Origin of the sequence: Nonomuraea sediminis (assembly GCF_018531495.1) — a bacterium.
Classification (GTDB): Bacteria; Actinomycetota; Actinomycetes; order Streptosporangiales; family Streptosporangiaceae; genus Nonomuraea; species Nonomuraea sediminis.
The window spans coordinates 111,089-335,445 of the sequence record NZ_JAHDTI010000005.1; the positions used below are offsets into that span (position 1 = coordinate 111,089).

At 71.0% G+C, this 224,357-nt stretch carries 213 protein-coding genes, 1 tRNA gene and 1 pseudogene (2 of these 215 running past the window's edge); 103 read left to right on the forward strand and 112 right to left on the reverse strand.

All coding sequences use genetic code 11. From position 1 onward, the window contains the following. Together KIK09_RS25070 and KIK09_RS25075 are read left to right on the forward strand one after the other, a co-directional pair. Positions 1–2,838: the 3' portion of a serine/threonine-protein kinase gene (locus tag KIK09_RS25070; protein ID WP_214321785.1), read on the forward strand. The gene continues 600 nt to the left of window position 1, outside the view; 2,838 of the gene's 3,438 nt are visible here — the last part of the coding sequence; the start codon falls outside the window, past its left edge; it ends in the stop codon at positions 2,836–2,838. A 3-nt stretch (positions 2,839–2,841) separates the two neighbouring features. Continuing rightward, positions 2,842–3,795 carry a hypothetical protein gene (locus KIK09_RS25075; RefSeq protein WP_214321786.1) on the forward strand — a complete coding sequence of 318 codons (954 nt, stop codon included), beginning with the start codon at positions 2,842–2,844 and terminating at the stop codon, positions 3,793–3,795. A 67-nt stretch (positions 3,796–3,862) separates the two neighbouring features. Here KIK09_RS25075 and KIK09_RS25080 read toward each other — a convergent pair whose 3' ends face one another. Further along, positions 3,863–5,269 (reverse strand): DHA2 family efflux MFS transporter permease subunit, encoded by a 1,407-nt coding sequence (locus KIK09_RS25080; protein ID WP_214321787.1) that lies wholly within the window; start codon positions 5,267–5,269, stop codon positions 3,863–3,865. A 111-nt stretch (positions 5,270–5,380) separates the two neighbouring features. Here KIK09_RS25080 and KIK09_RS25085 point away from each other — a divergent pair, with 111 nt between their 5' ends. Next, positions 5,381–6,325, forward strand: coding sequence for a DUF6891 domain-containing protein (locus KIK09_RS25085; protein ID WP_214321788.1), 945 nt, complete (start codon positions 5,381–5,383; stop codon positions 6,323–6,325). Positions 6,326–6,328: 3 nt separating this feature from the next. Here KIK09_RS25085 and KIK09_RS25090 read toward each other — a convergent pair whose 3' ends face one another. The 4 genes from KIK09_RS25090 to KIK09_RS25105 form a co-directional block, all read right to left on the reverse strand. Further along, positions 6,329–8,563, reverse strand: a complete 2,235-nt coding sequence (locus tag KIK09_RS25090; protein ID WP_214321789.1) for a xanthine dehydrogenase family protein molybdopterin-binding subunit — start codon at positions 8,561–8,563, stop codon at positions 6,329–6,331. Further along, on the reverse strand, positions 8,560–9,555 hold the full coding sequence (locus KIK09_RS25095) for an FAD binding domain-containing protein (protein ID WP_214321790.1): 996 nt from the start codon (positions 9,553–9,555) through the stop codon (positions 8,560–8,562). Before KIK09_RS25095 ends, KIK09_RS25090 begins: the two co-directional genes overlap by 4 nt. Further along, positions 9,542–10,030, reverse strand: coding sequence for a (2Fe-2S)-binding protein (locus KIK09_RS25100; protein WP_250573760.1), 489 nt, complete (start codon positions 10,028–10,030; stop codon positions 9,542–9,544). The genes KIK09_RS25095 and KIK09_RS25100 overlap by 14 nt, the downstream gene beginning before the upstream one ends. Before the next feature lie 87 nt (positions 10,031–10,117). Then, a complete protein-coding gene (locus tag KIK09_RS25105) occupies positions 10,118–11,629 on the reverse strand; it encodes an alpha/beta fold hydrolase (protein WP_214321792.1) in 1,512 nt (503 codons plus the stop codon). A gap of 218 nt (positions 11,630–11,847) precedes the next feature. On the opposite strand from KIK09_RS25105, the gene KIK09_RS25110 reads away from it, so the two are divergent. After that, positions 11,848–12,747 carry a hypothetical protein gene (locus tag KIK09_RS25110; RefSeq protein ID WP_214321793.1) on the forward strand — a complete coding sequence of 300 codons (900 nt, stop codon included), beginning with the start codon at positions 11,848–11,850 and terminating at the stop codon, positions 12,745–12,747. Here KIK09_RS25110 and KIK09_RS25115 read toward each other — a convergent pair. Next, positions 12,733–14,343 carry an SMI1/KNR4 family protein gene (locus KIK09_RS25115; protein ID WP_214321794.1) on the reverse strand — a complete coding sequence of 537 codons (1,611 nt, stop codon included), beginning with the start codon at positions 14,341–14,343 and terminating at the stop codon, positions 12,733–12,735. The genes KIK09_RS25110 and KIK09_RS25115 overlap by 15 nt on opposite strands. Before the next feature lie 63 nt (positions 14,344–14,406). Here KIK09_RS25115 and KIK09_RS25120 point away from each other — a divergent pair, with 63 nt between their 5' ends. Together KIK09_RS25120 and KIK09_RS25125 are read left to right on the forward strand one after the other, a co-directional pair. Beyond that, complete coding sequence (locus KIK09_RS25120) at positions 14,407–15,240, forward strand: alpha/beta fold hydrolase (RefSeq protein WP_214321795.1); 834 nt, start codon at positions 14,407–14,409, stop codon at positions 15,238–15,240. A gap of 92 nt (positions 15,241–15,332) precedes the next feature. Continuing rightward, positions 15,333–15,629, forward strand: coding sequence for a hypothetical protein (locus tag KIK09_RS25125; protein WP_214321796.1), 297 nt, complete (start codon positions 15,333–15,335; stop codon positions 15,627–15,629). A gap of 9 nt (positions 15,630–15,638) precedes the next feature. On the opposite strand, the gene KIK09_RS25130 is transcribed toward KIK09_RS25125, so the two are convergent. Next, positions 15,639–16,706 (reverse strand): carboxylate-amine ligase, encoded by a 1,068-nt coding sequence (locus KIK09_RS25130; protein ID WP_214321797.1) that lies wholly within the window; start codon positions 16,704–16,706, stop codon positions 15,639–15,641. Positions 16,707–17,638: 932 nt separating this feature from the next. On the opposite strand from KIK09_RS25130, the gene KIK09_RS25135 reads away from it, so the two are divergent. Further along, entirely contained in the window at positions 17,639–17,995 is a 357-nt protein-coding gene (locus KIK09_RS25135) for a cupredoxin domain-containing protein (protein ID WP_214321798.1), read from the forward strand. A gap of 13 nt (positions 17,996–18,008) precedes the next feature. Here the strand turns inward: KIK09_RS25135 and KIK09_RS25140 are convergent, their stop codons facing one another. Further along, positions 18,009–19,061 (reverse strand): serine hydrolase, encoded by a 1,053-nt coding sequence (locus KIK09_RS25140; protein WP_214321799.1) that lies wholly within the window; start codon positions 19,059–19,061, stop codon positions 18,009–18,011. A 48-nt stretch (positions 19,062–19,109) separates the two neighbouring features. Further along, on the reverse strand, positions 19,110–21,854 hold the full coding sequence (locus tag KIK09_RS25145) for an AfsR/SARP family transcriptional regulator (RefSeq protein ID WP_214321800.1): 2,745 nt from the start codon (positions 21,852–21,854) through the stop codon (positions 19,110–19,112). A 147-nt stretch (positions 21,855–22,001) separates the two neighbouring features. Here KIK09_RS25145 and KIK09_RS25150 point away from each other — a divergent pair, with 147 nt between their 5' ends. Together KIK09_RS25150 and KIK09_RS25155 are read left to right on the forward strand one after the other, a co-directional pair. Further along, positions 22,002–23,345, forward strand: a complete 1,344-nt coding sequence (locus KIK09_RS25150; RefSeq protein ID WP_214321801.1) for a hypothetical protein — start codon at positions 22,002–22,004, stop codon at positions 23,343–23,345. Further along, complete coding sequence (locus KIK09_RS25155; RefSeq protein WP_214321802.1) at positions 23,330–24,460, forward strand: hypothetical protein; 1,131 nt, start codon at positions 23,330–23,332, stop codon at positions 24,458–24,460. Before KIK09_RS25150 ends, KIK09_RS25155 begins: the two co-directional genes overlap by 16 nt. Before the next feature lie 14 nt (positions 24,461–24,474). Here KIK09_RS25155 and KIK09_RS25160 read toward each other — a convergent pair whose 3' ends face one another. After that, the gene (locus KIK09_RS25160) at positions 24,475–25,413 is read right to left on the reverse strand and encodes an AraC family transcriptional regulator (RefSeq protein ID WP_214321803.1); all 939 of its coding nucleotides are present in this window, start codon (positions 25,411–25,413) and stop codon (positions 24,475–24,477) included. 82 nt (positions 25,414–25,495) lie between these two features. On the opposite strand from KIK09_RS25160, the gene KIK09_RS25165 reads away from it, so the two are divergent. Further along, positions 25,496–26,323: an NAD(P)H-binding protein gene (locus KIK09_RS25165; RefSeq protein WP_214321804.1), complete on the forward strand. Its 828-nt coding sequence runs from the start codon at positions 25,496–25,498 to the stop codon at positions 26,321–26,323. Between the two features lie 123 nt (positions 26,324–26,446). Here the strand turns inward: KIK09_RS25165 and KIK09_RS25170 are convergent, their stop codons facing one another. Both KIK09_RS25170 and KIK09_RS25175 read right to left on the reverse strand, forming a co-directional pair. Beyond that, positions 26,447–27,769 carry a serine hydrolase domain-containing protein gene (locus KIK09_RS25170; RefSeq protein WP_214321805.1) on the reverse strand — a complete coding sequence of 441 codons (1,323 nt, stop codon included), beginning with the start codon at positions 27,767–27,769 and terminating at the stop codon, positions 26,447–26,449. An 81-nt stretch (positions 27,770–27,850) separates the two neighbouring features. Further along, positions 27,851–28,444, reverse strand: a complete 594-nt coding sequence (locus KIK09_RS25175; RefSeq protein WP_214321806.1) for a TetR/AcrR family transcriptional regulator — start codon at positions 28,442–28,444, stop codon at positions 27,851–27,853. 89 nt (positions 28,445–28,533) lie between these two features. Between KIK09_RS25175 and KIK09_RS25180 the strand changes: the two genes are divergently transcribed. Beyond that, positions 28,534–28,968, forward strand: coding sequence for a hypothetical protein (locus KIK09_RS25180; protein WP_214321807.1), 435 nt, complete (start codon positions 28,534–28,536; stop codon positions 28,966–28,968). 52 nt (positions 28,969–29,020) lie between these two features. Then, positions 29,021–29,491: a hypothetical protein gene (locus tag KIK09_RS25185; protein WP_214321808.1), complete on the forward strand. Its 471-nt coding sequence runs from the start codon at positions 29,021–29,023 to the stop codon at positions 29,489–29,491. Between the two features lie 54 nt (positions 29,492–29,545). Here KIK09_RS25185 and KIK09_RS25190 read toward each other — a convergent pair whose 3' ends face one another. Then, positions 29,546–30,682: an FAD-dependent monooxygenase gene (locus tag KIK09_RS25190; RefSeq protein ID WP_214321809.1), complete on the reverse strand. Its 1,137-nt coding sequence runs from the start codon at positions 30,680–30,682 to the stop codon at positions 29,546–29,548. Between the two features lie 62 nt (positions 30,683–30,744). Between KIK09_RS25190 and KIK09_RS25195 the strand changes: the two genes are divergently transcribed. Continuing rightward, entirely contained in the window at positions 30,745–31,194 is a 450-nt protein-coding gene (locus KIK09_RS25195) for a MarR family transcriptional regulator (RefSeq protein ID WP_214321810.1), read from the forward strand. Positions 31,195–31,205: 11 nt separating this feature from the next. On the opposite strand, the gene KIK09_RS25200 is transcribed toward KIK09_RS25195, so the two are convergent. Both KIK09_RS25200 and KIK09_RS25205 read right to left on the reverse strand, forming a co-directional pair. Next, entirely contained in the window at positions 31,206–32,090 is an 885-nt protein-coding gene (locus tag KIK09_RS25200) for an LLM class flavin-dependent oxidoreductase (RefSeq protein WP_214321811.1), read from the reverse strand. 58 nt (positions 32,091–32,148) lie between these two features. Next, entirely contained in the window at positions 32,149–32,337 is a 189-nt protein-coding gene (locus tag KIK09_RS25205; RefSeq protein ID WP_214321812.1) for a hypothetical protein, read from the reverse strand. A 278-nt stretch (positions 32,338–32,615) separates the two neighbouring features. Between KIK09_RS25205 and KIK09_RS25210 the strand changes: the two genes are divergently transcribed. Further along, complete coding sequence (locus tag KIK09_RS25210; protein WP_214321813.1) at positions 32,616–34,151, forward strand: alpha/beta fold hydrolase; 1,536 nt, start codon at positions 32,616–32,618, stop codon at positions 34,149–34,151. Here KIK09_RS25210 and KIK09_RS25215 read toward each other — a convergent pair. Beyond that, the gene (locus tag KIK09_RS25215; RefSeq protein WP_214321814.1) at positions 34,093–34,749 is read right to left on the reverse strand and encodes a hypothetical protein; all 657 of its coding nucleotides are present in this window, start codon (positions 34,747–34,749) and stop codon (positions 34,093–34,095) included. The genes KIK09_RS25210 and KIK09_RS25215 overlap by 59 nt on opposite strands. Positions 34,750–34,838: 89 nt before the next feature. Between KIK09_RS25215 and KIK09_RS25220 the strand changes: the two genes are divergently transcribed. Further along, a complete protein-coding gene (locus KIK09_RS25220; protein WP_214321815.1) occupies positions 34,839–35,474 on the forward strand; it encodes a TetR/AcrR family transcriptional regulator in 636 nt (211 codons plus the stop codon). Here KIK09_RS25220 and KIK09_RS25225 read toward each other — a convergent pair. Genes KIK09_RS25225 through KIK09_RS25235 form a run of 3 tightly spaced genes read right to left on the reverse strand, consistent with a single transcriptional unit; the run spans position 35,455 to position 38,950 of the window. Next, complete coding sequence (locus KIK09_RS25225) at positions 35,455–36,390, reverse strand: LLM class F420-dependent oxidoreductase (RefSeq protein WP_214321816.1); 936 nt, start codon at positions 36,388–36,390, stop codon at positions 35,455–35,457. The two genes, KIK09_RS25220 and KIK09_RS25225, sit on opposite strands and share 20 nt — an antisense overlap. Then, positions 36,387–37,526, reverse strand: a complete 1,140-nt coding sequence (locus KIK09_RS25230) for an acetyl-CoA C-acyltransferase (RefSeq protein WP_214321817.1) — start codon at positions 37,524–37,526, stop codon at positions 36,387–36,389. Before KIK09_RS25230 ends, KIK09_RS25225 begins: the two co-directional genes overlap by 4 nt. Beyond that, entirely contained in the window at positions 37,523–38,950 is a 1,428-nt protein-coding gene (locus KIK09_RS25235) for a carotenoid oxygenase family protein (RefSeq protein ID WP_214321818.1), read from the reverse strand. Before KIK09_RS25235 ends, KIK09_RS25230 begins: the two co-directional genes overlap by 4 nt. A gap of 94 nt (positions 38,951–39,044) precedes the next feature. Between KIK09_RS25235 and KIK09_RS25240 the strand changes: the two genes are divergently transcribed. The 3 genes from KIK09_RS25240 to KIK09_RS25250 all read left to right on the forward strand — a co-directional run bounded on the left by KIK09_RS25240 (position 39,045) and on the right by KIK09_RS25250 (position 42,406). Continuing rightward, entirely contained in the window at positions 39,045–40,562 is a 1,518-nt protein-coding gene (locus KIK09_RS25240) for a class I adenylate-forming enzyme family protein (protein ID WP_250573761.1), read from the forward strand. Further along, entirely contained in the window at positions 40,559–41,740 is a 1,182-nt protein-coding gene (locus KIK09_RS25245; protein WP_214321820.1) for an acetyl-CoA acetyltransferase, read from the forward strand. Before KIK09_RS25240 ends, KIK09_RS25245 begins: the two co-directional genes overlap by 4 nt. A 111-nt stretch (positions 41,741–41,851) precedes the next feature. Continuing rightward, positions 41,852–42,406 (forward strand): histidine phosphatase family protein, encoded by a 555-nt coding sequence (locus tag KIK09_RS25250; protein ID WP_214321821.1) that lies wholly within the window; start codon positions 41,852–41,854, stop codon positions 42,404–42,406. Positions 42,407–42,410: 4 nt separating this feature from the next. Here the strand turns inward: KIK09_RS25250 and KIK09_RS25255 are convergent, their stop codons facing one another. The 3 genes from KIK09_RS25255 to KIK09_RS25265 all read right to left on the reverse strand — a co-directional run bounded on the left by KIK09_RS25255 (position 42,411) and on the right by KIK09_RS25265 (position 45,036). After that, positions 42,411–43,166: a DUF899 domain-containing protein gene (locus KIK09_RS25255; RefSeq protein ID WP_214321822.1), complete on the reverse strand. Its 756-nt coding sequence runs from the start codon at positions 43,164–43,166 to the stop codon at positions 42,411–42,413. A 338-nt stretch (positions 43,167–43,504) separates the two neighbouring features. Continuing rightward, positions 43,505–43,912 carry a hypothetical protein gene (locus tag KIK09_RS25260; RefSeq protein WP_214321823.1) on the reverse strand — a complete coding sequence of 136 codons (408 nt, stop codon included), beginning with the start codon at positions 43,910–43,912 and terminating at the stop codon, positions 43,505–43,507. Positions 43,913–44,127: 215 nt separating this feature from the next. Next, positions 44,128–45,036, reverse strand: coding sequence for a winged helix-turn-helix transcriptional regulator (locus KIK09_RS25265; protein ID WP_214321824.1), 909 nt, complete (start codon positions 45,034–45,036; stop codon positions 44,128–44,130). 287 nt (positions 45,037–45,323) lie between these two features. Between KIK09_RS25265 and KIK09_RS25270 the strand changes: the two genes are divergently transcribed. Beyond that, positions 45,324–46,028 (forward strand): class I SAM-dependent methyltransferase, encoded by a 705-nt coding sequence (locus KIK09_RS25270; protein WP_214321825.1) that lies wholly within the window; start codon positions 45,324–45,326, stop codon positions 46,026–46,028. On the opposite strand, the gene KIK09_RS25275 is transcribed toward KIK09_RS25270, so the two are convergent. Beyond that, on the reverse strand, positions 46,012–46,743 hold the full coding sequence (locus KIK09_RS25275) for a TetR/AcrR family transcriptional regulator (RefSeq protein ID WP_214321826.1): 732 nt from the start codon (positions 46,741–46,743) through the stop codon (positions 46,012–46,014). The two genes, KIK09_RS25270 and KIK09_RS25275, sit on opposite strands and share 17 nt — an antisense overlap. A gap of 70 nt (positions 46,744–46,813) precedes the next feature. On the opposite strand from KIK09_RS25275, the gene KIK09_RS25280 reads away from it, so the two are divergent. Together KIK09_RS25280 and KIK09_RS60130 are read left to right on the forward strand one after the other, a co-directional pair. Then, positions 46,814–47,017, forward strand: coding sequence for a hypothetical protein (locus KIK09_RS25280; RefSeq protein WP_214321827.1), 204 nt, complete (start codon positions 46,814–46,816; stop codon positions 47,015–47,017). Then, positions 47,014–47,958, forward strand: a complete 945-nt coding sequence (locus tag KIK09_RS60130) for a quinone oxidoreductase family protein (RefSeq protein ID WP_214321828.1) — start codon at positions 47,014–47,016, stop codon at positions 47,956–47,958. The genes KIK09_RS25280 and KIK09_RS60130 overlap by 4 nt, the downstream gene beginning before the upstream one ends. On the opposite strand, the gene KIK09_RS25290 is transcribed toward KIK09_RS60130, so the two are convergent. Continuing rightward, positions 47,955–48,317: a cupin domain-containing protein gene (locus KIK09_RS25290; RefSeq protein ID WP_214321829.1), complete on the reverse strand. Its 363-nt coding sequence runs from the start codon at positions 48,315–48,317 to the stop codon at positions 47,955–47,957. The two genes, KIK09_RS60130 and KIK09_RS25290, sit on opposite strands and share 4 nt — an antisense overlap. Further along, a complete protein-coding gene (locus KIK09_RS25295; RefSeq protein ID WP_250573762.1) occupies positions 48,317–48,736 on the reverse strand; it encodes a hypothetical protein in 420 nt (139 codons plus the stop codon). Before KIK09_RS25295 ends, KIK09_RS25290 begins: the two co-directional genes overlap by 1 nt. A gap of 85 nt (positions 48,737–48,821) precedes the next feature. Between KIK09_RS25295 and KIK09_RS25300 the strand changes: the two genes are divergently transcribed. The 6 genes from KIK09_RS25300 to KIK09_RS25325 all read left to right on the forward strand — a co-directional run bounded on the left by KIK09_RS25300 (position 48,822) and on the right by KIK09_RS25325 (position 54,727). Beyond that, entirely contained in the window at positions 48,822–49,610 is a 789-nt protein-coding gene (locus KIK09_RS25300; RefSeq protein ID WP_214321831.1) for a helix-turn-helix domain-containing protein, read from the forward strand. 67 nt (positions 49,611–49,677) lie between these two features. Next, positions 49,678–51,300 carry an MFS transporter gene (locus tag KIK09_RS25305; RefSeq protein ID WP_214321832.1) on the forward strand — a complete coding sequence of 541 codons (1,623 nt, stop codon included), beginning with the start codon at positions 49,678–49,680 and terminating at the stop codon, positions 51,298–51,300. 174 nt (positions 51,301–51,474) lie between these two features. After that, positions 51,475–51,822, forward strand: coding sequence for a hypothetical protein (locus KIK09_RS25310; RefSeq protein WP_214322151.1), 348 nt, complete (start codon positions 51,475–51,477; stop codon positions 51,820–51,822). Next, entirely contained in the window at positions 51,819–53,234 is a 1,416-nt protein-coding gene (locus KIK09_RS25315) for a multicopper oxidase domain-containing protein (RefSeq protein ID WP_308164276.1), read from the forward strand. Before KIK09_RS25310 ends, KIK09_RS25315 begins: the two co-directional genes overlap by 4 nt. Positions 53,235–53,436: 202 nt before the next feature. Then, the gene (locus KIK09_RS25320; protein ID WP_214321833.1) at positions 53,437–54,150 is read left to right on the forward strand and encodes a hypothetical protein; all 714 of its coding nucleotides are present in this window, start codon (positions 53,437–53,439) and stop codon (positions 54,148–54,150) included. Between the two features lie 82 nt (positions 54,151–54,232). After that, a complete protein-coding gene (locus KIK09_RS25325) occupies positions 54,233–54,727 on the forward strand; it encodes an anthrone oxygenase family protein (RefSeq protein WP_214321834.1) in 495 nt (164 codons plus the stop codon). Here the strand turns inward: KIK09_RS25325 and KIK09_RS25330 are convergent. From KIK09_RS25330 to KIK09_RS25340, 3 genes are all read right to left on the reverse strand, one after another. After that, positions 54,724–57,453, reverse strand: a complete 2,730-nt coding sequence (locus KIK09_RS25330) for an AfsR/SARP family transcriptional regulator (protein WP_214321835.1) — start codon at positions 57,451–57,453, stop codon at positions 54,724–54,726. The two genes, KIK09_RS25325 and KIK09_RS25330, sit on opposite strands and share 4 nt — an antisense overlap. Positions 57,454–57,645: 192 nt before the next feature. Next, positions 57,646–58,848: an MFS transporter gene (locus KIK09_RS25335; protein ID WP_214321836.1), complete on the reverse strand. Its 1,203-nt coding sequence runs from the start codon at positions 58,846–58,848 to the stop codon at positions 57,646–57,648. A gap of 409 nt (positions 58,849–59,257) precedes the next feature. Then, positions 59,258–59,713: a MerR family transcriptional regulator gene (locus KIK09_RS25340; protein WP_214321837.1), complete on the reverse strand. Its 456-nt coding sequence runs from the start codon at positions 59,711–59,713 to the stop codon at positions 59,258–59,260. 51 nt (positions 59,714–59,764) lie between these two features. On the opposite strand from KIK09_RS25340, the gene KIK09_RS25345 reads away from it, so the two are divergent. From KIK09_RS25345 to KIK09_RS25355, 3 genes are all read left to right on the forward strand, one after another. Further along, positions 59,765–60,394 carry a class I SAM-dependent methyltransferase gene (locus KIK09_RS25345; RefSeq protein WP_214321838.1) on the forward strand — a complete coding sequence of 210 codons (630 nt, stop codon included), beginning with the start codon at positions 59,765–59,767 and terminating at the stop codon, positions 60,392–60,394. 153 nt (positions 60,395–60,547) lie between these two features. Beyond that, positions 60,548–61,597 (forward strand): zinc-dependent alcohol dehydrogenase family protein, encoded by a 1,050-nt coding sequence (locus tag KIK09_RS25350; protein ID WP_214321839.1) that lies wholly within the window; start codon positions 60,548–60,550, stop codon positions 61,595–61,597. Beyond that, entirely contained in the window at positions 61,594–61,968 is a 375-nt protein-coding gene (locus KIK09_RS25355; protein WP_214321840.1) for a DUF2255 family protein, read from the forward strand. Before KIK09_RS25350 ends, KIK09_RS25355 begins: the two co-directional genes overlap by 4 nt. A 14-nt stretch (positions 61,969–61,982) precedes the next feature. On the opposite strand, the gene ligD is transcribed toward KIK09_RS25355, so the two are convergent. The 5 genes from ligD to KIK09_RS25380 all read right to left on the reverse strand — a co-directional run bounded on the left by ligD (position 61,983) and on the right by KIK09_RS25380 (position 66,722). Further along, positions 61,983–62,966 (reverse strand): non-homologous end-joining DNA ligase, encoded by a 984-nt coding sequence (gene ligD / locus KIK09_RS25360; protein ID WP_214321841.1) that lies wholly within the window; start codon positions 62,964–62,966, stop codon positions 61,983–61,985. A gap of 70 nt (positions 62,967–63,036) precedes the next feature. Continuing rightward, the gene (locus KIK09_RS25365) at positions 63,037–63,591 is read right to left on the reverse strand and encodes a cysteine hydrolase family protein (RefSeq protein ID WP_214321842.1); all 555 of its coding nucleotides are present in this window, start codon (positions 63,589–63,591) and stop codon (positions 63,037–63,039) included. A gap of 46 nt (positions 63,592–63,637) precedes the next feature. Next, positions 63,638–64,744, reverse strand: coding sequence for a DNA glycosylase AlkZ-like family protein (locus KIK09_RS25370; RefSeq protein WP_214321843.1), 1,107 nt, complete (start codon positions 64,742–64,744; stop codon positions 63,638–63,640). Positions 64,745–64,863: 119 nt separating this feature from the next. Then, positions 64,864–65,592: a polysaccharide deacetylase family protein gene (locus KIK09_RS25375; RefSeq protein WP_214321844.1), complete on the reverse strand. Its 729-nt coding sequence runs from the start codon at positions 65,590–65,592 to the stop codon at positions 64,864–64,866. Then, positions 65,589–66,722 carry a YncE family protein gene (locus KIK09_RS25380; protein WP_214321845.1) on the reverse strand — a complete coding sequence of 378 codons (1,134 nt, stop codon included), beginning with the start codon at positions 66,720–66,722 and terminating at the stop codon, positions 65,589–65,591. The genes KIK09_RS25375 and KIK09_RS25380 overlap by 4 nt, the downstream gene beginning before the upstream one ends. 145 nt (positions 66,723–66,867) lie before the next feature. Between KIK09_RS25380 and KIK09_RS25385 the strand changes: the two genes are divergently transcribed. Genes KIK09_RS25385 through KIK09_RS25395 form a run of 3 tightly spaced genes read left to right on the forward strand, consistent with a single transcriptional unit; the run spans position 66,868 to position 69,913 of the window. Then, on the forward strand, positions 66,868–68,247 hold the full coding sequence (locus tag KIK09_RS25385; RefSeq protein ID WP_214321846.1) for a hypothetical protein: 1,380 nt from the start codon (positions 66,868–66,870) through the stop codon (positions 68,245–68,247). Positions 68,248–68,259: 12 nt separating this feature from the next. Further along, entirely contained in the window at positions 68,260–69,030 is a 771-nt protein-coding gene (locus KIK09_RS25390) for a class I SAM-dependent methyltransferase (protein ID WP_214321847.1), read from the forward strand. A 4-nt stretch (positions 69,031–69,034) separates the two neighbouring features. Next, a complete protein-coding gene (locus tag KIK09_RS25395) occupies positions 69,035–69,913 on the forward strand; it encodes a metallophosphoesterase family protein (protein WP_214321848.1) in 879 nt (292 codons plus the stop codon). A 6-nt stretch (positions 69,914–69,919) separates the two neighbouring features. Here the strand turns inward: KIK09_RS25395 and araA are convergent, their stop codons facing one another. From araA to KIK09_RS25435, 8 genes are all read right to left on the reverse strand, one after another. Next, positions 69,920–71,374 carry an L-arabinose isomerase gene (gene araA / locus KIK09_RS25400; protein ID WP_214321849.1) on the reverse strand — a complete coding sequence of 485 codons (1,455 nt, stop codon included), beginning with the start codon at positions 71,372–71,374 and terminating at the stop codon, positions 69,920–69,922. Positions 71,375–71,376: 2 nt separating this feature from the next. After that, positions 71,377–72,018: an L-ribulose-5-phosphate 4-epimerase gene (locus KIK09_RS25405; protein WP_214321850.1), complete on the reverse strand. Its 642-nt coding sequence runs from the start codon at positions 72,016–72,018 to the stop codon at positions 71,377–71,379. Then, entirely contained in the window at positions 72,015–73,643 is a 1,629-nt protein-coding gene (araB, locus tag KIK09_RS25410) for a ribulokinase (protein ID WP_214322153.1), read from the reverse strand. The genes KIK09_RS25405 and araB overlap by 4 nt, the downstream gene beginning before the upstream one ends. A gap of 14 nt (positions 73,644–73,657) precedes the next feature. Continuing rightward, positions 73,658–74,680 (reverse strand): LacI family DNA-binding transcriptional regulator, encoded by a 1,023-nt coding sequence (locus KIK09_RS25415; protein ID WP_214321851.1) that lies wholly within the window; start codon positions 74,678–74,680, stop codon positions 73,658–73,660. Then, on the reverse strand, positions 74,677–75,894 hold the full coding sequence (gene mmsB / locus KIK09_RS25420) for a multiple monosaccharide ABC transporter permease (RefSeq protein WP_214321852.1): 1,218 nt from the start codon (positions 75,892–75,894) through the stop codon (positions 74,677–74,679). Before mmsB ends, KIK09_RS25415 begins: the two co-directional genes overlap by 4 nt. Beyond that, entirely contained in the window at positions 75,891–77,384 is a 1,494-nt protein-coding gene (mmsA, locus tag KIK09_RS25425; protein WP_214322155.1) for a multiple monosaccharide ABC transporter ATP-binding protein, read from the reverse strand. Before mmsA ends, mmsB begins: the two co-directional genes overlap by 4 nt. 8 nt (positions 77,385–77,392) lie before the next feature. Further along, the gene (chvE, locus tag KIK09_RS25430; RefSeq protein ID WP_250573763.1) at positions 77,393–78,496 is read right to left on the reverse strand and encodes a multiple monosaccharide ABC transporter substrate-binding protein; all 1,104 of its coding nucleotides are present in this window, start codon (positions 78,494–78,496) and stop codon (positions 77,393–77,395) included. Positions 78,497–78,618: 122 nt separating this feature from the next. After that, the gene (locus KIK09_RS25435) at positions 78,619–79,620 is read right to left on the reverse strand and encodes a LacI family DNA-binding transcriptional regulator (protein ID WP_214321853.1); all 1,002 of its coding nucleotides are present in this window, start codon (positions 79,618–79,620) and stop codon (positions 78,619–78,621) included. Between the two features lie 114 nt (positions 79,621–79,734). Between KIK09_RS25435 and KIK09_RS25440 the strand changes: the two genes are divergently transcribed. Genes KIK09_RS25440 through KIK09_RS25455 form a run of 4 tightly spaced genes read left to right on the forward strand, consistent with a single transcriptional unit; the run spans position 79,735 to position 84,425 of the window. Beyond that, the gene (locus KIK09_RS25440) at positions 79,735–80,988 is read left to right on the forward strand and encodes an ABC transporter substrate-binding protein (RefSeq protein ID WP_214321854.1); all 1,254 of its coding nucleotides are present in this window, start codon (positions 79,735–79,737) and stop codon (positions 80,986–80,988) included. Further along, a complete protein-coding gene (locus KIK09_RS25445; RefSeq protein ID WP_214321855.1) occupies positions 80,985–81,884 on the forward strand; it encodes a carbohydrate ABC transporter permease in 900 nt (299 codons plus the stop codon). The genes KIK09_RS25440 and KIK09_RS25445 overlap by 4 nt, the downstream gene beginning before the upstream one ends. Beyond that, positions 81,881–82,645 (forward strand): carbohydrate ABC transporter permease, encoded by a 765-nt coding sequence (locus tag KIK09_RS25450; RefSeq protein ID WP_214321856.1) that lies wholly within the window; start codon positions 81,881–81,883, stop codon positions 82,643–82,645. Before KIK09_RS25445 ends, KIK09_RS25450 begins: the two co-directional genes overlap by 4 nt. Next, positions 82,638–84,425 carry a glycoside hydrolase family 127 protein gene (locus KIK09_RS25455; RefSeq protein ID WP_214321857.1) on the forward strand — a complete coding sequence of 596 codons (1,788 nt, stop codon included), beginning with the start codon at positions 82,638–82,640 and terminating at the stop codon, positions 84,423–84,425. Before KIK09_RS25450 ends, KIK09_RS25455 begins: the two co-directional genes overlap by 8 nt. Positions 84,426–84,432: 7 nt before the next feature. Here the strand turns inward: KIK09_RS25455 and KIK09_RS25460 are convergent, their stop codons facing one another. The 5 genes from KIK09_RS25460 to KIK09_RS25480 all read right to left on the reverse strand — a co-directional run bounded on the left by KIK09_RS25460 (position 84,433) and on the right by KIK09_RS25480 (position 88,137). Next, positions 84,433–84,774, reverse strand: coding sequence for an ester cyclase (locus tag KIK09_RS25460; RefSeq protein ID WP_214321858.1), 342 nt, complete (start codon positions 84,772–84,774; stop codon positions 84,433–84,435). Then, entirely contained in the window at positions 84,771–85,205 is a 435-nt protein-coding gene (locus KIK09_RS25465; protein ID WP_214321859.1) for a MarR family winged helix-turn-helix transcriptional regulator, read from the reverse strand. The genes KIK09_RS25460 and KIK09_RS25465 overlap by 4 nt, the downstream gene beginning before the upstream one ends. A 31-nt stretch (positions 85,206–85,236) precedes the next feature. After that, a complete protein-coding gene (locus tag KIK09_RS25470; RefSeq protein ID WP_214321860.1) occupies positions 85,237–86,469 on the reverse strand; it encodes a retropepsin-like aspartic protease in 1,233 nt (410 codons plus the stop codon). A gap of 149 nt (positions 86,470–86,618) precedes the next feature. Beyond that, positions 86,619–87,638: a LacI family DNA-binding transcriptional regulator gene (locus KIK09_RS25475; RefSeq protein ID WP_214321861.1), complete on the reverse strand. Its 1,020-nt coding sequence runs from the start codon at positions 87,636–87,638 to the stop codon at positions 86,619–86,621. Between the two features lie 82 nt (positions 87,639–87,720). Continuing rightward, complete coding sequence (locus KIK09_RS25480) at positions 87,721–88,137, reverse strand: SRPBCC family protein (RefSeq protein WP_214321862.1); 417 nt, start codon at positions 88,135–88,137, stop codon at positions 87,721–87,723. A gap of 95 nt (positions 88,138–88,232) precedes the next feature. Between KIK09_RS25480 and KIK09_RS25485 the strand changes: the two genes are divergently transcribed. Both KIK09_RS25485 and KIK09_RS25490 read left to right on the forward strand, forming a co-directional pair. After that, positions 88,233–88,574: a DUF5713 family protein gene (locus KIK09_RS25485; protein ID WP_214321863.1), complete on the forward strand. Its 342-nt coding sequence runs from the start codon at positions 88,233–88,235 to the stop codon at positions 88,572–88,574. A 59-nt stretch (positions 88,575–88,633) separates the two neighbouring features. Then, a complete protein-coding gene (locus KIK09_RS25490; protein WP_214321864.1) occupies positions 88,634–89,431 on the forward strand; it encodes an isocitrate lyase/PEP mutase family protein in 798 nt (265 codons plus the stop codon). A 123-nt stretch (positions 89,432–89,554) separates the two neighbouring features. Here KIK09_RS25490 and KIK09_RS25495 read toward each other — a convergent pair whose 3' ends face one another. From KIK09_RS25495 to KIK09_RS25545, 11 genes are all read right to left on the reverse strand, one after another. Continuing rightward, positions 89,555–90,196, reverse strand: a complete 642-nt coding sequence (locus tag KIK09_RS25495) for a TMEM175 family protein (RefSeq protein WP_214321865.1) — start codon at positions 90,194–90,196, stop codon at positions 89,555–89,557. 84 nt (positions 90,197–90,280) lie between these two features. Beyond that, entirely contained in the window at positions 90,281–91,012 is a 732-nt protein-coding gene (locus KIK09_RS25500) for a Gmad2 immunoglobulin-like domain-containing protein (RefSeq protein WP_214321866.1), read from the reverse strand. Positions 91,013–91,084: 72 nt separating this feature from the next. Then, positions 91,085–91,291, reverse strand: coding sequence for a hypothetical protein (locus KIK09_RS25505; RefSeq protein WP_214321867.1), 207 nt, complete (start codon positions 91,289–91,291; stop codon positions 91,085–91,087). Next, positions 91,288–92,334, reverse strand: coding sequence for an ABC transporter ATP-binding protein (locus tag KIK09_RS25510; protein WP_250573764.1), 1,047 nt, complete (start codon positions 92,332–92,334; stop codon positions 91,288–91,290). Before KIK09_RS25510 ends, KIK09_RS25505 begins: the two co-directional genes overlap by 4 nt. Next, the gene (locus KIK09_RS25515; RefSeq protein WP_214321868.1) at positions 92,316–93,110 is read right to left on the reverse strand and encodes an ABC transporter permease; all 795 of its coding nucleotides are present in this window, start codon (positions 93,108–93,110) and stop codon (positions 92,316–92,318) included. Before KIK09_RS25515 ends, KIK09_RS25510 begins: the two co-directional genes overlap by 19 nt. Continuing rightward, positions 93,110–93,835 carry a molybdate ABC transporter substrate-binding protein gene (gene modA / locus KIK09_RS25520; protein ID WP_214322157.1) on the reverse strand — a complete coding sequence of 242 codons (726 nt, stop codon included), beginning with the start codon at positions 93,833–93,835 and terminating at the stop codon, positions 93,110–93,112. The genes KIK09_RS25515 and modA overlap by 1 nt, the downstream gene beginning before the upstream one ends. A gap of 23 nt (positions 93,836–93,858) precedes the next feature. Then, a complete protein-coding gene (locus KIK09_RS25525; RefSeq protein WP_214321869.1) occupies positions 93,859–94,266 on the reverse strand; it encodes a TOBE domain-containing protein in 408 nt (135 codons plus the stop codon). A 95-nt stretch (positions 94,267–94,361) separates the two neighbouring features. Further along, positions 94,362–95,891, reverse strand: coding sequence for an FAD-dependent monooxygenase (locus tag KIK09_RS25530; RefSeq protein ID WP_214321870.1), 1,530 nt, complete (start codon positions 95,889–95,891; stop codon positions 94,362–94,364). 157 nt (positions 95,892–96,048) lie between these two features. Beyond that, entirely contained in the window at positions 96,049–96,669 is a 621-nt protein-coding gene (locus KIK09_RS25535; RefSeq protein ID WP_214321871.1) for an acyl-CoA-like ligand-binding transcription factor, read from the reverse strand. A gap of 57 nt (positions 96,670–96,726) precedes the next feature. After that, positions 96,727–97,080, reverse strand: a complete 354-nt coding sequence (locus tag KIK09_RS25540; protein WP_214321872.1) for a hypothetical protein — start codon at positions 97,078–97,080, stop codon at positions 96,727–96,729. 129 nt (positions 97,081–97,209) lie between these two features. Then, positions 97,210–98,994, reverse strand: a complete 1,785-nt coding sequence (locus KIK09_RS25545; protein WP_214321873.1) for an APC family permease — start codon at positions 98,992–98,994, stop codon at positions 97,210–97,212. A 214-nt stretch (positions 98,995–99,208) separates the two neighbouring features. Here KIK09_RS25545 and KIK09_RS25550 point away from each other — a divergent pair, with 214 nt between their 5' ends. Then, a complete protein-coding gene (locus tag KIK09_RS25550) occupies positions 99,209–99,469 on the forward strand; it encodes an SAV_915 family protein (RefSeq protein WP_214321874.1) in 261 nt (86 codons plus the stop codon). A gap of 70 nt (positions 99,470–99,539) precedes the next feature. On the opposite strand, the gene argG is transcribed toward KIK09_RS25550, so the two are convergent. Beyond that, positions 99,540–100,985: an argininosuccinate synthase gene (gene argG, locus KIK09_RS25555; RefSeq protein ID WP_214321875.1), complete on the reverse strand. Its 1,446-nt coding sequence runs from the start codon at positions 100,983–100,985 to the stop codon at positions 99,540–99,542. 174 nt (positions 100,986–101,159) lie between these two features. Between argG and KIK09_RS25560 the strand changes: the two genes are divergently transcribed. From KIK09_RS25560 to KIK09_RS25585, 6 genes are all read left to right on the forward strand, one after another. Then, complete coding sequence (locus tag KIK09_RS25560; protein WP_214321876.1) at positions 101,160–101,477, forward strand: hypothetical protein; 318 nt, start codon at positions 101,160–101,162, stop codon at positions 101,475–101,477. A 529-nt stretch (positions 101,478–102,006) separates the two neighbouring features. Beyond that, positions 102,007–102,333 carry a PadR family transcriptional regulator gene (locus KIK09_RS25565; protein WP_214321877.1) on the forward strand — a complete coding sequence of 109 codons (327 nt, stop codon included), beginning with the start codon at positions 102,007–102,009 and terminating at the stop codon, positions 102,331–102,333. Beyond that, on the forward strand, positions 102,330–102,686 hold the full coding sequence (locus KIK09_RS25570) for a DUF1048 domain-containing protein (protein WP_214321878.1): 357 nt from the start codon (positions 102,330–102,332) through the stop codon (positions 102,684–102,686). Before KIK09_RS25565 ends, KIK09_RS25570 begins: the two co-directional genes overlap by 4 nt. Position 102,687: 1 nt before the next feature. Beyond that, positions 102,688–103,014, forward strand: a complete 327-nt coding sequence (locus tag KIK09_RS25575; RefSeq protein WP_214321879.1) for a DUF1048 domain-containing protein — start codon at positions 102,688–102,690, stop codon at positions 103,012–103,014. Between the two features lie 505 nt (positions 103,015–103,519). Further along, positions 103,520–104,314 carry an alpha/beta fold hydrolase gene (locus KIK09_RS25580; RefSeq protein ID WP_250573765.1) on the forward strand — a complete coding sequence of 265 codons (795 nt, stop codon included), beginning with the start codon at positions 103,520–103,522 and terminating at the stop codon, positions 104,312–104,314. Continuing rightward, a complete protein-coding gene (locus KIK09_RS25585) occupies positions 104,311–104,925 on the forward strand; it encodes a DUF1707 SHOCT-like domain-containing protein (RefSeq protein WP_308164279.1) in 615 nt (204 codons plus the stop codon). The genes KIK09_RS25580 and KIK09_RS25585 overlap by 4 nt, the downstream gene beginning before the upstream one ends. Positions 104,926–105,017: 92 nt before the next feature. Here KIK09_RS25585 and KIK09_RS25590 read toward each other — a convergent pair whose 3' ends face one another. From KIK09_RS25590 to KIK09_RS25620, 7 genes are all read right to left on the reverse strand, one after another. Continuing rightward, positions 105,018–105,686, reverse strand: coding sequence for a response regulator (locus tag KIK09_RS25590; protein ID WP_214321880.1), 669 nt, complete (start codon positions 105,684–105,686; stop codon positions 105,018–105,020). Continuing rightward, the gene (locus tag KIK09_RS25595) at positions 105,683–108,223 is read right to left on the reverse strand and encodes a DUF4118 domain-containing protein (protein ID WP_214321881.1); all 2,541 of its coding nucleotides are present in this window, start codon (positions 108,221–108,223) and stop codon (positions 105,683–105,685) included. Before KIK09_RS25595 ends, KIK09_RS25590 begins: the two co-directional genes overlap by 4 nt. Further along, the gene (locus KIK09_RS25600; protein WP_214321882.1) at positions 108,220–109,098 is read right to left on the reverse strand and encodes a potassium-transporting ATPase subunit C; all 879 of its coding nucleotides are present in this window, start codon (positions 109,096–109,098) and stop codon (positions 108,220–108,222) included. Before KIK09_RS25600 ends, KIK09_RS25595 begins: the two co-directional genes overlap by 4 nt. After that, positions 109,099–111,195, reverse strand: coding sequence for a potassium-transporting ATPase subunit KdpB (gene kdpB / locus KIK09_RS25605; RefSeq protein WP_214321883.1), 2,097 nt, complete (start codon positions 111,193–111,195; stop codon positions 109,099–109,101). Position 111,196: 1 nt separating this feature from the next. Then, positions 111,197–112,858, reverse strand: a complete 1,662-nt coding sequence (gene kdpA, locus KIK09_RS25610; protein ID WP_214321884.1) for a potassium-transporting ATPase subunit KdpA — start codon at positions 112,856–112,858, stop codon at positions 111,197–111,199. Beyond that, positions 112,858–112,947 (reverse strand): K(+)-transporting ATPase subunit F, encoded by a 90-nt coding sequence (kdpF, locus tag KIK09_RS25615; RefSeq protein WP_214321885.1) that lies wholly within the window; start codon positions 112,945–112,947, stop codon positions 112,858–112,860. The genes kdpA and kdpF overlap by 1 nt, the downstream gene beginning before the upstream one ends. A 250-nt stretch (positions 112,948–113,197) precedes the next feature. Further along, positions 113,198–113,596, reverse strand: a complete 399-nt coding sequence (locus KIK09_RS25620; protein ID WP_214321886.1) for a YbaB/EbfC family nucleoid-associated protein — start codon at positions 113,594–113,596, stop codon at positions 113,198–113,200. A 126-nt stretch (positions 113,597–113,722) separates the two neighbouring features. On the opposite strand from KIK09_RS25620, the gene KIK09_RS25625 reads away from it, so the two are divergent. After that, positions 113,723–114,034 (forward strand): hypothetical protein, encoded by a 312-nt coding sequence (locus tag KIK09_RS25625; RefSeq protein ID WP_214321887.1) that lies wholly within the window; start codon positions 113,723–113,725, stop codon positions 114,032–114,034. Beyond that, a complete protein-coding gene (locus KIK09_RS25630; protein ID WP_214321888.1) occupies positions 114,013–114,819 on the forward strand; it encodes a WXG100 family type VII secretion target in 807 nt (268 codons plus the stop codon). Before KIK09_RS25625 ends, KIK09_RS25630 begins: the two co-directional genes overlap by 22 nt. Positions 114,820–114,829: 10 nt before the next feature. Here KIK09_RS25630 and KIK09_RS25635 read toward each other — a convergent pair whose 3' ends face one another. Both KIK09_RS25635 and KIK09_RS25640 read right to left on the reverse strand, forming a co-directional pair. Then, positions 114,830–116,170 carry a GlnX family signal transduction membrane protein gene (locus KIK09_RS25635; RefSeq protein ID WP_214321889.1) on the reverse strand — a complete coding sequence of 447 codons (1,341 nt, stop codon included), beginning with the start codon at positions 116,168–116,170 and terminating at the stop codon, positions 114,830–114,832. After that, positions 116,167–118,173 (reverse strand): tetratricopeptide repeat protein, encoded by a 2,007-nt coding sequence (locus KIK09_RS25640; protein WP_372455680.1) that lies wholly within the window; start codon positions 118,171–118,173, stop codon positions 116,167–116,169. Before KIK09_RS25640 ends, KIK09_RS25635 begins: the two co-directional genes overlap by 4 nt. 308 nt (positions 118,174–118,481) lie before the next feature. On the opposite strand from KIK09_RS25640, the gene KIK09_RS25645 reads away from it, so the two are divergent. Together KIK09_RS25645 and KIK09_RS25650 are read left to right on the forward strand one after the other, a co-directional pair. Beyond that, positions 118,482–119,150, forward strand: coding sequence for a hypothetical protein (locus KIK09_RS25645; RefSeq protein ID WP_214321890.1), 669 nt, complete (start codon positions 118,482–118,484; stop codon positions 119,148–119,150). Between the two features lie 139 nt (positions 119,151–119,289). Further along, the gene (locus KIK09_RS25650; protein WP_214321891.1) at positions 119,290–120,636 is read left to right on the forward strand and encodes a flavin monoamine oxidase family protein; all 1,347 of its coding nucleotides are present in this window, start codon (positions 119,290–119,292) and stop codon (positions 120,634–120,636) included. Here KIK09_RS25650 and KIK09_RS25655 read toward each other — a convergent pair. After that, a complete protein-coding gene (locus tag KIK09_RS25655; protein WP_214321892.1) occupies positions 120,629–122,737 on the reverse strand; it encodes a S9 family peptidase in 2,109 nt (702 codons plus the stop codon). The two genes, KIK09_RS25650 and KIK09_RS25655, sit on opposite strands and share 8 nt — an antisense overlap. Before the next feature lie 145 nt (positions 122,738–122,882). Here KIK09_RS25655 and KIK09_RS25660 point away from each other — a divergent pair, with 145 nt between their 5' ends. The 4 genes from KIK09_RS25660 (at position 122,883) to KIK09_RS25675 (ending at position 125,950) form a co-directional block, all read left to right on the forward strand. Continuing rightward, positions 122,883–123,266: a VOC family protein gene (locus KIK09_RS25660; protein ID WP_214321893.1), complete on the forward strand. Its 384-nt coding sequence runs from the start codon at positions 122,883–122,885 to the stop codon at positions 123,264–123,266. Between the two features lie 7 nt (positions 123,267–123,273). Further along, complete coding sequence (locus KIK09_RS25665) at positions 123,274–123,612, forward strand: YciI family protein (protein ID WP_308164283.1); 339 nt, start codon at positions 123,274–123,276, stop codon at positions 123,610–123,612. After that, a complete protein-coding gene (locus tag KIK09_RS59375; RefSeq protein WP_308164284.1) occupies positions 123,609–124,811 on the forward strand; it encodes an RNA polymerase sigma factor in 1,203 nt (400 codons plus the stop codon). The genes KIK09_RS25665 and KIK09_RS59375 overlap by 4 nt, the downstream gene beginning before the upstream one ends. 71 nt (positions 124,812–124,882) lie before the next feature. Further along, a complete protein-coding gene (locus KIK09_RS25675) occupies positions 124,883–125,950 on the forward strand; it encodes a hypothetical protein (RefSeq protein WP_214321895.1) in 1,068 nt (355 codons plus the stop codon). A gap of 126 nt (positions 125,951–126,076) precedes the next feature. Here KIK09_RS25675 and KIK09_RS25680 read toward each other — a convergent pair whose 3' ends face one another. Next, a complete protein-coding gene (locus KIK09_RS25680) occupies positions 126,077–126,925 on the reverse strand; it encodes an NAD(P)H-binding protein (protein WP_275956274.1) in 849 nt (282 codons plus the stop codon). Between the two features lie 110 nt (positions 126,926–127,035). Here KIK09_RS25680 and KIK09_RS25685 point away from each other — a divergent pair, with 110 nt between their 5' ends. After that, positions 127,036–127,365 (forward strand): winged helix-turn-helix transcriptional regulator, encoded by a 330-nt coding sequence (locus KIK09_RS25685; protein WP_308164285.1) that lies wholly within the window; start codon positions 127,036–127,038, stop codon positions 127,363–127,365. 38 nt (positions 127,366–127,403) lie between these two features. On the opposite strand, the gene KIK09_RS25690 is transcribed toward KIK09_RS25685, so the two are convergent. Together KIK09_RS25690 and KIK09_RS25695 are read right to left on the reverse strand one after the other, a co-directional pair. Next, entirely contained in the window at positions 127,404–127,868 is a 465-nt protein-coding gene (locus KIK09_RS25690) for a hypothetical protein (protein WP_214321897.1), read from the reverse strand. A gap of 105 nt (positions 127,869–127,973) precedes the next feature. Continuing rightward, a pseudogene (locus KIK09_RS25695) lies at positions 127,974–128,171 on the reverse strand (YnfA family protein); the annotation flags it as partial. A 95-nt stretch (positions 128,172–128,266) separates the two neighbouring features. On the opposite strand from KIK09_RS25695, the gene KIK09_RS25700 reads away from it, so the two are divergent. The 3 genes from KIK09_RS25700 to KIK09_RS25710 all read left to right on the forward strand — a co-directional run bounded on the left by KIK09_RS25700 (position 128,267) and on the right by KIK09_RS25710 (position 130,688). After that, entirely contained in the window at positions 128,267–128,578 is a 312-nt protein-coding gene (locus tag KIK09_RS25700; protein WP_214321899.1) for an Rv3488 family transcriptional regulator, read from the forward strand. Positions 128,579–128,616: 38 nt separating this feature from the next. Continuing rightward, positions 128,617–128,988 (forward strand): VOC family protein, encoded by a 372-nt coding sequence (locus tag KIK09_RS25705; RefSeq protein WP_214321900.1) that lies wholly within the window; start codon positions 128,617–128,619, stop codon positions 128,986–128,988. A gap of 326 nt (positions 128,989–129,314) precedes the next feature. Then, on the forward strand, positions 129,315–130,688 hold the full coding sequence (locus KIK09_RS25710; protein ID WP_214321901.1) for a M20/M25/M40 family metallo-hydrolase: 1,374 nt from the start codon (positions 129,315–129,317) through the stop codon (positions 130,686–130,688). Between the two features lies 1 nt (position 130,689). Here KIK09_RS25710 and KIK09_RS25715 read toward each other — a convergent pair whose 3' ends face one another. After that, on the reverse strand, positions 130,690–132,225 hold the full coding sequence (locus tag KIK09_RS25715; RefSeq protein WP_214321902.1) for a M28 family metallopeptidase: 1,536 nt from the start codon (positions 132,223–132,225) through the stop codon (positions 130,690–130,692). A 190-nt stretch (positions 132,226–132,415) separates the two neighbouring features. Between KIK09_RS25715 and efeU the strand changes: the two genes are divergently transcribed. From efeU to KIK09_RS25735, 4 genes are read left to right on the forward strand one after another with little or no spacing between them, the layout of a single operon-like run. Then, on the forward strand, positions 132,416–133,240 hold the full coding sequence (gene efeU, locus KIK09_RS25720; protein WP_214321903.1) for an iron uptake transporter permease EfeU: 825 nt from the start codon (positions 132,416–132,418) through the stop codon (positions 133,238–133,240). Between the two features lie 46 nt (positions 133,241–133,286). Continuing rightward, a complete protein-coding gene (locus KIK09_RS25725; RefSeq protein WP_214321904.1) occupies positions 133,287–133,961 on the forward strand; it encodes a cupredoxin domain-containing protein in 675 nt (224 codons plus the stop codon). 44 nt (positions 133,962–134,005) lie between these two features. Next, positions 134,006–135,115 carry a serine hydrolase domain-containing protein gene (locus KIK09_RS25730; RefSeq protein WP_214321905.1) on the forward strand — a complete coding sequence of 370 codons (1,110 nt, stop codon included), beginning with the start codon at positions 134,006–134,008 and terminating at the stop codon, positions 135,113–135,115. A gap of 10 nt (positions 135,116–135,125) precedes the next feature. Beyond that, the gene (locus KIK09_RS25735; RefSeq protein WP_214321906.1) at positions 135,126–135,614 is read left to right on the forward strand and encodes a P-loop nucleotide/nucleoside kinase family protein; all 489 of its coding nucleotides are present in this window, start codon (positions 135,126–135,128) and stop codon (positions 135,612–135,614) included. On the opposite strand, the gene KIK09_RS25740 is transcribed toward KIK09_RS25735, so the two are convergent. The 3 genes from KIK09_RS25740 to KIK09_RS25750 all read right to left on the reverse strand — a co-directional run bounded on the left by KIK09_RS25740 (position 135,600) and on the right by KIK09_RS25750 (position 137,611). Then, positions 135,600–136,211, reverse strand: coding sequence for a hypothetical protein (locus KIK09_RS25740; protein ID WP_214321907.1), 612 nt, complete (start codon positions 136,209–136,211; stop codon positions 135,600–135,602). The genes KIK09_RS25735 and KIK09_RS25740 overlap by 15 nt on opposite strands. A gap of 10 nt (positions 136,212–136,221) precedes the next feature. Next, positions 136,222–136,578: a cupin domain-containing protein gene (locus KIK09_RS25745; protein ID WP_214321908.1), complete on the reverse strand. Its 357-nt coding sequence runs from the start codon at positions 136,576–136,578 to the stop codon at positions 136,222–136,224. A 64-nt stretch (positions 136,579–136,642) separates the two neighbouring features. Further along, positions 136,643–137,611, reverse strand: coding sequence for a helix-turn-helix domain-containing protein (locus tag KIK09_RS25750; RefSeq protein ID WP_214321909.1), 969 nt, complete (start codon positions 137,609–137,611; stop codon positions 136,643–136,645). Positions 137,612–137,682: 71 nt separating this feature from the next. Here KIK09_RS25750 and KIK09_RS25755 point away from each other — a divergent pair, with 71 nt between their 5' ends. Beyond that, positions 137,683–137,997, forward strand: a complete 315-nt coding sequence (locus KIK09_RS25755) for a cupin domain-containing protein (RefSeq protein ID WP_214321910.1) — start codon at positions 137,683–137,685, stop codon at positions 137,995–137,997. Here KIK09_RS25755 and KIK09_RS25760 read toward each other — a convergent pair. Both KIK09_RS25760 and KIK09_RS25765 read right to left on the reverse strand, forming a co-directional pair. After that, positions 137,994–138,632: a response regulator transcription factor gene (locus KIK09_RS25760; RefSeq protein ID WP_214321911.1), complete on the reverse strand. Its 639-nt coding sequence runs from the start codon at positions 138,630–138,632 to the stop codon at positions 137,994–137,996. The genes KIK09_RS25755 and KIK09_RS25760 overlap by 4 nt on opposite strands. Continuing rightward, positions 138,629–139,660, reverse strand: a complete 1,032-nt coding sequence (locus KIK09_RS25765; RefSeq protein WP_214321912.1) for a sensor histidine kinase — start codon at positions 139,658–139,660, stop codon at positions 138,629–138,631. Before KIK09_RS25765 ends, KIK09_RS25760 begins: the two co-directional genes overlap by 4 nt. Positions 139,661–139,789: 129 nt before the next feature. Between KIK09_RS25765 and KIK09_RS25770 the strand changes: the two genes are divergently transcribed. Beyond that, entirely contained in the window at positions 139,790–141,853 is a 2,064-nt protein-coding gene (locus KIK09_RS25770; protein ID WP_214321913.1) for an MMPL family transporter, read from the forward strand. Here the strand turns inward: KIK09_RS25770 and KIK09_RS25775 are convergent. Then, positions 141,813–142,370, reverse strand: a complete 558-nt coding sequence (locus KIK09_RS25775) for a dihydrofolate reductase family protein (protein WP_214321914.1) — start codon at positions 142,368–142,370, stop codon at positions 141,813–141,815. The genes KIK09_RS25770 and KIK09_RS25775 overlap by 41 nt on opposite strands. A gap of 14 nt (positions 142,371–142,384) precedes the next feature. Further along, positions 142,385–143,194, reverse strand: coding sequence for an alpha/beta fold hydrolase (locus tag KIK09_RS25780; RefSeq protein WP_214321915.1), 810 nt, complete (start codon positions 143,192–143,194; stop codon positions 142,385–142,387). Between the two features lie 180 nt (positions 143,195–143,374). Between KIK09_RS25780 and KIK09_RS25785 the strand changes: the two genes are divergently transcribed. Further along, on the forward strand, positions 143,375–143,941 hold the full coding sequence (locus KIK09_RS25785) for a dihydrofolate reductase family protein (protein ID WP_214321916.1): 567 nt from the start codon (positions 143,375–143,377) through the stop codon (positions 143,939–143,941). Here KIK09_RS25785 and KIK09_RS25790 read toward each other — a convergent pair. Next, the gene (locus tag KIK09_RS25790; RefSeq protein ID WP_308164287.1) at positions 143,926–147,117 is read right to left on the reverse strand and encodes an AfsR/SARP family transcriptional regulator; all 3,192 of its coding nucleotides are present in this window, start codon (positions 147,115–147,117) and stop codon (positions 143,926–143,928) included. The two genes, KIK09_RS25785 and KIK09_RS25790, sit on opposite strands and share 16 nt — an antisense overlap. A 90-nt stretch (positions 147,118–147,207) precedes the next feature. Here KIK09_RS25790 and KIK09_RS25795 point away from each other — a divergent pair, with 90 nt between their 5' ends. The 5 genes from KIK09_RS25795 to KIK09_RS25815 all read left to right on the forward strand — a co-directional run bounded on the left by KIK09_RS25795 (position 147,208) and on the right by KIK09_RS25815 (position 154,864). Continuing rightward, complete coding sequence (locus KIK09_RS25795) at positions 147,208–148,260, forward strand: NAD(P)H-dependent amine dehydrogenase family protein (RefSeq protein ID WP_214321917.1); 1,053 nt, start codon at positions 147,208–147,210, stop codon at positions 148,258–148,260. Beyond that, positions 148,257–148,757, forward strand: a complete 501-nt coding sequence (locus KIK09_RS25800; protein ID WP_214321918.1) for a carboxymuconolactone decarboxylase family protein — start codon at positions 148,257–148,259, stop codon at positions 148,755–148,757. Before KIK09_RS25795 ends, KIK09_RS25800 begins: the two co-directional genes overlap by 4 nt. Positions 148,758–148,880: 123 nt before the next feature. Further along, positions 148,881–150,479 carry a GMC oxidoreductase gene (locus KIK09_RS25805; RefSeq protein ID WP_214321919.1) on the forward strand — a complete coding sequence of 533 codons (1,599 nt, stop codon included), beginning with the start codon at positions 148,881–148,883 and terminating at the stop codon, positions 150,477–150,479. A 91-nt stretch (positions 150,480–150,570) separates the two neighbouring features. Continuing rightward, positions 150,571–153,729, forward strand: coding sequence for a glucodextranase DOMON-like domain-containing protein (locus tag KIK09_RS25810; protein WP_214321920.1), 3,159 nt, complete (start codon positions 150,571–150,573; stop codon positions 153,727–153,729). 46 nt (positions 153,730–153,775) lie between these two features. Beyond that, positions 153,776–154,864, forward strand: coding sequence for an acetamidase/formamidase family protein (locus tag KIK09_RS25815; RefSeq protein WP_214321921.1), 1,089 nt, complete (start codon positions 153,776–153,778; stop codon positions 154,862–154,864). On the opposite strand, the gene KIK09_RS25820 is transcribed toward KIK09_RS25815, so the two are convergent. Beyond that, positions 154,854–155,237 carry a hypothetical protein gene (locus KIK09_RS25820; RefSeq protein WP_214321922.1) on the reverse strand — a complete coding sequence of 128 codons (384 nt, stop codon included), beginning with the start codon at positions 155,235–155,237 and terminating at the stop codon, positions 154,854–154,856. The two genes, KIK09_RS25815 and KIK09_RS25820, sit on opposite strands and share 11 nt — an antisense overlap. Positions 155,238–155,281: 44 nt before the next feature. Here KIK09_RS25820 and KIK09_RS25825 point away from each other — a divergent pair, with 44 nt between their 5' ends. Beyond that, positions 155,282–155,743 carry a MarR family winged helix-turn-helix transcriptional regulator gene (locus tag KIK09_RS25825; protein ID WP_214321923.1) on the forward strand — a complete coding sequence of 154 codons (462 nt, stop codon included), beginning with the start codon at positions 155,282–155,284 and terminating at the stop codon, positions 155,741–155,743. Positions 155,744–155,763: 20 nt separating this feature from the next. On the opposite strand, the gene KIK09_RS25830 is transcribed toward KIK09_RS25825, so the two are convergent. The 5 genes from KIK09_RS25830 to KIK09_RS25845 form a co-directional block, all read right to left on the reverse strand. Next, entirely contained in the window at positions 155,764–156,585 is an 822-nt protein-coding gene (locus KIK09_RS25830) for a phosphotransferase (RefSeq protein ID WP_214321924.1), read from the reverse strand. Beyond that, on the reverse strand, positions 156,578–156,700 hold the full coding sequence (locus tag KIK09_RS59380) for a hypothetical protein (protein ID WP_275956275.1): 123 nt from the start codon (positions 156,698–156,700) through the stop codon (positions 156,578–156,580). The genes KIK09_RS25830 and KIK09_RS59380 overlap by 8 nt, the downstream gene beginning before the upstream one ends. A 46-nt stretch (positions 156,701–156,746) precedes the next feature. Then, entirely contained in the window at positions 156,747–159,218 is a 2,472-nt protein-coding gene (locus KIK09_RS25835) for a PEP/pyruvate-binding domain-containing protein (protein WP_214321925.1), read from the reverse strand. A gap of 1 nt (position 159,219) precedes the next feature. Then, positions 159,220–159,912 carry a TetR/AcrR family transcriptional regulator gene (locus KIK09_RS25840; protein ID WP_214321926.1) on the reverse strand — a complete coding sequence of 231 codons (693 nt, stop codon included), beginning with the start codon at positions 159,910–159,912 and terminating at the stop codon, positions 159,220–159,222. An 85-nt stretch (positions 159,913–159,997) separates the two neighbouring features. Further along, the gene (locus KIK09_RS25845) at positions 159,998–164,725 is read right to left on the reverse strand and encodes a tetratricopeptide repeat protein (protein WP_214321927.1); all 4,728 of its coding nucleotides are present in this window, start codon (positions 164,723–164,725) and stop codon (positions 159,998–160,000) included. 122 nt (positions 164,726–164,847) lie between these two features. Here KIK09_RS25845 and KIK09_RS25850 point away from each other — a divergent pair, with 122 nt between their 5' ends. Then, complete coding sequence (locus tag KIK09_RS25850; protein WP_214321928.1) at positions 164,848–165,393, forward strand: hypothetical protein; 546 nt, start codon at positions 164,848–164,850, stop codon at positions 165,391–165,393. Here KIK09_RS25850 and KIK09_RS25855 read toward each other — a convergent pair. Beyond that, positions 165,365–166,171: a 1-aminocyclopropane-1-carboxylate deaminase/D-cysteine desulfhydrase gene (locus tag KIK09_RS25855; protein WP_214321929.1), complete on the reverse strand. Its 807-nt coding sequence runs from the start codon at positions 166,169–166,171 to the stop codon at positions 165,365–165,367. The genes KIK09_RS25850 and KIK09_RS25855 overlap by 29 nt on opposite strands. 43 nt (positions 166,172–166,214) lie before the next feature. Between KIK09_RS25855 and galK the strand changes: the two genes are divergently transcribed. Further along, positions 166,215–167,333: a galactokinase gene (galK, locus tag KIK09_RS25860; RefSeq protein ID WP_214321930.1), complete on the forward strand. Its 1,119-nt coding sequence runs from the start codon at positions 166,215–166,217 to the stop codon at positions 167,331–167,333. A 12-nt stretch (positions 167,334–167,345) separates the two neighbouring features. Here galK and KIK09_RS25865 read toward each other — a convergent pair whose 3' ends face one another. From KIK09_RS25865 to KIK09_RS25890, 5 genes are all read right to left on the reverse strand, one after another. Continuing rightward, positions 167,346–168,119: an enoyl-CoA hydratase-related protein gene (locus KIK09_RS25865; protein WP_214321931.1), complete on the reverse strand. Its 774-nt coding sequence runs from the start codon at positions 168,117–168,119 to the stop codon at positions 167,346–167,348. Between the two features lie 40 nt (positions 168,120–168,159). Then, positions 168,160–169,284 carry a nitric oxide synthase oxygenase gene (locus KIK09_RS25870; RefSeq protein ID WP_214321932.1) on the reverse strand — a complete coding sequence of 375 codons (1,125 nt, stop codon included), beginning with the start codon at positions 169,282–169,284 and terminating at the stop codon, positions 168,160–168,162. 172 nt (positions 169,285–169,456) lie between these two features. Continuing rightward, positions 169,457–170,080, reverse strand: coding sequence for a response regulator (locus tag KIK09_RS25875; RefSeq protein WP_214321933.1), 624 nt, complete (start codon positions 170,078–170,080; stop codon positions 169,457–169,459). Then, positions 170,068–171,225, reverse strand: coding sequence for a sensor histidine kinase (locus KIK09_RS25880; protein WP_214321934.1), 1,158 nt, complete (start codon positions 171,223–171,225; stop codon positions 170,068–170,070). The genes KIK09_RS25875 and KIK09_RS25880 overlap by 13 nt, the downstream gene beginning before the upstream one ends. A 1,764-nt stretch (positions 171,226–172,989) precedes the next feature. Further along, positions 172,990–173,064 (reverse strand) — tRNA-Asn (locus tag KIK09_RS25890). 128 nt (positions 173,065–173,192) lie between these two features. Here KIK09_RS25890 and KIK09_RS25895 point away from each other — a divergent pair. Then, positions 173,193–173,495 carry a YtxH domain-containing protein gene (locus tag KIK09_RS25895; protein ID WP_214321936.1) on the forward strand — a complete coding sequence of 101 codons (303 nt, stop codon included), beginning with the start codon at positions 173,193–173,195 and terminating at the stop codon, positions 173,493–173,495. On the opposite strand, the gene KIK09_RS25900 is transcribed toward KIK09_RS25895, so the two are convergent. From KIK09_RS25900 to KIK09_RS25910, 3 genes are read right to left on the reverse strand one after another with little or no spacing between them, the layout of a single operon-like run. Next, a complete protein-coding gene (locus KIK09_RS25900) occupies positions 173,492–173,965 on the reverse strand; it encodes a hypothetical protein (RefSeq protein ID WP_214321937.1) in 474 nt (157 codons plus the stop codon). The two genes, KIK09_RS25895 and KIK09_RS25900, sit on opposite strands and share 4 nt — an antisense overlap. Further along, complete coding sequence (locus KIK09_RS25905; protein WP_214321938.1) at positions 173,962–175,239, reverse strand: amylo-alpha-1,6-glucosidase; 1,278 nt, start codon at positions 175,237–175,239, stop codon at positions 173,962–173,964. The genes KIK09_RS25900 and KIK09_RS25905 overlap by 4 nt, the downstream gene beginning before the upstream one ends. A gap of 32 nt (positions 175,240–175,271) precedes the next feature. After that, complete coding sequence (locus tag KIK09_RS25910; protein WP_214321939.1) at positions 175,272–175,427, reverse strand: hypothetical protein; 156 nt, start codon at positions 175,425–175,427, stop codon at positions 175,272–175,274. A gap of 179 nt (positions 175,428–175,606) precedes the next feature. Here KIK09_RS25910 and KIK09_RS25915 point away from each other — a divergent pair, with 179 nt between their 5' ends. Genes KIK09_RS25915 through KIK09_RS25945 form a run of 7 tightly spaced genes read left to right on the forward strand, consistent with a single transcriptional unit; the run spans position 175,607 to position 183,879 of the window. Then, the gene (locus KIK09_RS25915) at positions 175,607–176,776 is read left to right on the forward strand and encodes a hypothetical protein (RefSeq protein ID WP_214321940.1); all 1,170 of its coding nucleotides are present in this window, start codon (positions 175,607–175,609) and stop codon (positions 176,774–176,776) included. After that, the gene (locus tag KIK09_RS25920) at positions 176,773–178,959 is read left to right on the forward strand and encodes a serine/threonine-protein kinase (RefSeq protein WP_250573767.1); all 2,187 of its coding nucleotides are present in this window, start codon (positions 176,773–176,775) and stop codon (positions 178,957–178,959) included. The genes KIK09_RS25915 and KIK09_RS25920 overlap by 4 nt, the downstream gene beginning before the upstream one ends. A gap of 8 nt (positions 178,960–178,967) precedes the next feature. Then, positions 178,968–179,804: a PP2C family protein-serine/threonine phosphatase gene (locus KIK09_RS25925; protein ID WP_308164290.1), complete on the forward strand. Its 837-nt coding sequence runs from the start codon at positions 178,968–178,970 to the stop codon at positions 179,802–179,804. Next, positions 179,797–181,086, forward strand: a complete 1,290-nt coding sequence (locus KIK09_RS25930; RefSeq protein ID WP_214321942.1) for a vWA domain-containing protein — start codon at positions 179,797–179,799, stop codon at positions 181,084–181,086. Before KIK09_RS25925 ends, KIK09_RS25930 begins: the two co-directional genes overlap by 8 nt. Further along, positions 181,086–181,718, forward strand: coding sequence for an FHA domain-containing protein (locus KIK09_RS25935; RefSeq protein ID WP_214321943.1), 633 nt, complete (start codon positions 181,086–181,088; stop codon positions 181,716–181,718). The genes KIK09_RS25930 and KIK09_RS25935 overlap by 1 nt, the downstream gene beginning before the upstream one ends. Continuing rightward, positions 181,715–183,076 carry a GlnX family signal transduction membrane protein gene (locus tag KIK09_RS25940; RefSeq protein WP_214321944.1) on the forward strand — a complete coding sequence of 454 codons (1,362 nt, stop codon included), beginning with the start codon at positions 181,715–181,717 and terminating at the stop codon, positions 183,074–183,076. The genes KIK09_RS25935 and KIK09_RS25940 overlap by 4 nt, the downstream gene beginning before the upstream one ends. Beyond that, positions 183,073–183,879 carry a glutamate ABC transporter substrate-binding protein gene (locus KIK09_RS25945; RefSeq protein ID WP_214321945.1) on the forward strand — a complete coding sequence of 269 codons (807 nt, stop codon included), beginning with the start codon at positions 183,073–183,075 and terminating at the stop codon, positions 183,877–183,879. The genes KIK09_RS25940 and KIK09_RS25945 overlap by 4 nt, the downstream gene beginning before the upstream one ends. A gap of 184 nt (positions 183,880–184,063) precedes the next feature. Here the strand turns inward: KIK09_RS25945 and KIK09_RS25950 are convergent, their stop codons facing one another. Beyond that, positions 184,064–184,534: a MarR family winged helix-turn-helix transcriptional regulator gene (locus KIK09_RS25950; RefSeq protein ID WP_214321946.1), complete on the reverse strand. Its 471-nt coding sequence runs from the start codon at positions 184,532–184,534 to the stop codon at positions 184,064–184,066. An 81-nt stretch (positions 184,535–184,615) separates the two neighbouring features. Here KIK09_RS25950 and KIK09_RS25955 point away from each other — a divergent pair, with 81 nt between their 5' ends. After that, a complete protein-coding gene (locus KIK09_RS25955) occupies positions 184,616–185,467 on the forward strand; it encodes a haloalkane dehalogenase (RefSeq protein ID WP_214321947.1) in 852 nt (283 codons plus the stop codon). A 569-nt stretch (positions 185,468–186,036) separates the two neighbouring features. On the opposite strand, the gene rpoD is transcribed toward KIK09_RS25955, so the two are convergent. After that, positions 186,037–187,140 (reverse strand): RNA polymerase sigma factor RpoD, encoded by a 1,104-nt coding sequence (rpoD, locus tag KIK09_RS25960; protein WP_372455682.1) that lies wholly within the window; start codon positions 187,138–187,140, stop codon positions 186,037–186,039. A 792-nt stretch (positions 187,141–187,932) separates the two neighbouring features. After that, on the reverse strand, positions 187,933–189,774 hold the full coding sequence (dnaG, locus tag KIK09_RS25965; RefSeq protein WP_214321948.1) for a DNA primase: 1,842 nt from the start codon (positions 189,772–189,774) through the stop codon (positions 187,933–187,935). Between the two features lie 262 nt (positions 189,775–190,036). Here dnaG and KIK09_RS25970 point away from each other — a divergent pair, with 262 nt between their 5' ends. Both KIK09_RS25970 and KIK09_RS25975 read left to right on the forward strand, forming a co-directional pair. Then, positions 190,037–191,779 (forward strand): CBM35 domain-containing protein, encoded by a 1,743-nt coding sequence (locus KIK09_RS25970; protein WP_214321949.1) that lies wholly within the window; start codon positions 190,037–190,039, stop codon positions 191,777–191,779. A 341-nt stretch (positions 191,780–192,120) separates the two neighbouring features. Next, entirely contained in the window at positions 192,121–192,981 is an 861-nt protein-coding gene (locus KIK09_RS25975; protein WP_214322167.1) for a M23 family metallopeptidase, read from the forward strand. Here KIK09_RS25975 and KIK09_RS25980 read toward each other — a convergent pair. Further along, positions 192,947–194,107 (reverse strand): NAD(P)/FAD-dependent oxidoreductase, encoded by a 1,161-nt coding sequence (locus tag KIK09_RS25980; protein WP_250573769.1) that lies wholly within the window; start codon positions 194,105–194,107, stop codon positions 192,947–192,949. The two genes, KIK09_RS25975 and KIK09_RS25980, sit on opposite strands and share 35 nt — an antisense overlap. Positions 194,108–194,131: 24 nt before the next feature. Beyond that, positions 194,132–195,352, reverse strand: a complete 1,221-nt coding sequence (locus tag KIK09_RS25985; RefSeq protein ID WP_214321950.1) for a deoxyguanosinetriphosphate triphosphohydrolase — start codon at positions 195,350–195,352, stop codon at positions 194,132–194,134. A gap of 78 nt (positions 195,353–195,430) precedes the next feature. Here KIK09_RS25985 and KIK09_RS25990 point away from each other — a divergent pair, with 78 nt between their 5' ends. Further along, a complete protein-coding gene (locus KIK09_RS25990; protein WP_214321951.1) occupies positions 195,431–196,900 on the forward strand; it encodes a M48 family metallopeptidase in 1,470 nt (489 codons plus the stop codon). Here the strand turns inward: KIK09_RS25990 and ppdK are convergent. Next, a complete protein-coding gene (ppdK, locus tag KIK09_RS25995; protein ID WP_214321952.1) occupies positions 196,897–199,530 on the reverse strand; it encodes a pyruvate, phosphate dikinase in 2,634 nt (877 codons plus the stop codon). The genes KIK09_RS25990 and ppdK overlap by 4 nt on opposite strands. A gap of 229 nt (positions 199,531–199,759) precedes the next feature. Between ppdK and KIK09_RS26000 the strand changes: the two genes are divergently transcribed. The 3 genes from KIK09_RS26000 (at position 199,760) to KIK09_RS26010 (ending at position 202,677) form a co-directional block, all read left to right on the forward strand. Continuing rightward, complete coding sequence (locus tag KIK09_RS26000; protein ID WP_214321953.1) at positions 199,760–201,133, forward strand: cytochrome b; 1,374 nt, start codon at positions 199,760–199,762, stop codon at positions 201,131–201,133. Between the two features lie 515 nt (positions 201,134–201,648). Further along, complete coding sequence (locus tag KIK09_RS26005; protein WP_214321954.1) at positions 201,649–202,137, forward strand: hypothetical protein; 489 nt, start codon at positions 201,649–201,651, stop codon at positions 202,135–202,137. Positions 202,138–202,182: 45 nt separating this feature from the next. After that, entirely contained in the window at positions 202,183–202,677 is a 495-nt protein-coding gene (locus KIK09_RS26010) for a septum formation family protein (RefSeq protein WP_214321955.1), read from the forward strand. A 352-nt stretch (positions 202,678–203,029) separates the two neighbouring features. Here KIK09_RS26010 and KIK09_RS26015 read toward each other — a convergent pair whose 3' ends face one another. The 3 genes from KIK09_RS26015 to KIK09_RS26025 all read right to left on the reverse strand — a co-directional run bounded on the left by KIK09_RS26015 (position 203,030) and on the right by KIK09_RS26025 (position 205,258). Continuing rightward, positions 203,030–204,415, reverse strand: coding sequence for a glycine--tRNA ligase (locus KIK09_RS26015; RefSeq protein ID WP_214321956.1), 1,386 nt, complete (start codon positions 204,413–204,415; stop codon positions 203,030–203,032). A gap of 89 nt (positions 204,416–204,504) precedes the next feature. Further along, positions 204,505–204,795 carry an antibiotic biosynthesis monooxygenase family protein gene (locus tag KIK09_RS26020; protein WP_214321957.1) on the reverse strand — a complete coding sequence of 97 codons (291 nt, stop codon included), beginning with the start codon at positions 204,793–204,795 and terminating at the stop codon, positions 204,505–204,507. Between the two features lie 10 nt (positions 204,796–204,805). Then, positions 204,806–205,258, reverse strand: a complete 453-nt coding sequence (locus KIK09_RS26025; protein ID WP_214321958.1) for a hypothetical protein — start codon at positions 205,256–205,258, stop codon at positions 204,806–204,808. Between the two features lie 62 nt (positions 205,259–205,320). Between KIK09_RS26025 and KIK09_RS26030 the strand changes: the two genes are divergently transcribed. From KIK09_RS26030 to KIK09_RS26055, 6 genes are read left to right on the forward strand one after another with little or no spacing between them, the layout of a single operon-like run. Further along, the gene (locus tag KIK09_RS26030; RefSeq protein ID WP_214321959.1) at positions 205,321–205,509 is read left to right on the forward strand and encodes a hypothetical protein; all 189 of its coding nucleotides are present in this window, start codon (positions 205,321–205,323) and stop codon (positions 205,507–205,509) included. Positions 205,510–205,519: 10 nt separating this feature from the next. Then, entirely contained in the window at positions 205,520–205,819 is a 300-nt protein-coding gene (locus KIK09_RS26035; protein ID WP_214321960.1) for a DUF6703 family protein, read from the forward strand. Between the two features lie 50 nt (positions 205,820–205,869). Beyond that, positions 205,870–206,769, forward strand: coding sequence for a metal ABC transporter substrate-binding protein (locus KIK09_RS26040; RefSeq protein ID WP_250573770.1), 900 nt, complete (start codon positions 205,870–205,872; stop codon positions 206,767–206,769). After that, positions 206,766–207,545 carry a metal ABC transporter ATP-binding protein gene (locus KIK09_RS26045; protein WP_214321961.1) on the forward strand — a complete coding sequence of 260 codons (780 nt, stop codon included), beginning with the start codon at positions 206,766–206,768 and terminating at the stop codon, positions 207,543–207,545. Before KIK09_RS26040 ends, KIK09_RS26045 begins: the two co-directional genes overlap by 4 nt. Continuing rightward, positions 207,542–208,414, forward strand: coding sequence for a metal ABC transporter permease (locus KIK09_RS26050; RefSeq protein WP_214321962.1), 873 nt, complete (start codon positions 207,542–207,544; stop codon positions 208,412–208,414). Before KIK09_RS26045 ends, KIK09_RS26050 begins: the two co-directional genes overlap by 4 nt. Before the next feature lie 49 nt (positions 208,415–208,463). After that, a complete protein-coding gene (locus KIK09_RS26055) occupies positions 208,464–208,853 on the forward strand; it encodes a Fur family transcriptional regulator (RefSeq protein WP_214321963.1) in 390 nt (129 codons plus the stop codon). Positions 208,854–208,877: 24 nt separating this feature from the next. On the opposite strand, the gene tnpB is transcribed toward KIK09_RS26055, so the two are convergent. Further along, on the reverse strand, positions 208,878–210,224 hold the full coding sequence (tnpB, locus tag KIK09_RS26060; RefSeq protein WP_214321964.1) for an IS607 family element RNA-guided endonuclease TnpB: 1,347 nt from the start codon (positions 210,222–210,224) through the stop codon (positions 208,878–208,880). Positions 210,225–210,564: 340 nt separating this feature from the next. Between tnpB and KIK09_RS26065 the strand changes: the two genes are divergently transcribed. Then, positions 210,565–211,113 (forward strand): CGNR zinc finger domain-containing protein, encoded by a 549-nt coding sequence (locus KIK09_RS26065; RefSeq protein ID WP_214321965.1) that lies wholly within the window; start codon positions 210,565–210,567, stop codon positions 211,111–211,113. A 136-nt stretch (positions 211,114–211,249) separates the two neighbouring features. Here the strand turns inward: KIK09_RS26065 and KIK09_RS26070 are convergent, their stop codons facing one another. From KIK09_RS26070 to recO, 5 genes are all read right to left on the reverse strand, one after another. Further along, a complete protein-coding gene (locus tag KIK09_RS26070; protein ID WP_214321966.1) occupies positions 211,250–211,549 on the reverse strand; it encodes a hypothetical protein in 300 nt (99 codons plus the stop codon). 247 nt (positions 211,550–211,796) lie between these two features. After that, complete coding sequence (locus KIK09_RS26075) at positions 211,797–212,330, reverse strand: TetR/AcrR family transcriptional regulator (protein WP_214321967.1); 534 nt, start codon at positions 212,328–212,330, stop codon at positions 211,797–211,799. Between the two features lie 43 nt (positions 212,331–212,373). Next, a complete protein-coding gene (locus KIK09_RS26080; RefSeq protein ID WP_308164292.1) occupies positions 212,374–213,570 on the reverse strand; it encodes a cytochrome P450 in 1,197 nt (398 codons plus the stop codon). 18 nt (positions 213,571–213,588) lie between these two features. After that, a complete protein-coding gene (locus KIK09_RS26085; RefSeq protein WP_214321968.1) occupies positions 213,589–214,377 on the reverse strand; it encodes an isoprenyl transferase in 789 nt (262 codons plus the stop codon). Beyond that, complete coding sequence (recO, locus tag KIK09_RS26090; RefSeq protein WP_214321969.1) at positions 214,374–215,108, reverse strand: DNA repair protein RecO; 735 nt, start codon at positions 215,106–215,108, stop codon at positions 214,374–214,376. The genes KIK09_RS26085 and recO overlap by 4 nt, the downstream gene beginning before the upstream one ends. Positions 215,109–215,226: 118 nt before the next feature. Here recO and KIK09_RS26095 point away from each other — a divergent pair, with 118 nt between their 5' ends. The 4 genes from KIK09_RS26095 (at position 215,227) to KIK09_RS26110 (ending at position 219,056) form a co-directional block, all read left to right on the forward strand. Continuing rightward, complete coding sequence (locus tag KIK09_RS26095; protein WP_214321970.1) at positions 215,227–216,723, forward strand: CDP-alcohol phosphatidyltransferase family protein; 1,497 nt, start codon at positions 215,227–215,229, stop codon at positions 216,721–216,723. Beyond that, complete coding sequence (locus KIK09_RS26100; protein WP_214321971.1) at positions 216,720–217,439, forward strand: DUF5941 domain-containing protein; 720 nt, start codon at positions 216,720–216,722, stop codon at positions 217,437–217,439. Before KIK09_RS26095 ends, KIK09_RS26100 begins: the two co-directional genes overlap by 4 nt. 196 nt (positions 217,440–217,635) lie before the next feature. Beyond that, entirely contained in the window at positions 217,636–218,352 is a 717-nt protein-coding gene (locus KIK09_RS26105; RefSeq protein ID WP_214321972.1) for a hypothetical protein, read from the forward strand. Beyond that, a complete protein-coding gene (locus tag KIK09_RS26110) occupies positions 218,352–219,056 on the forward strand; it encodes a hypothetical protein (RefSeq protein WP_214321973.1) in 705 nt (234 codons plus the stop codon). The genes KIK09_RS26105 and KIK09_RS26110 overlap by 1 nt, the downstream gene beginning before the upstream one ends. On the opposite strand, the gene KIK09_RS26115 is transcribed toward KIK09_RS26110, so the two are convergent. After that, a complete protein-coding gene (locus KIK09_RS26115) occupies positions 219,053–220,219 on the reverse strand; it encodes a hypothetical protein (protein ID WP_214321974.1) in 1,167 nt (388 codons plus the stop codon). The genes KIK09_RS26110 and KIK09_RS26115 overlap by 4 nt on opposite strands. A 47-nt stretch (positions 220,220–220,266) precedes the next feature. Between KIK09_RS26115 and KIK09_RS26120 the strand changes: the two genes are divergently transcribed. The 4 genes from KIK09_RS26120 to rocD all read left to right on the forward strand — a co-directional run bounded on the left by KIK09_RS26120 (position 220,267) and on the right by rocD (position 223,844). Beyond that, positions 220,267–221,211 carry an isopenicillin N synthase family dioxygenase gene (locus KIK09_RS26120; protein WP_214321975.1) on the forward strand — a complete coding sequence of 315 codons (945 nt, stop codon included), beginning with the start codon at positions 220,267–220,269 and terminating at the stop codon, positions 221,209–221,211. 45 nt (positions 221,212–221,256) lie between these two features. Next, complete coding sequence (locus tag KIK09_RS26125) at positions 221,257–221,727, forward strand: Lrp/AsnC family transcriptional regulator (RefSeq protein WP_214321976.1); 471 nt, start codon at positions 221,257–221,259, stop codon at positions 221,725–221,727. 110 nt (positions 221,728–221,837) lie between these two features. Then, positions 221,838–222,635: a dimethylargininase gene (gene ddaH / locus KIK09_RS26130; protein WP_214321977.1), complete on the forward strand. Its 798-nt coding sequence runs from the start codon at positions 221,838–221,840 to the stop codon at positions 222,633–222,635. Next, positions 222,636–223,844 (forward strand): ornithine--oxo-acid transaminase, encoded by a 1,209-nt coding sequence (gene rocD / locus KIK09_RS26135; RefSeq protein ID WP_214321978.1) that lies wholly within the window; start codon positions 222,636–222,638, stop codon positions 223,842–223,844. It abuts the gene before it with no gap. A gap of 69 nt (positions 223,845–223,913) precedes the next feature. On the opposite strand, the gene KIK09_RS26140 is transcribed toward rocD, so the two are convergent. Then, positions 223,914–224,357, reverse strand: partial view of a CU044_5270 family protein gene (locus tag KIK09_RS26140; protein ID WP_214321979.1) — the final stretch only. 801 nt of this gene lie beyond the right edge of the window; only the last 444 of its 1,245 coding nucleotides appear in the window; its start codon lies off the right edge, out of view; the stop codon is at positions 223,914–223,916.

The following is a 224,357-nucleotide window of genomic DNA, read 5'->3' on the forward strand; positions in this document are numbered from 1 at the left end:
TTCGCCGCGACCGGGCGCGACCCGTTCGACGGCGAGAACATGGCGGCGCTGTTCCATCAGATCCTCGCCGCGGAACCCGACCTGTCGCCGCTGCAGGAGCCGCTGCGCTCGCTCGTGGCCGCCGCCATGGCCAAGGACCCGCAGTCCCGGCCGACGGCCCGCATGCTGTTGCTCGGCCTGGTCGGCGACCTCGGCGAGCTGCAGGCCCTGCTGGCCGAGGGCAGCCGCGCGGCCGAGCCGGTGCGCTCCCCCGCCGAGCTGGCCCCGCCTCCGCTCGAGTCGGTGGCCGAGGGGATCTACCAGCGGCTGCGAGCCGAGGACCGGGTGCTGGTGCCGCAGATCATGCTCCGCATGGTCGTGCCGGGTGATGGCGCCGAGGACATGCTCAGGAAGGTGCGGACGGCGGAGCTGGAGGACGGCGTCGTCATCGCCGCCGACGCCGAGCGGGTGCTGGCCGGATTCGCCCGCGCCGAGCTGGTCGTGCGCGACGGCGACACGCTCTCGCTGGCCAACGCCGCGCTGCTGCGGGCCTGGCCGCGGATGCGGGAGTGGATCGAAGCAGATCGTGACGGCCTGCTGGTCCACCGCCGGTTGGGCGAGGCGTCGCAGCACTGGCACGAGCACGGCCGCCGCCCGGCCGACCTCTACCACGGCAGCCATCTGGAGGAGGCGCTGAGCTGGGCCGCGACCGGCCGCCACCATGCCACGCTGAACCTCGTCGAGAACGCCTTCCTCGACGCCGGGCTGGCCATGAGCCGGGTCCGGGCGCGCCGCCGCAGGCAGATCATCGTGACGCTGGCCGTACTGCTCGCCGTGGCACTGGCGGCGGCGGGAGTGGCCGTGGACCAGCGAGGGGCAGCCGTGCGGGAACGTGACACGGCCATCGCCCGCAGGACGGCCGTGCTGGCGGGCGAGCTGCGGACCTCGCAGCCGCAGCCGGCGATGCTGCTGAGCGTGGCCGCCTGGCGCATCGCGCCGGTGGACGAGGGCAGGGCCGCGCTGTACAGCTCGCTGGCCCAGAAGGAGGTGAGCGTGGTCTCGCCCCCGCTGGCCAGCGCCGACGCGGTGTTCGACCTCAGCGCCGACGGGCGGGCCGAGGCGGTGGCCGACAGGGGGCAGGTCGTGCTGCGCGACCTGGCGAGCGGGGCGGTCCTGCATTCGGTCGGCGGCGTCGGCCTGGGCGTGCGGGCGATCGCGTTGAGCCACGACCTGACGCGGGTGGCGGTGAGCGGGTCGGGTGGCGTGCGCGTGTTCGACCTGGCCACCGGGAAGCCGGGTGCGACCATCCGGCAGGAGGCGAGCGAGGTGGTCTTCAGCGCCGACGACCGCCTCCTGGGACTGCTGGCCGGTGACACCCTCGGGGTGTGGCCCGCCTCCGGTGGCGAACCGCTGGTCCGGGTGCGCGACGACCTGGCCGACAACGTGGTGATCTCCCCCGACGGGCGCCTGGCCGCGCTGGTGTTCAGCGACCGCCGCTTCCAGCTGTGGGACCTGCGGTCGCGCCGCCCGCTGCCCGCGCCGCACGGCGGGCGGGCGGACGGTGTTGCCTTCGGGCGGGCGGGCACCGTCTCGTTGAGCGTGGACGGCGGCGTGCGCGTCTGGGACCTGGCCGCCGGAGGGTTCAAGCCGGGGACGGAGGCCGAGGGAATGTCCTCCCGCTGGATGACCTACAGCGACGACGGCACGATGCTGGTGGCCTCCGACCGGGCCAACCTGGGCGTGTGGGACGTCTCAGGCACCGCGCCCGTCCTGCGCTACGCGCTGGCCGACACCATGCACAGCCCGCTTGCGCGGCTCAGCCGCGACCACACCCGGATCACCTACCTGACAGGGCGCGGCTCGGTGGCCACCCTCGACCTGGGGCACGATCTGCGCCCGCTGAAGGTGTCGCGTTCCGCCGACGCGGCGGCGTTCGGGCCGGGCGCGCGGATGGCCGCCGTCGCATCCGGCAACAGGCTGCTGCTGTGGGACACCGCCGAGCGCAGGCAACTCGGCACGCTGCGCGGCCAGGCTGCCTCCTCAGTGCTGGCCTTCAGCCCCGACGGCCGGTGGCTCGCGGCCGGCGCCGCGGACTCGCGCGAGGTGACCCTGTGGGACGTGGCCCGCCGCTCCCCCTCAGGGAGGGTACGGCTGGCCCACGGCGACTCGGTGGACGGCCTGGTCTTCAGCCCGGACGGGCGGACGCTCGCCGCGGCGCCCGACGACGGCCCGGCCGAGCTGTGGGACGTGGCGACGCTGACCCGGACCCGCACCCTGCCCAGGGACGGCGACCGCGCCATGGCCTTCCGTCCCGACGGCGGCGCCCTGGCCGTCGGCGGTCTCGACAGCGCCGTGGTGGACCTGCGCGGCGGTGGCGTCGTGGACAAGCCGTTCGGCGGCGGCATCGACGGGGTCCACTCCATCGCGTACGCGGGCTCGCGCGTCGCCACCGGCTTCCACCAGTTGGGCGTCGATCTGTGGGACGCCACGGACGGCCGGTCGCTGGGCCGCCTGTGGCCGGACCACGCCGAGTTCGACACCGTCGTCGCGCTGGCCTTCTCCCCCGGGGGAACACTGCTGGCGACCGGCGGCACCAGCGGCGCGGTGCGCCTGTGGGACACCGGGCGCCTGGTGCCGGTGGGCGACTCCTACCGGGCGCACGTCCGCCAGGTGCTCGCCCTGGCCTACACCGCCGACGGCCGATGGCTGCGCAGCGCGGGCCAGGACGGCACCGTCCAGACCTATCCCGTCGACCCCGGCCTGGCCGCGGACGCGGTCTGCGCACGCGCCCACGCCACGCTGGATCGCTCCATGTGGCAGCGATACATCCCGGAAATCCCCTTCAGGAAGGTGTGCTGAGTCATGAGGCTGCTCCGTAGAGACGACCACTTCCCCCAGATCGAGTCCGTCGAGGTGACCCCTCCCACCGTGCTCCTCGGCGAGCCTTTCGCGATCACGGTCGCCACCAGCGAGAACGGTCCGAGGGACACGGTCACGGGCACCCTGTCCGGGCCTGGCGGCGAGCAGGTGCGGCTGCGGTTCGCCCGGACCGGCGAGAGCGACTTCGAGCAGGCGTGGGAAGCGGAGTCCACGATCAGTGACGGGCGGGGGAAGTGGCAGGTCGACGTCGCGATCGGTGAGGACTCCGCCGAGACGTCCTTCGAGGTCGCCGACCGTACCGGCACCGTCGAGACCCGCATCCGCGGCTTCGCCGTCGAGCCGGAAACGGTCGATCCCGGAGACCTGCTGACGTTCACCGGACGCCTGGAACGGGCGGCCGGGGGCGACGACTGGTCGAGCCTGCCGGATGGGCAGCCCATCCTGGTGTCCTTCAGGGCCGACGACGAGTACGCCTGGCACGTGATCACCGAGACGAAGACCGGGGAGGGCGGCCGGTTCACCGCCACCGCCACGGCGGTCGAGTCGGGACTCTGGCGTGCAGAGTTCCAGGGCGGCGGCGATCTGCGCGCCACCAGGAGCGCCGAGACTCGATCGACGGTCAGGCGATCAGTGGGAGACGTCAGTGTGAGCCACGGCCGGACACCGAAGAAAGTACACAGGGGGAAGATCGTCACCCATAGCGGCACCGTCCGATACTGGACGGGCAACGGCTGGAGCGTCGTCAGCAACCGCTCGGTGCTGCTCCGGGTGGACGGAACCGACCACCCAGATCTCAACGACGACACCGACAGCCACGGCAGATACAAGATCACCGAGCATGCCCAGGTGTCGGGAGGGCGCGTGGTGGTCTTCCGCAAGCAGGGCCAGTACAGCGCGGGACAGTCGACCCCTGAGCGCCCGGTGACGGTGACCTGACGGCGAAAGCCCCACCATCGGTCTGTGTCCAGACCGATGGTGGGGCGAACGGCCACCTACCTCGGGGTCAGTGGTTGGTTCTGGGCAGCGCCTGGACCAGGGCGGCGACGATCACGTCCAGGGCGATGAGGAGGATCAGCCCCATGGCGAAGGCGTGCGGGTAGGTGCCCAGGGCTCCGTAGAAGACCAGGCCGACCACGGCCACGCCGATCGCGCCGCCCGCCTGCTGCGAGGTGCTCAGCACACCGGCCGCGGAGGCGGCGTGCCGGGGGTCGACACCGCTGAGGACCAGGGCGGGCAGCGGTGCCATGACCAGGCCCATGCCCGCGCCGGCGACCACGAGGCCGGGGATGATCCAGGCGACCGCACCGTGGTCGCCGAGGCCCGTGGCGGACAGGGCGAGCATGCCGTACCCGAGGGCCATGACCAGCGCGCCGAGCGTGACGACCTGGCGTCCGAGCTTCGCGGCGAGCTTGGCCGCCTGCGTCGAGGAGGCGAAGTAGCCGATGCCGAGCGGCAGGAAGATGAGCCCGGAGCCCATGGCGTCAAGCCCGCGGCCCTGCTGCAGGTAGAGGGCCAGGATCAGGAAGAACGAGCCCATCGTCATCGCGTGCAGCAGGCTGACCACCATGCCCACGGAGAACGAGCGGTTACGGAACAGCTCGGGGCTGACCAGCGGTGCGGCGGCCCGCCGCTGGTGCAGCACGAACGAGGTCAGCAGGACGACCGCCGCCGCCAGGCACACCCAGGTCCACAGCGGCCAGCCCTGCTCGCGGCCCTGCACCAGCGGGAAGACGATGGCGACCAGGCCGAGCGAGACCAGTACGGTGCCCGCCAGGTCCAGCCGCGGGCCGCCGCCGGGGAGGCGGGACTCGGGCACCATGCGCGGGACCAGGGCGAGGGCGATCGCGCCGACCGGCACGTTGATCAGGAAGATGGTCCGCCAGCCGAGCCCGAACACGTCCGCGTTGATCAGCAGGCCGCCGATGAGCTGCCCGAACACGCCTCCGAAGCCCATCGTGACGCCGTAGGCGTTGAAGGCCTTCGCCCTGCTCTCACCGGTGTAGACGGTGTTGATGATCGCCAGGACCTGCGGCATGAGCAGCGCCGCGCCCAGGCCCTGCAGGACCCTGGCGGCGATGAGTATCCCCGCGGTGGGCGCCTCCCCGCACAGGGCCGACGCCACGGTGAAGGCCGCCAGGCCGATGGCGAACATCTTGCGCCGGCCGTACAGGTCTCCCAGTCTGCCCGCGATGATCAGCCCGGCGGCGAGCGCGAGGCCGAAGCCGGCGACGACGAACTGGATCTGCGAGGGGGTGGCGTGCAGGTCGCGCTGGATGGCGGGGATTCCCACGTTGACGATGAAGAAGTCGAGGGTGGTGATGAAGAGCCCGGACAGCAGGACCAGCAGGGTCCCCTTGCCGGGATCTGCCGTCCGGGTGCCCGCGGACTCGGGTGCCTTGATGGCGGTCATCGTGCTCTCCTGGTGTGGTGGCCGTTGCAAGGTCGACAATGCCGCCAGCCCCTGTATGAGCGCGATTACGCGACAGGTAATGAAGAAGCCTCAGCCCCCTAGACTCCTGGCGTGATCGATGAGAATGGCCTGCGTGAGCGCGTACGGCTGCTGCTCGCGCTGGGCGAGGACGATTTCGACGGCATCGTCGAGCAGGGCACGGAGTACCTGGAGGGCGCTCCCGGCGCCGGATCGCTCGCGCGGGACGTCGCCGTCCAGGAGTTCGCCGGCTATCTGGACGGGCAGCGGGCCTGGCCGGAGGTCCTCGACTCCGACCGGCTGCTGCGCGCGTTCAGGGATCTCGATCTCGCCGGGATCGTGGCCAGGGTCGACTTCGCGTGCTGCCAGAGCTGCGGGATCAGCGAGATCGGCGGGGAGGTGCCCGAGAGCGAACGCGACGCCTACCGCGGCTACGTCTTCTGCCACCGGCAGGACATGGCCGCCGCCGTGCAGGGCGGCGGCCTCTTCCTGGCCTACGGGATCTTCACCGACGCCGACCGGGCGGCGGACCAGGCCGAGATCGGCGCCGAGGTGGCCGCGGCGATCCGGGGCCGTGGCCTGGAGGTGGACTGGAACGGCGATCCCGGCACCCGGATCGGGGTACCCCTCACCTGGCGCCGGCGGCGTTTCGGCCGGCTGGCCGGCCGGCCTGGCGGCCCCGCCCCGGCGGCCCCTGGCCCTGAGCGGCTGGCCGTCACCTACTGCGACTACCGGCGGGGCCGCGGGGTGGACGAGCCGGTGGCGATGTCACTGGCGGAGGCCAGGACGGTTCTGCTCGACCTGACGCCCGTGGCGGACAACTTCGCCGTCTTCGAGGGCCCGTCGGGCGGGGTCGTCCAGATGTGCTGGGAGCAGGGACGGCGGCTGTGGCTGGAAACCCTCGACCAGGCCAACCGCTGCTCCTACGGGCGTCATGTGACCCCGGACGAGGCCCACGACCTGGTCACCGTGCTCGCGCGCGAGGACCGGGTCGCCGTCGACCGGCTGGGTGAGCTGGAGACTCGCCGCTGGGACTGACCGTCAGAGGATGTCCTCGATGGTGATGGGGAGCTTGTGGTGGCGGCGGCCGGTGGCGTGGAAGATCGCGTTGGCGATGGCCGCGCCCGCGCCCACCATGCCGATCTCCCCCACGCCCTTGACCCCCAGCGGGTTGACCACGGTGTCCTCGACCTCGATGGTCTCGATCTGGACGTCCGGGGCGTCGGCGTTCACCGGCACCAGGTAGTCCCCGAGGCTGGCGTTGGCCCAGCGGCCCTCGACCGGGTCCATGTGGGTGGCCTCGAGCAGGGCGTGGCTGAGCCCCCAGAGCATGCCGCCCATGAGCTGGCTGTGCGCGGCCTGCCTGTTCAGCACCCGCCCGGGCGCGAAGACGCCGGTCATCCTGCGCACCCGCACCGTGCCGAGGTCCTGGTCGACGGCGACCTCGGCGAACTGGGCGCCGAAGGTGGCGCTCGCGAACTTCTCGTCCGGCGGCGGCGGGTCCCAGCTGCCAACCGCCTCGACGTCGGTGAGATGGTTGCGCCGCATGAGCTCGACATAGCTCTCACCGCGGTCGGGATGGCCGCGAACCGTCATCCGGCCGTCCGCCACGTCGACCTGGCCGGGGTCGGCGCCGTGCAGCGGCGACTTGACGTCGGCGCTCGCCCGCGCGACGAGCTGCTCGCGCAGCACGGTCGCGGCGGCGTGCACGCCGGCGCTGAACACGCCGCTGCCGGCCGAGCCGACCGCGGCGACGGTGTTGGGCAGCGCGGTGTCGCCGCACTCGAACCTGACGGCGTCGACGCCCACGCCGAGCGCGTCGGCGGCCACCTGACTCATCGCGGTCCGCACGCCGGTGCCGAACTCGGAGAACGAGGCCTGCACCACGGCCCTGCCGTCGTCGTACAGCCGGGCGCGGGCCCGCTGCGGCGTGAAGACCGGGTAGACGGGATAGAACGAGGTGGCCATGCCGGTGCCGATGAGCAGGTTCCCCTCGCTGTGCGAGCGCGGCCGCGGGTCGCGCTCGCTCCAGCCGAACAGCTCGGCGCCGCGGGCGTAGCACTCCTTGAGCCCCTTGCTCGACCACGGGTTCCTGGTCTCGGGGTCGAGGTCGGCGTGGTTGACCAGCCGCAGCTGGATCGGGTCCATGCCGAGCTGGTAGGCCAGCTCGTCCATGGCGGTCTCCAGGGCGAACATCCCCTCCGCCTCGCCGGGTCCGCGGATGAACGACGGCGTGATGGTGTTGGCCTTGATCAGCCGGTAGACGCCCTCGTAGTTGGGGCACGCGTACACCGACTGCGAGCAGCTGAGCGCGGGCCCGGCCCAGTCGTCGAACTGGGAGGTCGGCGAGAGCTTGTAGTGGCGGATCGCGGTCAGCCGCCCGTCAGACCTGGCGCCCAGGACGAGGTGCTGCTCCTGCTCCTCGCGGTGCCCGACGGAGTCGAACATCTGCTCCCTGCTCAGCGCGAGCCGTACCGGACGGCCCACGTGCCTGGCCGCCAGCGCGGCGAGCGCCGGATGGTCCCAGATCATGGCCTTGGAGCCGAAGCTGCCGCCCACGTACTCCGCGACGACCCGCACCCGCGAGAGCGGGATGCCCAGCTGCGCGGCGACCGTGAGCTGCGTGGCGTTGGGCCCCTGGGTGGAGTCCCAGAGGGTGAGCAGGTCGCCGTCCCACACGGCCGTGGTCGCCGACGTCTCGATCGGGTTGTGGTGGTTGGCCGCGCAGTGGTAGGTGGCCGTCACCTGCACCTCGGCCTCGTTCAGCCCCGCCTGGACGTTTCCGCGGGTGACGTGGCCCGGCACCATGCCGGCGAACAGCCGCTCCGCCTCGTACATCTGGCCGCGGCCCTGCTCGATGGTGGTGATCGCGGGCGTGCGCGCGTAGGTGATCCGCACCAGCTTCGCCGCGTACTCGGCGCGCTCGAGCGTGTCGGCGACCACGATGGCCACGTGCTGGCCGGCGTAGTGGACGACGTCGTCCCGCATCGGGAAGAACGACTGCCCCGGGCACGGCCCGCCGCCGAGCGACGGGAACAGCTTCGGCTGGTCCTCGGCCACCGGCCCCAGGTTCTGATGGGTCAGTACGGCGAGCACGCCCTCGGCCCGCTCGGCCTCACCGGCGTCGATGCCGGTGATCCTGCCGCTGGGCACCTCGGCGCCGATCAGCACGGCGTAGGCGAGGCCGGGCAGCAGGATCTCCGCCGAGTAGCGGGCCGAGCCGGTGACCTTGTGCCGCCCGTCGACGCGCTCGACGGGCTGTCCGATAGTGGTCATCGTCCTTCTCCCAGCGTCATCGCCGTCTCCAGCGCCCGGATCATGGTCCGCTGGGCCAGCTCGATCTTGTAGCCGTTCATCGACCGGGCGACCGCGGGCGCCAGCTCCTCGCGCGCTGCCTGCTCGAAGGTCTCCCTGGTGGCGGGCGCGCCGGTCATGACCTGCTCGGCCCGCCTGGCCCGCCATGGCTTGGTCGCCACGCCGCCCAGGGCCAGCCGTACCTCGTTGATCGTGCCGTTCTCGACGCTGATCGCGGCGGCGGCGGAGGCGAGCGCGAACTCGTACGACTCGCGGTCGCGGACCTTCACATAGGTCGACCTGCGGGCGATCGGCACGGCGGGCACCTCGATCGCGGTGATCAGCTCGCCGCGGAAGAGCGGGTGTTCCACCTGCGGCGCGTCGCCGGGGACCAGGAAGAAGTCGTCGATCAGGATCTGGCGCGTCCTGCCCGGGCCCTCCACGTGCACGACCGCGTCCAGCGCGACGAGCGCGACGGCGACGTCGGAGGGGTGCGTGGCGATGCAGTGCTCGCTCGTCCCGAGGACGGCGTGGCCGCGGTTGATCCCCTCGATCGCCGCGCAGCCGGTGCCCGGCGCGTGCTTGTTGCAGTTCGAGCGCATGTCGCGGAAGTAGGAGCAGCGCACGCGCTGCATGAGGTTGCCGCCCATGCTGGCCATGTTGCGCAACTGCGCGGAGGCTCCCAGCAGCAGCGCCTGCGAGATCATCGGATATCTGTCGCGTACGGCGGGCGCCAGCGCGACGTCGCTCATCCGGGCGAGCGCGCCGATGCGCAGCCCGCCGCCGGGCAGGTCCTCGATCTCGGCGAGCGGCAGGTCGTTGATGTCCACCAGCAGGTCGACCGATTCGGTGCCGATGCGCAGCATGTCGACCTCGGTGGTGCCGCCGGCCAGGAAGGCGCACTCGCGGCCGTCGGCGACGGTGGCGATGGCGCCCGCCACGTCCTCGGCCCGCAGGTAGCTAAACGGTCGCATCGCGCACCTCCCTGATGGCCTGGCGGATGTTCGGGTAGGCGGCGCACCGGCACAGGTTGCCGCTCATCCACTCGCGGATCTCCGCGTCGTCGTCGGCGTGCCCCTCCTCCAGCAGCGCAACGGCCGACATGATCTGGCCGGGCGTGCAGTATCCGCACTGGAAGGCGTCGTTGCGCACGAACGCCTCCTGCATCGGGTGGAGCGCCCCGTCGGCCAGGCCTTCGATGGTGGTCACCTCGCGGCCTTCGCAGGCGATCGCCAGCGTCAGGCACGACACGACCCGCCGCCCGTCCACGTGCACCGTGCAGGCTCCGCACGCGCCCTGGTCGCAGCCCTTCTTGGTGCCCATCAGGTCCATCCGCTCCCGCAGGGCGTCGAGCAGGCTGACCCGTGGCTCGATCCGCAGCACGTGCGTCACGCCGTTGACGGACAGCTTGACCTCTACGGCTTCCGGACCTCGTTCATGTACGCCCATGACCGGCTCCCTCCCCCAGGGATAGACCACCGACATAGGTTCCCCATCGCCGGTAGACCCACCGGCAAGACCCGACAAAGCCCGGGTTCAGAGGCGGCGGAATTCTGCTCGCCAGCGCAGATCGTCCGGGTCGTGCGGGCCGGTCAGCTCTTCGACTCGGAACGGTCGCAGGCCGCCGGTGGCGAACGCCTCGATCTCCTCGCGCGGCAGCGGCCACGGCGGGCCGTCGGCCAGCTCGCCGGCGTCGTCCCTGCGGGCGGCGACGACGATGAGCGTGCCACCGGGCGCCACCAGCCGGCCCACGTTGACGATCGCCGTGTGCCGGGGCGGGTCGGGCAGCGCCTGCACCGTGATGACCTCGACCACCAGGTCGAAGGCGGACAGCCACGCCGCGGGCGGGTCGAGCAGGTCACCCATCACGTACTCCACCGCGCTGCCCGGATGCCGCTCGCGGGCCAGCTGGATGGCCGTGTCGGCGATGTCGAACGCGACCGTGTCGTAGCCGAGGCCGGCCACGAACTCCGCATCGGCGCCCAGCCCGCAGCCGACCACGATCGCGCGCTCACCCGGCCGCGGCGCCAGGCCGCACGCCCACTCCACCAGCAGCGGGTTCGCGGTGTCCCGATCCCACGGCATCGGCACCTCGCCGGACGCGCCCGCGGCGTACAGGCGGTCGAACCAGCCGGTGGGGTCGCCGTCGGCGATCGACCGCGCGGCCAGCCGGCTGCCCTGGGCACCCCAGCCGCCCGAGGTGTGCGCCAGGATCGCCGGAACGACCACGGGCCACACCTCCCGGGGCGGCAGCTGGTGCCCGACTCCCTCCAGCGGCAGCAGCTTCGCCTGCGGGATCTCCCGCGCCAAGGCCAGGGCGTGACCGTAGGGGAACAGCGGGTCGGCGGTCCCGTGGACGACCAGGGTCGGCGCGGTGATCTCACCGAGCCGGGGCCGGACCGGGGCACCGCCCTCGATCAGCCAGTGGTTGGCCAGGCTCGCCGCGAGGTCGGCCGTACGGTCGACGATCTGCCGGGCGAGGGCCCGCACCCGGGTCGCGTCGAAATACCCCGGCCCCGCGAGGCGACGCTCGCGATCCACCATGAACTCGACCACGGCCTCACGGTCCGACGCCGGTGGCGCCTCGGTGGCGAGATAGTCCCGCAACTCCTCCGACATCGGCGGCAGGTCCGGATGGCGTGGACCCCCGGGACCGCCCGGGCTCGTCGCGATCAGGACCAGCGAGGCGACCCGGTCGGGACGCTCCACCGCCACCCGCTGGGCCAGCGCCCCGCCCATCGAGACGCCGACCAGATGCGCCCGCTCGATCCCCAGCGCGTCAAGCAACCCGACGACGTCACCGGCCAGATCATCGACGGTGTAGTCGGGTGCCCCTGCCGGCGCGACAGGCGATCGCCCGGTGTCGCGCCCGTCATACCGGATCACGAACCGGCCGCCGTCCGCCAGCCGCGCGCAGAACTCCGGCTCCCACCAGTCCATCGACGCCGCCGCACCCGAGATCAGCACCACTGCCGGATCGCCCGGGTCGCCCACGGTGTCAACCCACAGCCCGACCCCACCTATGCCGATCAGCCTGCCGTCGCCCATGCCTCCACCTTGATCCGAAGCCCCACCGACCACAAGGTGGCGGCCAGGGCTTCGGGAAGCGCGGATGGCCGGGTAGAGGCCCGCGATCCCCTTCGCTGAAGGGCTCACTGCGCGTGATCATGTCGCGTCTTTCCGGGCGTTTTCGGGAGATCATCAGGCTGGCGGCGCTACGATCCGGCATTTCCGATAGAACCTGACTCGAAGGAAAGTCGATAGTTATGTGGATCGCGTTAGGCGTCATCGCCGCCCTGGTCGTCGGCGTATTCCTGTGGTGGAGGTTCCGAGATCCGCTCAGAGGAGAGGACTTCTACAAGTTCCACGTCGAGCGCCGATGGGCCTGGGAGCTCATCCTCAACGAGGAACAGGAACAGGCCTTCATGGCCGGGCTCGAGGCCTACGACGACGAGAGCACGGTGTTCCTGCACCGGGAGGCCGGCGCGCTGCGCGTCTACGACCCGTCGATGATGGTCTCGCTGTTCCTGCTCGCCGAGCAGTTCGCGGGGCTGGGACCGCAGGCGCTCGGCGACCCGGCGGGAGCCGTACGTCATCTGATCGAGAACGCCGCGCGGGCGGAGACCGGCGGCGTGCTGCACCTCGACGACGACTGGATGGCGGAGCCGGTCGACGGCATGGACAAGTACGACTTCACCGGCGCGATGATGAGCGCCACGCACGCCCAGGGCGTTGACGGCGGCGTGGGCGGCTACGGCGACGAGAACGGCGGGTACGGCATGCTGACCGTGCTCGTGGAGATGCCGCGGCACGTGGCGCGCATGTACGACGACGCACACAGCCACGCCGATCCGAGCGAGATCCGCAACCGGCTCGACGTCTACAAGGCCGTGATCGAGGAGCCGGAGCCCGAGTTCGTGGCGGGGCTGGAGAGCGCCGACGCCGAGCGCAGCCGCTTCACCAACACGCTGATGTACGACTACGGCCGGGTCCTGGCCGGATACCGGTCGACGCGCCCGCACATGCCGCACGCGCAGCCGTCCGACGTCATGTCCGTGGTCATGGCCCGCATGCTGTCGGACAACCTGCCCGGCATCACCTGGACCCGGCAGCCGTCGCCCGAGCAGCACCAGCGCGCCATGGAGCTGATCTCAACGAGAGGCTGACCCGCGGGCGAACCGGCCCGTGAAGACCCGCACGTCCGCCGCACGGCCGGCCAGGCGGGTCGCCCAGGTCACCGCCGTCCGCAGCGACGGCTCCGGAGCGTGGTGGGCCTTGTCGACCGACCACCACCAGGTCTTCTCCCTGTACGGCTCGGCCGCCAGCCCGGCGGCCGCGAGCCGTGCGGGGAGACCGGCCCTCTCCTGGAGCTCCTCCCACTGCGCGCGGCGAAGGCGCAGGTAGAGCAGGTCCTTGAACGCGGCGAGGACGCCGAGGTCGGAGACTGCGGCGCGGGACAGGTCGAGCCCGTACAGGCGCGGGCACGACAGAAGCGGCGCCAGGTCCACGGGACTGTCCGTACGCGGCGTCAGCAGGCGCAATGTGGCGTGGCCCGCCAGCGGCGCCAGGTCGATCGCGTCCATGGACAGGGCGAGCAGCTCGACCGGCGTGTCGAGGAGCGGCGTCAGGTCCGCCCCGGGCAGGTTCTCCACCGTGACCTGCCACAGGGTCGGCGCGCCTCGCAGCGGTCCGAAGTCGGCCCAGGGGGCGTTGCGTACCGTCAGATGTTCGATGTCGGGACGCATGCCCCGCATGGAGGCCGCGTCAGGGCCGGTGATCGTCAGTGAGCGGTTCTCCTCCGTCGGCTCTTCCCAGTCGACCCACAGCTCGCCGTCCTCTTCCTGGTACGCGCCCGACCGCAGCGCCGCGATGTGCTGCCGCAGCAGGCCGGTCACCGAGTCGGCGACGTAGGCCGGGCCGTCGTCGTAGTGCAGGCCCATGCGGATGACCTGGCCGGGCCGCCCGCCGGGGCCCGGCGCGAGGTCGACGGCCAGGAAGTCGCCGCCGGTGCTGGTGGCGAACGGGATCCAGCCAGGGTGGTCCGACGCCCGGCGCACCGCGAGCGGCGGGCCGTCGCTGGTGATGAGCGGTCTTCGCAGGTGATCGCGCCACGTGCGCCCCCGGGCCCACCAGCGGTTCTCCGGCCGGCTCTGGCTCCGCAGCAGTTCGAGGCCGAACCAGGGGTGCCGGTCGAGCAGTCCCTCACCGCCGTCGCCGTCGATGTGCTCGTACAGGGCCCGCAGGTCGTCGGGCAGCCCCGTCCCGAGCTGGGCACGGCGCGCCTCGGGGAGCGCTGGCGGGGGCGCGTACGTGTCCCGACCCAGGATCCGGTCGCGCTCGCGCAGGTACGCGCCGAGCAGGGCGACCGCCTCGCGCGGGTCCCCCGCCTGCGTGGCGTCCACCGGTCCCCGCTGGAACGCCGCGGGCTCGGGCGGCAGCGCGTGCCGGTCGAGCACGTACAGGAAGCCGCCCGCGTCGTCACGCTCAAGCGACTCGCTGACCACCGCCTCGAACCGTCCCCTGGCCTCGACGACCAGCTCGACGGTCACCTGCTCGCCGGCCGGCCCGATCAGCGCGTGCACGGCGCGCAGCTCCTCATGCGGGTCGAGGTCGCCGCCACCCGGATGAGGCTCGAACCTCAGCCCGCTGTACCCCGACCCGTCCTGGCCGACCGCGAACCCCCGCAGCTCCGCCCTGCGCCACTTCGGTGGCGCCACCGCCGCGATCTTCTCGGCCAGGCCCCTGAGCACGTCGTCGATCACGCGGCCCTTTGTAGCATGTCCAGATCATCAAGCACGGCCGCGTGATCGAGAGGGGCGGCGTCCATGGACGGATGGCAGCTGACCGAGACGTTCTCCAGTTCATCCGGCGAGGTTCGCTGGGACCGCTGGGGAAACCCCGCAGGGCAGCCGGTGGTCCTTCTGCACGGCACCCCCTTCTCCTCGTATGTCTGGCGCGGCATCGCCCGCTCTCTCGCCCGGGACCACCAGGTGTTCGTCTGGGACATGCCCGGCTACGGGGCGTCCGAGATGTCCGCGGACCAGGATGTGTCCCTGGCCGCCCAGGGACGGGTCTTCACCGAGCTCCTGGCCCACTGGGGGCTGCGGGAACCTTTCGTGGTCGCCCACGACTTCGGCGGCGCCGTCTCCTTGCGGGCGCATCTGCTGCACGGCGCCCGGTACCGGGCGCTCGCCCTGGTCGATCCGGTCGCGCTCGCGCCGTGGGGATCCCCCTTCTTCCGGCTGGTGGGCGAGCACTCGCAGGTCTTCGAACAGCTGCCGCCCGCGCTGCACCATGCCCTGGTCCGCGAGTACGTCAGCTCCGCCAGCAGCCCCGGCCTGCATCCCGCGGTCCTGGCCCGGCTCGTCCAGCCCTGGCTCGGGGATCCCGGTCAGGCGGCCTTCTACCGGCAGATCGCGCAGGCCGACCAGCGCTACACCGACGAAGTCCAGGGACGGTACGCCGAGATCGGCATCCCGACGCTGATCTGCTGGGGCCAGGACGACACCTGGATCCCCGTGGCGAAAGGGCAGGAGCTCACCGACCTGATCCCCGGCGCGACATGGGAACCGATCGCCGGCGCGGGCCATCTCGTCCAGGAGGACGCCCCCGCCGAACTCACAGCCGCCCTCATCGCCTTCCTCCAGAGTCGAGACTGACGGCAGGGCTCCCGGTCGAGATGTCCCAGGGGCCGGATCTATGGTGGATGGGAGAGCGCCGCGAGCCGAATGGCGTTCCGGGGGAGGCTGCGATGAGGGAGCACTACGTCTGGGTGACGACACGCCGCATCAAGCCGGGCACGTTGGAAGACTTCGAGAGGGCCTGGCGCCCTACCCCGTATCCGGAGGGTCTGCGCCAGGCCTACGCGTACTGGTCCGAGGACGGGCAGGAGATCACCGGGGTGTCGTTCTGGGACACGAAGGAGTCGTGCGACGCCTGGCGGAGCTCCGAGAGCGAGACCCGTCGGCGTGAGGCCATGACTCCTTACGTGATCGAGGAGCGGGAAGGCTTCTACCGCGGCGGCGAACTCGCCGTACCCGTTCGGTAGTCGCCGGCGTCAACCCGGGGCGTGGTCGGTCTCGATGCCCCGGGTGGCCGGGGTGAGAGTGGCCTCGGCGAGGAGGTTGGCGAACTCGGCGAACGAGCCCGCGCTCTCCCACAGCGCACGCTGCCGTTCCGCGCCCGTGCCGCGCCGGGCGAGCTCGGTAAGCAGGCTCGCCAGCGGCTCCGCCGACAGCAGGCGTTGCGGGAGGGCGGGCAGGGCCTGCCTGCCGTGGCGGGCGGCCGCGGCCAGGGCCGTGAGGATCCGGTACTCCGGCACGCGCGGTGCGGGCCTGCCGTACGCGATGTCCTCGAGCGCGGCGGCGGTCATGGCGCGCACCAGCGCGACTATCAGGACGGTGTCCTCGACGCTCAGGCAGGTGTCCATGAGGCGGACCTCGATCGTCGGGTAGCGGGGCGACAGGCGGGCGTGGAAGTAGACGGCGCGCTCGTCGAGCGCTTTGCCCTGGAGTATCAGCGAGCGTACGGTCGCGTCGTAGTCACCGGTGCTGTGCCAGTGCTGCGGCGGCATCGCCGAGGGCCAGCGCGCCCAGCGGCGGTAGCGCCAGCTCGCCCACGTGGTCACGCGGTTGCCGGCGATGGGGGAATTGGCGCTCAGGGCGAGCAGCGCCGCCAGCCACGGGCGGAGCCGGACGAGCACCTGGAGTCCCGCCTCGCGCGACGGCACGCCGACATGGACGTGGCAGGCGCAGGTGCCGGCCTCGGCGACGATCCCCGCGTGCCGGAGGGCGAGCCTGCGGTAACGCACGTCGTCGGTCAGGTAGTCGAGCCCGAGCAGGGCGCCCGGGGCGACGCCCGAGGCCACGAGCAGGCAGCCGTACCTGGCCGCCGCGGCGGCGGTGATGGACCGCAGCTCGGTGATCTGCTCGCGGACCTCCTCGAGGTCGGCGCAGATGCCCGTCACGGTCTCGATCTGGTACAGCATGAGCTCGGACTTGACGCCTTCTTCCCCGACCGCGGCGAGCACCTGGGGAGCAGCCGGTGCGAGGTCCCCCGTCGCGGCATCCAGAAGCAGGAATTCCTCTTCGACACCGAGCGTGAGCGGTAAGGCGTGCTGCGACATCGCGGTCTCCTCCTGTGGCGTTCCTGTCCCTTCCATTAGGGGTGCATGACAGCCCTCCTGACTCGTGCCGCCACGACAATGTCGCCAACATGGCAAATATGGACAGGGGCCCCGGGTAATGAGGGCTTCGGCACTGACCTCAGAGTCCGAAACACATTCGGGAGATAAACCCGGCAAGAGAAACGGCGGATTGGCATTCCGCCGCGCTTGGCGGACCGGTCCGGCGGGAGCCTCACAGCGGTCGCGCTGACCTCGTGCGGCCGGAAGCGGCCAGTGCCGTCGAGCCCTATCGTCACGGTCACCGGCTCGGGGTCGGTCGCGCAGGTCGCCGCGATCGCGGCCGACAACCCCCGGGCCCGCCTTCCCGCCGAGCGCGTCCGCCTGCGCCAAGGGCTCGCCGCCGATGCTGCTCGGCTTCCTCAACTGCACCACCAGCAACGCGGGCCAGTCCAGCCTCTTCCTGCTCGGCTACGCGCGGCTGCCGCCCGACCTGCTCGCCAAGGTCCGCCGGCCTCTTCCATGATCCGCCCGTACGGCAGGCCATTCACCGAAATCAGATTCCCAGCAGACTCGGCAAAATGGCGCCCGTAACGGGGGAATTAGCGAATGGAACCCGCACGTACCCCTGCTGCGGCGGGAGATCGAACGCCGCAGTCGAAAGGGCCGGACCGGCCACCTCGCCGTTGGTCAAGCCCTGAGAACAATGCTTCAGCACACCGTGGACATTTTCAAGCGACCCGTCGATTCCGTAGCGATTAAACAAGCGACCCGTAAAGCTTACGCGCGCGCTGCTGGAGAATTCGTGGACATGAGATTACTCGGAGGTGCGAGAGAATAGGGAAAACGATGCCATAGCTGACATCGAACGCCACGATGAAGGGATGGCGATCATGTTTGCTGCGATTCGCTCAACAGGCGTATCCAGTCTGGCGATGGTGCTCGCATCGACCACCCTGACACTCACGATGGGCACGGGCACGAGCACGGCCGCCGTGGCGGCACCGCAAAGCGCGACGATGGCCAGCGCCGGAGTGACGCTGCACGACGGCCACATCTCGATGCGGCACGTCTTCCACCACGGCTCCGTCACCTTCACGATCAGGAACGCGGGAACCGTTCCCCACGGCTTCGCCATCGCGGGGCGCGGAGTCAGCGCGAGGTCTGCCTTCCTCAACCCCGGCGGCTCGACCACGCTCACGGTCAAGCTGCACAGGGGCCGCTACTCGGTGTGGTGCCCGGTCGACGGTCACCGCTTCATGGGCATGTGGACGTGGATCGGCGTGCGGTAGGGCGTCGTGCAGGCTAGATGACCTGCCCGATCGTCCGGTCCACGATGAAACCGATGGACTCCAGCGAGTCCTTGTCCTGGAAGTTGTTCTGCCACACCACGATGAACCTGCGGCCTGAGTCGCCGTGCTCGACGATCGCGCCGTCCGAGGTCACCATCTGACCGGTCTTCAACGGGCCGAGGCCGATCTTCGAGTGGGTCACCGTGAAGGATCTGGGCGTCAGGGCTCGCCGGGTGAAGTCCATGTACGACGGATCATCGCCGACCGACGCGCTGGTGCCCAGCAATGCCAGCATGTCGTTCGAACCGGCCTGGTCGACCAGGGTGCCGCTGAAGAGGTGCGCGTACAGGTTCGCCATGTCGAAGCAGGTCATCGCCTGGGCGACCATCCCGTCGTTGGCGCTGGGGATGCGCACCGCGGTCAGCGATTTGTTGAACGTGCCGGCGAGCCAGATCCCCGACTGCGCGGGAGGGAAGAAGAAACCGCCCGCCTTCAGCGCCCCGTTGATCCAGCTGTAGCCGAGCAGCCGGATGCACGCCGCCGCGGCGTCGTTGTCGCTGTTGATCATCATGCGGCGCAGGTTGGCCTGGAAGGCGCCGTTGAACTCGCAGGCCAGCCCGCCGTCGACCAGCGGGATGGTGGCGAAGATGCCCTCGTAGTTCGGCTGTCTCGGCACGCCGCTCAGGCCCGGCTCCGCGGCGATCGCGGGCACGGCGTCGCTGATCGGCTGGTCGAACTCGCTGTGCAGCAGGGCGAACAGTTCGCCCGGCGTGGACGATCCGGCCGCGAGGTTGTTGACGCTGCGCCGGAGTTCGAACGCCGCGTACATGGCGGCGACCTTCAGCAGGCTGGCCGAGTAGAAGGTGTCGCCGAACCGATGTCCCGCGTGCTTGAAGTCCAGGGGTGAGGTCGTCTCGTCGATCGAGGCGATGGAGATCGCCACGCGCAGTGGGTGCTCGATGAGCGGGGACCGCAGCGCTTCCTCGATGGCGACTTCGAGAGCCGATCCCAGCGTGGGGTCGTCGCCCAGGAGCGTGGGATAAGGGTCGGGGAACGGCCCAGCCATGGGTGCCTCCGAGGTCTATGATCACCCAACGTAACATGAGGCGAACCGTTAGTCAGCGACCAGCGACGCCCGGATGCGGTCCAGGCGGGGTGAGGTGATGTCGAGGCTGTCGTAGATGGCCAGCGACCGGCGCAGGCACTCCTGACCCTCGTCGGGTTCGCCGAGCTCCACCAGGGTCTCGCCGCGCGCCAGCAGGGCGCGGGCCTCGTTGACCTGGTCCTCGATCTCGACCGACAACGCCAGTGCCTCGTCCGCCTGGGCGAGGGCCTGCTCCAGCTGCCCCGTCCGCAGATGCGCGTCGGCCAGCAGTACCAGGTTCTCGACGCTCATCTGCACGAGCCCCTGGGCGCGGTAGGCCTCCAGTGCCTCCGTGTAGCACGGGATGGCCTCGGCGTGCCGGCCGAGCGCCGTCAGCACGTCGCCCATGATCGAGACCTCGAAGTCCACGGTCTTGACGGGCCTGACGAGGCCGATGACGGCCGTGATGTGGACGAGGGCTTCCTCCGCCTGGTCGGTGCGGAGCTGGATCTGGGCGAGGTTCGTCAGTGCCCGCGCCTCGGCGGCCGGATCGCCTGACTCGCGCCCGGCCCGCACCGCCGCCAGCGCGACCTCGACGGCGGCCGGATAGTCGAGGCGGGTGGCGATGACCAGGGCGAGCAGTGTGGTGATCTCGCACAGCAGGATCCTGTCGCGGGCGTGGCCTGCGGCCGCGCGCAGCAACGGCTCGGCCTGGGCGTGCTCGCCGACCGTGAACAACACGCTGCCCAGGACGCAGACCGCGCCCGCGGCGGTCTCGAGGTCGCCGCGCGCCTCCGCGTCCTGTTTGACGGCCTCGGCGGCCTTGCGGAACTCCCGTTGGTGCACCATCCGGTCGACGCGCTCCTCGAGCAGCCGCAGCAGGCGTACTGCCACGGCGTCGCCGCGCTGCGCCACCACGGGCCAGATCCCCGGCAGCTCGGCGGCCAGCCAGCGGTCGGCCTCAGGGCTCCCCGCGAAGCGCAGGCCGCCGCCCTCGCGCGGACCCGCCCAGTACAGGGCCAGCCGCCACACCTCGCAGGCGCTCTGCAGGGTGGCGAGCAGGTGGACCACCAGCCGGTCCAGCGCCTGCTCGCGTTCCCCGTCGGCCTGCTGGCGCGCGTACACCTTGAGCAGGTCGTGGAAGCGGTAGCGGCCGGCCGAGGGGGACTCGAGCAGGCTGAGGTCGACCAGGTTCTCCAGCAGTTCTTCCGCCTCGTCCTCGTCGACGCCGAGGAGCGCGGCGGCCGACGACAGTGACAGGTCCTCGCTGTCGGGCACGGCGGCCAGCCGGAACGCGCGGGCGCAGCCGGGGTCGAGCTGGCGGTAGGACAGCTCGAAGCTGCTCTCCACGGCCAGGTCGCGCACGCGCAGCGCCCTGAGCCGGTCGCGCTCGCCGGCCAGCCTGTCCACCATCGACGTGATCGTCCACGTGCCGCGCGAGGCCAGCCGGGCTCCCGCGACGCGTACGGCCAGCGGCAGGTGACCGCACAGCTCGGCCAGCCGCCGCGCCTGCTCGGGCTCGGCCGCCACCCGCTCGGGACCGATGATCTTCGCGAGCAGCGTGACCGCCTCGTCCCCCTCGAGGACGGTCAGGTCGAGCACCCGCGCGCCGTCCAGCCCGAGCAGCCTGACCCGGCTGGTCACCAGCACGCCGCAGCCGTGGTCGCCGGGCACCAGCGGCGACACCTGCGCGGCGTCGGCCGCGTTGTCGAGCACGACGAGCATCCGCCTGCCGGACACGATCGACCGGAACAGCGCCGACCGTTCCTGCGGCTCGTCGGGGATCTCCTGATCGCCGACACCCAGCGCACGCAGGAACCCGGCCAGCGCCGCCACGGGATCCGCCGGGGCGGGCCCGGCCCCCTGCAGGTCCACATACAGCTGCCCGCCGGGGAAATCCCCCCGTACGGCGTGCGCGACATGCAGGGCGAGCGTCGTCTTCCCGACCCCGCCGATGCCCGAGACCACCGACACGACCGGGGCACGCTCCCGCTCTGTCCGCAGCTCCCCCACCAGCTCGTCCACCTGGGCGGCGCGGCCGGTGAAGTCGCCGATGTCCGGCGGGAGCTGCGCGGGGACGGGGGCCTGTGGACCGGCCGACAGGCCGCTGTGCAACCTCGCCAGCTCGGGCCCGGGATCGATGCCCAGCTCCTCGGCCAGGAGCTGCTGGAACTCCGCGTAGACGGCCTGCGCCTCCGCGTGCCGCCCGGCGGCGGCGTAGGCCCGCATGAGCAGGCCGCAGGGCCGCTCCCGCAGCGGGTGGCGGGCCACGACGTCCAGCAGCTCGGGTACGAGGCCGCCTGCCGCGCCCGCGGCCAGCTCCTGCTCGCAGGCCGCCTCGATCGCGGTCAGGCGGAGGTCGTCGAGCTGGGTGCGGGTGGCCTGGCCGTACCGGCCGGTCAGCTCGGGGACGGGGTCGCCGCGCCACAGCGCGAGCGCGCGGCGGTGCCGCCCCTGGGCGGTCAGTGTGTGGAACTCGGCGAGGTCGGTGCCGACGCCGCGCAGCGCGTAGCCGCCGCCGAGCCGGACGAGGTGCTCGTGGCCGAGGACCCCGCGCAGGCGCGAGACGTAGCTGCGGACCATCGGGGTGACCGTCGGCGCGGGATCGTCCTCCCACAGCGCGTCGATCAGCCGGTCAAGGCTGACGGGCCGCCCCTCGTCCAGGGCGAGGCAGGCCAGCAGGGCCCGCTGCCTGGGTGAACCCAGGTCCAGCGCCGTGCCGTCCCGCCAGGCCCGCACCGGCCCGAGAACCCCTACCCGCACCCCCGACGTCATCGGGACAGGTTAACGGCAATGAGTAGGGGGTTACTCATGCGGCCGGCCCGGGCTGGGCGCAGGCTCGGGAGCGTCGGGGCGGACGGCTTGAGGGGCTTGGAACGTGCCAGGGCCGTCCGTCCCGTGACTCTTCAGAGGAGGTAGAGCATGTCCCTCGACGAACGCATCGCACTCACCCTCTACGACCGCATGTTCAAGGTGATCAGCGGAGAACCCGACTCCGGCATGGCCTCGGCCTTCGAGAGCGCCAACACCACGTTCGTGATGGCCCAGCGCGGCCTGGTGCTCAACGCCGCCGACTACCGCAACCCGTGGTCGCCCGGCAACACCGACGGCAGCATCCAGGCGGCCTTCAACATCGCCTCACTGGTCGACGAGATCCCCGCGGTGAGCCACATGTACGCGCCGACCGGGCGGTCGGTGTCGGACGTGTACTCGAAGATGGTCAACACCGTGCACGTCACGGAGCCGCCGCCCTCCCCCGAGATCCAGCACCAGCGGGACGAGCTGAACAAGGTGCTCGTCGAGCAGGTCAAGGACGACGAGGGCCGGACCGTGGAGCGCCCGACGGCGCTGGCGGACAACGAGCAGCGGGCCTTCAACAACTACCAGGACGCCTACATGGCCTACGTGGGGCAGTGGGCCGCCGCGCAGGCCGACGAGAACCTGAAGCGGGTCTGGCCGATCGTCGGCGCCCAGGCGCTCCAGCGGCCCAGGCGGGCCTTCGCCGACTGGGGCGCCGCCGGCCGGGACCAGATCAGGTCCACCAAGGCGCAGCTGGCCACGCTCAACGAGGGGCAGGTGGCCAGGGCCTTCGCCGACGCCCAGTTCCGCCTGCAGGCCTTCGAGCTGGTCAACGTGCTCCAGGAGACCTTCTTCAGGACCACGATCGCGCCATCGGACTGGGCGGGCGCCGACGCGAGCACCTGGCCGACGTTCTCCTTCTCGGAGTCGACGCTGAACAACTCCTTCTCCTCCGAGGCCACCTCGTGGGGCGCGTCCGCCCAGGTGAACGTCGGACTGTGGAGCTTCGGCGGCGGCGTGTCGTCCTCCGACAGCCGCGTGAGCATGAGCGCCGACACCACCGACATCGGCCTGTCCTTCAAGTGGCGCATCTGCCCCATCTACCGCAAGTGGATGGACGCCAGCCTGTTCAAGCTGCCGAACTGGGACCTGGGATCGCTGTCGGGGGCCGGGGGCATCTCAGGCGGCGCCGACCCGCTGATGCCGCTCATCCCGCAGGCGCTGGTGATCGTCCGAGACGTGCACGTGACGGCGAACTGGTCACACCAGGACTCCGAGCGCATCGACTCGGCGATCAGCGGCTCGGCCAGCGTCGGCTACGGGCCGTTCGCCGTCGCGGGCAACTACAGCCACAGCTCGACCAGCGACAAGTTCAACGCGCACCGCACCGGCCAGGGCTTCGAGATCCCCGACATCCAGCTGCTCGGCTTCGTCTGCACGAAGGTGCCGCCGTGCCCTCCCAAGTAGCGGCCGGCGCCCAGCTGTACGGTCACCTCGCCCAGCTGCTGGCTCCCGCCGACAGCCTCGCGGGCTCCTCCTCGATGGTGATCCTCGAACCCGCCGGGAAGGACGTGGGGGCCATGGCCTCCCTGGCGGGTCCCGCGGCCGCCGAGGCGCTGGCGGACCTCGCCAACGCGATTCCCGCCGTCGCCTCCTCGTTCCTGGACACCGGGAGCTTCTACGACGACATCTGGAACTTCGTGCTCACCAGCGCGCTGCCGACAGGGCCGGTCGACGACCCGGTCCGCGTCACCGTGGCCCGGGTCATCGCCGACAACCGCGCCAGTTTCGAGCTCATGACCCTGGCCCGGCTCGACCTGCCCGGTGACCTGTACCACCCGGTGCGGGCCGCCCCCGCGGACTGGCTCGGCCACGACGGATGGAGCTCGGCGTCGTTCCGCGTCGGCGGCGAGGACGCCGATCCCCCGCCGCCGCCCTCGCCGGGCCTGTTCATCCCGGAGGACATCCCCGACCTGGTCTGGCGGGAGATCGAGCCGCTCGGCCCGGTGCCCATCGATCCGCTGATCAAGCCGCCGGGGATCTTCGTCCCGATCCGCGAGCAGCCGCCGCTGGAGGATCCGCGCGTGATCAAGCTGCTTGACAGGATACGGGCCAGGGAACCGCTCCTGCCGTCCGGCGGGCTGGTCTGGCGGGACGTCTTCACGGTGTCGCGCGCCGCCGAGGCGAGCGGGAAGGCGAGCCAGACCACGTCCAGGTTCCGGCTGTCGTTCGACTACCGGGTGGTGGGCCTGCGCAGGCCTTGGCTGGAGCCTCAGCTGTGCCACCTGAGCGGGTGGATCATCCCCGGGCTGCCCGCGCACGGCCTGTCCACCGGGCTGCTCACGGACAACAAGGGGCTGCTGCCCGCCCTCACCACCCGGATGCTCGCGGTCCGCAACCTGGTGGTCGAGGCCGATTGGAGCGACGCCGACCGCCAGAAGGCCGCGAGCGGCGCCACGGTCTCCTTCGGCCCGTTCAAGGTGTCGGGCGAGGCCGCCTTCGACGGCACCCGCCTGACGCGCCCCGACCCGCAGGTCGTCGCCTGGCTGGCCACCGTCGTCCCGGCCTGCCCGGGCCCGTGAGCCTGCCGTACGGCTCAGGAAGCGGTCGTGGCCCGCCAGGACGAGGGGGTGAGGCCGCGGGCGCGTTTGAACGCGACGCTGAAGGCGAAGGCGTCCTCGTAGCCGACCCTGCGGGCCACGGTGGCGATCGTCGCGTCGGTGTCGCGCAGCAGATCGGCCGCCAGGGTCATGCGCCAGCCGGTGAGGTAGGTGAGCGGGGGCTCGCCGACCAGGGCGGAGAAGCGCGCGGCGAAGGCGGCGCGGGACATGCCGACCTCGATGGCCAGCGTGGCGACCGTCCAGCGGCGGGACGGATCCTCGTGCAGCAGGCGCAGGGCGTCGCCGACGGCGGGCTCGGTCAGCGCCCGCCACCAGGCGGGCAGCGCCGAGTCCTGACCGGCGCACCACGCCCGCAGCGCCAGGACGAGCACGAGGTCGAGCAGGCGGTCGAGGACGGCGTCCTGGCCGGGCTCGTCGCGGGCGGCCTCGGCGGCGAGCTGGTCGAGCGCCGCCCGGGTCCGCGGCCCGGCGGGCACGACCGCCAGCGGCGGCAGCAGGGACAGCAGGCGCTCGCCCACGTCGCCGCGGACCTCGTAGGCGCCCCTGAGCGTGATCGTGGCCCCGGGCAGCCCGTCGCCGTAGGTGCGCGGAGCCAGACTCCGCTGGATCCCGGCGGGCTCCTCGACGAAGTACTTCCTGCCTCCGCGGACCACGGCCTGCGCCGGTGTGGACGGGTCGTCGGCGATCGTGTAACGGCTGGTCCCGCTGATGAGGGCGATGTCGCCGGCGGCCAGGAGCGCGGGCGCGGCGTCGGTGTCGTCGAGCCGGATCGACGCCTGGCCGCCGAGCGTGGCCACGACCGTGAGCGGAGGGGCGTCGTCGAACGTCAGCGACCAGGGCGGACGCTGGATCAGCTGCCTGACCACCGCGTTCCTGGCCCGGGCCCGGTGCAGCAGATCGCTCAGAACGTCCATGCCACCCACGCTAGACGATCACAAAGGTATCGACGACGTTCTCCCATGGATCGTCTTGCCGCCGTGCGGTGTGCTGGACGGCATGAAAGACATCCTTCTCATCGGGGGCACAGGCAAGACCGGTCGCCGCATCGTCCGACACCTCGAGTCCGCCGGCCAGCAGGTAAGGACGGCGTCGCGCAGCAGCGGGTTCGATCTGGACGACCCGGGCACCTGGGCTCCCGCGCTCGACGGCGTGATCGCCGCCTACGTCGTCGAGCCCGACCTACGGCCGGGCGTGAACCGCCAGGAACGCATCCCCCGGCTCGTGACCGAGGCGGTCGAGGCGGGCGTGCGGCGGCTGGTGCTGCTGTCGGCCCACGACGTCGGCAAGTTCGATGACGACCATCCGCTCAAGTCCGCCGAGCACGCGGTGCGCGGCTCCGGCGTCGGCTGGACCATCCTGCGGCCGACGTGGTTCTCGCAGAACTTCAGCGAGGCGTTCTGGCTGCCGGGGATCAAGCACGGGACCCTGTCACTGCCCACCGGCGACGGGCGCACGCCGTTCGTCGACGCCGAGGACATCGCCGAGGTCGCCGCGTCGGCGCTGACCGAGGACCGTCACGACGGCCAGGAGTACCAGCTGGCCGGCCCGCGGGCGATCAGCTTCGGTGAGGCCGTCGACCTCATCGGCAGGGCCACCGGGCGGACGATCCGCCACCTCGACGTGGACCCCGACGGTTACGTCGAACACCAGGTCGCCAACGGTGTCCCGCGCGACGTCGCGCGGCTGCTCACCGGCCTGCTCGTGTCCGTCCGCGAGGGCCGGGCCGCCGCGCTGTCCGACGGCGTGGAGCGGGCCCTGGGCCGGCCGGCCAGGCCGTTCGAGGAGTACGTCACCGAGGCCGCCGCGGCGGGCGCCTTCGGCTGATAGGTCGCGCCGCCCCGCTCTTCTGCGGGACGGCGGCCCATCGGAGGAGAGTCGCCAGCCGCACGCTGGTCGGTGCTCTCACAGGGGTTAGATGCTCGATCACGCCGCGAGGTTCGGCCCGTGTCAGCGGATGCGCCTGGCCGCTCTGCCGCCCAGGTGGAGGAAGGCGATGTCGCCCGCGGCGTCCCGCAGGAAGCGGCCGACGGGACGGCCGGGATCCGTCGCGATCACCACGTCGTCGGAGCCTTCCACCAGGGCCAGCGGCATGTCGGGCATGCCCTCCACCCCGGCGTCAACGAGTTCGGGGCGCAGCACGAATCGGGCCGTCAGCTCCTTGTCGACCTCGAAGGTCCACTGGCCCGCGTCGTAGCTGCCCGCGTACTCCGGCGCGGGGTCGCGCAGTGCCGGCCGTACGGGCTGTGGCTTGGCGTCGAGCAGGTGCTCCAGGCACCAGTCGGTGACCAGCTTGCCCAGCTGCTTGCCGGGCGCGGAGTTGGTGAGCGTGGTGACGGCGAAGCCGCGCTCGGGCGCCAGCACGAACGTGGACAGCTGCAGGTTGCCGATGTTGCCGCCGTGGGTGACCAGCCGCACGCCCGCCTGCTCCTCCAGCAGCCAGGGCAGCCCGATCCCGGTCCACGGCACCCCGACCTCGACGTGCTCGGCCTGCATCAGCTCCCTGGTGGCGGCGCCGATCGGCTCCTCGCCGCCCGCGCCCAGGTGGAAGGCGGCATAGCGGAGCTGGTCGCGCACCGACGACACCAGCCCGCCCTCGGGCATGCCCTCGCGGAACAGTCCCCACGTGTGCGCGACCCGCGGCCCTTCCTCGCGTACGGCATGCCCGACGGCATGCGGTCGCGTGGCCACCTCCCACGGGAAGAAGAAGCTGTCGGTCATTCCCAGGGGGTCGAGCACGATGTGCCTGACAGCGCTCTCGTACGGCTCGCCGTACACGACCTCGACGATCCGGCCGAGCAGCCGGAACCCGGCGTTGTTGTAGGAGGCGAGCGTGCCGGGCGGGAAGAGCTGGGGCAGCCGGTCGTAGGTGTCGATCGAGCCGGCCAGCGCCGAGGTGTCCCAGCTGTCGCCGTCGTCGATGTCGCCGAGGAAGCCGCCGGTGTGGGTGAGCAGGTGCCGGATGGTCAGCTCCTCGGCGGCCCGCTCGTCGGCGAGCCTGAAGCCGGGGAGGTAGTGCCGGACGCGACCGTCCAGGTCGAGCCGGCTGCGCTCGACGAGATGCATGATCGCCGTGGCGGTGACCGTCTTGGTGGTCGAGCCGATCTGGAACAGCGTGTCGCCCGTCACGGGGGTGGGTGCGTCGACGCTGGTGACACCGGTGGTCAGGACGTGCTCCACGCCATCGAACAGCACGCCGACGGCGGCGCCGGGGACGCGGAGGGATTCGGCCTCGCCGTCGAGCAGGCTCTGCAGGTGGTTGAGGTCAGCCATTCGTTCATCCTGCTGGCCGGGAGGGTGACGGGCTTCGTCGACCCGCACCATTTCCGCGGCGCCGTTCGTGCTCACGTGCTTTCAGTGTGACTCCCCCGGGCCGGCCCCGACGAGCGACCGGGCCAGCCCCTCGGCCAGCGTGCCGGCGAGCTCGGGCAGGCGGTCGCGGTCTTCGAGCAGCAGGAACAGCCAGGCGAAGATCGGGCCGAGCAGGAGGGCGTGCACCGTCGCCGGGTCGGGGCGGCGTGACAGCTCGCCCCGGGCCACCGCCCTGTCGAGCACCTCGGTGACGCAGGTGCGCTCGGCCGCCACGAACGTCCCCGCGAACGCTGCGGCCATGGCCGGGTCCGCGTGCACGTCGGCCAGCAGGCCGGGCACCACCCCTGGCGGGGGCGTGGTCAGGTTCGTGACGATGTCGCGGGTGAGCGCGGCCAGGTCGGCGGCCAGCGAGCCCGCGTCGGGCGGGGTCTCCAGTTCCAGGCCGTGCATGACGGCAGCGAAGATCATTTCCTGCTTGGTGGCGTGGCGGCGGTAGATCGCCGCCTTGCCGACGCCTGCCCTGGCCGCCACGGCGTCCACCGTGAGCTGGGCGTATCCCTGCTCGGCCAGGAGCTCGCGGGCGGCGGCCGCGATGGCGCCGTCCACCCGGGTGTCTCGAGGTCGGCCTGCCTTCATGCCGGGCAGTCTATTGCGGAACCACCAGACTCGTAATGTGACGTAACCGACATTGCACCTGGAGTTCGGTGGGCGCATGATTCGGAACCATGAGTTCCGAAACTACTGGTTCCGTTAAAAGAGTGGTGCGGGCCGGGGGGATCCTCGTGTTCCTGGCCTGCCTGCACCTGGTCTCGACCGCGCTGCTGAGCATGGAGCACATCCCTGGCTGGTTCCGGGGCGAGCTGTGGTTCTTCCCTCCAGGGCCGGACGACTTCGCGCACCTGGCGCCGGGCGTCGGCGCGTTCTGGCTGGTCTGGGGGAGCTTCGGCGTGCCGCTCGGGCTGGTCGGGGCGCTGGTCGTCGGCCTCGGACGGCGCGGCCAGGTGCCGGGCGCCTACCTCGGGATCGTCGTGACCCTGTGGGCTCTGTCCAGCGCCGCCGTACTGGAGCCCTCACCCTTCGTCCTCGCGGTGATCCCCGGCGTCATGCTGCTGGCGGCCGCTCGCAAGCGCGGGGTCGTCGCCGAAGTGGTATCCGGGTAATCGGGGGGATTGGTTCTTGGTGGGGGCCACTCGCGGGCCTAGCGTCGCCGGCATGATCAGTGTCGCTCCCGACTACGTCCACATCCGCAAGCGCCTGTCCTCCGGCGAGCGGCTCAGCCTGCCCGGGGTCGGCTTCAAGTGGTACGACCTGCACGCCGAGGACCGCGAGATCCCCGAGGCGGTCCGCAAGGAGGCCCGCGACTTCGTCGCCGACCACCTGCCCGAGATCACCCCGGCGGGCGAGCTGGGCTTCGTCATCCTGCACCGCGTCGGCGACGCCTACCTGCTGCTCGTGTGCACCTGGCGCAACGAGAACGAGCTGTGGGAGACCGTCTACGGCAAGGCCGAAGGCGCCTTCGGCCTGCTGCGGTTCGACGAGACGCACAAGGGCACCTACTGCGTGTGGGAGCTGGGCGCCGTCCTCCACGAGCAGCAGGCCTGGATCCGCTACCTGTTCTCCGCCCGCGACGACGCCGCCCGCCAGGCCTACCTCGCCGACCTGGCCCCCACCGCCCTCATCTGACCTCGCCCGAAGGAAGTCGCGTAGCGGTCCGTACGGTGCCGCGCGGATGCACGGTCAGGCGCGTTGCAGGGTGGCGGGTTCGGTGAGGCGGTTGCTGAAGCGGGCGAGCATGGAGGTCTGGGCGGTTTCGGGGAGGAGGCGGCCGATCATCGGGGGGATGCGCCAGTTGGCGGGGTTGCGCTTGGCCAACCGGGTGACCAGGGAGATGCGCGGGTAGCGGGTCTTCTCGTAGGCGCGCAGCCGTACCGCGGGGTCGTCGCCGCCCTTGGCGAGCTCGCGCCCGAGCACCCACGCGTCCTCGAGCGTCTGGTTGGCGCCCTGCCCCAGGGTGGGCGGCATGGTGTGGGCGGCGTCGCCGATCAGGGTGATGCGTCCCTCCCCCACCACCTCGCGGACCTTGTTCCAGTGGTGCCCGAAGAAGCCGAGATCCTCCTCCGACGCGGCGGCGAGCACCTCGGGGACGGGCGAGGCCCAGTGCCCGAACCTGCGCCTGAGCTCGGCCAGCGGCGCCGCGGGCCGCGGATCGGCGGGCGACCAGCGCACGTCGAACCACCACTGCAACAGGCCGTCGCCGCCCGGCATGAGCCCGCACGCGCCCTCCCGTCCGGTGATCATGAGATGGTGGTGCGTACGTGCGAGATCGATGTCGATCGGGCTGAGGCCCTGCCAGGTGCCGAAGGTGGCCGGCTGGACGGAGCCGTCACCCCACAGGTGGCGCCGTACGACCGAGTGGTGGCCGTCGGCCCCGATGAGCAGGTCCCCGGTGGCCGTCGAGCCGTCGGCGAAGGTGGCCGTGACCTTGCCCTGGTCCTCGGTCACGCTCTGGCAGGCCATGCCGTACCTGACGAGGTCCTCGGGCAGGCCGTCGGACAGGCGTCGATGCAGGTCCTGGCGGGCGATCGCCTTGGTCTCGAAGCCGAAGCGGCCGGCCGCGTGGGCGAGGTCCATGCTGGTGCGCAACCGGCCGTCCGAGGTCAGCGCGTCGATCCGGTCGATGCGGCAGCCGACGCCGTCCAGGCTGACGCCGAGATCGTGCAGTACGGCGGTGCCGTTGCTCCAGATGAGCACCGCCTTGCCGCCCGTCCGCCTGGTCGGGGCCTGCTCGAAGACCCGCACCCGGTGACCGTCGGCCAGCAGCGACCGCGCGACCGCGAGGCCGCCCACCCCGGCGCCGATGACAAGAACGTCCATATCTCCTCCACATCGGAGTATCTTCGATTCGAAGATACATCGCGGTGGAGTAGGTTAGGAAAGTGGCCCACAAGCGTCCGGAAGACGCCGTCTTCCGCGAGTTCCTGATCGCGGTGCTGCTGCACAACGAGGCGGTCGCCGACCGGCTCGGCCTGCAACCGGTCGACGTCGCCGCCACGATCCTGCTGGAGATGCGCGGCCCGCTCGCCGTGGGAGCGATCTCCGAGGAGCTCGGGCTGCCGTCCGCCTCGACGACCCGGCTGATCGACCGGCTGGAGAAGGCGGGCTACGCGCGCAGGGTGCGCGGCGAGCGCGATCGCCGCACGGTCACCGTGGAACTGGTCGAGGGCGGCCTTGACGACTACGACGCCGCCTGCGAGTCGTCCAGGCGGCACCTGGAGACGGTCGGCATGCACTACGGACCGGAGCAGGTGCCGCTGCTGCTGGACATGTTCGCCCGCGTCGGCCAGGCCTACCGTGCGGCCACCAGAGAACTGCGCGACAGGACCTAGGCCCGATCGGGTCAGCCCAGCAGGGCGCGGGTGGCGGGGACGACCTCGCGAGCCCAGCGCAGCAGCTGGGTGGCGTCGGGGTTCTCCGGCCAGTAGACGAAGGTGTCGAAGCCCGTCTCGGTGGCCAGGGAGGCGAGGATCTTCGCCCACTCCCGCGCGCTGGTCCTGATCGGGTTCTCGCCCTCGAGCCGCACCGGCGCCGGGGCCTCGGTGATGTCGCCCACCAGCTGCGCCATCCGGGTGATCGAGGCGGGGTCCCGGCCGGCGTCGCCGGCGGCCTTGTCGATGATGTCCTGCGAGGCCCGCCACTTCTCGTAGGGCAGGTAGTGCGGGATCGGCGCCGCCCAGCCGTCCGCCAGCCGCCCGGTCACGGCGTGAGCGCGCGGGCCGACGCTGCCCACCCAGATGCCCACCCGGTGCAGCGGCGCGGGTCCCCCGTGCACGCCCTTGACCGTGTAGTGCTCACCCTCCACGCGTACCCGCTCGCCCGGCCGCCACATGGCGCGGATGATCTCGATCCCCTCGACCATCGCCTGCAGCGCCTCGCCCGAGGTACGCGTGGGGCCGCCCATGGAGGCGATCGCCGGCCAGAAGCCGCCCGACCCGAGCCCCAGCTCGAACCGGCCGCCACTCAGCAGGTCGAGCCCGGCCGCCGCCTTGCCGAGCATCGCCGGGCCCCGTAGCGGCAGGTTGGCCACATCGGGGAACACCCGCAGCCGCTCGGTCTCGGTCAACACGGTGGCCATCAACGCGAACGCGTCCACGTGCTCGGCGGCATAGGGATGATCCTGCACGCCGAGCAGGTCGAGCCCTTCCCGATCGGCCATCCTCGCCAGCTCGCGGATGGAGCTCACCTGCGCCGCCGTGGGCGCGAGCTGGATTCCGAACCTGGGCATCAACGTACCTCTCTCGCTGTACTCAATGAGATCTACGTTTCTACCCCGACCGCCCCGGTCAGGCACCCATCGGGGTCACCACCAGGCGGCAGGCGAACCGGACGATCGCGCCGTCCTGGCAGGAGGACCGGCCACCGGCGGCGATCCGTGGATCCGCGACCTCGTGGCCAACGGCATCGCGATCGGCCTGATCGCCCCCCACCCCAGCGCCGAACTGGTCACCGTGGCGACCGAGGGCGTCTTCCACGCCCTGGACACCTGGGCCCTCGACCACCCCGGACGAACCCGGCCTCGGCGACACCCTCACCCTGTTCCTGGCCCGCCTCTGGCGCTAGGCATCTTGCGGGACGAACAGCTGTGTGCACCTAATGGGTAGTAGTTCCGGTCCTGCCTGTGTGCCCTTTCCGGACCGCTGACCGCCGATGCCGACACGGAAGCGACGGCTCGCAGGCAGGCAGACCTGCGGGCGGGGGCGCCATGGGGACGGTGAGCGGGGGCGGCCGTCGGATCCGCGCGGTGGCCGGCTTGGCGGTTGCCGTGCTGCTGGCGGCGGGGACCGCCGGGTGGAAGGACGAGGGGCCCAAACCGGCAGGCCCGCCCTCCTATGCCCCGGCGCCGTGTCCGAAACCGAACCTGGCCGGCGTCCCCGCGCTGGGCCCGCACTTCAGCTGCGGGTACCTGACCGTGCCGGAGAACCGTGCCAAGCCCGGCGGGCGCACCATCAGGATCGCCGTGGCCCGGCTCGAGTCCACCGCGGCGCGGCCCAAGCCCGACCCGGTGGTGTGGCTGACCGGTGGGCCGGGCGGGTCCGGGCTGCTGGATGCCTTCACCGTGACCAGGCTCAAGCCGGCGATCAATGCCGACCGGGACGTCGTCTTCGTCGATCAGCGCGGTACCGGACGCTCCGATCCGCTGCTGAACTGCCCGGAGATCGACGCGTTCACCCGCGAGTCCGTCACGCTGCTGTCCACCGACCCGGAAACCACCCGCAAGGGCGTCGAAGCGACCCGGGCGTGCCGCACCCGGCTCGCCCGGATGGGCTACGACCTGGCGGCGTACAACACCACCGAGAACGCCGCAGACATCGCCGACCTGCGCACGGCGCTGGGCATCAAGGAATGGAACGTCTACGGGGTGTCCTACGGCACCGATCTGGCCCTCCAGCTGCTGCGCGACCACCCGCAGGGCATCCGCGCCATGGTCCTGGACTCCGTCGTCACGCCCCACCTCAACCTCCTGGACGGCTTGTGGCTCAATGCCGCCGACCAGTACAAGGCCATGTTCGCCGCCTGTACGGCCCAGCCGGCCTGCCGGGCGGCCTACCCCGGCCTGCGGGCGGAGTTCACCGCGACCGTGCGGCGCCTGGACCGCGAACCGCTGTCCGTGACCGTGCCCGGCGAGGCGGGAGCCCTGGTGTTCGACGGCTACCAGCTGGCCAACATGGTGGTGGTGGCGGCCCTGCCGCCCTGGGCGCTGACCACCGTGCCGGCCGCGGTGCACGCCCTGGCCTCCGGCAACGGCCTGCCCGCGGCCAAGACGGTCCTGGCGGGCCAGTCCCCGCCCGGCTTCGTCGGCTGGGGCCTGTTCTACGGGGTGGTCTGCCGTGAGCAGGCGGCCTTCACCGACCGCCGGAAGGTGCGGGCCGCGGCCAAGGCCGCCCTGCCCGGCTTCCCCCGCCGGGTGCTGTCTCTGCTGCCGCAGCAGGAGTTCGTCGGCCGGATCTTCGCCGACTGCGCGGCCTGGGACGTCGGACGTGCCGATCCCCGGGTCACGGCACAGACCCGCAGCGACGTGCCCACCCTGTTGATGTCGGGAACCTTCGACGGGCCCGCGGGGACGCGGTGGGCCGCGGCCGCCGCCACCGGCCTTTCCCACTCGCGCGCCCTGCTGTTTCCCGGGCTCGGCCACTCCGTGCTCCTGCAATCAGGATGCGCCCGCACGATACTGGCCGGCTTCTTCGATCAGCCCGCCGGCGGCTACGACGCCTCCTGCGTCGACACGCTCACCGTTCCCCCGTTCGCCACCGGCCGTCTTTCACGACCCAGGCCAGGAGCCCGATGACGAACCCGTAGACGGCCACCAGGCCGTGCCCGTTGCTCTGGGCGAACCATATCGCCAGCCCCAGCACGGGCACGGCGGCCGCGAGCAGCCGCCGTTTCGGGATCCGGGTCCGCAGCAGCAGCGCCGCCGCCAAGGTCGCCCCCAGGAAGTAGGTGGCCCCGGAACTGCCCGCGAAGTTGCGCGGATCCGTGCTCGGCCCGCCCATCCCGAGCAGCGCGTCGATCCGCTCCGGCAGGAAGATCCCGCCCGCGAAGAGCACCACCGTCAGCGGCCCGCCCCAGAACCACTGCGCCAGCCCGGCCACGAGGGCCAGCGTCGCGATGTTCCACACGGTTCCGGCCACTCCCCCGTTCTGTATGAAGACCGAGGTCACCACCCGCCACCACCCGGTCTTGCGCGGGTCGTCGTCGAGGGCGTCCATCGCCCCTGCCCAGACCAGCTGGATCACGACCCCGGTCACTGCCAGCGCGGCCAGCCCCACCGCGACCCACGGAACGGACCTGCCGCCCAAGGATCCCCGCCCGACCAGCGCCAGCCCGCTGTTGATCATCATGACCATCAGCGCGGCCGTGGTCGCGAAGAACAGCACCCCACTCACGGCAGCCCCTTTCGAACACTGTTTGAAACCGCCGCGGGCGACGCTAGCACAAGATTCAAACAGTGTTCAAAATGCGCTACGGTACGGCTATGAAGCTCACCCAGGAGCGCATCGTCGACGCCGGGATGGCCACCTTCGCCGAGGTCGGCTACCACGGCCTGTCCATGCGCCAGGTGGCCCAGCGCCTCCACGCCAGGGCGGGCAGCCTCTACTACCACGTCAAGAACAAGGACGACCTGCTCGCGCTGATGGCCGACCGCGTCTGCCACCACGCCTACGACGCGGGTACGGTCGCCATGGAAGCCCTCCCGCCCGAGGCCACCTGGCGGGACCGGGTCGAGGCCCAGGCCGTCACCCTCCGCCGGAGCCTGGTGGAGCATCCCGGCGGCGCCATCCTGCTGGCCGACAGCCCCAAGATGCTCAGCACCGGAGGCCTGTCCCTGATGGAACGCCTCCTGCGCACCCTGCTGGACGCCGGCGTCCCCGCCGAGCACAGCGGCATCGCCGCCGACACCCTCCTGAGCTATATCACCGGGTTCGTCCTGCAGGAGCAGAGCGAGTCCGAGCTGCCCGCCATCACCGCTGAGCGCTACGCCGACCTGCGCAGCCGCTTCCCCCTGACCATCGAGCAAACCCCGCGCCACAGCCAGGACGAGAAGTTCCGCCGGAGTGTCCAGCTGCTCTGCACGGCCGTCGAATCCCTCATCACGGCGCGAGTGTCTTGAGGGTGGCCGTGCCGCCGGGGTCGCGGTCGGTGCTGACCGGCACCAGGGCGACCTCGTCCACGCCTGCCTCGGCATAGGCGGACAGCCGCTCCCTCACCTCCGCGGCGTCGCCGAGGAGGGCGACCGAGGCGACCAGTTCGTCGGGCACGGCCTCAAGCAGCTCCCTGGGATGGGGCAGGGTGCGGGCGAAGGCCACGACGTCGGCGAAGCCGGCCTCGGCGAACATCTCGCCGTACCCGGGCGCCGCCAGGTAGCCCACCACCGCACGGCGGATCCGGTCGATCGCCTCCCTGTCGGGGTCCACGGCGGCGATGACCCAGGCGGCCACGGTCACGGCCCGGTTCACCGTACGCGCGAGCCGGGCGGCGGAGGCGGGCGTGACGAGGTTGAGCACCATCCGGTCTGCCAGCGCGGCGGTGCGGACGGCCGACGGGCCGAAGGCCGCGACCGTGAGGCGCGAGCGCGGGGCGGGCAGGCGCAGGCGGTAGCCGTTGCTCGCCACGCAGGAACCGGCGTAGGCGGAGCGCTCGCCGTCGAGCAGCGGCCGGAGGGCCTGGACGGCCTCGCGCAGCGCGGTCGCCGGCCGGGCGCGCGAGCGGCCGTGCCATCCCTCGACGACGAGCGGGCTCGAGGTCCCGATGGCCACGTCCACCTGCCGCCCTGTCAGGTCCGCGACGGAGGCGGCGCCCATGGCGATCATCATCGGATCGCGGACGGCCACCGCCAGCGGCCCGACGGTCAGCCGGATCCGCCGCGTGGCCAGCCCGATCGCGGTGGCCAGGGCGAAGGCGTCGTAGGTGGCCATCTCTCCCACCCACAGCTCGGGGAACCCGAGCTCGTCGGCCGCGCGGGCGGTCACCAGCGCCTCCGATGCGGGCCTGTCCTGCCACAGCCCCAGCGAGACGGAAAGCCTCATACCCGCTCCAGCAGAACGGCCGACCCGGATCCCGCGGCGCCCGAGACCGCCGCCACGCCGTACCGGGCGCCGCGGCGGTGGAGCTCGTCGACGCAGGCCGCGATGAGGATGGCCCCGGTGGCGCCGAAGGCGTGCCCCATCGCGATGGTCCCGCCGTTGACGTTGAACCGGTCGTCGCCGACCCCGAGGTCGCGCTGGAACTTCAGGCACAGCGCCGCGAAGGCCTCGGCGAACTCGAACACCTCCACCTCGTCGGCCGACAGCCCCGCGCCGACGAGGACCTGGGTCACCGCCCGCTGCCCGGCGGTGAGCATGGTGACCGGGTCGGAGACGGCCGTGGCGCCGCCGACCACCCGGGCCAGGGGCGCGAGGTCCAGATCGGTGCCCACGAGCACCAGCCCGGCGGCGTCGCACAGGCTGGGCGAGGTGCCCCTGGTGTGCAGGTGGCGGATCTCGCTCAGCTCGGGCAGGTGCTTGAGGACGACCGCGTCCTGCGCGGGGGTCCCGGCGAAGGCGGGCTCCATCCCCGCGAAGGCCTCGATCGTGAGGCCCGGCCGTACGTGCTCGTCGCGCTCGAGCCCGTTCAGCAGGACCAGTGACCGGTCGTAGCGCCCGCCGGCCCACGCGGAGGCGGCCAGAGTCTGGGTGCGCAGGCCGTACAGGTCCAGCTCGGAGCGGGTGTAGCCCTCGAGGGTGGCGACCGTGTCGGCGGCGACGCCCATGTGGATGGAGCCGACCGGCAGCGACCACAGCGGGCCGCGGTCGGAGAACATCGGCACGCGCGAGACCGACTCCACCCCGCCCGCGACGACGGTACGGCAGGCCCCGGAGGAGACCAGCGCGGCGGCGGTGCGGACGGCGTCGATGCCGGAGGTGCAGTAGCGGTTGACGGTCATGCCGGGCGCCTCGAAGCCCGAGGTGAGGGCGGCGGTGCGGGCCAGGTTGCCGCCCTGCTCGCCGTGCTGCGTGGCGCAGCCGACGATCAGGTCGTCGGCCATGGTGACCCCGGTACGCTCGGCCAGCGCGCCGAGCAGGCCTTCGAGCATGGCCAGCGGCGTGACATCGGCCAGGCCGCCGCCGGGGCGGGCCTTGCCGCGCGGGGTGCGGACGCAGTCGTAGACGTAGACGTCGTTCATCGCAGCTGCTCCGCGCGGACCCAGGTGGCGTGGAAGCCGAGCGGCACCCGTTGCGGCAGCAGCACGCGGGCGATCGGCCCTTCGGATAGGCGGGACGCGGCCAGGATCCGCACCTCGGAGCCGCTTTCCGAGGTGACGAAGCTGACCAGGTAGCCGTCGTCCTCGCCGGTCGAGCCGTCGCGCGGGGCGAAGGGCGCCTCGCTGCCGTAGACGCCGGGGCCGTAGGAGTAGGTCTCCTTGGCGCCGGTGAGGTTGTCGTAGCGGACCAGCCCGTCGAACAGGTTGGTCTCGGCGTCGGCCACGGACACGTTGTAGGCATAGCGGGTGCGGTAGCCGGTGGAGCGGGCGTCGATCGAGGGGAACTCGGTGTTGTGGTCGGCGTCCACGTACTCCTCGGACGTGCGGCCCGTCCGCAGGTCGAAGCGGTAGCGGTACATCCGCGCGTCGAGCTTCAGATACGAGATCATCCGTGCCAGCGGCGAGCCCTGGCCCGCGGGCGCCGGGCGGGAGACCCGGCACACGTCCAGGACGATCTCCTCGTCCTCCTCCCAGGCGTTGACGACGTGGTAGATGTAGCACGGCTTGGCCTCGAACCAGCGGACCTCATGACCGCGCCGCGGAATCACCCCGAAGCGCGACGGCAGCTCCCTGTTGAACGTCAGCTTGTAACGCCCCAGCCGCGCCGCGTCGAGATCCTGATAGAGCGGCAGATCCATGAGAATCGCGTAGTTCTCGGTGATCGCCATGTCGTGCGGCAGCCGCGCCCCCGGCAGGTCCAGCTCCACGCTGTGCTCGACCCGGCCGCTCGGCCCGACCACGCCGTAGCGCAGGTACGGCGGGCGCGGCCCGTAGTCGAACCAGAACAGCTCCCCCGTGCGCTCGTCCACCTTCGGATGCGCCATGAAGTCGCCGTTGAGCGTGTCCAGGAAGGTGTCCGCCCCCAGCGTCTCCAGCGACAGCGGATCCAGCCCGTACGGCGAGCCGCACAGATACCACGACGCGAGCACCCGCCCCCGGTGGAAGATCAGGTCGGTGTTGGCCGTGTCCTTGAACGGCAGCCCACGCGCGTTGCCGAACGGATTGCCCTTGGGGTTCTCCATGACGCCGGTCCACAGGGCCCTCCCCGCGGCCGACTCGGCCTCGAAGGCCCGGGTACGCACCCACCGGTTGCGGTAGCGGGCGCGGCCGTTCTCGAAGTGCACGGCGTGAACCATGCCGTCGCCGTCGAACCAGTGGTAGCGCCCCTTCATCGGGAAGCGGGCGTTGGGCCCGTTGCGCAGGTAGACGCCGTTGAGGTCCGTGGGGATCCGCCCGATCACCGTCAGCTCGTCGGCGGTGATCTCGTCCTGGACCGGGGCGTAGACGCCCAGGAGATACGGGTTCCGCTCGCCCGACTCGTCAAGGATCACGACACTTTCGGCCATGCTCGGAAACTACGATAGGCGAAGCCAGGCGTCAATTGACGCGCTGACTTTTGTTTTCGTAGTGTTGCGGCCATCACACCCCATGGGAGTCGCGATGACGCATTCCGCGGAACGGATCGCCCGCTACACCGCCGAGGGATGGTGGACGGGGGACACGATCGACCAGCTCCTCATGACGCACGTGGCGGCCCGTCCCGGTGAACCGGCGATCGTGGACCCGCTCAACAAGGCCGACGGCCCGATCAGGCGGCTGACCTGGGGGCAGCTCGGCGCCGAGGTGTCCAGGGTGGCCGGCGTCCTGCACGCCCGGGGCATCGGTCCCGGCGACGTGGTGGCCGTCCAGCTGCCCAACGGCGTGGACCTGGCGGTGAGCTTCCTGGCGATCATCCGGCTCGGTGCCACGGTCACGCCGTTTCCCGTGCAGTACCGCGAGTACGAGCTGGCCCAGTTACTGCCGCTGTCCGGCGCCCGGCTGCTGGTCACCGGCGGCGAGTCCAGGGCGCCTGCCGGCACCCCGACGCTGTCGTGGCCGATGGACGCCTCCGGCCCGGCAGCGCCTGCGCGCGAGGCCGACCCCGCCGAGCGGGTGACGATCTGCTGGACCTCCGGCACCGAGGCCACCCCGAAGGGCGTGCCACGCTGCCACTACGACTGGCTCGCGGTCGAGGCCGTCTGCACGGCGGCGCCCGCGCTCACCGCCGGCGACGTGATCCTCAACCCGTTCCCCATGGTCAACATGGCCGGGATCGGCGGCGTCTTCCTGCCTTGGCTGCGGGTCGGCGCGCTGCTGGTCCAGCACCACCCCTTCGACCTGCCCACCTACCTCGCCCAGCTCGCCGAGGAGAACGTCACCTACACCCTGGCCCCGCCCGCGCTGCTCACCATGCTCCTGGACCGGCAGGTCGGGCTACCCTCCTCCCTGACCAGGATCGGCTCGGGCTCGGCCCCGCTGCCGCCGCCGATGGTGCGCGGCTGGCAGGAGCGGCACGACATCTCGATCATCAACTTCTTCGGCTCCAACGAGGGCACCTGCCTGCTGTCGGACCCCGCCCGCATGCCGGATCCCGAGATCCGCGCCCGCTTCTTCCCCCGGCCCGCCATACCCGTGCGCACCAAGCTCGTCACCCCGGACGGCGAGGAGATCACCGAGCCCGGGACGCCCGGCGAGCTGCGGCTGAGCGGCCCGACCGTCTTCGCGGGATACCTGCCCGGCACCGCCACGACCGACCCGTTCGACGAGGACGGCTACCTCAGGACCGGCGACCTGTTCGAGATCGCCGGCGAGCACGGGCAGTACCTGCGCTATGTCGACCGCGCCAAGGACATCATCATCCGCGGCGGCATGAACATCGCCCCCGCCGAGCTGGAGGCCCTGCTCGCCGGGCACCCGTCGATCGCCGAGGTCGCGGTCGCCGGCTACCCCGACGAGGTGCTCGGCGAGAAGGTCTGCGCGGTCGTGGTCGCCAAGGGTGAGATCTCGCTGGAGTCGGTCGTGGCCTTCCTGCGCGACAAGGGCATCGCCTCCTACAAGCTTCCCGAACGGCTGGAGCTCGTGGACGCGCTGCCCAGGAACCCTGTCGGCAAGATCCTCAAGAGGGAGCTGAAGCTGTGATCCGCATCCTGGGCGGTTACCAGACCGACTTCGCCCGCTCCGGCGCCGGCCTGTTCGAGCTGCTGCGCGAGGCCTCGCTCGGCGCCCTGGAGGCGGCGGCCGTACCGGCGCGGGACGTGCAGGTCGCGCACGTCGGCAATCTGGCGGGCGAGCTGTTCGCCGGGCAGGCCCAGCTGGGCGGCATGATCGCCACGATCGACCCGGCGTGGGCGATGCTGCCGGCCTCCCGGCACGAGGCCGCGTGCGCCTCAGGATCGATGGCGGTCCTGGCGGCGATGGCCGACCTGGAGGCGGGCCGCTACGACGTCGCGCTGGTCGTCGGCGTCGAGTTGATGCGCAACGTCGGCGCCAAGCAGGCCGCGCAGCACCTGGGCTGCGCGGCCTGGGCGGGGCGCGAGGCCCAGCACGCCGACTTCCCCTGGCCCGCGCTGTTCGCCTCGATCGCCGACGAGGTGGACGAGCGTTCCGGGCTCTCCCACGACCACCTGGCGCGCATCGCTGAGATCAACCACGGCAACGCGCTGCGCAACCCGCTCGCGCAGACCCGCTCCTGGTCGTTCCCTCCCGGCTGCTTCGGCCAGGACGACACCCTCAACCCGGTGGTCGAGGGGCGGCTGCGCAAGTACGACTGCGGCCGCATCACCGACGGCGCCGCCGCCGTCATCCTCGCCTCGGACCGGTACGGCAGGCCGGGGCCGGCCGTCTCCGGCTGGGGCCACCGTACGGCGCCGATGCTGCTGGCGGACAAGCTGGCCACGCGCGAGCCGTACCTCTTCCCCCACCTGCGGCGGGCCGTCCTGGACACCTACGCCCGCGCGGGCCTGGAGGGCCCCGCCGACGTGGACGTGATCGAGACCCACGACTGCTTCACCATCACCGAGTACGTGGCCCTCGACCACCTGGGGCTCACGCCGCCGGGAGAGTCCTGGCGGGCGATCGAGTCCGGCATGATCGACTTCGACGGCTCCCTGCCGGTCAACCCGTCGGGCGGGCTGATCGGGCTCGGCCATCCCGTCGGCGCCACCGGGGTCCGGATGCTGCACGACGCGGCCCGCCAGGTCTCCGGTACGGCGGGCGACTGCCAGGTCCCCGGCGCCAGGACGGCGCTCACGCTCAACCTCGGCGGCAGTTGCACGACGGTCGCCCTGTTCGCCGTGACCGCTCAGAATCCGCGGTAGCTCCCGTCCCCGCCTGCGCCGTCGGTTCGGAGTAGTCGGTGCGGATCACCAGCAGGGGGTACGAGAAAATGCCGAGCATCCGCCACATCCTGGCGGACATACTGGGGCGTTGTGACGATCTTCTATGTGGTCCAGCATGCCGAGAAGCTGCCGGATCCAGGTGATCCCGGACTCACCGAGCTCGGCCGTCGCCAGGCTGCCCGCACCGCCCGGTGGCTTGGCGAGGCAGGGCTCGCGGCGGTCTTCAGCAGCCCGATGCGGCGCGCCCGGGAGACCGCCGAGGCCATCGCGTCGGCGACCGGCCTCCCCGTGGTCGAGGACGTCCGGCTACGCGAGCGGATGAACTGGGACGGCGCCCAGCCGATCGAGGAGTTCCTGGCCGACTGGGCCACCTCGGTTCGCGACCGCTCCTTCGTGCCCCCGACCGGCGATTCCTCGCAACAGGCGGCCGCCAGGTTCCAGGGTTTTCTCCGCGACCTGGCGGAGGCGGCGGGACCGATCGCGGTGTGCACGCACGGCGGCGTCACGGTCGATCTCCTGCGCACGCTGATCGGCGACCGGGCATTGGCACCGAGCCTGCTCGAGAACGGCGTCCCACCCTGCGCGATCACCACCATCGACGGGCAGGTGGTGCGGAGCGTCGCCGCTGTCCACCACCTGGCCTGAGGCGTCACCGGTTGTCGTACTCGTCGTGGCGGCGGAACCAGAAGGTGCCCTCGCCCTCGTTGCGGCCGAGAGGGGCGCGGTCCAGCCACTGGTACATGCCCCAGAGGCCGTCCAGCCCCCGGGCGTACGCCGAGTAGGTGTGGTAGACGACGCCGTCCTCGATCGCGAACGCGCTCATGCCGGGGCTCTCGCGGGTGTAGGTCGGCCAGTCCGTGCCGACCGGCGACAGCTCGCTCGGCCAGGGGTTCTGAGGTCTGAAGTCCTGGTCGCGGTAGTTGTAGGTGGTGTGGCCCGAGCGCCACTCCTCCTCGGTGTGCGCCACCCCGAAGTCGTGGTTGAAGTCGCCGCCGAACGACGACGCCCAGGGGAAGCTCCACCCCATCCGCTGCTTGTACTCCCGCAGCTTGGCCAGCGGGGCCCGCGACACCGCGCAGAGCGTGACGTCGTGGTTGGCGAGGTGGACGGCGAACCCGTCGAAGCCGTCCGCGATCGCCGAGCAGCTCGGGCATCCCGCCTGGTAGTCGGGCCCGAACATGAAGTGGTAGACGAGCAGCTGCGATCTGCCCCTGAAGAGGTCCGCGAGGGACGCCCTGCCCTCATCGGTCTCGAAGTCGTACTCCTTGTCGACGCGGACCCACGGCAGCTCCTGACGCCACCGCGCCAGCTCGTCGCCTCGTCTGGTCAGCTCCTTCTCGGCCTCGAGCAGCTTCACCCGGGCCTCGAGCCACTCCTCGCGCGTGCCGGTCCTGTGAGCGGTCATCGTTTCCCTCCCTTCCTCGGCGGCGCGGGCAGGCAGGAGATCCCAGGTGACGACCATGCCCCAGCGCCACCACTTTCAGCATCAGTCCCGGACATGACCGGACGCAAGTCGTGGGGATCCCGGCCGGATCCCCACGACGCTTACTCGGGGTCGGCACCGGGCGGGCCGCACATGGGACCGTTCGGGCCGGTGGTGCAGGGAGCAGGGGGTTGAGCCTGTGCCTGGGCAGGCAGGGACAGGGTCCCCACGAAGGCCGCGGCCGACAGCGCGACGGCGACGACGCTGATTGCGGGACGGAGACTCCGCGCGGCGGGGTCAGGTGGGACCCCGCTCCCAGGTCAGCTTCCGCAGATGACCGTTGAATGAAGGATTCCCTGGGCGTGATTGGCGGGATGCGAACGTGAATAGACGGTCCAGGCGTTCTCGCCGGAGCGGTAGGAGTCCGTGATGGTCATACCGGGCTCGCTTCTGGGATGGTGACTGCCGCCACCGCCGCCGTAAAGCACCGTTCCTGCCGGACATTCCGCGGTGGCCGATGTGTATTCGCCGGCTCCGAAGAAGAGCGGACCGCTTATCCACTGGCCGCCGCCGAGGATCCGCATACCGTCCGGACAGTGGAGAAGGGAGATTTCCCTGGCGCCGTTCGGGCCGACATTGAACGGGGTGCCGCGGACTTCTTTGTAGTCGGTGAGGCCGCTTCCGCAGACCGCGTAGCCGCGCGATCTTACGTTGCGGAGGCCCATCATCAGCGGCAGTAGCCGACGCGGACAGACCCATCCCCAGGACCGCGGTCAGCGATATGCCCGTCACCAGAAGCATTTTCCTACCCACCGGATTCTCCCGCCCCTATAGCCGTCAACTCCTTGACGCAAGGGACGCTACCCGCGACTCGAATACCCCGACCGGCGCCGTTCCGATCAGCGGACCAGCCGGTGTCAACACGGCATCGCGCGCGTCTGGCTCACTGCGCTCCTGCTGGGGGAATGGCGAAGTGCATGGCGGTGCGGCGTAGGGGGTGGCCGCACGAGCGGCACCGGAGGTAGGGGCGGAAGGGCTTGCCGCAGGTCCGGTGGGTGATCTCGAGGTCCGTGCCCGAGTACCAGCGCTGCGCCCAGTCGACGATGACGGCGAAGATGCCGAAGAAGTCCAGCCCCTTGTCCGTCAGGCGGTACCGCGGGCGCGCGCCCGGCTCCTCCACGGCCAGCACGCCCAGCTCCGTGAACCGCCGCAGCCGGTGCGACAGCACCGAAGGGGCCACGCCCAGCTCGGACTGGAAGTCGGCGAAACGCCGCATCCCCAGGAAGGCCGCCGCCAGGATCACCGTGCTCCACCGGTCACCCAGCAGCTCGAACGTCTCAGGGAAGTACGACAGCGGGTCCCGCTCACCCCGCACGGTCCTGCGATGGTGCCGCGGCACCGTCACCTGCGCGAACGTCGCCTCCCCCCGCACCGTCACGGTGTCCCGCGCGGTCACGGGCGCCTGCCCGCAGCTCTCGCACCCCAGCTCGACATCGGTACGGTTGCCACAGGCGTCATGCGTCAGCTCAGGCAACCCGACCCGGCGCGGCACCCACCGGCGCTCCCACGACCAGATCTCCACCAGCAGCGGCCACAGCTCGATCGCCCGCTCGGTCAGCAGGTACTCGGTCCGCGTCCGCCCCTGCTCCCGATAGGGCACGGGCCGCAGCAGATCCCCGGCCACCATCTCCTTGAGCCGGTTGGCCAGCACCGACTCGGACATGCCCAGCTCGTCCCGCCAGTCGGCGAAGCGCCTGATGTGCAGGAGGAAGGCCCGCTGCAGGATCAGCAGCGTCCACTGGTCGCAGATCGCCAGCAACGCCTGCCCGATCGCGCTCGGCCGCTCAGCCACCCACGCCCCCTCCGCCGACGAGCTACTTCGCCTATAAAAGCATGCCAGGCCGAGGGCGAAGGCGTGCCCGCCGACGTCGGCCGCCGCCACGGCGACGGTGCCACGTGGTCGCCCCCGGTGGCTTCCCCTCCCAGCCGTTGGTCAGGTCGAACACGTGCCGCCCGACCACCAGCGCGCCGATGCCCTCCCAGATCGGCCTGCTCATCACGTCTCCCGGATGTGCCGCCCCTGCCGTGCAACACGATAATCGGCTCGAACAAAGCCGTCGCGGCTGTCATCGTGGCGAGATGGGCGTACGGAAAGCGGTGCCGGTCGACTACGACGACGATCCCGAGCGCTTCGCCGCCAACCTGACGGCGAAGGCCAGGTACGCCTCCGGCGACGTGCACCCCATCGTCGCCGCTCGATTGGTCGCGGAGGGCGCCTCCCCGATACTCGACGCGGGGGGCGGGACCGGGCCGCTGGCGCGTCTGCTGGCCGACGCCGGGGTGCCGGCCGTGGTGGCGGACATCGCCGAGCACGTACGGCAGGCGCCGCGGCCCGCCGTACAGGCCGACGCGCGGGCGTTGCCGTTCGCCGATGCGGTCTTCGGCGCCGTGGCGGGCCTGTGGATGCTGTACCACTTCGCCGACCCGATCCCGGTGCTCAGGGAAATGCGCCGGGTGCTGCGGCCGGGCGGCCTGCTCGCGGTCTCGGCGCCCAGCCGGCGCAACGACCCGGAGCTGGCGGCCGTCCTGCCGGACTGGGGCGCCCCGTTGAGCTTCGACGCCGAGTCGGCGCCCGCCGTGGTCGGCGAGGTCCTGGACGTGGTGGCGGTGACGTCGTGGGACGAACCGATGCTGCGGCTGCCCGACCGGCGGGCCGTGGCCCTCTATCTGCGCGGCCGGGGTCTGGCCGAGGCGGCGGCTCGGGATGCGGCGCTTCGCGTCGAGGCTCCGGTGCGGGTGACGAAACGAGGAGCGCTGGTCTGGGCGGTCAGGCGATGCCGTTGAGCAATGTTTGCAGGCCGCGTTCGAACTGGTCCTTCAGTCCCTGCTCGTCCATGGGTGGGGCGGGGGCGTCGTCGCTGGTTCGCGGGTCGCGGCCGGCCAGGAGGGCCTCGGTGTGCGGGTACTGGCCGGTGGCCAGCTGGGCCATGCCGTACTCGATGAGGGCGTTGGTGGTCTCGGGGTCGGACTGCGCCGTCCTGGCGCGCGCGTACGACTCCCCCGTGCGCAGGGCGCTGCCGAAGACGTAGGAGTCCACCAGCGCCAGCAGGTCGAACTTGGCCGTGTCGTCCATCCCGGTGCCGGCGAGCGCGGCCAGGCACTGCTCGAAGTGGCGCATGGCGTTCGGGCCGAGCTGGGCCCCCTGCAGCGAGACGACCGCCCACGGGTGACGGACCAGCGCCGCCCAGGTGCGCCGGGCGATCATGGTGATCGCGTCCCGCCAGTGCTCCGGCAGTTCCCCCTCGGGCACCAGCGCCTCGGCCATCAGCGCGTCGTCCATCAGGGCGACGAGCTCGTCCTTGGTCTTCACGTAGTTGTAGAGGGTCATGGTGGCCGCGCCCAGCTTCGAGGCCACGTTGCGCATGGACACCGCGTCGAAGCCCTCCTGGTCGGCGATCCGCAACGCTGCCGCGGCGATCTGCGCACGGCTGAAGCGCGGGCCACGGGTCTGCGGTTCCGGCCGCGCCCAGATCGGCAGCGCACTCTCCTCCGTTGACATGACGTACAGCGTACATATAACGTACGGCATACGTTATCAACGTACGTCGTACGCCATATCTGGAGGAACGATGATCCGCGATTTACTCCACCGGACGACGCACCTCGTGCCCGGAGTCCCCGAGCACGCCGACCTGCCGCCCGGCCACCAGGGCAGGACGCGGCACGGCCGTTCGTGGAATCACTCGGCGCATCACTCAGCCGCCCGTCCGCCGCGCGTGCTGGTGGGCTGGCAGCGCAGGATCGCCGCCTTCTTCGGCCAGGAGCCGTCGTGAAGGCCGTGGTCCTCCACGAGCTCGGCCAGCCGCCCCGCGTCGAGGACGTTCCCGAGCCCGTGCCCGCGGACGGCCAGGAACTCGTACAGGTCACGGCCTGCCCGCTGACCAACTTCGACCGGGCGCACGCCGCGGGAACCCACTACTCCAAGCCCGCGGCACTGCCGGCGGTCCTGGGCTTCATCGCCGCCGGGCGGCTGGGCGACGGCACCCGGGTGCTGTTCGGCTCGCCCGCGGGGACCATGGCCGAGTACGCCGTCACCGCCCGCGAGTGGTGCAAGGAGATCCCCGACGGCCTGGACGACGAGACCGCGGCCGCCGCGCAGAACCCGGCGCTGTCGGCATGGATGGGGCTGGACTGGCGGGGCAAGCTCGAGCCGGGGCAGAACGTGCTGATCCTCGGCGCCACCGGCGTCACGGGAAAGCTGGCCGTCCAGCTCGCCAGGCGGATGGGCGCGGGGCGCGTCGTGGCGGCCGGCCGTAACGAGGGCGTCCTGGCAGAACTGCCGCGGCTCGGCGCCGACGCCACCATCCAGCTCTCCCAGCCCGACGACGCGCTGCGCGAGGCCTTTGCCGCCCATGACTACCACGTCGTCCTCGACTACCTGTGGGGACACCCGACCGAGGTGCTGCTGAGCTCCCTGGGAACCACCGACATGGAACTCCGGCATGCGCCGATCCGGCTGGTCCAGGTCGGGGTCATGGCCGGCTCGCACATCAGCCTGCCCGCCGAGGTGCTGCGCAGCAGCAGCCTGGAGATCGTCGGCGCCGGGAGCGGCAACGCCGCGCCCGTCGACCTCATCACCGCCAAGCTCCACGAGCTGATGGTCCTGCTGGCGAAAGGCGAGCTGCGCATCGACGTCAACCGGGTCCCGCTCGCCGAGGCCCGGACGGTGTGGGACCTCGACCAGCGGGGCCGGCGGACCGTGCTGATCCCCTAACCGACGGGAATGAACAGGGCCTCGAACGGCGCTTCGCCGACGCCGGCGGTGACGTGCCCCGACCCGGTGGTGTCGGCGGCGAGCACCAGGTCACCGGGGCCGAAGCGGCGGCTGCTGCCGTCGCTGACCGTCACCTCGATCGTCCCGCGCAGCATCACCACCCACTGCTCGCGCGGCGCCGGGTGCGCGGTGCTGTCGAACGCGGCGCTCCGCAAGAACTGCACGCCGCCGCTCGACGGCACCGCGCCCACCGCCATGTCCGGCACCCCGTCGGCCACCCGCTGCGTGGCCAGAGTGATCTCGCCGTCCTCGAACGCCGATCCGCCGTCCAGGGTGCGGGCGATCCTGGTGAAACGCATCAGCTCGCCCCGATGAACTGGTGGTCGGTGCGGATCCGGCCTTCACCGTCCAGCGCCACCACGTCCAGCCCGCCCCCGACGACCTCGCGCGTGGCGGTCGACACCATCGACCACCGGATGGCGATCACGTTGGACAGCAGGACGGACGGCTCCCCCGCGGCCTCGAAGACGTGCTCGCCCGGCTCGACGAACATCTCGTAGGCCCGGGTCACCCTGGCCTCCAGCGCGTCGTACCCGTGGACCTCCAGCGGAGGCACGGGAAAGGCGATCGCGGCGGCGGCAGCGCGGATCTCCTCGGGCGGGTCCACCAGCACCTGGTTGCCATCGGGCGCCCACAGCTCGCGGATGAGCGCGCTGCGCGTGGCGGGGTCGGGCTCGTTCCAGAGGGCGACGTAACGGTCTGCCAATTCTTTGCTCATGTGCAGCATGGTGCTGGCTTGCCTGCCGTACCGCGATTCCCTGCAGGGAATGGCGCCGCATCAGGCATCCGGTATGAATAGCGACATGACGGTGTTGGCGGAACCTGACCAGTTCGCTCACGAGCTGCGGCGGTGGCGGACGCGCCGCCGCTTCAGCCAGCTCGACCTCGCGATCAGAGCCGACACGACCCAGCGGCACCTGAGCTTCCTCGAGCAGGGCCGCTCTCGTCCCGGACGCGCCATGGTGGTACGGCTGGCCGAGTCGCTCGGCCTGTCGCTGCGCGACCGCAACGACCTCCTGCTCGCCGCGGGCTTCGCCCCCGTCTACGCGGAGTCGAGCCTCGACGCCCCCGAGCTCGGCCCGGTGCGCGAGGCCCTCGATCGCATCCTCGATGGCCACCTGCCCTACCCGGCGGTGGTCGTCAAGCCGTACGGCGAGCTGGTCGCGGCCAACGCGGCCTTCGCCGTCCTGTCCGAGGGCGCCGCGCCCGCGCTGCTCGAGCCGCCGATCAACGTGCTGCGCCTCGCCCTGCACCCCGACGGGATGGGCCGCCGGGTCGAGAACCTGGCCGAGTGGGGCCGCCACATCACCGGCAATCTCCGCGACCAGCTGCGCCAGAGCCCCGACCCCGGCCTGGACGGGTTCGTCGCCGAGCTCGACGGCTACCTTCCCGACGCGGACCCGCCCGCCGGCCATCTCGGCTTCGCCGTACCGCTGCGCCTGCGCGTGCCCGAGGGCGAGCTCCGCCTCATCACCACGCTCACCTCCTTCGCCACCGCGGTCGACGTCACCCTGTCCGAGCTGCGCCTGGAAGCCTTCCTCCCCGCCGACGCTGAGACCGCCGAGATCCTCACCCGGCGCGCCCGATCCTGACGTCAAGACCTGCACATCTACGGCGAGCCGACGAGGTGCTCGGCACCGTTGTCGTGAACATGCAGGTGTGAGTGGATCGGAGAAGGCCGCATCGGCGAGGCTCGTCCTGCTGACGCTGGCGTCGGGGCAGTTCCTGATGGCGCTCGACACGTCCGTGATGAACGTGGCGATCGCGACGGTGGCCAAGGACGTGGGGACCACGGTGGCCGGGGTCCAGGGCGCGATCGCGGCGTACACGCTGGTCATGGCCGTCCTCATGATCCCCGGCGGCAAGCTCGGGGCGATCATCGGCCGTAAGCGCGCGTTCACGATCGGGTGCGTGATCTACGGCTGCGGATCGTTCACCACGTCGATAGCCCCGAACCTGCCCGTTCTGCTGCTGGGCTGGTCGTTTCTCGAAGGGGTCGGTGCGGCGCTGATCCTGCCCGCGATCGTGGCGCTGGTCGCGGGAAACTTCGTCAAGGAGCAGCGGCCGGCCGCCTACGGGCTGGTGGCGGCGGCAGGGGCGATCGCGATCGCGGTCGGTCCTCTCATCGGCGGGCTCGCCACGACCTACTTCTCCTGGCGGTGGGTGTTCGCAGGGGAAGTCGTGATCGTGCTGGTCATCCTGCTGCTCGCCCGGCGGGTGGCCGACGCGCCACCGGACCGCCACCCGCGCATCGACGTCATCGGGGCCGTCCTGTCGGCGCTGGGGCTCGGGGTCTTCGTCTACGGCGTGCTGCAATCGGATGTGTGGGGCTGGTTCGCCCCCAAGCCGGGCGGGCCCTCCTGGTTCGGGATCTCACCGGTCGTGTGGCTCATGCTGGCGGGTGTGTTCCTGATCTGGCTGTTCATGCAGTGGGAGCGCCACGTCGTGCGGCGGGGCAAGGAACCCCTGGTGGACCCCGAGTTGCTGCGCAACCGGCAGCTCGTGGGCGGCCTGACGATGTTCTTCTTCCAGTACCTGACGCAGATGGGCGTCTTCGTCGTCATCCCGCTGTATCTGTCGGTCGCGCTCGGGCTGTCCGCCCTGGCCACCGGCGCGCGCATCATGCCGCTCTCCCTGCCGCTGCTGGTGGCCGCGCTGGCCATCCCCCGCCTGCTTCCCCAGGCCTCCCCGCGGCGGCTGGTGCGCGCGGGGATGCTGTCCGTGATCCTGGGCGCGGTCGTGCTGCTCGCGGCGCTGGAGGCCGGTTCGGGGCCCGAGATCGTCACCGTTCCGCTGCTGCTGATCGGCCTGGGCATGGGCACGCTGGCCTCCCAGCTCGGAGCGGTCACCGTCTCGGCGGTGCCGGACGAACGCAGCGCGGAGGTCGGCGGCGTCCAGAACACCGTCACGAACCTGGGCGCCTCCATCGGCACCGCGCTCGCCTCCTCGATCATGATCACCATGCTGACGACCTCGTTCCTCACCGCCGTGGAGCTCAACCCGGCGATCCCCGCGCAGGTCAAGCAGCAGGCGCAGGTCCAGCTCGTCGCCGGCGTGCCCTTCCTGTCAGACGCCCAGCTGAAGACCGCCCTCGACGAGGCCGGCATGCCCGCCGAGGTGACCCAGGCGGCGCTGCAGGCCAACGCCGACGCCCGCATCGTCGGGCTCAAGGCCGCCCTGGCCATCCTCGTGCTCACCGGACTCATCTCGCTGTTCTTCGTGCACCTGATCCCCAGCGTCCAGCCGGGATCCACCGGCCGGACCGGCGAAGGAGCCACATAACCCGCCAGGTGTACTCCCGGGGGCGTAGATCCGGCGGGCTTTCGTCCCTGCGTGGTACGGGCGAATGCGCTTTCTGTGTGACGTTCCGCGAGCGCGGGTGGACGACGATTTCGGGTCATGAGGACCCGGCGTGCCGATCGTCGTCCGGGTCTCGACCCGTTGAGGGAGACACCCATGTTCTTGCGCATCGCGATCACGATCCAGACCATCGCCCTGCTGGTGCAGGCCATCACCGCCGGGCTGCTGCTGTCCACGGCCGGCGGGCGGACGGCGCACATGACCACGGCCATCGCCGTGGCGGTCGCCGTGCTGCTGCACCTGGTCGCCGCGCTGATGACGCGGCGGCGGAACGCCATCTCGCCCGCTGTGACCATGCTCCTGGCGACGCTGGTCCAGATCGCGCTGGGCGTGAGCCACGTGAAGGCCGTACACGTGCCGCTCGGCGTGATGATGTTCGGCGCGAGCATGATGCGGCTCGGGCAGGTCTGGCCGGCCCGCCGTACCGACGCGGTCGCGGCGTGAGGCTCACCAGGCGGCAGGCGCTGCTCGGCCTGGGCGGGGCAGCGCTGACCCTCTCGGGCTGCTCGCTGCTGCGCGGCACCCCGCAGCCCGCGCAGCTGAACGGCACCGCGCGGCTGCCCACGCCGTACGCCGTGCCGCTGCCACGGCCCGCGGTGGCCAAGCCGTACAAGAGCGACGGCCAAGCCGACTACTACGAGCTCGTGCAGCGCGTGGCCGAGGTGGAGATCCTGCCCGGCCTGCGCACCCCGATCTGGGGGTACGGCGGGCAGTTCCCCGGACCCACCATCCAGGCGCGCAGCGGGCGCAGGACCGTGGTGCGCGTCACGAACACGCTCGGCGTGCCGACCGTCACCCATTTACACGGCGGGCACACCCCGCCGGACTCCGACGGCTACCCCACCGACCTGGTCCAGCCGGGGACCCACCGCGACTACGTCTTCCCGCTGGAGCAGCGGGCGGCCACGCTGTGGTACCACGACCACCGCATGGACCAGACCGGGCCGCAGGTGTGGCGCGGGCTGGCCGGCCTCTTCCTGGTCGGCGACGAGGAGGAGGCCGCGCTGCCGCTGCCGCACGGCGAGCGGGACGTGCCGCTGCTGATCTGCGACCGCTCCTTCAACTCCGACGGCACCATGCCCTACCCGCCGCGCCACGACGAGACGTACATGGGCGGCGTGCTGGGCAACGTCATCCTGGTCAACGGCGCGCCCTGGCCGTGGCTCGGCGTCGACCGGGCCCGCTACCGGCTGCGGTTGCTCAACGCCTCCAACGCGCGCGCCTACGAGCTGGCCCTGTCGCCCGGCGGCACGCTGACCCAGATCGGCAGCGACGGCGGCCTGCTCGCCGCCCCGCGCCGCCTGGACCGGGTACGGCTGGCGCCGGGGGAACGCGCGGACGTGGTGGTCGACTTCGCCGCCTACCGCGTCGGCGACCAGGTCGAGCTGCGCAACCTGCTCGGTGACGGCCCGCAGGCCAGGGTGATGCGCTTCACCGTGGAGCGGAACGCCCGCGACGACTCGGCGGTGCCCGCGACGCTGTCACGTGTCGAACGGCTCGACCCCGCCCAGGCCACGGTCACCCGCGACTTCGAGTTCAGCAGCGGCGGCCCCGGCTGGCTGATCAACGGCAAGCCCTTCGACGCCCGGCGGGTCGACGCCCGCCCGCGCCTCGGCCAGCTCGAGATCTGGCGGCTGACCAGCGACGTCGCCCACCCCTTCCATCTGCACCTGAACTCCTTCCAGCTGGTGTCGGACGACGGGCCCGCGGAGTGGAAGGACACCCTCGAGCTGCGGGAGGCGCAGACGGTGGAGATAATCACCCGCTTCACCGGCTACCGGGGCCGATACGTCCTGCACTGCCACAACCTCGAACACGAGGACATGGCCATGATGAGCACCTTCGAGGTGATCTGAGGGCTCAGCCGGAGACGGCGCGGGCGAGGCTGTCCTCGATCTGCGCCGCCCAGCCTGACCTGCCGATCACGGAGGATCCATGTCCTAAAAGGGCGATGTCCTCAACATGCGCGCTCCGGCCTGTAGCCTCCTCAGTCACGTGAACATGATCGCGACAACCTGGCCTCCGGCAAGCGGGAGCGTCAGGAAGGGGGCTTGCTCGATGAGATCGGTCAGGGCGGGGCTGATGACCGTGACCGCGGCGGTGCTGGCCGGCACCGCCGTACCCGCGCACGCCGACACAGGCGAGAACTACGGCCAGTACTCGCGCATGGCCGAGCGCAGCGCGGGCCAGTACTGGGCCGACGGCAAGGTGGCGGGCCAGTGGGCGTGGAAGCCGCAGTCCTCGACCACGTCGGGCATCAGCTGGGGCGATCCGGCCACGTGGCCGCCGAGCTACTCCGAGACGTTCGTGCACCGCGGCGACTGGGTGATGCTGGACGGCTGGGCGGACAACGGGACGTACTACAAGCTGCGCATCACCAAGGAGCAGATCGGCGACGCGCGCTGCGAGAACCTGCGGCCGCTCGCGTCGTCGGGGTCGCAGCACTACGTCAAATGGGACATCCCAGCGGCCGCGTACTGCCTGAAGGCCTGGGGGACCATCACCGAGGAGTCCTCGGGGAAGGTCGTCACGTTCGGGCACACCCAGATCTGGTCGCCGCCCGCCCCCTGCTCCAACGCCTACGACCGGGGGCAGACCTGCATCAAGCAGTGGGAGTCGTGGTGGGACGACCAGGGCACGCCCGGTAAGCCGATCACCAGGAAGCTGGAGCGCGACCAGTTCATCGCCAAGGGCATCGGCATGGCCTTCAAGATCCAGCAGTACTTCCCCAAGTCGTGGCGCGCCGACCTGCACGACCACTGGACCTGGTGACCAACTCCTGGGCCTTGACAGCTTGGTGAAAGCTGGAGTCCCTAAGATCAGAGGCCACAACTTTGCTCTGCTTGGAGGACATATGGACACCTTGCGCGTGATCGCGCTGATGGCCGCGACGCTGACGATGGGCTTCGTGGCAGGCGCTTTCGTCCTCTACTGGCACACGGTCATGCCCGGCCTGGCCAAGACCGACGACCGGACGTTCGTCGGCGCCTTCCAGGCGATGGACCGGGCGATCATCAACCCCTGGTTCATGGCGGGGGGCTTCATGGGCGCGCTGCTGTTCACGATCCTGGCCGGGGTCCTGTACTGGGGCAAGGCGCCGTTCATCTGGATCGCCGTGGCGTTCGTGCTCTACCTGATCGCGTTCGTCATCACGATCGCGGTCAACGTTCCGATGAACGACGCCCTCAAGGCGGCCGGCAACCCGGCCACCATCGACGTCGCCGCGGCCCGTGAGCGCTTCGACGAGGCCAAGTGGGCAAGCTTCAACCTCGTGCGCGTCATCACCTCCACCATCGCCTTCGGCCTGCTGGCCTGGGCCCTCACGCTCGTCGGCAAGTCGGGCAGCTAGCGGGCCCGCCCCACGGTGATCTGGTCCCGCGCCGCCTTGATCTCCTGGGCCCTCGGGTCGGCCAGCTCGGCCATGATCAGGTAGCCGGCGTTGGTGACGTCCCGCGCCAGGCCGGGGTGTCCGGCCTGGACGAGGATCTGGCCGAGCTCGGCCAGATCCAGGGCCTCCCAACGGCGGTTGCGCAGGCTCCTGTTGAGCGTGACGGCCTCCCGCATGCAGCGGATCGACCTGGCGATGTCGCCCATGGCCCGGTGCGCCCTGGCCGTGTGGCGCAGGCATTCGGCCATCGCCGCGCGCTCGCCCAGCTCGGTGTAGATCGCCTGCGCCTCGTGCAGGCAGCTCAGCGCCTTCTCGTACTCGCCGTTGATGGTGTAGGCGACGCCCAGGTTGTCCAGGTTGATCGCCCTGCCGCGCGTGTAGCCGAGCCGCTCGCAGCGTGCCAGCGCCAGCGTCGCGTACCGGTAGGCCTCCTCGTGATGGCCGGCCTCGGCGTGGACCAGGCTGATGTTGCCCAGCATCATGGTCTCGCCCCGCTCGTGCCGTACCTGTCTGAACTTCTCCAGCGCCCGGTGGAAGTAGCCCAACGCGAGGTCGTTCTCGCCCTTGTCCAGGTGGATGCAGCCGACGGAGTTCAAGGTGTAGGCCTCGCCGGCGGGCTCGTCCGCCGCTCTCGCGGCCCGTACGGCATGCTCGAGCAGATCCAGGCCATCGCGCCACGGGATCCTGGCGTCCAGGAAGGACGTCATCGCCATCGTGGTGCGCCAGGCGTAGCCCGCCCACCCGTTGGCCGCGGCCCAGCCGATCACCGCGCGCAGGCACTCGTACTCCCGCTCGAACCAGGTCAGCGCCGCCGCGGCGTCGGCCAGGAACGGCACGGGGGTCCTGCTCTCGTAGGGGGCCACAAAGTCGCGGCGGCGATTCGGGTGCAGCGTGCGGTCGGCGTTGACGGCGGCGAACAGGTACCAGTCGAGCAGGCGCCGCCGCGCGAACGTGTCCGCCGGATCGGCCAGGTCGACGGCGTACAGGCGGATCAGGTCGTGCAGCTCGTAGCGGTGCGGGCGGCGCTGCTCGAGCAGGTGGACGGCGACGAGCTGGTCCAGGGACTCCCGCGCCCGCACGATCGGCACGTCGGCCAGTGCCGCCGCGGTCTCCAGCCCGATCTCGCCGACCGGGTGCTGGCCCAGCATGCGGAACATCGCGGCCGCGTCGGCGCTCAGCGCGGTGTACGACCCCGCCAGCGCGGCACGCAGATCCCCCAGCGGGCCGTCGCCGCTCAGCCTGGCCTTCTCGTCCTCCAGCGCCTCGACCACCTCGGTCACCGTCGGCGTCCGCAGGACGCGCTCGGCCACGATCGCGATGGCCAGGGGCAGGCTGTCGCAGAGGTTGACGAGCTTGATCACGGCGCCCGGGTCGCTGGCGGCCTTGTCGGGTCCGATGGTGGCGGTGAGCAGCGCGGCGCCCTGCTCCTCGGAGAGCGGGCCCAGGGTGACGCGGTGCGCGCCGTCCCTGATGGACAGGCTGCGCAGCTGGTTGCGGCTGGTGACGATGACCAGGCCCGAGGTGCCGGGCAGGAGCGGGCGGACCTGGTCGGCGTCGCGGGCGTTGTCCAGCAGGATGAGGGCCGGGCGGTCGGCCAGCGCGGTGCGCAGCAGCGCCGAGCGCTCCTCGATGCCGCTGGGGATCAGCGCGCTCTCCACGCCGAGCGAGCGCAGCAGCGTCTCGGCGGCGGTCGCCGGCGACATCGCGGCGCCGGGTCCGTAACCGCGCAGGTTCAAGTACAGCTGGACATCGGGGAAGCGGGGGGCGATGCGGTGGGCCCAGTGCAGGGCCAGCGTGGTCTTGCCGGTGCCGGGCGCGCCGTCGATGGTCACGATGACCGGGGAGGCTTCGGTGCCCGTGCCGAGCGTGGCGTCGAGCTGCGCCAGCTCCTCGTGACGGCCGTTGAAGGTGACCATGTCGTGGGGCAGCTGGCGTGGCCGGGGTTGCTCACCGGCCGTGGCGCCGCCCAGCAGGATGGTGCGGTGCAGTTGGAGCAGCCGCGCGCTCGGATCGATGCCGAGTTCCTCGCTCAGTACGGCTCGGATGCGGTGGAAGGCGTCCAGCGCGTCGGAGCGCCGTCCCGCCTCGTGCAGGGCGGAGATCAGGCGGAGCCACAGACCCTCGCGGGTCGGGTAGCGGTTGGCCAGCTCCCACAGCTCGGGCACGGATCCCCCTGGTGGGCCCTGCGCCAGCTCCAGGTCGATGCGCCGCTCGGTGGCTCTGAACCACTCCTCCGTCAGTTGCGGGATCACCTCGTGGTCGAGCCAGGTGGCGCTCACCCCGCTGAAGGGCCGTTCGTGCCATAAGCGCAGCCCGGCCCGTAACAGCTCGAGCTCGTCCCGCGCGCCGCCGGCCCGCGACAGGGAGTCGCGGAAGCGGTGCACGTCGACCTGGTCGGGCGGGACCCTGATCAGGTAGCCACCCTCGGGGGCGGTCAGGATGAGGTGGCGTCCGAGCAGCTTCCGCAGCCGGGTCACGTAGGTGTGCACCGCGCTTCGCGGGCTGTCGGGCAGGCGCTCCGGCCAGAGCCGGTCGGCGATCGTCGCCACGGACACCGGCTCGTCGGCCGACAGCAGCAGCGACACCAGGACCACGCGTAGCTGGCCGGGAGGAATCGTGACGAGGCGCTCTCCGAGGCGGACCTTCCACGGGCCGAGCACCTGGAAGGTGACGTCGTCGGAGCTCATCCGTTCATCACCAATCCCCGATCCGCTTGCCCGCGAGACCGGATAGGCCCCCGAAATGACGACCGTGTGAACGGCCCCTCCCCCACCTGGATGGTACAACTCAGGGCCTGACATGGCTCTGACTAAACACCGGCACTGTGAAAGGATCGTGACAGAGGGTCACCTCCGGACAATGGCATGAAACGGACACGATCACCGTGCGGGCTCCGGTGACTCCTGACGTAGCCGGGCCCAGGTGAAGGCGCAAGGGATCGCCAGCAGGACGGCCGCGGCACCGGCCAGGGTGATCGCCCAGCCCGCGCCCACCCGGTCGGCCACCACACCCACGAGCAGCGCGCCGGCGCCCTGCACGGTCGTCACGCCGGTCGACAGCACGCCGAGCCCGCGCGCCCTGCCGTAATCGGGAAGCCTGCGCGCGAAGCTCGCGCCCAGCTGCGTGTGGTAGGCCATGGAGAACGCCCCGGAGATCGCGAACAGCGCGACGGACCCGAGGAGCGGCAGGTACAGGAACCCGAAGAGCAGCGGGATCCCCGCGACCACGGCCAGCACCCCGATCAGCCGGATCCTGACGGGTTCCGACAGCAGCCGGGTGAACAGGAACGCCCCGATCACGCTGCCCGCCGGATCGGCCGCCATCAGGATGCCGACCGCGACGGCCCCCTGACCGAGATCGTCGGCGTACGGCGCGGCCAGCGCCTCCGGTGCCACGTGGAGCCCGCACAGCCAGGCGAGCAGCAGGAGGACGACCAGCCCCGGGTCCTTCCACACCGACCACTTCACGCCTGCCTCGCCGCGGCCGCGCGGAGCCGGAGCGGGCCGCCTGGTCACGCCGCCCCACACCAGCGCCGCGGACACCAGGAACGTCAGCGCGTCCAGCGCCAGCCCCAGGCTGGGGCTCAGCACGGCGATCAGCGCGCCACCGCCCGCGAACCCGGCCAGTTGGGCGGCCTGGATCGTCATGTGCCTGATGGCCAGCCCGATCGTGTAGCTCTCCCCCTCGAGCACGTCGTTGAGCAGTGCCAGCTGCGCCGCCTTGAACGGCCCGTGCAACGTCGTGAGCGCCGCCAGCAGCACGCACAGCAGCCACAGCGGCGTCCCGGGGACGGCCATGAGCAGCACGAGCACGCCCCGCGCCACGTCGGCGACGACCATGACGTTCCGCCGCGGATACCTGTCCGCCAGCCCCGACAGCAGCAGCCCGCCCGCCATCGACGGCAGATAGCTCAGGGCGTAGGTGAGCCCGGTCAGCCCCGCCGAGGCCGTCCGGTCGTACACCAGCACCGCCAGCGCGACGCGCGCCAGCTGGTCGCCCAGGATGGAGGCCAGCTCGGCCAGCCACATCGCCCGAAACTCGTGTACGGCCAGCACCGCCGCATAGGTCACCCGTCCGCTCACATCCGCAACGTAATGAGAACCCGCTGTCACGAGCCTGGCGCGGCCCTGTCGCCCGCCCGTCCTCGATCGGTGTCAGCCCGCGCCCACCCCCACGACCGTGGGGTACACGGTCCCCAAGAAGGCGTGCACGGCCATGAGCGCCGCGACCCGCCGCACGGCGGGACTGCCCCTCGTACAGCCGGCCGACAAGCTCGGCGAGCGCTGCGAGTTCGCCAACAACCCCGGGCAGCGCGGCAACTACCGCCGGCCGAGCGTCTTCAGCAAGGGCCCGCTGACCAGGTTCACCGTGAAGCAGGTCGGCACCAGCAAGGCGGGCCGCCGGCCACCCGGCGATGACCGCGGTCATCGACGACGCCGGTCACTGCTGCGGGTGTGGCCGCGCGGCTTTTACGGGCGTCTCGCCCGCGTCTCAGCCGGGCGGGTCCGGTGGCTCGTGGAAGTCGGCGTGGGCTTCGCGAAGGGACCGGCCTTCCAGGCGGGCGAGGACGATGGCGCCGAAGTTGGGGCACTGCAGGATGTCGTCATGACCGCAGCGCAGACTGTGTTCGATGGCCTCGCGGGCGGCCTGGGCCTTGGCGATCCGCTCGTCGAGCTCTTCCAGCTTGCGCACCTGGAGCCGCCGCCACTCCTCGGGCGCCACCCCGCGCGCGGCGAGCAGCGCCTTCTGCTCGGCCAGCGAGAACCCGGCGTCACGCAGCAGCAGGATGGCGCCAACCAGCGTGACGGCCGATTCGGGGTAGCGCCGCTGCCCCGAGATCCTGTCGGGGGCGGGAAGCAGCCCGAGCTCCTCCCAGTAGCGCAGCGCCGAGGTGGCGACCCCGGCGCGGCGCGCCAGCTCACCGACGGTCAGCAGTGGCTCGGACATCTTGCCTTCAAGCGTACTTGAAGGCGTTGGCTGTCAGCCGTGAAGACAACGATGAAGCAGACCATCCTCATGGCCGTCGTCCGCCAGTTCGGCCGTCCCCGGGGCGCGGCGGGGAGCGTGGCCGGCTGGGTGATGGCCCATCGCGACTCCAACCGCCTGCGCAACAGCTGGGTCGCCGCCCTGCTCGACGTCCGGCCCGAGGAGAAGGTCCTGGAGGTCGGCTTCGGTCCCGGTCTCGCCGTCGCCGAGCTGAGCCGCCGGGTCGGCCCCTCGGGGCACGTCTACGGCGTCGACCACTCAGCCGTGATGCTCCGGCAGGCGTCCCGGCGCAACGCCGCCGCCGTCAGGGCCGGGCGCGTCACGCTCATCCAGGGCGCCGTCGACCGGCTGCCGCCCGCCCTCGACGGGCCCTTCGACGCCGTCCTGGCCGTCAACTCCCTCGGCTTCTGGCCGGACCCCGCCGAGCGCCTCGACGACCTGCGCCGGCGACTCGCGCCCGGCGGCCGCATCGCGATCGTCTCCCAGCCGCGCACCCCGGGCGCCACGAGGAACACCTCGCTCGAGGCCGCCCGCACGATCACGGCACTCCTCCAGTCGGCCGGCTTCTCCCAGCCGAGAACCGAACTCCTCGACCTCGCCCCACCCGTCGCCTGCGTCCTCGCCGTCAACCCCGGCCGCTGAGCTCGAAGGCCCGCGGGCCGCGGACCGAGCGGTCGTCCACCCTTCGCCCTAGGCCTCACCCGGAATGGGCAAACTCTGCGTGCTGCGTCCCCTCTGATGCCTGTTTGGTGGGTAGTGCCCGAAGGGCGAGATCGAATGGGGGGAGCACGTCCGATGAGAGCGACATTGATCTACGGGGCAGGCGACGTGCGGGTGGAGACCGTTCCCGACCCGGTGCTGCGCGAGCCCACCGACGCCGTCGTGCGCGTGGTGCGCTCGTGCATCTGCGGCAGCGACCTGTGGCCCTACGCCTCCATGCCGCCGACCGAGTACGGCGAGCGCATCGGCCACGAGTTCCTGGGAGTCGTGGAGGACGTGGGCGGCGAGGTGTCGGGGATCCGGCGCGGCGACCTGGTGGTGGCCCCGTTCGCCTACCAGGACAACACCTGCCGGTTCTGCGTCGAGGGCTTGCAGACCTCGTGCCCGAACGGCGGCTTCTGGGCCCGTGACGGCGTGGACGGCGCGCAGGGCGAGGCCGTGCGGGTGCCGCAGGCCCAGGGCACGCTGGTGAAGCTGCCCGTCGGCGAGGACTCCGAGCTGCTGCCGGGGCTGCTGGCCCTGTCGGACGTGTACCCCACCGGCCACCACGCCGCGGTCAAGGCCGGGGTCGGCCCGCGCACGGCGGTGACGGTGATCGGCGACGGCGCCGTCGGGCTGCTGGCGGTGCTGGCCGCCAGGCGGCTGGGCGCCGAGCGGATCCTGCTGCTGGGCAGGCACAAGGACCGCACGGATCTCGGCGTCGAGTACGGTGCCACGGACGTGGTCGGCGAGCGCGGCGAGGCGGGCGTCGAGCGGGTCAGGGAGCTGACCGGCGGTGACGGGACACATGCCGTACTGGAGTGCGTCGGCACCGAGCAGGCGCTGGAGACGGCGTTCGGCGTGGTCCGCGACGGCGGGACGGTGAGCAGGGTCGGCGCGCCGCAGTACGAGCTGGGGCCGATCGGGTTCGAGATGTTCATGCGCAACGTCACTCTCACGGGTGGCGTGTCACCGGCCAGGGCCTACATCGAGGAGCTGATGCCCGACGTGCTCGAGGGCAGGGTGCGGCCGGGCAAGGTCTTCGACCGCACGGTGGGCCTGGACGGCGTGCCGGACGGCTACCGCGCGATGGCCGCCCGTCAGGCACTCAAGGTCCTCATCGATCCCGCGGAGACGGCCCGATGAGCTGGACCAGCACCGAACTCGACGCGATCGGGACCGCCGAGGAGCTGGAGATCTCGCCGACGCAAGGCGACGGGACGCCGCAGGGCCCTGTGACGATCTGGGTCGTCCGCGTCGGCGACGACCTCTATGTCCGCTCCTACCGTGGCCGAGAAGGCGCCTGGTTCCAGACCACGCAGATCCGCCACGAGGGCCACATCCAGGCGGGCGGCATCGACAAGGACGTCACCTTCGCGGAGGAGAAAGACCCGCAGGTCAACGACCAGATCGACACCGTCTACCAGACCAAGTACAGCAGGTACGGCCCGCGCTACGTCGACCCGATGCTGGCCGACGAGGCCCGCTCCACGACGCTCAAACTGTTGCCGCGGTGACGCAGGAGTCCGGATCATCCGGCCTTGGGCAGTCCCGGTTGCGTCACCGATATCGGCTCCACGTCGTAGCGCAGACCTCGCCATGACGGGTGGCGCAGGCGGTGGTCGGGGGTCCACTCGCCGTACTGCACCTCGCCGACCAGCGCGGGCCGCACCCAACGCGCGCCCCTGGCGACGTCCCGCGGCACGTCGTCGACCGGCGGGTCCTGGAGTTCCAGCGGCGCCAGCCGTTCGCGCAGGTCGTTCAGCATGGCGTCGGTGAAGCCCGTCCCGACGTGCCCGATGAACCGCAGCCGCCCGTTCTCGTCGTGCGCCCCCAGCAGGAGCGATCCGAGCGTGCCCGCCCTGCGGCCCTCGCCCGGCTTCCAGCCGATGATGATCACGTCCTGGTGCTTCACGTTCTTGATCTTGATCCAGTACGGCGACCGGCGGCCGGGCGTGTAAGGCGAGGTCAGCCGCTTGCACACGACACCCTCCAGCCCGAGCTGATCCGCCAGCCGCAGCGCCGCCACCGGGTCGCCCGTGAACGCGACGGGCACCTCCCAGCGCGCTCCCGGTTCGACGATCTTCTCCAGGAGCCGCCGCCGCTCCACGTAGGAGGAGTGGATCACCGGGTCCGCGTCCAGGTGCATGATGTCGAACGCCAGGTAGGTGACCGGCACCGCCCGCACCAGCTCCGCCACCCGGGCCGGGTGGCGCACGTGCATCCGGTTCTGCAGCCGGCTGAAGCTCGGCCGTCCCGCCTCGTCCCAGGCCACGATCTCGCCGTCCAGCACCACGTCGTGCCGCCGCACCGCGCCCGCGATCATCCGCAGCTCGGGATAGGCCGCCGTCACGTCGCGCAGGTTGCGGGACATGATCGTGACCGCGCCGCCCTCGACGTAGAGTACGGCGCGCACCCCGTCCCACTTCATCTCCGCGGCCCACGCCTCCCGGTCTGCGACGGGAGGCAGGCTTCCGAGCTGGGCCATCATGGGCGCGTATCGCGGCAGCGCCATGCAGCCAGGCGTACCCGTTCGGCGACCCGGTAGGGCCAAGACAGGGTCTACGGCTGGTCAGGAACCACCGTCACGCCGTGAAGCTGACCTCGGCGGTGGCGACCGTGCCGCCGAGGCGGCCGGGGGCGCGCTGCTCCTGCCAGTAGAGGTTGGTGTGGGCGATCACCTGGTCGGGGGGCGGCGCGCCGTACGGGCTGAGGTCTTCGGTGGTGTGCGCGTCCTGGACGAGCGTCGCGTCGTAGCCGCGCACGATGGCCCCGTGCAGGGTCGAGCGGATGCACGCGTCGGTCTGCGCCCCGGCGACCACCAGGTGCCCCACCCCGCGCTCGGCCAGCCGCGCCTCCAGGTCGGTGTCCTCGAAGGAGTCGAGGTAGGTCTTGTGCACCAGCGGCTCGGAGTCGTCGCGGACCAGCTCGGGCACGTACTGCCAGGTGTCGCTGCCGAGCGGGAGATGCTCGTCGGAGTGCTGCACCCACAGCACGGGCACGTTCTCCGCGCGGGCCTTGCCGAGCAAGGTGCTGATGTTGGCGATGACGCCGTCGCGGTTGTGGGCGCCGGCCATCACGCCGTTCTGGACGTCGATGACGAGCAGCGCCGTGTTCGGCCGGTCGGGCAGGGTCGTCATGGGTGCCTCCTTCGTGGGTCTCCTACGGTACGGCGGGCCACCGGCATCAGGTCGCCCGGCGCAGATCGAGTCCGAGCCAGCCCGCCAGGCCGGCGATCTCCGCGTCGACCGCGGCGGTCATCGCGTCGGTGAAGGGCTGGTCCTGGTGGACGGCGTTGACCGTGAACACGCCGGCCTTGCGGTCGGCGGTGGCGTCGAGCTTGCCCACCAGCCGGTCGCCCCACAGGATCGGCAGCGCGAAGTAGCCCCACCGGCGTTTGGCGGCGGGCTTGTACATCTCCAGCTGGTAGTCGAACTCGAAGAGCTCCTGGGCGCGGGTGCGGTCGTGCACGAGGCGGTCGAACGGCGACAGCAGCGCCGCCCGCCCTTCGAACCCCCCGTCGAGCATCGCGGGGTCGACCCGCCACTCGCCCTTGACGCCCTCGACGACCGCCGGCTCTCCCGCCTCGCGCACGTCGGCGGGCTCGACGGGGAACTCCCCGGTGCGGGCGCGGGCGACCCCCAGCGCGCGCAGCCGCCGCCGGTCCCGCTCCCGCACGGCCTCCTCGACCGGCAGCGCGGGACCGTCGGGGTAGACCCGCTCGGCCAGGTCCCACAGCCGGTCGCGGCCCTTGCGACCGGCCACGGCGACCTCGCCGCGCTGCACCATGAACTCCAGCAGCTGGGTGACGTTCTTGTTGTTCGTCCAGCCGGTGGAGCTCCACGGCTGGTCGGTGGAGTCGGGCAGCTCCCGCGAGGGCAACGGCCCCCGGTCGCGCAGGCGGTCGAGAATGTCCCTGCGGCAGCGGTCGTTGGCCTGGACCCAGTCGCGGTACTGCCGCCGCCAGCCCGTCAGCTCCCCGCTGCCCGGCCAGACTGCCATGGCGGCGCGGTAGAGCGCCAGATCCTCGGCGGGCCGCACCAGGGCCCGCAGCTCGACCAACCGCCGATCCTCCAGCGCCGCCCGCAGATCGCTCGGCGAGTAGGCGGCCCCGAGCCTGCTCCAGGCCACCAGGTCGGCGCTGGGCGCGACCGCGCTGATCGGATCGAGCTGCAGCAGGGTCAGCCCGCGCACCACCGACAGCAGGCCGTCCGGCCGTTCGCGCTGCAGGAGCTGGGCGCGCACGGCCGCCCGCCGCGCGTCCTGACGGCTGAGCTGATGCACCTTGGCCATGGGGCCAGAGCCTATGACCCGCCACCGACAAACAGGCCAAGCCCGCTTGGCCGGCCCCCCTCAGGCCGGCCAAGCGGGCGCTGTTCGGCCGGTAGGCGCGGACACGCGGCCGGGCTTCATCAGCGGAGCAGTTCCGTCACGGTGACGGGACGCAGCCCGCGGCGGTGGAGGCCGTCGAGGATACGGGGCAGGGCCGCCAGAGTCTGGGGATGGCCCAGGTGCAGGCTGACGATGCTGCCAGGCCGTACGGCACGCAGCACGTTCCCGGTGATCGCCCGCTCCCCCGGATCCAGGTAGTCGCCGGAGTCCACGTCGTAGGACAGGCACGTCCGGTAGCCGGCCGCCCTGGCCAGCTCCCGGATGAGCGAGGTGGCGTGACGGGCGGCCGACTGCCGGAACCAGACGCCGCTGGAGCCGGTCAGCGCGTTCAGCCGGGCGGCGCAGTCCTCGATCTCCGCGCGGGCACTGTTCCTGGGCAGGGCCGAGACGTCCACGTGGTGCATGGTGTGGTTGCCCAGGTCGTGGCCGGCTCCGGTGACGCGGTCGGCGATCGACCTGTTGAGCCAGGTCCCGACCGCCATCACGGTGACGTGGGCGTGGTGCCGTTCGACGGTGCCGAGGAGCCGTTCGGCCAGGCCGTACGGGCCCGCGCCGTGGAAGGTGAGCGCGACCATGGGACGGTCGCGCCGGCCGTGCACCACCTCACCCGGCAGCCTGACCGGCGTCGCGACCGGCGGCTTGACCGGCACTGGGGAAGCGGGCGCCCGGACGGCGGGCTCCGCGGGCGAGCCGCAGGCAGCCAGCGGCAGCAGGCCGACGGAGGCGAGCAGGTGGCGGCGGTCGATCACCGGAAGACCCCCGTGTGGCCGAGGGAGTAGCGGCCTGGCTGTGGGTACACGCACAGGCCGTGCGGCCCCTGACCCACGCTGATCTTGTGCAGCAGCTTCCCTGTCGCGGTGGAGAAGACGTACACGACGCCGTTGTAGCGCCCGGCGAGCCACAGCTGCCTGCCGTCGGCGGACACGCCGCCCATGTCGGGAGATCCGCCGCCGGGGATGCGCCAGCGCTGGACCACCTTCTGCTTGGCGAAGGAGACGACGGAGACGGAGCCCTCGTCGCGGTTGGAGACGTACAGCCGGCGGGCGTCGCGGCTGACGTACAGTCCGTGCGCGCCCCGGCCGGTGCGCAGGAAACCTGTCCGGTTCATGGTGCGGGCGTTGATGATCCACACGCCGTCGGCCATCATGTCGGCCACGTAGAACAGGCGGCCGTCGGGCGAGAGCTTGACGTCCTGCGGCATGTTCATCCCGCCGAGCGTCTTCAGCACCCGGTGGTGCCGCCAGTCGACGACGACGAGCTGGCCGGAGAACTCGCAGCTCAGCAGGAACCTCGAGCCGTCGGCGGTGAAGTCGCCGTGGTTGACGCCCCTGCAGGGCAGGTTGATCGAGCGGATCAGCCGCATCGTGTGCGGGTTGCGGAAGTCGAGCCGGTTGTTCCGCTCGGCCATCACCAGGGCGTAGGAGCCGTCGGGGGTGAAGTACAGGTTGTACGGGTCGTCGACGGGGACCGGTCTGCCCGGGCGGCCGGTCACCGGGTTGATCGGGGTGAGCTGGTTGCCGTCGTTGTCGTTGACCCACAGGGTCTTCAGGTCCCATGAGGGCACGACGTGCTGCGGCCGCCTGCCCACCTGGTAGTGGTGGACGACCTTGTAGGTGCGCGGGTTGATCACGTCGAGGGTGTTGGACTCGCTGTTGGGCACGTACACCCGCGGCTTCAGGTCCGCGACCTTCGGGCTCAGCATCCCCGGCGCGTCGTGGGAGTAGACGTTCGCCGCCTTCTTGTGCTGTGCGACCGAGTGCGCACGCGAAGGCGACGGGGAGGGCGTGGGGGTGGGGGTAGGCGCGGGATCGGCCGCCCTGGAGGGCGCGGCACTGCAGGACGTCACCAGCAGCACGCTCACGACCACGAACCGTCTCATGAGGCAAACCCTAGGAAGCATCCAGCCAGCGTCGGCTAAGCACCGGGTTAACGCCGCGCTGACCTCGGACCTTTTGCCGAATCCGGACCGAACACACGACTCTCGGGAGGCGGTCCATGGCAGTGATCGCTGTAAGAAAGGCGGCGTGAAAAAATGGCTGGCGGTCATAGCGGTCGCCTACGTTGCCGTGCAACTGCTGGTCGTGACGCCGCGTATGGGCCTGGGCTGGGACGAAGCCGTCTATGTCAGCCAGGTCAACCCGCGCGTGCCCGCCGCCGAGTTCACCGCGCCGCGCGCCCGGGGCATCCCGCTGCTGGTCTCGCCGATCGTGGTGCTCACGTCGTCGGTGACCGCGCTGCGGATCTACCTGAGCCTCGCCTCCGGCCTGGCCCTGTACCTGTCGTTCGGCACCTGGCTGCGGCTGCGGCTGGGCGCGGTGGTCCCGCTGGCCGCATTGCTGTTCTCCTCGCTGTGGCTGGCGATCTTCTACGGCAACGAGGCCATGCCGAACATGTGGGTGGCCTTCGGCGCGGTGGCCGCCGCGGGCTGCTACCTCCAGATCACCAGAGGTGAAGGCGGCCGCGGCGCGCTGGCCGGGCTGGCCGTGAGCGTCGGCCTGGTCGCGCTGGTGCGGCCCTCCGACAGCCTGTGGCTGGCGCTCCCGCTGCTGGCCGCCCTCCTCCTGGTACGGCGGGGCCGCCGCGGCCTCGCGCTCGCCGTGATCGGCGGGCTCGTGGCAGGTTGGGTGGAGTGGATCGCCGAGGCCTGGATCCGCTTCGGCGGCCTGGCCGCGCGCTGGCAGGCCGCCGCGGCCGACAACCGCACGGGCCTGACGTCCTCCCTGATCAAGCACGCCAGGGCGCTCGACGGGCCGCTGCTGTGCCGCCCGCCGACCGCGTGCGGCGCGGTCCTGATGCCCTGGCTGGTGTGGTGGATCACCATCCCGCTGCTGGCGGGCTTGGGGCTGTACGCCGCGCGGGACCGGCTGCCCGAGGTGGGGCTCGCGGCCGCCACGGGGGTGTCGCTGGCCCTGCCGTACCTCTTCTTCGTCGACTACGCGGCGCCGCGCTTCCTGCTGCCCTGCTACGCGCTGCTGGCGATCCCGATCGCCAAGGGGGCCGACTGGATGCTGACGTGGCGGCCGCGCGTGGTCGGCGTGGGGCTGGTCGCGCTCGGGCTGGCCGCGCACTTCGCGCTGCAGGGGCTGGCGCTGTGGGTGTCCAATCCGATGCGGCTCGCGACCAGGAAGGCCGACGAGGTCATCGCCGGCCGCCTGGCCGCGATGGGCCTCACGCGGCCGTGCTTCCTGTACGGCGACGACGCCGTGCAGGTCGCCTACTACGTCGGCTGCCGATCGTTCGGCGTGCGCGTCTGGCCCACCACCCCTGCCCTGCCCAGACCTCTCGCCAGTACCGCTGGCGAGCACGTCGCCGTGATTGCCCGCGGCGACGCCGTCCCGGCGCCCTTCCTCCGGACCTGGGGCAAGAACCCCCTCACCCGGGGATGGACCGCCTACCTACCGTGAAAGGGAGATGACATGGGTACCCTGACAAATCGCTCAAATCCCGTCTATCAGCTGCGCTACGCGCTGCGTAATCCCAAGAAGGTGCCGCCCTACATGCGGCGCATGGCGCGCGACCTGTGGCTGCGCGCCACCACCAAGGGGCACGTCGGCTACTACCGCGCCGTCATGAAGTCGGACGTGGCCCGCGACCCCGAGGGCGCCGTCGGCAGCCACACCCACAAGCGCTGGCTGGAGCTGGGCAAGCTCCAGTTCGAGTACCTGCTGCGCCACGGGCTCAAGCCGGACCACCGGGTCCTCGAGATCGGCTGCGGCAACCTGCGCGCCGGCTGGCGCTTCATCGACTACCTCGACGCGGGCAACTACTACGGCCTCGACATCTCGCCCGACATCCTGCTGTCCGCCAACAAGACCGTGGTACGGCACGGCCTGCAGGGCAAGGAGCCGACCCTGAGGCTGGTCGACAACCTCACCTTCGACTTCCTGCCCGACCAGCGCTTCGACGTGGTGCACGCGCACAGCGTCTTCTCGCACACCCCCATCACGGTCATCGACGAGTGCCTGGCCCACGTGGGCCGGATCATGCGGCCGGACGGCCACTTCGACTTCACCTTCGACAGGACCGTCGGCACCGAGCACCACGTGCTGCGCGAGGACTTCTACTACCGCACCGAGACCCTCGTCGAGCTGGCGGCCAGGCACGGCTTCACGGCCACGTTCATGAAGGACTGGGAGAAGGGACCGCACAAACAGTCCAAGCTCCGCCTCACCGCCCGGCTACCGTGAGGGCATGCGCCTGCTGCCCGTAACGGCGGCCGCGGCGATCGCGCTCTCCGCGTGCACCGCTCCCGGTCCGCCCGCCACCCCGACCACGCAGGCGCCGGCCCCTGCCACGTCGCCCCCGCGAGCCACGCCCTCGCGGAGCGGCTTCATCGCCCTGGGCGACTTCGGTACGGCAGGCAGCGACCAGCGCGCGGTCGCCAAGGCCATGGGCCGCTGGGCCGATGCCGGGCACCGCGTCGACGCGCTGGTCAGCACCGGGGACAACGTCTACCCCGACGGCGACCCCGAGCGGTTCGACGAGGCCATCGACCAGCCCTACTCCCGCTGGCGCGGCTCGATCTGGGCCACGCTCGGCAACCACGACGAACAGGACGGCAACGGACCCGACCAGCTGACACACCTCGACCTGCCCGGGCTGCCCTACGCCCGGCAACTGGCCGGCGTGCAGGTGCTCTTCCTCGACGCCAACCACCCCGACCAGGCCCAGGCCCGCTGGCTCGACGAGCGGCTGTCGGCGCCAGGGCCGCGCTTCCGCGTCGTCGTCTTCCACCAGCCCGCCTGGTCCTGCTCCGAGCACGGTTCGACGGCCGCGGTGGACCGGCTCTGGGTGCCGGTGTTCGAGCGGCACCGGGTCGCGCTCGTGCTGAACGGCCACGACCACAACTACCAGCGCTTCGTCTCCCCCGCCGGCGTCACCTACGTGGTCACCGGAGGCGGCGGCGCCGCCCTCTACGCCCTGCGCGCCTGCCACGGCACGCCGGAGCGGGTGGCGGCAGCCGTACGCCATCACTTCACCGCGGTCGAGGTCACCCGGGACGCGCTGACCCTCACGGCCGTCGACCCGAACGGCAAGCCTTTCGACCGCGCCGTCATCCGGGCCGGGTGAGGCCGGTCAGAAGCCCTGGGCGAGCCGGTAGTAGGCCTGGTTCCAGCGCAGCTCCTTGGCGAACTGGCGAGACGTGGTCGCGGAGTCGATGACCAGGAGTTCGACCCCGAGCATGTCGGCCAGGTCGGAGAGCTCCTCGACGCCGACCGCGGTGGACAGCACGGTGTGGTGCGGGGCGCCCGCCGTGAGCCACGCCTCGGCGGAGGTGCGCAGGTCGGGCCGGGGACGCCAGACCGCGCGGGCCACGGGCAGCCGGGGCAGCGGCTCGGGCGGCGCGACGACGTCGATCTCGTTGGCCACCAGGCGGAACCTGTCGCCCAGGTCCGCCAGCCCCACCACCACGCCCGGTCCCGGCTGGGCGTCGAACACCAGCCGCACCGGGTCCTCCCTCCCGCCGATGCCCAGCGGGTGGATCTCGCACGACGGCGTGCCCGAGGCGATCGTCGGGCACACCTCCAGCATGTGCGCGCCGAGGATGAGCTCCTCCCCCGGCGTCAGGTGGTAGGTGTAGTCCTCCATGAAGGACGTGCCGCCGGGCGCCATGGCCTTCATCGTGCGCAGCAGCACGCTGGTCTTCCAGTCGCCCTCGCCGCCGAAGCCGTAGCCGTCGGCCATGAGCCGCTGCACGGCCAGCCCGGGTAGCTGCCGCAGCCCGCCGAGGTCCTCGAAGTTCGTGGTGAACGCCCTGAAGTCGCCCGCCTCCAGGAACGCGCGCAGGCCCAGCTCGATCCTGGCCGCGTACCGCAGCGACTCGTGCCGCTCTCCCAGCAGCTCGGCGGCCACCTTATATAGATCCTGATATTTCGAGACAAGCTGGGTGATGTCCGCATCGGGGACCGCCTCCACAGCCTCGACCAGCTCGTTGACGCCGTAGGTGTTGACCGAGACGCCGAAGCGGAGCTGCGCCTCGACCTTGTCCCCCTCGGTGACGGCCACGTCGCGCATGTTGTCGCCGAACCTGGCCAGCTTGAGCCCACGCAGCTCACGCGCTCCCTCGGCGGCCCGCGCCCAGGCGGAGATCCTGGCCGCGACGGCAGGGTCGCTGACGTGTCCGGCCACGGTCTTGCGGGCCACGCCGAGCCTGGTCTGGATGTGGCCGAACTCCCTGTCGCCGTGCGCGGCCTGGTTGAGGTTCATGAAGTCCATGTCGATGGAGCTCCACGGCAGCGCCACGTTGGCCTGGGTGTGCAGGTGCAGCAGCGGCTTGCGCAGCGTGTCCAGCCCGGCGATCCACATCTTGGCCGGGGAGAAGGTGTGCATCCACGCGATCACGCCCGAGCACCGGTCGTCGGCGTTGGCCTCGAGCATCACCCGCCTGATGGCCGCGGCGTCGGTGAGCACCGGCTGCCACGTAACGGGCACCGGCAGCTCGGCGGCGATGGCGCGGGACTGCTCGGCCACCTGCCGCAGCGTGGCCTCGCCGTACAATCCCTGGCTGCCGGTCAGAAACCAGATGGTCAACGCTAGCTCCTCTGCCCATAGACGTTCTGGTAGCGGTCGTAGAGGCGATCGATGTCGGCGGACGGGATCGGCACGGGCTGGCCCAACTGGCGGGCCACGTGCACGGTGCGGGCCACGTCCTCGCACATCACGGCCGCCTTGACGGCGGCCTTCGGGTCCTTCCCGATGGTGAACACGCCGTGGTTCCTCATCAGTACGGCGGGCGAACGGTGACCCTTCAACGTCGCCACGATGCCCTGCCCGATGGAGTCGTCGCCGATCAGCGCGAACGGCCCGACCGGGATCTCACCGCCGAACTCGTCGGCCATCGCGGTCAGCACGCACGGGATCGCCTCGCCCCGCGAGGCCCACGCGGAGGCGTAGGTGGAGTGCGTGTGCACCACCCCGCCCACCTCGGGCAGGTGCCGGTAGACGTAGGCGTGCGCGGCCGTGTCGCTGGAGGGCGCGTGGTCCCCTTCGACGAGGTTGCCGTCAAGGTCGCAGACGACCATCTTGTCCGGGGTGAGCTCCTGGTAGGAGACCCCGGAGGGCTTGATGACGAACAGGTCCTCACCGGGGACGCGGCCGGAGACGTTGCCCGCGGTCCAGGCGACCAGGTTGTTGCGCACGAGCTCGGCGTGCAGGTCGCAGACGGTCCTTCTCATGCCCTGGCCCCGTTCCTGATCGCGCGCAGCGTGTGCGCCATCCGCCCGTCGGCGAAGATCTCGTGCAGCGTGCGGTACTCGGTGTAGAGCCGGTCGTAGGCGTCGGCCCGCTCCTGGTCCGGCACGTAGGCCGCCTCGGCGCGCCGGCCCATCGCCGCGGCGGCCTTCTGGATGTCCGGGTAGGCCCCGGCGGCGACGGCCGCGTGGATGGCCGAGCCGAGCGCGGGCCCCTGGTCGGAGCCGATCACCGACAGCGGGCGGCGCAGCACGTCGGCGTAGACCTGCAGCAGGAACCGGTTCCTCAGCAACCCGCCGGCCACGACGAACTCGGTCACGGGCACGCCGGACTTCTCGAAGGTCTCCACGATCGTCCTGGCGCCGAACGCGGTGGACTCGATGAGCGCCCGGTAGACGTCCTCGGGCGCGGTGGCCAGCGTCTGACCGACGATCACACCGGACAGGTCGTGGTCCACCAGCACCGACCTGTTCCCGCCGAACCAGTCCAGGGCGACCAGGCCGTGCTCGCCGACGGCCTGCCGCTCGGCCAGCGCGGTGAGGTGCTCGTGCACGCTGATGCCCTGCTCGGCGGCCCGCTCGATGTAGGAGGCGGGCACGAAGCGGTCGGCGAACCAGGCGAAGATGTCCCCGACGGCCGACTGCCCGGCCTCGTATCCCCACAGCCCGGGGACGATGCCGTCCTTGACGACGCCGCACATGCCCGGCACCTCGGCCAGGCGGTCGGACGGCATCACGTGGCAGGTGGACGTGCCCATGATCGCCACCATCTGCCCCGGCCGGACCGCGTCGGCGGCGGCCGCGGTGACGTGCGCGTCCACGTTGCCGACCGACACCGCGATCCCTTCCGGCAGGCCTGTCCAGGCTGCCGCCCGCGCGGTCAGCCGCCCTGCCAGGCCGCCGAGGGGCGCCAGGTCCGGTACGGCGAGCTTGCCGACGAGGGAGGGGAAGTCCGGGTGCAGCTCGGCCAGGAACGACGCCGAGGGGTACGCGTCGTCCTGGAAGATCCCCTTGTACCCGGCGGTGCAGGCGTTGCGGGTCTCCACGCCGGTCAGCTGCCACACGATCCAGTCGGCGGCCTCGATCCAGCGCTCGGCCCTGCCGTACACGCCGGGGTCCTCCTCCAGCACCTGCAGGGCCTTGGCGAACTCCCACTCGGAGGAGATCTTGCCGCCGTAGCGGGGCAGCCAGGGCTCGGCCCGCGCGGCGGCCAGCGCGTTGATGCGGTCGGCGTGCGACTGGGCGGCGTGGTGCTTCCACAGCTTCGGCCAGGCGTGCGGCAGCGACGGCGTCTCGAAGCAAAGCGGGGTGCCGTCCGCGGTGACCGGCAGCACGGTGCAGGCGGTGAAGTCGGTCCCGATGCCGATCACCTGCTCGGGCGCGACCCCCGCCGCCTCCAGTGCCCGGGGCACGGCCAGGCGGAGCACGTCGATCCAGTCCTGCGGCGACTGCAGCGCCCAGTCGGGCCCGAGCCGCACGTCCGTGCCGGGCAACGCGGTGTCGATGACGCCGTGCGCGTACTCGTGGACCGCGCTGCCCACCTCGGTGCCGTCGTGGACGGAGACCACCACGGCGCGGCCGGACAGCGTGCCGAAGTCGACGCCGACCACATGGCTGTTAACGTTCACATCACACTCCAGGTGCTGGCGCGCTCCACCAGGCGGGGACGCACGACGAGCCGTTCGTAGGTGTCGGGGCCTGCGGTGTCGATCTGCCTGAGCAGCACCTCGATGCTGTGGCGGCCGACGACGTCGAAGTCCTGCCTGACGGTGGTGAGCGGCGGCGAGAAGAACTCCGACTCCGGGATGTCGTCGAAGCCGACGATGCTGATCTGCTCGGGCACCTTCACGCCCGCCTCGGTGAAGGCGCGCAGCGCGCCGAGCGCCATCTGGTCGTTGGCCAGGAAGACGGCGGTGACCTCGGCCATCGCCGCCAGGCGCCGGCCCGCCTCGTAGCCGGCGCGCGGGCTCCAGTCGCCGGGCAGCACCTCCGGCACCGGGCGGCCGGCCTCCCGCAGCACGCCGCGCCAGCCCTCGTGGCGGCCCTCGGCCTCCAGCCAGTCGGAGGGGCCGCTGACGTGCCAGACCGTCTCGTGGCCCAGGTCGAGCAGGTGTCGGGTGGCCAGGCGGGCGCCCTCCACCTGGTCGATGCAGACGACCGAGACGTCGGCGCTGTGCGAGCCCTCCACGGCGACGGCCGGCAGGCCGGGCGGCAGGCTCTCCAGCGCGCGTGCCGCCGAACGCTGGGGTGCGACCACCACGACGCCGTCCACGCCCTGCTCGGCCAGATAGCCGATGGCGTCGCGGACGCTGGCGGCGTCGATCGACTTCAGGCTCACGATGCTGACGAAGTAGCCGGCCGTCCTGGCGGCCTGCTCGATCCCGTAGATCGTGCTGGCCGGGCCGTACAGCGTGGTGTCGAAGCTGACCACGCCGAGCGTCCTGGAACGGCTGGTGACCAGGGCCCTGGCCACCAGGTTGCGCCGGTAGCCGAGCCGGTCGATGGCGTCGAGCACCCTGGCGCGCGTCTCGCCGCGCACATTCGGGTGATCGTTGAGCACGCGCGAGACGGTCTGGTGGGAGACCCCGGCGGCCCTCGCCACGTCGGACATCACCGGCGGGCGGGGCCTGTCGGCGGCTGCCGTCATCGTGCGGCCCCGGCGCGGCGCTTGGTCCACACGTCGAAGGCCACGGCCGCCAGCAGGACGGCGCCCTTGACGAGCATCACCCGCTCGCTCGGCGAGCCGATCAGGGACATGCCGTTGTTGATCACGGCCATGATGAGCCCGCCGGTGATCGCGCCCACGACCTTGCCCACGCCGCCCTGCACGGCCGCGCCGCCGATGAACGCGGCGGCGATGGCGTCCAGCTCGAAGTTGGCGCCCGCCGTCGGACCCGCCTGGTTGAGCCGGCCGGCGAAGATGACGCCGGCGACGGCCGCGAGCACGCCCATGTTGACGAAGATCCAGAAGACGATCTGCTTGACCTTGATCCCGGACAGCACCGCGGCCTGCAGGTTGCCGCCGATGGCGTAGATCCGCCGGCCGAACACGGTGCGGTTGGCCATCACCGAGTAGCCGAGCACCAGGGCGGCCAGCAGCACCAGCACCCACGGCAGGTTCTTGAAGCGGGCCAGCTGCACGATCAGGAACAGGATCAGCGCCGCGGCGGCGGCCATCTTGACCACGAACACCGCCACGGAGTCCACCTCCTGGCCGTAACCGCGGCGGGCGCTGCGGGTGCGCCACTGCGCGGCGACCATGCCTGCGACGGCGATCAGCCCGATCAGCAGGCTGAACAGGTCCGCCCCGCCCAGCGGGCCGAGCCCGACGTTGCCCAGGTAGCCGTTGGTGAAGCCGTTGGCCAGCGTGCGGACCGGGTCGGGGAAGGGCCCGATGCCCTGGTTGCCCAGCACGGTCAGGGTGAGCGCGCGGAAGAGCAGCATCCCGGCCAGCGTCACGATGAAGGCGGGGATGCCGAAGTAGGCGATCCAGTATCCCTGCCAGGCGCCGATCAGCCCGCCCGCCACGATCGTGATCACCAGGGCGAGCGGCCACGGCAGCCCCAGGTTCACCATCAGGACCGCGGCCAGCGAGCCCGTCACGGCCACCACCGAGCCCACCGACAGGTCGATGTGCCCGGCGATGATGATCAGGATCATGCCGATGGCCAGGATGAGCACGTAGGAGTTCTGGACGATGATGTTGGAGATGTTCTGCGGCTGGAGCAGCGCGCCGTCGGTCAGCACCGAGAACAGCACGACGATCAGCGCGAAGGCGATGTAGATGCCGCTGGAGCGCAGGTTGATCCTCATCCGGGTCGGCCTGCTCGCTGTCTCCCGCCGGATCTCGGTGAGGGTCATCGCGTCGTTCCTTTGGTCATGAGGTGCATGAGCCCTTCCTGGGTGGCCTGGCTCCGCGGCACCTCGCCGGTGATGCGGCCCTCGCAGAGGGCGTAGATGCGGTCGCACAGTCCGAGCAGCTCGGGCAGTTCGGAGGAGATGACCAGCACCGCCCGGCCCTCGTCGGCCAGGCGGTTGATGATCGTGTAGATCTCGTACTTGGCGCCGACGTCGATGCCCCTGGTGGGCTCGTCCAGGATCAGGACGTCGGGCTCGGTGAGGATCCACTTCGACAGCACGACCTTCTGCTGGTTGCCGCCGCTGAGCTTGCCGACCACGGCCGACACCGTGGGCGTCTTGATGTTCATGCTCTGGCGGAAGTCCTCGGCGACGCGGTACTCCCTGCCCTCGTCGACCCATCCGCCGCTGAGCGCGGCCGCGGAGATGTTGCGCTTGACGTCGTCGATGAGGTTGAGCCCGTAGCGCTTGCGGTCCTCGGTGGCGTAGGCGATGCCGTGCCTGATCGCGTCCTGGACGGTGCGCACCTCGATCGGCCGGCCGTCCTTGACGATCTTGCCGGTGATGTGCGTGCCGTAGCTGCGGCCGAACACGCTCATCGCCAGTTCGGTACGGCCGGCGCCCATCAACCCGGCCAGGCCGACGATCTCCCCGCGCCGCAGCGACAGGCTCGCCCCGTCGACCACCTTCCTGCCGGGCTGCGACGGGCTGTGGACCGTCCAGTCCTCGATCCGCAGCACCTCCTCACCGATCTTCGGCTCGTGCGCGGGAAAGCGGTTGTCCAGGGTCCGCCCGACCATCCCGGCGATGATCCGGTTCTCGCTGATGCCCTCGGCGGGCAGGGTCTCGATCGTCCGCCCGTCGCGGATGATCGTGACGGAGTCGGCGATCGCGATGACCTCGTTGAGCTTGTGCGAGATGATCACGCAGGTGATGCCCTCGTCCCGCAGCCCGCGCAGCAGGTCGAGCAGGTGCTCGGAGTCGTCGTCGTTGAGCGCGGCGGTGGGCTCGTCCAGGATGAGCAGCTTGACGTCCTTGGACAGCGCCTTGGCGATCTCGACGAGCTGCTGCTGGCCGACGCCCAGGTCGGAGACCGTGGTCACCGGGTTCTGGCGCAGGCCGACGCGCTTCATCAGCTCGCCGGCCGCGTGGTTGGTGCGGTTCCAGTCGATGAAGCCGCGGCTGGCCCGCTCGTTGCCGAGGAAGATGTTCTCCGCGATCGACAGCTGCGGGCTCAGCGCGAGCTCCTGGTGGATGATCACGATGCCGGCGCGCTCGCTGTCGCGGATGCCGCGGAACTCGCAGCGCCGGCCGTCGAACTGGATCTCGCCCTCGTAGTCGCCGTGCGGGTAGACGCCCGACAGCACCTTCATGAGCGTCGACTTTCCCGCGCCGTTCTCGCCGCAGATCGCGTGGATCTCGCCCTCGCGGACCGTCAGGTTGACGTCCTGCAGCGCCTTCACGCCGGGGAAGGTCTTGGTGATCCCGCTCATCCGGAGGATCACTTGATCTGGTCCTCGGTGTAGTACTTGCCGCCGATGATGACCTGCTCGTAGTTGCTCTTGTCCACGATCACCGGCTCGAGCAGGTAGGACGGCACGACCTTGGTGCCGTTGTCGTAGTCCTTGGTGTTGTTGACCTCGGGCTTGCTCCCCTTCAGCACGGCGTCGGCCATCTTGACGGTGGTCTCGGCGAGCTGGCGGGTGTCCTTGAAGATCGTGGAGTACTGCTCGCCCGCCACGATCGACTTCACCGAGGCGAGCTCGGCGTCCTGACCTGTCACGACCGGGTACGGCTGGCCGCTGGTGCCGTAGCCGTTGCTCTTGAGCGCCGACAGGATGCCGATGGACAGGCCGTCGTAGGGCGAGAGCACGCCGTCGACCTTGGCGCCGCCGCTGTAGGTCTTGGTGAGGATGTCCTCCATGCGCTTCTGCGCGGTGGCCGGGTCCCAGCGCAGGATGGCCGCGGTCTTGAAGTCGGTCTGGCCGCTCTTGACCTTGATCGTGCCGTCGTCGATCTTCGGCTTGAGCACCGACATCGCGCCGTTCCAGAAGAAGGTGGCGTTGTTGTCGTCGGGCGAGCCGCCGAACAGTTCGACGTTGTACGGGCCCTTCTTGGCCTCCAGGCCCTTCAGCAGGGAGGTGGCCTGCTGCACGCCGACCTTGAAGTTGTCGAAGGTGGCGTAGTAGTCGACGTTGGGGCTGTTGCGGATCAGCCGGTCGTAGGCGATGACCGGGATCTTGTTGTCGGCGGCCTGCTGCAGCTGCGAGGTGATCGCGGTGCCGTCGATGGAGGCGATGATCAGGAGCTTGGCGCCCTTGGTGATCTGGTTCTCGATCTGGTTGGCCTGGGTGGGGATGTCGTTCTCGGCGTACTGGAGGTCGACCATGTAGCCGAGCTTCTCCAGGCCCGCCTTGACGTTGTCACCGTCGTGGATCCACCGCTCGGAGGACTTGGTGGGCATGGTGACACCGATCAGGGCGCCGGCGGCGCTCGTGCCGGTGGACGACTGCACGTCCACCGTCTTCTGGCTGGATCCGCAGGCGGACATGGCGGCGGCTACCGCGATGGCGGACACGACGCCACCGATTCGTCCCAACCTCATCGTGGACTCCTAGCGAAGGGGGTGGTCATTGATCAAGCAGCACGAAGTTCTGCTCGTGTGGAGGAGATTGTTATCGCTAACATTCAGTCGCGTCAATGCGTGAGAAGGTAAAGGCGGTAGCGCTAGTGCGCGGTCGAGTCGCGAATGACGAGCTGGCAGGGCATGCGGTGGACGCCGGGCGTGGCCTTGCCGTCGATGGCCGCGAACAGGTGCTGGGCGGCGGTGCGGCCCAGGCGTTCGAGGTTCATGTCCACGGTGGTCAGCGCGGGGCGCGTCTCGGCGGACAGCACCTCCCAGTTGTCGTAGCCGACCACCGCGATGTCGTCGGGCACCCGCCCGCCGCGCTCGCGCACGATCTCCAGCAGCCCGGCCGCTATCTGGTCGCTGCCGCAGAACACCGCGTCGACCTCGGTCTCGGCCTGCAGCAGCATCTCGGCGGCATGCCTGCCCCAGCGCTGCGACCAGGGCCCCCACAGCGTCTCCCCGGCCTGGGCGATCCCCGCCTCGGCGAGCGCCACCCGCACCCCCTCGGCCCTGTCCTGCGCAGCCTGGTAGTGCGGCGGGCCGGTGACGTGGGCGATCCTGCGGCGCCCCATCGCCAGCAGGTGCCGCACCGCCATCGCGGCGCCGGCCACGTCGTCAGGGACGAAGGAGACGTCCCCGGGGTCCTCGGAGGGACCATAGGCGTAGACGACGGGAACCGGCAGGTCACGGCCGAGGGGCGGGCGCGGGTTGGTGCTCTCCCCCACCACGATCAGCCCGTCGACCCGGCGCGACAGCAGCGCCCGCAGGTGATGCTGCTCCCTGATGGCATCGCCCCGGGCGTCGCACAGCAGCACGGCCATCTCCCCGGCGCCGAAGGCGTCCTCGGCGCCGAGCAGCACCGGGATGCCGAAGCGGCCCGCGCTGTCGGAGGTGAGCAGCCCCACCGTGCGCGTCTGCCCCGACAGCAGCCCCCTGGCCAGCGCGTTCGGCTCGAAGGAGAGCTCGCGGGCGGCGGCGAGGACGCGCTCGCGGGTCGAGTCGCGCACGTCTCTGCGCCCGTTGAGCGCCTTGGACGCGGTGGCGATGGAGACCCCGGCCAACGAGGCCACGTCGGTGATCGTGGCGCGCCGCTTCACCATGTATCGAAACCCCTTTCGGACTCAACGGACATTAACACCCATTGACAGGCCTCAACGTTTCTTCTACGTTTCCGAAAACCTTTTAGATTCGGGGCCCCGCCGAAGGAGACAGCGATGATACGACCGCTGGCCGGTATCGCCACCGCGACGATGTTAGCGCTCACAGTCGTGGCCTGCGGAAGCGGCGGCGAGCCTGCCAAGGGCCCGGTCACGATCACCATGTGGACGCGCGCTGCCACGCAGGCGCAGAGCGAGCGGCTGGTCAAGGCCTACAACGCCGGACACAAGAACCAGGTGAAGCTGACCGTCATCCCGACCGACAACTACCAGCCGCGCATCGCCGCGGCCGCGGGCGCCAGGCAGTTGCCCGACGTGTTCGCCTCCGACGTCATCTTCGTCCCCAACTACACCTCGCAGGGCCTGTTCCTGGACATCACCGACCGCATCGCCAAGCTGCCGTTCAAGGACACGCTCGCCCCCTCCCACATGAAGCTCGGCACCATGGACGGCAAGCAGTACACGTTGCCGCACACCCTGGATCTGTCGGTCTGGTTCTGGAACAAGGACCTGTACGCCAAGGCCGGACTCGACCCCGAGAAGGGGCCCACGACGCTCAAGGAGTTCGCCGAGCAGGCCACCACGATCCAGCAGAAGCTGGGCAGCGGCGGCAAGGTGCACGGCACGTTCTTCGGCGGCAACTGCGGCGGCTGCTACGTCTTCACGTTCTGGCCCTCGGTCTGGGCGGCGGGCGGCCAGGTCATGAACCCCGAGGGCACCACCTCGCTGAACGACAGGCCGCCGATGACCGACGTCTTCGCCGTCTACCACGACCTGTACGCCAAGGGCGTGTCCGGCCCCACCACCAAGGAGGAGCAGGGCCCGACCTGGACCGGCTTCTTCCCCAAGGGTGAGATCGGCGTGATGCCGATGCCGTCGACCACGCTCGGCCTGATGCCCGCCGGCATGAAGATCGGCGTCACCCCGATCGCCGGCCCCGACGGCGGCGAGTCGACCTTCGTCGGCGGCGACTCGATCGGCATCAGCTCCACCTCGAAGAACGCCGACGCCGCCTGGGACTTCCTGTCCTGGACGGTCGGCGACGAGGCCCAGGTCGAGGTGATGGCCAAGAACAAGGACGTCCTCGCGCGGACCGACCTTGCCGGCAACAAGTACTCGGCCGCCGATCCCCGCGTCGTGCTGATCAACTCGCTCGTGGCCAAGGGCCAGACCCCGTACGCGCTGCGGTTCGGGCAGACCTACAACGACCCGCAGGGGCCGTGGCTGCGCCTGGCCCGCGAGGCGGTGTTCGGCGACCCGGGCAAGCTGCCGCAGCTCAACGCCGAGGTCACGAAATCGCTCCAGCAATGACGCTCACCCCGGCCAGGGCGCCTGTCTCCGTCTGGCACAGCAGGCGCCTGCAGGGCTGGCTGTTCGCGGCACCGACAGCGGCCATCGTGGGCCTGCTGTTCATCGCGCCGCTGGCGCTGGTGGTGTGGATGTCGCTGAACCACTGGCCGCTGCTCGGCTCCGCCACGCTCAACGCCCCGGACAACTACGCCAAGATCAGCGACAATCCCCTGTTCCTCGACTCGGTCGCCTTCACGCTGAAGTACACCGTGATCATCACCGTCCTGTTGTCGGCGCTCGCGCTCGGCCTGGCCCTGCTGGTGCAGGAGCGCAGGCCGGGGGTCGCCTTCTTCAGGACGGCGTTCTTCCTGCCGGGCGCGGTCGGCTTCGCCGCCGCCGCCCTGCTGTTCTACGGCATGCTCAACAGCGACTTCGGCCCGATCGATCCGATGCTGCGGGCGCTGGGCTTTACCCACGAACCCGTCAGGTGGATCGGCACCCCGAACATGGCGCTGTTCTCCACGATCGCGCTGGTGCTGTGGCGCTTCGCGGGCTTCAACATGCTGATCCTGCTCACGGGCCTGCAGGCGATCCCTGTCGAGGTCTACGAGGCGGCCAGGAGCGACGGCGCCAACCGCCTGCAGATCTTCACCAAGATCACGCTCCCGCTGCTGCGGCCCACGATCGCGCTGATGCTGATCCTCAGCATCACCGGCTCGCTGCTGGCCTTCGACCAGTTCTTCATCTTCACCAACGGCGGGCCGGACAACAGCACGGTGTCGATGGTGATGGTCATCTACCGCCAGGCGTTCTTCCGTTTCGACCTGGGCGGCGCCGCGGCGCTGTCGGTGGTGCTGCTGGTGGCGCTCGTCGCGCTCAACGCGCTGCAGATGCGCGTGCTGAGGAGGTCGAATTGAGGTATTGGACCACGGCCGGCGCGTTGGCCATCCTGTTCCTGTTCCCGCTGGTCTGGAGTGGCTGGGCCTCGCTGGAGGATCCCGGCGACTACGTGCGGATGGCCGGCTTCGGCGAGGGGCTGGGCACCTACGCCACCAACAGCGTGCTGGTGTCGGCCATGACGGTGGCAGGGACGCTGGCGGTGTCGGCGCTGGGCGGGTACGCCTTCGCCCGCTTCCCCTTCCCCGGCAGGAACCTGCTGTTCCTGGCCACGCTGGCGATCCTGATGGTGCCCTACGCCACCATCCTGATCCCGCTGTACGTCCTGCTCGGCTACCTCGGCCTGCAGAACTCCCTGGTGGGCCTGGCGCTGGTGTTCGTCATGTTCCAGTTGCCGTTCGCGCTCTACATGATGCGCAACGCCTTCGAGGCCGTCCCCCGCGAGCTGGAGGAGGCGGCGCTGGTCGACGGGTGCGGCACCTTCCGCGCCTTCCGCGCGATCCTGTTGCCCGCCGTACGGCCTGCGCTGGTCACCGTCGGGCTGTTCGCGTTCCTGGCCTCGTGGAACGACTTCTTCGCGCCGCTCATCCTGCTCAACGACGGCTCGTCGTTCACCCTGCCGGTGGCCGTGGTCAGCATGACGCAGCGCACGTTCGGCGCGATCGACTACGGCATGTTGCAGGCCGGGGTGATGACGATGGCCCTCCCCTGCCTGATCCTCTTCGTCATTCTGCAGCGCCACTACGTGCGCGGATTCATGTCAGGAGCATTGCGTGGCTAGTCCCGTCCTGCCGTCCTCGGGCGTGCTGTCCCCCCTTGGTCTCGACGCGGTACGGCCGGCGCCCGGCTTCTGGGGCGACCGGGTGAGGCTCAACCGGGAAGTGATCATCGCCCATTGCCGGGAGTGGATGGAGAAGGAGGGCTGGATCGGCAACTTCCGCGGCGACCTGCCGCGCCGCGGCCGGGAGTTCAGCGACTCGGAGGTCTACAAACTCCTGGAGGCCATGGCCTGGGCCGACCACCCCGACCTGCCCGAACTGGCGGCCACCGTGGCCGCGGCCCAGGAGCAGGACGGCTACCTCAACACCCGCTGGCCCGCCGCCCGCTACACCGACTTCGAGTGGGGCCACGAGCTGTACTGCTACGGCCACCTCATCCAGGCGGGCGTCGCCAGGCTCCGCCGCCACGGCGAGGACGAGCTCACCGCGGTCGTCCGGCGCGCCGCCGACCACGTCTGCCGCCGCTTCATGGACACCCGCGAGACCTGCGGCCACCCCGAGATCGAGATGGCCCTGGTCGAGCTCTACCGCGCGACAGGCGCCGAGCGCTACCTGGAGATGGCCCGCCGCCTCGTCGAGCGCCGCGGCCTGCCCGCGCTGGCCGACGTCCCCTTCGGCCGCGCCTACTTCCAGGACGACCTCCCTGTACGGCGGGCCACGGTGCTGCGCGGGCACGCCGTACGCGCCCTCTACCTGGCGTGTGGCGCGGTCGACGTGGCCGTGGAGACGGGCGACGGCGACCTGCTCGCGGCGGTGCGGGCGCAGTGGGAGCGCACGGTCGCCGCGCGCACCCACCTGACCGGCGGCATGGGCTCGCGGCACTCCGACGAGTCGTTCGGCGACGACTTCGAGCTGCCACCCGACCGGGCCTACGCCGAGACCTGCGCCTCGATCGCGTCGATCATGCTGTCGCACCGGCTGCTGCTGGCCACCGGCGAGGCCAGGTACGCCGACCTGGCCGAGCGGACCATGTACAACCTGCTCGCCACGGCGACGGCGCTGGACGGCCGCTCGTTCTTCTACGCCAACCCGCTGCAGGTCAGGGTGCCCGCCGAGCCGCTGACCGGGGTGAACCACGCGGCCGAGGGCGGGCTGCGCTCGCCCTGGTTCGACGTGTCCTGCTGTCCGAGCAACCTGGCCCGCACGCTCGCCTCGCTGCCCGCCTACCTGGCCACCGGCGACTCGCGCGGCATCCAGATCCACCACTTCACCCCGGGCGAGATCGCCTGCGGCTCGCTGCGCGTGCGGGTGGAGACCGGCTACCCGTGGTCGGGCACGGTGGTGGTGCGGGTGCTCGAGCCGGGCGAGGGCCGCATCTCGCTGCGTGTCCCGTCGTGGGCCAGGGGGGCGACCATGTCGCACGGCCTGGACGTGCATCCCGGCTACGCCACGACCGAGGGGCGGTGGCGGCCGGGGGACGAGATCAGGCTCGAGCTGCCGATGGTGCCGCGGTGGACGTTCCCCGATCCCCGCGTCGACGCGCTGCGCGGCACGGCGGCGGTGGAGCGCGGGCCGCTGGTGTACTGCGCCGAGGCGCTCGGCGACGACCCGCCGCTGGCCCGGGTGGGTGTGCCTGTCGCACCGGTGGTGGAGCACGAGGTGGACGGTGTGGTCGAGTTGGAGGTCCAGGCGAGGGTGCGTGCCACGGCTCCGGGCGGCTGGCCGTACACCGCGGTGCAGGCGCGGGACGACGGCGAGGACGTGGCGCTGCGGCTGGTGCCCTATCACCGCTGGGGCAACCGCGGCCCCGCCACCATGCGCGTCTGGCTACCGCGTGCGTAGGAAGTCGTCAGGCGCGCTGCAGGGAGGACAGGCCCCAGAGTTCCGCGATGCGCCCGTCGCGCACCCTGAAGATCTCCAGCATGGTGGGTGACGGCTGGCCGGGGATGCCGTGCACGCTGGTGCGGACGGCGGCGGTGTCACCTTCGACGACCATGTCCTCGACGACGACGTGGGCATCGGGGAAAGCCTCATGGAACCGTTGCCATGCCTGGGTGACGCTCTGCGGTCCGACAGTGCCCAGCGGGTGGCTGTAGAAGTTCGCGGTGAAGATCTCCGCCGTAGCGGCGTGGTCATGGGCGTTGAACGCGGCGTACATACGCCGGGCGGCGGCCCGCACGTCGTCTGTCATGGACTCTCCTGTTCGAGGATGTTCGTCCGGACGTGGCGCAGAACGTCCAGCACGTTTTCCCGCTGCTCTGCGGTGATGCCGTCGAGCAACCGTTCCTGGTACACCTGGTGCGATCGCTCCAGGTCGGCCGCGACCCGCTCGCCCGCGGCGGTCAGCGCGGCCAGGGTGTAGCGGTTGTCCTCCGGGGCCAGGCGACGGCTGACCAGCCCTTCGGTCTCGAATTCCTTCACCAGCCGCGTGACGCTCGCACCGTCGATGGCCAGCACGTGGCGCAGGTCGCTGTGGCTGGTCTCGCCGTCACGCCAGAGCCGGATGAGCAGTCGCACTCGGTGAGGGCTCATGCCCACGTGTCGGGCGAATGCCTGCCGCAGCTCGGCGCAGGTGCCTGCGAGCTCACGGAAGAACATGTCCTCGGACGTCTCTTCACGCACGATCTCTTTATATCGTCAACTCTTGATCCGATCAATTGATATAGAAGTCCATGCTCGCGTAGTCGAAGGTGATGGCGCGGGGCTTGAAGAACTCGTGGGTGAAGTTGCCGATCGTGTCGAACCCGAAGAGGCCGAGCCACGGCCAGTCGGCGGCGAGGCCGGTGACGTTCCTGGCCTCCGCCCTGCCGAGGCGGATCCTGTCCGGGGCGATCGGGTAGCCCTTCATTCCGCCCAGGTCCTCAGGGTGGTCGTAGTCGATCGCGACCCCCGCCTTCTTGGCGTTCTGCTCGTTCATCATGATGGCGAGGTTCATGCCGCCGGTGTCGAGGGAGGCCACCCGTGGCCCTTCGTCGTTGACGCTGCCCAGCGAGCACGGCACGTGGTCGCCGGCGATCCACAACGGCAGGCGGTCGGTACGGGCGCGTCCGGCCTCGGCCCGCAGCTCGCGCACCTGCGCGGCGGTCTTGCGGCGCAGGACCAGTTCCCGACCGGCGTAGTCCATGGTGGCGATGAAGTGGTAGAGCAGCGTCGTGCCGATCACCCCGGCCGGTTTGGTGCCGTCAGGAAGGTCGGGGACCCTCAGGTCGTACCAGACCACGGGAACGTCGCCGAGCTCGATGCCACCCAGCCGGAAGGAGTCCATGACGCCGTGGTAAGTGGTCAGGGTCTGCCCGGCAGGATGGGTCGTGCTGGTGGCCACCGCGCGCAGGTTCGCCTCCTGCGCGGTGGTCGAGTGCAGCGCCAGCGTGGCACCGGTGTCGATCAGGAAGGTCCTGGCCCGCGCCCCGTTGATCGAGGCTCGCACGCTGGGCAGGGGATCGACGGAGACGAACGGCACCCGGGTCTTGTGCGCGCCGCTCATCCGATACGACCTGCCGCCCACGGCTGCGTACTGGTCGGCGAACGCCGCGTCGGTCGGGTCTCCGGTGCCGCGCAGCAGGGGCACCGCCCGGGCGACCTCGTCCTGCCGGATGAAGCAATCGGCCAGCTGACGTCTGGCGAAGCTGTCGTCGGGCGCCAGTTCGATGGCCCGGGCCAGGAAACGCTCGGCGTTCCGGAAGTCATGGGACAACAACGCGATGCGCCCGCGTCCCGCGAGAGCGTGCGCGTTCGCGGGATCCTTACGCAACAGGGACGCATAACCCCGATCGGCCGCGTCGAACCGGCCGGCCTTGAAAAGCTGATCGGGATCGGCGTTGCTCGCCGAGGTCGAGGCGCGGCCTGCCGAGCTCTCGACCAGCGGCAGGAGGGCGCCGGCTGCCACGGCCAGGCCTGTGCGCCGGAGAAATCGCCGCCGGCTGAACTGTTCGTCTGTGTCGGTATGAGTCACAGCAAGGCATCAAAGCCGCCGGCGCGTTTCCTCCTCGTTTCCAGCCGCTCGACGATTCCCACGATCCAGGCCAAAGGTCACCGTCAGTCGCGTGGGGCGGCGCCGGTGGAGTCTCTGAGGACGAGCTCCGGCTCGATCAGATGACGCCCGTCATCGCCGCCCGCCATCCGCTCGAGCAGCAGCTCGAACGCCCGCCGCCCCACCTCGGCCAGATCCTGGCGGACCGTGGTCAGCGGTGGCCAGTAGTAGGCCGACTCGGGCACATCGTCGAAGCCCACCACGCTGACCTCGCCGGGCACGCTCCTGCCCGCCTCGCGCAGCGCCCGCAGCACGCCGAGCGCCATCTGGTCGTTGGCCACGAAGATCGCCGTCACCGAAGGATCGGCGGCCAGCCTCCTGCCCAGCTGGTAGCCCGAGCGCGAGCTCCAGTCGCCGCGCAGCATCTCCGGCACCGGACGCCCCTCGGCCTCCAGCACCTCCCGCCAGCCCGCGATGCGGGCGGTGGCGTCGTTCCAGTCGGCGGGGCCCGCCACGTGCCAGACGGTCCGGTGTCCCAGGCTGAGCAGGTGCCGGGTCGCGCGCACCGCCCCAGCCCGCTGGTCGACCATGACCACGGGCACCGGCACGTTCTCGCCCGCGTCGACCGCGACCACGGGCAGCCCTTCTGGCAGGTGGCTGAGCCCTTCGGCCGCCGACTCGTGCGGGGCCACGATGACGATGCCGTCGACCGACTGCTCGCGCAGCCGGTCGACGGCCTCCTCGATGGAACTGCGGGTCAGGATGCCGATGCTGGCGATGCTGACCGTGAACTCGCTCTGCCTGGCGGCGCGCTCGATGGCGTACAGCATGGTGGCGGGGCCGTACAGCGTGGTGTCGATGCTGACCACCCCGAGCAGCCCTGACCGGCCGGTGACCAGGCGGCGGGCGGCGGCGTTGGGGTGGTAGTCGACCTGGCGCATCGCCGCCTGCACCCGCGCCCTGGTCTCGGCCGCGACCAGCTCGGGCGAGTTGAGCACCCGTGACACGGTCATCGCCGACACCCCGGCCAGCTCGGCCACATCAGCGAGCACCGCGGGCCGGTTCGAGCGCGACTTGGCGGCCATTCGATCACCCCTCCGGGGTAACGCTAACAGCCGCGCTCGGGTTCATGGACCGGGCGGCCCGGCCGCCCGGTGTTCGCGTGGATCAGCCTTCCGCCAGCGCCACCAGGGCGGCGATCACGTCGGGGAAGTCGCCGGTGATGGCCGGGCCGAGCTCAGGCCCGACCTGGTCGGCGGCCGGGCCGGTGATCTCGGTCCGGTAGACCACCCGCGTGCGCCCGCCTTCGGCCTTCTCCAGCCGGTGCACGGTGGTGACGACGATGTCCCCGGCGTCCATCACGTCGGTGAACAGCTCCCCCGGCACGAGCTCGATGATGCGCATCGTCACCGGCTCGTCCCCCGGCGGCGTCATGGTGAACGTGGTGCCCACGGCGAACGGCCCGTCGATCTCGATCTTCTCGATGCCCGCGTTCCACTGCGGCCACGCCGCCATGTCCGACCAGTGCTGCCAGAGCACCTCACGCCCGGCGGTGGTCTCCACGCTGTGCTCGTACTCCCACATGATGCTGCCTCCTCATTTAGCCTGCGCACAGATTATCTACACGAAGACTAAATGTCCAGCCCGGTCCTGTCGGAGGCGTGGTGCAGCCTGACGGCATGACGCTGACCAACCCCCAGGCGGCCGGGCACCCGTTCCTCAAGGGCATGTACGACGACGGGTATTTTCCCGATCATCTCGTCGACAAGGGCAGGGCGATCCTGCTGCGGCTGTGCGAGCGGATCGAGGCCGCGCCACCGGCGGATCTGCCCGCGCTGTACGCCCTGACGCACGCCGCGACCGAGGAGTTCAACGACCTGGAGGCCGAGTTCGACGAGGCGGGCAGCGAGATCGAGACCGTCGCGCGGGAGGTCATCGGCGACGACTTCTGGTTCGTGGCCTCGACGTACGGCTTCGCCGACGCGGACGCGGAGGAGCTGATCGCCCCGCGCGAGTGGTGAACCCCATCGTGTCCGAATCCGGCCAGACTGCGGCCGGCGGCGCCAGCAGGATGGGGTTCATGTCGAACGAGCAGATACGGCAGGCAAAGGCGTTCGCCGAGATGCACCGTCGAGGCGATCCGCTGCTGCTGGCCAACGCGTGGGACGTCGGATCTGCCGTGGCCGTCGTCGAGGCGGGAGCACCGGCGATCGCCACCACGAGCGCCGGGATGGCCTGGTCACTGGGCTTCCCCGACGGGGCGGACCTGGGCGCCGAGCGGGTGGCGGCGGTGGTCGAGCGGCTGACGCGGGCCGTGGGCGTGCCGGTGTCGGCCGACATCGAGGCCGGCTACGACGACGTGGCCGCGACCGTGACGGCCGTGGTCCGGGCGGGCGCGGTGGGCGTGAACCTGGAGGACCGGCAGGCGGGCGGCGTGCTGTACTCCCCTGCCGTGCAGGCGGAACGGCTGGCCGCGGCCAGGGCGGCGGCCGACGGCCTCGAGGTGCCGGTCTGGATCAACGCCCGCACGGACGTCTTCCTGGGCGGCAGCGGCTCCCTCGCGGAGGTACTGGAACGCGCCGCGGCCTACCGTGAGGCCGGCGCGGACAGCGTCTTCGTGCCCGGCCTGGTCGATCTGGACGCCCTGGCCCGGCTGGCCGACGGCCCCTTGCCGGTGGCCGTGATGACCTGGGCGGGCGCGCCTGCCGTCAAGGAGCTGGCCGCCGCCGGGGTGGTGCGCGTCAGCCTCGGCTCCGCGATCGCCCAGGCCGCCTACGGCCTCGCCGCCCGCGCCGCCACGGAACTGCTCACGCACGGCACCTACGACGCGACCGCGGACGCCCTGCCGTACGACCGGCTCAATCGCGCCCTCAGCTAGACCGGCGACCTGAGCACCGGCCGCCCATGCCCTCGGCCCCGCCAGCGACCCGCGACCGTGAGCCCGGCCGCTCAGGGTCGCGACCTGAGCGGCGACCTGCGACGGTGAGCGGCGGTCGTGCGGCTAGGTTCCGGGCTGGTCCTGAGGGACGGTTCGCGGGCGGGTGAGGCGTCTGATCGTGTAGAAGACGGCGATGCCCAGATAGCCCACGGGCCAGATGAGGTAGACCTTGCTCTGGATGGCCAGGGCGAGGGGCACGGACACCGCGAACATGGAGCCCGGGATCGCGGCCTTCACCCAGATGCCGTCGAACAGATCCTTGGGCGTGTTCTCCCGCATGAGCCCCGCCCGCCTGGCGTGCAGGGTGAGCCACAGGTTCGCATAGCCGATCACCGCCATCACGAGCGAGTACAGCGCGATGCCCGACCCGTCCTCCGCCGTGTCGAGCGCCTTGCTGGCCCACGGCACCAGGATCAGCGCGAACAACGCCACCAGGTTGATGATCATCAGCAGCGTGTCGATGGCCGCCATGTAGCGGAACAGCTTGTGATGTGCCAGCCACGTCCCGCCGACGACGACGAAAGCCAGCAGGAAGGCGACGTACTCGTCGCGGTGGTGGCCGAAGGACGCCAGGAACTCCCCGAGCTCCTTGCCTTCCGGCACCGGAAGCTCCAGGGCCAGCAGGGTCAACGCGATCGCGAACACCGCGTCGGAGAAGAACGCCACCCGTTCGACGGCTCCCGGGCTCGTTTCCTTGTCAGCCACGCACACTCCCTCAGGCAGCAAATTCAGGTGCGTATCCTGCCATGTCGGGATTTCGAGTGCATTGCGGGCGGACCCGGGTATGTCCTAGCGGGTTCCGGGGGTGACAGCGGTCACGGCGAAGCGTTCCACGTCGGCCACGTGCCCGCCGGTGGCGGCGACGACCGTGATGACCTGATCCGTCTTGGCGGTGAACGGGACCGTCGTCTGCCAGGCTCCCGCCACGGGAATGGCCTGGGATTCGGCGAGCGGCTTCTCGGAGCCGGGCTGGAGGAAGCGGATCTGCACGTTCCCCGTGGCGCCGGTGAGCGTGCCGCTGACCATGGCGGGTGAGTGGGCGGCCGTGCCGTACTCCGGAGTGGTGACGGCGATGCCGGAGCCCTCGGCGCCGACGACCTCCCACGGGGTGTTGGGGCCGCTGCCGTACTTGATCAGGTGCACCGTCGCGGCGACCTGCGGCGTCTCGCCCTCCTGCGGGCTGAAGCCGACCTGGACCAGGGCGTCCTCGCCGCGGATGTCGGTCTTGACGGCCTGGTCGAGCTCGGTGAAGCCGAGGAAGCCCTGGGTGAAGGCGACCGCGGTGAAGGCGGCGTCGACGTGCCAGGGCGAGTGGCCGCCTTGGCGGTAGGACTCCTGCCAGTTGCGGGCTTCCTGCCGGTTGGAGAACGGCCAGAGCGGCAGCGCGTCCGTCTTCTGGGCGGCGGGGGAACTCGAGGCGGTAGCCGAACTCGAGGCCGGCGTGGAGCTCAGGGCGGGCGTGCCGCCGGTGCCGCACCCGGCCGCCAGCGCCAGCACCGTCACGGCGATCCGAACTCTCATGGTCTCCCCTCGACGCCCCAGCCCGCATCGTCGCACGTCACCGCTCCTGGCTCAATGCGACCCGCGCGGCGGTCAAGCCTCGCAGGAGCAGCCGGCCCAGTGCAGCACCACGAAGGGTTCCGGCTGGTCGCTGTAGCGGACGCGCTCGCCGGTGATGCGGTAGACGGCGACCTCGTCGGGCGAGGTGCGCGGGACCGGGACGGCCAGGGTGCCGATGTCCTGGTCGATGTCCGTCATGACCCCGTGGCAGGGGCCGCCGAGGCAGATGGCGTGGTTCATGCCGGGTACGCGTGGGTCTCGGTGGCCTTGACCGACGCCCAGATCGACTGGCCGGGCGTCAGGTCGAGGTCGGCCACGGCGGCCGGGGTGATGTCGGCGAAGGCCGTGATGGGGCCCAGCAGGTGGACACGGACGTTGTCGCCGTGCCGTTCGATGCCTTCGATGTGAGCCTCCCACAGGTTGCGCGGGCTGCCGTCGGGCCGCGACCGGTACAGGGCGACCGCGGCGGGCGGGAACGCGACGAACGCGGGCCCCTCCAGGTGCTCGGAGGTGCTGATCAGCAGCTCGCCGACCTTGACGCCGATGCCGTCGGCGTGCCCCCGGTAGAGGTTGAGCCCGACCAGCCGGGCCACGTAGTCGGTGCGCGGATGGCGCGCCACGTCGGCGGGCGCGCCCTGCTGGACGACGCCGCCCTGCTCGATGACGACGAGCCGGTCGGCCAGCACCATGGCGTCCAGCGGGTCGTGGGTGACCAGGACGGTGGCGCCGTCGAAGTCGGCCAGGTGCCGCCGCAGCTCGGAGCGGATCTCCAGGCGCGTGTGGGCGTCGAGCGCGGCCAGCGGCTCGTCAAGGAGCAGCAGGGCAGGCCGTACGGCCAGCGCTCTGGCCAGCGCGACGCGCTGCGCCTGACCGCCCGACAGCCGGCGCGGGCGGGAGGAGGCCTGGGAGGCGAGCCCGACGCGTTCCAGCAGGTCGGCGGCGATGACGCGGGCCTGCGACTTCGGCACGCCCTGGCTGCGCGGCCCGAAAGCGACGTTCTCCAGCGCTGACAGGTGCGGGAACAGCAGGTAGTCCTGGAAGACCATGCCGATGGGCCGCTCCTCGACCGGCACGTCGTGCAGCGGCCGGTCGCCCAGGATGATCTGCCCGTCGGTGAGCGGGACGAGCCCGGCCAGCGCGCGCAGGGCGGTGGTCTTGCCCGCGCCGTTGGGGCCGAGCAGCGCGACCACCTCGCCGGGCGCGACGTCGAGCGTGAGGTCCAGGGTGAAGGCGGGCCGGGCGACGACCAGGCGGGCGTGCAGCGTCATGACCCGCTCACCCATCGATCGCGCAGGCTGGCCAGGATGATCACCGACACGGCCAGCAGGACGAGGCTGAGCACGATGGCCGCCTCGGGCTCGGTCTCCAGCGCCAGGTAGACGGCCAGCGGCATGGTCCGGGTGGTGCCGGGGAAGTTGCCGGCGAAGGTGATCGTGGCGCCGAACTCGCCCAGCGCCCGAGCCCAGCACAGCACCGCCCCCGCCACCACGCCCGGCATGATCAGCGGCAGCGTCACCCGGCGGAAGACGGTCCACCGCGAGGCGCCCAGGGTGGCCGCGGCCTCCTCGAAGCGCTGGTCGGCCGCCCGCAGCGCGCCCTCGACGCTGATCACCAGGAACGGCATCGCCACGAACGCCTCGGCCACGACCACGCCCGCCGTCGTGAACGGCAGCGTCACGCCGAACGCGCTCTCCAGCCACTGCCCGATCAGCCCGCGCCGCCCGAACACCAGGAGCAGCGCCACTCCCCCGACCACGGGCGGCAGCACCAGCGGTACGGTGACCAGCGCGCGCACCACGCGCCGCCCAGGGAACGAGACGCGGGCCAGCAGCCAGGCCAGCGGCACCCCGAGCAGCAGGCACACCACGGTGGCCACGGTCGCGCACACCAGCGACAGCCGCAACGCCTCCAGCACGGCCGGCTCGGCCAGCCGTACCAGCAACGTCGACCAGGGCGCGCGGATCAGCAGCCCGGCCAGCGGCAGCACCAGAAAGGCCAGCCCGAGTACGGCGGGCACCACCAGCACCCACGGAGCACGCGAGCCGGCCCGCTGGCGCATCAGGGAGCCTCGAACCCGGCCTTGGTCAGCACGTCCTTGCCTTGCTGCGACAGAACCAGGTCCACGAACTGCTTGGCCAGGTCACTGTTGGGAGCCTTGGCCAGCGCGGCGATCGGGTAGTCGTTGATCGCCTTGTCGGCCTCGGGGAACTCGATGCCCGTCACCTTGCCCGCGGCCGCGATCACGTCGGTCTTGTAGACCAGCGCGGCGTCCACCTCGCCCAGCTCGACCTTGGTGAGGGTGGCCTTGACGTCCTGCTCCAGCGTGACGGGGGTGACCTTGAGCCCGGCCGCGTCGAGCGCCTTGACCGCGGCGGCGCCGCAGGGCACCTGCTGGGCGCAGAGCGCCACCTTGACCTTCGGGTTGGCCAGGTCCTTCAGCCCGGTGACCTTGGCCGGGTTGGCGGTGGGGACGGCGATCTGCAGCTTGTTGCGCACGAACGTGGTCGGCGAGCTCGCCAGCGAGGCGTCGGTGACGGTCTTCATGGTGGCGGAGCTGGCCGCGGCGAACACGTCGGCCGGCGCGCCCTGGGTGATCTGCTGGGCCAGCGTGGCGCTCGAGCCGAAGTTGAACTTCACCTTGGTGCCGGGGTGCGCCGCCTCGAAGGTCTTGCCGAGGTCGGTGAACGTGCCGGTCAGCGAGGCGGCGGCGAAGACGGTCAGCTCCTTGCCCGTGGAGTTCGAGGTGGCCGGTGCGGAGCCGCAACCGGCCAGCGCCAACGCCATGGTGAGGACGGCCGCGAGACGCTTCAAGAGGGGCTCCGTTCCTGGTCGGGAATCTCGACGACGACGTTGGTGGACTTGATCACGGCGATCGCCACCACCCCGGCCTCCAGGCCCAGCTCGTCGGCCGCCTGGCGGCTCATCAGCGAGACCACCCTGAACGGCCCGGCAGCGAGCTCCACCTGCGCCATCACCGCATCCCTGACCACTTCGGTCACGATGCCCCTGAAGCGGTTGCGCGCGGAGGAACGCCCGCCGTTGTCGCCCGCGGCGATCTGGGAACGGGCGAAGGCCGCCAGGTCAGGGCCGCTGACCTGGCGATGGCCGTGCTCGTCCCGCTCGGCGGCCAGCTTGCCGGCGTCCACCCACCGCCGGATGGTGTCGGAGCTGACCCCGAGCAGTGCTGCCGCCTCGCTGATCCGGAACGTCGTCACAGCCATCACCATACCTCTCGCACTTGCCAGCCTGAATACCCGACTTGCCTAGCATCAGCGACCTGATCTACGGCTCAGCCGAGGCATTCACGAGATCACTCCGCCTTAGGCGCTCCGAACCAGCGTGCCAGGGCGGCACGCAGGTCCGCACGTTCGGCCACGCCGGGCTCGGGCGAGTCCGACGCCCAGGCGACGTAACCGTCGGGACGCAGGAGCAGGGCGGTGGCGGGCGCGTCGTCGACCTGCGTCCTGACGACGTCCACGCGGTCACTCCAGCCGCGCGGCTCCCGCGCCAGCGTGCCGTCCTTGGTCAGGTCCAGCAGCAGCGGTCTGGCGTCCCTGGTCAGCTCGGCGAGCCCCGCCAGGTCCGGCGCCAACCGGCCGACCAGCGGGTGTGCGTCGTTCCCCATCTCGTATCGGATGTCGGCGCCGGACATGGTGTCCGTGACGTGCTGGATCGTGCGCGGGTCGGCGAGCAGTTCGGTGAACAGCCGGCGCAGCGCCGTGACCTCGCTGCCCGGCGCGATGAGTGCCGACTGGGCCTGGGTGTGCATGACCACCCGCTCGGAGGCCGGCCGCCGCTCGCTCTCGTAGGAGTCGAGCAGCCCGGGCGGGGCCCAGCCGTGGATCTCGGCGGCGAGCTTCCAGCCCAGGTTGACCGCGTCCTGCAGGCCCAGGTTGAGCCCGGGCCCGCCGATCGCGCTGTGCACGTGCGCGGCGTCGCCGAGCAGCAGGATCCGGCGGTCGCGGAACCGCTCGGCGATGCGGGTGTTGCCGCCGAGCAGCCTGCGCCGCAGGAACGGGCCCTCGCCTTCCGGCTCGCCGAGCGGCACGTCGACGCCGAGCACCCGGCCGACGCTCGCGCGTAGCTCGTCCACGGTCGGCAGCTGCTCGTCGCCCGGAGTGTCCTCGGGCCATTCGATGGTGGTGATGACCGGCGGCTTTCCGGGGAAGGGCGCGTACACGAACAGTCCCCGCTCGGTGCGGTGGTGCATGAACGGCGGGACGTACCCGTAGCCGGGCACGTTCAGCCCGCCGGTGGCGGGATCCACGATCGTCTCGGGGACGGTGGCGTGCAGGCTGAGGGAGACCGTGGTGTCCCTGGTGACGCCGGGGAAGTCGATGCCCGCCAGCTTGCGTGTCAGGCTGCGGCCGCCGTCGGCGCCGACCAGGTAGCGGGTCCGCATGCGGTAGGGACCGTCGGGGCCCTCGACCTCGATCGTGACCGCGTCGTCCTGCTGCGTCAGGCCGGTGATCCGGTGGCCGCGGCGGAGCTCGGCGCCGAGTTCGACGGCGCGCTCCGCCAGGATCTGCTGCACGCGGAGCTGGGGCACCTGCAGCACGTAGAGCGAATTGTCGTCCAGCACGCTCAGGTTCAGCGGCAGCGCGCCGAACACGAAGCCCGGCGCGGGCTTCGGGGGCTCCGTCGAGCCGCTGAGCTGCTCGTACAGTCCGCGGCGGTCGAGCATCCTGACCACCTGGCCGACCAGGCCGTTGGCGCGGTTCTCCGTGGCGCGTTCCGGAAGGAGCTCGAGCACCACCGGGCGGAGGCCTGCGAGGCCGAGCTCGGTGGCCAGCATCAGTCCATTGGGGCCGCCGCCGGCGATGACGACATCTGCGATCATGACTCTTACCTCCTGAAAAAGGGCGTGAAGCATCGACCGGCGGGGGCGCCGGCTGCGTGGGCGTGAAGCATCGACCGGCGTACCTGCCGACTGCGTGTTTTATGGGCATGGCGCATCGACCGACCGGTTGCCGGTTGCGCAGAGTTGCAGGGGGCGGTTAGGGGACGGGCAGCCCCGCGGCCACCTGGCCGAGGGCGTCGCGCAGCAGCGTCGGGATCGAAACGGACGCCTCGGCGTGCAGCCACTGGTCGGTGACCACTCCGAGGGCGGCCCCGACACAACCCGCCACCAGGCGCGGGTACAGGTCACGGGTCACGTCGGTGCCGGTGCGCTCGGCGATCACGACCGCCAGCTCGGCCACGCCCGCGGCGTTGGCTCTGTGGATCTCGCCCTGCACCGAGGGCTCGGTGAGCATCAGGCGGAGCGCCGAGACCCACTGCTGCACGTCCAGGCCGTCCATGTGGCCTTCCTGGCTCAGCCCGAACCGCGCCAGCACCGCGTTGGTGATCGCGTCCCAGAGCGGCTCGGAGGCCGGACGGGCGCGCAGCTCGTCCGCGATCTGCCGGATCCGCTCCAGGTGCCGGGCCGCGATCGCGGCCCCCTTGCTGGAGAAGTAGTTGTTGAACGTGCGGGGCGAGACACCGGCCTCGGCGGCGATGTCCTCCACGCGGACGTTGTCCAGGCCCCGCTCGGCGGCCAGGCGGATGGCCGCCCAGCTCAACGCGATCCGGGTCTCCTGCTTCTTGCGCTCCCGCAGGCCTGCACGCTCATCGTTCACATGCCCCACTCTACACAATCTTGCGTGTCACGCAAAGATGCGGGACGCGCAAAATTTCTACCGGCGGGCACCCCTGAGCGCGTGCAGGTGCCTGGCCAGCACAGGCGCAGGGCGGTGGCGCATCGGATGCCCGGCCCGCGCGGGCCTGACGGACAGCAGGCAACCGGCCAAGCCCGCCCCCAGGAAGAGCCCGAGCCGGAGCAGATCGGCGCGCGAGAAGGTCAGCATCCCCTCGGCGTTGACCAGGAACCCGGTGGCGAACAGCCACGCCATCACCGCCGTCGCCAGCGCGCCCACCACGCTGCGAACCGACATCGCGTACACGCCGACGACAATCACCATCGCCGCCAGCCTCCCCGGCAGGTCGGAAAACATCATGACGGCGGCCGCGCACCCCGCGACGGATGTCACGAAGCCACCTGCAATGACGAACTCAATCGGCTTCGCGCGGTTCTTCATATTTCTATAAGCGCCCATATAAGGGCGTCGCATTGCCATTCATACGGAATTACTACGCGATTCCTCCGCATATTGACGCGTTCATGACACGCGGAAGCGCATGCGGCACACGACCGCGTCGGTGCGGCGGCGCAGGGCGCGGGCCAGGACGGCGCCGCGCTGGTTCTGCAGCATGCGCTGCCAGGCGTGCTCGGGCTCGACCTCGGCGATGAGCACGAACACGTGCGCGGCGGGCATGCCCTTGAGGAACGTCAGCAGCGGCGTGTCCAGCCGCCGGTGGGCGTCGAAGAGCTGGACCAGCTCGACACCCGGGTCCCAGCGGTCCCATTCCTCCACGAAGCGCCGGGCCTGGGCCTCGTCCTCCGGGTGGGTGATGTTCACGGCGATCACCCGGTCGCCCAGCGACAGCGCGGCGGCCAACGCGTCGCGGGTGAGCTGGGTGACCGCGTGCACGGGCACCACCACGAGCGAACGGCGGGGCCGCGGCGGCTCCGGCGTCGCGCCCAGCCCCAGGCGGGCGCCGATGCGGCCGTAGGCCCTGTTCACCCACTCCATGGCGGCCACCATGAGCGGCAGCGCGACGACGATGAGCCAGCCGCCTTCGGTGAACTTCGACGCCGACACCACCACCGCCGCGATGGCGGTCAGCAGCGCGCCGAAGCCGTTCAGCGCCGCCCGCCACCGCCAGCCCAACGGCCTGTCGACCACCCAGTGACGGACCATCCCGGCCTGCGACAGCGTGAAGCCGACGAACACCCCGATCGCGAACAGCGGCACCAGCAGGTTCATCTCGCCGCGGGCCACCACGAGCAGCAGGGCCGAGGTGACAGTGAGGAAGGCGATGCCGTACCTGTGGACCTGGCGGTCGGCGCGCAGGGCGAAGAAGTGCGGCAGGTTGTTGTCGTTGGCCAGCAGTTGGGCCAGCACGGGCAGGCCGCCGAAGGAGGTGTTGGCCGCCAGCGCGAGCAGCACCACCGTGGAGAACTGCACCAGGTAGAACAGCCACCCGTCGCCCAGCGAGGCCTGCGTGACCTGCGCGAGCACGGTCACACCGTCGACGGGGACGATCGCGAACTTCTCGATCAGGACGGCGATGCCGATGAGCATCACCGCCAGCAGCGCGCCGAGGGCGACCTCGGCGTTCTGGGCCCGCCGTACCCGGGGCTTCTTGAAGGAGGGAACGGCGTTGGCGATGGCCTCCACGCCGGTCAGCGAGGCGCAGCCGTTGGCGAAGGCCTTGAGCAGCAGCAGCACGCCGACCGTCTGCAGGCTGTGCGCCTGGTGGTGCACGTCCATGGCGGGCTCGCTGCGGAGCAGCCCGACCACGACGACCAGCAGGATCGCGATCACGTAGATCACGGTCGGGGCGATGAAGGCGCGGGCGCTGTGCGCGATGCCTTGCAGGTTGATGGCCGTCACCAGCGCCAGCACGCCCAGGCACAGCCAGACCGTGTACGGCAGCAGCGCGGGGAAGGCGGAGGTGAGCGCCGCGACGCCGGCGGCCACGGACACCGCCACGTTGAGCACGTAGTCGACGACCAGCGACGCCCCGGCCACCAGGCCGGCCCGCCGGCCCAGGTAGGTCTTGGCCACGCCGTACGCGCCGCCGCCCTCGGGGAAGGCCGCGATCACCTGACGGTAGGACAGGGTCAGTACGGCGAGCAGCACCGCGATCGTGATCGTGACGGGGATCGTGAACCCGAGCCCCGCACCGCCCGCCAGGGCGAGCACCAGCACGATCGCCTCGGGGCCGTATGCCACCGAGGCCATGGCGTCCAGCGACAGGGCCGCGAGGCCCCCGATCACCGAGAGCCGGTGCTTGTCGCCGAGATCGGCGGGCTCCTTCGTGGCGGTCAGAGTTGACATGCCCCTAATCGTGGCAATCGTTGCGACGACCTCTGCCCATCCATACGGATTCCTGACGCCCTATCCCGCCAAAAAATATGCGATATGTACGCAGGCACGCCCAGGCGTCAACATTCCGCCGCTCTGGCGTCCAGATCGCGTAGTGATTCTGCTATTTCGGGAGAAGCGGCCCTAGCGTCCCTTCTCGTACGCATTTCCCAGGAGGAGCCTTCCGATGCCAGAGCCCCGATTGTTCGTCCCCGTCCGCATGGGCGCCTACGGCTCGTCGCTGCGGCTGTTCCGCACCGCGTCGGGCAAGCGGACGGCCGTCGCCTTCTCCTCCCCCGTGCGGCTGGCCAAGGTGCTCGGCACACGTCAGCAGTGGGTCCAGCTCACCGAACCCGCCCTCCGCGACATGCTCACCGACCTGGACGTCATCGGCATCGTCATCGACCCCGCGGGCACCATGTCCCGCATCACCCGCGGAGCCGCCTGACGCACCCCTGGTCCCCTTCGACCCGGCGGGCGTGTGTCCCGACCGGCCACCGTGGTCGGGACGTGGGTCTCTAGTCGACGCCGAACTCCATCGCGGCGGAGTCGAGGAGCTCCTCGTCGGGGATCTCGCCGCGCGAGGCGATCGCCTCGGCGCCGCCCGCGGACAACGCGCCGATCAGGCCTGTCGCGGCGGCCTGCGCCGGGCCGACCAGCGTCGGGCTCGGGCTGCCGATCATGCCGATGCCCGCGTACTGCTCGAGCTTGGCGCGGGAGTCGGCGATGTCCAGGTTGCGCATGGTCAGCTGGCCGATGCGGTCGACGGGACCGAAGGCGGAGTCCTCCGTGCGCTCCATGGACAGCTTGTCCGGGTGGTAGCTGAACGCCGGCCCGGTGGTGTCCAGGATCGAGTAGTCCTCGCCGCGCCGCAGCCGCAGCGTCACCTCGCCGGTGACCGCCATCCCGACCCAGCGCTGCAGCGACTCGCGCAGCATCAGCGCCTGCGGGTCGAGCCAGCGGCCCTCGTACAGCAGCCGGCCGAGCCGCCGCCCCTCGATGTGGTAGCTGGCCAGGGTGTCCTCGTTGTGGATCGCGTTGACCAGCCGCTCGTAGGCCGCGTGCAGCAGCGCCATGCCCGGCGCCTCGTAGATGCCGCGGCTCTTGGCCTCGATGATCCGGTTCTCGATCTGGTCGGACATGCCCATGCCATGCCTGCCGCCGATGGCGTTGGCCTCCAGCACCAGGTCCACGGCCGAGGCGAACTCCTTGCCGTTGATCGTCACAGGCCGGCCGTGCTCGAAGCCGATCGTGACGTCCTCGGGCGCGATCTCGACGGCGGGATCCCAGAACCGCACGCCCATGATCGGATCGACGATCTCGATGCCCGTGTCCAGGTGCTCCAGCCGCTTGGCCTCGTGCGTCGCGCCCCAGATGTTCGCGTCGGTGGAATAGGCCTTCTCCGTGCTGTCGCGGTACGGCAGGCCGCGGGCGATCAGCCACTCCGACATCTCGGTGCGCCCGCCGAGCTCGGTGACGAAGTCGGCGTCCAGCCACGGCTTGTAGATGCGCAGCGACGGGTTGGCGAGCAGGCCGTACCGGTAGAACCGCTCGATGTCGTTGCCCTTGAAGGTGGAGCCGTCACCCCAGATCTGCACGCCGTCCTCGAGCATCGCCCGGACCAGCAGGGTGCCGGTGACGGCCCGCCCGAGCGGGGTGGTGTTGAAGTAGGTGCGGCCGCCGGAGCGGATGTGGAACGCGCCGCAGGCCAGCGCCGCCAGCCCCTCCTCCACCAGCGCCGCCCGGCAGTCGACCAGGCGCGCGACCTCGGCGCCGTAGGCGGTGGCGCGGTCGGGCACGGAGGCGATGTCAGGCTCGTCGTACTGGCCGATCTCGGCGGTGTAGGTGCACGGCACAGCACCCTTCTCGCGCATCCACGCGACAGCTACCGAGGTGTCGAGGCCGCCGGAGAAGGCGATGCCGACACGTTCGCCGACAGGCAGGGAGGTGAGCACCTTAGACATGAGCAGAAGTATGCAGACTAATGCATGGCCATGCAAGACCGTCTCACCCCTCAAACACCTCCTTCCACAAAACCCCTGCTCAGAGCCCCGACCCCCAAGCAAGATCACCCCGTCGAAGATTCAGTCCGAACCCAGAGTGACCGCCTGGCAGGCACGGAGCAGTCCGGGATTCGTGTGAGCCGGCCCGTCGTCGCGATCACGTCCGCGTTGATCGCGATTTCGTCAATCAGCGCGCTCGTCATCGCACTCTCGGTGAACCAGGCCGACGCGCTCGCCGCGGCGGCCTTGGCCTTGGCGATTCTCACGATCCTGATTGAGCCCGCCACCGATTACCCGAGCGATGCGGGCGCCATCACGCTTTCCGAGAAGGGGGTGGCGATGGGACGGCTCCTCACCGCCCGCGGCGATGCGCCCCAAACCGGGACACACAGGGGTCAGGTGGTGACGGGCTTCCAGTGCCAGGTGTTGCTGGAGTATCGGACGCACTTGTAGCGCTTGGTGTGGGCGGCGGCGCGCATGGAATATCCATAGGCGTTGTACTGGGATTTGGCGCAGAAGGCGCCGGGCGAGATGCAGTCCCAGTGGTTCTTGTGCTGGTAGTAGTACCTGCCCGAGGGTTGTTTCTGCCTGCACCAGTCGGCAGAGGTCGCGTGCGAATGAGAGGCGGCAGCCGCGGGGGTGCCGGGGGCTAACAGCAACGTCGCTACGGCAAGCGCCGCGATGATCCGCACGGATGTGACATTAGTCGTTCTTGTTCATATTTGAAATGGTCTCCGGGGTTGGTCAGGGGGGTGAAGCGGTAGCCCTGAATCGGGATGGTGCCCGCAGCGCTCTGTATCCCATACCAATGCAACCGCAGGTCAGAGGCAGGTTCGCTGGATTTCCACGATTGCTGGAAGCGACCCTCTCAGCCAGGCGTCTACGCCACGCGCGTACTGCCAGTGCCATTGGCAACTACTCGGTGGTACCGTATAGTGGTACTCGGTGGCACCGAGTACCGGGAGATGGAAGAGGACCCACCATGGACGGCCTGACGGAGATGCTGAAGGGCACACTCGAGGGCTGCGTGCTCGAAATCCTCGGCAACGAGGAGACCTACGGGTATGCCATCACGCGTCGGCTGAACGAACTCGGCTTCGCCGACGTCATCGAGGGGACGGTTTACACCATCCTGCTGCGGCTGGAGAAGAACGGGCTCGTCCAGGTGACGAAACGACCGTCCGGGCTGGGCCCGCCGCGCAAGTTCTACGCGCTCAACGACGCGGGGCGCGAAGAACTCGCGACGTTCTGGGCGAAATGGGCGTACATCACATCACGCATCGACAAGCTCAAGGAGGGCGGGAAATGAACTTCTGGGAGACCATGACAGGCAGCGATCTCACCAGGGAATGGAAGGCGTTCGAAGCCCGGGCCGCGGCATTGCCGGCCGACTACAGGGCGGCATGGGAAGAGATCAAGGGTCATCTCTTTCTCTACGGGGACTTCTCTGGCCGCAACCTGATGCCGATTCTCGACGGTGCTCTGGGGCTGCTCGAAGAGACAGCGGCCGAGGGGCAGAGCATTCGCGAGGTGCTGGGTGACGACATCGGGGGCTTCTGCGCGGCGCTGGCCGGCGGACAAGGGGCCCGGACCTTTCGCGACCGGTGGCGCGAGCAGTTGAACAGGAACGTCGCAAGGAAATTGGGCCGGCTAGGAGGCTGACGTGGGCATCCAGGACATCATCGAGGGCAAGAAGCAGTGGCGGGCGCACCTGGCGCGGGTCAAGGCGCTCCCGCCGGACTACCAGATCGTCTACAAGGAGATTCAGCGGTACTTCTTCAAGGTCGGGCCGGTCGGGCTGACTGACGGGTCCCTGCTCTCCGATCTCGTCGATTTCTTCGAGGAGGGCGTCGCGGCCGGCAAGGGAGTCCTGGAACTCATCGGCAACGACGTCGCTGCCTTCTGCGACGACCTGATCAAGGACTCGCGCACCTACGCGGACCTCTACCAGGAGTCCATCAGCGGGGAACCCGGCACAGCCGGGAAGTAACACCCGCCGACCCTGGACCGCTTGATCGGCGCATGCACGGTGTTCCAGCGCCTCGATGATCTGATTCAAGCCCGTGCGGTAGTGGTCGGCGTCTCGGTCGGTGCCTCCAGCGCGGCCTCGGTCGACTTCACATTTGAACGCTAGCCCGCTCGTCGGCGCGGCCCGGTCGATGTCTCCACCGGCAGCGGCGAGCTCCGCGTCCACGCGATCTGCACTTGCGGTGTCATCAATGAACTCCGGCGGATCCTCCGAACCGGCGACCTGCCGGGTGAACTCGCCCAGCGGCGACATCGCGTCGTCGACCGTGCTCACGGCGCGCTCACCCCGGCTCGACGTGAACGCCATGTGAACGCGATGGCGGGCAACGTGCGAAACGAGCTGGGCACCGCCGACGGCCCCGGAAAAGGCCGAGCAGATCGTCAAGGCGCGCACACACCAACACCGGTGACGGCGACTCCGACGACTGGACGAACCCGCAAGCCAACGAACACAGAGACGAGGAACCATGACCAATGCGAAGTGGACCGGCATGATGCCGGTCGACGACACGGCGCTGGCCGTGACCGACACCGGCGGCCCCGGTATCCCTGTGGTCTACCTCAACGGCGCCTATGCCGACCAGTCACACTGGCGGCGCGTCATCGCCGACCTGGGCAGCGACTACCGGCACATCACCTACGACGAGCGCGCTCGCGGCAAATCGAAGCGCTCGGCGGACTACTCGTTCGAGGCGTGCATCCGTGACCTCGATGCCATCCTCAAGGCGAGGGGTGTGGACCGGCCGATCCTGGTGGGCTGGTCCTACGGTGGGGTGCTGGGGTGGCACTGGGCAGACCGGAATCCGGACCGCGTCGCCGGCCTGGTCACGGTCGACGCTTTTCCGGTCGGTCTCACCGGCGAGGCCGGCGCGGAGCGGATCCGGAAGCTGTTCCGCCGTATGCGGTTGTTCTTTCCGATCGCCGCCCGGCTTGGCCTGGCCGCGCGGATGAGCGCTGAGCAGCACGCCGACGTCAACATCGAACTCAACGAGATCTCCGCCGCCAGCGTGCCGGTCCTCGAACGCCTGACCTGCCCGGTGCGGTTCGTCCTGGCCACGGGTGACAGCCTCGGGAGCCAGGAAGGGGAGATGGAACAGGGACGGGCCGTGCTCGATCCTGTGCTCGCCCGCAACCCGAACGTCAAGATCAGCGCGAAGGTCGCGAGCAACCACAGCAAGATCCTGCGCAACGACTCCCCCGCCGTCGCCCAGGCCGTACGCGAGCTCGCCGCCACCCAGGACACACGGTCGGCCAAGCCGTGACAGACGGCATCATCGGCCATGCGAGCTCACCCGCGCTACGCGCGTCCGACGCGGACCGCGACCGGATCATCGAACTGCTGCACGCCGCCGTCGCCGACGGCCGGCTCGACCCGGTCGAGTTCGACGAGCGGCTGGACGCGGCGCTGGCCGCCCGCACCATCGACGCGCTAACCCCGCTCACCGTCGATTTGATCACGGTTCCAGGCAGCGACGGCGCACTCACGCTGCCGTTCGCTGGGACGCCGGCCGAGCCGGCCGCCGACCTGCTCACCATCAAGGAGCGGCACGGCTCGGTGCGCCGTGGCGGCCGGTGGACGCTTCCGCACCGGCTGGCGCTGCGCACCGCGTGGTGCGACGTGATGCTGGACCTGACCAGCGCGGTGCGCAGCGCGCCCGAGCTGGTCATCGAGCTGCGGGTGTCCGGCGGCAACGTGGAGCTGGTCCTCGCGCCGGGCATGGTGGTGGATGCCAACGAACTGTCGGTACGGCACAGCCAGCTGGCAATCAGCAGGGACTCGGGCGACAACACGCCGCAGACGCTGTACGTCCGCTTGGTAGGCCGAATGCGGCACGGCCTGCTCACCACCCGGTGGCAGGCGCCGCGCCAGTGACGCGGCAAGGCCCGGATACCGCGCGATCCGCTCTCCTCGGCGGCATGATCACCGCTACCGCCAATTTCTGCACCCATCCTCCTCGGGGGCGGTCAGGGGGTGAAGCGGTAGCCCATGCCGGGTTCGGTGATGAGGTGGGTGGGGTGGGCGGGGTCGGGTTCGAGTTTGCGGCGTAGCTGGGTCATGTACTGGCGCAGGTAGTGGGTTTCCTTGAGGTACTTCTCGCCCCAGACCTGGGTGAGCAGGTAGCGCTGGCTGACGAGTTTGCCGGGGTTGCGCAGGAGGATCTCGAGGATGTGCCATTCGGTGGGCGTCAGGCGGATCCCGTTGGAGATGGTCTTGCTCGTCAGGTCCACGCGGTGCTCGCCGATCTGGATGCTCGCCAGCTCCGCCGCCTGGATGGCTACCCGGCGGGTCACGGCCCGGACCCTGGCCAGCAGTTCGTCGATGCCGAAGGGCTTGGTGACGTAGTCGTCGGCACCGGCGTCCAGGGCCTCGATCTTGTCCTGGTTGCCGGCCCGGCCCGACAGCACGATGATCGGGATCTGCGACCAGCCGCGCAGGCCGTGGATGACGTCCACGCCGCCGATGTCGGGCAGGCCGAGGTCCAGGATGACCAGGTCGGGAGGGTTGTCGGCCGCCTGGCGCAGCGCCGCGCCGCCGTCGGCCGCGGTGTCCACCTCGTAGTGGCGGGCAGTCAGATTGATGCGCAGCGCCCGCAGGATCTGCGGCTCGTCGTCGACGATGAGCACGCGGGTCACCTGACGGCCGCCCTCGACGAGATGGGCATGGAAAGGATCATGGTCAGGCCTCCCCCAGGGGTCTCTTCAGGAACGAGGGTGCCGCCCATGGCCTCGGTGAGCCCGCGGGACAGCGCCAGGCCGAGGCCGACACCCGAGTGGTTGTCGCGGTCGCCGAGCCGCTGGAAGGGCAGGAAGATCCGCTCGTGGTCGGAGGGCGGGATGCCGGGCCCGCGGTCCATGACGCGGATCTCCACCTGGTCGCCGTGCCAGCTGGCGGTGATGAGCACCTTCTCGCCGGGCGGGCTGTAGCGCACGGCGTTGGTCATGAGGTTGACCAGCACCCGTTCGAGCAGCGTGGGGTCGCCGACGATCTCCGGCAGCTCGATCGAGATGTCGCCGTCGACGCGGTCGCGCAGCGGTCCGAGGTCGTCGACGGCGCGCGGCACGATGTCCTCGAGCGCGACCGGCTCCAGCGAGACACCCAGGACCCCGGCCTGCAGGCGGCTCATGTCGAGCAGGTTGGCCACCAGGCGGTCGAGCCGGACCAGCGACTCGTCGGCCGTGGCGAGCAGCTCCGCGCGGTCTTCGTCCGACCAGTCGATCTCGGTGCTGCGCAGCGACTCCACGGCGGCCTTGGCGGAGGCGAGCGGGGTGCGCAGGTCGTGGCTGACGGCGGCCAGCAGCGCGGTGCGCATCGCGTCCGCCTCGGCCAGCGGTTTGGCCCTGGAGGCCTCCTCGCGCAGCCGCTCCTGCCGCAGCGCCACCGCGGCCTCCGCCGCGAACGCCTCCAGCACCCTGCGGTCCTCGGCGTCCAGGAGCCGCCCGCTGGCGGCCAGCACCAGGTCGTCATCCACGATGACGTCGGTGTCGGCCTGCGACGGGCTGGTGCACGGAGTGCCGCCCGCGGTGGCCAGGATGCGCCAGGATTCCGGCTGCGACCGGTCGTCGGGCCCCGGCGGGCCGATGCGCTCGAGCAGCGTCACCGACGTCAGGCCGAACGTCTCGCGCATCCTGGCCAGCAGCGACGGCACCGCCGCATCCCCGCGCAGCACGTGCCCGGCCAGCGTCGACAGCACCTCGGCGTCCGCGCCGGCGCTCGCGGCCTCCCTGGTACGGCGGGCCGCGATGTCGACGATCGTGGACACCGCCGCCGCGACGACCACGAAGACGATCAGGGCGAACAGGTTCTCCGGATCGGCGATCGTGAACTCCCCGACCGGCGGCGTGAAGTACCAGTTCAGCAGCAGCGACCCGCCGACGGCCGCCGTGATGGCCGGCCACATGCCGCCGACCAGCGCGACGCCGACGGTCATGAGCAGGAAGAACAGGATCTCGCTCGGCAGCGACAGGTCATCGCGGAACGGGATCAGCCCGGCGGTCAGCGCGGGCATGCCGAGCAGCGCCATCGCCCACCCGATCGACCGCCGCTTCCTGGTGAGCGCGGCGCGCGAGTGCTGCGAGCGCCTGCGCCCCCGTTTGGCCTCCTCGTGCGTGATCATGTGCACGTCGATCGACCCCGACAGCGCGGTGGTCTCCACCCCGACGCCACGCGAGAAGACCTGCGCGAAACGCCCCCGCCGCGAGGCGCCGAGCACCAGCTGGGTGGCGTTCACCCCGCGCGCGAAGTCGAGCAGCGCCCGCGGGATGTCGTCCCCCACGACCTGGTGATACGTGCCGCCCATCGACTCCACCAGCGCCCGCTGGTGCGCCAGGTTCGCCGGGTCGCCGCCCGACAGGCCGTCGGCGTGGGTGACGTGCACGGCCAGCAGGTCGGCGCCCTTGCTGCGGGCGGCGATGCGCGCGGCCCGCCGTACCAGAGTGTCGCCCTCGGGGCCGCCGGTCAGCGCGACCACCACCCGCTCGCGGGCCTCCCACGTGCCCTCGATGCCGTGGTCGGCGCGGTAACGGTCCAGCTGCTCGTCCACCTTGCCCGCGACCCACAGCAGAGCCAGCTCCCGCAGCGCGGTCAGGTTCCCGACCCGGAAGTAGTTGGCCAGGGCGGCATCGACCTTCTCCGGCATGTAGATGTTGCCGTGGGCCATGCGGCGGCGCAGCGCCTCGGGGGACATGTCGACCAGCTCGACCTGGTCGGCCCGCCGTACCACCTCATCGGGTACGGTCTCCCGCTGCGGGATGCCGGTGATCTGCTCGACGACGTCGTTGACCGACTCCAGGTGCTGGATGTTGACCGTGGAGATGACGTCGATCCCGGCGTCCAGGATCTCGTCGATGTCCTGCCACCGCTTGGTGTTGCGGGAGCCGGGCACGTTGGTGTGCGCCAGCTCGTCGATGAGCGCGACCTTGGGAGCCCGCTCGATGACCGCGTCGACGTCGAGCTCGGTGAAGGTGGCCCCCCGGTAGACCAGGGTCTTGCGGGGGATCACCTCCATCCCGTCGAGCAGGTCGGCGGTGCGGGCGCGGCCGTGGGTCTCGACGAAACCCACGACCACGTCCCTGCCGCGTTCGCAGGCCCGGCGACCCTCGCCGAGCATGGCGAAGGTCTTGCCGACCCCGGGGGCCGCCCCGAGGTAGACCCGCAGGCGGCCCCTGGTCATGAGGCCTTGTCCAGCGCCAGGTTGAGCTCGAGGACGTTGACCGCGGGCTCGCCCATGAAGCCGAGCGAGCGGCTGACGGTGTTGTCCTGGATGAGCTGCTTGACCTTGGCCAGGTCCATCTTGCGCTCGGTGGCCACCCGCTTGGCCTGCAGCTCGGCGTAGGCCACCGAGATGTGCGGGTCGAGCCCGGAACCGCTGGCCGTCACCGCGTCGGCGGGTACGGCGGGCGTCCCGGCGTCGCCCCTGACGGGTACGGTGCGACCGGCGGAGTAGTCCTCATCCGGCTTGCCGCACTCGACCTTGACGCCCTGGTACTCGGCGATGAACGGCTGGGCGGGGCAGGCCTGGTTGACGCTGACCACCCTGGTGACCTTGCCCGTGAAGGGGAAGACCTTCAGCACCGCGCCGACAGCGTCCGGCGTGCAGAACGGGCGGGCGCCGCTGACGCCCTCCAGCTCGCCGACCGCCTTGGAGCGGGCGCAGACCTGGGTGAGCAGCGACTGCTTACCCTCGTCGGGCTTGCCCTCGTCGTCCTTCTTGCCGGGCACCGGCAGCATGTCCACGATGTCCTCGGGCCCCAGGTTGCTGGCGCTGGTCGAGGTCGGGTCGTAGCCGTCACCGGCCGCCGACGGGCGGGACTGGAAGTAGGTCTTGACGGGATTGCCGTCCTTGTCGGTGAAGAGCTGGCCGATGACCGCGCTGCCGACGTCCTTGCCGTCCTTCTGCACGATCGAGCCGTTGGCCTTGCCGTTGAACACGGCCTGCGCGACCCCGGTGGTGACCAGCGGGTAGATCAGGCCCAGCAGCACGGTCAGGACGACGACCGCCCTGATCGCGGCCAGGTGCTGGCGGATCCAGCTTGGCATGCGTTCCATTTATGACATCCCCGGAAGGAACTGGATGACCAGGTCGATGAGCTTGATGCCGATGAACGGCGCGATGATGCCGCCGAGGCCGTACAGGTAGAGGTTGCAGCTGAGCAGCTTGGAGGCGCTGGACGGCTTGTAGCGGACGCCGCGCAGCGACAGCGGGATCAGCGCGACGATGACGATCGCGTTGAAGATGACGGCGGCCAGGATCGCCGACTGCGGGCTGTGCAGGCGCATGATGTTCAGCGCGTCCAGGCCCGGGTACACCGCCGCGAACATCGCGGGAATGATCGCGAAGTACTTGGCGATGTCGTTGGCGATCGAGAAGGTGGTCAGCGCCCCTCGGGTGATGAGCAGCTGCTTGCCGATCTCGACGATCTCGATGAGCTTGGTCGGGTTGGAGTCCAGGTCGACCATGTTGCCCGCCTCCTTGGCGGCGGACGTGCCGGTGTTCATCGCCACGCCCACGTCGGCCTGGGCCAGCGCGGGAGCGTCGTTGGTGCCGTCACCGGTCATGGCGACCAGGCGGCCGCCCTCCTGCTCCTTCCTGATCAGCGCGAGCTTGTCCTCGGGCGTGGCCTCGGCCAGGAAGTCGTCGACTCCCGCCTCGTCGGCGATGGCCTTGGCGGTCAGCGGGTTGTCACCCGTGATCATGACGGTGCGGATGCCCATCCGGCGCATCTCGTCGAAGCGCTCCCGCATGCCCTCCTTGACGACGTCCTTGAGGTGGATGACGCCGAGGACCTTGGTCTTCTCGGCCACCACCAGCGGGGTGCCGCCGGAGGCCGAGATGCCGTCCACGATGTGGCCGACCTGCTCGGTGGGGTGTCCGCCGTTGTCGCGGACCCACTTCATCACCGCGGTCGCGGCGCCCTTGCGGATCTGGCTCCCGTCCACGTCCACACCCGACATACGGGTCTGGGCGGTGAAGGGAATCCAGTGGGCGTTGTGCACATCGCGTTCCCGCAGGCCGTACCGTTGTTTGGCGAAGATCACGATGGACCTGCCCTCGGGCGTCTCGTCGGCCAGCGACGACAGCTGCGCCGCCTCGGCGAGCTCCTGCTCGCTCACCCCTTCGACGGGGACGAACTCGCCGGCCTGCCGGTTGCCCAGCGTGATGGTGCCGGTCTTGTCCAGCAGCAGTGTGGAGACGTCACCCGCAGCCTCGACGGCGCGGCCGGACATGGCCAGCACGTTGCGCTGGACCAGGCGGTCCATGCCCGCGATGCCGATCGCCGACAGCAGCGCGCCGATCGTGGTCGGGATGAGGCAGACCAGCAGCGAGACCAGCACCACGCCGGTGACGCCGTTGCCGTTCAGCGCGAGCGAGTCGGCCACGCCCGGGTTGATCTGCTTGGAGTAGATCGCCAGCGGCTGCATCGTGACCGTGGCGACCAGGAAGATGATCGTCAGGGCTGCGAGCAGGATGTTCAGCGCGATCTCGTTGGGCGTCTTCTGCCGGTTGGCGCCCTCGACGAGGGCGATCATCCGGTCGATGAACGACTCGCCGGGCTTCTGCGTGATCTTGACGACGATCCTGTCCGACAGCACCTTCGTGCCGCCGGTCACCGCGGACCTGTCGCCGCCGGACTCACGGATGACCGGGGCGGACTCGCCGGTGATGGCCGACTCGTCCACGCTCGCGATGCCCTCGATCACGTCGCCGTCACCCGGGATGATCTCCCCGGCCTCGACGACCACGACGTCGCCCTGCTTGAGCTCGGGCGCGGGGACGACCTCGCCGGACCGCAGGCGCGCCATTGTGTCGGTCTTGGCCTTGCGCAGCGTGGCCGCCTGGGCCTTGCCGCGCCCTTCGGCGACGGCCTCGGCCAGGTTGGCGAACACCACGGTCAGCCACAGCCACACCACGATGGCCCAGCCGAAGAACGACGGCTCGGCGATCGCCAGCACGGTGGTGAACACCGCGCCGATCTCGACGATGAACATGACGGGGTTGCGCCACAGCGTCCCGGGGTTCAGCTTCCTGAGCGCGTCGGGCAGCGAGGTGATCAGCTGTTTCGGATCCAGCAGACCGCCGCCGACCCGCCCGTTCTTCTGCGGCGCGGGAGCCTTGCCCGGCGCTTCCAGCACTGGGGTTGACATATCAGGACAGTCCTTCTGCGAACGGCCCGAGCGCGAGCGCCGGGAGGAACGTGAGCGCGACGAGGATGATCGTCACGCCGACCACCATGCCGACGAACTGCGGACGGTGGGTGGGCAGCGTGCCCGCCGAGGCAGGCACAGGCGCCTGCGCCGCGAGCGACCCGGCCAGGCCGAGGGCCAGGATGATGGGCAGGAAGCGGCCGAACACCATGGCCAGGCCGAGCGCCACGTCGTACCACGGGGTGTTGACGGTGATGCCGGCGAAGGCCGAGCCGTTGTTGTTGGCGGCGCTGGTGAAGGCGTAGAGCACCTCCGACAGGCCGTGCGGCCCGCTGTTGAGCATGCTCGCCCGCTGCTCCGCCGAGCCCATCGCCAGGGCGGTGCCGATCAGCACCAGCACCGGCGTGACCAGGAAGTAGCACGAGGCCAGTTTGATCTCGCGGGCGCCGATCTTCTTGCCCAGGTATTCCGGCGTCCGGCCGACCATCAGGCCCGCCACGAACACCGTGATCACGGCCAGGATCAGCATGCCGTACAGGCCGGAGCCCACACCGCCGGGCGCGACCTCGCCCAGCATCATGTTGAACATCGTCATCATGCCGCCGAACGGCGTGTAGGAGTCGTGGAAGGAGTTCACGGCTCCGGTCGAGGTCAGCGTGGTGGCTGCGGCGAAGGTGGCGGAGTCGGAGACGCCGAAGCGGACCTCCTTGCCCTCCATCGCCGCGCCCACGGCCTGCGGCACGGTCGCGTTGCCCGACAGCTCGAAGACGTTGGTCAGCACCACGCTCATCAGGGCGATCGTGGCCATCACGGCGAGGATGGCGTAGCCCTGCTTGACCTGGCCGACCATCTTGCCGAAGGTGCGCGGCAGCGCGAACGGGATGAGGAGGATCAGGAAGATCTCGAACCAGTTCGTCCAGTTCGTGGTGTTCTCGAAGGGGTGGGCGGAGTTGGCGTTGTAGAAACCGCCACCGTTGGTGCCCAGCTCCTTGATGACCTCCTGGCTGGCCACCGGGCCGCCGGTGATGGTCTGGCTGCCGCCGGTCAGCGTGGTGATCGTGTGCGGGTCGGCCAGGTTCTGGATCAGGCCGCCCGCCACCAGCACCAGCGCGCCGACGAAGGCGATGGGCAGCAGGATGCGGATCGAACCGCGGACCAGGTCGACCCAGAAGTTGCCCAGCGTGTCGGACTTGTTGCGGGCGAAGCCGCGCACCAGCGCGATCGCCACCGCCATGCCGACGGCCGCCGAGACGAAGTTCTGCACCGCCAGCGCGCCCATCTGCACCAGGTAGCCCATGGTGGACTCACCGGAGTAGGCCTGCCAGTTGGTGTTGGTGACGAAGCTGATCGCGGTGTTCCACGCGATGTGGTCGGTGACGGGCTTCATGCCGATGGTGAGCGGGAGCTTGTCCTGCAGGCGCTGCATGCCGTACACGACCAGGATGGAGATCACCGAGAAGGCCAGCACGCTGCGGGCGTAGACGCCCCAGCGCTGCTCGGAGTCGGGGCGCACGCCGATCAGCTTGTAGATGACCCGCTCGACGGCGTTGTGCTTGGTCCCGCTGTAGACCCGGTACATGTAGTCGCCGAACGGCTTGTGCACCAGGCAGAGCGCGACGATCAGGGAGACGAGGAAGATGATCCCCGCTGCTGTGGCGCTCATCAGAACCGCTCCGGAAAGAGCAGGGCCGCGACCATGAAGATCACCAGCAGGACGGCCATACCGAGCCCGGTGGCGTTGATCACGCTCACAGGCGTTCCACCGCCTTCACGACAAACCCGAAGATCACGAAGATCGCGATCGTCAGGACGACGAAGATGACGTCTGCCATCCCCACTCCTCTGATCCGGATGTGAATTGCTTGCAGGGGACAGCAAATAACGGGAAATGACCGATATTGCCTTTCTTGACGGCTTTCATACGACTCGGCGCTGAGAATTGACACCTTCCATACGCCACGCCTCACCAGCCCAAACCGGGGCGTCAGCGCGCCGTACCTGATCACGAACGGCCCAGCCGGTCCATGGCCGTGGCGTGCGCGTCGAGGGCGCGCGTGAACGCGTCCTGAGCCCTGTCCAGTTGCTCCTGCAGAGAGCCGAGGACCTCGTCAGGGCCCAGCGCGTCCGTCACAAGGGCCAGCTCTCTGGCGACCGCGTCATCCTGCGCGAGCTGTACGGCACGCGTCACGGAATCGGCGAGCTCGTGGCTTTCCTGGCGCATCGCCCGTGGATCGAGCGCGACGCGCACCACCCTGCCCGTGTGATCCACCGTGGCGCGGACGTGCCCGTCCTCGCCCTCGCCCGTGATCGCGTGGAGCTCGGAGGCCGCCTCGTGCAGCCGGCGGATGGCGCGCTCGCTCTCGCCGATCATCCGATCCAGGTCTTCTGAAGAACCGAACATGCGACCGATCTTGGTGCGCACAGGTTGGGATGGATTGGCCCATTGATGGCCTGAATACGCCTTCTTGATGCGGAATATGCGGCATATCGGCATTTGAGAGGCTGTGGCGCCAGGAGGATGGAGGGCATGGGGGATGATGACAAGCACATCAGTTCCACCGCGATCGGCCGGACGGCGCACGCGGTCGACCTTCACCTGACCGACCCGCTGCGCGGGTTCCGTGCAAGCGTCAAACCGCAGACCGATCTGCCGCCGGGGACGTTCGGCACCATCGGCGACCTGATCCTGGGCGGGGCCTACCGCGAGTTCCAGCTGCAGGTCGAGCAGATCGTCGCGGACGCGGTCACGGTGACCGAGCACTGGCAGCGGGACCTGGACCACGCCAGGAGGAACTGGCGGATCGCCGAGGACCTCGCATGGACGGCGGTACCCGGGTGAGCGGATACGTCCCGCCCAGCCCGCCCACCGGCCGGTTCGGACCGCCCGTGCCGGTCTCGCACCCGCAGTCGCCCTTCTACACCCAGGTCCGCCCGCCGACCGGATCCTTCGGCCCGCCGCCGCCCATGTCGCCGTCGGCAGCTGTGCGGACCTGGCGGATCGCCTCCGGCATGAGCGTGCTCACCGTGGCCACGTATCTGCTGGTGGAGGGCGCCCAGGGCAACGAGACGGCGATCCGCCACGCCAAGACCTCGTGGACCAACGCCCTGGGTGGGACGCTGGGGATCGAGGGCCAGATGATGCCCGGCGTGGAGACCGTACGCGAAGCCCTGCACGGCTGGCAGGCCGCCGACCGGGACGCGTTCGAGAAGGCGCTCAACGCCTTCAACAGCCGCCTGGGAACGCTGAAGACGACGCTGGCCTACATGGGCGAGGGGATGGGACACCTGGCCGACGCCTACGCCGACTTCGACATGGCGCTGCGTTCGATCGGCGTGTCCCTCATCGTCGCGCTGGCCGGGCTGAAGACGGCACGCATGTTCCCCGCGACGGCCGCGGCGGCCGCCTTCGCCGAGGGCGTCGCGGTCAAGTCGGCCAACCTCGCCGTGATTGCCCTGCTCGGCCAGCTCGGCTACTTCGTGTCAGACGCCGCCACGAACCTGGCCCGCCTGCGCAGCGCCCTGCGCAACATCGAGACCGTGCTGCCCATCGGCCCTGGCGCGATCGACTTCCACACCACCGAGATCGACAAGACCGGCCTGACCACCTACGACCCACCCCCGTAGATCGGCGGCGTCAAGGCCGGTACTCGCCAAGGCGGGGCCTGACACCGGCCAGGGTCAGGGCGGCCACCAGCAGCGCGCCCGCCCCGGGGATGAGCCCCCACCCGGCCAGCGCGTCCTCGCCGTCGCGGATGGAACCCTCGAAATGGCTCTGGTTCACGCCGATGAACTGCTCGAGCGCCTTGTCGTAGCGGTCGAAGTGATAGTTGGAGTTGCCCGGCTGGTAGCTGGTGTTGAGGGCGACCGCATCGCGCAGCCGCCCCTGGTCGTGCAGCGCGCGCATCTTGCGGTCGTCGAGCTGGTAGGCGCGGTAGGCCGCCATGGTGGCCTCGGCGCGCTCCCGCTCGCCGGGGAAGGTGATGTTGCGCAGCGCCGTGCCGAAGTAGCCGGTCAGCGACGTGGCCCCGGCCAGGCCCGCGTCGTAGGTGTCCAGCGTGGCGCCCGGCACCCCCGCCAGGCGCTGCGACTTGTCCAGGAAGCGCTGGGCGTAGACGGCCGAGCGGGACGGGTCGACCAGGAAGCGGCTCTCGTCGGCGTTGGCGTCGTAGCTGAGCCCCCGCGCCTGCGTGAGCGCGAGCACCGAGTCGAAGGCGTCCTTCTTGGCCACCCGCAGGTGTTCCGCCTCGGAGATCAGCAGCCCGCCGCCGAGACCGGTCAGCAGCAGCGCGCCCACGGTGGCCGGGGCCAGGAAGGCGTTCACCAGCCGGTGGAAGCGGCGGGCCAGCGCCGCCTGCAGCGCGACCAGGACTCCTGCCAGCAGCACACCGAGCACGATCACGAACACGGCCGACCGCTGCGCCGCCGACCACGCGTCCTGGTAGGCGGCCTCGATCGTGGCCGCGTTCGCCTTGGTCAGCCTGTCTGCCGCGGGCAGCACGGCCGACTTCATCAGGTCGGTGGCCTGCCGGTAGCGCTCAAGCGCCGCGGCCGGCGGCCGGCCGGGCGGATGCGGCTGCTGACTGTCGAGCAGGATCGCCTGCCCGGCCAGTTGCTCGTAGCGCCCCAGCCCGTCGATCACGTCGGCGAGCGTCTGTCCCCCGCCGACCGCCGCCGCCTGCTGCAGGTCCTTACTGGCCTGGGTACGGCGGGCGGCGTAGATCTCCAGCGCCTTGTCCCTGCCGACCCCGAGATCGCGGGCGGCGCCGACGAGCAGCACGTTGGCCACCTGGGCGTCCATGTCGTTGAGCGCGAAGTACAGGTCCTGCGTGGCCACCACCTGCGGCCCCGTCCGGTGCCCGATGACCTGTAACCCGTCACGCACGCCGGAGACGGCCACGGCCAGCGTGACGCCGAGCGTGACGGCCAGGATCAGCGCGCCGCCGGCCAAGGCGCGCAGCCACTGCGGGGTGTTCAAAGCAGCGTGAAGGGACGCAGGGAGTTGGCCCGGTCGACCAGGGATATCCGTTCGTCGGGATCTCGGGCCAGCCTGGCCAGCGCCCGGTAGCAGCCCTCCAGGCCGAACCGCAGCGAACGCTCCGACAGTTCGGCGCCCAGCACGGTCCCGGCGCAGGGCCCGTTCTGGCCGACCCAGCCGAGTGCCGCCTCCAGCACCTCGGTGGCCAGGTGCTGCCTGCGCTCGGCGTCGAGCTCGAGCGCCTCCAGGCGCCGCCCGGCGTCCAGCAGGTCGTCGCGGGCGGCCACGCCGGCCCGCGCCGAGATGGCCGCCATCTGCGCCTCTACGTAGTGGATGGAGGTGGCGGGCACCGAGTCGAGCACGACCACCGCGCCCGCCCTGTCACCGCCCTCCAGCAGCAGGCGCGCCAGGCCGAACGCGGCGCTGACGTAGGAGCGGTCGGTCTTCCACACCGCGTCGAACAGCGCCGCCGACCCGGTGCAGAACGCCAGCGCCAGCCCGGGCGCCGCCTCCCCAGGCAGCAGCCAGCGGATCCGCCTGAACACCTCGGCCGCGCCGGTCAGGTCGCCCGCCGCCATCGCGGCCAGTCCCAGGTACCACTCGGCCTGCCAGTCGTCGGGTGTGATCAGGTCGCGGGCGGTGTCCGGGGCGCCGAGCAGGATGTGGGCCCGCGCCGTGGCCAGCCGTACGCCGGGGGTGGGTTTGAGACCGGCGGCGGCGGACAGCGCGTGCTCGGGGGCCAGCCCGGACAGCAGCGTGGCCGCCGCGTCGGCGGGGTCGGGCAGCGGGGCGGGCAGCGCGGCGACGGCCTCGGCCGGGGTTCTGGCCAGGCGCAGCTCGGGGCCGAACAGGGTGGAGGCCGCCGGGCGCGGATTGCCGTCGCCCGCGGCGACGACCTCGCGCAGCACGCCGGTGAGCTGGTCGGCCATCTCGGCCGCCGACCAGAAGCGCCGGTCGGGGTCGGGATCGGTGGCACGCCGCAGCAGGAGCTCGACCGACTCGGGCAGCGGCAGCCGGTCGGGGAGCGAGTGCTTGTAGGTCGTGGCATTGCCGCGGAAGTCGAAGGCCAGCACGGCCAGGGTGCGGCCGACCGTGTACAGGTCGGAGGCGACGCTCGGGCCCCGGTCGGCGATCTCGGGCGCCTGGTAGCCGATCGTGCCGTAGATCGCGCTGTCCTCGTCGTCGAGGGCGTGGACGCCGCCGAGGTCGATCAGCTTGAGCTGCTCCTCGGTCTGCAGCACGTTGTCCGGCTTGAGGTCGCAGTAGACCAGGCCCTGTGCGTGCAGGTAGCCGAACGCGCGCAGGATCTCCAGCCCGTAGGCCAGCACCTGGGGCAGCGGCAGCGGGCCCTTCTCGCGCAGCTGGCGCAGCGACCGGCCGCCGACGTACTCCATGACGATGTAGTCCTGCACGAAGTTGTGGATCTTCACGATGTTCGGGTGCTCCACCGTGGCCAGGAACTGCCGCTCGGCCAGCGCCGCGGCCCTGGCGTCGGGGTCGCCCGCGTCGAGCACCCCCTTGAGCACCACCCACCGGTCGCTGACGTTGCGGTCCTTGGCCAGGTAGATCCAGCCGAGCCCGCCGTGCGCCAGGCAGCCGAGCACCTCGTACTGCCCGCCAACCAGGTCGCCCTTGACCAGCTTGGGGGTGAAGGAGTAGGGCGCCCTGCACTGCGAGCAGAACCCTTCCGTACGGCCGGGCCGCCCATCCCTGGCCCTGCCGACAGGGGCGCCGCACCCGCTGCAGAACCGCTTGCCCTCGGCCACCTGCGGATCGGTCATGATGGCCGACGCGGGGTCCTTGTAGGGCACCGGGGGCACCTCGACCAGGCCGGCGCCTAGCATGCCCCGCTTGGACGAGCCCGTGCTGCGGGTGCTGCTCGTCGTCGTCCTTCTGCTGGGCGTCGTAACAGGACTACTTACCGGGGCTAAACCGCATATGTCGCAATAACCGTCTTCGACGGTGCCCCCGCACCCGTGCTGCCCGCACCTCATGGCGCTCATCCCCGTTTCACGTGTAATGATCCCTTCGAACGCTAGATCTCCACAAACGCCATTTGTCGCGTTATTGACGCCATTACTACGCCTTCAATACGCAAACACCACGCCACCACAACGCGCTTCGGGCAGGTGCGTGATCTGGGTTCGTGGATCGCGCAGTGGGGTGGTGCAGCATGCATGGGCTGGGCACCCACATTCTCTGGAGCGACGTCATGAGCCTGCAGTCGTACGGACCACCGCCACAGCCACACCCGCAGGCGCCGCGCCCCAGACCGGTCGGCGGGCTCGCCGTGGCGATCAACCTCGCCATAGTGACCACTATCCTGCTGGACCTCGCGAACATCACGCAGTGGCAGGCACTGCGCGCCGACGTGCGGGACCTGACCATCGGCGCGGCGACCGACCGGCTGGCGCAGCTCAGCGCGCTCGGCTGGGTGGACACCCTGGTGGCCTGGGGCACCACCGTCGTCTGGATCGTCATGCTGCTGCGGATCCGCGGCAACATCGAGCTGCGTACGCCCGGCAAGATCCAGTGGAAGAAGGAGACACTGGTCGCGCTGTTCGTCGTGCCGGTCGTGCTCGGGCTGGCCAGTGCCGTGCTGCCGATCCTGTTCCTGCCGGCCACGCTGGTCGGTCTGGCGACCCACATCCCGCTGATGATCATGGTCAACGAACTCTGGCGGCTCGGCCATCCGCGACGCCCCGGGCCCACCTCCGTGCTCGTGATCACGTGGGGAGTCGTCGGCATCCTGGGCGAGGCGTTCCTCACCGCGGCGTCACGGTGGTGGTACGTGGAGATGTTCGACCTGTCCTTCGACAGCGCGGCCGGGGGTGATCACGAGCTGGTCAGCACGGACTTCATTCCGGTGTCCAATGCGATGTCCGTCGCCTACCTCCTGGACGCGGCCTTCTGCGTGGTGGCGATCCTGATGGTCTGGCGGCTCGCCGTGAAGCACAACGAGGGTTTGCGCACGCCGTGACGCCGTTTGACACGGCGGCGAGGTGCCGGAAATGATCTGCGTGCACAAGTGAATCCAAGAAGTCAGCGCCGTGGTGGCAGGTGGGTGCGCTGGCGTGTTCGCGCATGTCGCGAACACGACCAAGCCCCCAGGAGATCGCATGTCCCACCACCATCCATCCGTTGACGTCATCGTGGTCGGCGCGGGTATGGCCGGCCTCGTCTGTGCGGAGCGCCTGCGCGGCCGCGGGCGTGAAGTCCTGCTCCTCGAGGCCCGTGACCAGGTCGGCGGCCGTACGGCAGGCATCGAGGTCGACGGCGAGACCGTCGATCTCGGCGGCCAGTTCATCGGCCCTGGCCAGGACAGGATCTACGCGCTGGCCGCCGAGCTCGGCGTGCCCGTCTTCCCGACGTACACCGCGGGCGCGAACGTCCTGGAGACCGAGACAGGACGGTTGCGCCGGTTCCGCGGCATGGTGCCGAGGCTCGGCCCGCTGGCGCTGCTGGACGTGGCGCGCGCCCAGTCGCGCCTGGACCGGCTCGCTCGTACCGTCGACGCCGAAGCCCCGTGGCGAGGCCAGGACGCGGCCGACGGGCAGACCCTGCAGTCCTGGATCGACCGCACGCTCAGGACCAGCGGCGGGCGCCGGTTCCTGGTCCTCGCCTGCCGGGCGATCTGGGCCTGCGAGCCGAGCGAGCTGTCGCTGCTGCACGCGCTGTTCTACGTGAAGTCCGCGGGCAGTCTGGCGGCGGTGACCGACTTCGAAGGAGGCGCGCAGCAGGACCGGCTGGAGGGCGGCGCGTACGGCGTGGCCACCAGGCTCGCCGAGCGGCTCGGCGCCTCGATCCGGCTGAACGCGCCGGTCCAGCGGATCGAGCAGAACGACTCCGGCGTCGTGGTCACCGCCAAGGACGGGACATCGTGGCGTGCCAGGCACGTGGTGGTCGCCGTCCCTCCCCCGCTCGCCGCCCGGATCGCCTTCCACCCGCCGCTGCCGGCCGCGCGCGACGACCTTCCGATGGGGAGCGTGATCAAGTACGTCACCGGCTACCCGGCACCGTTCTGGCGGCAGGCCGGCCTGAGCGGCTCCGCCCTCTGCATGCGCGGCCCGATCGCGATGACCGTCGACAGCAGTCCGCGCTCCGGCCGGCGCGGCGTGCTGATCGCCTTCGTCAACGGCGCGCCCGCCCGCGACCTGGCCGCCCGCTCCCCCGAGGACCGCCGCGGGATCCTGCTCGACGCGCTCGGCCACCTGTTCGGTCCGCAGGCGGCCACGCCGGCGAGCTTCGTCGAGCGGAACTGGAACAAGGAGGCCTTCACCCGCGGCGCCTACTCGGCGCTGTTCCCCCCGGGCGCGTGGACCCGGCTCGGCGCCGCCTGGCGTGCGCCCGCCGGCCGGATCCACTGGGCGGGGTCGGAAACCTCGCCACGCTGGTACGGCTACATCGACGGCGCGGTGAGATCCGGCGAGGCCGCCGCCGACGCGGTCGCGGCCCGGCTCAGCTGAAGAATCCGGAGATGAGGTCCATGTCCAGCGGAGCGGGGGTGAGGCGGTAGCCCGCCGGCGGCTCGGCGCCCAGGTGGTGCCTGACCAGGAAGTCCCACAGGCGCCTGAGCATGTGGTGCTCGTATCCGATGAACAGGTGGTCGGCGCCGGGGACGATGAGCAGCTCGAAGTCCTTGTCGGCGGCCAGCAGCCGGTCGACGAGCCGCAGCGTCTGCTGGGGCGAGACGTTGTCGTCCATGCCGCCGTGGATCAGCAGCAACTTGCCCTCCAGCCGGGCGGCGTCCTCGGTGTTGGACGACTCGGTGTAGTCCGCGCCGGGGCCGTCGTACATCTCGCCCACGCCCTGCTGGTAGTACTGGTTGTCGTGCGAGCCGCAGATCGACACGGCGACCTTGTAGAGCTCGGGGAAGTCGAGCATCGCCCGGACCGTGGCGAACCCGCCGCCCGACATGCCGAAGACGGCGACGCCCCGGTCGAGGTCCATCCACGGCCGGGTCTCGGCGAGCTGGTGGAAGGCCGCGACGTGGTCCTCGAGGAAGCCCGCGGTGGCGAGCCTGCCGTACGACTCGTCGTGGAAGGCCTTGCCGCGCCCGGGAGTGCCGCGGCCGTCGAGGGCGACCACGACGAAGCCGAGCGCCGCGATCTGCTCGGACATGTAGCCGAAGAAGCCCTGGTCGAAGGCGGGTGACACGCGGTTGGTCTGCGGGCCGGGGTAGGGGCTGTCGACGACGGGGTAACGCCTGGCCGGGTCGAAGTCCGGGGGAAGGTGGATCACGCCGTAGATGTCGGTCTCGCCGTCTGCGGCCTTGACGCGGAAGGGTTGCGGCGCCCGCCGGCCCAGCGCCTCCAGGCCCGAGACGTCGGGGCGCTCGAGCTCGACGATCACCCGGCCGTCCCAGCCGCGCACGGTGATGACCGGCGGCGTGATGACCGTGGAGGCGGAGTCGACGAAGTACTCGCCGCTGTCCGGCAACGAGACGACGTGGTCGAGGTCGTCGTCGGCGACCTTGGCGAAGCCGCTCCCGTCGAGCCCGACGCGGCAGACCGAGCGGCGGTAGGGATTCTCCTCCACCAGCCCTGACGCGGTGAAGTACACGACCCTGCCCTGCTCGTCGACGCGCAGGATCTCCCGCACCGCCCACTCGCCCGAGGTCACCTGGTTCTTCGGCTCCCCGGTCGCGGCGTCGTACAGGTAGAGGTGGCCCCAGCCGTCGCGCTGGGAGTACCACAGCACCTCCTCCCCGAAGACCTCGACCATCGGGGGCGCGCCCAGGAACTGGTTCGGCTCGACGCGGGTGGGTCCCGACTCGGCGACGATCGTGGTCACCTCGCCGGTGTCCGGGTCCAGCCTGTTGAGCCGGAGCGTCTGGTAGTCGCGCGGCTGGTCCAGGTAGTAGATCGCCTCGCCGTCCTGCGACCACCACAGCCAGCGCATCTGGATCGGGGAGAAGAACGGCATGTTGACGGGCTCGGACTTGGCCCGCACCACGGTCCCGTCCTCGGCGTTCAGCACGACCAGCTCGGCCACCGGGGCTTGCTCGTCTCCCGGGTACGGGTACCGCTTGGTATGCAGGGCGGGCTCGCTGCCGTCGGCGGGGCGGGCCTCGATCCAGTGGGTCTCGCGCACCTCCCGCTGGTCCGTCCGGTGCGTCACGATCCGCGCGGAATCGGGCGACCAGGCCACCGCGGGCGGCAGGTCGGGGATGCCGAGGGTCCGCATGATCGTGGTGGGCTTCATCACGTCGGGGGCCGTGCCGTACTCGTAGTCCTGCCGGCCGTCGGTCGTCAGCGGGCCTTCCTGGCCGTCCTCGGACCTGATCCACAGGTCGTGGCCGCGGCGGAAGGCCACGTGCCTGCCGTCGGGCGACCTCGCCTCGAGGAAGTCGCCGGGCGCCGCCGGCGGCTCGGCCACCACCTCCCTGGTCCCCGCCGCCGGATCGACGAGGATGATCTCCTTGTCGTCCCCGGTACGGCGGGCGTACCAGAACCTCTGGCCGCCTTCGAGGTAGAGCGGGCGGACCTGTCCCCCGGGCACCAGACCCTGGCGGTAGGCCCAGTGGAGGCGCTCGGCGTTCTGGTAGACCTTGGCGTCGATCTTCATGGTGCATCGTCCTTTCAGCTGCGTCCGATCCGGACGATGCCTGCCACCGCTGTCACGCCCCTGATGTCACGCTGTCACCGGCTGTCGTATCGCGGCGGCCGCCAATCGTCTTCCTGGTGAAAGCACCGACGCCAAGGAGGCGATCATGCAGCTGAACACGATCGACATCGTGGTCTCCGACCTGGAGGCCGCCATGGGCTTCTACGCCCGCCTCGGGCTCAAGTTCGAGCTCGACCCACACAGCCCCGAGCACGCCGGCTGCGACCTGCCCAACGGGCTGCACGTCATGCTCGACACGGAGCCGTTCCGCACGCCGTTCCTGCCAGGATGGACCGCGCCGACCGGCGGGCCGCGCACGCTGCTGTGCTTCGAGTTCCCCACCCCTGCCGAGGTCGACGCAAAGTACGGCGAGCTGATCGAAGCCGGGCACCGGGGGCTGGCCGAGCCGTTCGACGCCTTCTGGGGTATGCGATATGCGACCGTCGCCGACCCGGACGGCAACGGCGTGGACCTGTACGCGAAGCTGTGAGGCCGACGTGAAGTACGTGCTGATGTTCGTGGAGACCGAGGAATTCGCCAAGGAGCTGGAGGCGATGGGCGACCTCGAACGCGAGGCCGCCTACGCGGCGGTGCTCCGGTGGTTCGCCGAGAACGCCGACAAGATCACCCATCACACGCACCTGGCGCCCGTGCACACCGCGACGACGCTGCGGCTGGGCGGGGGCGAGCCGGTGGTGACCGACGGGCCGTTCGTCGAGGGCAAGGAGGTGGTCAGCGGCTTCGCCGAGATCGAGGTCGCCGACCTGGACGAGGCGCTCAAGCTGGCCAGGTCCTGGCCCGCGTGCCCCGTCGTGGAGATCCGACCGGCGTCGTGACCGAGCCCGTCACTCACGAGGTGCTGGCCCGCGTGGTGCGTGAGCACGCGGGCCGGCTGGCCGCGTCCCTGGTGTCGCTGCTCGGCGACTTCTCCGCCGCCGAGGACCTGGTCCAGGACGCGGTCGAGACGGCGCTGCGCCGCTGGCCGGTCGAGGGCATCCCCGACCGGCCGGACGCCTGGCTGTTCACCGTGGCCCGGCGCCGCGGCCTGGACGTGCTGCGCCGCGAGTCGACCTACCGCGCCAAACTCGCCCAGCTTCAGTGGCCCGAGCCGAGCCGGCCCGACGACCGGCTCCGGCTGATCTTCACCTGCTGCCATCCGGCGCTGGCCCCCGAGGCGCGGATCGCACTGACGCTGCGGGTGGTGTGCGGCCTGAACACCGCACAGATCGCCGCCGCGTTCGTCGTGCCGGAGACGACGCTCGCCCAGCGCATCACCCGCGCCAAACGCAAGATCACCGAGGCGGGCATCCCCTACCGGATCCCCGCCATCGACGACCTGCCGGAGCGTCTGGCCGCGGTCCTGGCCGTCATCTACCTGCTCTTCAACGAGGGTTACCTGTCCAGCACCCCCGATCGCGCCCACGCCCGCGACCTGGTCGAGGACGCCGAATGGCTGGCCGCCCTGCTGGTCCACCTGATGCCCGGCGAGCCCGAGGCCGCCGGTCTGCTGGCCCTCATCCGGCTCCACCGGGCCCGCGGCCGGGCCCGCTTCGACGCCCAGGACCACCTGGTCCTCCTCCCGGACCAGGACCGCTCCCTCTGGGACCGGGCCGCCATCGCCGAGGCGAGCGCCCTCCTGATGCGCGCCGCCCGCACGCACCACCGCCCGGGCCCCTACCAGCTCCAGGCGGCCATCGTCGCCTGCCACGCCGAGGCCCCCACCTTCGAGGCCACCGACTGGGCCCAGATCCTCGTGCTCTACGACATGCTCCTGCACGTGGCACCCTCCCCTGTCACCCGCCTGCACCGCGCCGTCGCCGTCCGCTACACCCAGGGCCCCGCGGCCGCCCTGGCCGAGACAGAACCCCTCCAAGCAGCGCTGTCCCGCTACCCCCTCTACCACGCCACCCGAGCCGACCTGCTCCGCGCTCTCGACCGCCCCGAGGAGGCCCGCGCCTGCGACGAACGAGCCCTGTCCCTGACCACCAACCCCGCCCAGCAATCCCTGCTGACCGACCGCCTCCACTGGAGGTGACCTACGTCTACCGTGGACATATGCGGCTGCGGAGGCGGAAGCCCGTTCAGGATCCCGTTATCGCCGAACACATGGACAGGTTCTTCCGCAGGCTGACGCGCTATGACCGGCAGCAGCCGGAGGCGGTCGCCAAGAGCTATGCGGCCTACTTCTGGGACAAGAAGAAGGAGACGCTGAAGGACAGGGAGTCGATCGGGAAGTACACGTTCGACGTCGGCCTCGGCGTGAGGCGAGGGGATTTCGCCACGCTCACCCGGCGGGTTTCCCTGATCTCCGACACCCTACTTCTTTCGGACGACTGGGCGGGGGACTATCACGAGATCGGGAAGTACCGATCCGACGAGCCGAACCTCGTCGACGCGCCGACGAACTACTTTCCCCTGGCCGCGGCCGCCCGCAAGAGAGACGGATACGCCGAGAGCTGGAACGAGGACTACTTCGGGGTGCAGGCGCCGGACCTGGACAGGCTCGGCACCTGGATCCTGGAGGCGGAGCCGCTGATGCGGGCCGGTCTGGCCTGGTACCTGCCCAGCTACTGCACGCGCACCCAGCGGATGGAGGACGGGCGCACCGCGGGGAAGCCCCAGCCGGTCAAGCACAAGAGCGTGATCGACTTCTTCATCCGGGGCAGGAGAGCGATCGAGGCATCCGGTGGCAGGCCCGTCAAGAGCCGGTTCGTCCGGCCCGTCCTGGAGATGCACCTTCCCTTCATCGACGGCGTCGGCCTGCGCGACTTCAGCAAGATCACCGTCGAGGAGTTCGGCTCCTACCAGGCCTTCCGCGACTTCCTGCGGCTGAAGCTCATGGATCTCGACAAGGCCCATGACTCCGTCCAGTCCGAGCTGGACCTTCTCAGGATCGGCGCGGAGATCCGCGAGCAGATACGGGCGAGCGAGGCCGAGATGGCGAAGGTCCGCGCCAAACGAGCGGTCGCGGCGAGCGGCGCCGTCCTGGGCACCGTTGGAGCGACACTCGTGGCGGTCTACGGTGCGGCCCTTCAACCGGCACTGGCGGTTCTCGGCGCGACCGGCGGGATCTGGGGCGTCATCCACGCGATCAACGAGAACAGCATCCGCACCGTCCGCAACGACAAGTGGTACTACGTCTGGTCCCTCGCCCGCGCCGCCCGCAGAGACTGATCAGCGGACTACGAGCCTGATACCCGAGTCCCGGCCGGTGGACAGGTCGGGGGGCGAATCTGTCGGGGGCCACGATCACATGCTGGTCACTTGCCGGGCCCGAGATCGCACCCACGGTGCGCGCGATCAGGCTGACAGGAGTCGCCGGAAGTGGTGCTCGAGGCCGGCCGGAGGGTGGCCGGTCAGGCGCTCGACGTGGTGGGTGTGCACGTCGAACCAGCCCTGCTCGGCCTGGCGCCAGAAACCCTGCCCGACCGCGACCATCCCGGCAGGCAACCGGGCGCGCATGGCCTCCGCGTCGGCTTCGGGTGAGATGCGGGTGTGGGCCACGGGTTCGCCGATGGCCGCGGCGAGCGCCTCGGCGATCCGCGCCGGGTTCGCCACGGGCCCCGTCACATCCAGGTACTGCCCCTCGTACCCGCCGTCGGCCAGCACGGTGGCTGCGACCGCGGCGCAGTCGTCCCGGCTGATGTAGGAGACGTAGGCGTGCTCTCCCGCGCTGGTCCTGAGCGCCCCGGTTCTGGCGACCTCCGCCAGCGGCAGCAACATCTCCAGCATTTCCGGATATATGCCATTCCTGAGCACTGTGTACGGCAGGCCGGACTCGGCCAGCGCCTGCTCGGTAGCCCGATGCTCCTCCGCGAGCACGCCCCGGTATCCGGGATCCCCGGCCCGCAGCAGCGAGGTGTAGACGATCTGCCCCACCCCCGCCTTGGCGGCCGCCTCGATGACGGCCCTGTGCTGAGGAACCCGCGCGCCGATCCGGTCCGTGCTGATCATCAGCACCCGTTCCGCGCCCTCGAAGTCCTTGGGACCCACGTCGTCGAACCCGCCCCGCCGTACCCGCACCCCCTCGACCTTCTCCGGCGACCTGGTGAGCGCCACCACCCGGTTCGCGTCCACCCTGCGCAGCAGGTGCATCAGGACGAGCCTGCCGGGCCGCCCCGGTGACCAAAAGCATGTGAGTTCCTCCATCGCCAGCTATACCGTCAAACCTGGCAAACGGCCCCGGACCTGCGAAAGAAGGCACTTACATGTGGGGTACTGACCTCGATGTGCCCACCATCCCGCGCGAGCAGTGCCCCGTGAGCGATTTCTTCATCCGGATGGGCGACAAATGGAGCCTGCTCACCCTGGCGCTCCTGCGCGAGAGGTCGTACCGCTTCAACGAACTCAACCGCGCCGTGGACGGCATCAGCCAGCGCGTCCTCACGCTCACCCTGCGCGGCCTGGAACGCGACGGCTTCATCACCAGGACCGTCCACCCGACGGTCCCGCCATCGGTCGAATACGCCCTGACCGAACTGGGCCTCGACTTCATGGACCAGGTCAACACCCTCGCCATGTGGGCACTCGGCCGCCACGCCGACCTCACCGCCGCCCGCACCCGCTACGACCACCCCGGCCGCCCGTAAGGCTTTTCCTCAAAGCGGGTGTTTGAGAAGAAACGTCATCAGGGAAGCCCGACAAATACGACCGAGCTACGGGGTGTGGGCTTGTAGTGCGGTGTGAGCCGGGCGATGGGGACTTGGTGGTGCTGCATCACTTGGTGTCGTTCATAGAGGGAAGCCTGCTTGAGGAGTCGGTTGAGCAGGGCGGCGCGTTCGGTGGCGTCGGTCACCATGGAGATGTCGACTGGTATCTGCTGATCAAAAAGTGCCGCGGCAGTGGCGGTGCGCAGTGCGGCCGAGATTCTAGTCTCGACCCCTGTGGCCAGGACGATGTAATCGTCGCCGTCTGGGAGGTAACACACCATCACGGTCTCGCCGACGGGCGCGGTCGGTCCGGTGATGGTGAGGAGCGCCCCCGGCATGCCATGGAAGCGATAGGCCACCACGCGGCCCCTGGAGACTGCGAACACCGCCTGATTGACGTAGCCGATGATGGACAACAGCGCGGTATCGATGGCCTGGCGCACACGGTTTCCCTTCGCCGAGGAGCCTGCTCCGTGTCGGGTCAGTATCTCAGCCAGCGGGTTCGAGGTGGCGAGGGCCGGGGCCGCACCGGACCATCCGCCGCGTGATCACCCTCGCAGGCCCTTCATGATGACCGCGGCTCCCGCTAGGCAGATCAGCGCGCCGATGACATCGGACCAGTCCGGCCGGAAGCCGTCAACCAGCATTCCCCAGGCCAGCGACCGAGCCACGAAGACACCGCCGTACGCGGCCAGGACCCGGCCGAAGTGGGCCTCCGGCTGCAGCGTGGCGACGAAGCGCAGCACGATCATGCGGCCACTCCAGGGCTCGGCGGGCGCCTCGGCCTGTTGGGCTGCGGCTAGTATCGGTATCCGATATCGGGTTCGTGACAAGGACGGCGATGCGGGAATTCCTGCGCGGAGTGATCCGGATACACATCCTCCACCACGCGGCCGAGGGCCAGATCCACGGCGCCTGGATGACCCAGGAGCTCGCTCATCACGGCTACGAAGTCAGCCCGGGCACGCTGTATCCGACATTGCACCGGATGGAGTCCGACGGGCTGCTGACCTCGGAGCAGCACGTCGTGGACGGGCGGGTTCGCCGGGTCTACACCGCCACCGACGCAGGGCGGGAGGCGTTGGCCGAGGACCGTGCGGCTCTGGCCGAGCTGGCCCGCGAGGTCCTCACGCCGGAAGACCTCCAGTGGTAACGTAACTCGATATCGGCTCTCGATATCAGGAGGCCTTCATGGTAAACGTCCGTTACATCGTCGACGACGTGACCGCCGCGACGGACTTCTACACCCGGCTCCTGGGCTTCGGGCTGCAGGCCGCACCCGCTCCCGGATTCGCCATCGTCGCCAGAGACGGGCTGCGCCTGCTGCTGTCCAGCCCGTCGGGCCCAGGCGGAGCCGCCCAGCCCATGCCCGACGGCCGCCTCCCTGAACCCGGCGGCTGGAACCGGATCCAGCTCCAGGTCGAGGACCTGGCCGCCGAGGTGAACCGCCTCCGGGAGGCCGGGGCGACGTTCCGCAACGACATCACGGTCGGCAGGGGTGGCTCCCAGATCCTGCTGAACGACCCCGCCGGAAACCCGATCGAGCTCTTCCAGCAGCCATGAGCGCGCCTCCCGTGTGCGAAGGTCTGCGCGCCGCGCGAGAACAGCTCGTGCAGGATCGCCTGGGCGCCGAACGTCACGCCGGCCGCGGTTGACGGAGCCCGCTCGCTGCCGATGCCGAAGATGCCCGCCTGACCGGCGAGCAGCGCCGACGCGGAGAGGGAAGCGCCGTCCACGAACGCGTGCCCCCGGCCGGCACCAGCACGCAGACCGTCGCGAAGACGGTGGCGGGCCAGGCGCTTTCGTGGGGACGCGCGGAAAGCGTGTTCTCAACGCGGCCACCGCGCCGTACCGTGAGGGCGCTTGTCAGCCCAGTCAGGAGGCATGTCATGGCGCTCCGATTAGTCAACGGATCCCTGCTCGCCGCGGTGCTGCTCGCGGGCGTGCTCACGCCGCCGGCCGAGCCCGCCGTACGGCCCGGCCAGCGGGACGGCGAGATCGCGCGGATGGTCGAAGAGGTCGATGAGGGGAACATCCAGCGGATCATCACCACGCTGGCCTCGTTCGGCACCAGGCACACCCTGTCCAGCCAGGACGACCCGGCGCGCGGCATCGGCGCCGCGCGGGACTGGATCTACGGCGAGTTCGGCAAGATCGCCGCGACGTCGGGCGGGCGGATGACGGTGGAGAAGCAGTCGTTCGTGCAGCCGGTCTCGCCGCGTATCCCGCAGCCCACCGTCATCACCAACGTCGTCGCCACCCTGCGCGGGACGCAGCCGCAGTCCGCGGGCCGGACCTACGTGGTCAGCGGGCACTACGACTCGCGCTGCACCGACGTCATGAACTTCACCTGCGACGCGCCCGGCGCCGACGACGACGCCTCCGGCGCGGCGGTGGCGCTGGAGGCGGCCAGGGTCATGGCCAGGCGCGACTTCGACGCCACGGTCGTGTTCATGGCCGTCGCGGGTGAGGAGCAGGGCCTGTACGGCTCGGCCCACTACGCCGCCGAGGCCAAGAAGAACAACACCGACATCCAGGGCATGTTCACCAACGACATCGTGGGCAGCGCCGACGGCGAGAACGGCAGGGCGCCGAACGCGGTCCGGGTCTTCTCCGAGGGCGTCCCCACCGCCGAGACCCCGGCGCAGGCCTCGGTCCGCCAGGCCGTCGGCGGGGAGAACGACGGCGTGTCCCGGCAACTGGCCCGCTTCGTCCGCGATGCGGCCCAGACCTACACGCCGCGCATGGACGCCACGCTGCTGTACCGCCGTGACCGCTACCTGCGCGGCGGCGACCAGATCCCGTTCCTGCAGCAGGGCTACCCGGCGCTGCGCTTCACCGAGGTCAACGAGGACTACGCGCACCAGCACCAGGACGTCCGGGTCGAGAACGGGCAGCAGTTCGGCGACCTGGCGCGCTTCGTGGAGTACGACTACACCGCCCGCGTGACCCGGATCAACGTGGCCGCGCTGGCGTCCCTGGCCCGGGCCCCCGAGGCGCCCAAGGGCGCGGGCATCCGCACCACCCAGCTGACCAACGACACCGACCTGGTCTGGAACGCCAGCCCCGCACCCGACATCGCCGGGTACGAGGTGGTCTGGCGTGACACGACCGAACCCGTGTGGACCCACGTCCAGCCGGTCGGCAACGTCACCGCTTACACGGTCGCGGGCAGGTCCAAGGACAACTTCCAGTTCGGCGTCCGCGCGGTGGACACCGCCGGACACCGCAGTCCCGTCGCCTACCCGCTCCCGGTGAGCTGACCTACCGGACGGTCCCGATCTCGGGCGCCACGGCGGCCTTGCGCGCCGTCGTGGCGGCCGCCGCCGGTCCCGGCAGGTCGTTGGAGAAGGCGTAGACCACGGCGGCCGTGGCGATCGCGCCGAGGTTCAGCGCGAGGGCCTTGTCGTTGATGTTGGCGATGGTGTCGCACGCCTGGTGGTAGCAGTGGTCGTAGGCGACGCCGGCCGTACCGCCGAACAGGGTCGCCTCTTCGGCGGTCTTGATGCCCTCGGCGCCGGTGAACAGGCCGCCGGCGGGGATGCCGGCCGCGATGAACGGGCCGTAGTCGGAGCGGCCGTCGAAGTCGGTGCCGTTGTGGGCCTGGTGGATCGTGTCGAAGTACTTCTCGAAGAGCTTCTCGATCTCATCCGATCCGGGCGGGCCCGCGGGGGCGCCGGACTGGTCGGAGTCGTCGCCGTCGTAGATCTTCAGCGCGTAGTTCGGCGAGGCGACCATGTCGAAGTTGAGGTACAGCTTGATCTTGGCCAGCTGGTCGGCGGCCAGGTTGCCCACGTAGAACGTGGAGCCGAGCAGGCCCAGCTCCTCGCCGCTCCACCAGGCGATGCGCAGGTGGTTGCGGGTGGGGATCTTGCCGAGCGCCTCGGCGATCGTCAGGTCGACGGCGCTGCCCGAGCCGTTGTCGTTGATCCCCGGCCCGGCCAGGACCGAGTCGAGGTGCGCGCCGAGCATGACGACCTTGTTCGGGTCACCGTACTTGGAGTCGGCGATGACGTTGTAGGTGGTGCGGATCTCGCTGGTGGTGTTGGTGACCACGTGCACCGCGGTGCCCGCGGCGGACAGTTCCTGGCCGACGTCGAAGCTGGCGCCGACGACCGGGATCGTCACGCCCGGGCCGCCGAGCGTGCCCTGGAGCGTGGCGGTGCGGCCGGGCTGGCCCTCGTTGAAGATGATCGCCGCCGAGGCGCCGGCGGCCTGCGCGTTCTGCGCCTTGACGGCGAAGGTGCAGGTGCCGCGCTGCAGCAGGGCGATGTTGCCGGGGACGAACCCGGCGAAGTCGGCGGCCTCACAGCCCGAGTTCGAGCTGCTCGGGGTCGGGCCCGGCGGCAGCATCAGGTCGACGTTCTGCAGGGCCGCGGTCACGTTGCCGGAGCCGGAGTAGGTCATGGTCGCGAAGTCGCCCACCGACGAGCCGTCCGGCGGGGTCGGCGCGTAGACCTTCGGCGTGGGCGCGGTGCGCTCCATGGAGGCGGTGGCGTTCTCCTTGAAGAACGGGAAGTCGAAGGGCTGGAGTGTCACGTTCCAGCCGGCCTTCTTGAGCTTGCCCGCCACGTAGTCGCGGGAGGCGAGCAGGCCGGGGGTGCCGGCGGCGCGGGTGCCGCCGTTGGCGTTGGCGATGTCCTGCAACGCCTGCAGGTGCTTCTTGGTGGCCGAGGCCGCCACCGAGGTGATCAGGCTCTTCTGAGAAGGTACCGGGTCGGCCTGCGCCGGGTGGGCGTAGGCCAGGGGTAGTGCGAGGGCCGCCGATAACGCGAGGCCGCGGATCACGCCGCTACGCATGTGTAATCCCCTCCTGGGGTGAGCGTGAAGGATTCCCCCGATTTGGCGCCGACCCGGAACGTAAACCGGTTCCGCGCTCATGTGAAGACCCATTCACCCGAGCCTGATCTCGGACGATCGTCGCGATATGTCCAAAACGTGATGAAACTCAGATTGTTAGGTAAGGCTTACCTGCTCTACCGTCGAGGCTGTGTTCGCCAACTACCTCATCGGGCTGCGCGAGGGCCTGGAGGCCTCTCTCGTCGTCGGCATCCTGGTCGCGTACCTGGTCAAGAGCGGCCACCGCGACCGGCTGCCCGCGGTCTGGGCCGGGGTGCTGCTCGCCGTACTGCTGAGCCTGACCTTCGGCGCGGTGCTCACCTTCACCTCCTCCCGCATGTCCTTCCAGGCACAGGAGGCCTTCGGCGGGATCCTGTCCATCGTCGCCGTGGGCTTCGTCACCTGGATGATCTTCTGGATGCGCAGGACGGCCCGCTTCCTCAAGTCCGAACTGCAGGGCAAGCTGGACGCCGCGCTCGCCATGGGCACCATGGCCCTGGTGCTGACCGGGTTCATCGCGGTCGGCAGGGAAGGCCTGGAGACCGCGCTGTTCATCTGGACCGCCATCCAGGCCACCGGCCAGAACACCCAACCGGTCATCGGAGCCACGCTCGGCCTGATCACCGCCGTCGTGCTGGGTTACCTGCTCTACCGCGGCGCCGTGAAGATCAACCTTGCCACGTTCTTCACCTGGACCGGCGCCGGCCTGGTCATCGTCGCCGGGGGCGTGTTCTCCTACGGCGTGCACGACCTGCAGGAGGCCGGCATCCTGCCGGGCCTGAACAGCCTCGCCTTCGACGTCTCGCACGTCATCCCGCCGGGCAGCTGGTACGGCACGCTGCTCAAGGGCACCCTCAACTTCAGCCCCGCCTCCACCTGGTGGCAGGTGGCCGCCTGGCTGGCCTACGTGGTGCCGGTCATGACCCTGTTCTTCCTGCCGAGCCGCAGCCGGGCCACCGCCCCTGCCGCCCGCTGATCGTCAACGCAACATCTGGAGTTCTGTCATGCTTTCCTTCCGTTCAGTGCCCGGTATCGGGGCCCTCCTGCTGCTGGCCGCCTGCGGAAGCACCGGCTCCCCCGCTTCGGGTACTTCGGTGGCGATCACGGCCACCGACACCGCGTGCCAGGTCGCCAAGACCGAGCTGCAGGCCGGTCAGACCACCTTCTCCGTCACCAACAACGGCAACCAGGTCACCGAGGTCTACGTCTACGGCGAGCAGGACGGCGCCTACACCAAGGTCGTCAGCGAGGTGGAGAACATCGGCCCTGGCACCTCCCGCGACATGCAGGTCAACCTGGGCGGCGGCACCTACGAGGTCGCCTGCAAGCCGGGCCAGACCGGCGACGGCGTCAGGACGAAGATCACCGTGGCGGGTGCCGCCGCCAAGCAGCAGGAGGAGGCCTACGACCGCGAGGTCGAGGTCGAGGCCACCGACCACGCCCTCGAGGGCCTGTCGTCGTTCACGGCCAAGACCGGCGAGAAGATCGAGTTCAAGCTGGAGAACAAGGGCACGACCGAGCACGAGCTGGAGATCTTCACCCCGGACGGCAAGGAGGCAGGCGAGGTCGCCCCGGTCAAGCCGGGCGCGACGGGCGAGGCCGTCATCACCCTGACCGTCCCCGGCACCTACTCCTACAAGTGCGGCATCGGCGACCACGCCGGCAAGGGCCTCAAGGGCACCTTCACCGTCAGCTGACCCAGGCCGCGGGGGAGATCGAACCGTTCGGTACCATCTCATCCATGTTCACCGCACCCGGTTTCGAGGGCGTCGCCGCGGCGTTCGCCCGTAACTTCAGCGAGCACGGCGAGAAGGGGGCCGCCTTCGCCGCCTACCACGACGGCGAGCTCGTGGTCGACCTGTGGGGAGGCGTCGCCGACCCGGCCTCGGGACGGCCCTGGCGCGAGGACACCCTCCAGCTGATCTTCTCCGGCACCAAGGGGATGTCGACGGCCTGCGTGCTGCTGCTCGCCGAGCGCGGCGAGCTGGACCTCGACGCCCCGGCGGTCGCGTACTGGCCGGAGTTCGGCGCCCGCGGCAAGGACCGCACCACCGTCATGGAGGTGCTGTCCCACCAGGCCAGGCTGCCCGGCATCCAGGTGCCCTTCGCCGACCAGCTCGACCCGCGCGGGATGGCCGCCCTGCTGGCCGCCGCCGAGCCGCTGGACGATCCGCGCGCCGCCTTCACCTACCACGCCATCACCTGGGGCTGGCTGGTCGGCGAGCTCGTCCTGCGGGTGGACGGCCGCACCATCGGCGCCTTCTTCGACGAGGAGTTCGCCCGGCCCCTGGGCCTGGAGTTCTGGATCGGCCTGCCTGACGAGCTGCACCCCAGGGTCGCCACCATGGTGCCAGGACCCGGCATCCTGGCCGAGCAGCCGCCGACCGGCGACCCGCTGCGCGACCTGGTCCGCAACCCGCTGCTCACCCCCGACGCGCCGGCCCGCTGGAACAGCCCGGAATTCCGCCGCGCCGAGTTCGCCGCCGTCGGCGGGCACGGCACGGCCCGTTCCATCGCCCGCTTCTACGCCTGCCTGGCCCGCGGCGGCGAGCTCGACGGCGTGCGCGTCCTGGGGGAGGAGACCGTCGACCGGGCACGCCGCGAGGTACGGCGTGGCGTCGAGCCGCTGTGGGACAAGCCCATGGCCTACGGCGCGGGCTTCGAGCTCCAGACGGAGCTGCGCGGGTTCGGCCCGCCCACCGACGCCTACGGCCACGCCGGCGCCGGCGGCTCCCGGCACGGCGCCTGGCCCGCCGCCCGCGTCGGGTTCTCCTACGTGATGAACGAGCCCAGAGGCATGCCCGACCCGCGCGCGACCGGCCTCCTCAACGCCCTGAGCGACGCCCTCTAGGATCGGGCGCGTGCTCGCTCCCCTGTACCTGCTGACCGGCGCGCCCGGCGCGGGCAAGACCACCCTGCTGCCGCACCTGATCGAGGCCGCCGACGGCCTGGTCGTCATGGAGATGGACGAGCTGCTCGAGCAGGACGGCTCGCTGCTCGGCGTCAGGATCGCCGACCCGGAGGCCGCGCCGGTCTGGCCCGCCTACGACCGGATGTGGGAGCGCATCGTCACCCTCGTCAGGCGGGCCGGACACCCCGTCCTGCTGCTGTGCCCGGTGCCCGACGCCGTGGACGGCTGGCAGGCGCCCGTCCATGTGGCCGCGCTCGACTGCCCCGACGAGGTCCGCCTTAGCCGGCTGCGATCCCGCGGGTGGGCGCGGGACTGGGTCGAGGACGCGATGGCCGATGCCGCTCAAGCCCGCGCCCTCGCCCCAGTCGTCTTCGACACCGACGACGACCTGGCCGGGCTGGCCAGGCGCGTCCTGGAGTGGACCTCAGTTGTGCGGTGAGTACATCCACGGCTTGTGCAGGTCGTAGTAGGCGGGACCGCCCTCGAACAGGCCCATGTACTGCTCGAACTTCTGCCTGAGCTCGGCCGGCAGCTCCTTGCTCTCTCCCTGCCTGGCCTCCTCCTCGCTGGTGAAGAAGGCGGCCTCGGTGTAGTCGCCGCCGGCGTCCACGGCGGCCTCGCCTCCCATCAGGTCGGGACGGTAGCTCGCCAGCTCGGACTCGGTGTCGCGGAGCATCATCTGCATCCGGCCCTTGTCCGTGACGTGGCCCTGGATGATCTGGACGAACCCCGCCTCATCCGACCCGCCGCCCTGGTACAGGACGACGTCGGGGCAGTCGTGGAAGGTGACCTCACCGTCGAACAGCTTGGCCGTGTCCTCCCACCACCGCGTCTGCTCCATCCGCTCGGAGTTGCGCCTGGCGTCCTCCTCGGACTCGAAGCGGGCCATGGCGACCAGCGTGCCGTCGTCCGCGACGCCCGCCGTGGTCCCCAGCCAGCCGTACGAGCCGGGTGACAGCTCGCGGTCCCAGCGGTCCAGCGCGGCGTGAGCGGCTTCAGGGTCGGCGACGTGACCCTGGATGACTTGGATGAACATGGCCGCGCTCCTAGTCGGACTTGGCGTAATCCGCGATGCCGCTGGAGAAGTCGTAGGCGAGGACCTGCTCGTCACCGACCACCCAGGCGTCGTGGCCCGGCGGGACGACCATCAGGTCTCCCGGCCCCACATCGGCCTCGCTGCCGTCCCGCATGCGGATGTGCAGCGTCCCCTTCAGCACGAGCCCGTAGTGCTGGACCTCGCACAGTTCAGTGCCGGCGATCGGCTTCACCGAGTCCGACCACTTCCAGCCCGGCTCGAACGTGGCCATGCCGAAGGTGAGGCCCGTCAAGTTGCATACCTCGAGATGCCCCCTCGGGAAGTCCCGGCGCTCGTCCGGTTTGTCGATGCTCTTGACCTCGATCATGACTCCCTCCCCCCGTTCCTCCTCAGTCTCGCATCGGGCATCTCACCGGTAAATACAACAAACTTCACCTTTCGGTCAGTACGGCAGGCCTCCCGAAGGACCGCCGGTACGCGCCCGGCGTGGTGCGCACCACGGCCTGGAAGCGGCGGCGCAGGTTCGTGGCCGAGGACAGGCCGACCCGGCACGCGATCGTCTCCACCGGCAGGTCCGTCTCCTCCAGCAGGGCCTGCGCCGCGGCGATCCGCTGGTTCAGCAGCCACCGGCCCGGGCTGACGCCGAGCTGCTCGGCGAACCTGCGCGCCAGCGTCCGCGGCGACAGCCCCGCCCGCGCGGCCAGGTCGTCCACGGTCAGCGGCTCGTGCAAGCGCCCGGCGGCCCAGTCGAGCACGGGCGCCAGCGACTCGGGCGGCCTTCCCGCGGGCGCGGGGGTGGCGTACTGCAACTGCCCGCCCTCCCGGTGCGGCGGCATCACCATGTGCCGCGCGACCTGCGCGGCGTAGGCCGCCCCCTGATCACCCCGCACGAGGTGCAGGCACAGGTCGATCCCCGCCGCCGTACCCGCGCTGGTGGCCACGTCGCCCAGGTCGACGTACAGCGTGTCGGGCGCCACCTCCACGTCGGGAAAGCGCGCCGCCAGCTCGGCCGCCATCCGCCAGTGCGTGGTCGCCCTGCGCCTCCCCAGCAGCCCCGCCTCGCCCAGCAGGAACGCCCCCGAGCAGATCGCCACGACCCGGGCCCCGCGCCGATGGACCCGCCGCAACGCCTCCAGTACGACCGGCGGCGCGGCCCCCTCACGCCCCTGCCATCCGGGCACCACCACCGTGTCCGCCTCGTCGAGCGCGGACAGCCCCCGGTCCACCACCATGTCGTACCCGCCCAGCGTGGCCACGGCCCCGGGCTGCTCCACGCACACCTCGAAGGCGTACCTCACGGGCAGGCCGGGCCGCCGCACCCCGAACACCTCCTGCGCGCACGCCAGCTCGAACGTCGACTGCGGCGCCAGCACCAGCGCGACCACCCGATGAAGCGTCATGGCAGAAAAGTACCCGTACACGTCAATCCAGACGCTCGATGAACACCGCCGCCCGGCACGACGATGTCGATATGGCACAAGACATCCAGATCCTGCAGGTGGACGAGATCGAACCCACCGAGGTCTTCCCCGGCATCCTCCGCCGTGACCTCCCGGCCACCGGGCACTCCCGTGGCTGGCTCTACGACTTCGCCCCCGGCGCGGAGTGGCCCGAAGTGGACCACCACGAGGGCGAGGAACGCTACTACGTCGTCTCGGGCGAGATCGTCGACCTCGACGAGCGCCGCCTGGGCCCCGGCAGCTACGTCGTCTTCGCCCCCGGCACCACCCACCGCCCCCGCACGGAGACCGGCGCCCGCATCCTCGGCATCAGCATCCCGAACTAGGGGCGGGCGGCGCGGTCGGCGAGGATGGCCAGGGCGATGCGGTTGGGACGCCCGGTCTTGGTCAGCAGGGCCGCCACGTGGGTCTTGATCGTGGTGACGCTGACCGACAGGCGTTCGGCGATCTCGCGGTTCGACAGGCCCTCGGTGACCAGGGCCAGGACGTCGCGTTCGCGGGGCGTGAGCGAGGACGGCAGGACCGCCGGGGCGGGGCGCGGGATGGCGGAGGCGCGCTCCACCAGGCGGGCCAGGACGGTGCGGCTGAAGGCCTGGTCCCCGTCGGCGGCCTTGCGGACCGCGTCCAGGAGCGCGGGCGGCGGCGTGTCCTTGGTGACGAAGCCGGTCACCCCGGCCTCCAGCGCCGGGTAGAGGTGGGAGTCGTCGTCGAAGGTCGTCACGGCCAGCACCTGGGCCGAGGGGCGTGACCTGAGGATGCGGCGGGTCGCGGTGATGCCGTCCACCCCGGGCATCCGCAGGTCCATGAGGATCACGTCGGGTACGAGGCGGTCGGCCAGCCGTACCGCCTCCTCGCCGTCGGCGGCCTCGCCCACCACCTCCAGGTCCGCCTCGGGCTCGAACAGCAGGCACAGGCCGCGCCGTACCAGGGTCTGGTCGTCGGCGACCAGGACGCGGATCACGGCAGCACCGCCGAGACCCGCCAGCCGTGCTCCACGGGGCCCGCGGAGAAGCGGCCGCCGAGCAGGGCGACCCGCTCGCGCATGCCCGTCAGGCCGTTGCCGTCGCGGGCCTCCGCGACCGGGCCGGCGACGGAGGAGGTCAGGTCGAGGGAGACCGCGCCGTCCTCGGTGACCGAGATGAGCACCCGCACCCCTGGCCCACCGTGTTTCCTGGCGTTGGCCAGGCCCTCCTGCACGAGCCGCAGCAGCGCGAAGCCGCGCGCCGAGTCCAGGCCGGACACCAGCGGGTCGACCGCGCTGGTGATGTCGAGCCCGTTCCTGCGCCCGTGCGCGACCGCGGCCTCCAGGGCGGCGGCGAGCGAGGCGGGCGCGGGCAGCGCCGGTTGATCGGGGTCGCGCAGCACGTCGACGAGGCGGCGCAGGTCGTTCATGGCGGCGCTGCCGGTGGCGTGCAGCTCGTCGAGCAGTTCGTCCGGCTCGCCGCGCACGTGCCTGGCCACGCCGAGCCGCAGCACCATCGACGAGACGTGGTGGGCCACCAGGTCGTGCAGCTCGCGGGAGATCGCGGTCCGCTGTTCCAGGCGGGCCTGCCTGACCCTGCTCTCCACCTGGTCCCGCTCCGCCCGCCTGGCCAGCCGTACGTAGGCGCCGAGCAGCAGCGGGGCGCCGACCATCACCGCAACCTTGAACAGCGCGGACGGCAGCTCGTCGAAGACGTTGAAGCCCACCACCAGGCCAAGCGCCGCGGCGCCGAGCGCGACGTGCGGACCCGTCCTGTTCACGGCCAGCTCGAACAGCAGCACGCAGGCCAGCACCTTCATCGGCACGAGCACGCCCGGGGCGTACAGGTCGGCGGCGGCCAGCAGCACGCACTGGGCGAGCAGCGCGCCGAGCGGCGTCCACCGGCCGGCCGTGCTGAGCGCCAGCGCGGCCAGCACCAGCAGCCAGTCGCGGGGATTCGTGTCTCTCGCGAGGAATGACAGGTATCCGACCACGCAGGCCAGAAGCACGAGCGTGCGCCCCTTCATGCCGGAATCGTGACACGCGCCCGGCCATCCGGCCTCCTCCACCTGGAGGAGGGACCCCCCTCCAACTGGCCGCCGCGCCTTGCCTGCCGCCCGAGGCGCACGGCCCCGCCAGCGGCGAGTCTGGCGGGCATGTTCGCATCTCTTGGCCGTTTCGCCGCCCGGCGGCGGCGCCTGGTCGTGCTGGTCACGCTCGTGCTCGCCGCGGTCGGCGGCGTCTGGGGCACCGGCGTGTTCTCCAACGTGCTCGGCGGTTCCGGGTTCGAGTCGCCGTCGATGGAGGCCGTGCAGGTCGAGCGGCTCATGGACGGGCCGCTCGGCCGCTACGCCACCGACGTCGTCGTCATGTACGAAAGCGACACGCTGACCGTCGACTCTCCCGCCTTCGCCTCCGCGGTGCGACGGGCGGTCGGGACCGTGCCGCCGGGCGCGGTGACCCGGCTGGAGTCCTACTGGACCACGCGCGACCCCTCGTTCGTCGCCAAGGACCGCAAGGCCACCTACGTCGTCATCCAGTTGCCCTCCTCCGCCGACAGCGAGCGGGTGGCTCAGCTGCGCGCGCTCGAACCAGGGCTGCGCGCGGCCGGGCTGACCACCTCGCTGGGCGGCACCACGTCGATGACCATGCAGGTCAACCGGCTGGCCGTGTCGGACCTGGTGCGGGCCGAGGCATTGTCGCTGCCGCTGGTGCTGGTCCTGCTGCTGTTCGTCTTCCGCGGGCTGATCCCCGGGCTGGTGCCGCTGGCGATCGGCCTGATCGTCATCCCGGGCGCGCTTGCGGTGCTGCGGGTCGTGTCGTCGTTCGTGGAGATGTCCACCTACGCGGTGAACGTGGTCTCGATCCTGGGTCTGGGCCTGGCGATCGACTACGCGCTGCTCATGGTCACCCGCTTCCGCGAGGAGCTGGCCACGTACCCGCCGGAGGAGGCGGTGTGGCGGACGATGGCCTCGGCCGGCCGTACCGTCGCCTTCTCCGGGCTGACCGTGGCCGCCTCGTTCGCCTGCCTGCTGGTCTTTCCCTCGCGTTTCCTGGTCTCGATGGCCTGGGGCGGGATCGCCACGGTCGCGGTCGCGGTGGTGGTGTCGCTGACGTTCCTGCCCGCGCTGATGCGCCTGCTGGGCGCGCGGCTGGTCGGCCGCTCGCGTCCGCCCGGCCGCCGATGGTACGGCGTGGCCAGGGCCGTGATGCGCAGGCCGCTGCTCAGCACGGTCGTGATCGTGGCGGCGCTGCTCGCCCTGGCCACCCCGTTCCTGGGGGTGAACTGGGCCCGGCCGGGCGACTGGGTGCTGCCGCCCGGCGCCGAGGCGCGGCACGTGACCGAGCAGCTCGCGGCCCGCTTCACCGGCGATCCGTCGCGGGCGGTGACCGGTGTGATCTCCTCGGGCGACGTCTCCACGTATCTGGCGAGGTTCCGGGCCGTGCGGGGGGTGACCTCGGCCGAGGTCACCGGGTCCTACCGGAACCTGACCCGGGTCGAGGTGCGCTACTCCGTCGACCCGATGTCGGTGGCGGCCCGGCACATGATCGAGGACCTGCGGGCGACCGGCGCCCGCTTCGCCGGGATGGCCGCCTCCCGGGTGGACATCGTGGACATGGTGCTGTCCAGGATCCCGCTCATGGCGCTGGCCCTGGTGGCGGTCTCGTTCGTGGTGCTGTTCCTGGCGTTCGGCTCGGTGGTGCTGCCGATCAAGGCGGTGCTGCTCAACCTGCTGTCGCTCACGGCCGCCTTCGGCGCCATCAAGCTGGTCTTCCAGGACGGCTGGCTGTCCGGGCTGCTGGGCTTCGTCCCCGTCGGGGCGGTGGACATCAACTTCCCCGTGCTCGTGGTGGGGCTGGCGCTCGGGCTGGCCATGGACTACGAGGTGTTCCTGCTGGCCAGGATCCGGGAGGAGTACCTGCGCACCGGCGACGCGCGGGAGTCGGTGGCGCTCGGGCTGCAGCACACCGGCCGGGTCATCACCAGCGCCGCGCTGCTGATGGCGGTGGTCGTGGCCGGGTTCATGACGGCGCAGATCACGCTCATGCTGATGATCGGGGTGGGGCTGACCATCGCGGTCGTCGTGGACGCCACCGTCATCAGGGCGCTGCTGCTGCCCTCCACCATGGCCCTGCTCGGCCGCTGGGCCTGGTGGGCGCCGCGCCCCCTTTCACGTATCAGGACCTTTCATCCGGCGTTGGATGGTAGGTCGCGATGATCACGCCGCTCGGCGTCGGCCGGGACTCGATCAGCTCGAGCCTGGTCAGCGCCGCGTCGTCGGCGAACAGCCGCCCGCGGCCGCCGCCGGCGACCACCGGGTGGATCATCAGCGTCAGCTCGTCGAGCAGCCCGTGCTCGAGCAGCAGGCGCACCAGCGACGGGCTGCCGCCGGTGCCGATCGTCCCGCCTTCCTGCTCGCGGAGCCCGGCGACGAAGTCGACCACCGGACCCTTGATCAGCGTGCTGTTCGGCCATTCGTCGACGGAGTCGAGCGTGCGGGAGGCGACGTACTTGGGCACGCGGTTGATCCACCCGGCGAACGGCTCGTCGTCGGCCGTCGGCCAGTAGGCGGCCCATTCGGTGAAGGTCAGCCTGCCCAGCAGGACGGTGTCCAGCTCGTCGAGCATGCGCGACATGGCCGCGCCCATCTCGTCGTCGAAGGCGAACTGCCACTCGTTGGGCGCCTCGACCACACCGTCGACCGTGCTGAACAGGGACGCGGTCACCTTGCGCATCTGATCGGTCCTTTCTACTGGTCCCTGGAGAAGTCCCGCAACGCGTGGGCGAGCACGTCCGCGCTCGCGACGTTGTGCTGGGCGCCCTCCACGGCTTGGAGCGACGCCGTCGGCAGCAGGGCGGCGATGGCTTGGGCGCCGGTGGTCAGCCACGGCTCGGTGGCGTCGCCGTACATGACCAGGGTGGGGATCTTGATCCCTGTCCAGCGGTCGCCCGGCAGCGGGCGGCCGGACATGGAGGTCCCCATGATCCGGCCGTCGTAGGCGATCGTGGGCGCGACCGCCTCGAGGGCGGGCCAGAACGGGCTCTGCCGGATGCCGGCGACGGCTTCGGCGGGCAGCGCCGCCGACGCGGTGAGGAACAGCTCCGCGGCGTCGCCGGGCCGGCCCCCGGCGACGTCGCGGTCGAGCCGCTCGACGTAGTCGGACGGCAGGGGCGGGCGGCTGTCGTCGACGACGAACGGCGGCTCGAACAGCGCCAGCTTGCTGATCGGCAGGCCGGCCGCCGCGGCGTCGAGGCTCAGGACGGCGCCGGAGGAGAAGCCGCACACCATGGCCTGCCCGCCGGCGTGGTCGATCAGCGCGGCGAGGTCCTCGATCTCGCGCTCCACCGCGTAGGGCGGGGTGTCCGTGCTCTCGCCCCGGCCGCGCCGGTCGTAGGCGTAGACCCGGAACTCCTCGCTCAGCAGCGGCCCCGCCTCCTGGAACGTCGGGTTGACCGCGCGATGGCTGGTGGCGCCGTCGACCAGGATCAGCGGCCGCCCGTCGCCCCAGACGTCGAAGGCGATCGTGGTGCCGTCCTTGGACCGGACCGTGCTGGTCATGTGGGACTCCCTGATTGCTGGGTTGATGCCTAGAAGCTAGGGACGGCCCCGGGCGTCGCGAATCCGCCCGGCTACGACGGCGCGCTACGTAAATCGCGGTAGGGCGACGGGAAGGAAACGGTAAGGGCGGCTCGGCAGGCTGAGGTCATCAAGAAAGCCGAGATCACAGGGAGCACCACGATGCGCAAGCTCATCGAGTCCACGTTCGTGTCGCTGGACGGCATCATCGACGACACCCGCCCCTCGACGGCCTCCCGGGCCGAGCCCCAGCACTGGGGCAGCCCGTACTGGGACGAGGACCACGCCCGCTACGCCGGCGACCTCACGTCCACCGCGGACGCCATGCTGCTCGGCCGGGTGACCTACGAGGGGTTCGCCGAGTCCTGGTCGACGCGCTCAGGTCCCTTCGCCGACCAGATGAACAACATGCCCAAGTACGTGGCCTCGCGGACCCTGACCGAGACCACCTGGAACGCCACCCTGATCAAGGGCGACGTGGCCGAGGAGGTCGCCAGGCTGAAGGAGCAGCCGGGCAACCACATCCTGAAGTGGGGCACCGGCGAGCTCGACCGCACGCTGGTGGAGCACGGCCTGATCGACGAGTTCCACTTCTGGTACTTCCCCGCCATCGTCGGGGCCGGCAAGCACCTGTTCGAGGGTGCCGGGTTCGACACCACCCACCTGAAGCTGGCCGACCTGCACCGGTTCGGCTCGGGGATCGTCGTCCACGTCTACGTCCCCAAGTAGGCCATGGCCTGCTCGGGCACGAGCTCGCCGCCGCCGGCGTACAGCTCGTCGAAGCGCGGCTCGGCGGCCCGGATCGCCTCGGTGATCCGGGCCAGCTCGGCGCGCTCCGAGGCCGACAGCGGCTGCCCGGCCTCGCGCCAGGCACGGCCGGCCGCGCCGAGCAACCGCGCCGCCTCTCCGGCCCGGCCGTCCCGTGCCAGCGCGGCGGCGGTCCCGGCCAGCGCCCACGCCATCCCGTGCGCCGAACCCTGCTCGCGATAGGCCTCGAAGCCCTCGCGGTGCCAGGCCAGCGCCGCCGCCGCGTCACCCCGCCGCTCGGCCAGCAGCCCCAGCTCGACCAGGATCATCGACAGGTACGGCGGGGCGCCCCCGGCGGCCTGCTGCTGCCTGGCCGAGTCGAGCAGCCACCGCAGGTGCCGCTCGGCCGGGTCGAGCTCCCCGGCACGGCGCTCGGCGAAGGCCAGGCCGATGGTGGCGAACACCTGCACGGCCCGCTGTCCCTGCTCGGCGGCCAGCCGCCCGGCCTGCTCGGCGTGCCGCCTGGCCTGCGGGTAGTCGCCGGTCTGCACCGAGTTCCAGGCCAGCCAGGACAGCCGCCCTGCCACCTCGGGCCACAGCCCGAGCTCCTCGGCGGTCCGCAGCCCGTCCAGGCTCAGCCGGGCCGCCTCCGCCCGGTCGCCGGTCAGGTCCGCCAGGCCGATCAGCCAGTCGGTGGCCTGGAGCACGCCCCAGGCGTCGCCCAGCCGGGCGAACAGCTCGGCGCTGCGCCGGGCGTCGTGCTCGAGCGCGACCAGGTCGTGCCGCATGTGGGCGAGCATGGCCCGGGTGCTGAGCGCCGCCGCCTCGCCCCACAGGTCCCCGGCCCGCGTGCACGTCTCCAGCGCCCGCTCCAGCAGCGGCCGGGTGACCCTCTCGTCGCCGAAGTCGATGACCGCCGAGGCCAGGAAGCATTCGGCTCTGGCCCGGCCGGCCGGATCGTCCGCCTTCTCGAACCCCCGCAGCGCCTCCTCCACCAGCTCCGGCCCGGCCTGTCCCTGCCGGATCGCCAGTCCGGCCTGCCAGGCCTCGGCTCTGGCCCTGACCTCGGCGGGCGCCTGGCCCGGCACATCCAGCGCGGCCGCCAGCGCCCGGCGCGCCTCGGTGAGCCTGCCGCGCAGGTACCAGTGCCAGACCAGCGCGCCGGCCAGCCGCAACGCAGGCTCGGCCGCGCCCTCCCGCCGGAAGGTGTCCAGCGCCGTGCGCAGGTTGGCGGCCTCGGCGTCCAGCCTGCCGAGCCATTCCCGCTGTTCGGGCCCGCGCAGCCGCGGCTCCGCCTGCTCGGCCAGGGCCAGGTGGTACTCGGCGTGCCTGCGCCGCAGCGCCGCCTCCTCGCCGCTGTCGCGCAGCCGGTCCAGGCAGTACGCCGACACCGACTCCAGCAGGCGGTAGCGGGACCCGTCGCCGCGCACCACCAGCGAGCGGTCCACCAGCCCGGTCAGCAGATCGAGCACCTGGCCCGCGGCGACGCCGTCACCGGCGCACACCGCCTCGGCCGCGGCCAGCGTGCACCCGCCTGAGTGGACGGCCAGCCTGCGCAGCACCGCCCGCTCGGGCTCGGTCAGCAGCCGCCAGCTCCAGTCGATCACCGCGGCCAGCGTGCGCTGCCGGGCGGGCGCGTCGCGCGGCCCGGCGCCCAGCAGGCCGAACCGGTCCTGGGGCACGCTCAGCCGGGACGCCAGCTCGGCCACGCCCAGCGCGGGCACCCGGGTGGCGGCCAGCTCGAGTGCCAGCGGGATGCCATCCAGGCGGCGGCACACCTCCGCCACGCTCGCCACGGTCCCCGGCGCGGCCTCCGCCGGGGTCAGTCCGGCCCGCTCCTGGAACAGCCGCACGGCGGGAGAGCGCGCCAGCCGTACCGGGTCGTCGGTGTCGGGGACGTCGAGCGGCGGCAGGTCCCAGCGGGCCTCGCCGCGCAGCCGCAGCGGCTCGCGGCCGGTGGCCAGCACCCGCAGCCCTGGCGCGGCCGGCAGCAGGGCGCCGACCAGGCCGGCCACCGGATCCGCCACGTGCTCGCAGTTGTCGAGCACCAGCAGCAGCCGCTGTTCGCGCAGGGCGGCGGCCAGCCGTTCGCCCGCCGGCTGCGCGTCGCCCGGCGCGTCGGGGATGGACAGCGCGGACAGCACCGGCTCGGCGGGGTCGCCCGTCCCGTCCCAGGTGGTCAGGTCGACCAGCCAGACGCCTTCCTGGTAGGTCTCGGCCAGGGCGCGGGCGGCCGCGAGGGCCACGCTGGTCTTTCCCACGCCCCCGGGGCCGGTGAGCGTGACCAGCCGGCCATTGGCCAGCAGCTCGCGGACCCGCAGCACGTCGTGGTCGCGCCCGATGAGCTCGGTCACCGGCGCGGGCAGGTTGATGGTGGGTTTGACCGGCCGCGGCGCCGGTGACGGCGCGTCCTCCGCCGGGTCGCCGGCCAGGATGGCCTGGTGCAGCGCGGCCAGCTCGGCGCCCGGGTCGAGCCCCAGCTCGTCGGCCAGGCGTCCGCGCAGCTCCTGGTAGCTGTCCAGGGCCTCGCCCGTCCGGCCCGAACGGTGCAGGGCCCGCATGTGGGCCGCCCGCAGCCGCTCCCTGTAGGGATGCCGGGCCACCTGCTCGGCCAGCTCGCCCACCAGCTCGTGGTGCTCGCCGAGCTCCAGCCTGGCCTCGGCGTGTGCCTCGAAGGCGGCCAGCCGCTGCTCCTCCCACCGGGCCACGGCCGTCCTGGCGAACTCCTCGTCGGCGAAGTCGGCCAGTGCCGGGCCCCGCCACAGCGACAGCGCCTCGGACAGCAGCCCCGCCCTGGTCCGCGGATCACCCGCCTCGCGTGCCCGGCCGACCAGGCCCGCGAACCTGGCCGCGTCGACCGCGTCGGGCGCGGCGCGCAGCGCGTACCCGGGAGGCTGGGAGGCGACCAGGTCACGGCCGCCCGGCTCGGCGCCCGCCAGTGCCCGGCGCAGCTGCGCGACGCGGACGTGCAGGGCGGCCGCGGGGTCGGCCGGTGCCGCCTCGCCCCACAGGTCCTCGACCAGCCTGTCCGCGGACACCGGGCGCCCCTCGTGCACCAGCAGGTCGGCCAGCACCGCCCGCGCCAGGCGGCCGGGGATCGCGACGGGCTCGCCGTGGTCGGTCCAGGCGGCCAGCGGTCCCAGCACCCCGAATCGCACCCACCCAGGCTACGGCCCAGGACAGTACCTGGGTTCCTGGCGGTTGAAAGGGGCCTGTACGACAAACCAAGCGCTTGCTACGCTCCGCCCATGACGTCCACGATCGTGTGGGGTACAGGTAACGTCGGGCGGGCGGCGATCAGGGCCGTCGTGGCGCATCCCGGGCTGGAGCTGACCGGGGTCGTGGTACACGATCCCGGCAAAGTGGGATCGGACGCCGGCGAGCTGGCCGGACTCGGCCGCCAGGTCGGGGTGGCCGCGGGCGACGACGTCGACGCGGTGCTCGCCGCCAAGCCGGGGGCGGTGGTGTACGCCGCGTCCGGCGACATCAGGCCCGACGAGGCGCTGGGCGACGTGCTGCGGGCCGTCAGGGCCGGGGCCGTGGTGGTGACACCGTCGCTGTACGCGCTCTACGACCAGCGCAACGCCCCGGCCGAGCTGCGCGAGCAGGTGCTGCGGGCCGTGGCGGAGGGCGGCGGCTCGCTGTTCGTGTCGGGGATCGATCCCGGCTGGGGCAACGACGTGCTGCCGGTGCTGATCAGCGGCCTCGGCGGGACGATCGACGTGATCCGCTGCCAGGAGATCTTCGACTACACCTCCTACGACCAGGAGGACTCGGTCCGCTACCTGGTCGGCATGGGCCAGCCGATGGACTACGAGCCGCCCATGATCGCGCCGACCGTCCCGACCATGGTCTGGGGCGGCCAGGTCCGGCTGATCGCCAGGGCGCTCGGGGCCGAGCTGGACGACATCCGCGAGCACGTCGAGCGGCAGGCGCTCGACGTGAGCGTGACCACCGCGGCCATGGGCGTGTTCGACAAGGGAACCCAGGGCGCCGTCCGGTTCGAGGTGCAGGGCATCGTCAAGGGCGAACCCCGCATCGTGGTCGAGCACGTCACCCGCATCCACCCCTCCTGCGCCCCCGACTGGCCGACCGGCGAGGGCGCGCACCGCGTGATCATCGAGGGCCGGCCGCGTGTCCAGGTCACGGTCGAGGCGACCGACGAGGGCGGCAACCGGGCCGCCGGCGGCAACGCCACCGCCGCGGGACGGCTGGTGAACGCCATCGGCTGGCTCACCGAGGCGGAACCGGGACTCTACGACGCGCTCGACGTCCCCATCAGCCCGGGCAGGCTCGCATGAGAATCGACATCCCCGAAGGAAAAGACCCGATCACCTACGTCTGGGGAGAGATGGTCCCCGGCATCGGCCCCGCCGCCTCCGGCTTCTCCCTGGCGGTCTACGCCCACACCACGCTCGGCCTGCGCGAGTTCGAGGCGGCCCGGCTGCGCGTCGCGCAGATCAACGGGTGCGTGTTCTGCCTCGACTGGCGCACCGAGCGCGACGGGCAGAAGGTCGAGGAGGGCTTCGCCGACGCGGTCGCCGAGTGGCGCACGACCGACGCCTTCGACGACCGCACCCGCCTGGCCGCCGAGTACGCCGAGCGCTACGCCCTCGACCACCACGGCCTCGACGAGGAGTTCTGGGCCCGCATGACGGCCTCCTACAGCCAGCTGGAGATCGTCGAGCTGAGCATGAGCATCGGCTCCTGGCTGGCCTTCGGCCGCCTCAACCACGTCCTCGGCCTCGACACCGTCTGCGTCCTGCCCAGCGGGGCCTCTCCGCGCGGCAAGGCCTAGCCCACGCCCGCCGTACGGCGAGCCCTACGAAACCCGACATATCCGGAAACGACGGAAGAACACCCAAGGCGCGAAACCCACGACACCCAAGGCGCGAATCACATCGGAAAGAGGACCAGCGCAATGAGTGAATCAACGGGCATCTCGCGCCGCGGTTTCATCGCGGGCACCGGCTCCATGCTGACCCTGGCCGCCTTGGGCAGCCGCCCGGTCGCCGCCGCCGTGATCGCCGACGGGGCGCGCGTCGCCGCCCTCGTCGTCGGCACCGGGTACGGCGGCTCGGTGGCGGCCCTGCGGCTGGCGCAGGCCGGCGTCGACGTGCACATGATCGAGATGGGCATGGCCTGGGACACCCCCGGCTCCGACGGCAAGATCTTCTGCAACACGCTGCAGCCCGACAACCGCTCCTACTGGCTGCGCACCAGGACCAAGGCACCGCTCAACTACTTCCTCGGCTTCCCGATCGACAGGGACATCCCCCGCTACACCGGCGTCCTGGACGCCGAGGAGTTCGCCGGGATCATCGTCTACCAGGGCCGCGGCGTCGGCGGCGGATCCCTGGTCAACGGCGGCATGGCCGTCACGCCCAAGCGCGAGAACTTCGCCGCGATCCTGCCCACGGTCGACCCGGACGAGATGTACGGGGTCTACTACCCGCGCGCCAACGCTGGGCTCGGCGTCGGCCTGGTCGACCCGGCGTGGTTCGAGACCACCGACTGCTACCAGTACGCCAGGGTCGGCCGCAAGCAGGCCCAGCGCTCCGGCTTCCCGTGGACGTTCGTGCCCGACGTCTACGACTGGGACTACATGAAGCAGGAGGCCGCGGGCACCGTGCCCAAGTCGGCGCTGGCCGGGGAGATCCTCTACGGCAACAACTACGGCAAGAAGTCGCTGCAGAAGACCTACCTCGCCCAGGCCAAGGCCACCGGCAGGGTCACCGTCTCGCCGCTGCACAAGGTCACCTCGGTCACCCCCGCCTCCGGCGGCGGCTACACGGTCGTCATGGACCAGCTCAACACCACCGGCGACACGATCGCCACCAAGTCGGTCACCGCCGACCGGGTGTTCTTCGCCGCGGGCAGCGTCGGCACCAGCAAGCTGCTGGTCAAGCTGAAGGCCACCGGCGCGCTGCCCGCGCTCAACGGCGAGGTCGGCAAGGGCTGGGGCGACAACGGCAACGTCATGTGCGGGCGAGCCAACTACCTGTGGGACCCGACGGGCAAGCTCCAGTCGTCCATCCCCTGCTCCGGCATCGACAACTGGACGGCGGGCGGCGCGTTCGCCGAGGTGGCGCCGCTGCCCACGGGCATCGAGACGTACGCCTCGTTCTACCTGTCGATCACCCGCAACCCCAACCGCGGCCAGTTCACCTGGAACCCGGCCACCAGCGGCGTGGACCTCAACTGGCAGACCGCGTGGAAGCAGCCGTCCATCGACATGGCCAAGACGATCTTCGACAAGATCAACGCCAGGGAGGGCACGATCTACCGGACCGACCTGTTCGGCGTCTACAAGATCTGGGGCGACCACCTCACCTACCACCCGCTCGGCGGCGCCGTGCTCGGCAAGGCGACCGACAACTACGGCCGCCTGTCGGGGTACCCCGGCCTGTACGTCATCGACGGCTCGCTCATCCCCGGCAACACCAGCGTGAACCCGTTCGTCACCATCACCGCGCTGGCCGAGCGCAACATCGAGAAGATCATCGCCACCGACCTGTGACGCCGGTGTCGGCGGGGTGGGCGGCCGAGGCGCCGTCCCACCCCGCCGATGCGGGTTGACACGCTCCGCAAGGCGGTTTTCGCTGCAGAGCATGGCCACGGTTCGGCGGTTACTCCTGTGCCTCACGCTGTCGACGGCCCTGATCGGGCCGCCACCGGTCGCCGAGGCGGCCCCGGAGAAGGGGACGTTGTCGCACTTCGGACTGGCGCGCAAGGACTGCGTGGGCACGGCCGCAGGGCGGGCCTCCAAGGTCTGGTACACGGTCGCGGGCGGCGTGCTGTCGGACGTCTACGAGCCGGCGATCGACAACACCGACGTCGAGACCATGCAGTTCGCCGTCACCGACGGCAGCACGTTCACCGAGCTGCAGAGCCGCGACACCACCTACCGGGCGGCCACCGACCGCTCGGGCATGGTCTGCACCGTCACCTCCACCAGCAGGAACGGCCGCTACACGCTCACCACCACCTACCTCACCGACCCGTCGAGCGACGCCGTCGTGGTCAGGACCCGCCTCCAGCCCCCAGGCCTGCGCCTGTACGTACGGCTGGACGCGAGCGTGAACGGCAATGGCGGAGGCGGAACCGTCAACGGCGGCGCGGACACCGGCGTGATCGACGGCGGCGTTCCCGTGATCTCCGACGAGAACACGGTCACCTCGGCGGCCAACCGCGACTACGCCGTCCCCACCCACCTGGCCTTACGCGCCCAGCGCCCGCTGCCGCAGGCCAACGTCGGCTACGCGGGCACGCCCAGCGACGGCGCCACCCCGCTCGACACCGCCCGCACGCTGGAGCCCGGCACGCAGGCCCCCGACGGGAACGTGGTCGCCACCGCCCGCCTGCCGCTCGACGGCGACGGCGGGGTGACGTTCGCGCTCGGCTTCGGCCGCACCCGCCAGGCGGCGCTGCAGACCGCGGGCGCGGCCGCGGCACGGCCGTTCGAGACGACCAGGGCGCGCTACGAGGCGGGCTGGGCCGCCTACGACGCCACGCTCAAGGCGGGCGCCGACCGCCTGTCGGCCAACGTGCTCAAGGCGAGCGAGGACAAGACCTTCCCTGGAGCCGTCGTGGCATCCCTGGCCAGCCCGTGGGGCCAGGCCGTCAGCGCGGGCGACGAGGTGGGCGGCAAGGCCGTCTACTTCGGCTCCTACCGGGAGGTGTTCGCCCGCGACCTGTACGAGGCCTTCACCGGCTTCCTGGCCGCGGGCGACCTGGCCACCGCCCGCGACACCGCCCGCTTCCTGCTGGAACGCCAGCAACTGCCCGACGGCAGGCTGCCGCGCAACTCGCTGCTCAACGGCAGGCTCGCCCCCGACTCCGGTGGCGACCAGCTGGACGAGACCGCCTACCCGATCCTCATGGCCTACCAGTCGGGGCTGAGCGCGTGGGAGCACGTGCGGGCCGCCGCCGACTTCCTGGTGGCCCACGGTCCCGCCTTCGGGGTGGAGCGATGGGAGGAGCAGTCGGGCCACTCGCCGTCCACGATCGCGGCCGAGATCGCCGGGCTGGTCGCCGCCGGTGAGATCGCCACCAGGCAGGGCGACCAGGCGCGCGCCAGGATCTACCGCGCCAGCGCCGACCACTTCGCCCGCTCGGTCAAGACCTGGACGGTCACCACGTCGGGGCCCTACGCCGCCCGGTACTTCCTGCGGCTGTCGCGGGATGGGAACCCCGATGCGGCCTCGCCGTACAACCTGGGCAACGGCGGGCCGACCGAGGACCAGCGGCGCGTGGTGGACGCCGGGTTCCTCGAGCTGGTGCGGCTCGGGATCCTGCCCGCCGACGACCCGGACGTGCTGGCGAGCCTGGACGTGGTCGACCGGGTGATCAAGCGACCCGAGGGCTGGTACCGCTACGGGAGCGACACCGGGGGCACCGAGGACGGCTACGGCGACTGCTACGAACCCGACCCCACCTCCTGCGCGCCCACCGGCAGGCCGTGGCCCACCGGCAACACCGGCTCCGGGCACGTCTGGCCGGTGCTGTCGGGCGAGCGGGCCGAGCACGCGCTGCTGCGCGGCGACCGGCGCACCGCCGCGGCCCTGCTCGACTCGATGGGCGACGGGCTCGTCCCCGAGCAGGTGTGGGAGAACGCCGACGTGCCCGCCTCGCCGTACGGCGGCGACCCCGCGACGGCCTCGATCGGGCTGCGCACCGGGCAGCCCGCCGGCTCGGCCGACTCGCTGACCTGGGCGCAGGCCCAGCGCCTGCGTCTGGCCCTGTCGCTGCGCGCCGGCCGCGTCCTCGAGCAGCCCGACGTCGTACGGCGGCGCTACACCGCCCACGGCATGCCCGCGGCCGCGCCCCTGACCATCACCGCCCAGGTGTCCGGACCGTCGGCCACCGTCGAGGGCACCACGGCACCCGGCTCCCGCGTCGACCTCGCGGCCGCCGCCCTCGACATCGGCGCCCCCACCCAGGTCGTCTCCGTCCGCGCGGGACCGACCGGCGCCTACACCGCGCAGGTGCCGGTGCCGTTCGGCGAGGTGGCGATCACCGCGACGGCCACCGCCTCCGACGGGCGCACCGGGTACGCGCGGACCACGGTCGTCGGCGACATCAGCGGCGCGACCACGCTGCTCGACGTGGCCGACCCCGACGGCGACGACCACGGGCCGGGCACCTACGCCTACCCCACCGCCGCCGACTTCCACGCGGGCGCCTTCGACCTGCGCCGCTTCCAGGTGATCACGGACGCGACCACGGTCTACCTGCGGGCGGAGGTCAGGGACCTGACGCCGACGTTCGGCAACCAGATGGGCGCCCAGCTGCTCGACGTCTACGCCCTCGACCCGTCGGTGGCCACCCGGTCGACCGAGGCCGCCTTCCCGCAGCGCAACTACGCCGTCGACCCGTGGACCCAGCGGGTGGAGGTGCAGGGGTTCGCCGCACCGGCCTGGGTGCGCGCCGACGGCACCGCCGTCAACGGCGCCGCCGTGCGCGCCTCCGGCACCACGCGGACCATCACGATCGCCCTGCCCAAGGCGGCCTTCGGCACCCCCGCCCCCGGCTGGGCCTTCGCCGTCGTGCTCACCGGCCAGGACGGCTTCAGCGCCGACCAGGCCAGAGGCTTCGCCGCCACCCCGCAGCCCTACCAGTTCGGCGTCTGTACGGCCGACGGCACCGATCCCCTGTGCGCCTTCGACCCGGGCCGCGTTCCCAAGGCGCTCGACGTGATCGGAGCCTCCCGGCTCGACCCGCTCTCCGGGCCGGTCACCGTACACGCGGTGCCCTTGACAGGCTCCTAGCGGCGGCAGAGCGTGGCCTCACACGCCTCATCCCGAGGGGGCCACCATGGCCGTACACGAGATCCGCATCGACCGCGCGCTCACGCTGGGCGAGGAACCCGCTACCGGGCACAACCGCTGGCATCCCGACATCAGGCCGATCGTCCGCTGCGAGCCAGGCGACGAGGTGGTGATGGAGACCCGCGACGCCTTCGACGGCCAGCTGGGGCCGGGCGCCACGCTGAAGACGGTCGCCGCGCCCGACCTGGACGTCGTCCACCCGCTGACCGGGCCCGTGTACGTGGAGGGCGCCCAGCCCGGCGACCTGCTGGAGATCGAGATCGTCGAGATCGTGCCCGACTCCTACGGCTACACCGTGCAGGTGCCCGGGTTCGGGTTCCTGCGCGACGTCTTCACCGAGCCGTTCATGGTGCGCTGGCACCTCGGCGACGGGTTCGCCCTCTCGCCCGACCTGCCCGGAGTGCGGATCCCGGGGGCGCCGTTCATGGGCACGATCGGGCTGTCGCCGGGGCACCGGTCGATGGCCAGGATCACCGCCAGGGAGCTGGCGGCGCTGGAGCGCGGCGGGTTCGTGCTGCCGCCCTCGGCCGACGGCGCGGTGCCGCGCGACCCGGCGATCGCCAACCACGGGCTGCGCACGATCCCGCCCAGGGAGCAGGCGGGCAACGTGGACATCAAGCAGCTCGTGGCGGGTACGCGGCTGTTCGTCCCCGTCGACACGCCCGGCGCGCTGTTCTCCGCCGGGGACGCTCACTTCGCCCAGGGCGACGGTGAGGCCTGCGGCACGGCCATCGAGATGGCGGCCACGCTGCGGGTGCGCTTCGCCGTACACCCGAACGAGGCCGGGGTGCGCGAGCCGCACTTCTCAGGCGTGCAGGACGCGCCGCCGCGCAGCTACTACGCCACGACGGGGATGTCGGTCAGCAGGGACGGCGAGGTCGCGGCCGAGGACCTGACGGTGGCGGCCCGCAACGCGCTGCTGAGCATGATCGACCACCTCGGGACGCGCGGGTGGAGCGCTCAGCAGGCCTACGCCATCTGCAGCGTGGCCGTCGACCTGAAGGTCAGCCAGCTGGTCGACGTCCCGAGCTTCCTGGTCTCCGCCCTCCTCCCCGAGGACATCTTCACCACCTGACACCGCGCGCGGCGCCCAGCAAGCCCGCTGCCAGCAGCAGGGCGACCGCGAACGCCGCCGGCCCGAGCGTTTGCGGGATCTGGTGCTTGACCCCGCCGATCACCGCATCGGCGATCTGCACCAATCCGTTGATCGCCAGCAGCAGGGCGAGAGCCCGCCATGATCGCGCGGCCAGCAACCACAGCATGCTGCCCGCGAGCACGAGGTTGCGGGCCGCCATGTAGGCGGCGTAGGTCCTCGCGGCCGCCCCGTCACCTCCGGGCACCAGACCGCCGGGATCCACCAGCGCGGACACGGTGAAGTAGCCGGTGGCGAGCACGGTGAGGATCACGACGATCGTGCCGAACCACCGAGCACCTCGTAAGGTGACCATATCGTTTAGCTTCTGAATCATATGGCTACGCTAACATCGGTCGGGTGGATGCGGAAGAGTCGGTGACAGGAACGGTGAGCTACCTGCTCGGTAAGCTCGGCCGGCACGCGACCGGGCGCTTCGCCGCCCGCCTGGCCCCGCTCGGCCTGCGTCCGCGCCACTGCGGAGTGCTCGAGCTGCTCGCGCCAGGCCCTCGAGCCCAGCTTGACCTGGCCGACGCCCTCGGGGTCACGCCGGCCGTGGTGGTCGACATGCTCGACGAGCTGGAACGGCTGGGCGCGGTCCGGCGGGTCCGCGACACCGCCGACCGCCGCCGTCACCTCATCGAACTCACCCGGGAGGGCGGCCGCCTCCGCGCCCAGGCGATCTCACTGGCCCGCGAAACCGACGCGGAACTCCTCGCCACCCTCGACCCCGCCGTCGCCACGGCCCTCCGCCACGCCTTGCAGGGCCTCGCCACCACGTTCCTCGCCGGGATCTCCCCCGATCAACCTGAGGCCGGGTAGCGGCGCCAGCGTGCGCCCAATCAGTCCAGTACGGCGCGCCGCGAGCGCTCCCTGCGCGCCCGCACGGGCGAGTCCAGCCTGGCCGAGCGCGTCCAGTACCCGGCCAGCATGACCAGCATGGCGTCCACCGCCTCGGCGGGCGCACCCGCGCCGAGCGGATGCCGGGTGAAGATCTCCTCCGGATCGCGACCCCCCAGATCGGACAGCAGGAGCAGGCAGACCAGATCGGCCCAGTCCGGTCCCGTACAGGCCCGCCCCCAGTCGACCAGCATCGCGGTGCCTGTGGCCGGGTCGATCATGAAGTTGTCGTGGCGCGGATCGAAGTGCAGCAACGTGTCGCCGGTGACCAACTCGGTCCACCGGCCCTCGACCCTGGCCAGCCGGGAGGCGGGGCCGTGCAGCTCGTTCCAGATCTCGCACCTGCCCGCCATGCGCTCGGCGATGGTGGGCAGGCCTGGGATCGGGGCGGGGGTGAGTGCGCGGGCGCAGGTCGTCAGGACGTCGAGGGCGGCCGCGAGGTCCTGCTCGCGCCACGGCTCGGGTGGCGGCGTGCCCGGCGCCACGTCCGTGCACAGCAGCACCCAGCTGTCGACCTCGCAGGAGAACAGCAGCCGCGGTGCGGGGACCTCGGCCGGCAGGGCCGCCGACACGACCGCCTCGGCGCGGTAGTCGTCGGTGGGCTCGGCGTCGGTGGCCTTGACGAACACGCGGGCGCCGTCGGCGAGGGTGACGATGCCGCGGGTGCCGCGGGAGTACCCGCCTGCGGCGGGCGCGAAGGCACGTAGCGGGGAACCGAGGCGGTGCGCCAGCTCGCGGGCCAGGGCGGCCGGGAGGTCAGTCACCCTCCTCCTCGGGAGGGTCCTCCGGGATGCCGCGGTCCAGGACGAGTTTGGCCCGCCTGAAGCGGGCGCACCGTTCCTCCACTTCGCGCTCGTCCGCGAGGGTCCAGTCGGTCATGAACGCCATCGTGTCCAGCGTCACTGATCACTCGCAGGCGTTTTGCTCAGTCGAGCACCTCCACCGTGCCGCGCTCGCCGTCCACCCGGATGCGGTCGCCGTCGCGCAGGCGCATCGTGGCGTTGCCCGTGCCCACCACCGCGGGGATGCCGAGCTCGCGGGCCACGATCGAGGCGTGCGACAGCGGCGCCCCCATGTCGGTGACGACCGCGGCGGCGCGCGGGAACATCGGGGTCCAGCCGATGTTGGTGAGCGTGGTCACCAGGATCTCGCCCGCCTTGAGCCGGTCGCCCTCCTCGGGGGTCGCGATGACGCGGGCCACGCCCTCGACGATGCCGGGCGCGCCGGGGAAGCCGGTGACGGTGTCGCTGACGGGCGCGCCCCCGCCGCGGGCGTCATAGATGTCGCCGCGCCGGTCGGGGTCGGCGGCCCAGCGGACCGGGTCGAAATGGCCCACGATCAGCGTCGGGTAGGGCGGCAGCGCCGCGTACTGCTCGTGCGTGGCCCGCCGTACCTCGATCGTGGACGGGGACGCGGCGCCGCCGCGCAGCACCGGCAGCAGCTCGTTCAGGTGGAGGAAGAACGCGTCGTCGCCGAGGCCGGTCAGCTCGCCCGCCCGCACGACGAAGGCGCGCAGCACCCAGAAGGCGCGCATGTTCTCCGAACGGGTGTCCTCCCGGTCGCGCACGACCGCGTTCCACCGCTTGACGCGGGCGCGCATCTTGCCGACCTTGCGCGGATACCTGCCCGCGAAGCGCGCCCACGCCTCGTCGCGGGCCTTGGCCTGCTTGGCCAGCAGCGCGGCGGTGTCGGCGCGCAGGTCGCGCAGGCCGGCCAGCTGGGCGTCGATCCAGGCGGGGTCCTCGCCGGGCCTGGGGATGGACACCTCGAACTCGTGCGGCCCGCGATGGCCGTAGGTGAGCGCGAACTCCTCCCGGGTGATCTCGCCGGCAGCCAGCTTGGTCAGCCCCAGGATCGGGCCCAGGCTGGCCAGCTCGCCGTCGGTGTTCACCCCGGTCAGCATGGCCTCGGCGTCGACCTCGCCCATCATCTTGCGCAGCTTGTCGCGGGTCCACACCAGCGTGGCGCCGCCCTGCCGGCCGGCGGCCTCCAGCATCCGGCAGGCGGTCACCAGGTGCGGCTCGATCTCGCGTCCCCACAGCGCGGCCAGCTCGGCCGGGTCGTCGGTGGCGGCGATCGTGGCGCGCAGTTCCTCGCAGCGGCGCCGCGAGGTGGCCAGGAACAGCCGCATGCCCTTGAGGTTGGCCCGCACCCGGCGCTGGATGCCGACGGCCATCGGCAGGGTGCGCTTGATGATCTCCCAGCGCGACAGGTCGACCAGCGGCACGTCCAGGTCCTTGGGCAGCTTGCCGAAGACCTGCTCGACGGCGCCGAGCCGCGACTGCATGCCCAGCGCCCTGGCGATGGTGATCACCACGGACAGGTTCATGTAGAAGCGGCCGCCGATGTTGCCGACCAGGTCGAAGCCCGGCATCGCGGCGGCCGACATGGCCTCCTCGATGAACAGCCGGACGAACGACCAGGTGGCCGGGGTCATCACATCGGGGATCGCCTCGCCCAGGTTGCCCGCGGTCCACAGGTAGTCGCCCTTGAGGCTGTCGTTCCACTCCTCGACCTGCCGCCTGATGCGGGTGATCGGGCGGGCCTGGACGATCAGGAACTCGCCGCCGCTCCTGGCCCACTCCACGTCCATGGGCGTGCCGTACAGCTGCTCGATCCGCTCACCGATCCGCGCGAGCCGTACTGCTTGCGCGTCGTCGAGCACCTGGCGGGCGCGCAGGTCGGCGGGCACGGGCTCCTCGCGGGTGCCGTCCGCGGTCCGCACGGTCATCACCGATTTGTCGCCCAACGTCACCGATTTCACGGCATCTGCTGAGATAACCAGCGTGTCCGGGGTGACCTGGCCGCCCACGACGGCCTCACCCAGCCCCCACGAGGCGTTGACCACGATCTCGCCGCGGTCGCCCGTGACCGGGTTGGCGGTGAACATGATGCCCGCCGCGTCGGCGTCCACCAGCTCCTGCACGACCACGGCCAGCGCCACGTCGTCGTGCGGCACGCCGTTCTGCTCCCGGTAGGCCACCGCGCGCTCGTTCCACAGCGAGGCCCAGCACTTCCTGACCGCCTCGAGCAGGCCGTCGCCCCTGATGTTGAGGTAGGTGTCCTGCTGGCCGGCGAACGACATGTCGGGCAGGTCCTCGGCGGTGGCCGACGACCGCACCGCCACCGCCACGTCGGAGCCCAGCTCTGCGTAGGCCTTGCGGATCTCGGCGGCGATCGGCTCGGGCATGTCGTGGCGCAGGAACAGCGCGGCGTCGCGGGTGCGCAGCAGCTCGTCGAGGAACGGGGCGACGAAGCTCCGGTAGGCCTCGGTGGTGATGTGGAACCCCGGCGGCACCGGCAGCCCGGCCCGCGTCAGCCTCGCCAGCGAGGCGCCCTTGCCGCCGGCCGTCGCCAGGTCGGCCGCCGGATCGTCGAGAGGGAGGACAACCCGCACGTCACACGCTCCTTAGCGAACCGGCCAGCCTGCGCTCGGCCAGTTCTGCGATGGTGTCGAGATAGTCGAGCAGGGCCTGCGCCTCCGGCGCGGACGGCGTCCAGCCCAGGGCCCGCACGCACGCGTCGGCGATCAGCTCCACCAGCCGCCCGTCGGGGGTCCTGCGCTCCTCGGGCACCATCGCCTGCAGCGTCATGAAGCCGTAGACCGTCGAGCTGATCACCAGCACGTGCTCGCCCGGGGTCAGGTCCGCGCGCAGCACCCCGAGTTTGACCAGCCGGCCGAGGTAGTCCTCGAACGCGGTGCCCAGCTCCATCGAGCTGCTGCCGCTCTGCCGCTGGCGGGCCAGCTTGCCCAGCACCTCGGTGTCCGACACCAGCATCGCCCGCATCAGTGGCCTGCGCAGGAGCTCGGTCGCCAGCAGGACGAGCAGGTCGCGCAGCGTTTCCGGACGGGCCTGCCGTACCTGCGCCAGCATGCGCACGCGCTCGCGGCGCAGCAGCGCCGCGAACAGCTCCTCGCGCGTCTTCCAGTGCAGGTAGATGGTGCCCTTGGCGACGTCGGCCTGCTTGGCCACGTCGTCGATGGTGGTCTTGTCGTAGCCCCAGCGCAGGATCAGCTCGCCTGCCGCGTCGAGGATCCTGTGCGCTCGCTCCAGCTGTCGCGCCGGTTCCAGCGGCGGTCGCCCTGCCATCCCGATCACCTCAATTGTTTGACCAGATGACTATAAGCGGTCATTCAATTGATGCCAAGGGGGTCACGACTCCAAGCTCGGTCTGTCAGTTTCGAGATATCCGGCCGAGCAGTCCCGCCGCCTCGGGGGCGAAGGTCTCGTCGCCGGTGTCGACGGCGATCTCCAGCATCCGTACGGCCAGCGCGAGGTCGCCGCGCTCGTGGCGGATCTCGCCCAGCCGGCAGGCGGCCTCGGCCACCAGGGCGGGCTGGTCGGTCAGGCTCAGGGTCAGCTCGTAGTAGCGCAGCGCGCCGTCGCGGTCGCCCAGCCAGTAGCACAACTCGCCCAGGTGGGCGGCGGCCATGCCCGACTCGGAGTGCCCGGCGTCGATGACGCGCTGGTACCAGGCCAGCGCCTCGGGGAAGTCGCGGGCGCGCTTGGCGAGCGCGCCCAGGTACATGGCCGCCAGCGGGCCGATCGACTCCAGCGCCTTGAGGTACCAGTCGCGGGCCTGGGCCTCGTCCTCGTCGTGGTAGGTGATGCCGAGCCCGAGCATGGCCCGCCCGGCCAGGTCGGGGTCGTCGCCGTCGACGACCCTGAGCAGCACCTGGCGCCCTTCTGCCACCTCGCCCGCGTCGATCAGCGCCTGGCCCAGGACGCTGAGCGCGGCCGGCTCGCCGGACTCGGCCGCCTCGCGCAGCGTGCGCAGCGACGTCTCGGTGTCGCCCTGGCGGCCCTGGATCATGCCGAGCAGGCTGCCGAACACCGCTCCCGCCGGGCTGTCGGCGTCGCCCGCCTGCCGTTCGACCACGCTGGAGAAGGCCTCGGCATCGCCCTCGGGGTCCAGCAGTGACAGCAGCTTGCCGCCGGCCACGAAGCGGACGTCGGCGTCGTGGTGGTCCTGCAGGCGTTCCAGCATCGCCCTGGCCTGGCCGGTCTCGCCCAGCTCCGCCAGGCGCTCGGCCAGGCCCATCTCGGTGAACGGGTCGGATCCGACCAGCCGGTAGTACAGGCGCACGGCCTCCGGGTCGTCGCACAGCTCGCCCAGTTCCCTGGCCCGGTCCGCGGCGCGATCCCCGCCCAGCGACAGCACCTGCGCGGCCAGCGCGTGCTCGCCGCGCTCGTAGTTCTCGTAGGCCAGCGCGGCCAGCCGTTCGGCGGCCTGCTGCGTGCCCGCGGCGGCGTAGGCCTGGGCGGCGGCCAGCGGGTCGCCCTCCTCCTGCAGCCAGCGGCCCAGCCTCTCCCCCGCCGTGCCCACGGCGTCGGGGTCGCCCGACTCCATGGCCAGCCTGGCCTCCCGGTGCGCCTCGGCGGTCTCGCCCAGCGTGTACAGCGCGTCGGCCAGGTCGGCGCGCAGGCCGGGCAGGGGGAAGCCGGTGTCGAGCGCGGCGCGGTACTTGGCGACGGCGCCGTGCGCGTCGCCGCGGGCGCGGCAGGCGTCGCCCCACACCCAGTAGGCGAAGGCCACGGTCTCCTGGTCGCCGGTGGCCACCGCCCTGTCGGCCTCGGCGGCCACGGCCTCGTGGTCCTCCTCGAGCAGCAGGTGGACCAGCAGGTGGTGTCTGCTTTCCAGGTCGCCGGACTCGGTGCCCGCGATCAGGGCGGTGCGGGCGCCTTCGGTGTCGCCCCGCTCGTCGAGCAGGCGGGCCAGGTCGACGGCCGCCTTGGGCATGGCCTTGCGCAGGGCCTCGACGGCGCCGTCGAGGTCGCCCCTGGCCTGCCGTACGGCCGCGATGTGTGCCCAGGCGGTCGTGACCAGGTCGGGCTCGGCGCAGCCGGTGACAGGGAGGAAGACGAGCTCGGCCCGGGAGTGGTGACCGTCCTGGGCCTGCAGCGCGCCCAGTCCGAGGCGGCCGAGCGCGGACTGGCGCGGCCCGGCCAGCTCGACGGCCAGCCGGTAGAACGGCTCGGCGCCGGTCTCGAGCACGGCGTCGAAGGCCTCCTCGGAGGGCGCCTGCTCGAGCAGGGCGCGGACCGTGGCCGCGTCGCGCTCCTCCAGCGCGATGAGCAGGTCGGCCATCGCCTGGCCCGAACGTTCCGCGAGCGCCTGGCGGGCCGCCTCGCGCCGGCCGTCGGCCAGCAGCGCCCACGGCCGCTCCTCGGGGTCGGACGTGCCGAGCCTGGCCCGGGCGATGGCCGCGGCCCGCTGGTCGCGGTCCTGGGCGGCCACGCGCAGGTGCGCGGAGCGGGCCGCCTCGGCGTCGCCCGCCTCGGCCAGGGCGCGGCCGGCCTCCAGCAGAGTGGCGGGTTCGGCGTCGGGGTCGAGCGCGGCGGCGCGTTCGAAGGCGGCGCGGGCGCCCGCCAGGTCGCCGGTCCTGGCCAGCAGGCCGCCCAGTATCCGGGCCGACTCCCCCGCCAGCTCGGGCGGGGCTCCGGCGGCGGCGGTCTCGGCGGTGGCGACGGCGGCCTCCAGGTCGCCCGCCTCACGCAGCTGGACGGCCAGGTAGAGCGGCGCGGCCTCGCCGAGGGCGGCGTCAAGCACCTGGCGGGCCTCGCCGGCGCGGCCGCCCGCCACGAGCGCCCGGCCCAGCTGGAGCGCGCTCTGCTCATCGCCCTCCAGCTCGTGCAACGCCAGGAAGGCCGCGGCCGCGGCGTCGTGTTCGCCGAGGCCCAGCTGGACGTGGCCGAGGCCGCGCAGCGCGGCGGCCCGCATCCCTTCGTCGTCGCCCGCGGCCGCACGCTGCCAGGCCTCGATCGCGCCGCGGGCGTCGCCGGCGTCGTCGCGCAGCGCGCCCAGGTAGCAGGCGGCCTGCTGCTCCAGGTCGGGATGGGTCACCAGCGACAGCGCGGTGCCGGCCGCCGCGCTCCGGCCCGCGCGCTGCCAGGCGTGCGCGCACTCCATGGCGAGCAGGGCGTCCTGCCAGGACTCGGCCGGGATCGGGTCCTGGGCCAGCAGCCGTGCCGCGAACTCGTCCTCGGCCGTGGCCAGGGCCGCGCCGTCGAGATCGTCGAGCCGTATCCGGGTGAAGCCCAGCATCCAGGCGTTGCCCAGCCGCTCGTGCAGCCGGGTGGCGGCCAGCAGGTCGCCCTGCCGCTCGTAGGTCTCGAGCAGCGGCAGCGCGGCCGCCCGCCTGCCCGACTCGAACGCTGCGGTGAGGGCGGCCCTGGCCTCCGCGTCGTCCTCGGTGAGCTCCCCCAGCGCCTGCGCCACCCAGGGCGCCAGCACCGGGTGCCCCTCGGCGTGCGCGCGGCGCAGCAGGTCCAGGTCCCTGAAGGTCGCCGCCGTGTACGACAGCGCCAGCGGATCGGCCTCGACGTCCACCAGCTCGAGCGCATCCGACAGGTCGTAGCCGGTGGAGACCAGCATCTGGGCGAACACCGCGGCGCCGACCGCCGAGTGCTCGGCCGCCTCCCGGTAGCGCGACAGCCCCTCCTGCCTGCCCAGCCGCTGGTGGTCCACGATCGCGCCGAGCACGGGGTGGACGCCGTCGCCGGTGCGCAGCAGGTGGAGCAGGAACGCCGCGGTGAAGCTCTGGAGGGAGTCGCCGCTTTCTGCCACGTAGGCCAAGAGCTCGTCGGCCTGCTCCAGGTCCCCCTGGCCGATCTCCAGCTCGGCCAGCGCCACCATCGCCCTGGCCGACTGCTCGGCCGCGACGGAGTCGGCGGCCTTGCGCAGCAGCCGCCTGGCCTCGGCCACATCGCCCTCGCGCAGCAGTGCCAGGCCCTGGTCCACGTCCTGCAGCGCCTGCTCCTCCTCCGGGTCGGCCAGCGGCTCCTGCATGGCCGCGTGCTGCAGCAGGAGTTGCGCCTTGAACGACACGTCGGTGTCCGGGTGCTCGGCGGCCAGCCTTACGACGTCGATGACCTCGTCGATCGGCAGCAGGCTCAGCAGCATCACGCAGCTGGAGGCCCACTCGGACTCTTCCTCCTCCAGTACGGCGCGCACCGCGGCGGCCGCCTCCTGGACCTCCCCGGCCTCGGCGTGCATCTGGGCCAGGCAGGCGCGGGCCTCGGTGGCGTACTCACGCTGGCCGCTGGCGATCACCCGGTGGAACAGCGCCCTGGTCTCGTCCTGGTCGCCGAGCTGGGCGATCACCTTGGCCAGCTCGATCAGGGCGGGCAGCCGCAGTTCTGGCCTGGGGTCCTCGGCCGCCGCGCGGTAGGCGGCCGCCGCCTCGGCGTACTCGCCCAGGTCGACCAGCACCGCGCCGAGGAGCTTGCGCGCCATGGCCAGGTGGTCGGGATGGCCGACGGCGATCGCGTGCTCGCAGACCTGGCGGGCGGCCTCGAACTCGCCCTGCTCGGCGTGGTGCTGGTAGAGCCGGAACGCCGACAGCGACACCACCTCGGGATCGCCGCACGTCAGCAGCTCCCGGTACTCCTCCTCGGTGTCGGCCAGCTCGTAGCGCCCGCGGGCGTCGAAGGTGTCCCGCGTGTCGAAGTCGGGCAGCTGCAGCTCGGCCGCCAGCTCGGCCACGGCGGGGCTGTCGCACCTGCGCGCCCGCTCCAGCGCCTCGCCGGCGCCCTGGGCGTCGCCCAGCTGGGTCAGCACGAGCACCAGCGCGGTGTCGGCCAGCGCGGCCACCTCGAAGTCGGCGCCCTCGGCGGCGATCATCAGCACCCGGTGCGCCGCACCGTACTCCTCGGCGTTGACCAGCATCATGCCCATCTGGATGGCGCTGCGCTGGCCGTAGACGGGGTCGCCGGACAGGATCACCGAGCGGTGCGCGGCCTCGGCGCCGTCCAGGTCACCCTGCTGTTCCAGCAGGCAGGCGAGCAGGTGCGAGGCCTGCGCATCGCCGGTGGCGGCGATCTGTCTGAACAGCGTCGCGGCCTCGGCGAGGTCTCCCTCTTCCCAGCAACGCAGGGCCGCGTCGAGCTGTTCTGACGCCATCGTCAACTCCTCAGTCACCCCGTAAAGTGAAAAAGCTACACATCTGTTGCTCTCGTCACAGAGCATTCGGAGATCTGCCTTCCCGGGCCGGTACGGCCCGCCGGGGCCGTACGGTGGTGGCCATGGGGAACGCGTTCTGGATCGACCAGGACTTCGACCGGGACCGTGACGGCCGCTACGCCGTGCACGTGCGCAAGAACCTGGCGGAGTTCGAGTTCGGGGACATCGCGCCGGTCCGCTTCGCGTGTGCGGCCTGGCGTCTGGCGACCCCGCCCTCGCTCTCGCCCGGCTACGTCCGCTGGGATCGCCGCATCCTGGAGGCGGCGTGCGTGCGCAACACCTGGGACGGCACGCTCAACGCCCGGGTCAGGCTGGTCTCGCCGCTGCCCGAGGAGCTCACGCGCTCGCGTACCTGGTGGCGCGATCGCGGGTGGCAGGGCTGGCCGGAGACGTTCGGGCAGTACGTGGAGCCCACTCAGCAGGATCTGGCGCGCAGCCCTTTCCTGCGGGCCACGCTCCTGGTGGAGGTCCCTGTGCCGCTGGCGGACCTGCCGCCGGAGCCGGAGGGCCCGCACGACGCGGTGGAGCAGAGCGCCGAGCGCGCCCTGGTCGTCCTGGTCCGCGAGCTCAACGACCTGATCAACCCGATACTGGCTCAGCTCCCGTGAAGGGCAGGCCGGTGATGACGGCCAGGACAGTGGTGCCGCCGGGGAAGCGGCCCTGCCGTACGAGGTCGAGGATCCCGTAGAGCATCTTGGCGACGTACACCTCTTCGACCCGGTGTTTCGTGGCGAAGGCCTGGAGGGCCGGGGTCGAGCGGGCGTAGCCACCGAAGTGGTAGCCGAGCTCCAGCGACCAGTTCTCGAAGACCCGCCCGAAGGCCGCCGACTGCAGGCGGGCCACCTCATCGACCAGGAAGCCGCCGCCCTTGAGGACCGAGAACCCGATCGCCCGCTTCCCCGGGGGCAACCCTGCCGCGATGCCCGCCAGGGTCCCGCCGGTCCCCACCGGGCAGCAGATCACGTCGTAGTCGGCCTCGACCTCCGCGGGCAGCTCGGCGCAGCCCCGCACGGCCGCGGCGTTGCTGCCGCCCTCCGGCAGGATCGCCACGTCTCCCCAGGTCTCGCGCAACCGGTCGAGCACGGCGGGCGTGTGCTTGAGCCGGTAGGTCGCGCGGTCCAGGTAGGTCAGGCGCATCCCGCGCTCGGCGGCGTAGGCCAGGGACGGGTTGAGCGGCAGGTGTTCCTCTCCGCGGATCACGCCGATCGTCTCGAAGCCGTGGCGCCGGCCGGCCTCGGCCACGGCCCTGATGTGGTTGGAGTAGGCGCCGCCGAACGTGAGCACCCGCGGATGGCCCAGGTTGTACCTGAGTTTGCGCGCCTTGTTGTCGTCGTGTTTCAACAGGACCCGGACCGATCCGAGCGCCGGATCTGCCAGCTCCTCCATGGCGCTAGTCTACGGTCGGGTCATTGTTTAGGAGTGTGCGATCATGCGCGTTGTTGATGCTTTCCGTTCGGCCTTCGGTGCCGAGCCCGAGACGGTCTGGCACGCCCCCGGGCGGGTCAACCTCATCGGCGAGCACACCGACTACAACGACGGCTTCGTGCTGCCGTTCGCCGTGCCGTGGGGCGTCACGGCCGCCGTCACGCCACGCGCCGACCGCACGATCCGGCTGCTGTCGCTGCAGTCCGCGGGTGGGGGCGAGCCGGTCACGATCGCCGACCACGCCGACTCCCAGGGCTGGACCCGCTACGTGGTCGGCGTGCTGGCCATGCTGGGCGACCGGGTGCGCGGCGCCGACATCGCCGTCGACGGCGACATCCCGCAGGGCGCCGGGCTGAGCTCGAGCGCGGCGCTGGAGGTGTCGGTGGCCTCCGCGCTCAACGACCTGCACGGGCTCGGCATGACGCCGATGGAGGTCGCCCTGCTGTCGCAGAAGGCGGAGAACGACTTCGTCGGCATGCCGTGCGGCATCATGGATCAGGCCGCCTCGGCGCTGTCCAAGGAGGGGCACGCGCTCTTCCTCGACTGCCGCAGCCTCGGCCACCGCAACGTCCCGCTGGACCTGGCCGCGCGCGGGCTGCAGATCCTCATCATCGACACCCAGGTCCACCACGAGCACGCCACCGGCGAGTACGCCAAGCGCCGCGCCGAGTGCGAGTCGGCCGCCCGCAAGCTCGGCGTGGCGTCGCTGCGCGACGTGGAGGACCTGGCCGGCGCGCTTGACAGGCTGCAGGGCGACGAACGCAAGCGCACGATGCACGTCGTCACCGAGAGCCACCGCGTCGAGGCTCTGGTCGGCCTGCTGCGCGCCGGGCAGATCACCGAGATCGGCGCCCTGCTCAACGCCTCGCACCTGTCGCTGCGCGACCAGTACGAGGTCTCCAGCCCCGAGCTGGACGCCTCCGTGGAGGCCGCGATCCGCGGCGGCGCGCGCGGCGCCCGCATGACCGGCGGCGGCTTCGGCGGCTCGGCCATCGCGCTGGTCGCCGACGACCGCCTGCAGAGCGTGCAGGACGAGGTGGCCAAGACCTTCGCTGCCATGGGCTGGACGGCGCCCCGCTTCCTGCCCGCCACCCCGGCTCAGGGCGCCCGCAAGCTCGCCTGACGGTACGGGACCCTAGAGCGGCGGGAAGGCCGGAGGGCGGCGCTCCAGGAAGGAGGCGACGCCCTCGGCGAAGTCCGGGCGGGAGAAGGAGGCCACCATCTCCTGCACGGCGGTCTTGGCCGACTGCTCGAGCGTGACGTCCCAGTCGTTCCACACCTGCCGCTTGATGATCGCCATGGATGTGGGCGAGCTGTGCACCGCCAGCTCCCGCGCGTAGGCCTGCGCCTCGGCCAGCACCGAACCGCCCGCCACGGAACGGTTGACCAGCCCCATCTCGTAGGCCTCCGCGCCGCTGAAAACCCGCCCCGACAGCAGCACGTCCATCGCCCGCTGCTGGCCCATCAGCCGCGGCAGCACCCACGACAGCCCGTACTCCGCGATCAGCCCGCGGCGCGGGAACGCGGTCGTCCACTTGGCCTCGGCCGCGGTGAAGACCAGGTCACAGACGAGCGCGTGCACCATGCCGAGCCCCGCGCAGGCCCCGTTGACCGCCGCGATGACCGGCTTGGGGATCGTGGTGGGGAAGGTGTTCGGCCGCGGGTCGGGCGCCTCGTCGAGGCTGCCGGTCTGGATGGCGGTCAGCGTCTGGAAGTCGGCGCCTGAGCAGAAGCCCTTGCCCGCCCCCGTGACCACGATCGCGCGCACCGCCGGGTCCTGCGCGGCCTGCTCGAGCAGGTCGAAGTAGACCCGGCCGAGTTCGACCGTCCAGGCGTTGAGCTTGTCGGGACGGTTGAAGGTGAGCGTGAGCACGCCCTGGTCGACCGAGGAGAGCACGAGTTCCGCCATGCCGATAACCGAATCATGTTCTAGGGCTTGAACGCAAGGATCACCGATGGTGGACGTAGGCGGGCTTGAGCGTGCGCTCGTCGTAGTAGCGGTGGAAGACCGGCGTGGCGCCACCGGAGATCGGTGGCACGATCCACGACCAGTCGGCCGGGCAGACGCGCCCCGCCTTCTCCTCGCGCGCCAGGTGCGTCAGGAAGCGCCGTGACTCGGTGTGGTGGTCGGTCATCGTGACCCCCGCCCGCTCGAAGGAGTGCAGCACGGCCACGTTGAGCTCGACCAGCGCGTGGTCGCGCCACAGGGAGCGCTCGGTGGAGGTGTCGAGCCCGAGCCGCTCGGCCACCACGGGTATCTGATCGTAGCGGTCGGGGTCGGCCAGGTTGCGCGCCCCGATCTCGGCGCCCATGTACCAGCCGTTGAACGGCGCGCACGGGTAGCAGATCCCCCCGATCTCCAGGCACATGTTGGAGATGGCCGGTACGGCGTGCCAGCGCAACCCGAGGTCGGCGAACCACCGGTACTCCGGGTGCTCGATCGGCACCTCGAGCACCGCGTCCCCGGGCAGGTTGCACAGCAGCGGCCCACCGAAGGAGGGCTGGATCAGCACCGGCAGCACGTCGAACCGGCCGGCCCCGCCGTGCCAGCCGTGCGACTTGGCCAGCTCGGTGAACTCGACGTAGCGGGGGTCGCCGACGATCGAGCCGTCCTCCGCGCGGTGTCCGGCGTAGCGGATCAGTTGCTCGTTGAGTACCCGCGGGCCGCGGCGGGCGGGCGTGTCGGGAGCGAACACGGTGATGGTGGGGCGGATCCTGCCTTCGCCGGTGGCCTCGCGCAGGTGGGCGACGCATTCCAGGGCCACGCCCTCGGCGCCGGTGATCTGCCGCCTGTCGCGCACCTTGAGCGAGCGCCAGTACAGCCGCCCGATGCACCTGTTGCTGTTGCGCCAGGCGACGCGGGCGCCGAAGGTCAGCTCCTCGGCGGTGTGGGTGTAGGTGCCGTAGCGGGCCACGTCCCGTGCGACGTCGCGCAGGCGGGCGTTGACGTCGCCGGAGCCGGGGTTCTCGGCGTGGAACTGCCGGATGAAGCGCTCGGCCTCGCGGACGTCGATCGTTCGCTCGACGAGGGTGTGGATGTCGAAGGGACGCAGTGACCGGATCCAGGTACGCACGCAGCAACCAACGCATTCCGTTCACGGAGCGCCCCGCCGGTTCCGGGCCGGGCGGCGCGTCCTGTCGGCGGTGCCCCTCCGCACCACCCCTGGTGACCTTGTCCGCAGCAGATCCCATTTTTCACCGGCGAGCCGGGATTTGTCCGCCAATCTGATGACTGGAGCGCCAGCGCTAGCGGCCAGGGCGTCGGACCAGACCGAGCTCGATCGCGGCCAGCACCGCGGAGGTGCGGTCGGAGACCTCGAGCTTGGCGAACACGCGCAGCAGGTGCGTCTTGACCGTGGCCGCCCCGATGAACAGCCGCCGCCCGATCTCCACGTTGGTCAGCCCGGCGGCGACCAGCTCGAGCACCTCCCGTTCCCGCGCCGACAGCGTGGGAGCGGGAGCGGGCGGGCGCTGCTCGGCCAGGCGGGCGGCCACCGACGGCGCGAGCACGGTGCGGCCCTGGGCGGCGGAGCGCACGGCGGCGGCCAGCTCGGCCCTGGAGACGTCCTTGAGCAGGTAGCCGATGGCTCCCGCGGCGACCGCGCGCTGCACGTCGGCGTCGTCCTCGTAGGTGGTCAGCACGATGATCCTGAAGTCGGCGGCCAGCCGCCTGATCGCGCTCAGCCCGTCGCCGCCGGGCATGCGCAGGTCCATCAGGATCACGTCGGGCCGCAGCCGCGGCGCCACCACGACCGCCTCGTCGCCTGATCCCGCCTCCCCGACCACCTCGATGTCCGGCTCGATGGTCAGCATGCCGTACAGGCCCTCGCGGACGATCGGGTGGTCGTCGACGATCATCACCCCGAGCACGGCAGCTCCACGGCGAGCGTGGCGCCGCGGCCGGGCGCGCTGTCGACCGAGACCGTGCCGCCCAGCCGCGCCACCCGGTTGCGCATCGCGCGCAGCCCGTACCCGCCCGCGTCCGGCTCGAAGCCGCGTCCGTCGTCGGTCACCGACAGCCGGACCCTGTCGCCGTCGAAGGCCAGCGACACCGTGGCCGTGGAGGCGCCCGCGTGCTTGCGCACGTTGGCCAGCGCCTCCTGCGCCGCGCGGACCACGACCGCCTCCGCCTCGCCGCCCAGCCGCGCGGGCGTTCCGCTGACGACCACCTCCACCGGCAGCTCGAACCCGCCCGCCACCCGCCTGATCGCCTCCTCCAGCGAGGCCCCCGCCAGCGCGGGCGGCGCCAGCGCCGCGATGAGCGCCCGCGTCTCGGCCAGGTTGTCCTTGGCCGTCTGTACGGCCAGCGTCAGGTGCCTGTTGGGTCCCGTGGCGGCCTCGGCGGCCTGCAGCAGCATGACGATGCCGGCGAACCCCTGGGCGAGCGTGTCGTGGATGTCGCCGGCCAGCCGTTCGCGCTCGGCCAGCACGCCGGCCTCCTTGCTGACGGCGGCCAGCTCGTCGCGGGTGCGGTCGAGCTCTTCGATGAGGCGTGCCCGCTCGGTGTTCTGCTCCGACAGCCGGCCGATGAACGTGCCGAGCAGCGCGGTGGACGACAGCATGATCACCAGTGTGATGGCGATCAGCAGGGGATGGATGCCCTGGCGGACCATGTCGACGCCGATCGGCGCGGCGAGCAGCGCCACGATCTGGGCCATGGCCCGCGCTCTGCGCAGCGTCATGAACGTGATCGGGATCAGCGCGGACAGCGCGATCCCCGTCGCCGGGTCGAGCACGTCGGCCACAGTGAACAGCGCCAGGGAAAGCCACGCGAACGGCACGCTGCCCGGCGCGGGGATCGCCTCTGCGCGCACGGCCGCCCGCCCGATCCAGAGGTAGGCGGCGGCCAGCAGCAGCAGCGCGCCCACGGCCCCGAACAGGCGCGGCGGCACGTCCTGGTTTCCCGCGATGACGACGACCGTGGCCACGAGCACGACCGCGAAGAGCGCGTCCCAGTACGGATAGGAGCGCCGCCAGGCGTTCTCGGCCCGCGCGGCCACGGGACTGCCATCCATGATCAGCAGTTTTCCGCTCCCACCGCGCGGTGTCCACCAGATAGTGGATTGCGCATCTCACCCAGGCCTGCATCCATCACACCCCTGAGGCCCGGGGACTCCGGCGATTTCGGGTCCGGGGTGGCGGGTTCCGGCACCGGGGTGACGGGCTCCGGCACCGGGGTGACGGGCTCCGGCACCGGGGTGACGGGCTCCGGTGGCGGGGTGGTGGGCTTCGGGCGGCCTCGGTGGCGGGTTCTGGGCGCCGTGACGGCGGGTCGCGTCCCCGACTCGCCGGAAGCGCCGGATGCGGGCCCTGAGCCGAAGTGCGGCGGGCGGACGGTGGGGCGGCTTGCCGTACAGACGAGATGCGGTGCATCGCCAGCAGAAAGCTTGGACCGCAGGACGGGAGTGTGGGCTGGTGTGCGGGCGTAGGACGCGAGAAGCCCCTTCCCCGCTCATCTGGCGTGGCTCCCCTTCGGGCGCTCAGCCAATCACGGTCTTGGCGCCTGGGCGGCGTTGATTTTCACGGCGGCTTCGACTCGGGAACTGGCTGATCGTCGCGTCCGTTATGCGATCAGAAAGGGGGCGACTTGGGGAGGAGACGTAAACGCGATCGGCTTCAGAGGGCTGCACTTCGCCTTGAGAGAGCTGCACTTCGCCATCGCACGTGGGCGGATCTGTCGGTCAGAAAGCGGCTTTCAACCGCACAGGGTCAGTTAGCGGTAGCCGCGGCGATTTTAGCAGTGATCATCGCAGTTGCCACAACAGACGACATCTTACGCGTGTGGGACATCCAGCGGCACGGAGTCACCGCGACAGCCGTCGTCGAGAAAGTGAACAGCAGTCGTCGGCACCGTCTTGATCGGGCGATCGTGAAGGTTGTCACCGCCGATGGCACCACCTTTTCTGCCACCGTAGGCTGGCATCGATGGTACGGAAGTCCGAAGGCTGGAGACACTCACCAGGTTCTCTACTTGCCCTCAGATCCCGAAGCCACAGTCCTCGACAAAACCCTTCCATTCGTGCACACAACACATCTGCTCGGCCTACTGGCCATTGTGTCTCTTGGCTGGATTTTCGTAGAAATCTGGAGGAAAGGGATGCTGTTTAGTCGAGGATCCGCACGAATCTAACGGTGGATTCCAACTTCCCTCCAGGGCGTTTGCGGTTGCCAATCATCAGCCGTACATCGTGGTTGGAACCATAGATCACCGCAAGCGCCACATTCCTATCCGCCGCCTGTCCGTATGCCGTCGTCCCACCCCTGGGGGCCGGACCAGCCGCGGGCTGCCCGGCCCCGCGTCCGGCGCCAGGACCACGATGGAACAAGGCGGCCCCGCGGCTGGTCTGCTGGGGCTTGCCCTGGAAGGAGCGGTCAGGCGCCATCGCCAACCACTCCACCACCGTTCGTCGTGATTCGGCCTGCCCGGAGCCGGAGGGCCCCCGCCAGAGGCACGCAGTAAGGCCCGCCGGCCAACGAGGGAGGCAGCCATCAGAAGTCGCTGGAAGGCCCGGGAGCTCCGGCGCCGAGGTGGTGGACTTCGGCGCCGGGGTGGTGGGCTTCGGGCGGCCTCGGTGGCGGGTTCTGGGCGCCGTGACGGCGGGTGCGCGTCCCCGACTCGCCGGAAGCGCCGGATGCGGGCCCTGAGCCGAAGTACGGCGGGCGGACGGTGGGGCGGCTTGCCGTACAGACGAGATGCGGGGGAACGCCGGACGAAAGCGTGGACTGGTGTGCGGGCGTAGGACGCGAGAAGCCCCTTCCTGAGGAGGAAGGGGCTTCGGTGGCTCCCGCGATAGGACTCGAACCTATAACCTGCCGGTTAACAGCCGGCTGCTCTGCCGTTGAGCTACGCGGGATCGTGCGTTTACGCCGCTCACGTGGGCCCTGGAGGGGCTTTCCGCTCGGCGCACGAATAGATTAGCGCATGCCGGGAGTGCGTGTCGCATCGTGAGCGGGGTAGGCCCGGAGACAGCGGAGGTGGAAGATGCGATATCGGATGGCGTTCGCTGCCGGGCTGGTCATCGGCTATGTGCTGGGCAGCAGGGCGGGCCGCGAGCGGTACGAGCAGATCAAGCGCGCGGCCAGGCGGGTTGCCGACAGCCCGACGGTGCAGGAGGCCGCGGGCCTGATGGGCGCGCAGGTGTCGAAGGCGGCCGGGGCCGCCAAGAGCAAGGTGGGCGGCGTGCTGCAGCAGCGGATCCCGTTCTTGAGGTCGGCCGAGCACGAGACGGGCACCGGCTGGCCCGACGAGGAGAGCAAACCGGAGGAGCCGAGCATCCCGTACTAGACGCCCATGCTGCGCCGCACTCCTTCGAGTGCCTGTTCCGCCTGGGCGCGCAGGCCGGGGTCGTCGGGGTCGAGGCCGTCGTCGAAGACGAGCGTCCAGCCGAGCACCTCGCCGCCCGGCCTGCGCCTGGCCACCAGCCGGACGCCGCCGCGCCCCGGCAGGTCGACGTGCTTGTTGACGACGATGGTGGCGTTGACGCGCTCGCGCACGGTCTCGGGCAACATGCGCGGCTCGGTCAGCCGCTCGAGGCGGACCTCGCCCGCGGTGGTCAGGACGCGCAGCCCGTCCTCGTCCCACACGGCCCTGTCGATCGTCTCGTACGGCACGCGCGTACCGTCGGCCAGGAACAGCGCCAGGTTGGTCGCCACCACGTAGCCGTCCTCCCCCTGGGCGAACGTCAGCACCCGCTCGCCCGGCTCGGTCGCCAGGGACTTGCGGACATCGGCAGGCAGGCGGCGCAGAAAGCTCATTGCTCCACGGTATCGGCGAGCAGATCCAGGGTGAGCGCCGCGCTCCAGCTGAAGTCCCTGCAGCCGCGCCCGCTGCCGTCGAAGGGGTCGAAGCACTCGCGGAAGCCGGCCTGCCGTACCAGCCGCAGCGTGCCGTTGGCCAGTTGCTGGCCGAGGGCGACGCGGTCGTGTACGGCGGCGGCCCTGCGCAGCAGCCAGTTGGTGTTCACCCAGGACGGGCCGCGCCAGTAGCGGGTGCGGTCGAACTGGGCGGCGCGAATCTCGCAGCTGGGCACCGGGTAGCCGGTGGCGCCCATGAAGCGGGCGGACTCCAGGATGTCGATGGCCGCGCTGACCCGGTCGCCGGGCAGCCCGGGATCGAGCAGCGGGCCGAAGCCGCCCACGGTGCAGACCTTGATGAGCTGGTCGGCGCGCAGGTCGCGGGCGTAGAAGCAGCCGTCCCACAGCCGTTCGAGCAGCGCGCGCCTGATGCGCTCGGCCTGCTCGGTGTGCGGCACGGGGTCGGCGCCCGCCACCGGCGCCAGTTCGGCCATCGCCTGGCAGGAGGCCAGCCAGATCCCGTTGAACATCGGGTCCTCGATGGCGAACGGGTGCTCGTCGCGCAGGTACTCGGGCCGGTATCCGGAGTTGCGGTAGGCCAGGGCGAGCCAGACGTAGCGGTCGTGGTCGCTGTCGGGGTGTCGTTGTTCGAGGTCGACGTTGCGGTAGCCGTACCTGATCTCGGGGAGGGCGGCCAGCGGCTGGTCCCAGGCGGGGCTGTCGTCCATGCCCGACTCCCAGGGGTGCACGATCGCCGCCAGCCCCGCGCCGCCCAGATCGCGGGCGGTGGACAGGTAGGCGTGCTGTGCGCTGAGCGCCGGGTAGACCTGCCTGACCAGGTCGGCGTCGCCGGCGTGCCGCCACAGCCACCAGATGGCCAGCGCGTGCAGCGGCGGCGCGGTCAGGCCCGAGGTGAGCACGCCGCGCGGCGCGGCCTCGTGGTCCTGCGAGCGCCAGACGGACGGTCCAGGGAAGTACGCCTCGGGGGTGTGGAAGACGATGTGCGGCACCATGCCGGTCGACCACTGCCCGTTCAGCAGGCTGAGCAGCTCGGCCCTGGCCCGGTCGGGCCGGTGTCTGGCCAGCCCGATCGCCACGAAGGCGGAGTCCCAGCTCCACTGGTGGGGGTAGAGGCCGGGCGCGGGCACAGTGGCGGTCCCCGTCCAGTTCGCCTCGAGCACGGACAGCGCCTCGCGCCCGAGCGCGGCATCGTCGACCGCTGGCCGCGCCTCCATCAACCCACTATGCGCCCCGTTGTCCTACAGCGCTACGTTCGGGCCCACTTCGACACGAGCATGACACCGAAGACGACGGCACCGATGATGAGCCCCCACTTCAGGAGCGTGAAGGCGAACCCCACGAGGGGGCCGATGAGGATGAAGGCGGCGATGATCGCGGCGATGATCAGAAGAATGCGTCCCATGGCTTCGACGTTACGAGATCGTTTAAGCCAATTGCAGGTGTTACAGGGTTGAATCAGGGACAAGTCAGGGACCCCCCTTACCCCGGCAGGAACCAACCCGCCATGCTTGCCGTTAAGCCGAGTGAATCGGGCCAAGGGGGACCCTTCTCACGGGGAGTGTGATGGGCCAGGGACCACCAATGAGCAGGGAAGGCGCCGAATACGCCTTGCGCGCCCGCGCCGACGAGCGCGACAGGATCTCCGGCGACCTGCTCGACCTTGAGTCGCACACCACCTACCAGCTGCTCAAGGGATCGAACTTACGGGGAGCCACCCAACAGCGCTGGCAGGCGGCACAGGCCGCGCTGGCCACCCTGTGGGGCCTCTACGACGCCTACCGTGCCGTCTTACGCGACGCCGAGCAGATCAGGGCGAGCCGCGGCAGGCTCGGCTCCGACGAGCTGGCCGAGCTGACCGCGTTGCTGGCCGGACGCTCGGTGGTGCTGAAGGCCGCCGCCAAGCCCGTCGAGCAGCGCTCGCTGCTGCCGCAGGCCGACGAGCGCCTGACCATGGACGAGACGGTGACCCGGATGGACGCCGCCTTCCGCGAGGTCACCGGCACCCTCACCGACATCGACGCGGCCTGGAACACCTGCCTGCCCCGCCTGGACGACGCCGACGCCCAGCTGCGCGCCATCCACGACCTGCAGGCCGAACTGGGCGAGAGCCTCGACCTGACCCAGGTACAGACCGACCTCAAGCGCCTGCGCGGCGCCGCGGTCGAAGACCCCCTCGGCTCCCCGCCGTCCGCGGCCGAGCTCGACCGCATCGCCGCCCTCCTGTCCGGCTCGCGCACCGACCTGGAGCGCGCGCTGCAGGTCAAGCGCGAGTACGGCAGGCGCCGCGAGGACCTGGTCGCCGCGCTCGACCGGGTCAGGGGCGCCGAGAGCGAGGCACGGCTGGCCCACGGCCAGGTGGTCGTGAAGATCGCCCTGCCGCCGCAGGCCTCCCCCAGGAGCCGCGCCGAGGACCTGGCCGCCGAGCTCGACGCGCTCGACGTCTCGGCCGACACCTGGCTGAACAGATCGGGGCGCCTGACGGCGCTCGAAGGCTCCGTGGCCAAGGCGCTGCGCCAGGCGCAGGCCACGGCCAAGGCGCTGTACGGCCTGGTGGGCAGGCGCGACGAGCTGCGCGGACGGCTCGAGGCCACCCAGGCGATGGCCGTGCGGCGGGGGCGGGCCGAGGACCCCGCCACCGTCCAGGCCTACCAGCAGGCCAGGGTGCTGCTCTGGAGCGCCCCCTGCGACCTCACGAGGGCGGCCGAGGCCGTCGACCTGTACCAGCGTGCGATCCACGGAGGTGGGCGATGACCCGCTGCGCACAGCCCGGATGCACCGGGACGATCGAGGACGGCTACTGCGACCTCTGCGGCGCCGCCGCCCCGGCCCAGCAGGCCGGGAGTCCGCCGCCCATTCAGACGGGCCAGGTGCTGCCCGGCCCCGCCGCACCCGACACCGCGCCGGTGAGCAGGGGCATGAGCACCCCGCTCAGCAGGCAGATGACGGGCCCCACGAGCAGCGGCCGCTCCCGGGCCGGCGTGCTCGGCGACGCGCTCGACGACCTGCCGCCCATCCCCTACCGCGACCCCTCGACCGCGGTCCTGGCCAACCCCGAGGTGCCGGAGGACAAGCGCTTCTGCGCCAACCCGGCCTGCGGCAAGCCCGTCGGCCGTTCCCGCAGCGGACGGCCCGGCCTGCCCGAGGGGTTCTGCCCGCACTGCCGTACCCAGTTCTCCTTCACCCCCAAGCTGGGCAAGGGCGACCTGGTCGCCGCCCAGTACCGGGTGCTCGGCTGCCTGGCGCACGGCGGGCTCGGCTGGATCTACCTGGCCGCCGACGAGAACCTGGACGGCCGCTGGGTGGTGCTCAAGGGCCTGCTCAACACCGCCGACGCCGAGGCGCTCGCGGCGGCCGAGGCCGAGCGGCGCTTCCTGACCACGGTCGACCACCCCAACATCGTCAAGATCTTCAACTTCCAGCGCTCGGCCGGGCTCGGCTACATCGTCATGGAGTACGTCGGCGGCCAGTCGCTGCACGAGCTGCGCCGCCAGGGCCCGATCCCGCTGCGCGAGACGCTCATGTACGGCCGCGAGATCCTGCGGGCCTTCAGCTACCTGCACGAGCAGGGCGTGGTCTACTGCGACCTCAAACCGGCCAACGTCATCCGCGTCGGCAAGCGGCTCAAGCTGATCGACCTGGGCGCCGTCCAGCGCATCGGCTCGCCGCCGGGCACCTCGTGGGCCACGGTCGGCTACCACGCGCCCGAGCTGGACACCCAGCCCTCCTCGGTGGCCTCCGACCTGTACACGGTGGCGCGGACGCTGGCCGTACTGGCCATCCAGAACTTCAGCCCGGCCAAGAGCGGGCAGGCGACGCCGCTGCCGCAGGACTGCGGGAACGAGTCGTTCGCCCGGCTGCTGCGCAGGGCCACCGCGCACGACCCCAACCTCAGGTTCGCCAGCGCGGTGGACATGGAGGACCAGCTGGTCGGGGTGCTGCGCGAGGTGTCGGCGATCGCCGACGGCGTGCCGTACCCGGCGCCCTCGAGGTTGTTCGGGCCCGAGCGGCTGGCGGCAGGCGCCTCGCTGTCGCAGGACACCGGCAGGGTGTTCGACCCGCTCGACCCGCTGGCGGCGGCCAGGGCGCTGCCCGTGCCGCTGATGGACCCGCTCGACCCGGCCACCGGCGCCCTCGCGGGGCTGGTGGGGCGCGACCCCGTGCAGCTGATCGCCCAGGTGAGCGGGATGCAGCAGACGCCCGAGGCCATGCTGACCAAGATCCGCCTCATGGCGGAGCAGGGCGGCGACCACACCGCCGCCACGCTCCAGGAGCTGGATCAGGCCGAGCGGGCGATCGGCGGCGACTGGCGCCTCACCTGGTACCGCGGCGTGCACGCGCTGACCTCCGGCAACGCCGGGCAGGCCGTGCAGTACTTCGACGCGTGCTTCTCCATGCTGCCGGGCGAGCTCGCGCCCAAGCTGGCCCTGGCCTTCGCGCTGGAGTGCGCGGGCCAGGACCCGTCGCCCTGGTACACCAGCGTGTGGCGCACCGACCGCTCCTACGTCAGCGCCGCCTTCGGCCTGGCCAGGACGGGCCGGGTCACGGTGCTCGACGAGGTGCCCTCCTCCTCCAGCCACCGGGTGGCCGCCGACATGGCGCTGGTGGCCTCCATCGCCCGCCACCACGCGGTCGACCGGGTCAAGCCCGAGCAGCTCACCGACGCCGCGGAACGCCTCGACGACCTGGTCGAGGTGGCGCCGCGGCGGCGCGAGTCGCTCACCGCCGAGCTGCTCGAGGCCGCGCTGCGCTGGCTGGCGGCGGGCAACCGGCCGCCCGGCAGCATGAGCCTGGCCGGCGCCCCGCTCACCGACGCAGGCATGCGCAGGCAGCTCGAGGCGACCCTGCGCAGGCTCGCCTCCTCGGCCGACACCCGCCAGGAGAAGCACGTGCTCGTCAACCGCGCCAACGCCATCCGACCCAGGACCTGGATATGAACTGTCCCGTGTGCGAGACCCCGGTCGTGGCCGGGGACTCCTTCTGCGAGGCCTGCGGCCATCCGCTGGGCGCCCCCGCCTGTACGGCGTGCGGCGCCCCCGCCGTGGACCCCGACGGCTACTGCGAGCGCTGCGGCGTCCGCCAGCCGACCGGTCGCGACCACTCCGAGCTTGAGCTCGAGGGCGGCGCGGCCGGAGTGACCGACCGTGGCCTGCGCCGCAGCCGCAACGAGGACGCCATGGCCCTGCTGGCCGTCGACGGCGCGATCGTCACCGTGGTCTGCGACGGGGTGGGCAGCTCGCCCCGCGCCGACCAGGCCTCCGCGGTGGCGGTCGCCACGGCCTCGGCCGCGCTGGCCGAGGGCTCGTCGCAGGAGAAGGCCTTCGAGCTGGCAGGCCAGGCGGTCAACGCGCTGGCCACCTCCATCGACGACGCCCCGGCCTGCACCTACGTCTCCGCCGTCGTCACCGCCGAGCAGATCACGCTCGGCTGGGCCGGGGACACGCGGGCGTACTGGCTGCCCGGCCCTGAAGGATCCGTGGCGGAGCGAGGACAGGGCGTACTGCTCACCGAGGACGACGCCGTTCCGACCGGCGAGATCACCGCATGGCTCGGCGCCGACTCCGGCGACGTCGAGCTGCGGACTCGCACGCTCGCACCGAGGCAGCCAGGACTGCTGCTCGTGTGCAGCGACGGCCTGTGGCGCTACCTCAACGGCTACCCCTTCCCCACATCCGACAACCCCCTGGACCTGGCCCGCGTGCTGCTGCGCCACGCACTCGACTCCGGCGGGCAAGACAACGTGACCATCGTCCTGATCCCCTTTGGAGGCTCGCATGGGTGACCAGCCCACGTTCACGCTCCACATCGACCAGAACAAGTACCTCCCGCTGGACGGGCGCGAGGTGCACGCCATCCTCACCATCTCCTCCACGGGACAGGTGACCACCACCACCTCGGCACCGTCCGAGGCGGCCGAGGTCATCATCATCGACACCTCGGGCTCGATGAGCGGCAGCAAGATCAGGGAAGCCAGGCAGGCCGCGGCCACCGCTGTGCAGACCCTGCGCGACGGCGCGTACTTCGCGGTGATCGCCGGGACCGACACGGCCAAGGTCGTCTACCCGCGCGGCAACCAGCTCGTGCGGGCCTCGGCGGCCACCAGGGCCGAGGCCCAGCAGGCGATCGGGCGGCTGAACGCCAACGGCGGCACCTCGATCGGCCAGTGGCTGCTGCTCGCCCAGAACCTGCTGTCCACCCAGCCGGGCGCGATCAAGCACGCCGTCCTGATGACCGACGGGCAGAACAACGAGGGGCCCGAGCGCTTCGCCGCGGCACTGGCGCACTGCGAGGGCCACTTCACCTGCGACAGCCTGGGCGTGGGTGCCGACTGGGTGCCCGCCGAGCTGCGCAAGGTGGCCGACGCGCTGCTCGGCACCTTCGACTTCGTCCGCGACCAGAGCGACCTGGCCGCCTTCTTCCAGAAGATCACCCAGACGTCGATGGCGAAGACCGTGGCCGAGCTGGCGATGCGGGTCTGGATCCCGCAGACGGCCAGGCTGAAGTTCGTCAAGCAGGTCTCCCCCACGCTGCTCGACCTGACCGGCAAGCGCACCGACATCAACCCGCTCACCGGCGACTACCCGACCGGCTCGTGGGGCACCGAGGAACGCGAGTACCACCTGTGCGTGGAGGTCCCGCCGGGCCAGATCGGCCAGGAGATCAGGGCAGGCTGGGTCAAGCTCGTGCTGCCCGACACCCAGGAGGTCTTCGCCAGCGGCAACGTCCTGGCCCAGTGGACCGACGACCTGGCGCAGTCCACCCAGCTCAACCGCAAGGTCGCCCACTACACCGGGCAGGCCGAGCTGCACGAGCTCATCCAGGACGGCCTCAGCGCCCGCGCCGCCGGCGACGTCGACACCGCGACCGCCCGCCTGGCCAAGGCCAAGCAGCTGGCCCAGGAGTCGGGCCGCGAGGACACCGCCCGGCTGCTCGACAAGGTCGTGGAGGTCGATCCCGGCACCGGCACCGCCAGGCTGCGCCGCGACGTGGACAAGAACGACGAGATCGAGCTCGACACCGGCTCGGTCCGCACCAGCCGGCTGCGCAAGAACGAGGAGGGCTGATGGCGACCTGCCCGCAGGGCCATCCGTCGGGTTCCGACGACTACTGCGACGTGTGCGGCGCCCAGATCGGCGGGGCGCCGGCTCCCCAGGCGAGCACGCCTCCCCCGGCCGACGCGGAGCTCTGCCCGGTGTGCCAGACACCGCGCGCGGGGCAGTTCTGCGAGGTGTGCGGCCACGACTTCAGCGGCGCGAGCGCCCCGGTCCAGTTCCAGCCGCCGACGGTGGGGGTGCGCTGGGAGGCCGTCACGGCCGCCGACCGGACCTACTACGAGAAGATCGTCGCCGAGGGCGGGCCCGACGCCGCGGCCATGCAGTTCCCGCACTACTGCCCGGAACGTTCCTTCGCGCTGGCGGGTCCGGAGGTCCGCATCGGGCGGCGGAGCAAGGCCCGCGGGCTGCAGCCGGAGATCGACCTGAGCGGGCCGCCCGAGGATCCCGGCGTGTCGCATCTGCATGCCGTACTGCTCGAGCAGCCTGACGGCTCGTGGCTGCTCGTCGACCCTGGCTCGGCCAACGGCACCCAGGTCAACGGCCGCGTGCTGCCGATCAACCAGCCCGTGCCCGTGGGGCCTGGCGACCGCATCCACGTGGGCGCGTGGACGGTCATCACGATCCGCGAGGGGACGCCATGACCATGGTGCAGGCCGCGCCGCCGGCTCCGGTGGAGGTACGGCGCAGCATCCCCGGCCGCATCCGCGTCATCACCGGCGTGAGCGTGCTCGCCCTCGCGCTGCTGTTCTCGGCGCTGGCCGTGGGCAGTTCGAGCGCCCGCGAGGGGCTGCGGGTGATCGGACGCGACTCGGGGCCGCAGGTGGTCGCCACCGCCGGGCTCTACCTGGGCCTGAGCGACATGGACACGCAGGTGGCCGACGCGCTGGTGATGGGACGCGGCTACGCCCAGGAGCGCAAGGACGCCCTCGCCCGCTACGAACAGCGGCGCGCGGAGGCGCACCAGGCGCTGCTCAAGGCGTTCGAGCTGTCGGGCAACAACCCGGCGGGGCAGCGCACCGTCCAGTCGGTGCTCGACTCGCTCGGCCGCTACGAGCAACTCGCCGCCCGGGCCCTGCTGCTCGACGAGCAGTCGGGACACCTGGCGGGCGCGCCGCCGACCAACGTGGTGCAGACCTACCGGCAGGCCACCGACCTGATGAAGATGGTCATCCTGCCGCAGGCCTACAACCTGACGCTGGAGAGCGGCACGATCGTCCGCGCCACCTACGACGAGAAGTCCGCCCAGATCCCGCTCCTGCGCTTCGCGATCGTGGTGGCCGGGCTGCTCGCGCTCGGCTGCCTGGGGTGGCTGCAGCTGTACCTGTCCAGGCGCTTCCGCCGGGTCTTCGGTCCCGCGCTGCTGGTGGCGACGGCGGTGACGCTGGCGTCGCTGGTGGCGGGGGTGAGCGTGCTCGGCAAGGAGGAGAACGATCTGCGCACCGCCAAGGTGACCGGCTTCGACTCGGTGCTGTCGCTGGCCAAGGCCCGCGCCATCAGCAACAGCCTGCACGGCGACCAGAGCCGCTACCTGCTGGACAAGGGCCGCGCGGACACCTACGAGCACACCTTCCTCGACAAGTCGCAGACCGTCGTCTACCTGGCCGCCACCAACCTGGACGCCTACCAGACCAAGGTCGCCTCCGGCGCCAAGGACTACCTGGGCCTGCTCGGCACGCAGCTCGCCGGGCCGTACGGCAAGCCGGTCATCGACTCCTTCACCCAGTTCCAGGCGGCAGACCGGGAGGCCAGGCGGCTGGCTCTGTCGGGGCAGCCCGTCCAGGCCGTCTCCCAGCGCCTCGGCGACGTCGACACCGCCTACGACAACTACGACAAGGCGCTGCTGACCCTGTCCGACCAGCACCAGAAGGTGTTCCTCGAGGCCAGCGCCTCGGGCGAGAACGCGCTCGACACCCTGTGGCGGCTGCTCCCCTTCGCGATCGCGGCCATCGGACTGCTGGTCGTCGCCGGGGTGTGGCCACGGCTCAAGGAGTACCGATGAAGCGGCTGCTGCCCGTCGCGCTCGTCCTGGTCTCGCTGGTCGCCGCGGCCTGCGGGTCCGGGTCGCCGGAGACCATCGTGGGCAAGGACAAGCTCATCGTCGGCGTACGGCCGGACCTGCCGCTGATCGGCGTCAAGAAGCCGGACGGCACCTTCGAGGGGTTCGACGTCGACGTGGCCCGCTACATCGGCAAGAAGCTTGGCGCCGAGATCGAGTTCACCCCCGTGCTCGCCGCGCAGCGGGAGTCGGCGCTGACCTCAGGAAACGTCGACATGGTGCTCGCCTCCTACACCATCAGCCAGGACCGCAAGGCGAAGGTCCTGTTCGGCGGGCCGTACATCATCGCCTACCAGGACCTGCTGGTCCGCAAGGACGAGACCGGCATCGACAACGTGCGTGACCTGAAGGGCCGCAGGATCTGCCAGGTCAAGGGGTCGAACGCGGCCCAGCGCGTGATCGAGGAGCGCAAGGTGCAGGCGCAGGTGGTGCCCGTCGCCGACTACGCCACGTGCGTGCAGATGCTGAAGTCCTCCCAGCTGGACGTCATCACCACCGACGACGTCATCCTGGCCGGGCTGGCCGCGACCAACGACGGGATGAAGCTCGTCAACGCCAAGTTCAACGAGCAGCGGACCGGGATCGGGCTCCGCAAGACGGACGTCGAGGGGTGCGAGGCGGTGAACCGGGCGATCACCGACATGTACCAGGACGGGACGGCGGCCCGGCTCCTCCACCGCTGGTTCGACAAGGCGGGTCTGTCCCTCACCACGATCGCCGTCCCCCAGTTCGAGGGCTGCTCCTAGCGATCGTCCGAGGCGGGCCGTTCCCACGGCCCGCCTCGCCTGCTGTACGGCTCTTTCCCGTACGGCTCTTTCTTGTACGGCATGCCCTGGGAACCCGCCGCCCGCCGTACTCCGGCTGAGGGCCCGTGACCGGCGCTCGCGGCGAGTCGGTGACGGTGGCCCGCCGTAACGGCGCCCGGAACCCCTACGAGCGCCGGCCGTGGTGGTCGACGAGGCGGGTCAGCAGCGCGGCGAGGGTCGCGCGCTCCTGCGGGGCGAGGGGGGCGAGCAGGTCGTCCTGGAGGGTCTCCAGGACCTCGTCGAGGCGTTCCAGGTGCGCGCGGCCCCGGTCGGTGAGCGTGATGACGTTGCGGCGGCGGTCGTCGGGGTCGGGGGCGCGCTCGACCAGGTCATGCTCGGCCAGTTCGTTGATCACGGCCACCAGGTCACTGCGGTAGATGCCGGTGCGGCGGCTCAGCGTGGCCTGGCTGGCGGGCCCCGAGTCGTCGAGCGCGACGAGCACGGCGTAGTGCCATTTGCGCGCGTCCTGCGCCGCCAGGCCCGCGGTGATGAGGCGGTCCGCGTGCGCCGCGGCCATCGACAGCAGCCTGCTCGGCAACCCGCGCAGCCGTGCCGGTGTTTCCGTGGTGTCGCCGAGGTGTCCGCTTTCATCCATGGTCACGATCCTAGGCCCCTTGCGTTAGTCGCACTAACGATGTAACTTCGTTAGCGTCACAAACGTTAGGGAGACTAACAGATGCCTACCATCGATGTGCTCGACTCGACCATCCACTACGAGGAGCGCGGCAGCGGCGCGCCGATCGTCTTCTTGCACGGCAACCCTTCCTCCTCCCACGCCTGGAGGGACGTCCTGCCGCACATGCCCGGACGGGTGCTCGCGCCAGACCTGATCGGCATGGGGCGGTCGGGCAAGCCGGAGATCGGCTACAGCTTCGACGACCACGCCCGCTACCTTGACGCCTGGTTCGACGCGCTCGGGCTTGACCAGGTAGTGCTCGTGGGGCACGACTGGGGCGGGGCGCTCGCCTTCGACTGGGCGGCCCGTCACCCCGACCGGGTGCGCGGCGTGGCCTTCTTCGAGACCATCGTGCGTCCGATGTCCTGGTCGGAGCTGTCGGACCAGGCCCGCGCCCGCGGTCAGAAGCTCAGGACCCCCGAGGGGGAGGCGCTCGTGCTCGACCAGACCTTCCTGATCGACACGGCCTTCACCGGCGGCGTGCTCAACCCGCTGACCCCCGAGGAGCTCGAGCCGTACCGCGCGCCGTACCCCACTCGGGAGAGCCGCCGCCCGCTGCTGCGCTGGACGCGGTCGATCCCGCTCGACGGCGAGCCGGCGGACGTCGCCTCGCGCGTGGAGGCCTACGGCAAGTGGCTCGCCACCAGCGACGACGTGCCCAAGCTGCTGCTCACCTTCGACTCCTCCCCCACGCTGCTCATCACCGACGAGCTGGCCACGTGGTGCGAGCAGAACATCGCGTCCTTGGAACACGTCCACGTCGGCCCCGCCGGCCACCACGCCACCGAAGACCAGCCCGACGCCATCGCCACCGCCCTCACAGAATGGACCACCCACTACTCCCTCACCTGACCCACAACCCCTCCCGGGCGCCAGCTCTGCGGAAGATGCACAGACGGCCATCCGACGCCCTGTACGGCGAGCGCCCCTCCGCGCCGGGGTCGGCGAGGAGATGTATGGCGGTCGACCGGCGCGATGTACGGCGCCCAACCGACACCCCATACGGCGAGCCCACCCCCCGCGCCGGGGTCGGCGAGAAGGTGCACGACGATCCACCGGCGCGATGTACGGCGCCCGACCAGCACCCCCTACGGCGAGCCCCCTCCGCGCCGGGGTCGGCGAGGAGGTGTACGGCGGTGGACCGGCGCCCTGTACGGCGGGCGAGGGGGCCGTGGTGCCCGTCTCGCGGAGCGCCGTGGCGGCGGGGAGTGTCATCGACTCGCCGGAAGCGCCGGGCGCGGGTCCTCAGCCGGAGTACGGCGGGCGGCCGGTGGCGGTGGCCTGCCGTACATGCGCAAGTCCCGCAAAGCGCCGCGGGCCCGAGGAAAGCACACGTCCCACCAATCGCCGCGGGCCTGGGAAAGCACACGTCCGCTAAGCGCGGCGGGCCCGGGAAAGGTCCCGGGCCCGCCGAATTCCACCTAGTCCAGATAGTCGCGCAGCATCTGGGCGCGGGTCGGGTGGCGGAGCTTGGCCAGGGTCTTGGACTCGATCTGGCGGATCCGTTCCCTGGTGACGCCGAACTCGCGCCCCACCTCCTCAAGCGTGCGCGGATGCCCGTCGGCCAGCCCGAAGCGGAGCTGGATGATGCGCTGCTCCCTGTCGGAGAGCGTGGCCAGGATGTCGTCGAGCTGGTCCTGCAGCATGATGAAGGCCGCCGCCTCCATGGGCACGACCGCGTCGGCGTCCTCGATGAAGTCACCGAGGTCGGAGTCCTCCTCGCCGATGGGCGACTGCAGGGAGACCGGCTCCTGCGCGATCCGCTGGATCTCCACCACGCGGTCGACCGGCAGGTCCATCTCCTTGGCGATCTCCTCGGGGATCGGCTCGCGACCCAGGTCCTGGTGGAGCTGGCGCTGAACCCTGACCAGCTTGTTGATGGTCTCCACCATGTGGACGGGGATGCGGATCGTGCGCGCCTGGTCGGCTATCGCCCGGGTGATCGCCTGCCTGATCCACCAGGTGGCGTACGTGGAGAACTTGTAGCCCTTGGTGTAGTCGAACTTCTCCACCGCCCGGATCAGGCCCAGGTTGCCCTCCTGGATCAGGTCGAGGAACAGCATGCCGCGGCCGACGTACCGTTTGGCTATCGACACCACGAGCCGGAGGTTGGCCTCGATGAGGCGCTGTTTGGCCCTGGTGCCCTGCCAGACGAGTTCCCTGAATTCCGGGAAGGCCAGGCGCGAGACCCCGCTGGCCAGCTTGTCCTCGGCGAACAGGCCGGCTTCTATCGACTTGGCGAGCTCCACCTCCTCCTCAGCGGTGAGCAGCGGGACGCGTCCGATCTCTCTGAGGTAGATACGGACCAGATCGCTGGTCGGCGCCCGCTTGCCTACGTCTTCGTCCTCGGTGCGGGTGGTCTCCTCGGAGTCTTGGGGCTCGAGGACCTCCACACCGTTCTCGGCGAGCATGCGCACGACGCGTTCCAGCGCGTCGGACGGCAACTCGGATCGGTCAAGCGCGGCGGCAACGTCATCGACGGTTACGCTTCCGCGCTCCCTTCCCTTCGCGACGAGGTCCGCCACCTGATCTACCGATGGCGGGCCGCTTGGCAGCACCGATGCACCCACGGGACACAGTCTGCAGTATTGGTTCCATAAAATGGCAGACCCATTTTTGTCACTGAAGGTAAGACGTTGCTGCTTACCAAATTGAGATCTATTTAAGGTTTAGCCTGAGTTTGATCAGGAAAGTAAAGTCAATTACGCGATCAGGTTTGGCGCGCCCGGCGGCTCTCCAGCGCCGGGCGCACGCTCACCCTGCCCAGATGCCCGCTAAACATGCTCTTCGGGCGACTTCTCACCAGATTCCCTTACAACCACCGGGAAATCGCGCTTTGTCGCGCTCCAAAGATCACTCACCACTGCGGACCGTCCCCATAGAACGCACCTGACATCCAGTACGGCAAGCCCTCCACCCGCTTTCCCGAGCACCCGGGTCTTCCGCCGCACAAGGGCGCCAACAACCGCCGCACCGCACCCCGCCGACCCGGCACCAGGGCGACCGCCGTGGCGCCCAGCCCGCGCAGACCCTGTCACCTGGCGCCCCACCGCGACGCCCCGCCCGGCCTCCAGCGGGCACGGCGGCGTCAGGCACGCCCGCAGCCCCAGATCCCGTGTTGCCCGCCGTACAAGGGCGCCGACAACCGCCGCACCACATCCCGCCGACCCCGCGCCAGGGGCGACCACCGTGGCGCCTGGCCCGCGCAAGCCCTGGCCTCGCCGCCCCGGCGCCGGGGCGACCGCTGTGGTGTCTGGTCAGCGCAGGTGTCTTGCCCGGGGGGCGGTGGTGTCAGGTGTGCCCGGGGTCGTGCGGGGTCAGCTGCCGGCGGCGCGGTCGCGGAGGAGGCGGCGTTGTTGTTCGAGGGCTACCAGTTCGCCGAACAGCTTGTTGTACTCCTGCTGCTCCTCGACCGGATTGAGCCGCTGGATGCGGGACTTGACCTGGGCGATGGCACGGTCGACGGCGATGGCCTCGATGGCGGCGAGCATGGCCGCGCCGTACCGCTCCTCGACGTGGGAGTCGGCGCGGATGGCCTCGACGGCGAAGCGCGTCACCAGCGCCCGAGCCGCCTCGTCGGGCGCGTGGTCGAGCAGCCGGTCGACCCACTCGCGCCCGCCGTGGCCTGCGGCGGCCGTGCCGCCGGCGGCGACGACGACGGTGTGCAGCGCGACGTGGTCGGGCGCGGTGAACGCCTGCGTGTCGAGCGCGTCGAAGCGCGGCCCGAGCAGCGCGGGACGCTGCACGGCCAGCTTGAGCAGCTCGCCTTCGACCTTCACGTTCGGGTCGACGGGCGCGGCCCTGGGCGCGCGCTGCGGGCGTCCCTGCTGGGCGCCGCCGACCTCGGCGATGCGCTGCATGACGAAGCGCTCGTCCATGAAGCCGAGCCAGCGGTCGAGGTCGATGGCGTAGCGCTTGCGCAGGCCGACGTCCTTGATCCCGGCCACGATGGGCGCCGCGGCGTCGAGCGCGGCGATCTTGCCTTCGTTGCTGCGCAGGTCGTAACGGGAGATGGTGGAGCGGATCGCGAACTGGAACAGCGGCTCCCGCGAGGCGACCAGGTCGCGCACGGCCGCGTCGCCCTGCTTGATGCGCAGGTCACAGGGGTCGAGCCCGTCGGGCTGGATGGCCACGTAGGTCTGGGTGACGAACTTCTGCTCGTCGGCGAAGGCCCGCAGCGCCGCCTTCTGCCCCGCCGCGTCGCCGTCGAAGGTGAAGATCACCTCACCCGTGGCGGCCGACTGGTCGAGCAGGAAGCGCCGCAGCACCTTGATGTGCTCCTCGCCGAACGAGGTGCCGCAGGTGGCCACCGCGGTCGGCACACCCGCGAGGTGGCAGGCCATCACGTCGGTGTAACCCTCGACGATCACTGCCTGCGACCGCTTGGAGATCTCCCGCTTGGCCAGGTCGATCCCGTAGAGCACCTGGGACTTCTTGTACAGCGGGGATTCGGGGGTGTTCAGGTATTTCGGGCCGTCGTCGGAGTCGATCAGCTTGCGCGCGCCGAACCCGATCACGTCGCCGGTGGCGTCCCTGATCGGCCAGATCAGCCGCCCGCGGAAGCGGTCGATCGGACCGCGCCGCCCCTCCTTGGCCAGCCCGCCCTTGATCAGCTCCTCGGCGGCGAACCCGCGCTGCATCAGGTGCCGGGCCAGCGCCTCCCACTCGTTGGGCGCGTAGCCCACGCCGAAGGTCTCGGCGTCGGCCCGCTCGAACCCCCGCTCCGACAGGAACCGCCGCCCGATCGCGGCCTCCGGGGTCAGCAGCTTGTCACGGTAGAACTCCGCGGCGGCCCTGTGCGCCTCGATCAGCCGCGCCCGCTCCCCATGGTCGCGCCGCGGCACGTAGCCGCCCTGCTCGTACTGCAGCTGGATCCCGGCCCGCTGCGCCAGCCTCTCGACAGCCTCGCTGAACCCCAGATGCTCGATCTTCTCGACGAACGTGATCACGTCGCCGCCTTCGCCGCAGCCGAAGCAGAAGTACATGCCGCGTTCGGGGGTCACGTTGAAGGAGGGGGACTTCTCATCGTGGAAGGGGCACAGGCCCTTGAGGTTGCCTCCGCCCGCGTTCCGCAACTGGATGTGCTCGCCGATCACATCGGCGATCGGAGACCGCTCGCGCACGAGCGCAATGTCGACATCACGGATCCGTCCAGCCACGGATCGAGTGTATTGCCGCGCACCGACGCTTTCCGCCGTCATCGGAGCTTTCTGGTCGTACGGCGAGCCGCCCCCACCCGCCACCCGCCGACCCGCGCGGGCACCCGTCGAGCACGGTACTCGGGCGATGACCCGTCTCACCGCAACGAGGCACGGGAACCATCGTGACGGGTCTTGACGACCCGGCACGCGAATGATCCGATGTTTGCACTGTTAGGAAATTTTCTTAACAAAAGCAATCAATCGGCCTAAGGAGCGCACCATGGTGTTACGGGCAGCACTGGTTGCCTTGGCCCTGCTCGCGGCCGCCCTGAGCGGCATGTCACCCGCCCAGGCGGCCGCCGTCCGCTACGAGGCGGAGAACGCCACGATCTCCCAGGGCGTCCTGGAGACCACCCACACAGGCTACTCAGGCACCGGGTACGTCAACGGCGACAACGTGTCCGGCAGCTACGTCGAGTTCACCGTGACCGCCTCGGGACCGGCGAGCCTGGCCATCCGTTACGCCAACGGCACGACCACCTCCCGTCCCGCCACGGTCTCCGTCAACGGCACGGCGGTCGTCACCGCGCACGCCTTCGCGGGGACGGGCACCTGGGACACCTGGGCCACCTACACGCTCGACGCCCCGCTGCGCCCGGGCGCCAACACCGTGCGCATCACCGCGACCGGCTCGGGCGGCAATCCGAACCTGGACTACGTGGAGATCGACCAGAGCTCCGTCTACCAGGCCGAGTCCGCCACCCTGTCGCAGGCGAGCGTGGCGTCCAACCACACCGGGTTCACGGGCTCCGGCTTCGTGGACTACGTCAACACCACGGGCGGCTACGTCGAGTGGACGATCACCTCGCCCGCCGCGGGCCGGGCCACCCTGACCCTGCGCTACGCCAACGGCACCACGGGCAACCGCCCGCTGGACGTCTCGGTCAACGGGACCGTGACCGCCGGGCCGTTCCCGCCGACCGCGAACTGGGACACCTGGGCGGACGTCGCGATCCCCGCCCAGCTGAACGCCGGGACGAACACCGTCAGGGCGACGGCCACCACCGCGACGGGCGGCCCGAACCTGGACAAGCTGACGGTCTCGCCGGTCGACTCCCAGGCGCCCACGGCTCCCGGACAGCCCGCGCAGACCGCGATCACGCCGAGCAGCGTCACGGCGACCTGGCCCGCCTCGAGCGACGACGTGGGCGTGGCCGCCTACGACCTGTTCGCCGACGGCGGCACGACGCCGTGCGGCACGACACGGACCACGACGGGCACGTGCGGGGGGCTGAACGCCGACGCCGACCACGTGGTCCACGTCGTCGCCCGCGACGCGGCGGGCAACGTGTCGCCGCCCAGTCCCGACCTGCGGGTCCACACGCCCGCCTCGACCAACCCGTACGGTGACCCGAACCTGGTGCCGATGTTCGACGGCACGACGCTGAACGGCTGGACGCCGCACAACCCGGCCGGTTGGATCGTGCAGAACGGCGCCATCCACGGCACAGGGACGGCCGGCAGGGGCTGGATCTACTACAACAAGCAGCAGGTCGGCACGTTCCGCTGGATCTTCAGCGTGCGCCAGGTGACCGGCGACCACGCGCCCACGGTCCTGATCTGGGGCACGACGAACCCGATCCGCGACGCGCTGAGCGCCATCCAGTTCCAGCCGCCCAACGGCGGCCACTGGGACTACCGTCCCGGCCACAACGACAGCGGAGGCTCCCTGTTCACGACATATCCGCACACAAAGTGGGATGTCCATAACTGGGCGCAGTGCGAGATCGTCGCCAACCAGTCGACGGGCCAGGCCAAGATGGCCTGCTGCCCGCTCACGGCCGGCGCCCCCACCTGCACAGCGGTGCCGGTCCTCGGGTTCAAGGACGTCACCGCCGGCCAGGTCGGCCCGCTGGCCATCCAGATCCACAACGGCGGCATCCAGGACGAGTACCGCAGCCTGTATGTCGAATCCCCCGTCGTCATGAAACCTGACGACTTCATCACCACAGCACCGCAATAGGCTCTCTCGCCGTCTTTCATGAGGTTGTACGGCTACCGCCACCCCACCCGCTCCCCGTCGCCTTGCGCGGGCCTCTGTCCATCACGGCACTCAGGTGATGACACATCCCGCCATAACAAGGCACGGGACCGGGTGGGGCCGGAGACCGAAGGGCCGCCGTGACAAGGCGCGGGACCGGATAGGTCGGCTCGAACGCGTGACGTTGCCGGGACCCTGCGTAAACGGGGAGGTATCCGGAGATACCCGCATGTAACGGGAAAGCGGGAAACGTGCCATGCTCATCTCCGCCGTCGGCTAAAAAGGGAAAGGTTGTCGGCGATACCGTGACACGGGTGGAGATCATGCGATCGGGGCATATCGGACGGCTGGCGCTGGTCGCCACGGGTGCCATGCTGCTGACCGGTGCCTGCGCGAAGGCGCCTGGCCTCGCGGGCGTCAGCGCCCAGGCGGCCACCACACCGCCGGCGACGAGCACCCCCGAGGTGACCGCGACGATCCCCACCCCCAGCCCCACGCCCGGCCACCAGGCGGCGGTCCGGCCGCAGGGCGAGGACCCGGTCAGGGTGCCCCCGCCGAAGGTGTCGAAGTACAGCTACGTCTTCCCCGTCAAGGGCTGCAGGATCACCTACCAGCGCAAGCTGCTCGTGCTGCCGAAGACGACCATCTGGGCGGCGAAGGGCTGCGCGTTCGTGGCCCCGGTGAGCGGCGTGGTCGACGAGGTCAACGGCCGCAACAAGTGGCGCCCGTCAACGGACATGGGCCAGGACCGCGAGGGCCGCTTCGTCACGATCATCGGCGACGACGGCGTCCGGTATCTCGGCGGCCACCTGGACACGGTCACCGACGGGATCAAGCCCGGCATGCGGGTCGGGGCGGGCCAGACCCTCGGCACGATCGGCAAGTCGGGCAACGCCCGTGACGCGGGCACGAACCTGTACTTCGCGATCTCCTGGAAGACCGGCCCGCAGTACTGGTGGGTGCGCCGCGGCATGGTCAACCCGTGGGACTACCTGGACGCCTGGCTGTCGGGCAACCCGACGCTGTCGCCGCGGGACGCCACGTTCGCGATGCGCGCCAGGATGGGCGAGACGCCGAAGTGCGCGGTCCAGTGCAAGTCGAAGAAGCAGCCGCAGTCGGCCAAGACCAGCCAGCCCACCGAGCCGCCGGTCACGATCCCGACGATAGCTGCTTCGCAGGGATGACGGCCTTGGAGCGGATCAGCTCCTGGATCTCGCCGACCACGTCCCAGACGTTGACGTTCATCCCGGCGATCACCCGGCCGTCGCGCAGCCAGTAGGCGATGAACTCCAGGTCCTCCACGGACCCGCGGTAGGCGATCTCGTCGTACCCGGTCACGTCGCCGGAGAACTCCATCCCCAGCTCGAACTGGTCGGTGAAGAAGTACGGCACGCGGTCGTAGACGACGTCCTGCCCGAGCATGGACCTGGCCGCCGCGGGCCCGCCGTTCAGCGCGTTGGCCCAGTGCTCGACGCGCAGCCGCCTGCCGTACAGCGGGTTGAAGGACTCGGCGACGTCGCCGGCGGCGTAGACGTCGGGGTGCGAGGTGCGCAGCGAGGCGTCGGTGAGGATGCCGTCGCCGACGTCGAGACCGGCCTCGCGGGCCAGCCCGACCTCGGGCGCGGCGCCGATGCCGGCGACGACGAGGTCGGATTGGAGGCGCTCGCCGGTGCTGAGCGTTACCCCGGTGGAGGTGATCTCGGCGACCGCGGTGCCATGCCGCAGTTCGACGCCGTGGCCGCGCTGCACGCGGGCGAAGACCTCGCCGAGTTCGGGCCCGAGCGGGACGTGCAGCGGCGTGGGCGCGGGCTCGACGATGGTGACCTCGCATCCGGCCAGCCGGGCGGCGGCCGACACCTCCAGGCCGATCCATCCGGCGCCGACCACGATCACCCGCTCGGCGGCGGCCAGGCGCTCGCGCAGGACCTCGCTCTCGCCGACCGTGCGCAGGTAGAGCGCGGGCCCAGGCAGGCGCCTGGCCGTGGAGCCGGTGGCGATGAGCAGCTTGTCGTACGGAAGGCGCGAGCCGTCGGAGAGCCTGACGGTGTGCCCCTCCAGGTCGATGCCCGTGGCGCGGACGCCGAGCCGGAGGTCCACGTCGTGCTCGGCGTACCAGCCGGGTTCGTGAACGAAGATCTTCTCGCGCTCGCTCTTGCCTTGAAGGTATTCCTTCGACAGCGGCGGTCGTTCGTAGGGCCGTTCGGTCTCCGCGCCGATCAGCACGATCTCGTCGTCGAAGCCTTCTTCACGCAGTGTCTGCGCCGCTTTGGCCCCCGCCAGACCGGCACCGAGGATCACAAATCTGGCCATTGTTCAAGTATCCGCCCGCCGAAGTCATCCGGAAAGGCGCTTGTGCCAGGCCACGGCCGAGGTGTCGGTGAGCGAGGCGATCTGGTCGATCACCACCCGCATCCTGGCCGCGTCGTCGGCCGCCCCCTGGAAGGCGGGCCTGAAGGCGGGTTCCAGCGTGACGGGCGCGCCCAGCGTGATCAGCGAGGCCAGCTCGGTGATCAGGTCCCGCTGGCGGGCCTGGACGGCGTGGTGGTCGTCGGTGGTCATGACGTAGTGGGCGGTGATGCCCTTGAGCAGCGCGCATTCCAGCCGGGTGGCCCTGGGCACGATCAGGTCGGCGCGGTGGCGCGAGCCGTACGCGCCGAGTGTGGCGGTCTGCGCGGACCTGCAGAAGCGTCCGATGAGCCCGCTGGTGAGGGCCTTGAGCCCGGCCAGGTCGGCGAGCGTGGCGGCGAAGTGGCGCGGCCAGAGCGGGTCGGCGACCAGGCGGGCGAAGACCTCCTCCAGCTCGGCGCACTCGGCGTCGGGCGCGTACCAGGCGCGGGTGAGCTCGCAGACCTGACTGCGCTCGATCGGCGAGCGCAGCGCCTCGGGCGTGACGTGGCCGGAGTGCAGGGCGTCCTCGAGGTCGTGGACGGAATAGGCGACGTCGTCGGCCCAGTCCATGATCTGCGCCTCGAAGCTGACGCGGCCCTCGGGGGCGCCGTCCCTGATCCACCCGAACACGGGCAGGTCGTCCTCGTAGACGCCGAACTTCGCCGACACGGACCTGGTCCACGGGTACTTGATGGAGGCGTCCAGCGCGGCTCTGGTCAGGTTGAGCCCGGCGCTCGTGCCGGTCTCGGTGAGCACCTTGGCCTCCAGCCTGGTCAGCAGGCGCAGGCTCTGCGCGTTGCCCTCGAACCCGCCGCAGGAGGCGGCCAGCTGGTTGAGCGCCATCTCGCCGTTGTGGCCGAAAGGCGGATGCCCCAGGTCGTGGGCCAGGCAGGCGGTCTCGACCAGGTCGGGGTCGACGCCGAGGGTGGCGCCCATCTCCCTGCCGACCTGTGCGCACTCCAGCGAGTGCGTGAGCCGGGTGCGGGGGATGTGCTGGCCGCCGCCGGGCGCCTCGACCGGCCCCACCACCTGGGTCTTCGCGGCCAGCCTGCGCAGCGCGGCGCTGTGGAGCACGCGGGCCCTGTCGCGTTCGAACGCGCTCCGCTCAGGGTTGCCGGGCGGTTCCGGCACCCACCGCTCCTGGTCGTGCGCGTCGTAGCGGGTCATAAGTGCTGCGATTTTATCCGCTATTCGGTCTCCGCTAGTGTCGAGACCGCCGGTACCCCTCCCCCGGAGCCTCACCTCATGACGACAGCGTTCCGTGCAGTGTTGGCCTTCGCGTTGCTGGCGGGCTTCTATGTTCTGGTCGGCCTGGTGCTGGCCGCCGCGGTGTTCTTCGATGTTCTCCTTTTCGTCAGATTCGGGGCCGCCGAGCTGAAGGTGGCGATCGTGCTGACGCTGGCCGCGGGCGCGCTGGTGCAGGCGCTGTTCATGGCGGGCAGGCGGCGCTCGGGCGAGCAGCCGGGCGTGTCGGTCACCCGCGAGCAGGAGCCGGTGCTCTGGCAGACGGTCGAGGACCTGGCCCTGCGGGTGCGCACCGCTCCGCCCGACGAGCTGCGCCTGGTCGCCGAGGTCAACGCCGCCGTGTCGGAGGACACCAAGATGCTGGGCCTGCGGGCCACCCGGCGCCGCATGTACATCGGGCTGCCGCTGCTGCAGCAGCTCACGGTGGACGAGATGCGCGCCGTGCTGGGGCATGAGCTCGGCCACTACAGCGGCGCGCACACCCGGTTGGGCGCGCCCGTCTACCGCGGGCGGGTGTCGCTGATCGCGACCGTGGCGGGCTTGTCCAACCACCCGTTCATCCAGCGGCTGTTCGCCCTGTACGCCAAGCTCTACCTGCGCGCCTCGCAGGCCGTGTCGCGACGGCAGGAGCTCGAGGCGGACCAGCTGGCGGTGGCGATCGGCGGCCGTCAGGCCACGAGCGAGGCGCTGCGCAAGATCCACGCCACCGCCGCCGCCTGGGACCTGTACGCCGGCAACTACCTCGCGCTGGCGGGCGTGGCGGGCGCGCGGCCGACGAAGGTCTTCGGCGGCTTCCGCGCCCTGATGGACGACCCGGTACGGCAGGCCGAGGTGGCCCAGGCGGGCGCCGAGCCGGAGCGGACCTCGCCCTACGACTCGCATCCGAGCCTGGCCGACCGGCTGGCCGCGATCGGGCACCTGCCCGAGCCCATGCTGGTGCCCGACCCCCGCCCGGCGCTGACCCTGCTGCGCGACCCGGACATGGCCGTGCAGGCCGTGGAGCACTCGCTGTGGACCGACGAGGCGCTGGCGCTGCGCGCGGTCTCCTGGGAGGAACTGGTGGCCGAGGGGACGTACTTCACCCGCAACGCCGAGGCGCTGCGCGACCTGGCCATGGCGGGCCAGAAGGTGATGGGCGCCACCAAGCCCTACCTGGACGCCGCCTTCGAGGCGATGGCCCGCGGGCAGCAGGCGGCGCTGGAGGCCGAACTGCGCGCCCTCGGCTGGAACCCGTCCGAGACGCTGCTGTCGGGCGTGCTCGTCCGGGCGCTGGAGGGCGTGCTCATCACGCACGGCCAGGCCCGCTGGCACCTGTCCTGGTCGGGCCCAGCCCGTCTGCTGTTCGACGACGGCGAGGAGGTACGGCTGGCCGAGTACGCCGCCCGGGTGGCGGGTGACTCCTCGGCCGTGCCCGGGTTGCGCGAGTGGCTCGGCAACCAGGGCGTGCCCTACGACTACGTGCCCGACTAACGGGTGTCGGAGTCGTTGCCCGTCAGCGCGGCCCTGCCTGCCTCCAGGCGTGCCACGGGGATCCTGAACGGCGAGCAGGAGACGTAGTCCAGTCCCGCCTCGTGGCAGAAGTGGACCGAGTCGGGGTCGCCGCCGTGCTCACCGCAGATGCCCAGGTGCAGGTTCGGGCGCGTGGCCCTGCCCTCGTCCGCGGCCAGCTTGACCAGGCGGCCGACGCCGTCACGGTCCAGGGTCTCGAACGGGGAGACGCCGAAGACGCCCAGCTCCAGGTAGCGGGAGAAGAACGCGGCCTCGACGTCGTCGCGGGAGAAGCCCCACGTCATCTGCGTCAGGTCGTTGGTGCCGAAGGAGAAGAACTCGGCCGCCTCGGCGATCTGCCCGGCGGTCAGCGCCGCCCGCGGCGTCTCGATCATGGTGCCGATCAGGGCGTCGACGCCCGTCTCGCGCAGGATCGAGGTGGCCTCCTCGCGGACCGCCTCCAGCTCCTGCACGGCCGCCACCAGCGGGATCATGATCTCCGGGCGGGCGCCCGGCACCTCGCGGGCCGCCTCGGCGATGGCCCGGACCTGCATCGCGAACAGCCCGGGGATGACCAGGCCGAGCCGTACGCCCCGCAGGCCCAGCATGGGATTCTGCTCGTGCAGCCGCTTGACGGCGGCCAGCAGCGTGCGGTCCTTGTCCGAGGCGTCCCCCGTGGCCACCTTGATCGAGAGCTCGGTGAGGTCGGGCAGGAACTCGTGCAGCGGCGGGTCGATCAGCCGGATCGTCACCGGCAGCTCGTCCATGGCGCGGAAGATGCCGATGAAGTCCTGCTTCTGCAGGGGCTCCAGGGCGTCCAGCGCGGCCTGCCGTTCCTTGTCGTCGGAGGCCAGCACCAGGTCCTCCACGAGCTGCCTGCGCTCGCCCAGGAACATGTGCTCGGTACGGCACAGCCCGATGCCCTGGGCGCCGAAGCGGCGGGCGCGGGCGGCGTCCTCGGGCGCGTCGGCGTTGGCCCGCACGCGCAGGCGGCGTACCTCGTCGGCCCTGCGCATGATCCGGTCGACGGCCTTGACCAGTTCGTCGTCGACCTGGCGGCCCTCGAAGTACTCGACCACGGGCGGGTCCATGACCGCGACCTCGCCGAGGAACACCTCGCCGGTGCTGCCGTCGATGGAGATCACGTCGCCCTCGTTGACGACGACGCCCTCGGGGGCGGTGAAGCGCAGTTCCTTGGCCGAGACGTCGAGCTGCTCGGCGCCGCAGACGCAGGTCTTGCCCATGCCGCGGGCCACCACGGCGGCGTGCGAGGTCTTGCCGCCGCGGCTGGTCAGGATGCCGCGCGCGGCGATCATGCCGGACAGGTCGTCCGGGTTGGTCTCGCGGCGTACCAGGATGACGTCCTCGCCCCGCGCGGCGAGCTCGACCGCGCGCTCGGAGGAGAAGACGGCTTTGCCCACGGCGGCGCCGGGCGAGGCGTTCATGCCCTGGGTGATCTTCCTGCGTTCCGCGGACGCGTCGAAGCGCGGGAACATCAGCTGGGCGAGCTGGTCGCCCGTGACGCGGGTGACGGCCTCGTCCAGGCCGATCAGGCCCTGGTCGACGAGCTGGGTGGCGATGCGGAAGGCGGCGGCCGCGGTGCGCTTGCCGACGCGGGTCTGCAGCATCCACAGCTTGCCGCGCTCGATGGTGAACTCGATGTCGCACAGGTCCCTGTAGTGGTTCTCCAGGGTCTCCATGATCTGCATGAGCTCGCCGTAGGAGCTCTTGTCGATCCGCTCGAGCTCCTGCAGCGGGATGGTGTTGCGGATGCCGGCGACCACGTCCTCGCCCTGGGCGTTCTGCAGGTAGTCCCCGTAGACGCCCTGGTGGCCCGAGCTCGGGTCGCGGGTGAAGGCGACGCCGGTGCCGGAGTCGGGGCCGACGTTGCCGAAGACCATGGCCACGATGTTGACCGCGGTGCCCAGGTCGGCGGGGATGCGCTCCTGGCGGCGGTAGAGGATGGCGCGTGGCGCGTTCCACGACTCGAAGACCGCCTGGACGGCCAGGCGCATCTGCTCGCGCGGGTCGGCGGGGAAGTCCCTGCCGGTCTGCTCGCGCACGACGCCCTTGTACGTCTCGACCAGGCCGCGCAGCTCGGCGGCGGTCAGGTCGGTGTCCTGGCGGGAGCCCTTGAGCGCGTCGAGGGCCTCTTCGAACAGCTCGCCCTCGACACCCAGGACGGTCTTGCCGAACATCTGGATGAGCCTGCGGTAGGAGTCCCAGGCGAAGCGCTCGTTGCCGCCGGCCTGCTTGGCCAGGCCCTGGACGGACTCGTCGTTGAGCCCGATGTTGAGGACGGTGTCCATCATGCCCGGCATGGAGAACTTGGCCCCCGAGCGGACGCTGACCAGCAGCGGGTCGTCGGCCTGGCCGAGTTTCCTGCCCATGCGCTCCTCGAGCGCGGCCAGGTGCCCGGCGACCTCGGCCTCGAGGCCGTCAGGGACGGCACCCTCCGCCAGATAGTGACGACATGCCTCAGTGGTGATCGTGAACCCGGGAGGGACGGGAAGCCCAAGGTTGGTCATCTCGGCAAGGTTGGCTCCCTTGCCGCCGAGCAAGTCCTTGAGATTCCTGTTGCCCTCGGTGAAGTCGTAAACGAACTTGGCCACCACAGCTCCAATCGACGCCTCTGACCCGGACTCTACAGGCGGTATTGATGATGAAACTGCACCCATCGGCTAACTCACCGTTTCCCCAGGTGAACCACCTATAACCGGTCTAATCCAATTAAAATTCTGGTGAGAGGCGAATTGGTTTATACCAATTGGTTTACACCAATTCTTGATATGCCGGAAGTGGAGGTGCAGAATCGGATCATCACCCCCACGGGAGGCGCCGATGGCCGCTCCTACCAAGCCGACGCGGCGGGAACGCCTGCTGGCCGGATCCGCGCGAGCGGCGCAGGGCACCGTGCTCTACGTGGACGAGCGGCTCCCGGGAGTGGGCCGCTGGTTACGCCCCAACCTGCGCAAACTCTTCCCGAGCCACTGGTCGTTCCTGCTCGGCGAGTTCGCGCTGTACTCCTTCGCGCTGCTCGTGCTGACCGGGACGTTCCTGACGCTGTTCTACAAGGCAGCCCCCGACGCGGCCTACGCCTCGGTCAGGGAGATCAGCCTCGAGGTGCGCGGCGGGTTGCTGCTGCGACAGCTGCACCACTGGTCGGCGACGATCTTCGTGCTGTCGATCGTGGCGCACCTGTTCCGCGTCTTCTTCACCGGCGCCTTCCGCAGGCCGCGCGAGCTGACCTGGATGCTGGGCGTGCTGCTGTTCACGCTGGCGCTGTTCGAGTCGTTCCTCGGGGTCTCGCTGCCGGCCGACCAGCTGGCCTTCTCCGGGCTGCGGGAGGCGCAGGGGCTGCTGCTGTCGATCCCGCTGGTGGGCTCCTACCTGTCGGCGTTCTTCTTCGGCGGCGAGTTCCCCGGGCAGGTGGTCGGGCGCCTGTTCGTCACGCACGTGCTGCTGGTGCCGGGCATCCTGCTGGCGGTCGCGCCGCTGCACGCCTTGGTCCTCACCTGGCGGCAGAAGCACACGGAGCGAAGGAGCTCGGGGGGAGAGCGAAGCGGTCGCGACCATCAGCACGAGCGCCGCATGCCGGACTCCTCGGAGTCGCAGGTGACGGGCGCACCGTTCTTCCCCTACTTCGCGATCAAGAACGGCGCGACGGCCATGTCCACCTTCGCGGCCATCGCGCTGCTGGCCACGTTCGTGACGGTCAATCCGGTGTGGGAGCACGGCCCCTACCGGCCGGGCGCGGTGCCGCCGTCGGCGCAGCCGTTCTGGTACTTCGGCGTGCTGGAGGGGGCGCTGCGGCTGGTGCCGCCCTGGGAGATCGTCGTGGGCGGGTACGTGCTGCAGGTCGGGCTCTGGATCCCGATGCTGGTGCTCGGCGGGTTCTTCACGGTGCTGCTGCTGTACCCGTTCCTGGAGCGGCGGGTGACCAGTGACGGCGGCTACCACCACCTGCTCGACCAGCCCCGCCAGGCGCCCGTGCGGACCGCGCTGGGCATCGCGGTCATCACGTTCTTCACCGTGGTGTGGGCGGCGACCTGGTTCTCGGAGATCCCCGGGGATCCGCATGCGCCTGCGCCGCCGCTGCTGGCACCCCATGATGTGTACGTGACGATCATCTGGTCCCTGCGCGCGGCGGCCTTCGTCTTACCGGCCGCCGCCTACGCCGCCACGCTCGCCTACTGCCGGAGGCGTGCCCGGTGACCGACTGGCACCCGCCCGACTCCGTCCCTCCCGACGACCCCCCACCCACAACCTGGCCCTCCCCCGCCCCCACGGAAGCCACCTGGAGCACCCCGAGTGCGGCCTGGTCCACCGCACCACCGGGGAGCGCTCCCCCGCCGGGGACCTTTCCACCGCCGGGGGTGGCCCCACCGCCGGGGACCACCCTTTCGCCAGAGACTGCCCCTCCTGGCACGGTTCCGCCTTCACTGCCTTGGACCACCGCGACACCAGGGACGGTCCCGCCTCCATCGCCGTGGACCACCGCGACACCAGGGACGGTCCCGCCATCACCGCCGTGGACCACCGCGACACCAGGGACGGTCCCGCCTCCATCGCCGTGGACCACCGCGACACCAGGGACGGTCCCGCCATCACCGCCGTGGACCACTCCGACGCCTGGGGCGGTCCCCGCGCACGGGTGGGGCGCTGTGCCTGGTGGGCCGGGTTCCGTGCCGCCGCGGCGGGGCCGGGCGGGGCTCGTCGTGGGAGTGGTCGTGTCCGTGGCCGTGCTGCTGGTGGCGGGGCTGTCGGTGCTGATGGTCAAGGCGGTCGAGCGCGTGGGCGCCATGCCGGACCCGGCCACCTCGGCTCCGCCGTACACCCCCTCGGAGGAGCCGTCGGGCGTGTATCTCGACGACCTGACGACCGGCGACTGCGCCAACGGGCTGTACCGCGACGAGGACACGATCACCGACGTCACGGTGGTCGTGTGCACCGGCCCGCACGAAGGGGAGTTCCTGGCCCGCGTCGTCCTGCCCAACGGCAGGTGGATGGGCGAGAGCGCCTCCGAGCGCATGACGGACTCTCTGTGCGAGAGGTACGCGGGCACCCTCATCCGCAGCGGCACCACCGCCGGCGAATCCGTGACCGCGCTCAACTTCTACCCCACCAAGGAGGGCTGGCCCGACGACCGCAGCGGCCTCTGCTTCGCCGTCCACAAACGCGACGACGGCACCAAACTCGCCGCCCCCATCCGCCGCTGACCCCCCGCGACACCTTCGTGATCAAGCCCTGCCATCCTCCACACCATGCGTTCGCGAAGGACCTGGGCCGTCGCCACAGCCGTGCTGACGACCTGCCTCACCACCGCCTGCACAGCCGGTACGGCCCAGCCGCCCCCCACGATCCCGTCCACCCCACCGTCCGCGGCCCCCGTGGCTTCGGTCCCGGCGAAACCGGGCGAGGAGCGCTGGTATCCAACCGATCTACGCCCAGGCGACTGCGTGAAATCCATCGCCGGTGACCAGTTGGTGACGCTGGTGCCGTGCGCCCGTCCGCACATCGCCGAGTTCGCCGCCGTGTACGTCCTCCCGGACGGCCCCTGGCCGGGCTACAACGAAGTCCAGCGCATGGCGGAGAACGGATGCCTACCCCGCGTCCACATCAAGGAGTCGCGACACGCGACAGTGGGCGTGAGCGAAATCCTCCCCTTCGAGACCACCTGGCCGCGCTCCCGAACCGCCTACTGCCTGGCCGTCCCAGCCGCCGGCGGCACCATGCGCGGCCACGCCCTCGCATACTGACCACTCCGAACATCCCCCTGCAGCCTCCCGCGTCACCGGGTGGTCTCGGCGTATCCGTGGGGTCAGGCTAGGTTCGCCATCACGGTGACCGTGAGGTGGACCCTCACATGGGTACCGAGGGTCGGCAGCGTACTTCAGTGGAAACGGGTGAGCGCAGCGAACGCCTCGGACCAGGGCGGGCTCCAGCCGGGAAGAAATCCAGGTGGGCAACGGGTGGGACCCTAAAGCACGGGTGAGCGCAGCGAACGCCTCGCAGCAGGGCGGGCCCCAACGCGGAAGAAATCCAGGCGGGCAACGGGTGGGACCCTAAAGAACGCGAACGCCTTGTCTTTGGGGTCCCACCCGGGGTGGGTCAGTCGTTGAGGTGGGTGCGGAGGTAGGGCTCGACCTGGTCGAGGGAGATGCGCTGCTGCTCCATCGTGTCGCGCTCGCGGATCGTGACCGCCTGGTCCTCGAGCGTGTCGAAGTCGACCGTGATGCAGAACGGCGTGCCGATCTCGTCCTGGCGGCGGTAGCGGCGGCCGATGGCCCCGGCGTCGTCGAACTCGACGTTCCAGCGCTTGCGCAGCTGGGCGGCCAGGTCGCGGGCCTTGGGCGACAGGTCGGCGTTGCGGGACAGCGGCAGCACGGCGACCTTGACCGGCGCGAGGCGGTGGTCGAGGCGCATGACCGTGCGCTTCTCCATGACGCCCTTGGCGTTGGGCGCCTCGTCCTCGGTGTAGGCGTCGAGCAGGAACGTCAGCGTGGCCCGGTCGACACCGGCCGCGGGCTCGATGACGTAGGGCACGTAACGCTCGCCGGTGTCCTGCTCGAAGAACGACAGGTCGACCCCGGAGGCCTGCGAGTGGGCGGTCAGGTCGAAGTCGGTGCGGTTGGCGATGCCCTCGAGCTCACCCCACTCGGCACCGGCGAAGTTGAAGCGGTACTCGACGTCCACGGTGCGCTTGGCGTAGTGGGACAGCTTCTCCTTCGGGTGCTCGAAGAGCCGCAGGTTGTCCTTGTTGATGCCCAGGTCGGAGTACCAGCGGTAGCGCTCGTTGATCCAGTAGTCGTGCCACTCCTCGTCGGTGCCGGGCTTGACGAAGAACTCCATCTCCATCTGCTCGAACTCGCGGGTGCGGAAGATGAAGTTGCCCGGCGTGATCTCGTTGCGGAACGACTTGCCGATCTGGCCGATGCCGAACGGGACCTTCTTGCGCGCCGACTGCTGCACGTTGAGGTAGTTGATGAAGATGCCCTGCGCGGTCTCCGGCCGCAGGTAGGCCAGGCCGGACTCGTCCTCGACCGGGCCGAGGAAGGTCTTCAGCAGGCCGCTGAACTGCTTGGGCTCGGTGAAGGCGCCCTTGGTGCCGCAGTTGGGGCAGGTGATGTCGGCCAGGCCGTGCTCGGGCGACCTGCCGTTCTTCTCCTCGTAGGCCTCGATGAGGTGGTCGGCGCGGAAGCGCTTGTGGCAGGACTGGCACTCGGTCAGCGGGTCGGTGAAGGTCTCGACGTGGCCGCTGGCCTGCCACACCTCGCGGGCCAGGATGACGCTGGAGTCGAGGCCCACGACGTCGTCGCGGGACTGGACCATGGCCAGCCACCACTGCCGCTTGACGTTGTTCTTCAGCTCGACGCCCAGCGGACCGTAGTCCCACGACGCCCGCAGACCTCCGTAGATCTCGCTCGACGGGTAGACGAGCCCGCGGCGCTTGGCGAGGCTGACGATGGTGTCCATGACGTCTGTACGGCGTGCCATGTTGGTTGGGTCTCTTTCCGGCTGGAGGTCGGCGAGGGCTAATGGATGAGATCCCAGCTTAGGGGACTCGCGGCGGCCCTCGCGCGCGACTATTCCTCTTGTCCGGAAACGTAAACGTCCTCGAAGGCACTCGGCTCGTTGACCATGAGGATCATCAGCGGGTACATCACCATCCGCGCGGCCGAGAGTGCGCGCCGGTAGAAGCCCGCACCCTCCCACTCGCTGACCAGCGCCCACAGGTTGGGCTCGTCGACGGATCGGGCCAGCCTGCCGCGCCGGAAACCCGGTTCTCCGGCCAGCGTGTCGAGGATGACGTGGGCCTGCTTGATGAAGTCCTGCGACTGAGACTCTGGCACGGTGTAACGGATGACGGCGAGCACCCGCCCAAGCTTAGAGTGCCAGCAGCGCCGCCACCGGCGGACAGGTCAGGTAGGCCTTGGCGCGATGGAAGTCCAGAACGCCGATGCTGACCGGCTTCTCCTGCTCCACCCCGTCGAAGCGGGTCTCGAGCTGTTTGGGCACGGCCACGAGATCGCCTCTGTCGGCGACGTTCACCCACCTGCGGACGCCGGGCGGCCTGGCCCCCTTCCCGTCGAGCGGCGCCGGCCTGAGCCGGTCGAAGACCACCTGCCGGGCGCCGAGCGGGCTGCCCATCGTCACCAGCAGGTCCAGCTCGAGCGAGGGGTCGGCCCACAGCGCCTCGTAGGCGGCCACGCTGCCGAGCGAGTGGGCGACCACCACGCGCGTTCCGCTGCGCCGTACCTGCTGGGTGACGAGGTCGACCACCTCGTCGCGGACGCCGTCGGAGTGGTAGGCGGCCACCTCGCGCACGAACCGGGTCACGCTTCCTCGAGCGGGAGTCCGGCAGGCAGCGCACGCGGGTCCGCTTCTGGACCAAGCCCAGGGTGCGGACCTACGCGATCGCCGTCACCTTGTTGATCATGGTCACGCTGGGGGTGTGCGTGCTGGTGCTGGCCGATCTTGTGCCCGACAGCACGGGGCTGCGGGTGGCGATCTGCGTGGCGGTGCTGGTCGCGCTCGCGACGCTGGCGACCAGGATCTGGGTAGACGTGGTCCTCGCGACCAGGGATTAGGCTCACGCCCGTGGCTCCACGTGAGAACTCCTTCCGCAAGGCCGTCGAGGCGCGCAGCGCGACGCCGATGGTTTACCTGTCCACGCAGCTGCCCCGCTGGGTGGTCCCGGTACTGCTGGTGATCCTGCTGCTGGCGGGACTGGCGGTCACCAACCCGCTCGGCGCGCTGGCCGTGCTGCCCGTGCTGGCGTTCGTGTGCTGGCTGGCCTACCTGTCGTGGCCGACCATCGGCGTCGGCGGCAGGATCCTGCGGATCGTGGTGATCGCCTTCCTGCTGGCGCTCATCGCCACCCGGCTCGGAGCGTTCTGAATTCGAGGATTTTGACAATCGTTTTCATTTTCTCCATACTCGGGGGTGTGATGTCCAGAACGCCCCTTATCGGCATGGCGGCCGCGGCCCTCGCCCTCGTGACGACCACCGCGGCCTGCGGCTCCGGCGCCGCCGAGACCTCAGCGGGCGGACGACCCAACGTGGTCGCCGCCTTCTACCCGCTGCAGTGGCTCACCGAGCAGGTCGGGGGCTCGGACGTCAAGCTGTCCGTTCTCACCGCGCCGGGCGTCGAGCCGCACGATCTGGAGCTGGGCGCGCAGCAGGTGGCGATGCTGGACGCGGCGGCGCTGACCGTCTACGTCAAGGGCGTGCAGCCCGCCGTCGACGACGCGGTCGCCCAGTACGGCGCCGACAAGGGCTTCGACGCCGCCACCGCGGTCAAGACGATCCCCCTGACGGACACGTCCGAGACCGCCGGCGTCAGCTACGACCCGCACGTCTGGCTCGATCCCTCGCGCATGGCCACGGTCGCCACCAAGCTGGGCGAGCGCCTGGCCACCGCCGACCCCGCGCACGCCCAGGCCTACAAGGACCGCGCCGCCAGGACGGCCGCGGCGCTCGGCGCCCTCGACCAGGACTACGCCAAGGGCCTGGCCACCTGCCGGACCAAGACGCTGGTCACCAGCCACCAGGCGTTCGGCTACCTGGCCGACCGCTACCACCTCAAGCAGGTCGGCATCACGCTGGATCCCGAGCAGGAGCCCTCGCCCACCCGCATCCTCGAGGTCGCCAAGCTGGCCAAGGACGAGGGCGTCACCACGATCTTCACCGAGTCGCTGGTCAGCCCCAAGGTGGCCGAGGTGCTCGCCAACGAGGTCGGAGCCAAGACCCAGGTGCTCGACCCGCTGGAGAGCAAGCCCGACGGCGACTACCTGTCGGCGATGCGCAAGAATCTGGAGTCCTTGAAGTCAGCACTGGGGTGTTCATGACGGAGACCGCATTCCAGATGGTCGGCGGCCGGGTGACGCTGGACGGCCGCGAGATCCTGCGCGGCATCGACCTGACGATCTGCCCCGGCGAGGTCGTCGCCGTCCTGGGGGCCAACGGCTCCGGCAAGTCCACGCTGGTGCGCGCCCTGCTCGGCCTCACCCCGCTCTCGGGCGGCAAGACCCTCCTGTACGGCAGGCCACCGGCGAAGTTCCGCGACTGGTGGCGCATCGGCTACGTGCCGCAGCGGCTCAACGTGGGCGGCGGCGTGCCCGCCACGGTCCGCGAGGTCGTGGCCTCAGGCCGGGTCGCCAGGCAGAAGCGGCTGCGCCGTACGAGCTCCGCGGACAGGACCGCGGTGACCGAGGCGCTCGAGGCCGTGGCGCTGTCGCACCGGGCCTCCGACCCGGTCCAGTCGCTGTCGGGCGGGCAGCAGCAGCGGGTGCTCATCGCCCGCGCGCTGGCGGGAGAGCCCGACACCTACGTCATGGACGAGCCCACCGCCGGCGTGGACTCCGAGTCGCAGCAGCTGCTGGCCGACACCCTGGCCACGCTGGTGCGCGACGGCAGGACCATCGTGCTGGTCGCGCACGAGCTCGGCCCGCTCGAGCCGCTGATCACCCGCGGCGTCGTGGTGCGCGACGGGCAGGTCGGCCACGACGGCAGGCCACCGCAACCGGAGGGCGACTGCGCCCGGCCGGGCCATCAGCACGTCCACCCGCACGCGGCAGGCGCTTCGGCGGGACCGCTCAGGGGTTGGCAGGGGGAAGCGCCGTGATCGAGCTGCTGCAGACCGACATCCTTCAGCGGGCGCTGATCGCCGCCGTGCTGATCGGGCTGTGCGCGCCGGCCGTAGGCACGTTCATCGTGCAGCGCAGGCTGGCGCTGCTCGGCGACGGCATCGGCCACATCGCGCTGACCGGCGTGGCGCTCGGCTTCCTGACCCAGACAGCGCCCGTGATCACCGCCGTGCTCGTCTCGGTGGCGGGCGCCATCGTCATCGAGCTGGTCAGGGCGCGCGGGCGCACCAGCGGCGACGTGGCGCTGGCCCTGCTGTTCTACGGCGGCATCGCCGGCGGCGTCATGCTCATGAGCATCTCGCCCGGCGGCAGCAGCACCAAGCTCAACTCCTACCTGTTCGGCGCGATCGCGCTGGTCTCCGAGCAGGACCTGTGGATCATCGGCGGGCTCGCCGTCGCGGTGATCGGGGTCGTGGTGGTCTTCGGCAGGGAGCTGTTCGTGCTCTGCCAGGACGAAGAGATGGCCAAGGCCAGCGGGCTGCCCGTGCGGATGCTCAGCATGGTCATCGCGGTGACCGCGGCGCTGACCGTCGTCATCGCCATGCGCGTGGTCGGGCTGCTGCTGGTCAGCGCGCTGATGGTGATCCCGGTGGCGACCAGCCAGCAGTTCACCCGCGGCTTCCGCTCCACGATGGCGCTGGCCATGGTGTTCGGCGTGCTCGCCGCCGTGGGCGGGCTGCTCGGCTCGACGCTCTCCACCAGGGTGCCGCCCGGCGCCGCGATCGTTCTGGTGGCCCTGGCAGGCTTCGTGGCGGCCCTCGGTGTGGGTAGATTCGTACGGCGGGGCAGAACACGGGAACCGGCCGTAAGCCCGCGCCCCAGCATGCGGATGGAGGAGGTCACATGAGCGAGCATTCAGCCGTGTTCACGCTCATGGGACCAGCGGAGGTGGTCATATGAGCGTGAGACGTGATGCCGTGCACGACACCCTCCGCCAGAGCGAGGGGTTCCGCAGCGCTCAGGACGTCTACGCCGAGATGCGCCAGCACGGCGCCAAGATCGGCCTGACCACCGTCTACCGGGCGCTGCAGGCGCTGGCCGACGGCGGCCAGGTCGACGTGCTGCGCACCGACGAGGGCGAGTCGGTCTACCGCGCCTGCGCCAGCGGCGACCATCACCACCACCTGGTGTGCCGGCGCTGCGGCCGCACCGTGGAGGTCGCAGGGCCCGCCGTCGAGCGCTGGGCCGACCTGGTCGGCAGCGAGCACGGCTTCACCGACATCACTCACACGGTCGAGGTCTTCGGCACCTGCGCCGGATGCGCACTCACGGAAACCGTTGCTTGACGTGTGATCAATTCTGATCACACGTCAAGCAGCCGTGACCTTACGGTCCGACGTTCCCCGCTTCCGGGGTTCCCGCTTCAGCGCCGACCGCTCACCGGGGGTGGGTCTTACATCGGCTCCACGGGCGTTTTGCGTCTCCCCGCAACTCTGGGCGACGTCGATCTTCGCCGCAAGGGCGGCGAGGTTGTGTGCGGCGTTCAGGTCCCGGTCCAGGGTCAGGCCGCACGTCTCACAGTGAAAGATCCGGACTCGCAGCGCCAGCTTGGCTTTCACCGCGCCGCAACCCGAACACGTCTTGGAGGAGGGAAACCATCGATCGGCCAGCACCAGGACGCCGCCGTTCCATGCCGTCTTGTAGATGAGTTGACGCCGCAGTTCACCCATGCCCGCATCGGCGATCGACCGGGCCAGGCGACGGTTTCCGAGCATGCCGACCACGTTCAGATCCTCGGCCACCACCGTCCCATAGGTGCGTACCAGTCGGATGGTGAACTGGTGCAGCCCATCACGGCGTTGCGCGGCAATGCGCGCATGTGTGCGGGCCAGCGCTGCTCGGGCCGTACGCCAGCGCTTGGAGGGCTCACGGTGGCCGCCCGCGGAGGTGCGCGGGCCTTGACGGCGAGCCAGCACCCTGCTCCGCCTACGCAGTGTGCGCATTGCCACCCGAAGATGCTGAGGGTTGGGGACGGTTTCGCCTGTGGACAGCACCGCTAGCGCCTTCACTCCCACATCCACCCCGACCACCGCGTCCGGCTTGGCGGGCACACGCTCAGCCCGCTCTACCTGGACGTTGAGGCTGACGTGCCACCGGCCGGCCTCGAAGACCGCCGCGGCGGCGAGGATGCGCCCGGTGCCGCGCTCGAGATGGCGGGCCAGTTTGCGGGTGGATTCGCACGTCTTGATCGTCCCGAGCCGTGGCAGCGTCACATGCCGCCGGTCAGGCTCCACCCGGATCACGCCGGTGGTGAACCTGCACGACGGCCGGGATCGGTGCCGGACCTTGAGCCGGGGAAACCCCACCCTCGTGCCCTTACGCGTGCCGTCACGAGAGGCCGACCAGTTGCGCAGTGCGGCCACCAGGTTGGCCAACCCGGTGTTGAACGCCTCCTTCGAACATTCGCCCCACCACGGTGCCACCTCAGCCTTGGCCCGATTCCAGCGGCGGCGCAGGCTGTAGAGGTTCCACGCCACGGCTGGCGTGAGCAACTCCTCAGCGATTCCGTAGGAACGCTCGGCCGCGCGCTGGCCAAGATTCGCCTTGACAAGGGCCAGGCCCCAGTTGAACGCGAACCGTGCGGCCCCGCAGTTCGACCGCAGCGCCCGCTCCTGGGCCTGCGTCGGGGCCAGCGCGTACCGGTAGGCCTGAATCACCGCCGCACCTCACTTTCAACCCCGTCTCGGGCGCGACCCCGACGTCCTCACATTCGAGGGCCGGTCCAGTCTCCTACGGACCAGCTTTCGAACTCTAGAGCGAGGAAGGACAAAGATTCCCCGGCAACCGCCGGACATATCCCACCATCACGCTCCGCTCATTGGTGGGTACCTCCATATCCAACCGAGCCCCAGCAGGCCCAGAACCCCCTGCGCCCGCATGGCGCACAAACACATCCGCATGATGCCGTTCGCCGACGAAAACCCGTACGACTGCTGGCCCCGGGCACCCCGATGGAGAGATACGCTGACGCTAGAACCGGGTCCGACAGGAGTCAACATGCCGTTTGGCCATGACATGGCGTATTCGCTGGCCTCAGCAGTCGAGCTGGTCAACACCTCACCGGCGACCGGCGGCGAGGAGGGTCTGGCCGATCTGTCCGACCTGCAGGCATTCGTGGAATCCCAGCAGGTGAGCGGCGTGGCCGTGCTCACCACGCGAGACCTCGGGCAGGTGCGGATGATCCGCGACGCCTTCCACCGCGTCTTCACCGCGCCCGACCAGCCCACGGCCGTGCGCCTGCTCAACGCGCTGCTCTCGGACACGCGCATCACGCCCCGCCTCACCGAGCACGACGGGCACCCGCTGCACGTGCACTACTTCGCGCCCGGCTCCACGCTGGCCGAGCACCTGGCCGCCGACTACGGGGTCGCGCTCGCGCACCTGCTGGTGGAGGGCGAGTGGGAGCGGCTGCGCACCTGCTCGGCGCCCGACTGCGACCGCGTGTTCGTCGACGAGTCCCGCAACAGGTCCCGCGTCTACTGCGACAGCCGCACCTGCGGCAACCGCATGCACGTCGCCGCCTACCGAGCCCGCCGACGGGGATAGCTCTTTCAGGGTGCTTTCGGGCCTTTTGTTGTACGGCGAGGCCGCCGCCACCGGCCGCCCGCCGTACTACGGCTGAGGGCCCGCGCCCGGCGCTTCCGGCGAGTCGGTGCCGTTTGCCCGCCGCCACGGCGCTTCGTCATCCAGGCACCACGGCCCCCCTCACCGCCGCACAGCGCGCCGGACCACCACCGCACTCCCTCCTCACCGCCCCCGGCGCGAAAACCCCGTACGCGAGCCCTGACGCCTCGGCACCCCCGATCCCGGCGCCCACGATCTCGGTGCCCCTGATCCCGGCGCTCACGATCCCGGTGCCCCTGATCCCGGCGCTCACGATCTCGGTGCCCTCGGTCTCGGCGCTCACGATCTCGGTGCCCCTGATCCCGGCGCTCACGATCCCGGCACCCCCGATCCCGGCGCTCACGATCTCGGCGCTCACGGTCTTGGCGGTTCCGGGTGGCGCTTGCGGTCCCGAGGGGTTTCAGGCGCCGGGTCGGTGGGGTGTGGGTCGGCGAAGATCGGCGCCAGGTACGGCGCGAAGCCGTGGCCGGGCGCGCCACGAGAACCGAGCGCCGTGACGGCGAGTCAGCGGCGCCGACTCGCCGGAAGCGCCGGGCACAGGCCGCGAGCCGTAGTACGGCAGGCGGCCGGTGGCGGGGGCCCGCCGTACACGAGAGGAAGAGCTCTCATCCAGAAGAGGAAGGCGGTCGGATCGCGTCGAGGAGGAGGGGGAGGTAGCGGGTGTGGTGGTCGGTGGCCAGGGCCATGATGACGAGGGCGGCCAGGTCGCGGGGTTCGAGGTCGGGGCGGACCTGGCCGAGGCGCTGGGCGGCCGTGAGGGCCTCGCCGAGCGGGGCGAGGAAGCGCAGGGCGATGTCGATGGTCAGGGCGTGCGACTCGCGGGCGGCGGCCAGCAGTGGGCGGTGGGTGGCCAGGGTCGCGACCGTGGCCGTCAGGGCCGTGCACAGCCCCTCCCAGGGATCGTCCGCCTGGCGGGCGGCCTGGGCCAGGGGCTCGATCTCCTCGGCGAAGTAGGTCTCGAAGGCCGCGCCGACGAGCGTGTCCCTGTCGCCGAAGCGCCGGTAGACGGTGGCGATGCCGACCCCGGCGCGCCGCGCGACCTCCTCGAGCGACACCTCGGGCCCCTGCTCCCGCAGGGCCTCGATGGTCGCTCTGGCGATCCTGCCGCTGTTGCGCAGCGCGTCGGAACGGGTCGGCACGCCTAACCTCACCAGGTGTCGGAACGGGTCGGTACGCCTGAACTCACCAGGCCGCCTCGAGCGAGGACAGGCCGAAGACGACGGAGAAGGCGCGGAACTGCGGCTCGGGCCCCGCCAGGCGCAGCCCGGGAAAGCGCCGCAGCAGCGCGGGAAAGGCCGTCCGCATCTCCATGCGCGCGAGCGGCGCGCCCAGGCAGTGGTGGATGCCGTGGCCGAAGGCCAGGTGGCCGGGCGCGCCCCTGGCGATGTCGAGCCGCTCGGGGTGGTCGACGAAGGCGGGATCCCGGTTGGCCGTCGGCAGCGCGCACAGCACCAGTTGCCCCTCGGGGATCGCCTGCCCGGCGATCTCCACGTCGGTGGTGGTGACCTTGGCCGTGCCCGAGTGGACGATGCTCAGCCAGCGCAGCAGCTCCTCCACCGCCGCCTCGACCAGCTCGGGCCGGTCGCGCAGCAACTGGAGCTGGTCGGGGTGACGCAGCAGGGCCAGCGTGCCGAGGCCGAGCATGTTCGAGGTGGTCTCGTGCCCGGCGATCAGCAGCAGGTTGCCGATGCCGACCAGCTCCATGGCCGACAGGTCGCCGCCGTGCTCGCGCACCAGCATGCCGAGCAGTTCCTCGCCGGGATCGGCCATGACGCGCTCGACCAGCTCGGCCATGTAGGCGCGCGACTCGCGCTGCGCGGCCATCCGCTGCTCGGGCGGCAGGCTCACGTTCAGCAGCGTGCCGGTCCTGCGCTGGAAGTCGCCCCTGTCCTCGTACGGCACGCCGAGCAGGTCGCAGATCACCAGCGAAGGGATCGGCAGCGCGAAGGAGGAGACCAGGTCGGCGGGTGAGCCCGCCGCCTCCATGGCGTCGAGGTGCTCCTCGACGATCCGCGACACGAGCGGCTCCAGGCGCCGCATCCTGCGCAGCGTGAACTCCGGCGACAGGAACTTGCGCAGCCGGGTGTGCTCGGGCGGGTCGAAGGCCAGCAGGTTGCCCGCCCGCATCTCCTCCAGCTCCTGGTCGGTCATGTCCCTGGCGGTGGCCAGTTGGACCATGCGCTGGCGGGCGTTGCTGTAGGTGTCGTGGTCGCTGAGGACGGCTCGCACGTCGGCGTAGCGGGTGACCAGCCAGGCGTCGATGCCCCACGGGGTGGCGACCTTGCTGACGCCTTCATCCTCGCGGAGCCTGGAGAGTTCGGGGGCCGGGTCGAAGCCGGCCCTGGACATGTGCAGCGGTACTTGCGTTGACTCGCTCACCCAGAAAACGATAGCAACCTATCGTTTCGCGGGAAATACCTCGTTCGGCACCGCGCCGCCGTACCGCCTGTCGCGCTTGGCGAAGATCTCGCAGGCCTCCCACAGGTCGCGGCGGTCGAAGTCGGGCCACAGGCGGTCGAGGAAGACCATCTCGGCATAGGCCGACTGCCACAGCAGGAAGTTGGAGAAGCGCTGCTCGCCGGAGGAGCGCACGAACAGGTCGACGTCCGGGATCTCGGGCTCGTCCAGGTAGCGGCGGAAGGTCTTCTCGTTGACCTTGCCCGGCTTGACCCGCCCGGCGGCGATGTCCTGGGCCAGCTTGACGGCGGCGTCGACGATCTCGGACTGGCCGCCGTAGTTGACGCAGAACTGCAGGGTCAGCTTGCTGTTGCCGACGGTCATCCCCTCGGCCGTCTGCAGCTCGGAGATCACGCTCTTCCACAGCCGGCCGGGCCTGCCCGCCCAGCGCACCCGCACGCCCATGGCGTTGAGCTCGTCGCGGCGGCGGCGGATGACGTCGCGGTTGAAGCCCATGAGGAAGCGGACCTCGTCGGGCGAGCGCTTCCAGTTCTCCGTGGAGAAGGCGTAGGCGCTCAGGTACGGGACGCCGAGCTCGAGCGCGCCCTCGATGACGTCGAACAGCGACGCCTCGCCCGCCTTGTGCCCCTCGGTGCGCGGCAGGCCGCGCTGCTTGGCCCAGCGGCCGTTGCCGTCCATGACGATCGCCACGTGCCTGGGCACCAGGTCACGCGGGATCGGCGGCGGCGTCGCGCCGGAGGGATGCGGTGAGGGGGGACGAACGTTCACACAGGTTCTCTCTCTACGTGACGGAGTGAGCGGATGCCGTGTTCCAGGTGCCACTGCAGGTAGGCGGCCACCAGGCCGCTGCACTCGCTGCGGTGGCGGGGCTGCGAGGCGTCTGCCGTGGCCCAGTCGCCGCGCAGCAGCGCCGTCATCAGGCCGAGCGTCTCGGCCGCGGGCACCACGGACCCGGCGGGCTTGCACGCGCCGCACACCACGCCACCCGCGACGATGGCGAAACCTCTGACCGCGGGCGCCTGGCACTTGGCGCACGCCTCGAGCGCGGGAGCGTAGCCCGCCACGGCCAGCGAGCGCAGGAAGTAGGCGTCGAGCACCAGCCTGGCCTCGTGCTCGCCGTCGGCCAGCGTGCGCAGCCCGCCCACCAGCAGCAGGAACTGCCGTAGCGCGGGCTCCTTCTCGCCGTGGGTGAGCCGGTCGGCGGTCTCCAGCATGGCGCTGCCCGAGGTGTAGCGCGGGTAGTCGGTCGCCAGGGCCTCGCCGTACGGCCTGATCGTCTCTGCCTGGGTGACGACGTCGAGGCTGCGGCCGACGTGGAGCTGCAGGTCGACGTGGGTGAAGGGTTCGAGCCGCGCCCCGAAGCGCGAGGTCGTGCGGCGCACGCCCTTGGCGACGGCCCGCACCTTGCCCGTGCGCTTGGTCAGGACGGTGATGATCCGGTCCGCCTCGCCGAGCTTCTGCGTGCGCAGGACAACGCCTTCGTCACGGTAGAGACTCACTTACTCATCTTAGGGCCGCACAGGGGTGGAGCGACTTTGCGCAACCCTCACTAGACTTTGACGTCTGTCCCCGCATCACCCGTTGTTCAACCCCCCGCAACTGCCTCGAAAGGGAGTCATGACCCGCGTGGTCCTGCTGGGCGCCTCGCCCGGCCCCGACACTCCGACCGGCTTGAGGCTGGCCGCACTGCCCGGTAATCCCACGGTTGCCGAGCGGCTGCGCGGACAGCTCCTCTCCCTGGATCCGCAGCCCGTCACGATCGACCCCTCCGACGTGCCGGGCGCGCTGCGCGCACTGGCCGAGGTCGCCGAGTCCACAACGGACAACCTCTTCATCATCCCTGAGAACTCGGTCATCCACGACGAGCTGATCTACCAGATCACCAAGGCCAAGCGCGCCGCGCTTGCGCTCGTCGCCAAGGAGCCGAGACCCGAGGGCGAGGAGGCGCTGGAGGACAGCATCCCGATCGAGGAGGCCGACCCCGAGATCGGCCACGCCACCCTCGAAGGCCTGCCCGTGCGCGCCCGCGCGGGCAAGTCCAGGGTGGTCTCGGTCGGCACCGCCAACCACGCGGTCACCCGGCCCAACACCGCGCTGCTCGGCCCGCTGCACGTCGGCCAGCGCAACCTGCCGATCCTGGCCGAGACCTGCAGGGCGCTGGCCGAGATGAGCTTCGGCGCCGACGACGACTTCGTCCAGCTGGTGGTGTTCGGCCTGGTGCGCAATGGCGTGTCGGTCGGCATCCGCGGCCGCCGCGACCTGTTCTACCGCCGGGTCACCACCCAGGAGGAGGTCAACGAGGCCGGCGCCGAGATGTCCGGCATGGACGAGGACCGGGCCAGGCTCGACAACGCGGTCAAGGGCGCCGACGGCTTCTTCACCACGTACTTCGTCTCGACCTACTCCCGCTTCATCGCCCGGTGGGCTGCCAGGCGCGGGCTGACGCCCAACCAGGTCACGCTGATCTCGATCGTGCTGGGCGTGCTGGCGGCCGCGAGCTTCGCCACCGGGCAGCGGCCGTTCATGGTGCTGGGCGGGCTGCTGATCTACTTCGCGTTCGTCTTCGACTGCGTCGACGGACAGGTCGCCCGCTACGCCAGGAAGTTCGGCGTGCTGGGGGCGTGGCTGGACGCCACGTTCGACCGCTTCAAGGAGTACGTGGTCTTCGCCGGGCTGGCGGTCGGCTGGGTGGTCTCCGGCAACGGCGACGACATCTGGATCCTGGCGCTGGCCGCGATCTCGCTGCAGTCGGTCAGGCACCTGCTCGACTTCTCCTTCGGCATCTCCAACCGCCGCAAGCCGCCCGCGCTGCTGCCCACCCTCGCCCTCGACGCGCCCAGCGACAAGCCGCTGCGCAAGGCGCTGGAGAAGCGCAAGGTCGAGCGCAGCCAGGGCATCAGGGGCCTGCTGAAGATGTGGACCAAGGCCGGCCGCTTCCGCGCCGTCCACTGGGCCCGCAAGATGGTCGTGTTCCCCATCGGCGAGCGGTTCGCGGCCATCGCGATCACCGCCGCCCTCTTCGACGCCCGCATCACCTTCCTCACGCTGGTGATCTGGGGTTCCGTCGCCGCCGCTTACACCCTCACCGGACGCGTCATGAGGTCACTCGCATGATCACCCACCCGGCCAGCATCTCCACGCCCGCCCCCGACCCGGACGAGGAGCGCCGGCGCGTCCAGACGGCCAGGCTGCTCGCCTACCGCGACGACGGGCCGCTCGTGCACGCGCTCGGCCCCCGGCTCGGCAAGGGCCTGCCGCCCGTTCCCGCCACGCTCGTGGCTCTGATCGCGGTCATCGCCCTGCAGGTGTCCGGGGTGCTCAAGCCCGGGCCGATCCTGCTGCTCCCCGTGCTGATCGTGGTGCTGCTCGTGCTGCCCACCGCGCCCCGTGACCACCTGGGGCGCCTCGACTGGCTCACGCCCCCGTTGCTGCGCGGCACCGAGTTCCTGACGATCATCGTGGTGGGGCTCGCCTCCGACGCGCCCAAGTGGCTGCTGTTCGTCCTGGTCTACGTGGTCGGCTACCACACCTACGACACGGTCTACCGCACGCGGCAGAGCATCTGGCCGCCGGCCTGGGTGTTCCACGCCGGGCTCGGGTGGGAGCTGCGGCTGCTGATCATCGGGGTGGGGGCCGCGCTGGGGTGGCTCACGCCGGTGCTCGCCGTCCTGACCGCCTACCTGTTCGTGCTGTTCGCGGTCGAGAGCGTGAACAGCTGGGTGCGGCTCGACAAGGCCTCCGCTCAGGCAGGGGCCGACGCCGAGCAGGACCTGGAGGCCTCGCCGGAAGACGCCCAGGAGGCCGCCACCGGGGAGGCCGAGCGCGGCTGACCTCTCGTACGGCGGGCGGTGGGGACCGCCGGTCGCGCAGCGCCTTCAGGGGGAAGGCCGCTGACCCGCATCGAGGCCGGGCACCGTCACGGTGCCCGGCCTTTCGCATGCCCGGGATCGACATGTCAGTAGATTTCGGGGATCGCGCGCTTAGGCTGGGATGCAGGCACGCTTCGGGTCTAGCCGGGAGACGCGGATGGCGCTCTGGTCACGGCTGTTCACGCGGGGGACGAACGAACGGGACGCCGCGTATCGGCAGGGTGCGCGCGATGCCAGGCAGCACCCGTTAGGCGAGTTCACCGATCCCGAGTCACAACCCGCCTACGTCTCCGAGTTGCGGGCCCGTGCCCGGCGGCGCGTGGCCGAGATCGACGGGGATCTCGTGGCCCGCCGTACCGCGCTGCTGGGTCAGGCCGCCGGGGCTCGCGAGACCATCCTGCGCGAACTGTCGCGGCCCGGTCTGGAGCCCGTCAACGGCCATCAGCCACCCGCCGCGACGGCCGGCGAGGACGCGTTCATCTCGATCGCCGAGGCCCGCAGGCGGCGCGAGGAACGCAGGCGCCAGGACGTGCTGCGCGCGGCCGGCGACGCCGTCCAGCGGGCGCGCACGCGGATCGAGCAGCTCTCCCAGGAGTGGCAGAGCGCGCTGGCCGAGCGGGAGCACGCCGTGGCCGCCGCGCAGGCGGAGGCCGACGTCCTGATCGCCGCCTACCGCAGCGGGGTGATGAGCGCCCATCCGCGCAGGGAGGAGCTGCCCCCGCTGTGGAAGGGCGAGGTCGCCGCCACCGCGCAGCCGCCCACGCTGACCGAGGGCACGCAGGAGCTCGGCCGCATCCTCCAGGACGTCGAGCACCGCATCGAGCTCTGGCACCACCAGGTACGGCCCGCCCTCCCCTCCCCGGAGGAGGCGTGATGCGGGCGGGCGCGGCACTGGTGGCGTTACTGCTGGTCGTGGGCGGGCTGGCGGGGTGCGGGACCGAGGCGAAGGCCGTGTGCGGCGCCGTGGTGGACTCCACGTCGTACGCGGAGCCCGCGACCTCACGCCAGGACGTGACCTCGAAGCTGCCCGCCTTCGCGCAGGGCTGCGACTGGATCGCGTTCGCGGCCGTGACGGGGAGCTCGGAGAGCAGCGCGTGCCGCCAGGACCCGGTGGCCATCGCCGCGACCAAGCAGGAGAACCCCAACGACAACCCCGTGGTCGAGGACAGGATCCGCGCCCACCGCGTCACCGAGGTGCTGCCGAGGGCGGTCAAGCTGTTCGACTGCCCGGCCGAGGGCCAGGGCTCCGACGTGCTCGGCGCGCTGCGCTACGTGGCCAAGCAGCTGGCCGCCCAGCGCCTGCCGGACAGGGCCCACCAGCTGATCGTCTTCAGCGACCTGATCAACAACCGCGGCGAGCTGAACATCAACAAGCTCGACCTCGGCGATCGGGCGAGAGCCGCCAAGATCAAGGAGCTCAAGGACGCCCATCTGCTGCCCGACCTGACCGGCTACGCCGTCACCGTCCACGGCTTCCTGCGCAACAAGACCTCAGGCCCCGACCGCTTCCCGCTGCTCGAGAGCTTCTGGAAGGAGGCCTTCGAGGCGGCCGGGGCGACGTCCGCCGACCTGCTCTAGCGGACCGGCCTGCGGCGCGACACGATGCGCTCCGCCCAGCTGGCCGCCTCGGGATCCCGCAGCCCCTCCACGACCCCGCCGAGGTAGGCGGTGGACAGGCTCTCGAAGCCGCTGTCCAGCTGCCTGACCCGGCCGGCGTGGCGGCGCTCGGCGGCCTGGACGTACTGGGCCACGCTCTCGGCGTAGCCTGCGTCGCCCTGGTAGGCGGCCTGGGCGCGGGCGCACGTGGCCGCCTCGAAGTCCCGCTTGGCGCGCAGCTCGCGCAGGCGGCGGTCGTTGGGGTTGTGCATCCTGCGGCCCAGGTCGGCGGCGATCAGCGCGGTGGCCACCAGCAGCGCCAGCAGCAGGATCATGGTGGGCAGCTGCCCGACGCCGTCGGAGGTGGGGCCGATGTTCTGCCCGTCCACCACGAGTGGCTTGACCAGGGCGTCGCGCCGCAGCACTGCCACCGCCCCGATCAGGCCGAGCCAGACCAGCGCGACGAACCCCAGCAGCCACCGGCCCCTGGCCGGGCTGCCCGCCTCCTGCCAGGCGCGGAACGCCCTGCCGTACATGTGCGGGGCGACCAGCATGATCAGGGCGGCGCCGGCGGCGAGCAGGGCGGTCATGGCGATGCTGTCACCCCAGTTGAGGATGACCTGGTACAGGATGGGCACCTCGACGATCAGGAGCAGGACCAGCAGCAGCGCGGCCGGCAGCCAGCGGCGCACGACGGGCCAGCGGCTGCCCGACAGCGCGATCGAGCTGGGGCGGCCGTCGCCAGGGCGCCTACTGGGCTGCTCCAGCTCGGCCAGGTGGCGGCGGGTGTCGTCCAGGGCCTGGCGGGCCTCGGCGAAGGCGCGCTGCGACTCGGCCAGCCTGATCTTCTGCGACTCGAACTCGGCGCGGGCGCGCTGCTGCTCGCGTTCCGCGCAGTCCTCGACCTTGGCCAGCTCGGCCAGGCGTTCGTCCTCCAGTTCGTGGAAGCGCGGCACGCTGCCGGTCTCCAAGGTCAGCGTGTCGATCTGGCCCTCGGCGGCGTGGCCGCGGCCCAGCTCCCTTTCCGCCGCGCGACGCTGCTGCCAGTCGGGGAGGTGGTAGAGGTCGCCGTCGTAGGCGACCGCGGGGGCGATGCGGACGACCTCGTCCGCGGGTGCGTCCTGCTTCCGGCGAGCCAAGCGCATCTGGCCTCCAACCCGGGATCTCCACGCTAATGCGGAACAATGGGCGAGTGAGCGAATTGCCGGTAATCGACATCGCGCCCCTCACGACCGCCGACCCTGGGCGGGTGCCCGACGAGATCGAGGCCGCCTGCCGCGACAGCGGGTTCTTCTACGTGTCCGGGCACGGCGTCCCGCCGGAGCTCGTCGAACGCCTCGACACGGCCGCCCGGCGCTTCTTCGCCCTGCCCGAGGACGTCAAGAACGAGATCTCCATGGACCGCGGCGGGCGGGCCTGGCGCGGCTTCTTCCCCGTCGGCGGCGAGCTCACCTCCGGCAGGCCGGACCTGAAGGAGGGCCTCTACTTCGGCGCCGAGCTCCCGCCCTGCGACCTGCCGCTGCACGGCCCGAACCTCTTCCCCGAGCAGGTCCCCGCGCTGCGGGAGGCGGTGCTCGAATACCTGGACACCATGACGGGCGTCGCGCAGACCGTGATGTCGGGCATCGCGCTCAGCCTCGGCCTCGACAGGGACTACTTCCGCGACACCTGCACCGCCGACCCCACGATCCTGTTCCGGATCTTCCACTACCCGCCCTCGACACCCGACGCGGACTCCTGGGGCGTCGGCGAGCACACCGACTACGGCCTGCTCACGCTGCTCCTCCAGGACGACAACGCGGGCCTGCAGGTCCACACGCCCGGCGGCTGGGTCGAGGCCCCGCCGATCCCCGGCACGTTCGTCTGCAACATCGGCGACATGCTGGACAAGCTCACCGGCGGCGCCTACCGCTCGACGCCGCACCGCGTCCGCAACCTCAGCGGCCACGAGCGCCTCAGCTTCCCCTTCTTCTTCGACCCCGGCTGGGACAGCGAGGTACCCCCGCTGCCCTACACCCCCGGCACCCGCCCCCGCTGGGACGGCCAGGACCTGCGCGCCTTCACCGGCCCCTACGGCGCCTACCTGCTGAGCAAGGTGTCCAAGGTCTTCCCTGCCCTCAGCGACGACGTGCTCTGAACTCGGTAGGGCACCGAGGGTGACGGAGTCGGTATACCTGTCTCTGTGGAACTGGACAGGCTTGACCGTGACATCATCGGGGCGCTCGTCGAGGATGCGCGGACGACATATGCCGACATCGGCCATCAGGTGGGGCTGAGCGCGTCGGCCGTGAAGCGGCGCGTCGACCGGCTCAGGGAGGCCGGCGCGATCACGGGTTTCAGCGCCCGGGTGGCCCCGCAGGCGCTCGGCTGGACCACCGAGGCCTACGTCGAGCTGTTCTGCCAGGGCAAGACCAAACCCTCCGACATCGGGCTGGCCGTGGCCAAGTTTCCCGAGGTCGTCGGGGCCGCCACGATCACCGGCGAGGCGGACGCGCTGCTGCACATCCGGGCAACCGACGTGCGACATGTGGAGCGGGTCATCGAGCGTCTGGCGGCCGAATCGTTCGTGGTCAGGACCAAAAGCGTGATCGTCCTGTCTCGCCTGGTCGACGAGGTGATCCCGGTGCGCAACGGATCGCATGTGCAGGGCTGAGATTCGCAACAGACCCGCGCGAACACGCAATGTCGCGGTCTTGGCCTGCATATTCATGCATTCTTAGGCTGTCTCCGTCCCTCAACGACCCCCGTATGACGGAGCCCTGCATGCCCAAACACTTCCTCATGTGCCGCCCGGAGCACTTCACGGTCGAGTACGCCATCAATCCGTGGATGGACCCCGAGGCCGGTGCCGATCGCGAGGTCGCGATCCGGCAGTGGGAGGTGCTGAAGTCGGCCTACGAGAGCCTCGGTCACAAGGTCAGCCTGATCGACCCGATCGAGGGCCTGCCCGACATGGTCTTCGCCGCCAACGGCGCGCTGGTCGTCGGCGGCCGCGTGTACGGCGCGCGGTTCGCCTTCCCCGAGCGCGCCGCCGAGGGCCCCGCCTACCTGCGCTGGTTCACCGACCGCGGCTACCAGGCCCAGGCCGCCGAGCACGTCAACGAGGGCGAGGGCGACTTCCTGACCCTGGACGAGTTCGTGCTGGCGGGCACCGGGTTCCGGACGGACCTGGTCGCCCACAACGAGGCGCAGGAGTACCTCGGACGGCCGGTAATCTCAATGCGGCTGGTCGACCCGCGTTTCTACCACCTCGACACTGCGCTGTTCCCGCTTGACGGGCACAACGTCGCCTACTACCCGGGAGCCTTCTCCGAGGGCAGCCGCCGGGTGCTCGAGTCGCTGTTCCCGGACGCCGTGATCGCGAGCGAGGCGGACGCGGCCGTGCTGGGGCTGAACGCGGTCAGCGACGGGCGCAACGTCGTCATCAACGCCGAGGCCACCGAGCTCCAGCTGGAGCTCAAGCGCCGAGGCTACGACGTGATCCCCGTCGACCTGTCGGAGCTGCGTAAAGCGGGCGGCGGGCCGAAGTGCTGCACACTGGAGATCAGGGGGGAAATCTAAATGACTACCAGCTCAGAGCTGATCGAGATCAGCGAGCGCCGAAGCGCGCACAACTACCACCCGCTTCCCGTGGTGATCCACGAGGCTCACGGCGCCTGGGTCACGGACGTCGAGGGCAAGCGCTACCTGGACTTCCTGTCCGGATACTCGAGCCTGAACTTCGGCCACGGCAACCCGAAGATCATCGAGGCGGCCCAGGAGCAGCTCAGGAACCTGACGCTGACCAGCCGCGCTTTCTACCACGACCAGTTCGCGCAGTTCTGCGCCGGGCTCGGCGACCTGACGGGCAAGGACATGATCCTGCCCATGAACACCGGCGCCGAGGCCGTCGAGACCGCGATCAAGGTGTCCCGCAAGTGGGGCTACCAGGTCAAGGGCGTGGCACCGGAGCAGGCCAACATCATCGTGATGGAGGACAACTTCCACGGCCGCACCACCACGATCATCAGCTTCTCCACCGACCCCGACGCGCACGACGAGTTCGGCCCCTACACGCCCGGCTTCAAGATCGTGAAGTACGGCTCCGCCGAGGCGATCCGCGAGGCCATCGACGCCAACACGGTCGCGGTCCTGGTCGAGCCCATCCAGGGCGAGGCAGGCGTGCTGGTGCCGCCGGACGGCTACCTGACCCAGGTGCGCGAGCTGTGCACCGAGAACAACGTCCTCATGATCGCCGACGAGATCCAGTCGGGCCTCGGCAGGACCGGCAAGACCTTCGCCGTCGAGCACGAGGGCGTCGTCCCCGACATCTACATCCTGGGCAAGGCCCTCGGCGGCGGCGTCGTGCCGGTGTCGGCCATCGCCGCGAACGAGGACGTGCTCGGTGTCATCAAGCCGGGCCAGCACGGCTCGACGTTCGGCGGCAACCCGCTGGCCTGCGCGGTCGCCAACGCCGTGATCGAGATCCTCAACACCGGCGAGTTCCAGGCCAGGGCCACCCACCTCGGCGAGATCATGCACGCCAAGCTGCGCGAGCTCATCGGCCACGGCGTCGTGGCGGTGCGCGGGCGCGGCCTGTGGGCGGGCGTCGACATCGACCCGTCGGTGGCCACCGGCCGCGAGGTGTCCAAGCGCCTGATGGAGCGCGGGGTGCTGGCCAAGGACACGCACGGCTCGACGATCAGGCTCGCGCCGCCGATCGTCATCTCCGAGGAGGACCTGCTGTCGGCCCTCGACCAGCTGGCCGAGGTCATCGCCTCGATGCGCTAGCGGTTCTCCACACATGAGTACGGCTCCCGCCGCGGCGGGAGCCGTACTCATGTACGACACCGGCGGTCGCTAGCTCGGCGAGTCCGTGGGGGACTCGCTCTTGGGGGCATCGGCCGTCGTGGTGGGATCGCCGAGCGGATCGTCACTCGTCGGGGGCTCCGTCGCGGACGTGGGCTTCGCCTCGAGGGTCGCCGACGCCGTCGACTCATCCAGGGGACTCGACGATTCGGTCGGAAGGGCCGAGTCGGACGGCGTCGGGATCGGGGTGGGCGCCACGGCGTCCCGCGCGTCGCAGCTGTTGTCCGCCTGCAGCCCCTCCACCTGCGGCAGCTGGTCCACCACCGTGATTGACAGCTGCGCGGTCAGCGCCATCACGCTGCCGACCGGCGCCTTGGCCAGGCCCGCGTCCACGACCGTGGCCCGCTCGCCCATGAGCAGGTGGCTTTCGGGGTCGAAGATGATCTGCTCGAGCTGCCCGCGGAGCACCCGGCCGAGCGCCACGCCCTTGCGGCC

Bases quoted from the DNA above. Each gene is read 5' to 3' on its own strand.
- KIK09_RS25075 (WP_214321786.1), top strand. From the start codon at position 2,842: ATGAGGCTGCTCCGTAGAGACGACCACTTCCCCCAGATCGAGTCCGTC.
- KIK09_RS25080 (WP_214321787.1), bottom strand. From the start codon at position 5,269: ATGACCGCCATCAAGGCACCCGAGTCCGCGGGCACCCGGACGGCAGAT.
- KIK09_RS25090 (WP_214321789.1), bottom strand. From the start codon at position 8,563: ATGACCACTATCGGACAGCCCGTCGAGCGCGTCGACGGGCGGCACAAG.
- KIK09_RS25095 (WP_214321790.1), bottom strand. From the start codon at position 9,555: ATGCGACCGTTTAGCTACCTGCGGGCCGAGGACGTGGCGGGCGCCATC.
- KIK09_RS25100 (WP_250573760.1), bottom strand. From the start codon at position 10,030: ATGGGCGTACATGAACGAGGTCCGGAAGCCGTAGAGGTCAAGCTGTCC.
- KIK09_RS25105 (WP_214321792.1), bottom strand. From the start codon at position 11,629: ATGGGCGACGGCAGGCTGATCGGCATAGGTGGGGTCGGGCTGTGGGTT.
- KIK09_RS25110 (WP_214321793.1), top strand. From the start codon at position 11,848: ATGTGGATCGCGTTAGGCGTCATCGCCGCCCTGGTCGTCGGCGTATTC.
- KIK09_RS25120 (WP_214321795.1), top strand. From the start codon at position 14,407: ATGGACGGATGGCAGCTGACCGAGACGTTCTCCAGTTCATCCGGCGAG.
- KIK09_RS25125 (WP_214321796.1), top strand. From the start codon at position 15,333: ATGAGGGAGCACTACGTCTGGGTGACGACACGCCGCATCAAGCCGGGC.
- KIK09_RS25130 (WP_214321797.1), bottom strand. From the start codon at position 16,706: ATGTCGCAGCACGCCTTACCGCTCACGCTCGGTGTCGAAGAGGAATTC.
- KIK09_RS25135 (WP_214321798.1), top strand. From the start codon at position 17,639: ATGGTGCTCGCATCGACCACCCTGACACTCACGATGGGCACGGGCACG.
- KIK09_RS25140 (WP_214321799.1), bottom strand. From the start codon at position 19,061: ATGGCTGGGCCGTTCCCCGACCCTTATCCCACGCTCCTGGGCGACGAC.
- KIK09_RS25145 (WP_214321800.1), bottom strand. From the start codon at position 21,854: ATGACGTCGGGGGTGCGGGTAGGGGTTCTCGGGCCGGTGCGGGCCTGG.
- KIK09_RS25150 (WP_214321801.1), top strand. From the start codon at position 22,002: ATGTCCCTCGACGAACGCATCGCACTCACCCTCTACGACCGCATGTTC.
- KIK09_RS25160 (WP_214321803.1), bottom strand. From the start codon at position 25,413: ATGGACGTTCTGAGCGATCTGCTGCACCGGGCCCGGGCCAGGAACGCG.
- KIK09_RS25165 (WP_214321804.1), top strand. From the start codon at position 25,496: ATGAAAGACATCCTTCTCATCGGGGGCACAGGCAAGACCGGTCGCCGC.
- KIK09_RS25170 (WP_214321805.1), bottom strand. From the start codon at position 27,769: ATGGCTGACCTCAACCACCTGCAGAGCCTGCTCGACGGCGAGGCCGAA.
- KIK09_RS25175 (WP_214321806.1), bottom strand. From the start codon at position 28,444: ATGAAGGCAGGCCGACCTCGAGACACCCGGGTGGACGGCGCCATCGCG.
- KIK09_RS25180 (WP_214321807.1), top strand. From the start codon at position 28,534: ATGAGTTCCGAAACTACTGGTTCCGTTAAAAGAGTGGTGCGGGCCGGG.
- KIK09_RS25185 (WP_214321808.1), top strand. From the start codon at position 29,021: ATGATCAGTGTCGCTCCCGACTACGTCCACATCCGCAAGCGCCTGTCC.
- KIK09_RS25190 (WP_214321809.1), bottom strand. From the start codon at position 30,682: ATGGACGTTCTTGTCATCGGCGCCGGGGTGGGCGGCCTCGCGGTCGCG.
- KIK09_RS25200 (WP_214321811.1), bottom strand. From the start codon at position 32,090: ATGCCCAGGTTCGGAATCCAGCTCGCGCCCACGGCGGCGCAGGTGAGC.
- KIK09_RS25220 (WP_214321815.1), top strand. From the start codon at position 34,839: ATGAAGCTCACCCAGGAGCGCATCGTCGACGCCGGGATGGCCACCTTC.
- KIK09_RS25225 (WP_214321816.1), bottom strand. From the start codon at position 36,390: ATGAGGCTTTCCGTCTCGCTGGGGCTGTGGCAGGACAGGCCCGCATCG.
- KIK09_RS25230 (WP_214321817.1), bottom strand. From the start codon at position 37,526: ATGAACGACGTCTACGTCTACGACTGCGTCCGCACCCCGCGCGGCAAG.
- KIK09_RS25235 (WP_214321818.1), bottom strand. From the start codon at position 38,950: ATGGCCGAAAGTGTCGTGATCCTTGACGAGTCGGGCGAGCGGAACCCG.
- KIK09_RS25240 (WP_250573761.1), top strand. From the start codon at position 39,045: ATGACGCATTCCGCGGAACGGATCGCCCGCTACACCGCCGAGGGATGG.
- KIK09_RS25255 (WP_214321822.1), bottom strand. From the start codon at position 43,166: ATGACCGCTCACAGGACCGGCACGCGCGAGGAGTGGCTCGAGGCCCGG.
- KIK09_RS25260 (WP_214321823.1), bottom strand. From the start codon at position 43,912: ATGATGGGCCTCCGCAACGTAAGATCGCGCGGCTACGCGGTCTGCGGA.
- KIK09_RS25270 (WP_214321825.1), top strand. From the start codon at position 45,324: ATGGGCGTACGGAAAGCGGTGCCGGTCGACTACGACGACGATCCCGAG.
- KIK09_RS25275 (WP_214321826.1), bottom strand. From the start codon at position 46,743: ATGTCAACGGAGGAGAGTGCGCTGCCGATCTGGGCGCGGCCGGAACCG.
- KIK09_RS25280 (WP_214321827.1), top strand. From the start codon at position 46,814: ATGATCCGCGATTTACTCCACCGGACGACGCACCTCGTGCCCGGAGTC.
- KIK09_RS25290 (WP_214321829.1), bottom strand. From the start codon at position 48,317: ATGCGTTTCACCAGGATCGCCCGCACCCTGGACGGCGGATCGGCGTTC.
- KIK09_RS25295 (WP_250573762.1), bottom strand. From the start codon at position 48,736: ATGAGCAAAGAATTGGCAGACCGTTACGTCGCCCTCTGGAACGAGCCC.
- KIK09_RS25300 (WP_214321831.1), top strand. From the start codon at position 48,822: ATGACGGTGTTGGCGGAACCTGACCAGTTCGCTCACGAGCTGCGGCGG.
- KIK09_RS25310 (WP_214322151.1), top strand. From the start codon at position 51,475: ATGTTCTTGCGCATCGCGATCACGATCCAGACCATCGCCCTGCTGGTG.
- KIK09_RS25320 (WP_214321833.1), top strand. From the start codon at position 53,437: ATGAGATCGGTCAGGGCGGGGCTGATGACCGTGACCGCGGCGGTGCTG.
- KIK09_RS25325 (WP_214321834.1), top strand. From the start codon at position 54,233: ATGGACACCTTGCGCGTGATCGCGCTGATGGCCGCGACGCTGACGATG.
- KIK09_RS25330 (WP_214321835.1), bottom strand. From the start codon at position 57,453: ATGAGCTCCGACGACGTCACCTTCCAGGTGCTCGGCCCGTGGAAGGTC.
- KIK09_RS25340 (WP_214321837.1), bottom strand. From the start codon at position 59,713: ATGTCCGAGCCACTGCTGACCGTCGGTGAGCTGGCGCGCCGCGCCGGG.
- KIK09_RS25345 (WP_214321838.1), top strand. From the start codon at position 59,765: ATGAAGCAGACCATCCTCATGGCCGTCGTCCGCCAGTTCGGCCGTCCC.
- KIK09_RS25350 (WP_214321839.1), top strand. From the start codon at position 60,548: ATGAGAGCGACATTGATCTACGGGGCAGGCGACGTGCGGGTGGAGACC.
- KIK09_RS25355 (WP_214321840.1), top strand. From the start codon at position 61,594: ATGAGCTGGACCAGCACCGAACTCGACGCGATCGGGACCGCCGAGGAG.
- ligD (WP_214321841.1), bottom strand. From the start codon at position 62,966: ATGGCGCTGCCGCGATACGCGCCCATGATGGCCCAGCTCGGAAGCCTG.
- KIK09_RS25365 (WP_214321842.1), bottom strand. From the start codon at position 63,591: ATGACGACCCTGCCCGACCGGCCGAACACGGCGCTGCTCGTCATCGAC.
- KIK09_RS25370 (WP_214321843.1), bottom strand. From the start codon at position 64,744: ATGGCCAAGGTGCATCAGCTCAGCCGTCAGGACGCGCGGCGGGCGGCC.
- KIK09_RS25380 (WP_214321845.1), bottom strand. From the start codon at position 66,722: ATGAGACGGTTCGTGGTCGTGAGCGTGCTGCTGGTGACGTCCTGCAGT.
- KIK09_RS25390 (WP_214321847.1), top strand. From the start codon at position 68,260: ATGGGTACCCTGACAAATCGCTCAAATCCCGTCTATCAGCTGCGCTAC.
- KIK09_RS25395 (WP_214321848.1), top strand. From the start codon at position 69,035: ATGCGCCTGCTGCCCGTAACGGCGGCCGCGGCGATCGCGCTCTCCGCG.
- KIK09_RS25405 (WP_214321850.1), bottom strand. From the start codon at position 72,018: ATGAGAAGGACCGTCTGCGACCTGCACGCCGAGCTCGTGCGCAACAAC.
- KIK09_RS25415 (WP_214321851.1), bottom strand. From the start codon at position 74,680: ATGACGGCAGCCGCCGACAGGCCCCGCCCGCCGGTGATGTCCGACGTG.
- mmsB (WP_214321852.1), bottom strand. From the start codon at position 75,894: ATGACCCTCACCGAGATCCGGCGGGAGACAGCGAGCAGGCCGACCCGG.
- mmsA (WP_214322155.1), bottom strand. From the start codon at position 77,384: ATGAGCGGGATCACCAAGACCTTCCCCGGCGTGAAGGCGCTGCAGGAC.
- chvE (WP_250573763.1), bottom strand. From the start codon at position 78,496: ATGAGGTTGGGACGAATCGGTGGCGTCGTGTCCGCCATCGCGGTAGCC.
- KIK09_RS25435 (WP_214321853.1), bottom strand. From the start codon at position 79,620: ATGGTGAAGCGGCGCGCCACGATCACCGACGTGGCCTCGTTGGCCGGG.
- KIK09_RS25440 (WP_214321854.1), top strand. From the start codon at position 79,735: ATGATACGACCGCTGGCCGGTATCGCCACCGCGACGATGTTAGCGCTC.
- KIK09_RS25445 (WP_214321855.1), top strand. From the start codon at position 80,985: ATGACGCTCACCCCGGCCAGGGCGCCTGTCTCCGTCTGGCACAGCAGG.
- KIK09_RS25460 (WP_214321858.1), bottom strand. From the start codon at position 84,774: ATGACAGACGACGTGCGGGCCGCCGCCCGGCGTATGTACGCCGCGTTC.
- KIK09_RS25475 (WP_214321861.1), bottom strand. From the start codon at position 87,638: ATGGCCGCCAAGTCGCGCTCGAACCGGCCCGCGGTGCTCGCTGATGTG.
- KIK09_RS25480 (WP_214321862.1), bottom strand. From the start codon at position 88,137: ATGTGGGAGTACGAGCACAGCGTGGAGACCACCGCCGGGCGTGAGGTG.
- KIK09_RS25485 (WP_214321863.1), top strand. From the start codon at position 88,233: ATGACGCTGACCAACCCCCAGGCGGCCGGGCACCCGTTCCTCAAGGGC.
- KIK09_RS25490 (WP_214321864.1), top strand. From the start codon at position 88,634: ATGTCGAACGAGCAGATACGGCAGGCAAAGGCGTTCGCCGAGATGCAC.
- KIK09_RS25500 (WP_214321866.1), bottom strand. From the start codon at position 91,012: ATGAGAGTTCGGATCGCCGTGACGGTGCTGGCGCTGGCGGCCGGGTGC.
- KIK09_RS25505 (WP_214321867.1), bottom strand. From the start codon at position 91,291: ATGAACCACGCCATCTGCCTCGGCGGCCCCTGCCACGGGGTCATGACG.
- KIK09_RS25510 (WP_250573764.1), bottom strand. From the start codon at position 92,334: ATGGGTGAGCGGGTCATGACGCTGCACGCCCGCCTGGTCGTCGCCCGG.
- KIK09_RS25515 (WP_214321868.1), bottom strand. From the start codon at position 93,110: ATGCGCCAGCGGGCCGGCTCGCGTGCTCCGTGGGTGCTGGTGGTGCCC.
- modA (WP_214322157.1), bottom strand. From the start codon at position 93,835: ATGGCGTTGGCGCTGGCCGGTTGCGGCTCCGCACCGGCCACCTCGAAC.
- KIK09_RS25530 (WP_214321870.1), bottom strand. From the start codon at position 95,891: ATGATCGCAGATGTCGTCATCGCCGGCGGCGGCCCCAATGGACTGATG.
- KIK09_RS25545 (WP_214321873.1), bottom strand. From the start codon at position 98,994: ATGTCAACTCTGACCGCCACGAAGGAGCCCGCCGATCTCGGCGACAAG.
- KIK09_RS25550 (WP_214321874.1), top strand. From the start codon at position 99,209: ATGCCAGAGCCCCGATTGTTCGTCCCCGTCCGCATGGGCGCCTACGGC.
- argG (WP_214321875.1), bottom strand. From the start codon at position 100,985: ATGTCTAAGGTGCTCACCTCCCTGCCTGTCGGCGAACGTGTCGGCATC.
- KIK09_RS25565 (WP_214321877.1), top strand. From the start codon at position 102,007: ATGGACGGCCTGACGGAGATGCTGAAGGGCACACTCGAGGGCTGCGTG.
- KIK09_RS25570 (WP_214321878.1), top strand. From the start codon at position 102,330: ATGAACTTCTGGGAGACCATGACAGGCAGCGATCTCACCAGGGAATGG.
- KIK09_RS25580 (WP_250573765.1), top strand. From the start codon at position 103,520: ATGACCAATGCGAAGTGGACCGGCATGATGCCGGTCGACGACACGGCG.
- KIK09_RS25595 (WP_214321881.1), bottom strand. From the start codon at position 108,223: ATGACCAGGGGCCGCCTGCGGGTCTACCTCGGGGCGGCCCCCGGGGTC.
- KIK09_RS25600 (WP_214321882.1), bottom strand. From the start codon at position 109,098: ATGGAACGCATGCCAAGCTGGATCCGCCAGCACCTGGCCGCGATCAGG.
- kdpB (WP_214321883.1), bottom strand. From the start codon at position 111,195: ATGTCAACCCCAGTGCTGGAAGCGCCGGGCAAGGCTCCCGCGCCGCAG.
- kdpA (WP_214321884.1), bottom strand. From the start codon at position 112,858: ATGAGCGCCACAGCAGCGGGGATCATCTTCCTCGTCTCCCTGATCGTC.
- KIK09_RS25620 (WP_214321886.1), bottom strand. From the start codon at position 113,596: ATGTTCGGTTCTTCAGAAGACCTGGATCGGATGATCGGCGAGAGCGAG.
- KIK09_RS25625 (WP_214321887.1), top strand. From the start codon at position 113,723: ATGGGGGATGATGACAAGCACATCAGTTCCACCGCGATCGGCCGGACG.
- KIK09_RS25630 (WP_214321888.1), top strand. From the start codon at position 114,013: ATGGACGGCGGTACCCGGGTGAGCGGATACGTCCCGCCCAGCCCGCCC.
- KIK09_RS25640 (WP_372455680.1), bottom strand. From the start codon at position 118,173: ATGAGCGCCATGAGGTGCGGGCAGCACGGGTGCGGGGGCACCGTCGAA.
- KIK09_RS25650 (WP_214321891.1), top strand. From the start codon at position 119,290: ATGTCCCACCACCATCCATCCGTTGACGTCATCGTGGTCGGCGCGGGT.
- KIK09_RS25655 (WP_214321892.1), bottom strand. From the start codon at position 122,737: ATGAAGATCGACGCCAAGGTCTACCAGAACGCCGAGCGCCTCCACTGG.
- KIK09_RS25660 (WP_214321893.1), top strand. From the start codon at position 122,883: ATGCAGCTGAACACGATCGACATCGTGGTCTCCGACCTGGAGGCCGCC.
- KIK09_RS25675 (WP_214321895.1), top strand. From the start codon at position 124,883: ATGGACAGGTTCTTCCGCAGGCTGACGCGCTATGACCGGCAGCAGCCG.
- KIK09_RS25680 (WP_275956274.1), bottom strand. From the start codon at position 126,925: ATGGAGGAACTCACATGCTTTTGGTCACCGGGGCGGCCCGGCAGGCTC.
- KIK09_RS25700 (WP_214321899.1), top strand. From the start codon at position 128,267: ATGCGGGAATTCCTGCGCGGAGTGATCCGGATACACATCCTCCACCAC.
- KIK09_RS25705 (WP_214321900.1), top strand. From the start codon at position 128,617: ATGGTAAACGTCCGTTACATCGTCGACGACGTGACCGCCGCGACGGAC.
- KIK09_RS25710 (WP_214321901.1), top strand. From the start codon at position 129,315: ATGGCGCTCCGATTAGTCAACGGATCCCTGCTCGCCGCGGTGCTGCTC.
- KIK09_RS25715 (WP_214321902.1), bottom strand. From the start codon at position 132,225: ATGCGTAGCGGCGTGATCCGCGGCCTCGCGTTATCGGCGGCCCTCGCA.
- KIK09_RS25730 (WP_214321905.1), top strand. From the start codon at position 134,006: ATGTTCACCGCACCCGGTTTCGAGGGCGTCGCCGCGGCGTTCGCCCGT.
- KIK09_RS25740 (WP_214321907.1), bottom strand. From the start codon at position 136,211: ATGTTCATCCAAGTCATCCAGGGTCACGTCGCCGACCCTGAAGCCGCT.
- KIK09_RS25745 (WP_214321908.1), bottom strand. From the start codon at position 136,578: ATGATCGAGGTCAAGAGCATCGACAAACCGGACGAGCGCCGGGACTTC.
- KIK09_RS25750 (WP_214321909.1), bottom strand. From the start codon at position 137,611: ATGACGCTTCATCGGGTGGTCGCGCTGGTGCTGGCGCCGCAGTCGACG.
- KIK09_RS25755 (WP_214321910.1), top strand. From the start codon at position 137,683: ATGGCACAAGACATCCAGATCCTGCAGGTGGACGAGATCGAACCCACC.
- KIK09_RS25765 (WP_214321912.1), bottom strand. From the start codon at position 139,660: ATGAAGGGGCGCACGCTCGTGCTTCTGGCCTGCGTGGTCGGATACCTG.
- KIK09_RS25770 (WP_214321913.1), top strand. From the start codon at position 139,790: ATGTTCGCATCTCTTGGCCGTTTCGCCGCCCGGCGGCGGCGCCTGGTC.
- KIK09_RS25775 (WP_214321914.1), bottom strand. From the start codon at position 142,370: ATGCGCAAGGTGACCGCGTCCCTGTTCAGCACGGTCGACGGTGTGGTC.
- KIK09_RS25780 (WP_214321915.1), bottom strand. From the start codon at position 143,194: ATGACCAGCACGGTCCGGTCCAAGGACGGCACCACGATCGCCTTCGAC.
- KIK09_RS25785 (WP_214321916.1), top strand. From the start codon at position 143,375: ATGCGCAAGCTCATCGAGTCCACGTTCGTGTCGCTGGACGGCATCATC.
- KIK09_RS25795 (WP_214321917.1), top strand. From the start codon at position 147,208: ATGACGTCCACGATCGTGTGGGGTACAGGTAACGTCGGGCGGGCGGCG.
- KIK09_RS25800 (WP_214321918.1), top strand. From the start codon at position 148,257: ATGAGAATCGACATCCCCGAAGGAAAAGACCCGATCACCTACGTCTGG.
- KIK09_RS25805 (WP_214321919.1), top strand. From the start codon at position 148,881: ATGAGTGAATCAACGGGCATCTCGCGCCGCGGTTTCATCGCGGGCACC.
- KIK09_RS25810 (WP_214321920.1), top strand. From the start codon at position 150,571: ATGGCCACGGTTCGGCGGTTACTCCTGTGCCTCACGCTGTCGACGGCC.
- KIK09_RS25815 (WP_214321921.1), top strand. From the start codon at position 153,776: ATGGCCGTACACGAGATCCGCATCGACCGCGCGCTCACGCTGGGCGAG.
- KIK09_RS25820 (WP_214321922.1), bottom strand. From the start codon at position 155,237: ATGGTCACCTTACGAGGTGCTCGGTGGTTCGGCACGATCGTCGTGATC.
- KIK09_RS59380 (WP_275956275.1), bottom strand. From the start codon at position 156,700: ATGACCGACTGGACCCTCGCGGACGAGCGCGAAGTGGAGGAACGGTGC.
- KIK09_RS25840 (WP_214321926.1), bottom strand. From the start codon at position 159,912: ATGGCAGGGCGACCGCCGCTGGAACCGGCGCGACAGCTGGAGCGAGCG.
- KIK09_RS25845 (WP_214321927.1), bottom strand. From the start codon at position 164,725: ATGGCGTCAGAACAGCTCGACGCGGCCCTGCGTTGCTGGGAAGAGGGA.
- KIK09_RS25850 (WP_214321928.1), top strand. From the start codon at position 164,848: ATGGGGAACGCGTTCTGGATCGACCAGGACTTCGACCGGGACCGTGAC.
- KIK09_RS25855 (WP_214321929.1), bottom strand. From the start codon at position 166,171: ATGGAGGAGCTGGCAGATCCGGCGCTCGGATCGGTCCGGGTCCTGTTG.
- galK (WP_214321930.1), top strand. From the start codon at position 166,215: ATGCGCGTTGTTGATGCTTTCCGTTCGGCCTTCGGTGCCGAGCCCGAG.
- KIK09_RS25865 (WP_214321931.1), bottom strand. From the start codon at position 168,119: ATGGCGGAACTCGTGCTCTCCTCGGTCGACCAGGGCGTGCTCACGCTC.
- KIK09_RS25880 (WP_214321934.1), bottom strand. From the start codon at position 171,225: ATGGATGGCAGTCCCGTGGCCGCGCGGGCCGAGAACGCCTGGCGGCGC.
- KIK09_RS25895 (WP_214321936.1), top strand. From the start codon at position 173,193: ATGCGATATCGGATGGCGTTCGCTGCCGGGCTGGTCATCGGCTATGTG.
- KIK09_RS25900 (WP_214321937.1), bottom strand. From the start codon at position 173,965: ATGAGCTTTCTGCGCCGCCTGCCTGCCGATGTCCGCAAGTCCCTGGCG.
- KIK09_RS25905 (WP_214321938.1), bottom strand. From the start codon at position 175,239: ATGGAGGCGCGGCCAGCGGTCGACGATGCCGCGCTCGGGCGCGAGGCG.
- KIK09_RS25910 (WP_214321939.1), bottom strand. From the start codon at position 175,427: ATGGGACGCATTCTTCTGATCATCGCCGCGATCATCGCCGCCTTCATC.
- KIK09_RS25915 (WP_214321940.1), top strand. From the start codon at position 175,607: ATGAGCAGGGAAGGCGCCGAATACGCCTTGCGCGCCCGCGCCGACGAG.
- KIK09_RS25920 (WP_250573767.1), top strand. From the start codon at position 176,773: ATGACCCGCTGCGCACAGCCCGGATGCACCGGGACGATCGAGGACGGC.
- KIK09_RS25930 (WP_214321942.1), top strand. From the start codon at position 179,797: ATGGGTGACCAGCCCACGTTCACGCTCCACATCGACCAGAACAAGTAC.
- KIK09_RS25935 (WP_214321943.1), top strand. From the start codon at position 181,086: ATGGCGACCTGCCCGCAGGGCCATCCGTCGGGTTCCGACGACTACTGC.
- KIK09_RS25940 (WP_214321944.1), top strand. From the start codon at position 181,715: ATGACCATGGTGCAGGCCGCGCCGCCGGCTCCGGTGGAGGTACGGCGC.
- KIK09_RS25945 (WP_214321945.1), top strand. From the start codon at position 183,073: ATGAAGCGGCTGCTGCCCGTCGCGCTCGTCCTGGTCTCGCTGGTCGCC.
- KIK09_RS25950 (WP_214321946.1), bottom strand. From the start codon at position 184,534: ATGGATGAAAGCGGACACCTCGGCGACACCACGGAAACACCGGCACGG.
- KIK09_RS25955 (WP_214321947.1), top strand. From the start codon at position 184,616: ATGCCTACCATCGATGTGCTCGACTCGACCATCCACTACGAGGAGCGC.
- KIK09_RS25970 (WP_214321949.1), top strand. From the start codon at position 190,037: ATGGTGTTACGGGCAGCACTGGTTGCCTTGGCCCTGCTCGCGGCCGCC.
- KIK09_RS25975 (WP_214322167.1), top strand. From the start codon at position 192,121: ATGCGATCGGGGCATATCGGACGGCTGGCGCTGGTCGCCACGGGTGCC.
- KIK09_RS25980 (WP_250573769.1), bottom strand. From the start codon at position 194,107: ATGGCCAGATTTGTGATCCTCGGTGCCGGTCTGGCGGGGGCCAAAGCG.
- KIK09_RS25985 (WP_214321950.1), bottom strand. From the start codon at position 195,352: ATGACCCGCTACGACGCGCACGACCAGGAGCGGTGGGTGCCGGAACCG.
- KIK09_RS25990 (WP_214321951.1), top strand. From the start codon at position 195,431: ATGACGACAGCGTTCCGTGCAGTGTTGGCCTTCGCGTTGCTGGCGGGC.
- KIK09_RS26000 (WP_214321953.1), top strand. From the start codon at position 199,760: ATGGCCGCTCCTACCAAGCCGACGCGGCGGGAACGCCTGCTGGCCGGA.
- KIK09_RS26010 (WP_214321955.1), top strand. From the start codon at position 202,183: ATGCGTTCGCGAAGGACCTGGGCCGTCGCCACAGCCGTGCTGACGACC.
- KIK09_RS26015 (WP_214321956.1), bottom strand. From the start codon at position 204,415: ATGGCACGCCGTACAGACGTCATGGACACCATCGTCAGCCTCGCCAAG.
- KIK09_RS26040 (WP_250573770.1), top strand. From the start codon at position 205,870: ATGTCCAGAACGCCCCTTATCGGCATGGCGGCCGCGGCCCTCGCCCTC.
- KIK09_RS26045 (WP_214321961.1), top strand. From the start codon at position 206,766: ATGACGGAGACCGCATTCCAGATGGTCGGCGGCCGGGTGACGCTGGAC.
- KIK09_RS26055 (WP_214321963.1), top strand. From the start codon at position 208,464: ATGAGCGTGAGACGTGATGCCGTGCACGACACCCTCCGCCAGAGCGAG.
- KIK09_RS26065 (WP_214321965.1), top strand. From the start codon at position 210,565: ATGCCGTTTGGCCATGACATGGCGTATTCGCTGGCCTCAGCAGTCGAG.
- KIK09_RS26095 (WP_214321970.1), top strand. From the start codon at position 215,227: ATGACCCGCGTGGTCCTGCTGGGCGCCTCGCCCGGCCCCGACACTCCG.
- KIK09_RS26100 (WP_214321971.1), top strand. From the start codon at position 216,720: ATGATCACCCACCCGGCCAGCATCTCCACGCCCGCCCCCGACCCGGAC.
- KIK09_RS26105 (WP_214321972.1), top strand. From the start codon at position 217,636: ATGGCGCTCTGGTCACGGCTGTTCACGCGGGGGACGAACGAACGGGAC.
- KIK09_RS26110 (WP_214321973.1), top strand. From the start codon at position 218,352: ATGCGGGCGGGCGCGGCACTGGTGGCGTTACTGCTGGTCGTGGGCGGG.
- KIK09_RS26115 (WP_214321974.1), bottom strand. From the start codon at position 220,219: ATGCGCTTGGCTCGCCGGAAGCAGGACGCACCCGCGGACGAGGTCGTC.
- ddaH (WP_214321977.1), top strand. From the start codon at position 221,838: ATGCCCAAACACTTCCTCATGTGCCGCCCGGAGCACTTCACGGTCGAG.
- rocD (WP_214321978.1), top strand. From the start codon at position 222,636: ATGACTACCAGCTCAGAGCTGATCGAGATCAGCGAGCGCCGAAGCGCG.